We start from the raw sequence: 229,659 nt of genomic DNA, 5'->3' as shown, positions 1-229,659 counted from the left end.
GCAGCCCGGCTCGGTGTCCCCGTGGAGTTCCTCTGCTTCGACGCCGCACGCAAGTCGTTCGAGGCGATGGCCGACGGGCGGGCCGATCTGTGTTTCCTCGCGATCGAGCCCGCCCGCGAGGCGCAGGTCGCGTTCACGGCCCCGTACGTGCTCATCGAGGGCGTGTACGTCGTGCCCCGGGAATCCGAGTTGAAGACGCCCGAGGACGTCGACGCGCCGGAGGTCCGGATCGGAGTGAAGGCCGGCTCCGCGTACGACCTCTACCTCACCCGCACCCTGCGCCACGCCACCCTCGTTCGCGGTGACGAAGGCGTCGACATCTTTGCCGCGCAACGCCTGGAGGCGGGCGCGGGCATCCGGCAGCCGATGACCGCGTACGCCGACGCGCACCCCGAACTGCGGCTGATCCAGGAGGGGTTCATGCAGATCCGCCAGGCCGTCGGCACGACCACCACCCGGCGGCCGGAGAGCGTCCGATTCCTGCGGGAGCTGGTCGAGGAGCTCAAGGCCGACGGCTTCGTCGCCGCCTCACTGCGCCGAGCGGGGCAGCCCGAGAACCTGGCGGCCCCGTCGGCCTAGGGGGTGGGTGGCGCTGTCACCTGATCAACGGCATCCTCATCCCAGTCGGCCACGAGGCGAGTCGTGCGCTCAGGGTGTTGTCCTTCGTGCAGATAGTGCCCGGAGTCCGGCCAGTACTCCACTACTCCACGCGGGATCCCGGTGCGTGCAGGGTGCCGCGTTCCCACATCGCCTCCCTCCGACGTCCACACGGTGAGCGCCGGTTGGGTGCGCGGACGGAGGTACGCCTCGCTGTGAGGACGGATGCCGACCGCGCCCGGGTCGGTGTGCATGCCGGCGTACGCCTGGGCGACGACTTGGTCGGGTGTGCCGAGCACTGTGCGGACGTGGGCCGTGCTCAGTCCCGGCGGGGCGTCCAGATCCGGTACGACGCCCCGGAACCGCCCGGCCAGCACCTCCGCATGCGGGGACCACTCCCGGCCGCCCCCACCCCAGCCGTGCACCAGCAGCAGGGCAGCATGTCGATCTGGTCGAGCGCTCCTGCGCGGCCTGCTCCCGCAGCCACAGGACCAGGTACCAGTCCTGGTCGTTGGCAAGGGAGTCTGCGCTGTGCGCGAGCCTGCCGTCGACTGTCGAGGGCATGACGAAGGCGCAGGTGGCGGAGCCGTCCTCGCGGTAGTTGGCCATTTTGGCGCGCAGGATCGCCTCGGCGACGCAGTCCGTGCCGGGGTGCGCAGACCGGTCGGCAAGAGCAGGAGGGTGACGGCGCTGAGGGTGCTCCAGTAATGGGGGGGAAGACATCCCCCCACAGCCGGTCGGTGCCGAACCAGCAGCCGTCCCAGTGCCGGATGGCGACGCCGTGCAGCCGGGCGTGCGGCTGGGGGCCGCCGAAGGCCAGCAGCCAGGGCAGCCGTTCGGCGACGGCGTCGTGGAAGACGGGGTCGCCGGTGAGGGGGCGTGGGCGGCGGAGAGAAGGTCGATCAGGGGGACATGTTGGACTGCTCGTAGTTGACCTCGTGGGCGGGCAGTTGTCTGCCCATTGCTACGAACTTCCGTACAGTGTTGATGAGTTGGACCCGCAAGGCTTCAGCACGGCCGGCCCGTCCGGCGGTGTCCAAGCTCTCGCGGATGGCCCGCGTCACGGGGGAACGACCGATGGACAGGTGTGTGGTCCCGCCGAGTTCGAAGCTGCGCTCGATGATGCGGGCGTCGAGGTCTTCCTCCCGGCCGTGGGCGCGGTGCCGATCGTGGAAGAACTGGGCCAGCCACGGGGTGTCGTACAGCCGCCGCTGGGGCTCCTGGGAACCGCGCCGTGGGGCTCTGCTCTCGTCCAGGAGGTAGCGGCGGGCGAAGTCGGACCAACCGTCCAGGAGCGGGGCGATCTCCGCCGGGTCGGCGAGGCGAGGCCGCGGGCGGCGGCGGCCTGGAGCAGCAGCGGCATGGCGATCCGCTCGGCTCCGTCAGTCCAGTCCTGCCGGCCGCTGGTGGACTGGGTCAAGCCGGTGCGGGTGTCCACCGGCACGAAGGCGTGGGCGAGCAGACCGGGCCGCTCGCGGGCCTGCTGATGCCGGGCGATGTGCGCGACCCGGCGCCGGACGATCTCCTCCAGCGGCAGATGGAACAGCACCTCGGTCCGGGCGCCGTCCCCGACATCCAGCGCGTAGCTGCCGTGCCGGGCGGCCTGGACCTGGTACCTCCACCAGCAACACGACCTGCGCGACGACGCCACCATCCTGCTGACGGAATGGCACCCGACCTGACACCGCCCCCTGCTGGCTACGCCTTGCCCTTGTGCTCCGGGCCGGGCGCGGAAGTCAGTCCGGCCGCGGACATCCGAGCCAGGCCCCAGAGCGGCTCCATACGGCCGGGGAGCCCGGTCCGGCCGGCCGCACGCGCGGCTCCAGCGCCGTATGCGAGGCGGCCGGCGAAGCTCGATCCCCGACGACGGGCCAACGGTCGCTGTGCCGCGGTCGGCCTGCGGCCGCCGGACCCCGTCGATCACCCAGCGGGCATCGTGATGCCCCTGGCCCTGGTGCGGGCATGAACGCGCCGCGCTGCGGATGTGTGGGGGCGGTCGGGCAGGGGACTTGGTGTGCAGGCCGGGTTCAGCAGCGTTCCCCTGGGGACTGGCTCGGCCCAGGCTTCTCTGGTTCAGCCAACGTGCCGGGGGAGCCGCTCACCCGAGATGACGCGGTCACCCGATCACGCGATCACGCGATCACGCGATCACGCGATCACGCGAGGCTGCCACGCTCGCAGACCAGGCGGGCGACCTCACGGAGCTTGACGTTGTTCTCCTGCGAGTAACGGCGGGGCACGTCGAACGCCTCCTCTTCGCTGAAGCGGTGGCTTCCCATGAGGATGCCCATGGCCTCGCCGATGACGTGCCGGGTGGCGACGGCCTGTTCCATCTGGGCGTGGGTGCGGGCGCTGGAGAAGGCGACCGCCGCGTGGGAGGCCAGCAGCCGGCCGACCGGCTCACTGGCCTCGTTGAAGGCTCCGGGTTTGCGGGAGTACACGTTCAGCGCGCCGAGGTCTTCGTCGTCGGTGAACAGCAGGAAGCCCATCATGCTGCCCACGCCGAGCGCATGGGCCTGCGGGGCGTAGGCGGGCCATCGCTGATGCTCGCCGGTGAGATCGGCGATGCGGAAGACCCGCTCTCCGTGCGAGGTGCGGGCGACGTCGAAGCACGGCCCTTCACCCAGCCTCTGTTGCAGCTCATCACTGTCGACGACCAGCTGGTGGGTGGGAGCGAGCGTCTCCACCTTCGCATCGCGCAGCACGAGGAAGCCGGCCGCGTCACAGCCGTCCACCAGCTCGATGGCCGAAGCCTCATACCCAGCTTTCGACGCTTGCCTCGCGACGGGGCCGCTGTAAACACCTCGCCCCAGCGAGGCGCTCACGGGCCGGCTCGCGACGCACACACGCCGCCTGGCGCGACGTCCCGATGGAGGCCATCCCGGCACCCCGACCGTGCGCCTGAGCCGTCAAGGAGTCGGATCTCCGCTCCCCCGCCGCGCCCACGGAGTCTGTTCGCTCTCCGTCGCGTGCTTTCCCCCGGGGGCTCCAGCCGCGCCCCGGACCCGGTGCTGCCTCGCCCAGAGCCAAGCACCTCTTGCCTCCCGCGCGTCGCCGCCGTACGCTCACGTGCCATACCGACCAGACGGTACGTCGTTGTGGGCACCTCGGCTCACGAAGACGGGCAGCCGCCGACCGTCCCGCCGCCGATCCAACGCGACCGTCTGAGGAGCCGCCGAAGATGAGCAGAATCAACCACCAGGTGCGCCTGGCCGCGCGCCCCGTGGGCGACCCGCGTCCCACCGACTGGGAGCACGCGGAGGAGACGGTCGGGGAACCCGGCGACGGTGAGTTCCTGGTGCAGGTGCTCTGTCTGTCGATCGATCCGGCGATGCGCGGCTGGATGAACGCGGGCAGGTCCTACATCCGCCCGGTGGAGATCGGTGAGGTCATGCGCGCGGGCGCGGTGGGACGCGTGCTCGCCTCTCGGCACTCCGGTTTCGCGGTCGGCGACCATGTGTCGGGGTCCTTCGGCGTGCAGGAGTACTGCCTGTCGGACGGGCGCGGCGTGACCAAGGTCGATCCGGCGGCGGCCCCCCTGCCGACGTATCTCGGCGCTCTCGGCATGTCAGGCCTGACCGCCTACTTCGGCTTGATCGACATCGGACGTCCCGAGCCCGGCCAGACGGTCGTCGTCTCGGGTGCGGCAGGCGCGGTCGGCAGCGTCGTCGGTCAGATCGCCAAGATCCTGGGCTGCCGGGTCATCGGCATCGCCGGCGGCGAGGCCAAGTGCCGGCTCGTGGTCGACGAATTCGGGTTCGACGCCGCGATCGACTACAAGAGCGAGGACGTCCGCAAGGCGCTGCGCGACCACGCCCCCACCGGTGTGGACGTGTACTTCGACAACGTCGGCGGCGACGTCCTGGACGCCGTACTGCCACGGCTGGCACGCGGCGCCCGCGTCATCGTCTGCGGAGCGGTCTCCCAGTACAACAGCACCTCGCCGCAGGGTCCCGCCAATTACCTGTCGCTGCTGGTCAACCGGGCCACCATGACGGGCATGGTGGTCTTCGACTACGCCGACCGGTACGCCGAGGGCATCGCGCAGCTCGCCGCGTGGCGGACCGAGGGCCGGCTCAAGTCCCTTGAGGACGTGGTGTCAGGTGGAGTGGCCGAGTTTCCCGACACCCTGATGCGCCTGTTCCGTGGCGAGAACCACGGCAAGCTCGTGCTGAAGATCGCGGACTGACCGGGCCGAGAGGAGGGAGAAATCCGATGAAGGCACTGACCTATCACGGCCGTCACGACATTCGCTACGGGGATGTCCCCGACCCGGCCGTCATTAGCCCCACCGACGCGGTCGTCCAGGTGACCACAGCCGGCATCTGCGGCAGTGACCTGCACATATACGCCGGCAACCCGTTCAGCCCGGAGCTCGGCTACACACCGGGACACGAGTGCGTCGGCGTGGTGGTCGACACCGGTGACCAGGTCACCCGCTTCAAGCCCGGCGACCGGGTCCTGGTGCCCGCCTCGGCCGGCTGCACGCGGTGCCGGTCGTGCGCGGCCGGGTTCACCGCCCGGTGCGAGCGCGCCAAGTCCAGCACCGAGCTCTGCTACGGCGTGAGTCCCCAGCTCCCCGGCAGCCAGGCCCAGGGCCTCGCGGTGCCGTATGCCGACATCAACCTGGTGCACCTGCCCGAGGGCATCTCCGACGAGGCCGCCGTCGTCCTGACGGACAACGCCCCCACGGCCTGGTACGGCTGCCGCCGCGCCCGCATCCAGCCCGGCGAGACCGTCCTGGTCATCGGCCTCGGTCCCGTCGGCCTGATGGCCGCCCAGTCCGCCTTCGCGATGGGCGCCGCGCGCGTGCTCGGCGCGGACCTGGTCGCGGAGCGCCGCGCCTTCGCCGCCACCTTGGGGGTCGAACCGGTGGAAGGCGCGGACGCGAAGGCTGGCATACGGGAGATGACCGGCGGACGCGGACCGGACGCGGTGGTGGAGGCCGTGGGCTCCGACGCCACCATCGATCTGGCCCTCAAGGCCGTCCGGCAGGCCGGCCGGGTCAGCGTCATCGGGGTCAGTCAGAACAAGGCATTCCCCTTCCACATGGGACTGGCTCAAATCAAGGAACTCGAGTTCGCCATCGGGCTCTGCTCGATCCACTACGAACTCCCGGCCCTGATCGCCCTCGCCCAGGCCGGCCGGATCAAGCCGGAGGTCGTGGTGTCCCACCGCTTCCCCCTCTCCGAAGGCCCCGCGGCATACGAACTCTTCGCCAGCCGCGCCGACGGCGTCCGCAAGATCCTTCTCGACCCCACCGGCTGACCCACCCTCGTCGGTCCGCCGTAGGGTGAGGAACTCGCCGTACCGGCACGGTCGGAAGAGGTTCTGGGCAGGTACGGCGGGACGGGCCTCGGCGGGCAGGCATGCGGCGTGGGCGAGGCAGACCAGTGCCCACCGCTCGGCTCGCCGACTGTGCGCCTGCGCGCGTGGGACGGATGACACTGGGGGCGCTCAAGCACGGTGCCCTCGCCGGCGACGACCGATTCCGGACTCACACCGATCATAGGGAAGCAGGACGGCACGGCACTGTCCGACATCAATCCCCGGCAGGCAAGCCTCGAAGCCGTTCCGTCTTCCCGAGCCACATGCCCGCCAGCATGCCCGCCATCAGGCAACGGCTGAGCCGGCACAGCTGACGAAGCGGTGCTGGTCTGTTGTTGAGCTTCCCGTGGTCAGGGGAGGCGTCGGTCCGTCGCGGGGCACACGGTCGCAGTCGGCGGGTGACGTTCGCCCATCCGGTGGGCTATCAAGCGGCACCGCTTCCATTCGGTCATTCTCTACCCGCCAGTAGACACGGACTGCTCTGAATGGAACGCTCGCTCCAGAGCGTAGGCGGTTCACACGAGTCGCGTCTCCCGTCAGCCCTCCCTGCTCCTTCCGTCGGCTCTTCCAGCTCACCGGGTCGCCTCATGGGCCGGCGCCGCTGATCGCCCCGTGCCGGCCGCACTCCTCGCAAGTCGCGTACCCCGTACGAGCCGTGCACCTCGCCCCGGCGGCAAGTCCTCGTAGCAACCGAGTCCTCGTACGCCCAGATCCCTCCCCGAGAGGAGTGCATCGCATGAGGGTCCGACCCGTCCCGGCGGCACTCGCAGCCATCGCCCTCGCGACGGCGGCACAGCTCGCCGCCCCCACCGCATCCACCGCCTCCGCCGCAACGCCCGCGACCGCCGGGCCGACGGAGTTCACCGTCGACACCACCTCCGACGCGGTGGACGCCGACCCGTCGGACGGCGGTTGCCGTACCGCGTCGGGAGCGTGCAGTCTGCGCGCCGCGGTGATGGCCGCCAACGCCCGGCCCGGCAGCACGATCACACTGCCTCCCGGCCACTACCGGCTGACCATCCCACCCGACCCCCGGCTGATCATCGGGTCTCATCCCGATCCCACCACAGGCGACTTGAACGTCGATGCGCCCACCACGATCAAGGGATCCGGCGCGCGAACCACCGTCATCGACGCCGACTTCCTGGACCGGGTCTTCCGTCTGCGGGCGGACACGTACATGTCGGACGTGACGATCACGCAAGGACGGGCCAGACAGCGCGAACTGCCCTTCACCGACACCGGTGGCGGCGGCATCGTCAACGAACAGCACCTGACGCTGCGCCGGGTCGCCGTGACCGGGAACTCCGCCGGCTACGGCGGCGGCATCTTCAACATCCCGGACTCCCACCTGGATCTCGTCGGCAGCACGGTCAGCGGCAACGCCGCGGGAGAGGCCGGGGGTATCAGATTCGACAACAGCGGCACCGTGACGAACTCGACGATCGCCGACAACCGGGTGACCGACCCCGGCGACCGCCCCGGCAGCCTCGGCGGCTACGGCGGAGGCATCGACATCCGGGGCCTGGGAACCGTACAGATCCTCAACTCGACCATCACGGGCAACCGTTCCAGCGACGGCGGGGGCGGAATCAACATCGCGCCGGCCTACCTCGACAGCCTTCCGGCACCCATACCCGACATCGTCGATCTGCCCCTGGGGCACATGAGCCTTCGCAACTCCGTGGTCGCGGGCAACACCGTCGACGGCGCGACCGCCGACTGCGAGAAGGCCTTCGCCACCATCACGTCACTAGGCCACAACATCGACGGCGACGGCAGCTGCCGGCTGGCCGCCGCGGGCGATCTGCCCCACCGGGACCCGCTGCTCGGAGCGCTCGCGGACAACGGCGGCCCGACGGACACCGCGGCTCTGCTGCCGGGGAGCCCCGCCCTGGACACGGCCGACGGCTGCCCTGCCACCGATCAACGCGGCATCGCCCGCCCTCAGGGCGCCGCTTGCGACATCGGCGCCTACGAGCAGACGCGATGACCGTCGCCCCAGGTCCAGACCGGTACTAGGAGTGACGACTCGATGAGATTCTCAAGCCTGCGCCACACCCTGACCCGCGGCGCGACCGCCGTCGCAGCCGTTCTGCTGCTTCTCACCACTCCCCCGCCCACGGCCCGCGCCGTCGCCGGCGACGGCACCGGCACCGGCGACGACTCCCTCCTCGTGCGTACCGACCGCGGCTGGGTGCGCGGGGCAGTTGGCCGTAACGGCGGGCGGGTCTTCCAGGGGATACCGTTCGCCGCCCCGCCGACCGGTGCGCTGCGCTGGCATCCGCCGCGGCCCGCCGCGCGGTGGCCCGGCGTACGGAACGCCACCGCACCGGCTCCCCCATGTCCCCAACTGCCGCTGACGCTGCTGCCCGACGGTGGCCCCGTCCTGCCCGGCGAGTCCAACCGCACCGGCAGCACCACCGAGGACTGCCTTTACCTCAACGTCTGGACCCCCGCCCGCACCGCCGGCCGGCCTCTTCCGGTGCTGGTCTGGCTGCACGGCGGCGGCAATGCGTACGGCGCGGGCAGCGACTACGACGGCGCCGCGCTCGCCGCGCGTGGCGTGATCGTGGTGACCGTCAACTACCGCCTCGGAGCACTGGGGTTCCTCGCCCACCCCACCCTGTCGGCCGAGAGCACGGACCACGCCTCCGGTGACTACGGCCTGATGGACCAGCAGGCCGCGCTGCGCTGGGTACGGAGCAACATCGGCGCCTTCGGCGGCGACCGGAACCGGGTGACACTCGGCGGTCAGTCCGCCGGATCCGCGGACACCTGCGCCCACATCGCCTCGCCGACCGCGAAAGGCCTGTTCCACCGGGCAATCCAGCAGAGCGGAAGCTGCGCCTCGCACGGCGCCCTCACACCGCTCACGCTGGACGCGGCCGAGCGCAAGGGCAGCGGCTTCGCGGCCTCCGTTGGTTGTCCCGATTCGCCGACCGCGGCCGCCTGTCTGCGCGCCTTGCCGGTCACCGAGTTGATCCGCGCCGCCGGGACCGGGGCAGCATCCCTGTGGGGCCCGAACACCGGGCCGCTCATCCTGCCGCGTCCTGCGCGCACGGCATGGGCAGAGGGACGAGTCAACGCGGTTCCGACGCTGAGCGGCAACACCCACGACGAATACCGTTACTTCACCGCGCTGTACGTGGATCTGCTCGGTGGCGGCCCGCTGACCCCGGCCTCGTACGCCGCCCTGATCACGCTCCAGCACGGCGAGCGCGCGGGCGCTGTCCTCGACACGTACCCGGCCTCGGCGCATCCCTCTCCCAACCTGGCCTACTCCGCCGTCGGCACGGACCAGCGGTTCGCCTGCCCGGCATGGGCCGACAGCCGGCTGTACGGCACTCGGGCGCCCGTCTACGCCTACGAGTTCGCCGACCCGCAGGCGCCGGTGTTCATCCCGGCACCGCACACGCCGCAGGGCGCCTTCCACGCCTCCGAACTGGCCTACCTCTTCCCCATGGACGCGATGCCGCCCCTGACACCGGTCCAGCGCCGCCTGTCCGCAACGATGACCGCCTACTGGGCCCGGTTCGCCGCCACCGGCGACCCCAACGGGCCCGGAACCCCCGCCTGGCCCCGCTACACGGCTGACGGGGACCGTATCCAGGTGCTGGCGCCCGACCGGGTCGGCCCCACCGCCGGGTTCGCGGCCGATCACCAATGCGCGTTCTGGCAGCCGTCCCCCACTTCCCGAAGGGCTGTGCGCTGAAGTCGACATGGGCCCTGGTCCGGGAGGAGAACCGGGCAATGGGCAGGCAAAGGCAGGAGGCCCTGGTAGCCCTCCTCACCTCTCACGGGGCGTCCCCGCCCTGGACGCACCGCACCGGAACGCCGTGGTGGGCGGCCAGTGCCAGCAACGCCACGCGCAACGGGCCGATCTCCAGGACGGCGCCCGCATCGAACCAGCGGGCCACGGCCGTCCCGCTCGCCATTCTCAGGGTGAAGCGCGCCAGCTCGTCCGCCACCTCAGGGCGGTCACGCAACCCGAAGACGGCGCTCACCGATTCCTGTCCCCAGACCACCAGCGCGTCCCGGTACCGACGCACCTCGGCCACGGCCGCCGCACTGGCATCCTGCTGCACCATGCCAAGTCCCAACAGCAGCCGCAGGCCGTGCTGATGACGCTGGAACGCATCCCCGACGTCGGCGAGGAAGGTGTCCAGGCGCTCGACGACGTCGCCGCCCCGCACCTCGGCCGGGGGCAGGGCCGCCAGCAGTGCGGTCCTGGCCCGCTCCAGCACCGCGACGTAGATCCCGTCCTTGCTGCCGAAGTGCCAGTAGAGGGAACTGACCGGCAGCCCGCACGCGGTCGAGATCATCGAGATGGACGTCGCGGCGTATCCGTGCCGCGCCATCAGTTCACCGGCAGTGTCGAGAATGGTGTCCCGCGACTGCGCGCCACGGTCCTGGGCCGGTGCCTCGGTCATACGGCTGACTCTAGAGGAAACTCAGGGCAACGCGCCCGCCGACCGATCGGCCCGCACGCCGACTCGCTGACGGCGGGCAACGGCGTTCCCCCAGGCAGGCCGTGCTCGGCATCGCCCGACTTCCCAACCTCGGCACCTGAAGCAGCCGGGATGGTGCGATCACCAGCGGCGAGACCATCTCACCGCCGGCTTACGCCAGTTGCTTGATGCCGGAAATTCCGTGTATCGCGGGCGTATCGAAAATCGGATACGCCACCGCAACGGCCCTCCGCCTCCAATGGGGGCATGAACCACGACGCATCCCTGTCAGCACCGCCCCGCCGCACGCGCAGGATCGTGCTCCTCAGCCTGGCGATCCTCGGCGTGGCGAGCGCCGCGTTCCTCGTGCGGGGGCCGCTCATGATGTCCGCTCCGAGGTGCATGGCCGGGCGGTGGCACGGCTGCTTCGACACGTTCAACGGTGTGGTGCTCATGACGTTGGTCGCGCTGCCGTTGGCCGCGCTGGTGGTGTGGGCTCTGGCGCGCCGTCGGCGGGCCGCCGGCGTCACATCGGCGTGGCGGATGTCGCTGGCCGAGGTGGGCATGGTCCACGGGACGGTGCCCTTCCTCTGGATGACCTTGATGCCGGGCGCCGGGGTCGGCATAGTCCCCGCCCGGGTGAGCCTGGTACCGCTGCGGGACCTGGTCACGATGGGGCCGCTCGGTATCGTCGGCAACCTGCTGGTCTTCGCGGCGCTGGGGTTCTTCGCCCCGATGCGGTTCGCGGCGCTGGCGTCCGTGCCGCGGATCCTGGCGCTCGGGGCGGGTTGCTCGGTCCTGGTCGAAACCGCACAGTACGTCCTGCGCCTTGACCGGGTGTCCTCCGTGGACGACGTACTGGTCAACGCCGCCGGCGCCGTACTGGCCGCGCTGGCGTCGCGCCGCTGGTGGCGCACTACGGCGCAAGCGCCGTCGGGCCAGCCTCGCCCCGCGCCGGCACCGGCAGGCTGAGTCGCGGGTCCGGTGTGCACACGTCGTTGCATACGTCGGCGATATGTAGTGCTGCTTAGGCTTCGGACATGCGCGTACTGATCGTGGAGGACGAGCCCTACCTGGCCGAAGCCGTCCGTGACGGTCTGCGGCTGGAGGCGATCGCCGCCGACATCGCCGGCGACGGCGACTCCGCCCTGGAACTGCTCAGCGTCAACTCCTACGATCTCGCGGTCCTCGACCGCGACATCCCCGGCCCCTCCGGCGACGAGGTCGCCCGGCGCATCGTCGCCTCCGGCAGCGGCATCCCGATCCTCATGCTCACCGCTGCCGACCGGATCGACGACAAGGCTTCCGGGTTCGAACTCGGCGCCGACGACTACCTCACCAAACCGTTCGAGCTGCGGGAGCTCGTCCTGCGGCTGAGGGCGCTCGACCGCAGACGCGCGTACGCCCGGCCGCCGGTCCGCGAGATCGCGGGCCTGCGGCTCGACCCCTTCCGCCGGGAGGTCTTCCGCGACGGACGCTACGTCCCGCTCACCCGCAAACAGTTCGCCGTGCTGGAAGTCCTCGCCGCCGCCGAGGGCGGGGTCGTCAGCGCCGAAGAGCTACTGGAACGGGCCTGGGACGAGAACGCCGACCCCCTCACCAACGCCGTGCGCATCACCGTCTCCGCACTGCGTAAACGGCTCGGCGAACCATGGATCATCGCCACGGTGCCCGGCGTCGGCTACCGGATCGACACCGGTAGAGACACCATCGCCCTTGGCAGGGACACCACCGACCCCGGCAGTACGCATGCATAGACGCCCAGGTCTCAGCGCCCGACTGAAACTCACCCTCAGCTATGCCGGATTCCTCCTCGTCGCCGGCGCTCTCCTGCTGGCCGTGGTGTGGATGTTCCTGCTGCGCTACGTACCCGACAACAGCCAGGGCCTGCTCGGGATCTCACCCAACCGCTACCTTCTGGTGCGAACCTTCGCCCCCGCCGCGGCCGTGGCGATGGCCTTCCTCCTTGTGTTCGGCCTCGTCGGAGGGTGGATCCTCGCCGGCAGGATGCTCGCACCACTCACACAGATCACGGATGCGGCACGGATGGCCGGGAACGGGTCGTTGTCCCACCGGATCCGCATGAAGGGCCGGCACGACGAATTCCGGGAACTCTCCGACGCGTTCGACTCGATGCTCGAACAACTCGAGTCCCACGTCGCCGAGCAGCAGAGGTTCGCAGCGAATGCCTCCCACGAACTGCGCACCCCGCTGGCGATCTCGCGGACTCTCCTCGACGTCGCCCGCAAGGACCCCACGCGGGACCGGGGCGAACTCATCGAACGCCTGCACGCTGTCAATACGCGGGCGATCGACCTCACCGAGGCCCTCCTGCTGCTCAGCCGCGGCGACCGCGGAAACTTCACCCGCGAGAGCGTCGACCTCTCCCTCATCGCCGAAGAAGCCGCCGAAACGCTGCTTCCTCTCGCCGAACAGCGCGGGATCACGCTCGACGTGACCGGCGGAGCGACACGGACCAGCGGCTCGGCGGAGCTCCTGCTGCGGATGGTGACGAACCTTGTCCAGAACGCCATCGTCCACAACCTCCCCGCCGGCGGCGCCGTGACGGTCCGCACGGAGGCGCACGGCGACACGAGCGCGCTGCGAGTCGAGAACACGGGCCGTCGGCTCCCACCGGAACTGGTGCCGACCCTCACCGAACCCTTCCAGCGCGGAACGGAACGCGTACGCACCGACGAGCACGCCGGCGTCGGCCTCGGCCTGGCCATCGTGCACAACATCGTCCGCACCCACGACGGCACCCTCGACCTCGTCCCGCGCCCCGCCGGCGGTCTCCTCGTCACGGTCCGGCTTCCCAGCACGCCGTAGGCCTCGTCCCCGAGCGGGGCCCACCAGAACGTCGACTGGAAGTTCGGTGCAGGCCAGGGTGACTCGTGGAAGCGATTGGTCAGCCGAGCCCGGACCGCCTGACGGCGAAGTCTCCATAAACGGACACGGACTGCCCGGCCGCGTGTCCGATGTCCTTCGCCGCGTTGACGTCGGCGCTCTCCGCGTGTGCGCAGCCTGCGGCTTTCGGGCGTCGTAGGCGCTGGCAGCGCGGTGTGAACGGCGGTCCTCCGCCGGCGACACTCGGGGCACCTTGCGCTGCCTCACCGGCAGGTGACGGTTCTACGGTTCGGCGACGTTGAGCTTCTCTCTGCCGCTACTGCCGCATCGGACGCAACAACCTCTGCGACCGCTGGCGGGCGATCGGCGTGACCGTGGCCGGTGGCGCCGCCGAGCTGATCGAGCCGCTCCGTCCCGCGCGCCGAAGCCCTCCCGCCCGAACCCGGCCCAGCCGGCTGGCCGGCCGGCTGCCGAGGGGGCGTTGTCAGTGGTGGCAGGCAGGATGACTGGCACGACGACACCAGTTGCAGAGATCGTGGATGCCGCCGCCTACGCGCAGGCGGTCGAGGATGCGGTGAAGGCCGCGGCCGCCTACTACGCGGGCGGCACCTCGCCTCTGGATGACGAGACCTACGACCGGCTGGTGCGTGCCATCGCGGCCTGGGAGAACGAGCACCCCGATGAGGTGCTGCCCGACTCCCCGACTGGGAAGGTGGCCGGCGGAGCTGTGGAGGGGGATGTCCCGCATACGGTGGCGATGCTGAGCTTGGACAATGTGTTCTCGCCGGAGGAGTTCACCGCTTGGACGGCATCCCTGGCCCGGCGCATCGGCCATGACATCACCCGCTTCAGTGTCGAACCGAAGCTCGACGGGCTCGCCATAGCCGCCCGCTACACCGGTGGCCGACTGAGACAGCTGATCACGCGTGGCGGCGGGACGGCCGGGGAGGACGTCTCGCACGCGATCGGCACCATCGAGGGCCTGCCCGAGGAACTCGCCGAGCCGGTCACCGTGGAGGTGCGCGGCGAAGTGCTGATGACGACGGCTCAGTTCGAGCACTCCAATGAGGTGCGCACCGCGCACGGCGGGCATCCGTTCGCCAATCCGCGCAACGCCGCAGCGGGCACCCTGCGTGCCAAGGACCGCGAGTACACCGTGCCGATGACGTTCTTCGGCTACGCCCTGCTGCCCCTCATCGACACGGAGACAGCGCTGGCGGCTCGGCTGTGCGAGCTCGCACACAGTGACCTGATGGCGCAGGCCGCCGCGTACGGGGTGAACACCACCGCCACCACCGCCGCCGTGCCCGGCATCACCGCCGACACCACCGAGCATCGACGGAATCGTCATCAAGGCCGACCTCGCCGCCGACCAACAGGCCGCCGGATCTGGCAGCCGCGCCCCGCGCTGGGCGATCGCCTACAAGTTACCCGTTCTCCCGCAAATGAAGTTCAGGACACAGCGAGCCTGATCTCAGCATTAATGCAGTTCAACGTCGGTGATGCGGTGACCCCTGACGCTTGCTACTCCAGCCGGGCTGTCGACTGCGCACCACGCCGCAGATGATCATGATTCTGTGCTGAGACCATGCGGTGTAACAGTCGACGCACACCGTCTTGATGCAGGCTCCTGCGGATTCCCCGCACCTTCGAGGCATTCCGGTCGCTCCGCAAGACTCGCAGGTCGCCGCAGATACACACGAACAAGGTGGTCACGCCGCGCGCAGCCGTGGAGCGCGCAGATCATCGACGGAATGCTCACAGCGACACGACTGACCGTCGGCGGACTGAGGGCCGGAGGGGGACTTGCCACGGCGGTGTGCCGGCGCGCCCGCTAGAGAGCAGGGGACCATGTGCCACGCATGTGCGGCCTCCACAGTGGGGCACAAGGGCGACTACCGATGAGTAGGGAATCCAAACTCGCCATAACTCAGTGAGTCTGAAAACCAAACCCACCACCGATCGCGTCCACTACGAGAAGACCTGCACGCCGCCATCGGCGTCTCACCACTTGCCTACCGGCGCACTTTTCGTGGAACCCGGTCGCCCAACCCTCCGAGCACCACCACACAAACCGCTCGGCGAACGCGGTGACGAACCTGCCGGGAACGAGCACCTCGATCACGGTCAGCGACTCGGGTGTTGCCCCATGCTCGACCCAATTGACGCATGGCCTACGAACAGGGCGCCCCCTGCCCGCCACAACGAGGCCGCCGAAGACCGCCGGATGGCATACGGCCGGCAAGCCGACTTCGCCAGAACCGGGGCATAGCGCTATACCCCGGGGCGATCCTCTAGAGCCGTCAAGCCCGTTTCCCACCGTTCTGCTCCCGGACGGTGTCGAACAGGGAGGTCAGAGCGGGACTTCCCGCGAGACTGTCCAGCAGGACGTGAAGCGACTGTCGTTCCGTGGTGCCCAGGTCTGCGAGGATTTCGCCGTCGAGATCGACGAGTGTGCGGTTGAGGCGGGCCAGGACCTTGCGCCCTTCGGCGGTGATGTCCACGGCGTAGCGGCGACGATCCTGCGGATCTCGTGTCCGCTCCGCGTATCCGGCGCGCTCCAGGTCGTCGAGACTCGTCACCATCGTCGCGGGGTCGATGCGCAGGAACGAGCCAAGTGCCAGTTGCGGCATGGCACCGTTGTCCGCCAAAGCCTGCAGGACGCTGTAATGCCGCACTCGCAGGCCGGTCCCGCCGATGCCGTCCTCGGCGATCCTGAACGCCACCTGCCCGAGTTTGACCAGCAGGCAGATGGTGTGTTCGGCCACTGTCCCCGGTACCAGCGGAGCCTCGGACATCGTTTATCCCGCCCATGGTTAGTCGTACGTATGGTCCAGCCCATCGTACGAGATAGCCCGAGGCGGCAGGACCGCTGCAGGCCGGCGGGATGCCCCATTGTCCGCCGGCTTACGGCCGGTGCGTCCTGAGTGGTCAGCCGACGATGGCCCGACCGAAGATCTGCCGGGCTATGACCCACTTCTGGATCTCGTTGGTGCCCTCGTAGATCTCGCCGATCTTGCTGTCCCGGTAGATCGCCTCGACGGGGCCTGGGCTGCCGTCGGCACCCAGTTCGCGCGCGAAGCCGAGGCCTCCGAAGGCCTGGACGGCGTCGCGTGCCATGTCCACGGACAGCTTGGTGGCGTAGTGCTTCGCCATCGCGGCCTCAGGTTCCGGGGACGGGTTGCCGGTGTCCAGGCGCAGGGCGGCCTTGGTGTAGAGGGTGCGGGCGTTCTCGATCTCGGTGGCCCGTTCGGCGAGCAGGAACTGCCAGTGCTGGTTGGCGGCCACCGGCTTGCCGAAGGCGTGTCGCGTCGACAGGTGGGCCACGGTGTGGTCGAAGGCGGCCTGCGCCATGCCGACCCCGGCAGCCGCGATGCCGATCCGGCCGTAGGCCAGAGTGGACAGCGCATGGCGCAGTCCGTGTCCCTCGGCGCCACCGAGGAGGTCGTCGTCGGTCAGGTGCACATCCGTGAAGCGGATGTCCGCGGTGAGCTGGCCGCGGTTGCCCATCTTGCGGTCGGGAAGGCCGACTTCCACTCCGGGAAGTGCCGTGTCGACGATGAACATGCTCAGCCGGGTGCCGGTGCGGGCGAGAACCACCACGAACCCGGCGACGGGCGAGTTGGAGATCCACCGCTTGTGGCCGTTCAGCACCCAGCCGGCCTCGGTGCGTATCGCCTCGGTCTGAACCGCCTGCGGGGACAGGTCACTTGAGGCGTTCGGCTCGGTGGTGGCGAACGCGCCGACCACTGAGCCCTCCGCGACCCTTCGCAGCCATCGCTGCTGCTGCTCCTCGGTGCCCTGCCGCAGGGCGTTGCCCGCCAGGATGCAGTGCACATCGAAGACGGCCGCGACGCTGCTGGAGTAGTAGGCCAGTTCCTCGATGGCCGCGGCGGTGGCGGTCGCCGGGTGGGTCAGGCCGTCGCCGCCGACCTCGCTAGGGAAGGGGATCCGGAAGACCCCCGCCGACGCAAGCCCGTCAAACACATGCCGGGGGAAGCCGTCCGTGCGCTCGTCGCCCCCCGCGATCGCCACGGCGTGCGGAGCCACTTCGTGCTCTGCGATCCGGCGCACGGCAGCGCGAACGGACTGTGTCTCTTTGGGGGCGAGGAGCTCGTGGTAGAGCCGGTCGATCTGGCGCGTGGGAGTGGAAGTCATACGGGGAAGATACCATTAGCATCGCGTATCATTAGCTCGACAATCTATTTTGGAGGTTCGACCATGACACAGACGCTGGCCGACAAGACCATCCTGATGTCGGGAGGCAGCCGCGGCATCGGACTCGCCATCGCTCTGCGCGCGGCCCGCGACGGTGCGAACGTGGTGATGCTCGCCAAGACCGCCGTGCCGCATCCGAAGCTCGAAGGCACGGTCCACACCGCCGTTGACGAGATTGAGCGCGCGGGCGGCAAGGGGCTGGCCGTCGTCGGTGACGTCCGCGACGAGGACGATGTGCGCACCGCTGTCAACGCGGCGGTCAGCGCCTTCGGTGGCATCGACATCGTGGTGAACAACGCCAGCGCGATCGACCTGTCGTCGTCGGAGCAGCTGGAGATGAAGCGGTACGACCTGATGCAGGACATCAACACGCGTGGCACGTTCCTGCTGAGCAAGGCCGCTATCCCGCACCTGCGCAAGGCGGGCAACCCGCACATCCTCACACTCTCCCCGCCGTTGAACCTCGCGCCGCACTGGGTGGGGAAGCATCTCGGTTACACGCTGTCGAAGTACGGCATGAGTCTGTGCACCATCGGGCTCGCCGAGGAGCTCGCCGCCGACGGCATCGCCGCCAACTCGTTGTGGCCGCGGACCCTGATCGACACGGCCGCCGTACGCAACGTGGTCGGCGGCGCCGGACAAGCCCGTAGTCCGCGGATCATGGCTGACGCCGCGTACGCCATCCTCACGCGTGACGCGCGGAAGTGCACCGCCAACCTGTTCATCGACGACGAGGTCCTGTCGGACGAGGGCGTCACCGACCTGTCCGTCTACAGCCCTGCCGACTTCGAAGGTGATCTCGCGCTCGACATATTCGTCGATCCGGCCTGATCCCACACTGTTCAGTAGATGAACGCGAGGGCGTTCCTCGATGCCCTTCTCGATGACCTCATCGGCGAGCTTCGAGTCGAAGGCGGCGCGGGACAGCTGCAGCGACCCAGGCCTTCGCAGCGGCCGATCTGGTCGAGCAGGGCGGCGGAGGGACATCCGACGCCGCGCTGGTCCCGATGCCCGGGCGACAGATAGCCGCGAACGAGATCCTCGACTCCCGGGCAGCCGGGCAGCCGGGCAGCCGGGCCGCAGAGTGCCGTACCGCGCCGCCTGCGCGCGTAGCTCCTCCGCGACGACGTTGGCGACGAGGTCGTCCCTTGATGCCACAAGATCCTCTGACGCCACAGGATCCTCCGTTCATTCCGCAGGGCCATTGCCTTGCACGTCATCCCGAACCTATGGTCTGTCGAATGTAATATTATGACTCACATTTGATGGCGCCGTCAGAGTCAGAGATGAGGCATGCCGTGAGTGACGTCCCCTTCCAGCCCGCAGTGGAGCAGTCACGCGCGCTGGCCGCGGGTGAGATCTCGAGCCGGGAACTCGTCGAGCTCTATCTTGAGCGGATCGCCACCCATAACACCGCGTTGAACGCGGTGGTGACCCTTGACCCCGAGCGGGCCCGTCGCGAGGCCGGGGAAGCGGACGCCGCGCGGGCAGCCGGGCGAGACCTCGGTCCTCTGCACGGTGTGCCGATCACGGTCAAGGACAGCTTCGAGACAGCCGGGATGCGCACCGTCTGCGGGCGAACAGACCTCAAGGACTACGTGCCCGACCAGGACGCCGAGGCGGTCAAGCGGCTGCGTTCGGCCGGTGCCGTGATCATGGGGAAGAGCAACATGCCTCCGGGCAACCAGGACGTCCAGGCCGACAACCCGGTGTTCGGTCCTTCATCGAACCCGTGGGACACGACCCGTACCTCGGGCGGATCCGCCGGGGGCGGCGCCGTCGCCACCGCCGCGGGCCTCACGACGTTCGACTTCGGCTCGGAAATCGGCGGATCGACCAGGATCCCGTCCCACTTCAACGGCCTGTACGGGCACAAGTCGACCTGGCGGTCGATACCCCTCATCGGGCATGTGCCCTACGGCCCGGGCCCAGGACGATGGACCGAGGCCGACATGGGCTGCGGCGGCGCGCAGGTCCGCGACGCCCGTGACCTCGTCCCGATCCTGCGGGCAACGGTCGGGCCCGCCGACTACGACGGCGGTTTCAGCTACACACTCGCACCGCCGCGCGCGACCAAGCTCGCCGACTTCCGGGTCGCCGTCTGGGGTGAGGATCCCGCGTGTCCGGTCGACAGCGACGTCGCGGCAGCCGTGGACGATGCAGTCACTGTTCTGCGGGCGGCCGGCGCGAAGATCACGGTCCAGCCCGCCAGCCTCCCTGTCGACATCGCGACGAATCACGGGAAGGCCTTCCAACCCCTGCTCTTCGGCGCGGGCGACCGCACCGGCCTCGCTCCTGCCTCCAGCGCCGCAGTGCTGGCCCGGTTCGTCCAGCACCCGCGGGGTGACGCCGGTCCCGCCCTGCTCGGAACCTTCCAGTCCCACTATCACTGGCTGCAGGCCCACATGGTGCGCAATGAGATCCGGCAGCGATGGTTCGAGTTCTTCCAGGACTTCGACATCGTGCTCATGCCGGTCACCCCGACGGCCGCCCCCGCCCACCACCACAAGCTGATCGACTGGTTCGGGCGGCCATTCGAAGTCGAAGGTGTGCGACGCCCTTACTGGGACCAGGTCAAGTGGAGCGCCGTCGCCAACGTCTCCGGGGGGCCGGCGACGACCATCCCGGTGCGCCGAGGCAGGAGCGGACTGCCCATCGGTCTGCAGGCCATGGGCCCGAGCGGGGGCGATCTCACCACCATCGAGTTCGCCGCCCTGCTGGGCCGGGAAGTGGACGGCTTCGTGCCGCCTCCGGCCTTCGTCCAGACCCCCACCACTGGACCCTGACCACCCGCCCGAAAATCCCGAAGAACGACGATGCACAGCTTGAGCCGCAACGCGTCACGACTGCTGACGGATTCCGCGTCCCGCTACCCGGAACGCACCGCGATCGTCTTCGGCGACGACCGCATCACGTACGAGGCCCTCGACGCCGCGGCCAACCGGGTCGCTAACCTGCTCGATGCACCCTGGTGCCGCTGCACCGAGTCCAACTCATCGTCGCCTTTACGGAACTGCCTCGCGCACAGGTCGGTAACGCGGCAGACCACCCAGCCCGTACTCACGTCGCATTTCGAGAGGGCAGCGCCTGCTACATGTTGATCATGTGGCCCGCGAGGCCGTGGACGGCTTCCTTGACCGCCTCGCCGAGGGTGGGGTGGGCGTGGACGTTGCGGGCGACCTCATGGACGGTGAGGTCCCACTGCTGGGCCAGCGTCAGTTCGGGGAGCAGCTCGGTGACGTCCGGGCCGATGAGGTGAGCGCCTATGAGCTCGCCGTACTTGGCGTCACTGATGAGCTTCACGAAGCCGGTCGCATCACCCAGGCCATGAGCCTTGGCGTTCGCGGTGAACGGGAACTGGGCCACCTGGACGTCGAAACCCTGCGCCCTCGCCTGTTCCTCGGTGTAGCCGAAGCTGGCGATCTGCGGCTGGCAGAAGGTGGTGCGCGGGATCATGACGTAGTCCAGCTCCATGGTCTCCGCGCCTGAGAGGGTCTCAGCGGCGACCACTCCCATCGCCTCAGCGGCGTGCGCGAGCATGAGCTTCGCGGTGACGTCACCGATGGCGTAGATGTGCGGAACGGACGTACGGCAGCGCTCGTCCACATCGATGGCGCCGCGCTCCGTGACCTTGACGCCGGTGTTCTCCAGGCCGTACCCGGTCACGTTCGGGGCGAAGCCGATCGCTTGGAGGACCTTGTCCGCCTCCAGGACCTGGCGGGCACCGTCCTTCCCGGTGACCGTGACGCGGACCTGCTGCCCGGACTCATCGATCGACTCGACACGGGTCGAGGTGAGTACGTCGATGCCCAACTTTCGGTACTGCTTGGCGAGTACGGCGGAAACCTCGGCGTCCTCGAGGGGAGCGACTCGGTCCAGGAACTCCACGATCGTGACCTGCACACCGTAGTTGTGCAGGACGTACGCGAACTCGATGCCGATGGCGCCGGCACCCGCGATGACGATCGACTGCGGGAGGTCCTCCGCGAGGATCTGCTCCTCGTACGTCACCACGCGCGCGCTGCGCTTGGTGCCGGGTAGCAGCTTCGGGGTGGCGCCTGTGGCGATGATGCAGTGGTCGAAGCCTATGGTGCGGGAGTTGCCGTCGTGGTCGGCGACCAGAAGCGTGTGCGGGTCGAGGAACGTACCGCGGCCACCGACTTCCGTGATCTTGTTCTTCTTCATCAGGTAGTGGACGCCCTTGACCCGGCCGTCCGCGACCTTCCGACTACGGCGGAATGCCTCCCCGTAGTCGAACGAGACCTCACCGTCGACCTTGATGCCGAAGGTCTTCGCCTCGCGCGTGAAGACGTGCGCCAGTTCGGCGTTGCGCAGCAGGGCCTTGGTGGGGATGCAGCCCACGTTCAGGCAGACGCCGCCCCAGTACTTCTCCTCGACGACCGCTACGCGCTTGCCCAGTTGGGCGGCCCTGATGGCGGCCACGTACCCACCTGGGCCCGCGCCGAGTACGACGACGTCGAAGTGCTCACCCTGCTGGTCCATGGACCTTTCCTTTCCACTGGGACGGTCGACTCCACGTCAGTGGCCGACTCGCTCCCGATCGCACAACCTGTTCATCAACTCAGTCGCGGTGGTTCAACGCCCCGATGCCGTGATCCATGCCCGCGCAGAGATCACCGACGGGCCAACGCCCCGTCGACTTCGTGTACTCCCGCCTCGGCGGCACCGAGCCTGAGGGTGTCGAGCCCGAAGGCCGCGACCGGACCGTGCACACCGGGCTTGAGGACGGCATCCGGCGCCGCCGCATGGACTGCGCCCCACGCCAGGAGGGAGCCCGTCATCTCGTAGGGATCGGGTCCGGTGAGGGCCGTCGTGGCCAGGGGACGACCGTGGCCGTCGCGGGCGACCGCGATCACCAGGGAACGGCCGTCGGTGTCCGGCTCACGATGTGCTCCCGGGAGCCGCCCGGACCACCGCGTCAGAGCAGCCCGCACCTTCGCCGACCTCAGCAAGGGCGCCTGGAGCATGGCGGCGATCTGTACCGGACGCGTCCACCGCCCGAGCCAGCCCATCCCCACCTCGACGCTCTCCAACTGAGGGAAGACCTCAGGCAGGCCGAGATGCTCCGTGCCCGGGACGGTCATGGCCGGGCGTCGCACACCGGCGTAGCGGAAGGTGAGGACACGCTTGGCGGCCCGCTCGTCGACCAGTCGGGAAGAGGCTCCAGGGCGTGGAGAGCGGTAGGCGAACCCGTCCTCGGCCGCCGCGGCGACCAGCGTCTGGCGCGTGCCACCCGTGGTCAGGTCCCAGGAGTCGCGCAGGGCGCTCCGGTAATGCAGCTCACTCCCGCGCCCCGAACGGGTGATGAAGTAGCCGATCTCGACATGGCATGCGCGCTCGCCCGCCTGTTCCAGGGCCAGGGCGCCGGCGAGATTGCCGGGCACGTAGTCGTAGCCGAACGCGGGCACGAGAGTCGCTCCCCGGGCGGCCGCGACGGAGTCCAGCTCAAGGAGGACCCGGCGGGCGAAGGGGCCCTCCCCCGTGGAGTCGAAGTAGCGCGCTCCCGCCCGCGCGGCAGCCGTGACCGTGGCCATGCCCAGCTGCATGAACGGCCCGACCGTGGAGACGACCACATCGCTGGGGCCCAGAAGGCGCGTGAGGTGGGCGGAAGAGGTGACGTCCACTTCTGCCACCGGCAGTTCCGCCTCGAAGCGTTCGGCCAGGGTCAGCATCTTCGTTCGGCTTCGCCCGACCAAGGTCGGCTTCTCACCTCGTGCGAGCAGTTCCCTGAGAACTCGCCGCCCCGTGTACCCCGTCGCACCCAGCAACAAGATTCTGCGCTTTTCCACGGCTACGTCTGCCTTCCGGAGGGCACTGTCACAACGACCACTGACCGACCACGAGTCATTCACTGACTTCAGGTCATTGAATATACGATGGTCACCATGAGAGGGCCAAACCGACGACAGCTATATGCGGAGCAGACCCGGGCGGACCTGGTGGCGGCCGCGCGCAAACTCTTCGTCGACAACGGGTTCGCGGACACGTCGGTCGAGGCCATCACCGCGGCGGCGCAAGTGAGCAAAGGCACCTTCTACCACCACTTCTCGGACAAGAAGGCGATGTTCGCCGAGCTCTACACGGAGCTGCTCCAGCGGGTCGGAGCGCTCGCCGACGCGGCGTCCGAGGCGATCCGTGCGACGCCGGGCGAGCCTGCCTTGACCGCCGTGTCGAACCTCACGCACGCCTTCTTGCGGCGGACCATCGACGATCCCCTGCATCGAGAGCTGATGGCCCAGGCGCCCTCGGTGCTGGTGGAGCAGTACCGGCACATCAACGACACGGTGGCCCAGCCGCCGATCGAACGGCTCTTGGCTGTCCTGGCCGAACGCGGTGACGTGGAACCGGACGTTCCGGTCGCCACCGTCGCCCGGCTGCTGTTGGCCGTCCTGTGCGAGGGTAACCAGATCATCGCCGCCGCGGCGGACCGGGAGGACGCCCTGGCCAGGACGTTCCACACGATCACCCTGCTGATGTCGGGCCTGGCGGCGGACGGCGTCAGCGCGCACGGTTGACGTCGCCCGACGCCTGCAAACACCACTCCTCGACTGCACCCGGCCGTGCCCCTACCGTGCCGCCTCGTCCTCGATGTCACGGACCAGGTCGATGGCCCGGCCGAGAGTGGTGAGCCGAGCGTCGAGAGTCTCTCCGGCCGGATAAAAACGTACGGTGTCCACACCGGCGTCGCGCCACACACGCAGCCGCTGGCGCACCATGGCCTCGGTTCCGATCAGAGTGGTCGCCAGGACCATTTCGTCGGTGACCAAGCCGGCCGCGCCGTCCCGGTCCCCAGCCTGCCAACGTGTCCGGACTTCAGCCGCCGCCTCGGCCCAACCCTGGCGGCTGTAGGCGTTGTTGTAGAAGTTCGTGGTCGCGGAACCCATGCCGCCGAGGCTGAAGGCCAGTTCCTTCCTGCGTCCGGCCACCATCGCGCTCAGCGCGTCCTCGTCGTCCGCGAAGGCGACCTCGGCACCTTGGCAGATGTCGAGGTCGGCACGGGCGCGACCGGCGGTGGCCAGGCCCTGGTCCAGGTGGTCGAAGTACGCCTCCTTGGCGCCCTCGGGCACGAAACTGGTGCCCAGCCACCCATCGGCGATCTCACCGGTCAGGTGCAGCATCTTCGGCGAGAGAGTGGCGAGGTAGACCGGAATGTCATGCTCGGCACGCATCGACAGACGCATGGGCTTCGCCTCCGCGCCCGGCAGTGGAATCCGGAACTCCTGTCCTGAGTAGGAGACTTTGCCGCCCGCGGCGGCCTCCCGCACGATCTCGACGGTCTCCCGCATCCGCGCCAGCGGCCGGGCGAAGGGCACGCCGTGCAGCCCCTCGATCACCTGCGGTCCGGAGGGGCCCAGTCCGAGAAGGAAGCGCCCCTGGGAGATCTGCGACAGTGTGATCGCGGCGCGGGCGATGGCCATCGGCGTGCGGGTGCCGAGTTGGATGATTCCGGATCCGAGGAGCATGCGCTCGGTCTTCGCCGCGAGGTAGCCCAACGGCGAGGGGGCCTCGGAGCCCCACGCCTCCGCCACCCAGCAGATGTCGAGACCGAGCTTCTCCGCCTCGGTGACATAGGCGACGATCTCCCGCCAGTCGCTCCCGGAAGCTTCGATCGTGGTGGAGGTACGCATCAGGGCCTCGCCTCGCCCGCGGGCTGGGCCCTCTCGGCCAGCTTCTTGATCTCTTCGAGGGTGATGGTCATGTTGGCCTCGAACTCCCGCATGCGCACGAAGACGATCTTCTGCTCCTTCTCCGGCATGCGATCGATGGCGAAGGAGAGGCCCGAACGGGCCGGCCCCATCTGCATCCATTCGCTCAGCAGAGTGCCACTGCCCTGCGGCTCCAACGTGAACCGCCAGATCGCCGTTGGGTTCTGCGGGTCCTCGACGCCCCAGGCAAGCAGCCTCGGCGGCTCGTACTCGACGATGTGGGATGTGGTGGTCCACTCCCCGAGCGCCTCGTGCTTGCTCCGGCCGATGAACCGGGCTCCCAGAGCAGGGGCGGTCCTGCCGTCCAGCCATTCGACGTACTGCAGCTCGGAGCTCATACGCGGCATCAACTCGATGTCGGACACGAGCGTCCACACCTGTTCGGGCGCAGCAGCGATCCAGGTGCGGACCTCCACCGTCGGCTTGTCCGCATAGCGCGCGCCTGTCCACTCCATGTTCCTGCAGCCTCCATGCCGATCCGAGAACTCCCATGACCTGACGTGACCAGTAAAGTTGCGTAGATAGACTCACATGTCAAGGGAAACGCAGCCCCGGCAGAGCCGCTGAGTCAGCCGGCGAAACGCTCCCGCACATCCGGCCGTTCGGCCAGATGTGGCGGATAGCCGGGGCCCATCCGAGGACTGGTGTTCTCCGCGGTCATCTGCTCGCCGCAGGAAGAACACACCACCTCGGCATGGGCTTCCTGTCCGCAGACCTCGTGATGCATGACTACCGGCGGGCCCTCTTCACCGGACAGCCAGCGGTCCCCCCACCGGTTCATCACCAGCAGCACACCGTAGAAGTCGCGCCCCTTCTCCGTGAGCACGTAGTCGTACCGAACCGGCTCCGTCTGGTACGGCCGTTTCTCCAGCAGTCCCTCGTCCACCAGCCGGCGCAACCGGTCCGTCAATGTGTTGCGCGCGATCCCCAGTGACACCTGGAACGCGTCGAACCGCCGGATCCCGTAGAACGCCTCACGCAGCACCAACGGCGTCCACCAGTCCCCGAGCAAGTCCATGGTGCGCGCGATCGAACAGGGCCAGTGCGCAAAGGATGTCCGCCTCATGACAGTCAGCATAGGTTCGTCCAGTCGTGAGACCCAGCAGGTGGAGCGGCGACAGTTCATACACGCGACATCTTGCGCTCAATAAATAACGAAGTTATGTTGCCGCCATGAAACGTGACTTGCTGGGCAGAAAGCTGGTTGTCACCGGAGCGGCGCGCGGCATCGGCGAGAAGGTGGCCCGCCTGGCCATCGCCCGAGGCGCTCAGGTGACCTTGATCGGACTGGAGCCCGATCGGCTCCGTGACCTCGCCCGCGATCTGGGCCCCGCCGCTTCCTGGCGTGAGGCCGATGTGCGCGACGGCACCGTCCTGCGGTCAGCGATCGACGAGGCTGCGGGGGTCATGGGCGGCATCGATCTCGTCGTCGCCAATGCCGGCGTCGTGGCGTACGGGACCGTGCGGCAGACGGACGAGGCGTCGTTCGAGCGGGTCCTGGACATCAATCTGAACGGTGTCTTCCGGACCCTCAAGTACGTGACACCCCATCTGGAGCGCAGCCGGGGACACGTGCTGGTTGTGGCGTCCGCGCTGTCCTTCATGCCGCTGGCGGCGATGGCCTCCTATGGCGCCAGCAAGGCCGCGGCCGAGCTGCTCGCCCTGACCTATCGCCAGGAGGTGGCGCACCTCGGCGTCACGGTCGGCCTGGTGCACCCCTCCTGGATCGACACGGATCTCGTCCGGGGCGCCGAGGTGGACCTCCCCTCGTTCCAGGGCCTGCGCAACCGGCTTCCCTACCCAGGCAATGTCACCACGAGTGCCGACCGAGCGGCTGCCGCGATCGTCGACGGGCTCGTGCGCCGCCGCAGCCGCGTGTACGTCCCGCGCGCGGTCGTCGTGGCCAACTGGGCCAAGGCAGCGCTGAATTCGCCACCGGCCTGGCCATGGGCGAGGCGCTTCGCGGCCCGTGCAGTTCCGTCCCTCGAACGGGAGGTCGCGGCGCTGGGGAGGCATGACCAGCTCACGCCGGGCACCGGTACCTCTGCCGCGGAGACCAAGTCGCCCTAGCCGCACACGGGTAGTCCCGCGCGGGACAGCGACCTGCCCTACCGACTTTCACCGACCTTGAACGATCGAGTCGTAAAGGCGCGCGCCCGCCTCGTGCGAGGCTTCGGCCCGTTCCCGCTCGTCGCCCAGACCGACAGAGAAGTTCACGCCCATCGGCAGCATCACCTGCACCACGGGATCCTCGAACTCGCCGAAGTGGTCGGCCAGCTCAAGGGTGATGTACCCGTGGACCAGACTCCACAACTGGGCGGCTATGACTTCAGGTTCCTGCCGCTCGGCCCTGCCCGAGTCCACGAGCCGTTGACATGCCGCGGCGATATGGGCGTGGGCTTCTCGGAAGGCCGGCGAATGTCCGCTGAAGCGAAGGTCCGCGTCCGACAGCGGCCGGTACGTCGCACGAGTGGACAGGCCGAACATCAGGTCGTACAGGTGAGGGTTCTCGTGGGCCACTCGGCGGCAGGTCAGAGCCATGGCGAAGAGATCCGCGATCGGATCATCCGTCACCGGCACCTGGGCGAACGCCGCGCCGAGTTCCCTGAAGCCGTGGTCGGCGACGGCGCGCATCAGTTCGGGGATCCCACCGAAGTGGCCGTAGACGACCATCGTCGACAGCCCGCTCGCGGATGCCACCGTACGCGCCTTGATGGCCGACGGCCCCTGTTCGGCCAGCAGGCCGACAGCGGCTCGCACCAGCCGCTCCGGTGCGTCATCGAGCCTCGGCCGCCCTGCCATGCCTCTCGCGCCTCCACCATTGACACTCTTGAAATAACTTGGTTATGTAACTCGTCACGGCAATAGTACACATCTCGAGTGACGTGCCGTTTCGGACACGGGCGCGCCTCCCCGGACGGGCTTTCACGCACTGTCCCAGATTCCTGGCGCCGGCAGCCCCTCCCTCACTCGCTTTGCACTCCCCCATGAACTCAGCACGGGAGCAGAATCCATGCCATACAAAGACAAGGGTCATCTGGAGATCGAGGACCGCGGAGCCGTCCTTGTCGTCCGGGTCGACGGCGGCCCGCACCAGTTGTTCGGCCTCGATATCGCCCAGCAGCTGGACAAGCTGGTGAACCGGGTCGACCGCGATCCGAGCATCCGTGCCGTCGTCTTCACCGGGGCACATCCCGAGCGGTTCGTCAGCCATGCCGCGGTCCGGTGGCTGCAGGAAGAGGGCGCCGCGAGCCCGACGGTCGGCCGGCGCGGTGCCGCCGCCGTCGTACGCATGGCCAAGCACGTGGACCGGTCCCGTCTCCTCGGGCCCGTGATGCGCAGGACCCCGATGCGCGGGGCCCTCCAGCTGGAGCGTCTGCACACGACCTTCCTCCGGATGAACGCCAGCGGTGTCCTCTTCGTCGCCGCCCTCAACGGTTCGGCTCTCGGCCTCGGCGCCGAGTTCGCCTGGGCATGCGATCTGCGGGTCATGGCCGACGGGGACTTCTTCATCGGCCAGCCCGAAATCCTCCTCGGCATCATTCCGGGCGGAGGCGGCACCCAGCGGCTGACCCGCCTGATCGGCACCCACCGGTCCTTGGCCGCGATCCTCGAAGGCAAGCCGTTCACGCCTGCGGAGGCGCTCGCCAACGGGGCGGTCGACAAGGTCGTACCCCAGGACAAGGTCGTCGCGCAGGCGGTCGAACTCGCGGAGCACTTCGGCCGGCGGTCGAAGGGGTCGGTCGCGGCCGCCAAGAGGTCGGTGTACTTCGGCGGCTCGATGCCCCTGGAGGACGGACTCCACGTCGAACGCGCCGAGTTCTTCACCAGAGTCATGTCGAAGGACGGCCAGGAACTGATGCTCGACTACATGAAGACGACAGACGCCACCGGCGAGCTCCCGCTCTACAACCCGGACACCTACGCCCAGGCGCTTGCCTCGGGCAGCGTGCCCGGGCACCGCTCGACGAAGACGACGCGGCGGTGAGCAGACGATGACCACTGCGCACTCGTTCACCCGCCACGACATCACCTTCCCCTCCGGCGACAGCACCTGTGCCGGATGGCTCTACCTCCCGACCGGCGTCACCTCCCCGCCCGTCGTCATCCTCGGGCACGGCCTGGGCGCCACCCGCGAGATGCGCCTGGACGCCTTCGCCGAGCGTTTCGCTCAGGCCGGCATCGCCGCCGTGGCCTTCACCTACCGGCACTTCGGCGACAGCGGCGGCCACCCGCGCCAACTCCTGTCGATCAAGCGTCAACTCGCCGACTGGGACGCCGCCATCGCCTACGTCAAGGCCCGCCCTGACATCGACCGCTCCCGCATCGCGGTGTGGGGCAGCTCCTTCGGCGGAGGCCACGCCATCACCGTCGCCTCTCGGCATCCCGAACTGCGCGCGGCCGTGTCCCAGTGCCCGTTCACCGATGGTCTCGCCTCCGCGCTCGCGCTCGGCCCGGGCGCCTCGCTCAGGATGACCCCCGTGCTCGCCCGGGACATGGCGGCCAGAGTGCGCGGCAAGGCACCGGCGATGGTTCCCATCGCCTCCGCCCCCGGTTCGCCGGCCCTCATGAACGCTCCGGACGCCCTGCCCGGATATCAGGCGCTGCAACCGGCGGGGACGACGTTCCGCAACGAGGTGGCGGCACGGGTCATTCCGACCATCGCCACCTACCGGCCCGGGCGTGCGGCGAAGAAGGTCGCCATGCCGATCCTCTTCTGCGTCAGCAACACCGACTCCGTCACGCCTCCCGCCCAGACCCTCCGGTACGCGCGCACCGCACCCCGGGGAGAGATCAAGAGGTACGACGCCGGCCACTTCGACTTCTACACCGGCGAGACCTTCGAGGCCCTGGTCCGCGACCAGATCGAGTTCCTCACCCGGCAGTTGCACCCCGCGCCGGCATCGACTCCTTGACCGGATCGCACAACACCGAGATAGGTACGCCCGCCATGAACTTCGCTTCACTGCCCGACCGTCGCGCCGCTCTCGACCCCGATGGGGCAGCGGTCTCGGACGGGCGCCAGTCACTCACCAACACTCAGTTGCTGGACCGCGTCCGTGCGGCAGCGCGTCAGCTCCAGGACCTCGGCATCGGTCCCGGCGATGTCGTGGCCCTCAAGCTGACGAACCGCATCGAGTTCGTGCTGCTGTTGTTCGCCGCCTGGCGGATCGGCGCCACCATCACGCCGGTCAACCCGAGCATGACCGACGTCGAGGTGGACCGACAGGTCAAGGACTCCGGTGCGCGTCTGCTGGTGGTCGAAGACCGCGCGGTGCCCGTCACGGACGGTACTGCCGTACTCGCCGTCGGCGCACTGCACAAGGAAGGGGTGAGGTCGGATCACGCACCGCATGTGGACTCGTCCGCGCTGGCTCTTCTCATCTACACCAGCGGCACCACCGGGGTGCCCAAGGGCGTGATGCTGGATCACGCCAACATCGACGCCATGACGGAGATGGGCCGCTTGTCCCTGGACATCGGGCCCGCCGACCGGTGCCTGCTGATCCTGCCGCTCTTCCACGTCAACGGCATCGTGGTCAGCATTCTCACGCCTCTTCTCGCGGGCGCGAGCGTCGTCATCGCGGGCCGCCGGTTCGACCCACGCAGCTTCTTCGACCTCGTCGAGCAGGAGCGCCCCACCTTCTTCAGCGCCGTGCCGACGATCTACGGCATGCTCGCTGCGCTCCCGGACGACGTGCGGCCCGACACATCGTCGCTGAGGTTCGGAGTCTGTGGCGCCGCACCTGCCTCCGCCGAGTTGCTGAACCGGTTCGAAGCCCGGTACGGGTTCCCTCTTGTCGAGGGGTACGGCCTGTCCGAAGGAACCTGCGGGTCCACCATCAACCCCGTCGCGGGCCCGCGACGTGCCGGCACCGTGGGACTTCCCTTCCCCGGCCAGGAGATTCGGATCGTCGACGCCGAAGGTACCGAGGTGGGGCCGGGCACGGACGGTGAGGTCCTCGTGAAGGGCCCCAACGTCATGCGTGGCTATCTCGGCCGCCCTGAGGAAACGGCCAGAGTCATCGTCGATGGCTGGTTGCACACGGGCGATGTGGGTCACCTCGACGCCGAGGGCTATCTGACCCTGGTCGGGCGCTCGAAGGACATGATCATCCGTGGTGGGGAGAACATCTACCCCAAGGAGATCGAGGACGTCCTCACAGGCGACCCGTCGGTGCTCGAAGCCGCCGTGATCGGCGTACCCGACGTGAAGTGGGGAGAGGTGGTCGTGGCCTACATACAGCCGCGACCAGGCGTGACCGTCGATCTGACTGCGCTGCGGGAGCTCTGTGCGCGCAGCCTCACCGGCTTCAAGCGTCCGACCGGGTTCTTCGTGGTAGAGGCCATAGCGAAGAACGCGGTCGGGAAGATCGACAAAGCCTCCTTGCGCGCTGCCCACGTCGCGGCTTCCTGAGATTCACCGCGCGCCGAGCCTGGATGCCCAGGCAGCGCATATCCGACAGCGCGGCCGCGGGGGACGCTTCGGCGGGTGTCCCGGTCTCGGCCAGGATCTGACTGAGTGGCGGCCCAACCGGAAGCAACTGGGCCGCCCCTCGGTCCGGGAGGCTGCTCGGACGACTTGCCCCGGCCGGCCAGTGAGACTGTGGACCCGCAGGGGCGCCGCTCTCGTCACGGTGGCAGGGTCACCGACTCGCCTCGTCGGCCAGGAACGACCGCAAATGGCCCAGCAGCGCCTCCGGTTGCTCTTCCGGGATGAAGTGGCCGCACTCCGGGATTTCTGCTCCGGTGACGTCGTCCGCGTAGGCGCGCCAGATCTCCAGCGTCGGCAGGCGGGAGGCCAGCCCTGCGGAACCCCAGAGCGCCAGTACCGGCATGGTGAGGCGGCGGCCCTCGGCGGCGTCGATGTCGTCGAGGGCGACGTCCTGCTCCATGGCGCGGTAGTCGTCGAAACTCGCGCGCATGGCACCCGGGCGGGAGAAGGCTCGGACATATCCGTCGACCGCTTCGGGTGTCAGCCCGTGCCGGTTATAGGTCCACCGCTCGAAGAAGTACTCGAGATACCCGCGTATGTCGTGCCCCACGAGCCGCTCGGGAAGGTCAGGCTGCATCTGGAACAGCCAGTGCCAGTACCCGGAGGCGAGCGAGGCGTCCAGCCGGCGGAACATCTCCCGGGTCGGCACGATGTCGAGCACAGCCAGCCGTTCCACCTGCTCGGGGCGGTCCAGCGCCCAGCGGTGCCCCACGCGGGCGCCCCGGTCGTGACCCACGACGGCGGTCGTCTCGAAGCCGAGTGCTTCGACGAGGCCCGCCATGTCGGCGGCCATCCGCCGCTTGTCGTATCCGGTCGAGGGCTTGTCGCTCAGGCCGTAGCCACGCAGGTCGGGTGCCACAACGGTGTGGTCGGCGGCAAGATCCGCCAGCACCGGCTGCCAGCAGTCGGAGGTCTGCGGCCAGCCGTGGAGCAGGACGAGCAGAGGACCGGATCCCGCTCGGAGGTAGTGCAGGCGGACCCCGTCCACCTGCGTCACGCCTGTGGTCACAGTGGGCTGTCCCATGGATGCGCCTCCCGGGCACGAACTAACCCTCTTAGGGGGTTAAACCTAACGTGCAGAATGAAGGCGTGGCAACGGACGACACGTGGATCTGGGACGGCGGGCGGGTCTGTCTGGACTTCACCAACACCCTCCGCCACCGGTGGCGACCCACGCCGGGGGAGACGCTCCGGAACCCGGGCGATCTCGCCCTCTGGCTTCAGCGGGCCGGACTGCTCACACCGGGCATCCCGGATCCCGTGGATGCCGCCGTCCTGACATCGGGCCGACGGCTGCGCGAGGCGGTCGACCGGGCCGTACTCGCGGTCTCCGACGGCCGACTGCCCTCCTCCAGCGACGTCGTGCTGCTCAACGAATCGGCAGCGGAGGCGCCCCGGCCGGCGCCGCAAATCGCCATCAAAGACGGCCACTTGGAGCCCGCCAGCACCACGACCATGGCACCTGATCCCGCGACCGCGCTGGCACTGATCGCCCAGGACGCTGTAGACCTGCTCCTGTCGACCGAGATCCGGCGCGTACGCGTGTGCGGCGCGGACACGTGCGCCCTGCGCTTCCTGGACCGCTCCCCCGCCCACAACCGCCGCTGGTGCTCGATGTCCCGCTGCGGCAACCGCACCAAAGTCCGCCTCCACCAGGCCCGAGCCAGACGGAGTGAGCGCACCCCGGCCGACTGAGCCCACCCGGACTCCCGCCGCCACCGCGCTCAGCTCACTCAGCGGCCTTCATACGGAAAGCGGGGCCGGGGACACTCTCGATGTCCTCCGCATGCACGGCATGACCTCGTTCGCAGCGGATCTGGGCATCGACGGGCGCACCGCATCCGCGGTGTCGCGTCAGCATGGCCGGACCCTCCGGGTCGGCGCGGTATCGGTCACCCCATTGCAGGAGCCCCATCACGGCCGGGACCAGATCCATACCCTTGGGCGTGATCACATACTTCGGCCGACTCCGCGAACCCGGCTCCTTGTAGGTCTCGGTGGCCAGGATCCCTTCCTCCACAAGCATCCGGAGTCGCGCCGCGAGGAGGTTGCGAGGACAGCCGAGGACACGTTCGAACTCGCCGAAGCGGGACGAGCCGTACCAGACCTCGCGCAGGATCAGGATCGTCCACTTCTCACCCACGACCTCGAGGGTCCGGGCGATCGAGCAGTTCGACACGTCCCGGTCGAGTCGGGTGTCCATGCCGGCGTCCTGAAGAGCTTCGGTCCTCGCATCCATGGGGGTGATTCTAACCCGACATGAGTTTACTTTTCTATACTCAGCAAGTAGCGTCATGACCAGCACGCAGGCGACCGAGAAGATCACATGGAAAGGCGGCCGGCATGAAGGCATTTGTCGTCGAGAAGTACGGCAAGGACGGCGTGCGCGCCGCCGAGGTACCCGAGCCCAGCGTCGGTGACCGCGATGTTCTGGTCAGGGTGAGCGCCGCGAGCATCAACCCGCTGGACAAGATGGTCCGTAACGGGGAGTTCAAGCAGCTGTTGAAGTACAAGCCTCCGTTCGTGCTCGGTCATGACGTGGCCGGCGTCGTGACGCGGGTCGGTTCCGCCGTGCGCGGCCTCGAAGTCGGCGACGAGGTCTACGCCCGTCCGCGCGACCTGCGGATCGGAGGCTTCGCGGAGTACATCGCGATCGACATGGACGACGTCGCGCCCAAGCCGGCCTCGCTCACCCCGCAGGAGGCGGCCGCGGTGCCGCTGGTGGCCCTGGCCGCCTGGCAGATCCTCGTAGACCAGGCCCATGTGAAGCCGGGTCAGAAGGTGCTCGTCCACGCCGGTGCCGGCGGTCTCGGATCGACGGTCATCCAGCTCGCCAAACACCTCGGTGCCACCGTGGCGACGACCGCGAGCACTGATTCCGAGAAGCTGGTCCGAAGCCTCGGTGCCGACGTCGTCGTCGACTACACCAAGGAGGACTTCTCCAAGGTGCTGTCCGGCTACGACCTGGTGCTGGACGCCGTGGGCGGGGCGAACCTGGAGAAGTCGCTGACCGTGCTGAAGCCCGGCGGCCTGGCCATCAGCGTCGTGGGCCCGCCGGACGCCGGGTTCGCCAGGCAGCTCGGCGCTCCCGCCTTCCTGGGGCTGGTCATGAACGTGCTCAGTCGCAAGATCCGCAAGCAGGCGAAGGCCCTGGGCGTTCGCTACAAGTTCTTCTTCATGCAGGCCAATGGCTCCCAGTTGCGCGAGCTCGGCGCCCTCTACGACAGCGGGAAGCTCCGCCCGGTCATCGACAGCACCTTCCCGTTCGATCAGACGCTCGAGGCGATGGCGTACGTCGAGCAAGGTCGCACCAAGGCCGGCAAGGTCGTGGTCTCGATGACGCCCGACAGCAACTGAGATCAGGCCGGCCACACGGCATCCTCCTGGCATGATCACGCGGGGCCGACGACGCGACGGCAGGGGCGAGAGATGCTCGCCGCGTCGGGCGGAACAACATCGACGGCTCGCGTGTCGCGACGCTCATGACGGACACGGGAGTTGTCCAACGGCGTCCTCTGCTCCGACCTCGAATCCGAGGGCTGCCGGCGGCCGCGGCAGTCTGCGGAGCCCCGTGCCCCGCGTGCCTTGTTGTCACGTGCCTCTGGTTATGCGCTGTTGAGCGGTCCACGGACTATCGTCCAGCGTCATGTCGATCACCGGTTGGCGAGCGCATTTCACCCGTCGAGACCTGGCATGGCCGCGCGAAAAGACCCCGTTCATGCGGGAATTCAGCTCCCTGTTCGCCGATCTCGGTGAGGGGTTGGACGATCTGGGGGTGCCCGAGGGGCAGCCGTTCCTGATCAGCCCGGCGGGCGTGTACGACGTGGCGCTGAACCGGTATTTCTCGGTGTGGCTGGCGTCGTCGCCGTGGAACACACAGGCCGCCCATGCCCGGGACCTGCGCACGTACTTCGACATCCTGTGGTTCGCGCAAGGCAGGCGGGACTGGCGTGATGCGTCCATGGACGACCGGGCGGCGTTCGAGTGGTGGCGGCGTCGTGATGAGCGTGGACCTCGTTTGGAAGACACGAGTTGGGACCGGGAGGTGTCCACGGTCAACCAGTTCTACCTGTGGGCGATCGAGCAGGACCTCGTCAGGGCCAATCCCATCCGTCAGCGCGCGGCTTCGGTGTGGTCGCCGTGGCGGGGCGGGGCTGGCGGCACGATGGTGCGGCAAGTGCCAGCCGAGACGTCGCACATGGGGCCACGACGCGAGGTGAAGTGGCTCCCGACTTCTCTGGGAGAGTGAGGCTGTAGTAGTGGTGTGCACCTCGGGTTTGTACAGCTCAGCCACTCGTGGTCGAACTCTAGCTAGTGCAACAGCTGTGGTGCTACCGCTGGTTGGGGTGTCGCTGATGGCAACTGAGTGCCGCGACGTTCTGCGTAGGCGCCGGTGTCCTTGAGGTCGACGTCCTTCTCGATGCAGAGCTGCAGGACGACCACGAACTGGCGGGCGTCGTCGAGGTGCCGTTGGAGGAGCGGGTCGATGCTTCCCTCTTGCAGCTGGTCGGCGATCTCTTGCAGGCGGGGCAGGATCGCGGCGCACTGGACCGGTGTCAGGTCGGGGCCATCGTCGTCGGGATGATTGAGGAGTGGTGCCAGGTGGTGGAGACCTCGTTCCAGGGGCGCTGTCCACCGAAGCCGTCCATCTCGTCCGGCCTGCGCCATGGCGCTCAGCGCGGTGAGCGGTCGGGCGAGGCGCTCTCCCAGCGCGTCTGCAAGCGCCACGCGGACAGCGGGGCACGGCATGGCCGCGGAGGATGCGTGGGCCCGCGCCTGATCCCAGGTCACGGCGGACGACTGGTGATGAGTTTCTCGGTGCTCGTGGTGGGGAGCATCGTGCACGTTGAGATCGGCGTGCGTGGAACTGTGCGCCACGAAGGGCGGGGCCAACTGCTCAGCCTCCGATGGCCGACATCGTGCGGGCGGGTTGCTCGAAGGCGTCTCCGTCGATGGCGCCGCCCGCTTGCTTGCCCCACATGGCGGTCCGCCACCGGGTGGCGATTTCCTCGTCCGTGGCGCCTGAGCGCAGGGGGCCGCGTAGGTCGGACTCCTTGCGGGAGAAGAGGCAGGCCCGCACCTGCCCGTCTGCGGTCAGTCGCGTACGGTCGCACGCCTGGCAGAACGGCGCGGTGACGCTGGCGATGACACCGACACGGGCAGGACCGCCGTCGACCAGCCAGGTCTGGGCGGGGGCGCTGCCTCGGATGTCTTGAGGTTGCGGCGTCAACCTGAAGTCTTTGCGGAGGCGCTCGAGGATCTCGTCGGCGGTGATCATGTCGCCCCGCTTCCATGCGCGGTCGCCGTCCAGGGGCATCTGTTCGATGAACCGAAGCTCGTACCCTCTGGCCAGGCACCAGCGCAGAAGTTCGGGTCCTTCATGGTCGTTGATTCCGCGCATGAGTACGGAGTTGACCTTGATCGGGGCGATGCCAGCGGCGTCGGCGGCCGCCAGACCTGCCAGAACGTCAGCATGCCGGTGCCGACGCGTCAGACGGTGAAAGACTTCTGCGTCCAACGTGTCGAGGGACACGTTGATCCGGTCGAGGCCTGCACGACATAGCGGGTCGGCCAGCTTTTCGAGGCCGACGGCGTTGGTGGTGAGGGCGATTTCCGGACGGGGCATTAGATCGGCGACGGCCGCGAGGATGCCCGGCAGCCCTGGGCGCAGCAGGGGTTCGCCGCCGGTGAAGCGGACCTCGCGCACGCCCAGGTGCTCGACAGCGATGCTCACCAGTCGCACCACCTCTTCGTCGGTCAGTACCGACTCGGATCGAAGCCATGCCAGGCCGTCAGCCGGCATGCAGTAGGTGCAGCGAAGGTTGCAGCGGTCGGTCAGTGAGACACGGAGATCGGTCGCCACCCGTCCGTGACTGTCCCGGAGCATCGTTCAGGATCCCATCTCGTCACGCTGGGCGATCAGGGGGTGGTCACGGTCGAGGGGACCATGCTGCGCGGCTCCGCCGGGCGCGGTGTCGAAGACCTCGGCGTTGGCTTTCGTGTACGCCGTCCATTCAGACGGCAGGTCCTCCTCAACGAAGATCGCTTCGACCGGGCAGACGGGCTCGCAGGCGCCGCAGTCGACGCATTCGTCTGGGTTGATGTACAGCGACCGGGGGCCTTCGTAGATGCAGTCGACAGGGCATTCTTCGATGCATGCCTTGTCTTTGACGTCGACGCACGGTTCGGCGATGACATAGGTCATGGATGGCTCCTGAGGCGAGGGAAGCGGGCGGAGAAGGGCTTGGGGTCAGGTCGTGGTCCACGTTTCGCTGCCGACCAGCAGTGCGCCGAGGTTGGCAGGAAGGGTTGAGGGTGCGCGGCGTGCCTGCGCGACGCGTCTGCCGTCGGCCCGCACGCGGCGCACGGCGGCGTTGATCGGACCGTAGGTGGAGCCCCCCAGATCGGCACCTCGTGCCGAGGTCGTCAATCACCTGTCGGCACGCAGTGAAGGCTTCGCCCCGATGGGCACACGCCACGGGAGGCGACCGCAAGGTAGCTCACCACACCAGGTCTCCCAGACAGTGAATCGCCGCCAGAGCGTGCACAGGGGGTCGGCGGTGATCTTTTCGGCAATGTTCCTGGTCAGCGAACCCTTGCGGCGGGGTCCGCGGACGTTTTGGCCTGGCCTGTGTGGAGGGTCAGGCGTGGAGAGCCTCGATGCGGGCGGGCACGTGCTTGTGCCAGGGGACGCCGGCGATGGGGTCGCGCCTGCGCAGGTCGGTGAGGGTGTTGAGGGCGACACCGGTGCGTTCGGTCCCGCCGTCCCCGGTGGGCAGATCGAGACCGAAACCGTTGGGCAGGGCGGCGTGCCCAGCCTGCATGCGGTCGTCGATCTCGACGGTGGCGTTTGCGGTGCCGCGCTCGGTGGTGATCCGGGCGGGTGCCCCGTTGTCGAGACCGAGCTGCTCAGCGTCGTGCGGGCTGATACGCAGGGTGCCGCTCTTGTCGCGAAGGCGCCAGGTGGTGTCGCGAATGATGGTGTTCGCGGTGAACGCGCGCCGCTGTCCGGCGGCCAGGACGATCGGGAACTCCTCGGTGGTGTGCACGGCCGGAGTGGTGTCCAGGTCGGCGTGCAGATCGAGCAGTTCGGGGATGGGAAGCGGGATGCGGTGGCCGGGATGAGGCACGTAGCCCCAGGCGTCGTCATACTCGTCCTCGGTGAAGATGACTCCGGAACGGCCCTTGAGGATCGCTTCGAACAGGGCTTCCGCGTCGGCGTGCCCGGCACGGCGCATGGCCTTGGGGTACTCCTTGGCGATGCGCTGGCAGAGCGCCCACAGCACAGCGGCGGAGCGGGCCCCGTTGGGCAAGGTGGGGCCGAGGGTTTCGTACAGCAGGTAGGGGGCCATCGCGATGGTGCTCTTGTCGACAACAGCCAGGGCGGCGAAAGCAAGTTTGTAGGGGGTGCGGCCGAGGCGGCCCGCGGCGCGGAGCAGGGAGAGGCGACTGCGGGGGACGGCACCGAGTTCCCGGACCAGGCGGGCGTAGATCTCGGGTTCGGTCAGTGTGCCGGGCAGCGGGTCGAGAACGGGGGCACGCAGGTGGAAGGTGTTGTGCGGGAACTCGAAGGTGAAGAAGGTCGCTTCCCACTTCTCGTACTGGGACGCGGCGGGCAGTACGTAGTCGGCCCGGCGCCCGGTCTCGGTCAGCGCGATGTCGATGACGACGACCAGGTCGAGCTTGTCGAGGGCCTTGGCGAAGGCGGCGGAGTCGGCAAGGGAATGCGCCGGGTTGGAGGACTCGATGACCATCGCCCGGAACCGGTCGGGATGGTCGTTGAGGATCTCCTCGGCGATGACGTTGCAGGGCACCAGACCGCCGGGCATCCGCGCGCCGGTGACGGGGGTGCGGCGCGGGCGGGTGCTGTAGCGGCCGAGCGGTGCGACCCATGAGTGCGGCTGCATCGCGCCCTGCTTGGCGAAGTTGCCGGTCAGCAGCCAGATCAGCTTGTTGAGGTAGGAGATGAGGGTGCTGTTGGGGCCCTGCTGAACGCCCAGGTCCTCGTACGTCGAGACACTGGAGGCGGTTGCAACCCGTCGGGCCGTCGTGCGCAGAAGTTCCTCGTCCAGTCCGCATGTGGCGGCACAGTGAGCGACGTCCACAGCCTTCAGCTGCTCGAGTACGGTTGCTGCCTCGGTCGTGTGGGTGTCGAGGAAGGCGTGGTCGACGAGGTTCTCCTGGACCAGGACGCCGAGGATGCCGGACAGGCACCAGGCGTCGGTTCCGGGCCTCAGCTGCAGGTGGATGTCGGCGAGGTCGGCGGTCTCGGTCCGCACCGGATCAATGACGATCATGGTGCGGGCGGGGTCCTTGGCGATGTCCTTGAGCACGGTGCGGGCCCGGGAGACCCCGTGGGTCTGCCAGGGGTTCTTGCCGATGAAGATCGAGACCTCGGCGTTCTCGAAGTCCCCGACGGTGTGACTGCCCGTCAGGTGTGCGTCGACGAAGCTTTCGCCTGTCTTCTCCTGGGCCAGGGGGTTGGAGCGGTAGCGAGCGCCCAGGGCTCCCATCAGGGCGCCGCTGTAAGCGCCGCCGAGGTGATTGCCCTGGCCTCCGCCGCCGTAGAAGAAGATCGACTTGCCGCCGTGGGTGTCGCGCACCGACTTGAGCCGGGCGGAGATCTCGCGTACAGCGGTGTCCCAGTCGATGGGGGTGAAGCTGCCGTCGGTCTCTCGGCGCAGAGGCGTGGTCAGGCGTTCCACACCGTTCTGGTAGTGGTCGAGACGCAGGGCCTTGTTGCAGGTGTAGCCGCTGGTGGCGACGTGTTCCTTGTCGCCACGGATCTTTGCGAAGCGGCGGCCGTCGGTCTGGATCTGGATGCCGCAGTTGTTCTCGCACAGAATGCACGCGGTCTTGTGCCAACTGGCAGTGTCGGCCTGGTCAGTCATGTGATTCCTCCTCGTCAACACCGCCAACGGTGTTGGCGTGGGAGCCCGCTGCCGGGGGCGGGGCGGCGGGTAGGCACGGGCGGACGGTGAGGTCAGCCCATGGGGTTGGTGGTGTCTCGCAGCGTGGCCAGGGCGGGGCCGTACATGCGGGCCTTGATGGTGCCGAGGGTTTCGCCGGCCTTGTTCACCTGTGCCTGGGCGATCTCGATCGCGGTGGAGCGCACGGCGTCCTCGCTGACCGCCTGGTCGACGATGCCGGCGGCCGCGGCATCGGCGCCGCCGTAGCGGCGGGCAGTGAGCATGGCCGCGTGGGCGGTCTGCGGCGCCAGCCGGGACTGGATGAGGGCGGCCATGCCGGGGGTGAAGGGGATGTTGATGTCCGCTTCGGGCAGGCACCAGTAGCCGCGGTCGGCGCGCATCACGCGGAAGTCGTGGGCGAGGGAGAACATCGCGCCGGCGGCGAAGGTGTGCCCCTGCAGTGCGGCCACCGTGATGACCGGCAGCGACAGCATCCGCGCGAACAGTTCGTGGACCGAGACGACGTAGGCGTCGTACTGGTCGCCGTGGGCGAACAGCCAGTCCAGGTCGAGGCCGTTGGAGTAGAACTTGCCGGTGGCGGCGGTGACCAGGGCGCGGGGGCCGTCCGCCTTCTCCACCTCGTCGAGCGCGGCACCGACGGCGGTGAGCCAGTCGGGGTGGATACGGTTCTCACCGTCTCCGAGGTCGAGGACGAAGACGTTGTCGTGGCGGTCGAGCGAGGGCATGGCGACTCCTTCGGGCTGAACTGACGGGGTGAAGTGGCTGCGGGCTATGGCCGGGGCCGCCCGGGTTCCGGGCCGGGGCGGTCGCGCAAGGTGTACCGGAGCAGGTCGTGGATCTCGGCGGCTGCTGCTTCGATCGGGGCGGTGCTCTGCTCGGCCCGGCACATGATCACCGCGCCTTCGACCGCGGCGATGATGAAGGCGCCGAGCCTCCGGCTGCGTTCCTCGGTCAGGCCGTGCCGCAGGAAGAGGGCCGCGAGGGCCTCCTGCCAGCGGGCGAAGACGGCCGCGGCGGAGCGGGCGAGCTGGGGTGCGTCGTCGTTGGTCTCGACGGCCACCGCCACGATCGGGCAGCCGGCCCGGAAGCCGCTCTCGACGAGCCGGTCGCGCCACAGCGCGAAGAACGCGTCGACGGCTTCCACCGGGTCGTCCGCCTGCATGGCGGCGTCGATCAGGCCCGAGATGAAGTCCCCCGCCAGTGCCACCGCCTCGTCGATGAGCTGCGTCCGCCCGCCGGGGAAGTGGTGATACACCGAGCCCCGAGGGGCTCCGCTGTGCGCGAGCACCCGGTCCACGCTGGTCGCGCTTGCCCCGTACTCACGCAGCAGAGCGGCAGCGCTGAGGATCATCCGGTCACGGCTGTCACTCCTGCGCGGGCTCATCCGCCCACCACCCTTCCGAAGGCGACGTGGCCCGCCAGGCGGGCTACCTGTCGGTAACTTTTGGGGTATGGCATAGAACATGCAAGAGGGATCTGGCGACGGGTCGGTCGTTCCTGTCGCTGCAGTTGCTGCCGCACGTCCCGGAAGTCGGGCGCGCCTGTCGAGACATCACTCCAGCCGCATCGAACACGGACGTGCTCATCTCGGGATCGTCCAGTTCCGCCGCCTGGGGATGACCGGCCGGCTCTGAGGCCACTGGGTCCGGCTCCAGTCCGGTGTCGTCGGTCGCCCGCCCACCCGCGTGGATGCCACCGCGAGGCAGCGATGTCTGTCTGCTTGCGGAGTCTCACCCCGGAAGGACTTGCACCTGACGTTAGCGTGAGGTTCTAGCGTGGGCGATGTAAGGGCTCTCCCGGGCGCCCCCGACGACGCATTCCTACGAGAAGGACTCTCCCCCACATGCAGATCGCCAATTCCGTCGCCCTCGTCACTGGTGCGAACCGCGGCCTCGGCCATCACTTCGTCACACAACTGCTGGAGCGGGGGGCTGCCAAGGTGTACGCCACCGCACGCAACCCCGAGAGCGTCACCCTGCCGGGAGCGGAGGTGCTCGCGCTCGACATCACCGACCCGGCCTCAGTGGCGGCTGCGGCGGCAGCCGCCACGGACGTGACGCTGCTGGTGAACAATGCCGGCATCAACACCATGAACGATCTGGTCAACGGGGATCCGGACCAGATCGAACTGGAGATGAACACCGCCTTTTACGGGCCGTTGCGCATGATCCGGGCCTTCGCTCCGATCCTGAAGGCGGGTGACGGCGGGGCGATCGTCAACGTCCTGTCGGCGGCCTCCTGGTTCCCTTCCGAGCACTGGGGCGCCTACCACGCGGCCAAAGCCGCCGCCTGGAGCCTGACCAACAGTGTCCGCCTCGAACTCTCCGCACAGAGCACCTTGGTCACCGGTGTGTATCTGGGGCCGACCGACACCGACCTGGCCCGGGGGCTGTCGTTCCCGTTCAAGCTGAACGACCCCGCCGACGTCATCAGGGCCGCGCTCGACGGAGTTGAGGCAGGGCAGTCCGAAGTCCTGGCCGACGCCCTCTCCGCTCAGTTCAAGGCGAACCTCGCTCTCGACCCCGCCACGATCTACACGCCGACCACGACCTGACCACCAACTGGCGCGCCCCCGGGGGTGCGACGCCACGAACCGGCGCCCGCCCTCTGCCCACAGAACGAGAGAAGATATGTCATGGACACCTCCAATACTTCGTCCAAGCCCAAAGCGCTGATCGTCATCCCGTCGGCCGCTGTTCTGCCGCTCGCCGAGCCGGCGGGCCACCCCGGCGTTTCCACCGGGTTCTATCTGGTCGAGATGGCGCAGGTCCTCAGGGAATTCGGCGACGACTACGAGTTCACCTTCGCCACCCCCGGCGGACTCGTTCCGCAGCTGGAGATCAACGGCCTGGGCCTGCCGATGCACGCCGGTGCCAGGTCCGGCGCCGCAATGGTCTCGGCCACCGCGGCACAGGCGTTCCGCTTCGATGTCGACACCTTCCGCGCCAAGCGGCCGGAACTCGTCGCCCGCCGGGACAGCGAACTCGCCCTGGCTCGCCACCACCTGGGCCGCCTGCCCGTCTCCGAAGCGCTGCCCAACAGCGACAAGGAGGTCGTGGTGCTGCGTGACGAGCTGATCAAGTCGATGCAGGACCTGCCGGAGCACACCTACCTGTCCCTCGAGCAGCTCGTTCGCCGGCACCGTGACGCCGAGGACGCCTTCGACCTGGGCGGGTTCGACTTCGCGCACATGCCCGGCGGTCACGCTCCCATGGTCGACTTCGTCGACAATCCCTGGCTCGGCGAACTCCTGCACACCCTGCGGGAGAACCATGTGCTGATCTCACTGATCTGCCACGCCCCCATCGCCATGGCCTCGGCCAAGTACCGGGTGGGCCCCGACGGCACCGTCGTCACCGACCCCGACCACGCCTTCAAGGGCGCCCGCGTGACCACGGTCGCCAAGTCCACCGAACTCTTCGTCCTCAGCGGCGGCTACCTCAAGATCCCCGGCAAGAAGGTACGGATGGGCTACTTCATCGACGAAGCCCTCAAGGACGCCGGCTACCAGGTGCAGACGACCACCAACCCGGCCGCCGTCAAGATCGTCTGGGAGGAAGGCGTCCGCTTGCTCACCAGCAACGGCCCCCACGCCATCGACGAGCACACCGCGCGCCTGCGCACCCTCCTGGCCCGCCGCTGACCCTCCCTCTCCGGTCCAGAGCGTCGACATCAGTTACGCTCAAACCTCACGCTGACGTCAGATGCAGCTCTGGTGGGACACGCAACAGCAAGGAGCAGCCATGCGGATCGGAGAGGTCGCCGAACAGGCGGGAGTGAGCGTTCGGGCGCTGCGCTACTACGAGGAGCAGCGGCTGCTCGGCCCCACTCGTACCGCCGGGGGACAGCGGGAGTACCAGGACGGCTCGGTCGAGCGGGTCAGGATGATCCAGCAGCTGTACGCCGCGGGCCTGTCGAGCAGGCTCGTCCGCGAGGTCCTGCCGCGGTGTATGAACGAGGGCCCCTCGCCCGTCGGGTTCACCGACAGCCTCATCACCGAACGTGCCCGCATCGACCGTCAGATCAACGATCTGACGGCAGTACGCGCCCGCCTCGACGAGATCATCGCTGTGGCAACAGACCCGCACCACCCGCATCACCGCCACCCCATACGCGCCGGTGTCGCCGCCGGTAACGCCTAATTCGATACCCAGTACCGCCTGAATCGGCCTGCCGCACCCTGCTCACAAGCAGGGTGCGGCAGGCCGATTCACCGGCGGACCTCACCGTGTCCGCCGGGTCGTACGAGCCGGCGCCTCGTCCGCCACGGCACGGGCCCACCACGGACGGCGCGGCCGACCGGGGTGCAGAACTGCGCCCCGGTCGGCCGTGTCACAGGAGTAGAGAGGGTGCGTGCTCACTCCATGGTGAGGACGACACGCCCCTGGAGCCCGCCCTTGATCATGCGCGCGTGAGCCTGCGCGGCTTCCTGCAGCGGGTAGGTCTCGGCCACGCGCAGCGCCAGGTCTCCCGCTGCGGCCAGATCGGACAGCGTCGTGAGCATCGCTGCGTCCGGGCCGACCTGCGTCAGCAGCACCCGGATGCCCCGCTCGGTCTGGGGCAAGGCGTCAAGCCGTGTGGTCACGAACCTGCCGCCGTCCGCCACCGCGCCGATGACGGCCTGCCCCAGCCTGGCCGTGTCCAGCACGGCGTCAACCCCTTCGGGACGCACCGTGCGGACGTCCTCGGCCGGCGTCTGCGACGCCGGCACGTACACATCGGCGCCTGCCACCTTGGTCGCGAACTCGCCGTCGGGCGAGCGGTCAGTCGCGATGACCACAGCTCCCCGACGCTTGGCCAGCTGCACCGCGTAGCCGCCGACCGCCCCCTCCGCACCGGTGATGAGCACGGTCTGGCCCGCCTGGATGCCGAGCAGTTCGACGGACTGGGCCGCGGTCAGACCGTTGAGAGGGATGGTGGCAGCGTGGACGGGGTCGACACCCGCAGGCGCCTCGGCAATCGCCTGGGAAGGAACCACGATGTACTCGGCCTGCCCCCGGTTCAGCCCCAGGGGCAGGCCGTGACTGAACGCGATGACGCTCTGCCCGGCCGTCCAGTGGCTACCCGGCCCGACGGCGTCGACAACGCCGGCGACATCCCAGCCGAGACCATAGGCGGCCCCCTCCGGCGGAGCGGGGAAGACCCCGCCCCAGGCCGCCGCATCGGCCGGATTGAGTGCGGCCGCCTGAACCTTGATGCGAATCTCGCGCAGGCCCGGAACGGGCTTGTCGACCTCAGCGACCTCGACAACGTCCGGGCCGCCGAGCGAACGGTAGACAGCTGCGCGCATGAGAACTCCATGTATCGGTCGCACCTGCTCACAGCAGACACGGAAGATCATTGACGTAGGGAGGCGATGTCCGCAGCGAGCTGCGGAGCGCCAACAGCAGCCACGCTAAAACCTGACGCCAACGTCAGGTGCAAGTCGGGGAGCGTTCGGCAAAAGGCCGAGCACGCCGAGCTGGTTCTCCCACATGGTCCAAGCCCTCGGTCGAGTAGAGCGGGGTGTAGGGACGACACGCCGGACTTGCAGGGAATCAGCGGCAGACGTCGCGCCGGTTTCCGGGTGAGCGGCGGGTCACAGAAGCGGGCACTGAGCTAGGGCGCCGGAGCCGGTAGATGGCGTCAGCGGGCCTGGTTCAGTGCCCGGGTCAGTTCCCGGTTAGCCGCTCGCGCCGCATCGAGTTCCTCGGTCCGCTCATCGAGCTGGCCCCTTATGTCGGCCAGGTCTTGTTCGAGCAACGTGATGCGACGCTGAAGCTGGTCGATGTCGGCGGACGCTCCAAGGCCGGATTCCTGCCATGCGCTTTCACCGAGGCTCTCGGAGAGACGCCTCTCCAGCTGCCGGACCCGGACTGCCAGCCGCCTGTTTCGCTCCAGCGCGTTGGTCAGGTCTGCCCGCAGCGAGGCCCGGCTGACGGTCGCAATCCGGCCTTCTTCTGGTGGGGCGGCTGCGGCGGCGTGGACGCGTTCGAGGAGGTCGCGGTGCCGGTAGAGGTAGGTGCGGTCCACTCGTGCCGCGCGGGCCAGGCCGGAGACCGTGATGTCCTGGTCGCTTCGCAGCAGGACATCGAGGGCTTTGAGAACGCGTTCGCGGCGGCGGGCCGAGTCGGCCCGCCGCCCGTCGGTCATGCTGGTCATTCGGTTCTCTCCGGGCGAAGGTCGGGCAGGGCTGGCGGACGCGCGGCATGCCCAGGGAGACACCGCGGCTGCGGCGGACCAGTGCGACTGCCTCGCGAATCTGGGCCCGGTCCTCGTCGGTGAGCTCATCGAGGTCCTGGCGCACCCGCTGAACCAGGCGGCGGACACGGGCAATCTCGTCGTCCGATGGCGTGGCCTCGGCCTTGGCCCAGGGGTCGGCGTTGGCGAAGGCGGCCAGACGCTCACGGTTGCGCAGCAGATCGGCCAGGCGACCGGCCGTCCCTCACGGGCCCCGCCGGAGAGGAAGCCGAAGCCCGGCTCGCCGAGCTCGCCCGCCACACCGTCTTCGACGGCCGGGTTGTCACCGACGAAGCCCGCCTGCGCCGCATCCTGGCCCGCCACGACACCCGCCTGTGCCCGGGCACCTTCATCACCTGCGTCTACAACCCCGACCGTGCCCTGTGCCGCACGTCCGAGGGCCCCGCCGATCAGCCGGTCATGGCCGACTGCAAACCGCTGGTCTGCCGCAACACCGCTCTCACGCCCGCCAACCTGCAGGCCCTCACCGGTCACTTCGCCCGCCTGGAGGACGCCCTCGCCGACAGCGACCGCCTCGCCCCCTACGTCCGTCACCGCCTGGAGGAAAGGCACCGCGCCACCGCTGCGTTCCTCACATGCCACGCCCCGGAGATCGCCGAGTGAAACGCGCCCTGCCCGGCACCGAGACCGTCAAAGCCGCCATCGACACCGTCCTTGCCGAGGCAGCAGCCCGCGGACGGAGCCCCACCGTGACCGCGATCGAGCGGCTCCTGGACATCCCGCACGCCACCTTCCACCGGCACTACGCCGACCTGATCGACGTGCACTTCCGGCCCCGCATCCCGGCGCCGGCCCAGTCTGCGACGCAGACGGAACCCTCCGGATCCGACGCACATACGGAAACCAACCTGAGCCGGCTACGGAAGGAGAACACCGACCTGCGCCGCACCCTCGCTCTGTACGAGGAGGCCATCCGCCAGCTGGCTCTCGAAATCGACGCACTGCGCAGCGGCGACACCGTTCTTCCACTGCCCAACCGCAGCAGGCCCGCGCCGCCCGGGCCCTCCTGAATCCGCCCCCCCCGCAGGCTCCTGGCGTGCGAAAGGACGCTGGGCGTGGCGCGCAGCCGACTACCGATGATCAAGGAATCACCGGCTGGACAGCGGACGAGATCCAGACCGGCGTTGCGCTGATGACCGAGCTCGGGCAGTTCGGCGCCGGCGGTCGGGCCCTGTACGACCCTCGTCTCGGCGAGCGGAGCCTCTGGGACTGGTCCGGCGACACTCCCTGCCGCCCCCGGGCCGACTCGCCCAGCAGACCGGCCCGCGGCACGCTGGAAGGAGCGGCGACGCCCACGTCGTCAAGGCCGGCAGCGAGGACGTCGAGTGGCTCTACCCGGACACCACGATCGAGCGGATCGCCGCCCAGTGGCTGGAACTCAGGCGCTCTTCGTCGTGGTCACCGACGGCGCGGCCGGCGCCCACGTCTTCCACGCCCGTGCGGCACGTATCAGCCGTCCCGGCCGGAAGGTCGCGGTGGTGGACACCGTGGGAGCGGGCACGGCAGCCGGGCGATGGCGCACCCTCGATCACGCAGGATGCGCCTACCTCAGCCAGCCGCTCCGGCGGCCGGGGTCCGGCCTGCCGGATTCTCGCGCAGCTGGTCAAGCCGGCGAAATCGGCGACGATCCGTTGGCCGGACTGTCTTCCGTTTCGACCACGGGGGCGTAGAGGACTCCATGGCCTGGGAAGGTGTGCGTGTCGCATTCCGGGGATCCGGTGAGCCTGCGGCCCGTCATCACGGACCAGGCGTCAGCGACTGCACCGAAGCCCCGCAGACGTTACTCGTCGAGGAACTGAATGGCGTGCTTCAGGAACCGCTCGGGATACTGGAACTGCGCTCCATGCCCGGCATCGGGGTAGATCAGCAGCTGAGCGTTGGGGATGTTCTGGGCGAGGTGCCAGGAGTTGATCGAGGCGATCATCACGTCGTTCTCGCCGTTGAGGACCAGCGTCGGCTGGGTGATCGCATTCAGGTGGGCGTAGGGGTTCTCGCCCGGCAGCGGTTCCGCGTAGGCGACGGTCGCTTCGAACTGCGCCTGTGCGACCGCGGGCGAGCTCGGCGGGTCCTGGTCGGCCCGCTGGTGGCGGCGCTCCCAAAAGGCCTTGCCCGCTTGCTTCGCGGCTTCCGAGCGGCCGAAGAACAGGAAGAGGAAGTCCTCCAGGGTGGGGACCGGGTTCAGGGCGTACTGAGGCACCTGGGGGTCACTTGTCGGGTCGCCGCCTCGGAGGCCGGTGCCGAGCAGGAGGAGCTTGCGCACCAGCTGGGGATGGCGCAGCGTGACCTCCTGCACCTGGTAACCGCCGAGCGAGAAGCCGAGCAGGTCGACCTGCTCCAGCCCCAGCGCCCGGATGACCGCGGCGATGTCGTCGGCCATGTCCTCCATCCGGTTACGCGGCGTGCCCGATGACGAGGCGATGCCGCGGCCGTTGAACAGGATGACCTCACGGCCTTCGGCCAGGCCGTCGGTGAGCAGCGGGTCCCAGTTGTCCATCCCCCCGCGGAAGTGCTGGACCAGGAAGATCGGGACGCCCGAGGGCTTGCCCCAGCGCCGGTAGGCGAACCGGTCGCCGTCAACCTCGATGTACTGAGTCGGTGCGGTCACATGCGTGTCACTCATGGCCTGAGCCTTTCTGGAGGGGGTGAGCAATACGATGACGATCGTCATCTAAAAAGTCAAGCTCTTTGATGTCGATCGACATCTATGTATGCTGGACCGTCGAGCGTCGACCGACGAAGGGACGGCTGGACATGCGGGTCACCAAGGCACAGGCAGAGCAGAACCGTGCCCACATCGTCGCGACAGCCTCCAGGCTGTTCCGTGAGCGCGGCTATGACGGTGTCGGCGTGGCAGAACTGATGGCAGCCGCCGGGTTCACCCATGGCGGGTTCTACAAGCACTTCCGCTCCAAGGCCGACCTGATGGCCGAAGCGTCCGCAAGCGGGCTCTCGCAGACCGTGGCACGGACAGAAGGTCTGGACCCCGCCGCGTTCGTCGAGCGCTACGTCTCGCGGGAGCATCGCGACGGGCGCGGCGACGGCTGCACCATCGCGGCCCTCGGCGGCGACGCCGCACGTCAGCCGGCGGACATCAAAACAGAGTTCGCAGCCGGGATCGAGAACCTGCTGACGGCCCTTCAGCCCCAAAGCGATACGCCGGGGGATGCGGACCAGCGCGCGGCCCGCACGATGGTGATCGACATGCTCGCCCATTCGGTCGGCGCGATCATGTTGTCGCGGGCATGCCCGGACGGTTCTCCGCTGGCGGGCGAAATCCTCGATGTCTGCCGCAAGGAAATTCTCGCGTCACTGACACAGGGCAACAGCGACCAGCCGGCGGCAAGGGGTCCAGAAACCTGACCGCAGCCGACCGACGCAAGCCCAGCTCAGTACCATGAGCAGCACGAGGCCGGCTCCCAGTCGCCTCAGTACGAACACCGGCAGGACCACCGCGCCGCCCTTTCGGGCGATCTTCTTCAACGCGCGGTCCAGGCGCGGGGCGCGGGCGGCCAGCAGGCCCACGACCTCGCGCACCCACCGGCTCACGGTGGTGCGGTGCACCCCGTTCCCGCCGGCCAGATCGCCGGGCCGCTGGTCACAGCGCAGCACCGCCAGCACGATGCCGGCGATCTTCCCGGCGGGCAGCGTCCGCCACCGCGAGGCGATCTTCTTCAGGCGGCCGCGTATCAGGCCGGCGAGATAGTTCAAGGTCTCGCTCGACAGCGGCAGGCGGGCGGTGTGGACAAGGCCGTCAGGACCGTCGGTGAGACCGTTGTTTTTCTTCACACCAAACTCAACTGCCGCCGGGGGCCCGCCCGTTACGGCCTGCCCGCGCAGTTACGAGCGTGCGGTGAACCGCACGTCGGGCCGCTTGTGCAGCCAGCCGCGGTCGGCGAGCTTGGTCATCTTCGCCCGCAAAGGCTCCAGCTTGCCGCACACCGAGGCATCCAGGCCCAGCCGCTCACCGACCGCCCTGACCTGCACCGGCCCGTCGGCCTCCCGCACGATCGCCAGGATCTTGCGGTAGTCGCCGGGCAGCGCGCTCTCGTCGGCCGCGTCGGTGCGGTGCGGTGCGGTGCGGGATGAGCAGGACCGCCCGCCCGGCTACCTTCACCGGTACCGGAGCGACAGAATCGGCCGCCTCGGCGTCGGCGTGGGCCTGCTCGGCCAGGCGGTTCAACACCCGCTCGGCGATCGCCAGTTCGTCCCGCTCGACCTCGACCTCCTGAAGCTGCTTGGTCAACTGCTCGGCGAGGGCGTCCAGTTCGCTCCGGCGGGCGGTGATCCACTGCCGCTCCTGCATCCCCGCACCCTCCCGCGTTCTCATGGCGTGCCGACCTGCCGACGGATCGTAGGCGGGGGGGCGGAGGCAGGCGCAGCCGAACCCGGCATCCCGCCGGAACCGGACCGGCCCGATGATCTACGCCATGGCCATCGGCCGCCGACCGGCGCGATTACCCCACTCGTCACTCACACCAGAGCCGCGACCTGCGACTTCGCGATGCACACCACTCAGTGGGTGGAGTGGCGCGGCGGCCACGCCCACGAGTTCCACGCCGCATGACGTCCGGGCGGCGGCAGCGGCCGGGCAGGGTGGTCCTGCCTGGCCGCGCTGGCTACTCCCAGGGCCGTGGCAGCGCCGTTCCACAGGGCTCGGAGCCAGTCGGGCGGGTGATGGCGCGTGGTGTGGTCCAGGCGGTGGCGGCTCGGGGGTGTTGTAGCAGGCGCTGGTGGGTGTAGTGCGCGGCGGCGAGTTCGGACACGCCTTGGGTGTGGACGGTGGAGGTGAGTCGTAGGTCGGGAGTGGCTTGTTGGTGGCGCGGGCACATCAGCCGGTGCAGTGACAAGTGGAGCCACGCGGAGTCGGTGGCGCCGTTGCGGGGACCTTGACCTACTTCTGGCGTCGTTCGACACGGCGCACGGCGATCACGCCACCGCGCGCGGCGCCCTCGTCGGCTTCTACCTGTCGGCCGAGCACCGTGACCAGCCCGGCACCGGTTGCCCCACCGCCGGATTCGCAGGGGACATGGCTCGCGATCCCACAGCCGGGGAGGTACGCGAAACGTACGCGGCCGGAGTCCAGGAATTCGCCGCGTGGATGTCCACCGACGCCAACGACGGCCTCCCCATGGTGGCCACCCTGGTCGGCGCGATCCTGCTCGCCCGCGCCTCGGCGGGCACAGAACTGTCGGAGAAGATCCTGGAATCGACCCACAAAACGCTGCCCGCACCACACGTGCCTCGACCCGGAATCCTGGGGTATGGGGCTGTGCGACGGGGACTCGACGCCACGTAGGCAGGCAATCTCCGAAATCCCAGCAGCACGCGGTGGCGGTAGCCCTCCGGCCGCCCGCCCCACCCCTCCGGCCATGTCGGAATGGGCAGTAACGGCCGGACGACCTGCCATTCAGGGATTCGGGCCATGACGCAGCCGAGGACCACCCGGATGGTCGCCCGGGCCTGAGGCTGGGGCCACGCTTCAGCGAGGCAGCAGGACCTCAACCTGCCCCCGGATGTCCTGCACGATCTCCTCGACGCTCAAGGCGATGTTCACGCTCGCCGCCATGCTGAGGAACATCACGGCGGACACGATGTGTGCCAGCGTCGCGGCGTCGCCCTCTGCGACCCGCTCGTCTCGGCACAGCACGGCGGCGACGGCCTCCTCGGTCTGCGCGACGATGGCGAGTGCCGCGCCGTGCCGGGGCTCCTCGGGGTCGCCGAAGACCATCTCTCGCAGGTAGGTGCGTCCGTTGTCGATCTGGATGCGGTTGCACTCCACGATCGGCCGGACGATCGCCAGCACCGCGTCCAGCACGCCTGGGACGGCCTCGGCGTCCGCCCGGCCCTGCTCAAGTGCTTCGACGTACTTGGCGTTCTGGACAAGGAGGAGGAGCTCGCCCTTGGTCTTGGCATAAAGGAACAGGGTCCCGGTGCCGATGTCGGCCTGGTCAGCGATCTGCTGGGTCGTGACCTCATCGACGCCGTGTTCGGCGAACAGTTCACTGGCGGCAGCGACGATGCGGTCGAGTTTCTCCTGCTTGTTCCGCTCGCGCCGTCCGACAGGCATGACGGTGTCCTCCAGGCCTAGATTATGACTGTAATCAGTTATGATTGTACTCAATGCCGTGTGAGCTCGAATGTGGCTCCGCTCATTCTCCCATCGAGGGGCGACGTGTCGTTGCCCATCCGTGCGCAGACACGAACCTCGCATCCCCCTCGGAAAGAAGGAACCAATGCCCTCCCTCGATGGAGCAGTCGTCCCTATCACCGGCGCCAATGGCGGTATCGGCACCCACTTCGTCCACGACGCCCTGGCACGCGGCGCCGCCAAGGTCTACGCCACCGCCCGTTCCCCGCGCGCCTGGGACGATGAACGCATCGTCCCCCTGACCCTTGACGTCACCGACCGCGCATCGATCGACGCAGCCGTGGCCGCTGCGGCGGATGTCACCGTGCTCGTCAACAACGCGGGCGCCATCCCGCCGAGCGCGAGCCTGCTGGACGTCACCGAGGCGGACATCCGGGCGAACATGGAGACGAACTTCTTCGGGCCGGTCTTCCTCGCCCGCGCCTTCGCACCGGTCCTCGCCGCCAAGAAGGGGTCAATCCTCATCGACGTGCACTCCGTTGCCAGCTGGTATGCCTTCGGCGGCGCCTACAGCGCGTCCAAGGCCGCACTGTGGTCGGCCACCAACTCGCTGCGCATCGAGTTCGCACCCATGGGCGTCCACGTGACGGGTGTGCACATGGGCTACGTCGACACCGACCTGGCCGCGCACGCCGACGGACCCAAGATGCTGCCGACGCAGCTGGTGACGACGGTCTACGACGCCGTCGAGGCCGGAGAATACGAGGTCCTGGCCGACGAGTTGACCAAGGGGGTCAAGGCGGCTCTGAGCGGCCCGGTCGAGGCGCTTTACCCGGACCTGCACAGCACGGACACCTGAGCTTGTTCTTCGGTCCCGACGTGATCTCTTCACGTCGGGCCCCGGTGATCCATGGCGTTGAACAGTTGGCCGGCCGGTGTCCAGAAGCGGTGCACCGTCGCGGCCGTCGAGCGGTGGATGACATCGGCGGTCGATCCGGCAGCAGCCCGATCCGACCATGGTGCCGAGGACGTCGGAAATCAGGTGGGCCCCGCGGCAAAAGAGGACGGACGCGGCATCCGCTGCGTCCGTGCTCGTTTTTTGATGGGAGTCAGCGTTGCTGGTTGGCGATGCCGATGTAGTGCCCGAGCCGGTACTCGAAGTCGATGCCGGCCTGTTCGACGACGGCCTGCGCGCCTGCGGCCCGGGTGAGGAAACCGGGGAGGGTGAGGGAGTGGGTGAACTCGCCGTACGCGGCGACCAGGTCCGCGTCCGGGGGCAGGGATGCCCGGTTGATCTGGGCTTTGGCCGAGGCGAGTGAGGTGCGGTCGAAGGAGGCGAGTCGGGCGGCGACGGTGCCGACGAAGGCGTCGAGTTCGCTGTCGGGGAGGGCGCGGGTGACCCAGCCCCAACGCTCGGCGGTGTCGGCGTCGTAGTCGTCGCTGGTGAGGATGGCTTCCAGGGCGCGGTCGCGTCCGATGGCCCGGGGCAGGCGTTCGCTGCCACCACCGCCGGGCAGCAGTCCGCTACCGACCTCGGGCTGTCCGAAGATCGCCTTCTCACGACTGGCGTAGCGCAGATCGAGGGCGAGGGCGAGCTCGTTCCCGCCGCCGCGGGTGCGTCCACGGATGGCCGCGATCGTGATGTACGGCGCTTTGGAGAGTTCCAGGACCAGATTCGCCCATGCCGGCACCGCGTCCGGGTCTTCGGGGGCGGGGAAGTCGGCGGCGGCGGCCAGGTCGAAGTGGTTGTAGAAGAAGTCGGGGGTGGCGCTGTCGAACAGCACGACCTGGATGTCCGGGTCGGTGGCCAGTTCGGTGACGATCTCGATGAGGCGCAGGACGGTCTCGCCGGTGATGAGGTTGACGGGCGGGTTGGCGAAGGTGATCTTCGCGATCTGCGGTGAGGTGCGCTCGTAGTGGATGGTGCTCTGCTGCTCGCTCATGGCTGGCTCCGGATGCGTGGTGGGTATCAGATGGCGACGGGGGCGCGAGGAGGGGCAAGGAAGCCGGGGCGGATGGATTTGCCGAGCAGATCCGGCGGTCCCGCTTCCCGTCTGCGCGCCGCTCACTCCTGGTAGCGCGGGAGGATCTCGCCGTTCTTGACGTAGGTGAGGGCGGCGGTGACGTCGTAGGCGTGGATCGCGGAGACTTGCGGTGCCAGCCGGTTGGACAGGTCCTCGATCACGTTGCCGGTGAAGAAGGCGTCCCGTGCTGCGGTGTCGGTGAACCCGAGGCTGACCGAGGCGTGGAAGTGCTCGTCGTGGGGGTTGTCGTGGGCGACGTCCGGGGTGTCCCAGAGCTTTTCGATCCAGGGCAGGAACGTCTGCGTGCGCAGTTCCTTCAGCACTCCGGTGCCGGCGAGCGCGGGAGCGAGCCGCTCGTTGACGAGCTTCCGGAAGGCTCCGGCGCCGCCCCCGTCCCTGCGGCGAAGGTAGATCAGCGCGCGGGCACCGACCGCCTCTCCGGGGCCTGCGACGTCGTACCACCGAGAGGAGTTCGGCGGGCCGGCGTAGAGCAGGGTGCGGCGGAACACATTGATCTCGTCGGCGTATGCCAGCTTCGTCTGCTTGCGCCCTTTCAGGGGTGCAAGCGCCGATTGGAAGGTGACTTCCGCGACGCCGTCGATCTTCCGGCCTGCTGGGATCGCGGTCTGGACCCCGTCGGTGGCCGGCCACCGGCCCGGGTTGTGCTCGGCGAGATGGATCTGCCGGTACTCCTCCAGGCCCGGGGTGGCGGAGATGATCCCTGAGTGCGGGCCCTTCCAGTGGTCCATGCCGGTCTGGCGAGGCTGGTCGGTGCGCACCCACAGCAGGATCGAGGAGGTGAGAGGCTTCTTCACTTCAAGGGGTGCGACGGCTGGTGACGTGCTCATGATTTCCCTTGTCTTCCTGGCCAGGCGCTGGTCAGGCGCTGGTCATCGGGCCAGGAACTCGACCGCTACGGGGGCGAACTCCTGGTGGTACTGGAAGATGCCGCCGTGCCCGGAGTCGGGGTAGATGATCAGCTTGCTGTCCTTGATGCGCCGGTGCAGGTCCTCCGACAGGACCGAGGGCACCATGCGGTCGTTGTCGCCGTTGGCGATCAGGGTGGGCTGCGTGATCGACGAAAGGTCGTCAGGGGCGGAGCGCCCCCACTTCTTGATCGCCTTCAGCTGCGTCTGGAACGCCTTGGTCTTGATGTCCGCGTCGCGGTCGACGGTGCGCTCCTTGAGCCGGTTGACGAACGCGCGTGCGGCGGGCTTGCCGGTGGCATTGCGGTTGAAGAACAGGAACTCCTTGGGGTCCGAACGGGTCAACGTGGCGCGCAGGATGTCCCAGTAGGTGATTCTGGCGACCTTGTCCATGTCCTTGCCGCCCTTGGGCCCGGTGCCGGTGAGGACCAGCTTGCGGACGAGCTCGGGGTGCTTCACCACCAGGGCCTGGGCGACCATGCCGCCGAGGGAGAAGGAGAAGACGTCGATCTTGTCGTACCCGAGCGCCTTGATGAAGGTGTAGGCGTCGTCGGCCATCGCCTCGACACTGTCCGGCACCTGACCGGTGGATGCCCCGACACCGCGGTTGTCGAAGGCGATGACGTGACGGCCCTTCGCGATGGGATCGATGATGCGGGGGTCCCAGTTGTCCAGGGTCGCGGCGAGGTGGACGAAGAAGACGACGGGGATGCCGCCCTTCGGGCCCAGCTCGCGGTAGGCGTAGGTGACGCCGCCGGCGCTGACGGTGCGGGCCGGGGCCTTCGCGTAGGAGGTGATGACGGCTTCGTTCGGGGTGTCGGTGCTGCTCATGACGGATTCTCCTTGCGTGTTCTGTGTCGCTGTGTGTTCCGTGTCGCCCGTCGCGGTTGCGGCGGGTCAGCTGCTGCCGATGACGGCCTTGCCGCGGATGCCGCCCTGGGACAGGGACTGCAGCGCCTGCGGGGTCTGGTCGAAGCCGACCACCTTTCCCACGACCGGACGCACCACGCCCTGGTCGATGAGAGTGGTGATCTGGCGGAGCTGGTCGCCGCTGGCGCGCATGAACAGGAACTCGTACGTCACGCCGAGCTTCTTCGCCTGCCTGCGGATCTTGCCGCTCAGGCCTGCGACCGCCAGGCGCAGCAGCGGGTTCAGGCCGGCCTCGCGGGCGAACGCGGGGTCCGGGGGACCGGTGATCCCGATGGCCTTGCCGCCGGGCTTGAGCACCCGCAGGGACTTCTCGAGGGTCTCCCCACCGATGCTGTCCAGCACCAGGTCGTAGCCGGTCAGGAGCTGTTCGAAGTCCTGGGTGCGGTAATCGATCACCGTGTCCGCGCCGAGCGCGCGCACGAAGTCCGCGTTGGAACCGCTGGCGGTCGTGGCGACGCTCGCACCGAGGTGCGCGGCGAGCTGGATCGCGATCGAACCGACCCCGCCGGCCCCGGCGTGGATGAGAACCTTCTGCCCGGGCCGCACCCGCCCGCGCTCCACCAGCGCCTGCCACGCCGTGAGCGCCGCCAGCGGCAGCGAGCCGGCCTCTTCCATACTGATCGAAGCGGGCTTGAGCGCCAGGTCGCCCTCCGCTACGGCGATGCGCTCGGCGAACGTGCCGATGCGGTCCTGGTGGGGCCGGGCGTAGACCTCGTCTCCGGGCTTGAAGCCGCGAACCGCTGTCCCGACGCTGATGACGGTGCCCGCTACGTCGTTGCCCAGGATCAGCGGCAGCTTGTAGGGCAGGATCTGCTTGAACTCACCGGCGCGGATCTTCTCATCCAGCGGGTTCAGCCCGGCGGCCTCCACCCGGACGAGCACGTCGTGCTCCCCCACGGCGGGTTCGGGGACTTCCGCCTCCTGCAGCGGCTCCTTGTACTTGGTGACGACGAACGCTCTCATGGGGCGCCACTCCTAATGCTTGTCCTATTTGTCCAGGTCTGAGACTGGATCGGCAAACCCGGCGCGACATCCGGGGACCTCACAACCTCGCCCCGCTCAGCTAATCCGAGTACACTCAACTATGAGTCCACTCAGAATTGTTGTCAAGGGAGGTCACCATGGGGGGCGGTCACATGCCGATCGGGCGCCGAGAGAGGGCCAAACAGGACAAGCGCGAGCGCATCATGACCGCCGCCCGCGAGCTGTTCGTCGAACACGGCGTCGACAGGGTCACGACGCAGCAGGTCGCCCGCCGAGCCGATGTCGCAATCGGGACGCTCTACCTGTACGCGTCCACGAAGGCCGAGTTGCTGATCATGGTGCAGAACGAGAAGTTCGCCGCCGCCGTCGATTCCGGCCTCGCCTCCGCGAACGCCGCCGCCGGACAGGGCGTGCTGGAGCCGGTCATCGCTCTCGTCCGCCCCGTGGTGGAGTGCGTGAGGGAGCACATCGAGAACGGCCGCACATACCTGCACGAACTCGTCTTCGGCGACCCGGCCGAGCCCTACCGGCAAGCGGGTCTAGCCCTTGCCGGCCGCCTCGAGGACGGCATCACCGGCCTGCTCACCCGCAACCAGTGCATCGATGCCGCCGATGCGGCGACGTTGGCGCGGGTGATCACCGCGATCGTCCACATCAGCACCACCGCCACCGTGTGCCTGCACCGCAGCGACGAAGCCGTTCTCGCCGACATCCGCGACCAGATCCACGCCACCCTGGCGCCGCACATCCGCGCCGCATGACCGCTCGCTCCACGAGCCGACCATCTCCCCGGAACGGGGGCACTTCGTGAGCACGCACTACGGCGTCGTCACCAACGGCGCCGGAACCGTGGGCACGTCACCGCGATCCGCGCCGCGCAACTCGCAAGAACATTCTGTCCGGCAGTCCGGCAGTCCGGCAGTCCGGCAGTCCGGACAACGGACAGCCGCAAACCCTGTCCATAACCCTGCACACCCGGTCAAGTGCGTTACAGCTGATCGAACCACGCGCCGATTTCGGCAAGGTCCGCCTCGCCCCGGTCAGCTCTGAGAACCTGCTCACGGCGCACATGCTCAGGCCAGCAGCGTCTGTCCGCCCTGCGCCTCACGTTCCCAGGTGGGACTGCGGTCCTTGTCGACCAAGGCCGCTCGGACGCCCTCCAGGAAGTCCGGCGTGCGGATGGTCGTGCGCGTGAGAGTGAGTTCGGTGTCAAGGCACTCTCGCAACGTCTGCTGTCTGCCCCGGGCCAGCAGGTTGTGAGTGATCTCCAAGCTCTGCGGCGAGGCGGACTCCAAGGCGATCAACGCGCCTGCCGCCCAGGCGGTGTCGAGGTGACGCAGGCGTTTCTCGATCTCGCCGAGGGTCGGCGCGCCGAACGCCCAGTCCATCTCCTCGCGTACCTCCGCCAGCCTGCTCTCCCCCACCGGGGAACGGTCGGCAAGGCGGTTCAGGACGACATCCACCGGGGCGCCGGGGCTGTCTGCCAGGGCATCTCCGACCGCACCGAACCTGTCCATGGGGACGAAGTGCGTGGCCAGCCCCGTGTACAGGGCGTCGGCAGCGTCGAGACGGTGCCCGGTCAGTCCCAGGTACATGCCTATCGCGCCGGGTAGCCGCGGCAGAAAGTAGCTGGCCCCGACGTCGGGGAAGAAACCGATCCCGGTCTCGGGCATCGCCAGCACCGCACGCTCGGTGACGACGCGGAAGGTGCCGTGGACCGACAGACCGAGACCACCGCCCATGCACATGCCGTCGATGAGCGACACGACCGGCACGGGATACTCGGCGATCCGGGCGTTGAGCCGGTACTCGGAGGCGAAGAACCGCTCACTGGCCTCGGCATCCCCAGCGAGGCTGTGCTCGCGGATCGTGCGGATATCGCCGCCGGCGCAGAAGGCCTTCACACTGGTGCTGGCGATCACCACAGCGGACAGCGGTGTGTGCTCCCATGCGGCGAGCGCACCGTCAATGGCCGCGACCATGCCTGTCGTCAGGGCGTTGAGCGCCTTGGGTCGGTTCAGAAGGATCCGGCCGACGCCCCGGTGCACGTCGGCGAGAACCTCGCCCTCAGCAGTGTCAGTCATGCGTCTCATCTCGTACTCCGCGCGGACCTGGCTGTTGTGCCATCACCGTTCCTCAGTCGCCGGCTTCAGCCGTAGATCTGCGCGTAGAGGTCCTGGATCTCGTCCACGGTGGGCACAACGGGGTTGTTGGCGGGGGATCCGGACGCGAGCGCCTGCTCGGCCATGAGGGGCGACAGACGGAACCACTCGTCCTTGTCGATGCCGTGGGCCCGAGGGGTGGGCACCTCAAGATCCTCGCACAGATCGCGGAGCGCCTCCACGAACCTCTCGGCCGCCAGGGCATCGCCGTCGCCGTCGGCGGCAACTCCGAGCGCGCGGGCGCAGTCGGCGTACCGGCTCTCGGCGGCCGGTACGGAGAACGCCGTCACCGCGGGGAAGAGCATCGCGTTCGACAGACCATGAGCGACGTGGAAGTGCGCGCCGATCGGGCGGCTCATGCCGTGCCTGAGCGCCACGCCGGCGTTGGAGAAGGCGATGCCGGCCTGGGGCGCAGCGAGCATCATCGCCTCGCGAGCCTCGGAGTCTCCCCCGTCGGCGTAGACGCGGCGGAGGTGGTGGCCGATGGTCCGGATCGCGTTCAGCGCAAGGCCGTCGGAGAACGGATTGGCCTTGCGGCTCACGTACGCCTCGACGGCATGAGTGAGCGCGTCGACGCCGGTGTCGGCGGTCAGCCGGGACGGCATCCACAGGGTCAGTTCGAAGTCGACGACGCCGGCGACCGGCAGGAACGCCAGTCCCGAACAGAGCATCTTCTCGTCCGTGGCGCTGTCGGTGATGATGGTGAACTGGGTGGCCTCCGAGCGCTGCCCGCGGTCGTCTGGACGGCGATCAACGGAAGCGCCGGACCGAGGTTCGTGTGCGGAGCCTTGTAGTCCCGCATCCGGACGCCCTGGACGCCCTGGACGCCCAACAGGCCGAGGGCCTTGGCGGTGTCCACCGGGCTGCCGCCACCAAATCCGATCACCGAGTCCGCCGCGTGTTCCCGCAACACGGTCAGGCCGGCGCCAAGCGAATCGGTCGTCGGATCCGGGACGGTCCCGGCAAACAGACGCGGCTGCAGTCCGGCGTCCTCAAGCATCACCATCAGGCGTTCCGCCGCATCAGTCCCGGCGACGGGGGACTACTCCTCTGCACCGTTCTCACGGTCTTCTCGCCCATCGTCTCGGGAAGCGAGTTCGCGTTGTGGCCGGAAGCGAGTTTCAACTGGTATCCGTTCCAGACCCCAGGCCTGGTTTCGGCGCCTGCGGCGTTCGCTCTCGGGTGCCTCGGTACCGTCAGCTCGCCCGAAGGTTCCAGGGTCGATTTCGAGCACATGCAATACAGGATCCTGACGGGAAAGACAGTCGGACCTCAGACCGCCGATCCGCAACGGCAGAGATTCTGGAGCGTTGATCACTCTCGGTCGCCCGCACAGCGCCGCCGCGCCCCCGCAGCCAGAGGTGATCCCGAAACTCCTGGGTTTACTTTGCTATACTCAGCCAGTAGCGTCACGACCAGCACATCAACCTGGCTGCACGCGGGACGTGGGCGTGGCAGCAACCTGCGAAGGAGCACCACCATGGGAGCAAGCCCAGAGGCACAGCAGTTCGCCCAGTTCCTCGAGAGCGTGAGCGCGAAGTCCTCGACGCCGGGCCTCGACCTGGCCATCGTCCGCGACATCGTCGACTCGAACCACAAGGCGTCGACCGAGCCGGAAGGCGTCACGTACGCCGAGGTGGACGCGGGCGGCGTCCCCGCCCTCTGGGCCATCCCCGAGGGAGCCGATCCCGACCGGGCTCTGCTCCACTTCCACTTCGGCGGGTCGGTCACCGCCTCGATGCACTCGGACCGCAAGGCTGCGGGCCATATCGCGAAGGCGGCCGGCGCCCGCTCTCTCGTCGTGGACTTCCGCCTGGCGCCCGAACACCCGTACCCGGCGCAGCTCGACGACGCCGAGACGGCGTACCGGTGGCTGCTCTCGCAGGGCTATGAGCCGCGGAACATCGGCAGCACGGGCCATTCGATCGGCGGCACCCTCGCGGTGATGCTCCCGCTGCGCCTGCTCGCGCAGGGGGAGGCGACCCCGGGCGCGATCGTCAGCGTCTCGCCGTGGACCGACCTCACCATCCAGAACGCGTCGGTGGACGAGAACGAAGACAAAGACAAGATGCTCAGCAGGAACACTCTTGAGCTCTTCCGTGGAGCCTGGCTCCAGGAGCCCGGCGTGGACTTCGCCGATCCGAAGATCAGCCTCGTGAACGCCGATCTGCCCGGCCTGCCTCCCACGATCGTCCTCTACGGCGAGTACGAGACCCTCGCCGACGACGGCGCCCAACTGGGCCGTCGCCTCGATGACTTCAAGGTCACCTCCGAGGTCCACCCGCTGCCCGAGGGACAGCACTCGTTCGTCCTGGGCGCGGGGCGCGTACCCGAGGTGGACGAGGCGATCCAGCGGATGGGTCAGTGGCTCCGCAAGCACCTGGGCGCGTGAGCTGAAGCCACACCGGGCGGAGCGGCCTTTCGGCCGGACCGCCGCACCACCGCGATGCCGGTGACCGGTCCGCCTGTCGCCGGCATCCTGCTCGACCATGTCGGCCGGCATGCGGTACCTGTGTCCGACAGGGTTCCGCACACAGCCACACCAACGTCCCTTGATGCCACAAAGGAGTGCGCGATGGGAACATACGAGGATGTCTTCCGCGCCAGTACCGAGGACCCGGAGAACTTCTGGCTGAAGGCGGCGGAGGGCATCGACTGGGATGTCACCCCACGACGCGCCCTGGACTCCTCGGGCGCCCCCTTCTACCGCTGGTTCCCCGACGGTCGGCTCAACGTCTGTTTCAACGCGCTCGACCGGCACGTCGAAGCCGGCCGCGGCGAACAGGCTGCCCTCATCTATGACTCACCGGTGACCGACACCCGGCGCACCTACACCTACGTGCAGTTGAGGGACGAGGTGGCGGCGTTCGCCGGGGCGCTCTCGCGGCTCGGTGTCGGGCACGGCGACCGTGTGGTGATCTACATGCCGATGGTCCCCGAGGCCGTTGTCGCGATGCTGGCCTGCGCACGTATCGGCGCGGTGCACTCGGTCGTCTTCGGCGGGTTCGCCCCGCGCGAACTCGCGCTGCGCATCGATGACGCGGCCCCCAAGGTGGTCGTCTCCGCCTCCTGCGGCATCGAGGGCAAGCGTGTCATCGCGTACAAGCCCCTGCTCGACGAGGCGATCGAGCTCGCGGCCCACAAGCCGGAGAAGAGCGTGATCCTGCAACGCCCGCAGGAGACGGCCGAGTTGGGGCCTCACGATCTCGACTGGGCCGACCTGGTGGCTGCCGCGCCGCCGGCCGACTGTGTTCCCGTCCCCGCAACCGACCCCCTCTACATCCTCTACACCTCCGGAACCACCGGAAAGCCCAAGGGAGTCGTGCGTGACTGCGGCGGCTACGCGGTCGCCCTCCACTGGTCGATGGGGGCCGTCTACGACGTGGGCCCGGGCGAGACGATGTTCACCGGCTCCGATGTCGGCTGGGTCGTCGGGCACTCGTACATCGTCTACGCACCATTGCTTGTCGGTGCGACGACGGTGCTGTACGAGGGCAAGCCGGTGGGCACCCCGGACGCGGGCCAGTTCTGGCGCGTTGCCGCCGAGTACGGGGTCAGGACCATGTTCACAGCACCCACCGCGTTCCGGGCGATCAGGAAGGAGGACCCGCAGGGAACGCTCACCGCGGGCTACGACCTGACCGGCCTGCGCCACCTCTTCCTCGCCGGCGAGCGCCTCGATCCCGAGACCTACCACTGGGCGAGCAATCTACTGGGCATCCCGGTGATCGACCACTGGTGGCAGACCGAGACCGGCTGGCCCATCGTCGCCAACCCGGTGGGCATCGAGGCGGCTCCCCTCAAGCCCGGGTCTCCCACCCGCCCGCTGCCGGGATGGGACGTCCGGGTCCTCGACGCTTCGGGCGAGCCGGTGCCCGCAGGCGTCGACGGCGCGATCGTCGTGCGGCTCCCGCTGCCGCCCGGCGCACTGCCCACGCTCTGGCAGGACGACGACCGGTACGTCGCCTCCTACCTCTCCGCCTACACCGGCTACTACCTGACCGGCGATAGCGGTCACATCGACGACGACGGCTACGTCTTCGTCATGGGCCGCACCGATGACGTCATCAACGTCGCCGGACACCGCTTGTCCACCGGCAGCATGGAAGAGGCCCTGGCCGCCCATCCCGACGTCGCCGAATGCGCCGTCATCGGCGTCGCCGACGCCCTGAAGGGGCAGGTACCGCGCGGCTTCGTCGTCCTGAAAGCCGACGTCGACCGCGAACCGGGCGAGGTCGAGGCCGAACTCGTCCAGCTCGTGCGCGAGCGCATCGGCGCCGTCGCCTCCCTCAAGGACGTCGCGGTAGTAGCCGCCCTGCCCAAGACCCGCTCGGGAAAGATCCTCCGCAAGACGATGCGCGGCATCGCCGACGGGCACGACGAACCCATCCCCTCCACAGTGGACGACCCCGGTGTCATCGAGGCCCTGCGCCCTGTTCTCCGCCGCGCCGGTCACACCCCGTGATCGACTGTCGCCTTCCCTGGCTTACGGTGGGCGGGCGCGCCCGGCTGACTGCCCCACCGGAGCCTTTGACGCCGATCATGTCGCGACCTGGGGTCTCCCCAGCGCCCCGGCAGTCGTCTCCACGGCCCGCGTCCAGGCATCCGATCAACTGACCGCCTGAGGGCTGGAAGAACTGGCCTTCACCACCGAACTCGTGGTGAGCGAACTCGTGGTCAGCGAACTGGTGACGACCGCCATCCGCTACGGCAAGAGCCCCATCAAACTGCGGATGATCCTTCAGTCCGCCCTGACGTGCGAAGTCTCCGACGCCAGCAGCGCCGCCCCGCACCTGCGCCGTGCCCGGGTCTTCGTCGAGGGCGGCCGCGGCCTGCTCCTCGTCGCCCACCCCACCGAACACTGGGGCACACGGCACAACCGCGAGGGCAAGGTCATCTGGGCGGAGCAGGCGATTCCAGCTTCCGTTGCGGAACTCTCATCCGCTCTGGCGTGAGGTTCTTGCGCGAGCTGCGCCGCGCGGCTTCGTGCCCCATGCCGGGACCCACTTGCCACAGCCCACCCGGCAACATAGTATTACGACCGTAATTTGATAGGCCGATGTCGACTCCGACTCGGCCGACGGGCGCAGGGCGGGTGCGTCTTCGGACCCGGAAGCAGAAGGGCCCGGTGTCCACGTCCACGCGGTGTCCGCCCCCGCCCCTTTTGGAACCACCACCCATCACCTGAGGAATCCCCCATGCTCAACGCCTTGTGGAACCCGACCGTCGTCGGAGAGATCTCCCTGCCGCACCGGCTGGCCATGGCCCCAATGACCCGCAGCAGGGCCACCCCGGACGGCGTGCCGACCGAGCTGAACGCCGAGTACTACGCCCAGCGCGCCTCGCACGCTCTCATCATCACCGAGGGCACCCAGCCCTCCGCCGACGGCCAGGGCTACCCGGTGACCCCGGGTATCTACACCGAGGATCACATCGCCGGCTGGCGCAAGGTCACCGACGCCGTACACAAGGCCGACGGACGCATCGTCATCCAGCTGATGCACACCGGGCGCATCTCCCACCCGGACAACACCCCCCACCACCGGCAGCCGGTGGCACCCTCCGCGATCAAGCCGGCCGGCCAGACGTTCACCCCGTCCGGGCTCCAGGAGATGCCGGAGCCGCGCGAGCTGTCCACCGAGGAGGTCGCCGCGACGGTCGACGACTTCCGGCGCGCCGCCGCGGCCGCCATCGCGGCCGGCGCCGACGGCGTCGAGATCCACGGGGCCAACGGCTACCTGGTCAACCAGTTCCTCTTCCCCAGCGCCAACCAGCGCACCGACCAGTACGGGGGCTCCCTCGACAACCGCATCCGCTTCGCGGTGGAGGTCGCCACGGCCGTGGCCGACGAGATCGGCGCCGGCCGCACCGGCATCCGGATCTCTCCCGGCAACCCCTTCAAGCTCAACGACCTCGCGGAGAGCGACCCGCACGAGCTGTACCCGCACCTCCTGCGCGCCCTCGCCCCCCTCAACCTCGCCTACCTGCACATCGGCCACGGCGGCGACGAGGAACTCCTCTCCACCCTCCGCAAGTTGTGGCCGACCACGCTGATCCTCAACCGCGCCGGTGCCGACATCGCCACCCGCGCCAAGGACGTCGAAGACGGTCTGGCCGACGTCGTCACCGTCGGCACCATGGCCCTCGCCAATCCCGACCTCGTCGAGCGCGTACGCTCCGGCGCCCCCCTGAACACCCCCGACCCCGCCACCTTCTACGGCGGCGGCTCGGCCGGCTACACCGACTACCCCACCCACGCCGCCTGACGAAGAGCACGGCGCCCGACGGAATCATCTCCTTCGGGCGCCTGGGCACGACTGCGGCGCACGGCGGCCGGCGACCCGAGGAGTCATCGGGCTGCCACCGACGTGCGCCGCAGTCGTTTCACCTCGCACTCCGGCGTTCTGCGCCGAGATCGAGGGAGTCCGGCATCACGGCCCAGACCGATACCGGTCGCCGCCGAAGCTCACCTCTGCGAGGGAGGCACCGGGAAGAGCATGCAGCTGCTGGTGGCGTGGGCGAGCAGACGGTCTTTCGCGTCGACCAACTGCGCCTGAGCGAGGGCGGTTTGACGGCCCTTGTTGACGACCGTACCGATGGCGCGCACCGTGCCCGTGTCCACGGTGATCCGCCGCAGAAACTTCACGGTCAGGTCAAGTGACGTGTACCCCACACCTTGTGGGAGGGTGGACTGGACGGCACAACCCGCCGCCGAGTCGAGCAAGGTGGCGAAGATGCCGCCGTGCACGCTGCCGATCGGGTTGTAGTGCTCCTCACCCGGTGTCAGGGAGAAGACCGCCCTGCCGGGCTCCACCTCGCTCAGAGTGAAGTCGATGGAGTAGTTGATGGGCGGCCCCGGCAGTCGCCCCGCCTGCAACTCACGCAGGAAGTCGATGCCGGCCATGCGTCCGGCGGCTTCCGCCAGGATCGCGGGATCTTCCCATTGATACGTACGCGTTCGTCCCACGACCGGGCACCTTCCATCTGACTTTTGAAAATGAAGCTAGCTTCCCGCTCACCTGACTGTCAATGACGAAGCCAGGCCCTTACGATGGCGGGATGGAGTGGCTTGAGGCGAGCACGGAGAACTGCCCCGTCCAGCGCACGCTCGACGTGGTCGGAGAGAAATGGACGTTGCTGATCCTGCGTGACGCCGTCAACGGAGTCCGCCGCTTCGACGACTTCCACCGCCACATCGGCCTGTCGGAAGCCGTCCTCAGCGACCGCCTCCGGAAGTTGATCGCGGCCGGCATCCTGAAGACGGTCCCCTACCAGGAGCCGGGCAGCCGCTCCCGCAACGAGTACCGCCTGACCCGCAAGGGCTGGGATCTGTGGCCTGTCCTGATGGCGCTGAGCCAGTGGGGCGAGGCGTACGCCCTCGGCCCCGAGGGGCCCGTACTGGACATCCGTCACACCGACTGCGACGCCCCGGTCCGCGTCATCGTCGAGTGTTCCGCGGAGCACTCCACCCTTACTGCCGCGGAAGTCACCGCCCGGCTCGGACCCGGTGCCCGCATCCGGTCGTGAGCACGCCGGACATGGGCACGCCGGTCATGGGCACGCCGGTCATGGGCACGCCGGTCATGATATTACGCGCGTCAGGCCATGGATTACCCTTGAGTGCGAAGCATGGGCCTTACGGAGCGAACGGAGGAAGCTCGTGGTGCGCTACGCCAAGGAGCACAAGCAGGTGACGCGGCGACGCATCATCGAGAAGGCCGGCCACCGGTTCAAGCAGGACGGCATCGACGGCTCGGGCATCTCCACACTGATGGCGGACGCGGGGCTCACCAACGGAGCCTTCTACGCCCACTTCGCGTCCAAGGACGACCTCGTCGCCCATGTCGTGACCGAGGAACTGCACACGCAGGTCGCGAGGTACGGCACCCTGCGACCCGGCCGCCCGGGACTCGAGGACCTCATTCGCGAGTACCTGTCCCCCGAGCACCGGGACCACCCCGGCCTCGGATGCCCCTCCGCCGCCCTTCTCGACGAGATCGGCCGCTGCGAGGACGGGACCAGGCAGGCCTACAGCGACGGCGCGCGGGCCATCCTGGAGGAGATCTCCGCCCGCCTGACACCCGAGGACCCGCGGTCCGCTCAGGCCAAGGCCATCGGGCTCTTCACCATGCTGGTGGGGACGTTGCAGCTGTCCCGCGCCCTGTCCGACCAGAAGCGCGCCGATGACGTCCTTGAGCTGGGGATCGAGAACGCTCTCGCATTCATGGGGTGAGGCGGAAGGCGAGGTCGCGTCAGTGAACGGGTGCCTCGAGCCGCTCACCCAAAGGGCGCCACGGCCCTGAGGCACCACCCTCGGCCCAGACTACGACCGCACCGCACGCCTTTTACCGCTCGAGGAACTCGAGAGCCGTCTCCACGAACTGCCCGTGGAACTGGAAGATGCCGCCATGGCCGGCGTCGGGGTAGAGGACCAACTCGCCGTTCGGCACTCGCCGCGCCAGGTCGACCGAGTTCTGGGTCGGAACCATCCTGTCGCTCTCGCCGTTCGCGACGAGCACCGGCTGGTGGATGACCGAGAGGTCATGGGGCCGCTCCAGCCCCCAACGGCGAATGGCCTTGAGCTGAGCGCCGTACGACGTGAGAGAGATCGCCTTGTCCCTGCCCTGGGTGCGCTCCTTCAGGCGGGCCAGGAACTCCTTCCCGGCCCGACGCCCATTGGCGGTACGGGTGAAGAAGAGGAACTGCTTCGGGTCCTGAAGGGTGAGCAGCCCCCGAACGGTGTCGAGATGGGACAGCCGGGTCACGTCCTTGATGCCCTCGCCCCCCGCCGGACCGGTACCCGTGAGGATCAGCTTGCGGACGAGGTCCGGATCGGTCTGCGCGATCACCTGGGCGATCATGCCGCCCATCGAGAAGCCGTGGAGATCGACGTACTCGAGCCCGAGCGCCCGGATGAACGTGACGGCGTCCTTCGCCATCGCTTCGATGGCGCGCGGCGTCGAACCGCTGGAAGCACCGACACCCCTGTTGTCGAAGGTGACGACATGACGCTTGGCGGCGATGCCGTCGACGACCCGAGGGTCCCAGTTGTCGAGAACCGCAGCGAGGTGGGTGAGGAAGACCACCGGGATGCCGGACCGGGGACCGAGCTCGCGGTAGGCGAAGGTCACCCCGCCGGCGGTGATGGTGCGGGTCGGTGCGTTCTTGTACGACGTCACGACGTCGCCTCGTACTTCCTGGGAGTCATTCACGGTCGTGCCCTTCGGCATGGGGGGTGTTTCCCTGGCGTCTCCCGGCTGCGGCTGCAGTCTGCGGGGGGCGACGGTCAAAGGCCGCGGACATCGGAACCCTGAGCGGTCGAGCCTCTCAGCATCACGTCCACCATTGAAGTATGACCGTAATTCTATTAGACCGCAAGCCTGCGAGTTCCAGAGATGACGTCTTCGCCGGAGTCGACTCTTCAGGTCGCGGAGGAGGTGCTCGCACCGAGGCCTGGCGCGACAGGTCGGGCACGGTGTGCCCGGACATCGAGCGGTCGTGAAGGTTCGGCGCACCGGGACACGCCGACACCTGCCGACACGACCGCGGACGACCCAAGACGAGTCAGCCGTCGATGACGGCACCAAACGTGAGCGAAGGGTGCGTGGGCGACCCGCCTCGAGGCGTCGAGATCCCAGAGGAATCCGGCGCCCTCAGGACAGCGACGTATCGGAGGGCGAAGGAGGAAGGCCATGGCGGAAGCCGACCGTCGCGCACGCCACGGGCGATGGGGGCGGGCCCGTTGGCGCGCTCCCCCGTGCTATGCCGTCGGCGACGATACGGCGGAGCACCGACATGGCCGGGCCGCCGGTTCGGGAGACCACGTCGACGGCTCGGCGCTCATTGCGCACGCGGGCCGAACAGGCCAGCCAGGTTGCGCGTCGGACATCTCCGCGAGGTCCCGGCGGGGACACGGAGTCGGCCACCAGGTCCCGTGGCGGTGACGTTCGCCCATCGCGCGAGCGCCGCCTCACACAATCCGTGAGGCGGCGTCGGCACGATGCGTCGGCCCCACTGCCGCCCCGCGCTGCGGGGGCGGTGGCGGTGGCGGGGCCAGTGCGGTCAGGCGGCGAGGAAGTCGGCCACCTGCCTGGTGAAGGCCTTGGCGTACTGGAACAGGAACGCGTGGCCGGCACCGGTGTAGAGCACGAGAGTGGCGTTGTCGAGGTGCTGGACCGCGACATAGGAGTTGTGGGCGGGGATCATCACGTCGTGCAGGCCGTTGGCGTAGAGGACGGGCTGCTTGATCGCCTCCAGCTCCGCCACCACCTCGTCGAAGGGCGCCGCCAGAAGGGTGGCCGCCGCGGTGAGCATGCCCTGGGCCGCCACCTCGGAGACCGCAGGACCGCCGGCGGCGAGCCGGGTCGCGACGTGGTCGAAGTGCTCGCGCCCGGCGGCGCGGGCCGTCTCCGTCTCGGGGTAGAACAGGTAGAGCATGTCCTCCAGGTCGGCATCGGGCTTGGCCATGATGCCCAGGACCTTCTCGCTGAAGGGCGGAGCGTCGGGCACCCAGCCGGCCGGGCCGCTGCCCGCCACGACGACCTTGCGCACCAGCTCGGGGCGCCGCACGGCCACCCGCTGGGCCACAATGCCACCCAGGGACCAGCCGAGCAGGTCGGCCTGCGAGAGGCCGAGTGCGTCGATGAACTCGATGGCTCCCTGGGCGAATCCCTCGAGGGAGTCACGCGGCTCGCCGTCGGTGTAGCCGACGCCGACGTTGTCGAACACGATCACGTCGTGGTCGGCGGCCAGGTAGTCCAGGAACTCCGGGTCCCACCAGTCGATGGTGCCGCGGAAGCGGTTCAGCAGGACCAGCGGGACACCGCCCTGCGGACCCATCCGCCGGTAGGTGAACCGCGCGGAGGGGCCCTCGACGATGAGGTCCTCGGCCTTGTCTGCCAGATAAGTGCTCATGATGTCCTTTTCCTCTTGACGGGTGCGCGTGACATCTCGCGGGTCTGCTCGCGCAGCACACCGCAGACGTGCCGGACGGCGGGACGGAGCCTTCGTTTTCTTCGCCGGCGCCCGATGCACCGCGCCGACGCTGTCGACCAGGTCACGCTGCGGCGGATGCCGACCCACGCCTGCCGATTCACTCTGATTGCCCCGGAATCCACCTCGCCGAGTGCTGGGGCGGCACCGGCGGGGGGAGATTGAATTACATTCATAATACTATGCACGGGGGCGAGGGTGCGCAAGCAAGCCCTCACAGCCGAAGCCCTCGGAGCCGACCACACTCCGCGACGCGCAACGAACACCCCCCGAGCGAGGGGACGCAGCGCCACCCGGCACGGCACCTCACCGTCGAACGGGCAGCCACTGGCGCCGCGAGCTCATTGAAGTACGATCGAAATACAATGGCGAGGGCGCCAAGAAAGCGCAAGCAACAACCCCTCCGACGAGCAAAGGAGCGCGCGGTGCGCTACGGGAAAGAGCACAAGCAGGCGACCCGGCAGCGGATCATCGAGGCGGCCGGACGCCGGTTCAAGCGGGACGGCATCGACGGCTCGGGCATCTCAACCCTCATGACGGACGCGGGACTGACCAACGGCGCCTTCTACACCCATTTCACGTCGAAAGACGACCTCGTGGCCACCGCGGTCGCCGACCAACTGCAGGCACAGAACGCGAGCATCGTCGCGCAGGCGGCACCCGGCCGCGCAGGACTTGAGCAGATCGTGCGCTGGTACCTGTCCGCCCAGCATCGCGACAGCTCCGACGACGGCTGCCCCTCCGCCGCCCTGCTCGACGAAATCCGGCGCTGCACAGACCCGACCAAGCAGGCTTACACCGACGGCGTACTGATGGTCATCGATGGCATCGCCGCCCGCCTGGCACCCGACGATCCCCTCTCGGTCCGCACCAAGGCGCTCGGCGCCTACGCCATGATGGCCGGGACACTCCAGCTCTCCCGAGCCCTCACCGACCGGCAGCTTGCCGACGAACTGCTCGAACAGGGCATCCACAACGCCTTCGCCCTGCTGGGCGTGGAACACGGGCACTCCAGACCCGCGACGTGACACACCCGCACCCCCTTGCGGTCCACCGACCCGGCCCATAACATTACGATCATAATCTCAAAGGTTGCGGCGTCCGGCCGACACCCAGGGAAACCCTGGATGCCCAGGAATCCCGCGATGCACATCACCGCCGTCCACTTGCGGACGAGATACGGAGACGACGATGAGGGCCTTCACGGTAGAGCGCTACGGCGACAAGGCCGGCGTGCGGGCCGGTGAGGTGCCGGACCCGGAGGTGGGCGCGGACGACGTGCTGGTCCGGATCCATGCCGCGAGCGTCAACCCGCTCGACCGCATGATCCGGGACGGGGAGCTGAAGGCGATCCTGCCGTACCGACCTCCGGTCGTCCTGGGCAACGACCTCGCCGGAATCGTGGTCGAAGTAGGCGCGGCCGTCACGCGCTTCGCGGTGGGCGACGAGGTCTTCGCGCGGCCCGACAAGGACCGGATCGGCACGTTCGCCGAACTCATCGCGGTGCACCAGGACGACGTAGCGATCAAGCCGGCCACGCTGACCATGGAGGAGGCGGCATCCCTTCCCCTGGTCGCCCTGACCTCGTGGCAGGCGCTGGTCGAACGGGCGAACATCCAGCCGGGCCAGAGAGTCCTCGTCCACGCGGGCTCCGGCGGCCTGCGCACCATCGCCATCCAGCTGGCGAAGCACTTGGGTGCCCACGTGGCGACGACCACGAGCACGGCCAACGTCGACCTGGTGAAGCGGCTCGGCGCGGACGTTGTCGTCGACTACAAGAAGCAGGCGTTCGAGACGGTGCTGCACGACTATGACGTCGTCCTGGACTCGCTCGGCGGCGAGACGCTTCTGAAGTCCCTGGACGTGCTCAAGCCCGGCGGACAGGTCATCAGTGTCTCGGGCCCTCCTGATGCCGCTTTCGGCAGGGAACTGGAAGTGAATCCGGTCATCCGGCTGGTGATGTCCGCGCTGAGTTCCCGGATCCGGCGACGCGCCCGGCGGCGGAACGTGACGTACTCGTTCCTGTTCATGAAGGCCAGCGGGGACCAGCTGCGCGAGCTCACTCCGCTCATCGAGGCCGGCAGGATCCGGCCCGTCGTCGACACCGTGTTCTCGCTCGAGTCGGCCCCAGAAGCGCTGGAGTACCTCGAAACAGGGCGCGCGAAGGCAGGCAAGGTCGTCCTCAAGATGGCGTGAGGGAGCACCGACCGGTCAAGGCGCTCCGCGGGCGCCGGCACAGCACCACCCGCGGCAACGAGAAGTGCCCTGAAACTCGCTACAGAAGGACCTGGACATGAACACACCGCGGAATTCACCGTCCTCCTCGCCGTCGTCGTACCAGAACGCGCCGACCCGCTCCGTGTCCGTCCGCGGCGAGGACTTCGCCTACCGGGAACTCGGCCCTGAGGACGGCGTGCCGCTGATCCTCCTGATTCACCTGGCCGGGGTCCTTGACAACTGGGACCCGCGCGTCGTCGACGGACTCGCCGCACGACGTCGGGTCATCGCCTTCGACAACCGCGGGGTGGGCGGATCGAGCGGCTCCACGCCGGACACGATCGAGGCGATGGCCCGCGACGCGGTGCTGTTCATCCGAGCCCTCGGGTTCGACCAGGTCGACCTGCTCGGCCTGTCGATGGGCGGCTTCATCGCACAGGTCATCGCGGAACAAGAACCTCACCTCATCCGCAAGGTCATCCTGGCGGGCACAGGACCCGCCGGTGGCCCCGGCATCGACAAGGTCCCGGCGCTCACCCTCCAGGCCACGCTCAAGGGCGCCCTGACCCGCCAGGATCCCAAGCTCTCCCTCTTCTTCACCGAAACCGAGGGCGGTCGGCGGGCGGGACGGGCCTTCCTGGAACGGCTGAAGGAGCGCACGCACCACCGCGACAAGGACATCTCGTTGCCGGCGTTCCGAGCCCAGCTGAAGGCCATCAAGCAATGGGGCCGCCAGGCGCCGTCGGACCTGTCGGAGATTCGCCAACCGGTGCTCGTGGCAAACGGCGAGAACGACCGCATGGTGCCCAGCCACAACACACTCGACCTGGCCGCCCGCCTGCCCCGGAGCGAACTCGTGCCCCTCTACCCGGATGCCGGACACGCGGGGATCTTCCAGTACCACGATGAATTCGTGGCAAGGGCACTCGAGTTCCTTGGGTCCTGAACCCGAGCCAAGCCACGCTGCCCGCACCTTCACGCTCGCACAACGCCCTTGGAAACGTCAGCTCGGCCGTCACCGTTCGCCGGCCCTGGCCGTGGAAGGCGGCCCCACCCTGCTCAGCCGTGCCTGAGTGCGGCCCTGTACGTCGTCGGTCGGCCCGCGCGACGAGAGGGCGTCCAAGCAAACAGTCGCGCTGGGTTGGCGCACAGTATCCGCAGGGCTTCGGTGGGGCTGAGTTCCGCCGTGAGCCAGGTCGGGGTGCTGTAGACACGGCCATTTGCTCATGCCGGGTCCACGGCCGGTCGCTCCCTCACAGCATCCGCTCATCGCCTCCGGCGCTCAGCAGGCTACGCACCATCGCAGTGGCCGCCTGCGGCGCCGAACGACAAGGCACGGCCGCCTTCGCCCACACGTGCTGTCCGGCCAGCAGGCGGGAGAGCGCAGCGGATCCGGGGTAGGACAGAGACAAGGCCGCCGGCAGCCCCCGATGATCGACAACCACCGCGCCGGGCCACCCGAGCAGCCAGGGTTCCAGCTCCTCCCACTGGCGTTGCTGTGCCTGGACTTCCAAGTGGAGTCCAAGGGCGGCGAGTTCGTGCACCAGTCGCTGCCAGAGCCGATCTTCCAGCGGGGGCACCGGGCCGCTGATCAGGTTGAGGCGGATCCCGCACGCACCCGTCTCCAGGAGCCGGTCGAGCTCTTCCCCCCGACGTCCGGGGTCTATGACGGCCACGCCGCGGAGGGGCCCCGGCGCGCCTTGCCTCGTCGGTGCCCTCCGGCGGTCGTCCGCCCTCCTCACGCCAGCGGTCCAGGAGCGCCTCGGCGCCCGCGTACGCGTCCAGGCAGCCCAGGGCGCCGCAGCGGCAGCCGAAGAGGACGACCACGGCGCTCAGGGCTGATGTCCGTCTCGGCGAGGACTTCGGCGATGCCGTCGCGGATGTGGCCGGCGATGACCTCGACGTCGTAGCCCTGGCGCTCCGGCAAGGGGGCGCAGCGCTGCTTGGGCATCGAGAGGTCATGGAAGCCGTCGGGGAAACGGGCGGCCGGGTCGGCCCGCAGCCGGCGTCCAGGATCCGGCGGCCGGCCACGTCTCCGGCCAGGGCCATCATCGCGGGACGCGCGTAGTACGCGTCCGTCGTCGCAGCTTGGTAGTCACATGATCCGCCGGACGGAACTTTGAGAGCCCGCGGCCATGAGCAGATGTGCGCCTGACTGGGGTCGTCGCGTTTGCGGTACATCGCGGCTGCGCCGACGTACCGGCCTGCACTTGACGTGGGCCTGCCGCGGGGCTGGACTGGAGTTATGGGCGCTGCGGGCGAGTTCCGTTCTAGGGAGAGCAGCGATGGCAACCATGCAAAGTTTCGATCTCCTACAGCCGTACAAGATCGCCGAGGAGACATTCGTCATCCCGTGGGCCCTTGAAGCCCCGCCGGTCGGACACTTCCCGATGAATTCGATGGTGATCCGAGGAGCCGAACCGGTGCTGGTGGACACCGGGGCGCCAGCGGTCCGTTCTCAGTGGCTGGAGGCTGCATGGTCCGTGGTGGATCCGTTGGACGTGCGGTGGATCTTCCTCACGCACGACGACCGTGATCACGCCGGCAACCTCTTGGCGGTGCTCGCTGCATGTCCGAACGCGACACTGCTGACGACATGGTTTTCGATCGGGCGCATGGCCGAGGAATGGGAGACGCCGATCAACCGGTGCCGCTTCATGATCGACGGCGATACGATCGATGTGGGTGACCGAACGCTGGTTGCCAAGCGGCCGCCTTTGTACGACAACCCCACGACCCGCGCCCTCTTTGACCCGCAGAGCAATGTCCTGTGGGCGGTGGACACCTTCGCGACGAACGTGCCTGATCCCATGCCCGAAACCAGCGGGCTGTCCGCGGATGAATTTCGCGACGGCCAGTTCTTTGGCGGGCGTTTGGTCTCGCCCTGGGTCGCATTGTTGGATGGCCAGAAGTTCCGGGCGGTGGTGGACGACTTCCAGCGGCTGGATGCCGAGGTCATCGCCGGCTGCCACACGCCGGTGATTCGCGGGCCGCAGATCGCCGAGGCGTTCGATCTTCTCCGTCGACTTCCTGAGATTCCACCGTGGCCAGAGTTCACGCAGGCCGACCTGGACCAGTGGATGGCGATCGCCGAGGGGTCGGTCCCGCCGGAACAGCCACGGCCGTCGGCCACGTGACGGGGGCGCGGCCCTGACCTACAGCGAAACTGGTCTCGCGGATCTCGTGCACATCATTCAGCCCTCCGCGTTACGCCCCGCTGGAAGGCACCAAGAACGGCCCCGCCCGGCCGTGGGCGACGGCCCCCTCAACGCCCGGCGTCGCTGGGTCCGCAAGTTCCACCCCACCACCCCTACTGGAGTCGGCCCGAGGGCCGGGCCCACAGACCATCCCGCTCGGCCCCAGCCTGGGCCGGCAGCGGCAGCGACCAGGTGTAGGCCTCCGGGTCGAAGGCGTGCAGGCGCTTGACGAGCCTGGCGGTCGACCAGGGCCAGCAGAAGGTGTTGATGCCGGGGAGGCCGAAGTAGTAGCCGGTGCCGCCGGCGGCGTTGTAGACGGTGTGGCGCAGCGCCTCGTGCAGGGCCTGCTGGTGGGCTGTTTCGGCCTCGGGCTTGACATCCAGTGCGGACGCCCCGCTGGTGCGCAGGTGGTTGAGCGCGGCGGTGATGTAGCGGAGTTGGGCTTCGAGGACGGTAGGGACGGCGGTGGTGCCGGTGAGCAGATTCGGGCCGATGAGCAGGAAGAGGTTGGGGTATCCGCTGACGCTGGTGCCCAGGTAGGCACGGCGGTTGCCGGCCCAGGTCTGGGCCAGTGTGCTGTCGGTGCCGTGCAGATGGGGGGCCAGCGGGATGTCGCCGATGTGGTATCCGGTCGCGAGGACGATGATGTCGGCGCGGGTGCGGGTGCCGTCGGCGCCGATGACGTCGGAGCCCTCCACGGCGGTCACGCGGGTGGGATGCAGCCGCACGTTGGGCCGGGTGAGGGCGGCGTAGTAGGTGCCGGAGGTGATCAGGCGGCGGCCGCCGAAGCGGTAGTCCGGCGTAAGGGCCCGGCGCAGGGCGCGGTCCCGGACCGAGGTACGCAGATGGAAGCGGGCCAGGGCCTCCAAGGGCCGCAGCAGGTGGGGGTGACGCAGGGGTACGCCGATGGCTTCCTGGGTCCAGTGGTGCAGGCCGCGTAGTGCGCGACGTGCCGCGGGGTGGTGTTCGAAAAAGCGGTGGAGTCCCGGAGGGAGGGGGTAGTCGGGTTTCGGCAGTACCCACTGCGGCGTGCTCTGGAAGACGTCGACATGAGCCGCCTTCGGCTGGATCTCGGGCAGGAACTGGACGGTCGACGCGCCGGTGCCCACCACTGTCACGCGCCGTCCGGTCAGGTCGACTTCGTGGTTCCAACGCGCGGAGTGGAAGGCGGTGCCCGAGAAGCTGTCGAGGCCGGGGATGTCGGGATGGCGGGGCCGCTGCCAGGGGCCGGTGGCGACGATCACGGCGCGGGCGATGTACGTGCCCGACGTGGTCTGCAGGCTCCAGCGGTGCGCATCCGGCTGCCAGCGGACGCTCAGCACCTCGGTGTCGTAGCGGATCGCCTTGTGCGCGCCGTGCGTCACCGCCGTGGTGTCGAGGTAGTCCAGAATCTCGGACCGGTCGGCGAAGCCCCTGCTCCACGAGTGGGGCGCGAAGGAGTATTCGTAGAGCACCGACGGTACGTCGCAGCCGCACCCGGGATAGGTGTTGTCGCGCCAAGTCCCGCCGAGGCGACCGGACTTCTCCAGGACGACGATGTCCTCGAAACCGGCCCGGCGCAGCGCGATCACTGCGGCCACGCCGGAGAGGCCGGCCCCGATGACGACGACTTCCGCTTCATGACGATGGTTGTCGATGCTGTCGTCGGCCACCGGCGCCCCCTGCCTGCCTTGTGAGCGCCCCGCCACTGATGCCGAACCGCCCCTGACTGATTACTCAGAGCGACCGATCGTAGTGATGCCCGAGAGGACCTGTGACGATATGGACGGCAGGTACCCCGTAAGGGGGATCTTGCTGGGTGGGCTGAATGCCGGGCGTTTTCCTGTGTTTGGCTGCCGCCCATGACGATGAGGGACGAATTTCCCCGGTCTCGTAGTCCCCACGCCGACGTCGACGAGCCGGGGCGGCATCTGCCGTACCCCAGTGGCTGGTTCTGCCTGGCGCGGTCACGCGAACTGGCCCCCGGCAACGTCCTGACCCGCCGTTTCATGGACGAGGACATCGTCCTCTACCGCACGCGCGACGGCCGGCCCCGCGCCGTGCATCCCTACTGCCCGCACCTGGGCGCTCATCTGGGGGCGGGCGGCACCGTGGAGGGCCAGAACCTGGTATGCCCCTTCCATCGCTTCGCCTTCGCCCCCGACGGCACGTGCGTCGGCACGCCCGACGGCCCGCCTCCGCGCGCCCGCCTGCAGCACCACACCGTCATTGAGCGCAACGGCTTCCTCTTCGCCTGGCACGAGCCGGATGGCGCTCCACCCACCTGGGAAGTCCCTGGCACCGCCCAGGCCGGAGTCGTTCCGACAGCCTCCTGGAGCACGGAAGTGCACACCCACGCCCAGGAGATCATCGAGAACACCCTCGACTACCGGCATCTCCCGGTCCTGCACCACGTCTCCGTGCAGGAACTCGACCCGCCGACGCCCCAAGGCCCGCTCCTGCGCATGCGTCTGCGCCTCGGGCTGGACCGGCCTCCCGCCCTCAGACAGAAGATCCAGGCCGACCATACGTTTCTCCTGGCCGGCCTTGGACATCTCCGCGTCGAGCTCCCGCTGCCCTCGCTCGGACTCGTCAGCTACCTGTGGGTCATGCACACACCGACCGGGCCCCGAAGTACCCACATGCTGGTCGCGACGGCCTGTGCAGACATCCGCAAGCAGGACGCCACTGAAGCGTCGCTCCCACGGCGTGGCCTGCACCGGGCCTTCGCCCACGCGATGCTGCGCACCGCGGTCGGCAAGGTCCATCAGGACCTGAGGATCTGGAACACCAAACGCTATGAGCCACGACCCCGCCTCGCCGCGAGCGACGAGGCCATCGGCTTGTTCCGCCACTGGGCCCGCCAGTTCTACCCGGCGCCGGGAGAGGCGAGGGCGACCTCAACCTGAAGAGCCGGCGGTTCCGGGCGCTCATGTGGGACGGGACTGGCGCGGCGGGGTCATGGCCCAGCGGATGGTCCGGGTCAGGGCCTGTCCGGTGGGGCGTACGGCAAGGTCCTCGACGACCCGCAGCCGGGGCAGCCACAGCATGCCTCGGGCCCAGGGCGGGAGCAGCGCGACGGCGTTCGCGGCCAGCCCGCCGTAGAAGGGCCGTACCGCAAGCGGCAGGGGTGGCTGGAACAGCAGGAAGCGGGCGGCTGCCCGCGCCTCGGCTGTGGCCCTCAGCTCAGGTCGGTAGGCGGTCAGGCGCTCGGACAGCTCGCGGCGGTCGCGCGGTGGGTCGCTCACCCCCAACGCCTCGGCGACGCGGGCGGTGTCGGCGACGTAGGCGTCGTAGCCGGCCGCGTCCAGCGGGCGGGCTCCGTAGCGTTCGTGGGCGCGCAGGAAGCTGTCCGTCTCGGCGGCGTGCACCCAGCCGAGCAGGTGCGGATCGGCCGCGTGGTACGGCACGCCCTCGGCGGTCGTCCCGCGGATCCGTTCGTGGATGCCGCGGACGTGGTCGACCGCCCGCTGGGCGTCCGCGGCGGTGCCGAAGGTCGTCACGGCCAGGAAGGTGCTGGTCCGCTGCAGTCGGCCCCACGGGTCGCCGCGGTAACCGGAGTGTCCGGCCACCGCCGCCATGGCGAGCGGATGCAGGGACTGCAGCAGCAGTGCGCCGAGCCCGCCGATGAACATCGAGGCGTCACCGTGGACGGTGCGGATCGGGCGGTCCGGTCCGAACCAGCGCGGGCCGGGGGTGTGGTGGATGCGGGCACGTGTCGCCGGTCCGTCGGGGCCGGCGACGCGGCGGAACAGGGCCTGGCCCAGCTGTTCACGGACTACGGTCAGCACGGTCGGCCTCCCTTCCCTGCTGCCCAGTGTCCGCGATGCCCGCCCGAACCCGGGCAGGACGGCGCGGTTCATCGACCGGTGGGCGCTTGCCGTGCTCACGGTCCGATGCCGGCCACACGTACGGCAGGTCGTCGGGCACGCCCGGAAATGGGCAGCCACCTGGCCCGTGTTCAAATGTACGGGCGGGGGACGCGTGGGAATGGTGGGGAGGCACGGTGAGCTCGGCTGGGCACAGGGTGATACGGAGCGTCGCGTGGCTGATGATCGCCGGCGTCGCTCTCGTCATGGGGGTGGCGTCAGCCTTCGAGGTCCGCGGTGCGCTGGAGCGGGAGCGGGAATTCCGTGCCGCGCCGGCGTGTGCCACCGTCCCGGTGAAGGCGTCGGGCTGTCTGTGGGAGCAGGAATTCACCGTTCAGACGGCCGAAACGCACCGCGGAAAGAGGAACAAGTCACCAGAGGCTGAGTTGCTGCTGCCAACCGGCAAGCCGTGGGAAGTGACGTTCCCGCAGACGGATCCGGTGGTGTCGGAGATGGAGCCGGGCGACAAGGTCGTGGGCCTGATCTGGCACGGGCAGGTCGTCGAGGTCCGGGACGCCGACGGACGGCGGCAGCAGACGTCGTCCGGGCCCGTGGGCTGGCCCGAGGACCGCCTCGGCGGCGCGCTCGCCTGTATCTCGTTCGGCCTGACCGCCTTGGTCGGAGGACTGTGGCCACTCTTGGCGCGGGGCAAGCGGCGTCACGCGAAAGCAGCGACCGTGGTGCGGTGGCACGGCGTCGGCATGGGTGCCACAGCCATCCTGACGCTCTGGGCACAGGCGGCCAACGACTGGCCGATATGGGCGATCCCGGCGATCTGGGGGCCGCTCGCGCTGCTCATCCTGGCATCCACGGTGGCTTTCGCCCTCGCCGCCCTGCGCGGCGACTTGGACGACGACACCCCGTCCACCCCGCGAGTACCTCCGCCATCGACGGGCGGACCTGGCGGGACGGCAATGGGGGCAGGGAGCGGCCGGTCCTGATCCGGGACGCCGTCGGCTGTGATGCGGCGGGTGCGCGTGGCGGACACTGGGGTCAATGGGTTATGGCCCATGCGTGACGGCTGGTCAGCCGGTTTCCGCTTGTTCGGCTTGGGCCTCGGTGTGGGCGAGACGGCAGGACTCGGTGCCGGCCTGGTGATGGCGCCGTGGAACGTGAGTCGGTCGACAACGGCCGCGCAGAGGTGCTGGCCGTCGTAGGACGGTTGGGCGCCCCCGCGCCCCGGACAGTGCCCCATCATGAACGCCTTTTCATCGGCTCGGCCCACGCCGTGCACCTGTGTACATCATCGGCTCCCCCGAACCGGCACCCGGCGAGTGCGGTGACCATCCGGGTTCCCCGGCGCGGTACCGCAGCAGGTGCCCTCCCTGTCACAGCACGGGCTTCCCTCCGTCGGCGCCTCCCGGGACCGGTTCGCCGTCAGCAGGCTGAACCCCAACGGAGTGGGAACATGCAGCACGGTGTTCCTGTCGCGGACCGACGCGGTCAACCCTGCCTCCCGCAGGACCTTGACGTGTTCGCTGGCCGTCGCCGGGGTCACCCCCGCGCGCCGGGCCACCTCGCTCGTCGTGCAGCCGTCCTCCAGGGCTTGGAGCACGGCCGCCCGCCCGTGGCCGATGAGTCTGCCGAGCGTCCGGGTGCCGGCCGCCGCCTGCCGAGGCAGCCACCAGTGGTGTGTCCGGGCGACCGGATAGACCAGCACGGGCGGCAGGCGCGGGTCGGTCAGGGTGATCGGTGCCTGCCAGCAGAAGACGGAGGGCACCAGGAGCAGTCCCCTGCCCTCGAGACGCAGGTCGCGATCGAGTGGGTACTCCGCTTCCAGCAGCGGCGGACGCCAGCGAAGTGAAGGGCCCAGTGTCGACAGCAGCGCGTCGACACCGCCCCGCAGCATTTCCCGCGCGCGTACGGCCCGGTCGGCCTCGATCTGCGCCCGCACCGCGGACCAGAACGGCGTCAGGGCCGCATGGAAGTATCCGTGGAGCGCCTGCCCGAGGTTCTCCAACGCCGCGGGCTCACCGTCCGCGAGGGGACGCAGCCACGACGGCGCCGCCGTGAGCACGTTCATCTCCTCGCCCAGCCGCCGGCGAGGCGTCGACATAATCGCCCGGACACCTTCTGGCAGCCCCTGTGAGGCTTCCGCCGGATTGAGGAAATCGGGGAAGTTGCCGCGGGGCGGTGCCAGTGTTTTCACCAAGTGCAGTTGTTGAGGGGGCAGTCGCCGTAACCGGGCCCGTGCCTGCGTGCGCCAGGCCCCGAAGACGGCCCGACCCTGACGCGTCGCCAGAAGATTCGCACTGAGCACGATCTCCCACAAGGGGTCGGGAGAGGCGGCGACGCGCGTTCTGAGCAGGTCTTCGTGCGTGAAATGCACACGGAGCACGGGGAACTCTCACAATCGGTCATGCGATTGCCGAAGTATCTGCATGAAATGGTCGCTTGGATAAGCAGGTCCCGAAATATCCTTTCACGCCAACTCGCCACCGCATTCCCCCGGTCACCGCGCGCCACATGGCCTCGATGGGCGGCGTGCACGTCCATCCGACCCGTCACCAGCACCTTTCGGCGCACGCCGAATCACCTGGCAGGAGCCGTCGGTGACGGGCAGTCTGAGGGAGGTACGCGACCAAGACCTGCACCACCGGCCAAGGGGGAAGAACGACATGCACAAACGTGCTGCTATCGGAGCGGTGGTGGCCGCGGCTTTCACCGCCGTGTTGGCCACCGCGCCGAGTGCTTCGGCCGAACCCAATCCGCCCGGTTGCGCGAAGGAGTACTTCTGCGCCTACAGCGGAGAGAACCAGACCGGGCAACTCGTCATGAAAACCAAGGGAAACTGGACCGGCAACGTCGCCATCCGGTCGGTGTTCAACAACGGGGTTGCTTTTCCGGGCGCCGACCACGTCGACGTGACGTACACGTCGCCCGGGGGCGGCGGGGAAACGGCCTGCCTGCACTACAACCCCGGCCCCGGCGCCTACAAGGTGAACGCGGCTGCCGGCGTCCACATCACCAAGGTCGTATGGCGCGGCGAGTGCTGACTACGGGAGGGGTTCTCACCATGCTGACCGGAAAGCGACTCGCCACACTGGGCACCGGCACCGTCGCGGCGGCCTTCCTCGGCGTCCTCGCGGTCGCCCCGACCGCATCCGCGGAGCCGAACCCGCCCGGCTGCGCGAAGGGGAACTTCTGCGCCTACAGCGGCGCCAACCAGACCGGACGGCTCCTCCTCGCCGTCGAGGGCAACTGGTCCGGCAACCTGGCCGTCGGCTCCATCTTCAACAACGGGGTCGCCTTCCCGGGGGCGGACCACGTCGATGTGACGTCATTCCTCGGCGGCCAGCCGTCGACCGACTGCTTCCACTACAACCCCGGGCCGGGCAGGTACAAGGCCAACGCCGAGCCGGGGCTCACCATCACACGTGTCGTCTGGCGGGGCGAGTGCTGAGTCGGTGACACCGCGGTCGTACGGGCCGGCGCGGTCGTCGCGTCGGCCCGCACGGTCACAGACGACGCTCCACGTCGCGACAAGCAGACCCTCTACCTCGTCAACTCGCTTGCCCTCCCCCGCTGGTGCGGGGCAGTGGATACGGCACCATCCGTAGATTCCAGCGGCCACCCCGGCCGGTGAGCTGGAAGGCGGCCAACGGCGGAACGTCGATCCGCCAGAACGACTGCTGGGGTGCTCCCAGCGCATGCACCACCGCGGCACGCGCCACGGCCTGTTCCACCACGCTCAGCACCTGCCCCGCATCGGCCGGCAGCGCGTCCAGCCAGGCGGCGATCCGACGGCACACGTCCGCCACGGATTCGCCGCCGTGCGGGGCCGCGTCCGGATCCGACATCCATACGGCGAGCCCGGCACCGTCGCCGGCCGCGACCTCGTCGAGGGTCCGGCCCTGCCAGCTGCCCATGTCGAGGTCCCGCAGCGCGGGTTCCACGACAACGGCGTTCCACCCCAGGGCCTGTGCTGTCTGCCTGCACCGCTGCGAAGGCCCGGTGTACCTGGCGCCGGCCACCGGCAGCATTCCGGCGGCGGCCCGCGCCTCCCGCAGTGCCCGCTCGTCCAGGGGCGCGTCCGCGCCGAAGCGCACGTCGCGCTCGGTGGACGCAGCCGAGCACAGCAGCGTGAGTCGCACGGTCATGAAAGGCCCTTCCCACGAGGTCGGTTCATCGTAGGTGGCGTACGCCATGTTGGCCGAAGTTCATATTGCCCCTACCATCTGGGGCGACAAGGACGACAGCGCCACGGAAGCCGGTGCAAGCCCGGCACGGTCGCGCCACTGTGTGCCACCCGGCCAGCCAGGCGAGGGTGGTGAGTCAGACCCAACGCTGTCGTCGAGTGCTCCACACGACGCGGGACGCGATGTTCCCGAGGAGGTCTCGCCATGGCGCAGTCCACTGCTGCCCCCACTCCCACCACTCAGACCCTCACGCCGCTGCCGCTGCGGGCGATCGCCCCCTGGGCCGTCTTCTTCGGCGTTCTGATGCTGGTCCTGCTGTACTTCGTCGGCGCCGAGCAGGGCGCCACGGCCGTGGTCTCCGGTGAGGGTGTGCACGAGTGGGTGCACGACGCCCGCCACCTCCTCGGCTTCCCCTGCCACTGACGGAGCCGCTTCCATGAACTCCGTCACCGTACGCACCTTGCTGGTGCGCGGCATGCTCGCCGGCCTCGCCGCCGGCGTGGTCGCCTTCGTCTTCGCCTATCTGGTCGGGGAGGGCCCCGTCGACGCGGCCATCGCGTTCGAATCGGCCAACTCCCATGAACACGGCGGCGAGGAACTCGTCAGCCGTACCCTGCAGTCGACGGCCGGTCTGGCCACGGGCGTGCTCGTCTTCGGTGTCGCCATCGGCGGCATCGCGGCGCTCGCGTTCTGCTTCGCGCTCGGGCGGATCGGCCGGTTCGGCGCCCGGGCGACGGCCGGGCTGACCGCGCTCGCCGGGTTCCTCCTGGTCTACCTGGTCCCGATCCTCAAGTACCCGGCGAACCCGCCCGCCGTCGGCAACCCCGACACCATCAGCGAGCGGACCGTCCTGTTCGTCGGGATGATCGCGCTGAGCGTGCTGCTCGGCGCAGCGGCCATCCTGCTCGGCCGCAGGCTCGCCCCGGCGTGGGGCAACTGGAACGCCTCCATCACCGCCGGTGTCGCCTACGTCGCGGCGATCGCGGTCGCGATGGTCGTCCTGCCAACCGGGGACAACACTCCGAAGGGCTTCCCGGCGAACGACCTCTGGGAGTTCCGCGTGGCCTCGATCGGTATCCAAGCCGTGCTGTGGGCGGCGTTCGGGCTGGCGTTCGGCTTCCTGGCCGAACGCGTCCTCGAACCGCAGCCCGCCCGCGGCCGTGTTTCCACGCTGGCCGCCTGACCGTCGGAGACATTCGGCGGGGTCTGCCGGGGGCGCGCCCGGCAGACCCCGCCGTTTCTCGTCGCATCGCCTGCCGGGCACCTGCCGTTCGTGGGACGCCTCCGCCGCCCTGGCTGAACGCTGGTGATTCAGAGCACCGTCAGCCGATGCAGGTGCCTCCCAGGGGCGCCGCTTAAGCCGCCGTAGTCTGCGAGGGCTGCTCGGGCTCGTTGTCGGTCCACCGGTGGCGGCGAACGTCCACCTCGGCCGGCCTACCCCGGGATGAGCAGCGACGCCTCCTCGGCGCCCTGCCCCGGGGCCAGCTCGAGCCACCATCCCTGCGCCATGGTCATGGCCGTAACCCTGCGCAGAGCGCGTCGGCTCCGCCTCTCACGTCACAAGCGGGGCTTGTGTGTCGCGGCGAAGGCGTCGGCGTCAGTCAGGTCGAAGTCTCCGTGATCGCTGCCCAGGCCCTGTGCCACCAGCGCCGCCGCCGTGCAGCCGAGGACGGCGGAGTCGTACGGGGTGCGGCCCAGGCCCATGCCGCGCACGAAGCCGGCCGAGAACGCGTCGCCGCAGCCGGTGGTGTCCACCACGTCGATCGCGAAGGCGGGCACCTTCTCGGTGCCCTGCGGAGTTGCCAGCAGCGCGCCGTCACCGCCGCGAGTGACCGCGACCAGGCCGGCTCCGGCAGCGAGGAGCTTGTTCGCGCCCGCTACCAGGTCCTCCTCGCCGGTGAAACCGAGGACCTGGTCCTCGTTGGGCAGCATGTGGTCGACGTACGGCAGAGCAGAGGCGATCTGCTCGAAGCTTCCCAGCACGCCGGGGGCGAGCAGGTCCACCGAGGTGACCACGCCGTGCTCCTTGGCGTACGACAGGATGCGCGTGGCCGCCTCGACCCCGATCAACTCGGGGCCGCCGAGGTGGAGGTGGGTCGCTTCGGCGATCGCCTCCCAGGGCACGTCGTCGGGACCGTAGGTGATGTTGGCGCCGAGCAGGTGCAGGGACGGCCGGTCGCCGTTGGGGCGGATGGGCAGGACGCTCGCGGAGGTGGGGGTGTCCGTGCGGCGGACGAGGAAGCGGGTGTCGATGCCGGCCGCGCCCAGCAGTTGGACCAGCATGTCACCGGTGGGGTCGGAACCGATCGCCCCCGCGCTGCTCACGGACGCGCCCAGCTTGGCGAGGGTCAGTGCGGTCCCGCCGGCCGTCCCGGCGGCGGTCATCCTGATGTCCTCCACCAGCGTCGCGCCCTGGGCCTCGGGTATCGCCTCCACCGGCCGCACCAGCACGTCCAGCACATGCACGCCCATCGTGACGACCTTCATCGGTTTCCCTCCTGCGCAGGTGGTACGGGGTGGGTGGTGCCGTAGTTCCGGGCGAGCGCGGCCTCGATCACCGCGAGTTGCTGGTGTTCGTCGAGGACGCGGGGCGTTCCGAGGGCGGCCGCGTGCTGGTAGACGCCGCACGCCCACTCCAGCAGCAGCGCGTGCTCGACCGCCTTGCCCAGCGTCGGAGCGTGGGTGAGCGCGCCGTGGCTCGCCATCAGCGCGGCACTGCGGCCCTGAAGTGCGCTCAGGACGGACTCGGCGAGCTCCGGGGTGCCGAAGGTGGCGTACGGGGCTACGCGTATCGAGCCGCCCAGGGTCAGCAACTGGTAGTGGATGCAGGGCAGTTCGTCGAGCACGCAGGACAGGGCCGTCGCCATCGGGGCATGGGTGTGGACGACCGCGCCCGCGCCGTAGCGGCGATAGACGCCCAGGTGCAGATCGAGTTCCGAGGTGGGCTCGAACGTCCCGGCCACGACCTTTCCGTCGAGGTCGACCACGCTCACCTCGTCGGCCGTCAGGTCGGCGAGCACCGCGCCGGTGGCGGTGATCGCGACACGGTCGTCGACCCGCATGCTGACGTTGCCTGCCGTGCCGATGAGCAGGCCCTGCGCCCCCAGTCGACGGCACGCTTCGGCCACGGCGGCGCGTTCCTGACCCAGCACCGAGCTTGAGTCGGTCATGTACGCGACGGTAACGTAAACCTGAAACAAAGTCACGTTCATGTTCGGAGGCCGCACATGGGGGACCCGAGGGCCCCGGAGCCCGGCGGCACATGGCACGTTCCGCTACGCCGCACCCCGCAGCAGGCGCGCAGCAAAGCCCGCCTGGCCCGCGTCCTTCAGGCCGCGGAACGTGTCCTGGTCGGCGAAGGCGTGCAGGCACTGACCACGACGCGCATCGCTGCGGAGGCGAAGGTCTCGGTCGGTTCTCTGTACCAGTACCTGCCCGACCGCGACGCGATCATCGACGCCCTCGCGGCCGGCTATTTCGCCCGGCTCGAGACGGCCATGGACGATCTCGTCCGCGCCGCGGCCGACGAACAGTGGGACGACCCCGTCGGCGTGCTCATCGACGCCTACGCCGCCATCTACCGCACCGAACACGGCTTCCGGGCCCTGTGGTTCGGCAGCAGCCTCACCGAGCAGACCCGCGCCGCCGACCGCGCGCACAAACGCCGGATGGCGGAAGGCGTCCGTCTCATCCTGCTGGCCGTCGGCATCGCCCACGACGACGAGACGCTCGGCCGAGCCTGCCACGCCGCGGTCCTCGCCGCCGACGCCCTCGCCCAGGAGGCCTTCCGCCGTGACCCCGAGGGTGACCCGGGCCTTCTCGACGAAGCCAAGCTCATGCTGCGCGGGTACCTCGCCGGTATCGCCGCCCGCCATGGAGGACACAAAGCCGCGACATGACCGGCAGAAGTACGGCGGACCGGGCCTCTGCCATCCTGGCGACGTGCCGAAACCCACTCCCGTCAGCCCCGACGCTCCCACCCTCATACCCACCCCCCTCCTCACCCAGCAGTGGCTCGACCTCGCCTTCGTCCACTGGGCCGTCGAACCGGACGCCGTGGCGGGGCTGTTGCCGAAAGGGACCGTCCCGGACACGCATGACGGGGTCACCTACGTCGGGCTCGTCGCCTTCCGGATGCACCGCGTCGGCTGGCTGCGGCTGCCCGGCGTGCCGTATCTCGGGACCTTTCCCGAGACCAACGTGCGCCTGTACTCCGTGGACGCGCACGGGCGGCGTGGCGTCGTGTTCCGGTCGATGGACGCCGGACGGCTGATCCCGGTCGTGATGGGGCGCGTCGGCTTCCGGCTGCCGTATCTGTGGTCCCGGATGAGCGTCCGCGCGGTCGGCGACACCGTCACCTACACCAGTTCCCGTCGCTGGCCCGGCCCGCGCGGCGCATCCAGCCGCATCACCGTACGCACCGGTGAACGCATCGAGGAGCCCACCGGGTTGGAGCACTTCCTCACCGCCCGCTGGGGCATGCACAACGCGTTCTTCGGCGGGCCTGAGCCGCTGGCGTACCTGCCCAACCACCACCCCCGATGGCCGCTGTACCGTGCGGAGCTGATCACCTGCGAGGAGAACCTCGTCACGGCGGCCGGGCTGCCCGCCCCGAGCACCGCCCCCGTCAGCGTCCTGTACTCCCCCGGCGTCCCGGTCCGCCTCGGCCGGCCGGCCCGCCCGGCGGGCATCCCCACGCCGTGATCCTTGAGCGCGTGTCGAATTCCGCAGCTCCGCGCCGACGTATCGGATGAGGGCTGGGGCCGCGCTCCGCGGCCGGAAGAGCCACCAGCCCAAAAGGGTTTCCCGGCAGGGAAGCGATCGTCGACAGCCGCTCACCGCGATGGATGTGGACATCTCCTGCGGCGCCATCGTGGACCAGGACGCCGCGACGCGTCGCGGCCGGAACTCCTGGCGCCCGCGCGAACGCGAAGGGCCCGGACCGGGAAGACCGGTCCGGGCCCCTGGGGAACGTCTCCGCGTCAAGCGCCGTTCCGGTGCGTCGTCACCGTCATCCGGTGCGGCGCCTCGTGCGCATGAGCAGCAGGAAGCCGGCCATGAGGAGGACGGCGCCGACCGCGGCGGGCCACAACGTGCTGCCCGTCTCGGCGAGATTGCCCCCGACGGCCTGCGGCTGTGTGCCGCTTCCGGTGTCAGATCCGTCGCCGGCGGCGGAGGGCTGCGTCTGCGCCGGAGCGCCGCCCGCGTCCGCGTCGTCGTTCCCCGAGCCGCCCTGTGCGGGGGCGGTGGCGTCAGCGTCGGCCGACGGGGTTCCGTAGGACTTGGGCGCCACCGTGCTCGACACGGTGGGCTTGTCGTCCTTCGCCGGGTCGGTGGCGGGTGCCTCGTTCCCGGGCTCGTCGCTCGCGGGTGCCTCGGTGGCCGGCTCCTCGGTCGCCGACTCCTCGGTCGCGGGGTCTTCGGTGGCCGGCGGCTCCGTCTGCTCGTTCCCTCCGTTGCCGTTGCCGTTGCCGTTTCCGGGCTCCGGCTCGTCGTCCCCGGCCGGCGGAGTGCCGGGAGCGTCGGTCGGCTGCTGGGTCGGCTCGTCCTGGCCCGGGTCACCGCCCTGGTCGGCTCCCGCGCCACACTTACGGCCCTCGTTGATGCAGTCGACCATCTGCCCCATCAGGTCCTCGGCGAAGACGTTGATGAAGTCGCCGTGGTCGGTGACCGGCTTGTGCAGCTGCTCGGGGAAGGAGTCCACCGCGAACAGCGGGGTCGTACGGCCGCCGTCCTGGAGGCTCGGCGCGTCGACGTCGTACACGATCCGCTGCACGAGCTGCGGAATGGCCTTGAAGCCGTTCTGGCAGCTGCCGTCGGCGGCCGCGAACGCCACGTGGGTGCGGTGGTTGGCGCTGTCGATGTTCTGTCCGTCCCAGCAGCTCTGGAACTTGAAGGTGCGCACCACGTCGCTGCCCTGCGGGCACAGCGGGTACTTGTCCTTCAGCTGCCGGTCCTCGAAGCCGGTGCAGCTCCAGGAGGCGTTGGCGTTGGCGGTGCCGTTCACGAACGCCTTCGCGTCGCCGGTGATGATGCGCAGCAGGCGCGGCATCTCGGTGACCTTGCTGCGCGGGTTGCCCACGAACGTCAGCGTCACTTCCTTGGGCGTGACGATCTCGCCGGCGTTGCCCTCGATACCGCCGCCGGGAGAGTTCGCGTCCTGCTCCTGGTTTCCGTTCTGCAGACGTATCACGGGCCAGTAGTACGTGGACTTGTCGCCCTGGTCGACACACGTCGTCTGGGCGTTCGCCAGGTCCTCGTCGCTCGCGAAGGCGTCGTTGGCCTGGTTGCCGACGTAGTCGTGGAAGTGGTGGGCGCCGTTGGAGACGCCGGGGGCCACGATCACGTTGTCGGAGTTGAACAGGCCGTTCTCGTTGACTCCGCAGCTGGTGGCGAAGGTGCCGCGCGAGGCTTCGTTCTGGAGGGCCGGGCTCGGCACGTTCGGCTGTACGGCGGTGATGTCCGCGAAGTCCGCGGCGACGGGGCCGTTGCCGGCCTGGCCGCCGTTACCGGGCTGACCGCCGTTGCCCGGCTGCTCGTTGCCCTGGTCCGCGCCTTCCTCGCCTGCCTCGTTGCCGCCGCCCTCGTCCTGGCCGGCGTTCCCCTGGTCGCCGTCGCCGCTGTCCGCGGCGCGCAAGGTGCAGGGGGCGAGGGACTCCAGGCCTTCGGGGCGTTCTCCCTGGCGGTCGACGGCGATGGCGATCCGTTCGATCGTCGCGGTGCGCTTGTCCTTCAGCGGATTCATGATCGCGCTGTCGGCGAAGCCCGCGTCCTGCTGGATGGCCCGGGCCGACTCCTGCAACCGCTGGTAGGCCTCGGCGATCTGCTGGTCCAGGAGGGCGAGTTCCTTCGCGACATCCTCCTTCGCCCCGTCCGGCACGGCCGTCAGTCGGCTGCCGACGTCCGGGCAGTCGATGGTGCCGGCTGGGGAGGACAGCGTCCGAGCAGGTTCCGCTCCGCCGTCCTCGGTGGCCGAGGCGTAGACGTTGGCCGCAACCAGGCCGCCGCCGCCCAACATCAGCGCGACCGCTGCAAAAGTCGCGCGCCGTGCGCCCGTGGGGCGTCTTCGCGTGCTGCGTCCCAAGGAAGTACTCCTACGCCTCGTGGTCGGTCAGGGCATGAAAATCCCCCGGCCTTATACGGAGACGGGCCGCGCCGTGTTCAAACACCTCACGGATTCACAGAAATTTCTTATGCCCCGGGTCAGTTCATCAGTCCGGCGGCGAGCGTGGCTCCCAGTTCCCAGCACGCCTCGACGTCGGCTTTGCCGGGCTCGCCCGTCACTGTCACGGGTTGCGCCGCGCGTCGCCAGGCGAGGCCGGTCGTGATGGAGTCGATCGCCCGGACGGCGCCGGTCACGTCGCTGCCGCCGTGGACGTAGTAGCCGAAGGGACGGCCTTGTGTCGCGTCCAGGCAGGGGTAGTAGACCTGGTCGAAGAAGTGCTTGAGGGCTCCTGAGACGTAGCCGAGGTTCGCCGGGGTTCCCAGGAGGTAGCCGTCGGCGTCGAGTACGTCGGACGCGGTGGCCGACAGTGCCGGCCGGCGCACGACCTCGACGTTCTCGATCTCCGGCGCCGTCGCGCCGGAGATGACGGCTTCGAGCATGGCCTGGCAGTTGGGCGAGGGGGTGTGATGCACGATCAGCAAGGTAGGCACACCCCGAACCCTGCCGGTGCGCTGCCGATCGACGCAACCGCGACGGTTCAGACGGTTCAGTTGGCGGCCTGTGCCGGGTCCTGGTCCTCCGCCCCGCCTCGCGTGGCTTCCGGGGACGAGGTGACCCTGGCGACCGCCGAGGACAGCTGTTCCTGCACGGCGTCCGACAACGCGTCGCCCTTGACCGCGGTGACCAGGTCTCCGGCCAGGGAGTGCAGTTTGGTGTTGGTGTTCTGCGAGGCCGCGACCAGTACCGTCCAGGCCTCCTCGGAGCTCAGGCTGAACGAGGCCATCAGAATGCCCCGGGCCAGGTCGATGGTCGGCCGGGTCTGCATGGCCCGTCGCAGCTGGGCGACTTCGATCCGCAGGTCGTAGTCGGCCCCCTCGGACGTCTGCGTGTCATGGGCGTGCTGGGCCGGCGCGTCCTGGCTGTCCGGGCTCGGGCCGGCGAACAGCGCTTGCGTGCCGGTGAGGGTGAGCAGGCGGTCCACTGCCGCACTCGCGGGGTGGATGGCGATCGTCTTGGCCTGCTCCAGCGCTCGATGGCGCAGGGTGAGCAAGATGTTCAGGGCGGAGCAGTCGCAGAAGGTGACGCCCTCCAGATCCAGATCGACGCCGCCGACCGAGCGGTTCAGGGCTTCGCGCAGGACGCTGCGGAAGCGCTCGCTGGTATCGAGGTCGAGTTCTCCACTGACCTTCACGATGACCCGGTCACCGTCCGGGCGGACGGCGGTCACCAGCGAGCATGCCGGATCTGCCGCCGATGCGCTTGCGATGTCCGCAGGGTCGGTAATGCCCCCCGTAGGGGGGTTCGCAGAGGACGCGAGCTCTGCCATGACCGCCTCTCCCTCAGGTGCTCCCCGTCTCCGTACCAGACTGAACCCGAACAGCGGAACACGTCAACCGATACATGAAATACAGTGCGTGTTTTTGAATACGTGAACAGCCAGTCGTAGTCTTGGTACATGGATGGAGTCCCTGAGCCGCACACCGGATGGACCTTTCTGACGAACCATGCCCGCGTGCTGGCGGCCATCGCCGACAACCCGAACATCCGCATCCGGAGTATCGCCGCGCACTGCCGGCTCACGGAACGCGCCGTCCAGAAGATCATTTCCGATCTGGAGCACGAAGGCTATCTGTCGCACACCCGCGAGGGACGCACCAATACCTACCGGATCGCCCCGGCCAAGGTACTGCGTCACCCCGCCGAAGCCGGGCTGACAGTGGCCGCGTTGCTCTCCCTGCTCGCCCAGGACGAGGCCGATCGCACCTCCGCGCCCCAGCAGCTGAGGACGGCGCGCCAGCGGATGCCGGTCGACGGTGGATGAGCGGTCGCCCTGACCCGGCCGCCGGCTCGACGCCGAGGGTTCCGGCCCCGGGCTCAGCACAGTACGTGCAGTGCTCCCGGCAGGACTCTGAGCGTGACCGGGAGGGTCGCGTCGACCTCGCCGTCCGCGCCGTAGGGCACCTCACGGTCGGCCTCGATACGGACTTCCCTGCCCCGCAGGATCCGCACCTGGGGTCGGTGGACGTGGGCGCCCGTCTTGAGGTCGTTCATCAGGGCGAAGAACAGCCGACGCGGCGCCTCCTGGATCATCACCACGTCCAGCAGGCCGTCGTCGACGCGGGCGTCGGGCGCGATGAGGCGGCCTGAGCCGTAGTAGCCGGAGTTGGCGGCCACGACCGTGTAGCCGGTGAGGCGGTGTTCGCGGCCGTCGACGGTGACCCGGTAGCGCGCGGGGCGCCAGGTGGTGACGGCGCGCAGTCCGCCCGCGTAGTAGGAGGCGGCACCCCGCAGGAGCGTGGCGTTGTTGGCATGGCGGTTGGCCAGTGCGTCGACGCCCGCGTACACGCTGCCGAGGACCACGGTGCGGTCGTGGACGGCCGACTCGACTTCGATGGTGTCGACCTTACGAGGCTCGTGGTGCAGAAGCACCTGTGCGAGTGCCGCGGGGTCGGTGGGGAGGTTCAGCGCCCGGGCGAAGTCGTTGCCGCGGCCGGCCGGGACGAGGCCGAGCAGGGCACCGGTGCCGCTGAGGGCGCCGCCGATGCCGCCGGCGATTCCGTCGCCGCCGACGGCGAGCACCACCCTGCCCCGCTGTCCGGCGTCCCGGGCGAGTTCCCGGGCGTGGGGCAGGCTGCGGCTGTACTCGGTCTCCAGCCCGGCCCCGGCCTCCCGCAGCAGCCGGGCCACCTGCAGCAGGGCGGCAGCCGAGGCGGATCCGCCCGCCGTGGGGTTGACGATGGCGGTGAACTGTCGCATCGGTGAGCCTTTCGGGCCGACGGGAGGGTGCTGCCGGAGACGGGGGGCGGGTGGCTCAGCGCGTGGATGTGGGGGGCTGAGCGGGTGGGTGTGGGGGGCTGAGCAGGCGGGTGTGGGGTCAGTCGGCGGGCAGGAGGACGCCGGGGTTGAGCAGGCCCGCCGGGTCCAGTCGGCGTTTCACGGCTTGCAGCGCCTCGATACCCAGGGGTCCCGCCTCGCGGACGTACCAGTCCCGGTGGTCGGTGCCCACGCCGTGGTGGTGGGTGATGGTGCCGCCCGCGGTGAGGATCGCCTCGTTGGCGGCGTGCTTGGCCTTCTCCCAGTGCGCCACGGGGTCGTCGCCCTGTGCCGAGACGACGGTGAAGTACAGGGAGGCGCCGTTCTCGTAGACGTGGGAGATGTGGCACATGATCAGGGGCGGGGTGCCGGACTCGGTGAGCGTGGTGGTGAGGGCTTCGCGCACGCAGGCGTACAGCTCCGGGACGCGCGACCAGAAGGCCGCCGTCTCCAGTGTCTCCGCGAACGCCCCCGCGTCCAGCAGGGAGTCCCGGAGGTAGGGGGCCGAGTAGCGGCCGTGCGCCCAGCGCTGTCCCGGTTCCTCGCCGAGCGGGGTTCCGCCGCATGCGCGCAGGACGGCTGCGGCCCCCTCCCTGCGGTACGAGGCGTCCTCGTCCGTGCCTTCGTAGCCGGCGATCGCCATGCATCCCGCGGGCTGGAGGCCCGCGCCGTCGGCGCCGATGGCGTCGGGCTGGGCGAGGCCGATCAGCGTCTCGGTCTCGTCGGACAGCCGCAGCACCGTCGGGCGCGGGCCGTCCTGAGCGAGGCGGCGCAGCGCGGCGGCGCCTTCCTCGAAGGAGGGGAAGCGCCAGCCCTCGTACACGCGGGTCTGGGGGACGGGGCGGATCCGGACCGTGACGGACGTGATGACGCCGAAAGCCCCCTCCGAGCCGAGCAGGAGCTGGCGCAGGTCGGGCCCGGCTGCCGAGCGCGGCGCGCGGCCGGTGTCGATGGTGCCCTCAGGGGTGGCGAGGGTCAGGCCCAGGACCATCTCGTCGAAGCGGCCGTAGCCGGCGGATGCCTGGCCGCTGGAGCGGGTGGCGGCGAACCCGCCGATGGTGGCCCACTCGTAGGACTGGGGGAAGTGGCCCAGGGTGAAGCCGTGTTCGGCCAGCAGCGCCTCGGCCTGGGGGGCGCGGAGTCCGGGTTGCAGGGTGGCCGTGCGGGAGACCGGGTCGAGGGCGAGCAGCTGGTCCATGCGCCGCAGGTCCAGGGCGATGAAGGGGCTCCGCCGGGCGGGGGCGAGGCCGCCGACGACGGAGGTGCCGCCGCCGAACGGGACCATGGGCAGGCCGTGTTCGGCGCATGCGCGCAGTACGGCGACCACGTCGTCGTGGTCGGCGGGGAGTACGACGGCTGCGGGGATGTCGTCGACTTCGCCGTCGCGGATGCGGAGCAGGTCGGGGGTGGACTTGCCGCGGGTGTGCCGGATGCGGGTCTCGGCGTCGGTGCGGACGTGCTCCTCGCCTCCGACGGCGGCGAGCAGGGCTTGGCGCGCTGCGGGTTCGAGGCTCGGCTCGGGTACGGCGATGTCTTCCAGGGAGACCGGCCCGGCGGTGCGCGGCTTGACGCCGAGCAGGTCGCGCAGCAGCGCGGTCACCGTCTCGGGCAGCGGCGCCGCCTTGGCCGGGTCGCCCCAACCGCTCCACAACATGTCCATGGCCGTCGTCCTCACCGGTCGATTCGAGCGATGCCGTGTCCCGGACGGCCTCGCAGGCGTTACACTGTGACACATGACGCCTATTCGTCACAACCACTCGGACAGCGATGCGGTGCTCGACGCGGTGCGCGACTGCGTCCTGGCCGTCGGTGTCCGTCGCACGACGCTGACCGACGTGGCCCGCCGCGCGGGGGTCTCCCGGATGACGCTGTACCGGCGCTGGCCCGATGTGCGCACCCTGGTCGGGGACTTGATGACCCGGGAGTGGGTCGCGGTGGCCACGGGGGCCATGCCCGAGCGGCACCCCGGGGCCGACGCGCGGAGCCTGATCGTCGACGGGCTCGTGGCCGGAGTGGAGGCCTTCCGCGCCCATCCGCTGTTCCGGAAGATCGTCGACGTCGATCCGGAACTGCTCCTCCCCTACGTCCTCGACCGCCGCGGCGCGAGCCAGGAGGCCCTCATCGCGCTGCTGGCCGACGCCCTGCGCGAGGGCCACGCCAACGGGTCCGTACGCACCGGTCATGCCGAACGGCAGGCGCGGGCCATGCTGCTGATCGTCCAGTCCTTCACGCTGTCCCTGCGGACCATGACCGACGAGGACGACGCCGACCTGAGCAGCGAGGCCTTCCTGGCAGAACTGCGCAGCATCCTCGAGAGGACCCTGACGCCATGAGCCCCACCACTCCTCCCCCGGTTCCCGGATCGTCCCTGTCGGCCGCCCGGCGCTCGCGCGAACTGGCCGAGACGGTCGGCGGTCCGGTCGTGGACGTCCTGGTCGTCGGGCTGGGCGCGACCGGCGCCGGGGCCGCCCTGGACGCCGCCGCCCGAGGGCTGACGGTCGTTGCCGTCGACGCACACGACCTGGCCTTCGGCACGTCCCGCTTCAGCAGCAAGCTCATCCACGGCGGGCTGCGCTATCTCGCCTCGGGGCAGCTCGACGTGGCCCACGAGAGCGCGGTCGAACGCGGGGTGCTGATGGAGCGCACGGCACCCCATCTGGTGCGGGCCCAGCCCTTCGTCCTGCCGCTCACCGCGCTGGTCTCCCGCGGCCAGTCCGCTCTGGCCTGGGCCGGGTTCCGGGCCGGTGACACCCTGCGCCTGGCGGCCCGCACCGCCCGCGCCACCCTGCCGGCCCCGCGGCGGCTCTCCGCGGTGGAGACCCGGCACCTCGCTCCCGCCCTGCGCACCCAGGGCCTGCGCGGCGGCCTGCTGTCCTGGGACGGCCGGCTCACCGACGACGCCCGCCTGGTGACCGCGATCGCCCGCACCGCCGCCGCTCGCGGTGCGCGGATCCTCACCCGGGTCAGGGCCCTGCGACTCACGGCGTCCGGCGCCCGGATACGCGACGAACTCACCGGCGAGGAGGGCGAGATCAGGGCCCGCGTCGTGATCAACGCCTCCGGCGTCTGGGCGGGCGGCCTGGTGGACGGCATCCGGATCCGCCCCTCACGCGGCACCCATCTCGTCCTGCGCGCAGACCACCTCGGGCCCCTGCCCGCGGGGCTCCACGTCCCCGTCCCCGGGGAGACCAACCGCTTCGTCCTCGTCCTGCCCCAGGGCGACGGCCGGGTCTACGTCGGGCTCACCGACGAGCCCGTCGACGGCGACATCCCCGACGTTCCCGAGGTACCCGAGACGGACATCGGCTTCCTCCTCGACGTCCTCGGCTCCGTCCTCGACATCCCGGTCCAACGCGACGACGTCGTGGGCGCGTTCGCCGGACTGCGCCCCCTGCTCGACACCACCCCGGGCGAGCACTCCGGCGCGGCCCCTCGGACCGCCGACATCTCCCGCCGACATGCGGTCCTCACCTCGCCGGACGGCGTGATCACCGTGGTCGGCGGCAAGCTCACCACCTATCGCCGGATGGCCGAGGACGCCGTCGACGCCGCCGTCGCCACCCACCGGCTCACCGCCGGCCCCTCCCCCACCGCCTCCCTCCCGCTCGTCGGCGCCGCATCACCCGACGCGCTCGGCTCCCTGCGGGCACCGCGCCGCCTCGTCCAGCGCTACGGCACCGAGGCACCGGCCGTCCAGGCGCTCGCCGCGCACGATCCCCGGCTGGCCGAACCCGTGCTGCCGGGGCACCCCGTCACCGCCGCCGAACTGCTGTGGGCCGTACGCCACGAAGGCGCCCTGGACGAGGCCGACCTGCTCGACCGACGCACCCGCATCGGGCTGGTACCGGCCGACCGGGCGGCGGCGCTGGAGGCCGCACGGGAGGTACTGGGAGAGGCGTGGGCTCAGCAGGGGTGAGGGCTGGTGGGCGCGACGGCAGGAGGCGTGGGCTGATGGGACTGGCGGAAGGCGTGAGCTGACGGGCCTGGCGGGACGCGCCACGCGGGAGCGTGCGCTCTCCGTCAGGCTTCGCCGCGTCGCATACGCCACACGTTGTCGTCCCGGAAGCCCTTCACTCCGTCCGGTGACAGGCTCGCCCTGCGGACCACCTCCATTGTCTCCACGGTCCAGTCGTCCTTCGGCAACGCGAGTTCGTCGAGAACGCTCTGCAGCGTCGGGAACTGCGCCTCGAAGGGCGGCTCGCTCTGCCAGGACGGCCAGCCGGCGTGCATGACGATCAGCAGGGTGCCGCCCGGCGTGACCGCATCGGCGGCCTGGCGCAGGATCCGCTGCTGGTCCAGTGCGATCGGCGACTGCAGATACTGCGCGTTCACCAGGTCGAAGGAGCCCTGCGGGAACGACTCTCCCAGCACGTGACGTTCCCAGACCGTACGGTCGCTCACACCGGCCTCGGCGGCGTGCAGGGCGGCGCGCTCCAGAGCCGTGTGCGAGATGTCGACGCCGGTGACCCGCCAGCCGCGCGATGCCAGCCACACCGCGTCGGCCCCTTCTCCGCATCCGAGGTCGAGCGCGCTGCCCGGCCGGAGGCCGGAAGCCTCCTGTACCAGCAGGGAGTTGGGGCGGCCGCTCCACAACCGGCCGCCGTCGCGGTAGCGGGCCTCCCAGAACTCGGCGGCCTTCAGGGCAGAGGTCTCGGTCATGGCGTCTCCCGGGTGCGCAGGGGTCGTGGAGGGACTCGGACGGGCACGAAGGCTGCCGGGTCCACTCTGAAGAAGCCTGTGGGACGGCGCGGAGGGAGGCGAACAGTCTTGCTGGTTCGGCAAATCCATCGACGGACCGTACGCGCCGTGGAGGCGGCGAACGCCGGCAATGTCGCACGAGCACTCGCCCAGGGCTGGAGCGCCGCGGGGCACGACGTGCTCCTCGGTTCACGCAGGCCACAGGAGCGGGCGGACCTCGGTCTGCCCGTGGCGGGCCTGCGGGAGACGGCGCCCCACGCGGAGGGCTGGTCAGCGCCACTCCGGGCGCCGTCTCCGTGGAGTTGCTGTGCTCCATCGGGGCACCGGCCCTCGCACCCCAAACAGCAGCCTGGGTGAACAGATCCAGGCAGCCTTCCCGCTGACCCCCGTCGTCAAGACGCTGTGCACCATGGACTCCACCGTGATGATCGCCCCGGGCACTCTCGACGGCCCGAGCACCGTCTACCTCTCCGGCGACGACGCCGACGCCAAACGGACCACCGGCCGACTGCTCACCGGCCTCGGCTGGCCTGCGTCGTCCCAACTGGACATCGGCGACATCACCACGGCACGCGGACAGGAGCACTTCGCACTGCTCTTCCTGGGGATCTCGGGCGGTCTGGGGGCGCACACGTTCAACATCAAGGTGGTCACGCAAGTCGCCGAGTAGCGGATGAACTTCAGGCGGCCGGCGTCACACCTCCAGCCAGAAGCCCGCGCGGGTCAGCCAGAGGTCGAGGAGTGCTGTGTCGCCGTGCGTCTCGATGGTGGGCGCGGGGCGGCGGTAGAAGAAGAGGAGCAGGTCCGTGGCCGGGCCGCGTGCGGTCGCGGTGGCGTTGTCGGCCCCCGCGCGCCAGACGGGGTGCTTGCCGGTGAGGTCGACGAGCCATTGTCCGGCGTCGGTCGCGTCGAAGTGGAGCGTACGGCCGGGGCCGAGCAGCTCGGGCAGGTCCGGCCGGGGCTCGAACGCCTCGGGGAAGGTCGAGTACTCCAGCCACTCCTCCACCGCGTCGACGGCGAGGTCGCGCTCCAGCGCGAACTCCCCTCCGGCCGCCAGGGCCGCGTCGGCGCGGTGCACGGCGGTCTCGTACGTCATGCGCCGCGCCCAGAACGCCACCGGCGCGGACTGCTCGTCGGAAGGGTTCCACGCCAGTGCGTCGGGCCCGGCGGCGCGGAGGGTGGCACTGAGACTTGCGGCACCTTCGAGGAGCCACGGCACCAGGAACGACTCGTCCTCGTCGGGGTACGCGGTCGGGTCGTTCACCAGGTCGTCGGAGATCGGGGCCGTGGCCCGGGTCCGTACGACCTCCTCCGCCCAGCGGTGGTCGCCGCCCACGTGCCGCAGCAGTTGGCCGAGGTTCCAGCCCGGGCAGGAGAGCACCGGGGCGGTCATGTCCGCACCCCGCACATGGGCGGTGAGGCGCTCGGTCTGGGTGACGATCTCGTCGCAGTAGCGGTCGAAGGTCAGCGAGGTCATCGCCTCATGATGCCGCAGGGCCGGGGCCCCCTTGTCAGTGGTCTCGGATACTGTGTGCCGCCTGAGCAAGATCAGGAAGCAGGATCGGGTGGGGAGAGAGCACGATGCTTGTGGGGGCGGGACATGTACGGCGCCGACTGGCCCAGGTGGCCTTGCTGGCCGGGGTGCTGACGGGCTGTTCGGGGGCGGCTGAGGACGCCGACACGAAGGCGTCGGCGAGCGCTTCCGCCTCGGCCGACGCGGGGAGTGACAGCGATGCGGCGGTGAAGAGCGGCGGCACCATCGGCGCCGCCGGGTCGGCCTGTGAGCTGCCCGTCACGTTCGACATCGCCGAGGACTGGGAGGCGGAGGCCGTCGACGCCGGGGCGGCCGAGGAGAAGGTGGCCGACAGCGGTGACGGCTCCGCCGATTCCGAGAAGGAGGAGCTGGCCCAGGAGATCGCCGACGCGCTCCTGTACCAGGGCCCGGTCGCTGCCGCCTGTGAGGTCGACGCCAAGCCGGCGGGGAACATCGGCTTCCTCCGCGTGTGGACGGGCAAGCCGAGTGATGTCGACGCACGCTCCGTACTGGAGGCCTTCGTCGCGGCGGAGAACGGCACGAGCAAGGAGAAGTACAGCACCTTCAAGGCGGGCGACCTCGCTGGTGTCGAGGTGAAGTACCTCTACACCAGCAAGCTCCTGGAGGAGACGAAGGAGGAGTCGGCCATAGCCCTCACCACCAAGAAGGGGCCGGTCGTCATACACCTCGGCGGTCTGGACACCGACGAGCACCGGGCGATGCTGCCGGCGTACGAACTCGCCAAGCGGACCCTGCGCACCACCTGAGCAACGGGGGTGTCCGGCGCGGGCGGCAAGGGCGCCGCGCCGGACATTCAGCGGTGGGGCGGTAGGGGAACGTACCCGGAATCGGGTCAGGATGCCGTGCAGGATCCGATCGCGGGGGCCGTGCTGTTGCCGTTCTTCATGACGATGAAGCCGAAGCTCGTCGACGCCCCGGCGGCCAGGCTGCCGTTGCCGTTCGGCCGCATCGTCATGACGTTGCCGCTGCTGTCCCAGGTAGGTGTGCCGTTCCAGGTCGCCGAGACCTTCTGCGGCGATGTCACGGTGACGGTCGTGGTCCAGTTGCTGATCGCGGCACTCCCGGCGGTGATGGTGACCTTGCCGTTGAAGCGGTCGCTCCATTCCTCGGCCTTGCTGTAGGTCGCCGTGCAGGCGGCGCCGGGGGTGCCGCCGCCGGAGGAGGAGCCGCCGAGCGCGGTCAGCACCGCGTTGTACGCCGGCTTCTTGTTGTAGTTGCCGTCGAACAGCAGGGGCGTTCCGCTCGCGCGCCAGGAGTACTTGTCGGTGACGCCCCAGACGGTGATGCCGGTGCAGCGCGAGACCGCCAGGCAGGCCCGCACCACGTTGCTGTAGCTGTTGGCCTGTGCCGTGCCGGAGCCCTCGATGTCCAGCTCGGTGATCTGCACGTCGACGCCGAGGTCGGCGAAGCGCTGGAGGTTGGCCTGGTAGTCGGACGGGACCGGCGAGGCGCTGTTGAAGTGGGACTGGAAGCCGACGCAGTCGATCGGTACGCCGCGCGCCTTGAAGTCCCTGACCAGGTTGTAGACGGCATTGCTCTTCGCGTTGACGCCGTCGGTGTTGTAGTCGTTGTAGCAGAGCTTGGCGGCCGGGTCGGCGGCACGGGCGGCGCGGAACGCCTCCTCGATGAAGCCGTTGCCGAGCTTGTCCTGGAAGGGCGAGCTGCGCCGCGCACCGCTGCTGCCGTCCTGGAACGCCTCGTTGACGACGTCCCAGGGGTGGATCTTGCCCTTGTAGTGCTGCATGACCTGGGTGATGTGGTTGTTCATCGCCGATCTGAGGTCGGCGGTGCCGAGGCCGGCGACCCAGCTGGGCAGCTGGGAGTGCCAGACCAGGGTGTGTCCGCGGACCTTCATGCCCCTGCTCTGGGCGTGGTTCACGATCTGGTCGGCGGATCCGAAGGTGAAGGTGGAGCGGGTGCGCTCGGTGGCGTCCCACTTCATCTCGTTCTCCGGCGTCACCGAGTTGAACTCGGTGTTGAGCGTCGAGACATACGGGGATTCGCCCAGGTGGTTCGCCGCGACGGCGGCGCCGAAGTAACGGCCCTTCTCGGCGGCCGCGGCGCCGAGCGTACCGGCGGCCTCCGCGCTGCCCGCGAGGGCGGTGACGCCGGCTGTGGCGAGCAGGCCCGCCATGCCGAGGGCCAGGGTTGTGCGGGTGCGCGAGCGGCGGGGGCGGCGCTCGGGAGGCGGGTCGATGGACGTGCGGGTTACCATCTCGTCCCCCTCTTCCGAAAGTTTCGGACCTGTTTCCGAATTTCGCGGCAGACCCTAGGAGCACCCATCCCTGGCGTCAACAGGCGTCACAACCCCAAAGCGCGATTGACTCAAGAAGGGGCTCTTGAAGCCCCTGCCAGGTTCGAAAGTTTCGAGGAGATCTACGACTGTCCCGCCTCGCTCTCCGCTCCGGTGTAGAACGCGATCGTCGCCGCCATGGTGGCCGCCACGTCCTCCTCGTCGGCTCCCGAGGCGGCGTAGGCCTCTCCCCAGAGCTGACCCGACCGCGTCGCGTACGCCTTGCCTTCGTCCGAGACCTGCCAGGCCTCGGACTCCTCCCTGCTCATCCCGCCACCAGCGAGGTGCATGGCGAGACCCAGCAACGCCCCGTCCCAGCCGACACCCACAGCACCCGGCCCGAACCGGCCCCAGAAGTCGGGCGGCACCACGGCCACGTGCTCCAGCTCCAGCACCGTGCGCTCCTCGCCCTCCGGCGTGAGCCGCACCTCGACCTCGCTGAAGCCGGGATCGGGCCCGTACAGCCAGCTGACCCGCAGCCTCGTCGGCTCCTCGCACTGCAGGATCTCCCCGCCGGCCTGGCCCTGGAGCTGGTATCGCCCGCCCACCTTGAACTCCCCGCTCACCGGCAGGAACCAGCGGCCGATCCGCTCGGCCGACGTCACCGCGTCCCACACGTCGGCGATCTCGGCGTCGTACGTGCGCCGCAGCAGCACGGTGCGGGCCTCGCCCGCCTCGACCTGCCGTACCCCGACCTGCCGGTGCAGGCGGTTCAACTCGTCGACGATCTCACTCATCCCCGCTCACTTCCTTTCTCAGTCTGCGTTCGCGCTTGCCTCGCGCGAGTTCCGTTCCGAGGGCGTCGAGTCGCTGCTCCCAGAAACCGCGGAATCTCTCCAGCCAGGCGTCCACCTCGCGCAGCGGCGCGGCGTCGACGGCGTACAGCCGCCGCGTGCCCTGCGCCCGCACGGATGCGAAGCCGCTCTCGCGCAGCACCCGGAGGTGCTGCGAGACAGCCGGCTGGGAGATCCCGAACTCGTCCTGGATCACGGCACTGATGTCGCCCGATGCCTGCTCGCCTGCCGCGAGCAGCTCCAATATCCGGCGCCTGACCGGATCACCCAGCACATCGAAAGCGTGCACGGAGCCCACTATGCCAGCCCCTGCTTATATAAGGCAAGACTTAAATAAAGCGCCTGGTCGGGCCGGGGCCCGAGTGAGGTGTCCAGCTGTTTCGCCCGCTCGCGCGCTATGCGCGGTCGGCGAGGAAGCGGTCGAGCGCCAGCGTCAGTTCGGCCGGCTTCTCCACCGGCAGTTCGTGGCCGGCGTCCAGGATGCGGACCACCGCGTCCGGGTAGGCCTTGGCCATCCGCAGCATCTGGGCGACGGGCAGCTGGATGTCGTGATAGCCGTGGACTATGAGGGTGGGCGCGTCTATCTCGCCGACCCGGTCCAGTACGTCGAAGGCGCGCATGGCGCCGTAGAGCGTCATGACGACCTCGCGGGGAGTCTCGGCCGAGGCGCGGATGTGCGCGCGGACCTCCTCGCGCGGGTAACCGGGCGCGAAGGCGCGCTGGATGTTGGCGGCGACGAACAGCTTGAAGGGGGCGAGCGTCGAGGCGGCCATCAGCAGGGCGCGGCCCCGGCTGTAGGCCATCTTGCCGATGGAGTCCACCAGCACCATGCGCTCGACCCGCTCCGGGTGGGCGAGGGCGATGGTCTGCGCGGTCATGCCGCCCATGGAGTGGCCGATGATCACGAACCGCTCGATCTTCAGGTGATCGAGGAGGGCCAGGACGTCCTTCGCCAGGTCGGCGATCGTTGGCACCCCCGATCCGCTGCTCTCGCCGTGGCCGCGCAGGTCGAGGCGGACGACGCGGCGCTGCTCGGCGAAGTGGGCCACCTGGTGGTCCCAGCGGTGGCGGTTCGCCGTCCAGCCGTGGACGAACACCAGGGGCACGGCGTCGGCGTCGCGGGGGCCCTCGTCGTCGTAACTCAGGGTCGCGCCGTCGACTTCGAGCTGCGGCATGGGTGGCCTCCTGGTATCCAGTTTCTCGTTACGGACCGGTACGGTAGCCGGGCCCACCGCCTGTCGTCACCGGCGTTCGCCCAGGAAATCGAGGATGTGCCCGAAGACGTCGAGGGCCGCTCCCCTGCCCAGGAACGTGTCGAGATGGCCGTAGCCGGGGATCTCGGTGTACGTGACGTCCAGTTGTGGTTGGCGGCGGGCGAGGACGTCGCGGCAGAGCTTCTGGGAGTCGAGCCACAGGCCGTTCTCGCTGCCCGCGAGGAGCAGCACCGGGGTGTCGATGCGGGCCGCCGCGTCCAGGGCGTTCTGCGGGAGGGCCTGGTAGCGGTGGTCGGTGTCGTGCCAGCGGACCACGGTGCGGGCCAGTTCGATGCGGCGCAGGTGCGGCAGGATCCACAGCGGGGCGGGGCCGAGGAGTTCGGCCAGGCGGTCGTGGGTGGCGTCGGTCAGGTGCTCGTGGACGAAGAGGGAGGCGCCGGTTCCCCAGGCGGAGTTGTGCAGGATCTGGCAGGTGGGGTCCGGGCAGGTCGCCCTGCGGGAGGCCAGGGCGAACAGCGGGGTGTACTTCGACCACAGGCCGACCTTGCGCAGGTCGACGGGGATGTGGTCGATACGGGACTTGAGGAGTTCCCCGGCCAGGGTCATCCGCAGGGAGGTACGGCCCGCGAGCTTCGGGGTGAGGAAGACACCCTGGGACACCACGCCGGCCAGGCCGGGTACCAGGCCTGCCGTCATGCTCATCGAGAGGGTGAGGGAGCCTATGCAGTGGGCGACGGCGAACAGGGGGCGGTCGCCGATGCGGGTGCGCAGGTGGCGGACGGCCTCGGGGATGTCGTAGAGGGCGACGTCGTCGTAGGTGTAGCGGCGGCCCGTCTCGTTGTAGGGCAGTCGGCAGCTGCCTCTCCAGTCGAGCAGCCAGGGCTCGTAGCCCTCGTCCAGGAGGGCGTCGACCAGGTTGCGGGTCTCGGGCAGCAGGAACATGTCGGCCGAGGCCGTGTGTCCGTGCAGGAGCAGGACGGCGGGGCGGTCGCGGGCGGGGGCGCGGTCGCCTGTGTCGATGCGGGTCAGGCCGAGGCGTACGCCGTCGGTCGTGTGGAAGGGGATCTCCTCGACCGTCGCCGGGTCGAGGCGGTGGCGCAGCGGGCGCAGGGGCGTGGTGGTCCTGACCCTGCGCAGGGCCGGCCTGGTGGTCCTGGGATTCGTCGTCCGGAAGATCATCGGTGGTGCTCCGTGGGGTTCGTGGTGCGGCGCAGGTCGAGCAGGTCCGCGGCGGCCCGGGCGAAGGGGCCGAGCAGGCCGCGGCCCATCTCCAGGCCGAACCAGGCGAGCCAGGTGAGCTTGGCGGCGCGCTTCTCCTGGCTGGTCAGGCGCGGGTCGACCTTGATGCCGTCGATCTGGTCGCGTACGTAGGAGTCGGCGGGGACGACGACCTCGCCGGCCAGGCTCGCCGGTTCGCCCTCGCGGCCGAGTTCCACGGTCAGGGCGCGGGTCTGGCGCCAGAGGTCGCGGCGGGCGCGGGCGTACTTGTGGCCCTCCAGCCACCAGCGGCCGCCGTCGGTGTCCGTCAACCGCAGGTGGTAGCGCAGGAGTTGGTGGCGCAGGCCGTGCCGGTGCGGGATGCCTCCCTCGGGGCGGATCCAGATGTCGCCGCGTTCCACGGTGAGCGGCTCGGGGTGCAGGGCCGGGCAGGTGACCTCGCCTCGGACGTCGACGCGGCGGTCCGTCACCAGCTGGTGCATGCTCGCGAGGGAGAGGGTGAGGGACATCGCGCAGGGGATGTCGGGGGTGGCGGGGGCCGCAGCGGGCGTGGCCGGGGTGGCGGGGATCGGGGCGACGGTGCCTTCGGTGGTCTCGGTGAACCACAGGTAGGGCTGGTCGTCCTTGTGCGGGAGGCGGGCCAGACCGTCGTGGGCGAGGCGTTCGAAGGTCTTCAGCTGGGCTCGGGCGTCGTAGCGGGAGGCCGGGCGAAGACCGAGGGCCTCGACGAGTGCGATGGTGCGCTCGGCCGTGGCGGCCGGTCCCTTCAGGGTCGCCTCGCAGAGTTTCAGGGCGGTGGGGCTCTGCAACACGCGGGTGAGGAAGGCCAGTTCGGGGATCGGGTCGGCCTGGAGGCGGGCCAGGGCGTCGGTGCGCCACTCGTCCCAGTCCTGTACGCGGACGTGCATGCCGCCGAGGGCCATGTCGCTGACGACGTCGTCGAGGGTGTTGGGGACGCCGGTGAGGTTGTAGTCGAAGCCCCAGGCGTCGGGTTCGCAGATGACGGCGACCGCGACGCGGCTGACCCAGTCGACGGGGCCGGCGTTGAGGTAGCGGAAGGCGGGGACCGTGCGGAAGCGGCCGAAGGCCGAGATGAGGCCGCTGCTCAGGTCCTGGGGGTTGTAGGCGCCGGTCTTGGTGTGACCGCCGATGCCGCCCGGGCGCAGGGCCGTGACGACCAGGCCGTGGTCGCGGGCGCGGCGCAGGGCCACTTCGGCGGCCCACTTCGTCTGGTCGTAGCCGGCGACGAGGCGGTCGATGTGGGCGAGGGGGTCGTCCTCGCCCATGGCAGGGATGCCGACCTCGTTGAAGACGGCGATGGAGGAGATGTGGTGCAGGGGCTTGGGGCGGCCCGTCGCGGCGAGTTCGGCGAGGGTGAGGGCGCCGAGGACGTTGCTGGTGCGCAGGGACTGGTAGCCGCGCAGGAAGTCCACGGCGGCCGCCACTCCCACGATGCTGTCCACTTCGTGGGCGAGGGTGTTCCAGAGGTCGTCGGTGAGGCCCAGACGGGGGTGGCGGATGTCGCCGGGCAGCACGGTGATGCGGCGGCGGATCTCCGACGACCAGGGCAGCGCGTAGCCCTTGAGCGCCTCGCCGAGCCGGTTCACGGCCGCCTCCTCGTCGGCGGCCCGGACCAGGCAGTACACATGGGCGTCGCTGTGCCGCAGCAGGTCCAGGAGCATGTGGCTGCCGAGGAAGCCGGTCGCGCCGGTCAGCAGGATGCGGCGCGGTGGGAGGGGGTCGGGCGAGGCGGTGAAGGGCAGGCGGTCGGCGAGGGCCAGGTCGGCGAGGATCTGGGTGAGGTCGTCGCGGCGGGCTGTGGAGCCCGCCGGGGTGGTGAGGGACAGGGCGGCCGTCGGTGGAGCCTGCACCGCCCGCATCACCGCGGGGCCGGCATCCGGGTGTCGCGGCGTTTCCGGTACGGCCGCCCCGGATCCCGCGCTCTCCAGCGCGCGCCTGGCCAAGCTGATCGGCCTGGCATCGGCGAACACCTCATCCAGGTCGACCGGCACGCCCAGCTCTTCCTCCAGCGCCGCGACGAGCTCCACCGCGTTCACGGAGGTGCCGCCGGCGTCGAAGAAGTCGGCGTCGGGCGCCAGTTGTCCTGCGGGGACGTGACGGCCCGCAACGGCTGCGACAGCGCAGGCGAGGGCGTCCACGTCGCGGGGCGGGGTGCCGTGGACGGGCGAAGCCGTGCCCGGGCCGGCGCCGCGGGGTGCCGGAGGATCCGCGGCATCCGGTCGCACGGCCGGCTCGGCCGACCCGGTGACCCTGGCCAGCAGGTCGGTCACGGTCAGACCGACGCCGCCCCGCTCGATCGCCTCCGCGGTCGCCCGCTGATCGGCGGTTGCCGGCACGTTGTCCTTCACCTCACGCATGAGAGCCCTTCACGGTGTTGCCCTGCTCTTTCATCGCTGCTGCCCGGCTTCATCGCTGCTGCCCGGCGCCGTCATGGCCGCCGCCACGAACGGAACGCCCGCAGCTGCTCCGGTGTGACCACGGCCTCCAGCCGTTTGTCGTTCTGATCGCCGCCGCCCAGTGCCGACAGCAGGCGGCGGGCGGGGGCGTTGCGCGGTGTGCGTTCCGCGGTCAGGCGGACCTTGGCGCAGTCCAGTTCCTCGGCGCGGTCGGCCAGCCATTGCAGAAGGCGTTCCTCGACGCCTCGGCCGAGTGCGCGGCAGCTCATCAGCCAGGCCAGGAGGTCGAGTTGGTCGCCCTCGTGGCGCAGGGCGAGAAGGCCGATCTGGCCGTAGTCACCGAAGCGGTCGCGGGCCGCCGCCGTCCAGACCTCGCCGTGTTCGCGCCACCGGGCGACGTCGCCGCCGTCGGTGGACCGGGCGCGCAGGGTGAACTGGTTGGTACGGCGGACGAGTTGCTCGGCCCGCTGCACATCGGCATCGGACAGGGCCCGGATGTCGACCTCCAGTTCCAGCCGGTCCAGGAACTCCTCGAAACCGGCCTGTTCGCGTACGGCGTCCCGCTCCCGCTCCTCCTCGTAGAACCGCGCTCGCAGCGCGTCCTCGGCCGTCGCCGCCGCGGGGACCAGCGGCCACAACCGGCCCAGGAACTCGGGCAGTTCGGCCGCCGACGGGCAGGTCACCGACAGCACCTGCGGCAGCGCGGCGCGCATCTTGGCGATCTCGGCGGGGTTGTCGTCGAGGAACAGGAAGCTGTCCGGGCCGAGGTTGAGCGTGCGAGCCGCCTCGGCGAGGCGCGCGGGTTTCGGGTCCCAGGCGGCGGAGACCACGCTGAAGTGCTCGGCCTTCAGGGGGCTGTCCGGGCGGTCCAGTACGGCACGGACGGTGTCCTCGTCGTTGTTGCTGACCAGCACGAGCAGCGCGCCGGCCGCCCGCCACTGCAGGAGCCTGCGGGCGAGCAGGGCTCGCGGGCCGGTCAGGTCCACGGCCTCGGGGCCGATCTCCCCGGCCACCCCGCCCCACAGGGTCTCGTCACCGTCGACGGCGATCACCTTCGGCGCGGGGCGCCGTACCGCCTGGACGACCTCGGCGAGGCGGAGGGCCACGGCCGCCTGGAAGTGCGGGGTGAAGGGGAGGTGGGCCAGGCGTTCGGTCCGCTCGTCGAAGCGTTCGCCGACGCGGTGGTGGCGGGTCCAGTCGTCGGGGCCGAGCACGGCGATGCCGGGCACGTCGGCCAGTTCGGCGGCGATCTCCCGTTCCCACCGGCTGAAACGGTCCTCGCCCGGTACGGCGGGCAGGACGCCGACGATCAGCGGCTTGCGGGTGCGCTCGGCGACCGCGCGCAGTGCGGCCGGGTAGGCGGTGCGCAGTTCGGCGAGCAGCGCGTCGTCGACCGGGCCGAAGCGTTGCAGGTCCGTCGCCCGCAGCAGGGCGACGCCCACCGTCGTGGCCGGGTCGGCGAACACGCCGGAGGGGTCGCGCAGGCTCGCCAGTACGTGGTGGTACGGGGCCTCCGCGACGGTCGTCACGCTGCCGGCCGGGACGGATTCGTCGATCGCCGTCTCGCACATCTGGGGCAGGTTGCCGAGGGCGAAAGTGGCGGCGAGGGCGAGCGTGTGGGGTGGTGGCGTGGTGGCGGGCGCCGCTTCCGGGATCTCGGCTGCCGTCGGCGTCGGGCGGACCGGCCCCGTCGGGTCCTGCGCCGTGTCCGCGAGCAGGGCAAGCAGTTCCTCGCCCAGTTCGGTGGCCGTCGCCGCGTCCAGGATGTCGAGGTTGTGGTCGAGGCGAATCCGGCCGGCGTCCGGCGTCATGGTGATCATCAGGTCGAGGTCGGAGTAGCCCGTCCCGGCCGGCAGTACCTCCAGGCCGGTCAGCCCGCGTGCGGCGCGTACGTAGTTGAAGTACACCTCCACCAGCGGCGCGTTGGCCCGGTACAGGCCTTGTCGGGCCAGCACCGGCAGCACGTCGGAGAACATCGCGCCCTTGGCCAGCACCCGCTCCAGCCGCCCGTCGGTGCGGCGCAGCACCTCCTCCAGCCGCTCCCCCGCCTTCGCCTCGGCAGGGAAAGGAACCGGCACGCCGAAGAAACCCACCGCGTCGTAGGCGTCCGCGTGGATGCGGGTGTCCACGGGCACGGCGAGGACGAAGCGTTCGCGCTCGCGCTTCCTGGCCAGCAGGACGGTCAGGGTGCCGAGGCAGAAGGCGGCAGGGGTCACGGCCAGGCGGCTCGCGGCGGCCGAGATCCGGTCCATGAGCCCGTCGGGGATCGGCACGGTGACGCTGCCGGCTCGGTACGAGCGGGTCTGCGGGCGTGGTCGGCTCAGGGTCAGGTCGAGGCGTGCGCTGCCTTGGAACGCTTCGCGCCACTCGCCCGCGTCGGCCGACCCCGTGGCCTGCTCGCCGGTCTGCTGAGCCTCGATCAGCAGGTCGATGTCCCGGTTGGTGACGGTGCCGCCGAGTGCGGTGCCGGACAGCTCGGCGTCGATCTCGCCCGCCACCAGCAGCAGCGACTGCAGATCGCTGACGGCGTGGTGGGCGCCGTACACGAGGATCTGGCCGCGCTCGCCGCCGTCCAGCAGCTCGAATCGCCACAGGGGCGCGGCAGTCAGGTCGAACGGTGGCTCCAGGAGCTCGCGCAGCCGGTCGGCGGCATCGAGGGCGATGTCCTCCGCTACGACCGTCCACCGCAACAGCGCTTCCGGCAGTTCGCGGTCCACCCTCAGCTGCCGCCGACCCTCGGTGGCGGTGACGATGGCGGTGCGCAGGGCCGCATGCCGTGCGGTGAGGCGGGTGAGGATGCCGGTGAGGGTCTCGCGGGTGGTCTGCGTGGTGAGCCGTACCGCCAGGCCGACGGCGTGGGCCGCGTCCGGCATGTGGGGCTGGGCGCTGCGCAGGAGCCGTACGACGTCGCGGGTCGCGGGGTGCAGTGCGGTCTGCGGTGCCTGAGTCGCGCGCTCTGGTTCCTGCTGTGTCGTCGTCTCCCGTTCGGGAAGCGCCGTTGCCAGGGCCTGGGCGAGGCCTCGGACGTCGGCGGCCGAGAAGACGGTGGCGGCGGGGAGTTCGACGCCGAGTTCGCGGGCGAAGGCGTTGCGCAGCCGCACGAGCATGAGGGAGTCGAGGCCGAGTTCCTTCAGGGCCGTGCTCGCGGAGACCTGGACCGTGCCACCGGAGACCTCACCGACCCGGGCGCGTACGTATGCCTCCAGCCGTACGGCCCGCTCGGTGTCGGTCGTGGCCGCGAACACCTTCCTGACGAGGTCGTCGGTGCCGGGTGTGCCCGTGGGGGCGCTGATCAGGTCGGTCAGGATGGGGCGGGTGCGGGCCGCGTCGGGGTCGAGGGCCAGCATCTCCCAGTCCAGGGCCAGGGGGGCGAGCTGGCGGCGGGCCGTGGTCAGGACCCGGTCGAAGAGTTCGCCGCCGTCCTGCGCGGAGAAGGCGACCAGGCCCGAGCGGGCCGTCTCGGCCTCGCGGACGCCGGACGCGGACACCATGCCCACGCCCGACCAGGCGCCCCAGTCCAGGCTCAGCGCCCGGCGGTCCGTGCGGGAGAGGTGGTGGGCCCAGGCATCGAGGAAGGCGTTCGCCGCCGAGTACGGGCTCTGCCCGGCCGAGCCGAGCAGGCCGGCCGCCGAGGCGAACAGGACGAAGTCCTTGGCGTCCGGGGTCAGTTCGGTGAGCAGGGTGGTGCCGAGGACCTTGGGGGCGAGGACACGCAGGACGCGCTCGTCCGTCAGGTTGGCGATCGTGGCGTCGTCGAGGAGGCCGGCCGCGTGGACGACGCCGGTGATCGGGCCGAGTTCGTGCCGGACAGCGTCCAGGGCTGTGGTCAGACCGTCGCGGTCGGCGACGTCCGCGCGCGCCACGTGCACGATCACTCCGCGCGCTTCGAGATCCCCGATCCAGCCTGCCGAGTCGACGGAGGGTGTGCTGCGGCTCATCAGGGCCAGTCGACGGGCGCCCCGGCGGACCAGCCGCTCGGCGACGACACGCCCCAGGCCGCCCAGGCCACCGGTGATCAGGTACACGCCGTCGGGGGTGATGGCGCCGTGACCGCCGTCGTCCGGGCGGGTGCGGGTCAGGCGGGGTACGAGTCGTCCGGCCCCGCGCAGCGCGACGAGCCGTTCGTCGTCGGCGTGCCGCAGCTGGGTCCACAGGGCGTCGGCACCGTCCGTGGGCGGGAGATCGACGAGGGTGGTCCTCAGTTCCGGGTGCTCCTGCGCCACTGCGAGGCCGAAGCCCCAGGCGAGCGCTTGCTGAGGGTTCGTCACCTGCGTGCTGCCGCCGGTGTTACCGGTGCTACTGGTGTCGCCGGCTGCCTGGCTGCCCCGTGCGACGACGAAGAGACGGGGCGCCGGGCCAGGCGTCCGGTCGGCGAGTGTGCGCACCAGGTGGAGGGTGCTCAGGCAGCACAGCCGCGCCGCCTCCTCGGCCGTATGCGCGTCCTCGATCACGGGTGCGTCGAGCGCCGACAACTGGACTACTCGCTCGGGTGGTTCGCACGCGAAGGCCTCGTCGAAGAGACGGGCCAGGTGCCGCGGGTCGGCCGGGTCGAGGACGTAGTGGCCGGGGCCCTCCGCGGCGAACTCCTCGCCCCTACGGGCGATCACGTACGGCACCGAGCTGCCCAGCCGCTCGACGAGTTCAGCGGCCACGCCCGACTCGTCGGCCAGGATCAGCCAACGGCCCTGCACGGGCGGCTTGTCGGCCATCGGGCGGTGCTGCCAGCGGGTCTCGAACAGCGCTCCGTCCAGGGGCGAGAGCGCGGCGAGCTCGAACTCCTCGGCCGCCAGGAGCAGTCGGTCCTTGTCGTCGTACAGCCGAAGGTCCAGTGTCGCGGTGTCGCCGGACACGGACCGCAGCTCGCAGCTGACCCACACGGGGGTGGTGCGCAGTCCGGTGTGGCGGAGCCGTCCGACCCCGGCCGGAACGAACGCCCGTCCCTGGGGCGCGTTGCCGGGCAGTGCTGCCGTGTGGAAGGCGGCGTCGAGGACCGCCGGGTGGAGGAGATGACCGGCGGCGGGCTTGTCGGCCAGTCGGGCGAGGGCGGTGGAGCGGGTGCGGTGGCCCGACTCCAGGCCTCGGAAGGCGGGGCCGTAGTCGATGCCGAGGGCGGCGAGGGCGCCGTAGACGGACGGGAGGTCGACCTGTTCGGTGCACCGGGCGCGCAGTGTGGCGAGCGACTCGCTCGGGTCGGCGGCGGACTCAGTGGGTTCGGTGGGTTCAGTGGGTTCAGTGGGTTCAGTGGGTTCGGCGAGTGTGACCGCGATACGGCCGCCGACGTGCCGTTCCCAGCGTGCGCGCTGTCCGCCGCCCGCGGGCGCCGAGGCGATGGTGAAGTCCCGGAAGCCGTCGGCCGCGGGGCGCAGGACCAGTTGCAGTCGTGTCGGCCGGGACTCGTCGAGGCGCAGTGGCTGCACGAACCTGACGTCGGCGAGGCGTACGTCGCCACCGTCCTGCACGGCCGACGCGGCCTCCAGGGCCATGTCGAGGAAGGCGGCGCCGGGCAGCCACACCTCGCCGGTGACCTTGTGGTCGGTCAGATAGGCGAAGCGGCTGTCGCGCAGGTCCACCTCGCTCTGGAAGATGTGTCGGCCGGCTTCGTCGCTGGCCTCGACGTGCGTGCCGAGGAGGGGTGAGGCGCCGATTGCGGTGGCCGGGGCAGGTGCGAGCCAGTGGCGTTCGCGGGCGAAGGCGTAGGTCGGCAGGTCGACACGGCGGCCCGCCGGGAACAGCGCCGGCCAGTCGGGCGTGTGGCCGGCCGTGTACAACTCCCCCAGCCCGCGCAGCAGTACGTCCCGCCCGCCCCGCTGCCGCCGCAGCGAGCCGACGCTCACCGCGTCGATCCCGGCCTCGGCCGCCACCGCCTCGATGGAGGAGCCGAGCGAGGGGTGCGGGCTCAGCTCGACGAAGTAGCGGAAGCCGTCGTCCAGCATGCGGCGGATCGTGTCCGCGAAGCGGACGGGCTCGCTGAGGTTGGCGTACCAGTAGGCGGGGTCCAGGCGGTCGCCGGGCACGGGTTGCGCCAGCACCGTCGAGTACAGCGGGGTCCGGGTGAGCGCGCTCCGGATACTGGACACTCGGTCGAGCAGCTCGCCGCGGACCGGCGCCATCAGCGGGGTGTGCGAGGCGAACGGCGTCGACAGCGACCGGGTACTGATCCCCTGCCCGTCGAGGCTGCGCCGCAGCTCGGCCAGTGCGTCGCTGTTGCCGGACACGGCCGTGGCGTGCGGGCTGTTGACGGCGGCGACGAACAGCCGGTCGGCGTACGGCGCGAGCAGTTCCTCGACGCGCGGGCGTGGCAGGTCCAGGGACAGCATGCCGCCCTTGCCCGCGACCGGGACGGCCGCCTGGGCGCGCCCGGTGACCACCGTCACGGCGTCGTCCAGGGTCAGAGCGCCCGCGCTGTACGCGGCGGCGATCTCGCCCAGGCTGTGGCCGGTCACGGCGTCCGGGGTGATGCCGAGCGAGCGCCAGGCGGCGGTCAGGGCCGCGTTCACCGCGAACAGCGTCGGCTGCAGATATTCGGTGCGTTCCAGAGGGGAGAACTCCTCCGGTGCCCGCAGCGCGTTGAGCACCGACCAGCCGACGCACCGCTCAACCGCCTCGTCGATCCTGGTCAGCTCGTCGCGGAACGCCTCCGACTCGGTCATCAGGTCCAGGGCCATGCCGGGCCACTGACCGCCGTGTCCGGCGTAGACGAAGGCGACCTTGCCCGACTGCTCCTCCCGGAGCGGGGGCAACGGTGCCCGCCCGGTCGCCAGCTCACCGAGTACCGACCGCAGTTCCTCGCGATCCTCGGCGAGAACCGCCACGCGCCGCTCGAAGTGGCTGCGGTGGCGGGCCAGGGTGTGGGCGATGTCCGGCAGCGCGGTATCGGCGTGCTCAGCGTTGTCGTCCCCGGAAAGGTGGCGGGCCAGCGCCGCGGCCTGTCCGCGCAGACCCGCCTCGCTCCGCCCGGACAGGACGAACAGGCGCTTGCCCGGCGGGAGTTCGGCCGCCGACCCTTCGGGCCGGGAATCCAGCCGTGGGGCTTCCTCGACGATCACGTGCGCGTTCGTTCCGCTGATCCCGAAGGCACTCACGCCCGCACGCCGTACCCGCTCCGCGGACGCGGGCCACGCCACCGGCTCCCGCAGCACATGCAGCCCGCTGTCCGCCCAGTCGACGTGACGGCTGGGTGTGTCGGCGTGCAGGGTGCGCGGGAGGGCTTCGTTGTGCAGCGACTGCACGACCTTGATCAGGCCGACCACGCCCGAAGCCGCCTGTGCGTGCCCGATGTTGGACTTCAGCGAGCCCAGGTGGAGGGGGCGGCCTTCGGGGCGTGAGGTGCCGAAGACCTCCGCGAGGGCGTTCGCCTCGATCGGGTCGCCCAGGGTCGTGCCCGTGCCGTGTGCCTCGACGTGGTCGATGTCGGCGGGCCGGAGTCCGGACTGCTCCAGCGCGCGCCGGATCACCTGCTCCTGCGCGGGGCCGTTCGGCGCGGACAGGCCCTGGCTGCGGCCGTCCTGGTTGACGGCGGTGCCGCGCAGCACGGCCAGGATCCGGTCGCCGTCGCGCCGGGCGTCGCTCAGTCGTTTCAGTACGACCATGCCGGCGCCCTCGGCCCAGATGGCACCGTCGGCGGCGTCGGAGAAGGAGCGGCAGCGGCCCGTCGGGGACAGGCCGCGCAGCCGGCTGAACTCGACGAAGGTCTGCGGCGTGACCATCAGGGTGACCCCGCCGGCGAGCGCCAGATCGCACTCGCCCGCGCGCAGCGCCTGCGCCGCCAGATGCACGGCCACCAGCGACGACGAGCAGGCGGTGTCCACCGTCAGCGCGGGGCCGTTCAGCGCGAGCGTGTAGGCGAGCCGGCCCGAGGCGACGCTCAGCGCGGAGCCCGTGCCGACGTATCCGTCCAGTTGGTCGAGCCGGGTCCCGGACAAGTAGTCGCTGCCGAACATCCCGACGTACACGCCGGTGGTGCTGCCGGCCAGCTCGGCGGGCACGATTCCGGCGCGCTCCAGCGACTCCCAGGCCGTCTCCAGCAGCAGTCGCTGCTGCGGGTCCATGGCCGCCGCCTCCTTCGGGGTGATGCCGAAGAACCCCGCGTCGAAGGACTCGATGTCGTCGAGGAAGCCGCCCTCGCGGGCGTAGGACTTGCCGAGCGCGTCCGGGTCGGGGTCGTACAGCGACTCGACGTCCCACCGCCCCGCCGGGAACGGTCCGACCGCGTCCCGGCCCTCCGCGACCAGCCGCCACAGTCCCTCGGGGTCCCTCACTCCGCCGGGCAGCCGGCAGGCCATGGCGACGAGGGCCACCGGCTCGTCCGAAGGAGGTGAGGACGTGCGCGCGGGCACGGCCTGCTGGCGCGTGCGGCCTGTTGTCGCCAGGGCGCCGGCCAGCAGGTGCTCGGCGAGGCGGGTGGGCGTGGGGTGGTCGAAGAGGAGGGTGGCGGGGAGTTTGGTGCCGATGCGGGCGCTGATGCGGTTGCGCAGGTCGACCGCCGTCACCGAGTCCATGCCGAGGTCGCGCAGCGGCTGGTCGGGGCGGACGGACTCCGCCGAGCGCAGGCCGAGCGTGTGAGCGGCCTCCTCGCGGACGAGGGTGAGGACGCGTGCGGCGCGTTCGGGCTCCGGCAGCCGGGCCAGGCGGTCCGCCAGGGTGTGATGGCCGGCCCGCTCGGTGCGGGGTGCGGGGAGCAGGGAGCGCCACACTGCGCCTGCCGGTGCGGCGGCGCGCAGCCGGGGCAGGTCCAGCGCCCAGGCGACGAGGTGAGCGGCGTCGCGCCGCAGGGACAGCTCGGTCAGCTCGCGGCCCTGCTCGGGGGTGAGGGCGCGGTGCCCGAGGCGGGCCATCCGCTCCAGGTCGGCGTGCTCGGCGGCGAGCCCCTCCCCCGCCCAGGCTCCGAAGGAGACGGACGTGCCGGGCAGCCCCAAGGCCCGCCGGTGGTGGGCGAGTTGGTCGAGGAAGGCGTTGGCAGCCGCGTAGTTGGCCTGGCCGGCGTTGCCGACGACTCCCGCGGCCGAGGAGACCAGGAGGAAGAGGTCGAGCGGGTGGTCGGCGGTGAGCCGGTGCAGGTGGGCGGCACCGTCGACCTTGGGGCGCAGCACCTGCGCGAGGCGATCGGGGGTCAGCTCGGCGAGCACGCCGTCGGCGAGGACTCCGGCACAGTGGACGATGCCGCGCAGGGGCGAGTCGTCGCCGATACGGGCCAGTACGTCCGCCACCGCGGCCGCGTCCGCGACGTCACAGGCGGCGACCTCGACCTCGGCGCCCAGTGCGGTCAGCTCGGTGGTGACTTCGGCCGCGCGGGGGTCGTCGGCGCCCTGACGGGACGTCAACAGCAGGCGCGGGACACCGTTCTCGGCGAGCAGTCGGGCGAGGTGGCGGCCTACCGCGCCGAGACCACCGGTGATCAGCACGGTGCCGTCGGTGGGGATCAGGGTCGGGCGGTCGGATGGCGCGGGACGGGCTCGTATCAGGCTCGGGGCGAACAACTCGGCGCCCCGCAGCGCGAGTTCAGGCTCATCGGAGTGCGCTACGGCAGACAGCAACGAATTTACGTCACCGTCACCGTCACCGTCGCGGTCGAAGTCGAGGTCGAGCACGGTCAGGCCGAGATCGGGATGCTCGCTCCGGGCGCTGCGGGCCAGGCCCCACAACACTGACTGGGCGAGCCCGGGAACCGTGTCCCCCTCGGCGGCTGCGACCGCTCCGCGGGTCACCCAGATGGTGCACGTGGGTGCCTGATCCGGCGGAAGGGCGATCAGCGCCTGGAGTTCGGCCAGGGCCGTGGCCGCCAACTCGTGGGCTGCGGTGGCCTGTTCGGTGTCGGTCGACGGGCGAGGCCAGTATCGGACGGCGATGTCGGCGCCCTCGTCGGTGACCTGGACGCCTGCGGCGCTCAGGCCGCGCTGGGCCGCCGCGACTGCGGGGTCCGCCGGGTCGCCGTGCACAGCCCACACGGAGCCGGGTGTCCCGGCCGGCTTCTCCGGTACGGCCGTCCACGCCACCTCGTACAGGTGTCGGCCGTTCTGCGAGCCGCTGTTCAGGTCGGCGGGGTTCGCGGCCCGCAGGCGTACGCCCTCAAGGCGGCCCGCCGGGAAGCCGTCGGCGTCCCACAGGCTGACGTCCAGGGTGAGGTCCGCGCCGGAACCGCCGGTCCGGCGTACGGACGCGGTCAGGTCCGTCGCGCCGCCGGGCGGCAGGACACAGCGGGCCACCGCGACCGGCAGCAGGACCTGCCGATCGCCGATCGCGAGGGCGGCGGCCACCTGGAGGGCGGCGTCCAGGAGCGCCGGGTGCACCGGGTAGGGGTCGGCCGCGTCGCGGGCCACGGGTGGCAGGGAGAGGCGGGCCAGCACGGTTCCGTCGCCGGTCGCGGCGGCCTGTCGTACGCCTTGGAAGGCCGGGCCGTAGCCGAGGCCGAGTCCGCTCAGGCGCTCGTAGGTGTCCTCGCCCCAGGCCGGTTCGGCCGTCTCGGGCCACGTCGGAGGCTCATCGGCCGCCGGGGTGCTCGACTCGGCGGCGGACGCGGTGGCGTGCAGGGTCCAGTCCGTGGGCTCCTGGCCGCGTGGGCGGCTGTGGACCGTGATCTCGGGGACGGTCCCGATGGTCGCCACCTCTACGGACACCTCGACCGTGCCGGTGCCGGTCAGGGTGAGGGGTGCCAGGAGGAGCAGGTCGGTGACGTCGGCCGGGGTGTCCGGGCGGGCCACGGCGAGCGCGGCACGGCAGAGTTCCATCAGGGTGGTGCCCGAGACCACGGTCCGGCCGAAGACGGTGTGGTCGGGCAGCCAGTCGGCGGTGGCCGGGGACCACTCGTTGCGGAAGGTCCAGCAGGCCTCGTCCGCCGACTGGAGCTGGATGCCGAGCAACGGGTGGGCGGCACGGTCGAAGAGGCCGGGGGCGGTGGTGGAGGCGGCGGGCTCGATCCAGTGGCGCTGTGCGTCCCAGGCGTACGTCGGCAGGTCCGCGGGAGCTGACTGCGGGACCATGCGGTGCCAGTCGATCTCCCGTCCGTGGACGTGGAGTTCGGCTGCGGCACGGTCCAGGCAGGCGGGGCCGTCCTCGTCGCGCCGGAGGGATCCGATCGCGACCAGGTCCTCGTCGATGGTGTGCAGGGCGGTGAGCAGGGAGGGGTGCGGGCCGAGTTCTACGAAGTGGCGGTAGCCGTCGGCGGCCATGCGCTCGACGGTGGGCGCGAAGCGGACGGGTTCGCGCAGGTTGGTGTACCAGTAGTCGGCTTCGAGTTCCTCGGTGACGGGCTCGGCCGTGACCGTGGAGTACCAGGCGACGGACGTGGGGTAGGTGGTGACGCCGTCGAGTTCGTCGAGGATCGTGGTGCGGACCGGCTCGACCTGGGCGCTGTGGGAGGCGTAGTCGACGTCGAGGCGACGGGCGAAGACCTGCTGCCGGTCGAGTTCGGCGAGCAGGTCTTCCACCGCGTCCACGGCACCGGCGATCACGGTCGAGCGGCCGCTGTTAACGGCGGCGACACCGATCCGGTCGCCGAGGCGGGCCAGTCGGGCCTCGACCTCGGGGTGCGGCAGGGCGACGACGGCCATGGTGCCGGTACCGGACAGCTCGGTCAGGGCCTGGCTGCGCAGGGCGACCACCGCTGCCGCGTCGTTGAGGCTGAGCGCCCCGGCGACGCAGGCCGCGGCGACCTCGCCCTGGCTGTGTCCGACGACCGCGTCCGGCCGTATGCCGCGAGCGCGCCACACCGCGGCGAGCGACACCATCACGGCGAAGAGCGCCGGCTGGACGACGTCGACGCGGTCCAGGGTCGGGGCGCCCGGGTCGCCGCGCAGGACTGACGTCACGGACCAGTCGGTGAACGGGCGCAGGGCGGCGTCGCAGCGGTCGAGTTCGTCGGCGAACACCGGGTCACGGTCGAGGAGATCGCGCGCCATGCCCGCCCACTGGGCTCCTTGCCCGGGGAAGACGAACGCCAACTTGCCTGCTGGAGCGGACTGTTGGGGACCGATGATCAGGTCGATATCGGTGTCGGTGTCGGTGTCGGTGTCGGTGTCGGTGTCGGTGTCGGTGTCGGTGTCGCTGTCAGGGTGGGCGTAGGAGTGGGCATCGGGTTGGTCGGCGGCGCGGGCGGCGGGCTGGGGCTCGGTGAGTGCGCGCAGGGCGGTGAGCAGTTCGGCGCGGTCGCTCGCCCGGGCGACGGCTCGGTGCTCGAAGTGGGTGCGGTGGTGGGCCAGGGTCGCCGCCACGGCGACAAGCGGCAACCCGGGCTGCTGGTCGAGGGTTTCGAGGAGGCGGCCGGCCTGCGCACGGAGGGCGGGGAGGGCGCGGGCGGAGAGCGGGAACAGGGTCGCGCCGGGGAGGTCGCGGGGCGGCTGCGTCTGCTCGTCGGGCGCTTCCTCCAGCACCACATGGGCGTTCGTGCCGCTGATCCCGAACGCGCTCACCCCGGCACGCCGCACCCGCTCTGGGTCCCGCGGCCAGGCCTGGGCCTCGGCGAGTACACGCAGACCGCTGTGCGCCCAGTCGATGCGCTCGGTCGGCGTCTCGGCGTGCAGGGACGCCGGTATCCGTTCGTGACGGAGGGCCAGTACGGTCTTGATGACGCCGGCGATGCCCGCGGCGGCCTGGGTGTGGCCGAGGTTGGATTTGAGGGAGCCGACGCCGAGGGGGCGGTCGGCGGGACGGTCGGGTCCGAAGACGGCGGCCAGGGCGCGGCCCTCGATGGGGTCGCCCAGCGGGGTGCCGGTGCCGTGCGCCTCGATGTGGTCCAGGTCGTGCGGCTGGAGCCCGGCGGCGGCGAGGGCGGCGCGCAACACCCCTTCCTGGGCAGGGCCGTTGGGGGCGCTGAGGCCCTGGCTGCGGCCGTCCTGGTTGATCGCCGAGCCCTTGATCACGGCAAGGATCCGGTCGCCGTCGCGGCGTGCGTCCGCCAGCCGCTTCAGCAGCACCACACCGCAGCCCTCGGCCCACACCACGCCGTCGGCATCCGCCGAGAACGGACTGCACCGCCCCGACGGCGACAGCCCGCGCAGCCTGCTGAACTCGACGTGCCCGCGCGGGGTCACCAGCAGCGTCGCGCCGCCCGCAAGGGCGAGGTCGCACTCACCGCCCGCCAGCGCCCGCGCCGCAAGGTGCAGGGCGACAAGGGACGACGAGCAGGCGGTGTCGACGGTGACAGCCGGCCCCTGGAGTCCGAGGGTGTAGGCGATACGGCCGGACGCCACGCTGGCCGCCGAGCCGGTGCCGACGTGCCCGTCGAGCTGGTCCAGGGCGGCCGAGGCCAGGTATCCGCTGTCGTACAGGCCGATGTAGACGCCCGTGGAGCTGCCGTTCAGCGTGTCCGGGACGATCCCGGCCCGTTCGATCGCCTCCCAGCCGGTCTGCAGGAGCAACCGTTGCTGGGGGTCCATGGCCGCCGCCTCGCGCGGCGAGATCCCGAAGAAGCTCGCGTCGAAGCGGTCGATGCCGGAGAGGTAGCCGCCATGCAGGGAGTACGCCTTGCCGGTGGCCTCCGGGTCGGGGTCGTGCAGCCCTTGCGTGTCCCAACGGCCCGCCGGCACCTCGGTGACGGCGTCCTCGCCGGCCGCCAGCAGCCGCCACAGCGCCTCGGGGTCGTCGGCACCGCCCGGGAAGCGGCAGGCCATGGAGATGATCGCGATGTCGTCGTCGACTCGGGCGGGCCTGCCGTCCGGGGCCGGAACCGCCACCGGGGTACGAGCGGACGCGTCATCGAAGACTGTCTCGGCGAACACCGCCTCGGCGAGCGCCGCGATGGTCGGGTGGTTGAAGACCAGGGACGGGTCCAAGGATAGGCCGGTGAGCGCGGACAGCTCCGCGGCCAGTGTCACCAACTGCCGTGAGCCAAGCCCCAGTTCGGCGATCGGCCGGTCCGGGTCGACGGCCGTCGGGTCGAGCCCGGCCGCCTCGGCGACCGCCGACTCCAGCCAGGCCCGCACATCCTGTGATGTCGTGAGGGACGGCTCGGGGGACTGCTTCGGGGACTCGTGCGCAGGCATGTAGACAGGTGTCCTCATGGATTCGGGCAAGGGAGATCGCCGTACGACGGTGAACCGGGCGGTGTCAGCTCAGGGCGGGCGCGTCGATCACGGCGAGGACGCCGTCCAGGTAGGCCGCCCGGGAGGCATGGCGCTGGATCTTGCCGCTGGACGTCTTGGGGATGGTGCCGGGCCGGACCAGGACGACGTCACGCACCGCCAGACCGTGGGCGTCGCCGATCGCACTGCGCACGACGTCGATGATCTTCTCCGCCTCGCCCGCCGCGTCAGGGGCGATCTCGGCGACGATGACGGGCTGTTCGCCGAACGAGCTCACCTCCGACCCGTTGAACGAGCTCACGTCTGACCCGCTTCCCGCGTCTCCCCCGTCGACAGAAAACGCGGCGGTGCAGCCGGGCCGCAGGGCCGGGTGGGCCATCTCGGCGGTCAGCTCCAGGTCCTGCGGGTAGTGGTTGCGTCCGTCGATGACGATGAGGTCCTTGAGGCGGCCGGTGACGAACAGCTCGCCGTCGCGCAGGAATCCGAGGTCGCCGGTGCGCAGGAAGCGGCCTTCGTGGCCGGTCAGGGTGGCGCGGAAGGTCTCGCGGGTGGCGAGGGCGTTGCGCCAGTAGCCCTTGGCGACGCTCGCGCCGCGCACCCAGATCTCGCCGACCTCGCCCTCGGGCAGTTCCTCGTGCCGTTCGGGGTCGGCGATGGCGACGGTGACGTCGGGGCCGGGGCGTCCGGAGCTGACGGCCGCAGCGTCGGCCTGGCCGGCGTGCGGGCCCGTTTCGGAGGCCCGGAGCAGGGTGGGCGGGGTGGTGACCGTGCTGCCGGTGACCATCAGGGTGGCCTCGGCCAGGCCGTAGCAGGGGTAGAGGGCCTCGCGGCGGAAGCCGGCCGGGGCGAAGGTGTCGGTGAAGCGTCGCAGGGTGGCGGCGCGGACCGGTTCGGCGCCGTTGAAGGCGACCTTCCAGCTGCTGAGGTCGAGGCCGTCGAGGAGTTCGGGACCGGCGTGCTTGAGGCAGAGCTCGTAGGCGAAGTTGGGGCCGCCGCTCGTGTGCGGGCGGTAGCGGTCGATCGCGGTCAGCCAGCGTCGGGGCTGCTGGAGGAAGTGCAGCGGGGAGAAGAGGGTGGCGGTCACGCCCAGGTAGACCGTGTTGAGGACGGGGCCTATGAGACCCATGTCGTGGTACACGGGCAGCCAGCTGACGAACATCTCGTGGCCGTACTGCGCGATGACGTCCGGCGTGTGGCCCATGCGCTCGGTGATGACCCGCTCGTTGTCCAGCAGGTTTCCGTGGGTGACCATCACGCCGCGCGGGGCGGAGGTGGAGCCGGAGGTGTACTGGAGGAAGGCCACCGAGTCGGCGGTGAGGTCCGGCTCGCGCCAGGAGGCGGCCGCCTCGTCGGGGATGTCCTCGGTGACGACGAGGGTGATGTCGGCCAGGTCGGGCAGGTGCTCCACCATGCCGGACAGGGCCGTGATCACCTCGCGGCCGCCCAGGATCACCTTGGCGTCGGCGTCGGCGATGAGCCGCTTCATCCGGGTCAGGGCACGGTGGTTCTGCGCGCGGCCTTGCGGCGGGACACCCGGTACGGCGACGACACCGGCCGCGAGGCAGCCGAGATAGCCGCAGATGAACTCCGGGCCGGGCGGGTAGAGCAGCATGGCGCGACTGCCGGTCAGTCCACGCTCCTGCAGCCAGGCCGCGACGGCCCGGGCCCGTTCGGCGAGACGGCCGTACGAGATCTCCTGGATCTCGCCGTCGCAGTCACCGGTGACGAGGTAGCGGTAGGCGGTTCGGTCGGGATGGTGCGAGGCGTGCGTGGTCAGCAGATCGACCAGGGAACGAACCATGTGGCGAGTCACACCTGTCTGGATCAGTGGGCGAGGAACTGGAGTTCGAGGGGCGCGTGATGACAACGCGCAGACGCCTCGGTCGGCCCGGCCCCCTTGCCAGACCTTCCGTCTCGACGACCCGCCGAGGAGCTGTGGCGCGGTCCGCCTACCCCTCGCGCCCCCCATACGACTTGCTACCGACGAGTAGCACCTTAGCAAGCCCGTTCGGTGCGACGGGCCGAACGAAAGTAAACCCTATGTGTCCAACAGGTAGTTGAAGAAGTGACGGACCTCCACGCGTCCACCACCTCGCCCTGCGCAGACGAAAGCCCGGACACCTTCGCTCCGTCAGTGTCCGGGCCCTGCGGGAGGGCTTGGCCCTACGGGCGGGCTTGGTCAGCCGCCGTTCAGATCCACCGCCGTTCAGATCAGCCGCCGTTCAGATCAGCCGCCGTTCAGCCGCCTGCTCAGAAGCGTCTTGCCCAGTTCAGCACCCTTGCGACTGTCCGCCTGGGCCTTGCGGAACAGGTCGGCCACCTCGGCGTCCTTGCCGCGCTCCGCGTCCTCGATGTAGGTCTCCAGCCGCAGCGCGTTGCTCAGACACGCCTCCACGTACCAGATCAGGTTGTAGTCCTTGTCCTGCGTACCGGTCACACGGCCGGTTTCCACGCCGCTGGTCATTCTGGCCTCCTCCGGCGTTGCCGTTCCTGGCCTCGCCGAGTACCCGCCGCCCGAACGGGCACACACGCGACACCTCTGGAGGCGGGCATCCACCCCAACTCCCCCATGTTGTACGGCAATTCAGACAGTCGACGCAGAAGTGAGCAGAGCCCCGGCACTTTCGAAGCGAAGTGTCCGTCGACCGTGCGAGATCGGTCGATGACGGTGTGTACTGTGCTCCGAGCGCCTCGCCGCAAGGCCTCGGAACCAGCCCTGCCCACTGCCCCCGAACCGACCTCCTGGGAACCGACTCGATGATCGAAATACCGGACCTGGCGACCGGCGGCCTCGCCGTCGGCATGCTGTCCGCACTCGCCCTGGGCGGCGGGCTGCTGCGCGCACAGCGGCAACAGGCCAGGCAGCGTGCCGAGATCGACGCGTTGCGCCGCCAACTCGAAGGAGCGCTGGAGGCGTTCACGGCCGAGGTCGAGCATCTTGCGACGCAGCGCGTCCCGGCCGCCGCCCGGCAGCTGGCGCATCCCCACCTCGCCGTGCCGGGTCCGCTGCATCCGCAGACGGCGAGGGCACCACTGGGCCTCGCGCTGGAGCATGTGCTCGCCGGGCTGCACACCGAGCTGGCCGCGCAGCACACCCGGATCGACGCGGCCGCACAGGCCGGTATGCGCGGGGCGACGCGCGAGATCCAGGCGGGACTGTACCGGCTGCAGGACTCGTTGCGCGGGCTCCAACAGAAGTACGACGACCCGGAGTTGACGCAGACCCTGTTCCAGCTCGACCACGAGAACGAGCAGTCGCTGCGGCGGGCGCAGGTCGCCGCCGTGGTGTGCGGGGCCTGGGTCGGGCTGGCCCGCGAGGAGTCGCATCTGGTGGACGCGGTGACCGGCGGTCAGGCCCGGCTCGCGGGCTACCACCGGGTCCGGGTCCACAATCACCTGGCGGCGGGGACCGGGCTCGTGTCGCACGCCGTCGAGCCGGTCGCGATCATCGTCGCCGAACTCCTCGACAACGCCCTGCGGCACTCCGCACCCGACACGGATGTCGTGGTCAACCTGGAGCACGTGCATCACGGCGCCTGCGTCACGGTCGACGACGCGGGTCTGGGCATGACCCAGGACGAACGCGCCCGCGCGCAGCGGTTGGTGGCGGGTTCCGAGCCGATTCTCCTCACCGAGCTCGGCGATCCGCCGCGCATGGGGCTCGCCGCGATCGGGCAGCTGACCCGGCAGTTCGACCTGAGCGTGGATGTGTCGTCGCCGTCGCCGTACGGCGGGGTGCGGGCGGTACTGCGGGTCGACAGCCATCTGCTCAGCCGTATCGACCCCGACGAGCGACCGCCCGCGGCGAGCGCGCCGCGCTCCACCCGCCCGGCCGCCCGGGACGAGGACGCCGTCGACTCACGGGACGAGGCATCCGGCGGCTCCCCGGACAAGACGTCCGACGGCCCCTCAGGCGAGACGTCCGCCGTCTCCCGAGGTGAGGCGTCCAGCACCTCGCACGGATACGGGGCCGAGCACGACGACGACACCTCCGGCGCCGTATCCGGGCATCACGCTCCGCGGGACTCCGGTGGTCTGCCGCAGCGCCGACGCCGTACGACGCCGGCCGCCGCGGCGAGTGACGTGCCCGCGCCGCGGCCCGCGGTGCGCCGCCCGGAGCGGGCCGCCGCCGCGCTGGGTGCGCTGCAGGCCGGTACCGCCGCCGCGCGGTCCGCGGCCGACGAGAGCACCGGCGGCGCCTCCACCGCCGTACCGGAAGCCGCGCACGCGGCGCCACAGCGCGCCGAAGCCGCGGCGAACGACACCGATCAGACCGACCATGAAGGGGGAACGGCTCGATGACCAGCCGCGATGCGGGAGACACGGCGTGGGTGCTCGAACCGATCCTGCAGGTGCCGCATGTGGTGGCCGCCGTGCTGCTCACGCGGGACGGAATGGTGACCGGGTACACGGACGCGCTCACGCGGCCCTCGGCCGAGCGGGTGGCCGCGATCACCAGCACCGTGCAGGGAGCCTGCCGTACCGCGGCGGCCGCGTTCGCCGACCGGGAGCGGGCCGAGGTGCGGCAGGTCGTCATCGAGTCGGACCACGGTTACGTGCTGATCGTGCCGACGGACCACGGCACGTGCGTGGCCGCGTACGGGGACGAGGAGGTGCGTCTGGATCTGCTCGCGCACCGGGTGCACTCGCAGGTGGCCCGGCTGGGCGAGAAGGCGATGGCCGCCGCGCCCCGAGGTGCCGACGGCGGCGCTCCGGCATGACCGGCCGCCGAGGCGGCCGCCCCCTGGTTCCCGCGTATCTGTCGACCGGCGGCGTGGCCCGGCCCAGCCGGCCCCACCTGGAGCGGCTGTCGGTGCTCACCGGCGCCGGAACGCCCGCCCCCGCCGGTCTGCCCGCCGCCCAACTCGCCCTGCTGGACGCCCTGGACGACGGTTCGCTGACGGTGGTGGAGGCCGCTGCGCTGCTGCGGTTGCCGGTGTCCGCGGTGCGTGTCCTGGCGGCCGAACTCATCGACCGCGACCTGGTGCTGGCCCGTGCGCCGATCCCGCCCGCCGGACGCTTCGACCCCGACCTGCTGAAGAGAGTGGCCGATGGCCTTCGCGCCCTCAAGCACAACTAGCCGCACCACCAAGGCAGTTGGTGCGACCCCTGACGCGGACGGCAGCATCCACCTGCCCGACACCGCCCTCGACCTGGTCAAGATCCTGGTCGCCGGTCCCTTCGGCGTGGGCAAGACGACCCTGATCGACTCCGTCTCCGAGATCCGTCCCCTGCACACCGAGGAGCCGCTCAGCGAGGCGTCCGCGCAGGTGGACGATCTCGCCGGGGTGCGGGACAAGTCGACCACCACCGTCGCCGTCGACTTCGGCCGGATCAGCCTGCCGGGCGGGGTCGTGCTGTATCTGTTCGGCACGCCCGGGCAGGAGCGGTTCCGGGCGCTGTGGGACGACATCGCCTACGGCGCGCTGGGCGCCCTGGTCCTGGTCGACAGCCGTCGGATCGACGCGTCGTTCGACGTGCTGGGGCTGGTGGAGGAGTCCGGGCTGCCGTACGCCGTCGCCTTCAACGCCTTTCCGGACGCGCCGCGCCACTACACCGAGGAACAGCTGCGCGCCGCCCTGGACCTGGACGCGGACACGCCGATGTTGACGTGTGACGCGCGGGATGCGGATTCGTCCGTCGACGCGCTGCTCGCGCTGGTCCAGCACCTGATCGACCGTCACGCTCCGGAGGACCGGTGACCACCCACTCCCCCGACCGGCAGGCCTTCTCCCGCGCGGCACCCGTGCGCCTGTGGGAGGACGGCTTCGCGCTGGATCCGTACCGCTACTACGAGGCGCTGCGCGCCCAGGGCCCGCTCGGCTGGGCGGAGTTGGCGCCGGGCGTGCCGGCGTACGTCGTCACCGACCGGCGGGCGGCACTGGATCTGCTGCACGACACGGACACGTTCTCGCACGACCCGCGGCCGTGGGAGTCCACGGTCGCCGACGACTCGCCGATCCTGGGCATGATGCGCTGGCGGCCCAACACGCTGTTCGCCGACGGCGCCGCCCATGCCCGGTACCGCACCTCGCTGATCGACACCTTCGACCTCATCGAGCCGCACGACCTGCGGGCGCGGGTGCACCGGGCGGTGCGGGTGCTGGTGGGCCGGTTCGGGCCGAAGGGCGAGGCCGATCTGGTGGGCGAGTTCGCGCGGCCGCTGATGGCGCTGGTCTTCAACAACCTCTTCGGGCTGCCGGACAGCCAGAGCGAGAGGCTCGACGGGGCGCTGGGCAAGATGATGGAGGGCGGCGCCGAAGCGGCCGAGGGCGAGGCGGAGTTCGGCGGCTACGTGCTGGAGCTGATCGCGGCCAAGGCCGAGCGGCGCGGCGACGACCTGCCGAGCCGGCTGCTGGACCACCCGGCGGGGCTGACGCCCGAGGAGGTCACCTGGCAGGTGTTCCTCACGCTCGGCGCCGGGCACGAGCCGACGGCCAACCTGGTGTCGAACGCGCTGTCCCGCATCCTCGGCAACCCGCTCTACTACTCCACGCTCACCAGCGGGGCCCGCCCGGTCATGGACGCCGTGGTGGAGGTGCTGCATCACGAGACACCCCTGGCCAACTACGGCATCCACTACGCCCGCAGCCCGGTGTCCTTCCACGGCACGTGGATCAGGGCCGCGGTGCCGGTGGTCGTCTCCTACGGGGCGCTCGCGCACTTCGCGGAGCGGGAGATCACCAGCGGCCGCCACCCCAAGGACGCCTCGCACCTGTCCTGGTCGGCGGGCCCGCACGCCTGCCCGGTCCGACAGCACACGCTGCTCATCGCCACCGAGGCGATCGAACGGCTCACCCAGTGGCTTCCCGACCTGGAGCCGGCCCTGCCCCGCGAGCGCCTGACCTGGCGGCCCGGCCCCTTCCACCGCTCCCTGACCTCCCTGCCCGTCCGGTTCAGCCCTCGCTCCCCCGACCAGCCAGGAGTTCCGTCGTGACCGTGTCCGACCGCATCGACCGCATCGCCATCGACCCGTTCGGTGCCGACATCCCCGGCGAGAGCGCCCGGCTGCGCGCCCTCGGCCCGATCGTGCCCGTAGAGCTGCCTGGCGGCATCCCCGCATGGGCACCCACGGGCTACGACACCCTCAAGGAGCTCATTCTCGACCCGCAGGTCAGCAAGGACCCGCGACAGCACTGGAGGCTGTGGCCCGAGATAGCCGAACACCCCTCCTGGGGCTGGATCCTGGGCTGGGTCGGCGTGGTCAACATGCTCTCCACGTACGGCGCCGACCACACGCGACTGCGCAAGCTGGTCGCGCCGAGCTTCACACAGCGGCGTACGGAGATGATGCGGCCGCGGGTGGAGGCGATCACCACGGAGTTGCTCGACGCGCTCGACGCGCCCGTTGCGCTCGGCGAGGGCGGCGCGGTGGTCGATCTGAAGGCCGGACTCGCCCATCCCCTCCCCATGCGGATGATCTGCGAACTGTTCGGTGTGCCCGAGGAGTTGCGGGAGGACACCGCAAAGCTCATCGCGGCCATCATGGACACCTCCGACCCCAGTCCGGAGCACGCCGCGTTCGTGCAGCAGCAGATCGGTACGGTGCTGGGGGCGCTGATCGCCCACCGCAGCGAGCAGCCCGGGGACGATCTGACGACCGAGCTGATCCGGGTGCGCGACGAGGACGGCGACCGGCTCAGCAACGAGGAGTTGCTGTACACGCTGCTGCTGGTGATCGGCGCCGGTTTCGAGACGACCGTCAATCTCATCGGCAACGCGGTCGTCGCCCTGCTGACCCACCCCGAGCAGCTGGCCGCCGTACGGTCCGGCGAGATCGGCTGGGACGCGGTGATCGACGAGACGCTGCGGGTGCACCCGTCGATCGCGTCACTCCCCCTGCGGTTCGCCGTCAGCGACATCAAGGTCGGGGACGTGACCATCGCGGCCGGGGACGCGATCATCACGACGTACGCCGCGGCGGGGCTGGATCCCGTGCACTACGGGCCGGACGCGAACAGCTTCGACGCGGCGCGCGGCGCCGACGACCATCTGGCGTTCGGGATCGGGGTGCACCGGTGCGTCGGCGCCCCGCTCGCTCGCGTGGAGGCCCTGACGGCGTTGCCCGCGCTCTTCGACCGCTTCCCGGACCTGCGACTTGCCGTCGGTGAGGACGAGTTGCGCCAGGTGCCGTCGTTCATCGCGTTCGGCTGGCAGGAGATACCGGTGCGGTTGCGGGCCTGAACGGCCGGAAGCGGGGACGCGACCGGTCCCCCGTTCCGGTCGTGCCCCCGCGGCGAGTAGAACCTACGTCTACGCGTGATGATTGGGTATCGCGTCGATGCCCGCTGCTGCGCCCGTGGGACTCACCTGTGCACAGGTGAGTCCGGAAGGCCCGGTTTCGCCCCGTGCAGGGCGGGCTGATCCAGGTCGCCCACGGCGAGATGGGCCAGGACGACCTCGTACAGGTCGCTGCCGCCGGCGAGGAGTTGCCGCTCGAGGACGGGTTCCGCGCTGCGGACGTGCTCGCGGACGGTCTGGGCGTGGACGCCGAGGGTCTGCGCGGCGCGTTCGGCGTTGCCGCCTTCGGCGATCCAGGTGCGCAGGGTGCGGCGCAGGTCCCGGGTGTCCTGGTCCAGGCGTGCGAGGAGTTCCTGCGCCCAGGTGCGCATGGCGGGCCCGGACAGCAGGTCGTACAGCGAGGTGTGGGGCGCTTCCGAGGAGCCGGTGTCGGCCGGTGCGCCCGCCAGGCTCACCTGGCTGTTGAGCGCCAGGTGGACCACGGCACGGGCGGTCAGGTCGGCGAAGTCCGTGCGCAGCAGGGCTTCCACGCGTTCCATGCGGGCGCGGACGGTGTTGCGGCTGACGCCCAGGACCTTGGCGGCGTTCACGGCGGTGAACTCCAGGCCCAGCCGGGTGGTGGCGAGCAGTTCGGCGCGGGTGTGGTGCGGCAGGGTGTCGAGCGGGTTCAGCAGACGGGCCGTCCAGCCGCGCAGTGCCGCCGGGTCGGTCAGGCGCTCGGGGTGGGTGCGTTCGGCGTAGACCGCGGCCTTGTCCGGGCGGAAGTGGGCGACGGCGAGGGCGCTCACGGCCTGCCCGTACGCGGTGGCGGTGCGGGCCAGGCCCTGCCGGGCGCTGCCGCCGATGAAGGTGCCCGGACGTGGGCCGATCAGGGAACGCAGTTCCTGGGCCTCGGCCTCGCCGGGCGTCACGACGATCACGTGCTCGTCCACCGCCGGGCAGAGCACGACCAGCGCCCGTTCGCCCGTCGCGTCGATGCACTCCCCGGCCAGCCGGTACCGGTCCTGCGCGGTGCCCTCGACGACGTAGACGCAGGCGGTGTCGGTGTCGAGCAGTCCGGGCCACAGTCCCGCGGCCACCCGGCGTGCGGAGACGGTGTCCTCCACCATCAGCAACTGCAGGATCGCCAGCCGCAGATCGGACGTGGCCCGCTCGAGCCGGCGTCCGGCGGCGGTCATCTCGCCCGCCTTGAGCAGGAGTTCGATCACCTGGACGGTGTGCGTGACGATGTCGGAGGTGCGCCGGTCGAAGGGCGTCTCGCGCGACACCGCGAGGACGCCGGCCGACGACCGGTTCGGGTACGCCACCCTGACCAGGCGCAGGTGCCGGCCCTGGCCCTCCCAGGCGGCGGAGGCGATCCGGCCGGCGGTGACGGCCGCGACGAGGTGCTCGTCCAGGGTCGCCCGTGTGCCGCCGAGGAGCGTTCCGGTGTCGTCCTGCAGTGAGGCGGTGCCCTGCACGGCGTCCGCGAGCCAGGCGACGACCCGTGGGACGTCCTGCCCGGTCGGCCGCAGGTGGTCCAGCAACTCCTGCGCCCATGCCGAGGCGTCGGCGCCCCGCACCCCCGTCTGGCGGACCCCGTCCTCTCTGCCAGCCACGTCGGCCTTCACCTCGTCCTGCGCTTCCTTCACGACATACCGTTCGGGACGTTACCTCACCCGTGCTCGGCGGTACGCCGACGTGGGCGTCGGGGACGGGTTCCCAGGATCGCGGCGGCCATCCCCCACCTCACGTTGTCGCAGCCTGGGCCAACTGCGCGGCACGCTTCGAGGCCTCTTCTCCGGGTCGGCGGGTCTTGACCCACCCTGCATCGGCGCGTACAACATTCCCCAGCAGAAAACGTTTACCGCATGTGTCCTCCGCTCGGATCGAGCCGCGCACCGGCGCGGCCCTCAATGGAGAGGCCCCCAGCACGATGAGAAGTTCAGAGGACCGGGAAGAGCCCACGCCGGACAGAGTCGGCAGCCCGGTGGCACTGTCGCGCCGGGGGATGCTCAAGGGCACGGCTGTCACCGCCGGTCTGGCCGCGGCGGGGATCGGCGCCGCGCGGCCGGCCTACGCGGCGGACGACGCGGTCGTCGCGGAGGACGCGGCCGACGCGACCGACGCGACCGCGCGGATGGGCGGCAACACCATCACGATGTCGGTGGTGGACGGAGCGCTGCGGTGGTCCGCCCGGCACAATGGCAAGACGGTGATCGACACATCCGTGCTGGGCCTCGGGCTGAGCGACGGGACCGTCCTCGGCAGCGACGTGACGGTGACCCGGAACCAGCACTGGACCACCCGCACCACCTGGACGCCGGTGTACGGGCGCAACGCCACCGTCACCGACCTTTACCAGGAACAGCGCTGGAACCTGCGGGACACCGCCTCGGGGATCCGCTTCAGCGTCCAGATCCGCGCCTACAGGACCGGTGTCGCACTGCGCTACGTCCTGCTCGACAAGGGCACCGCCACCATCTCCGACGAGCTGACGACCTTCGTCTTCCCCGACGACACCACCGTCTACAGCGCCCGTGATGAGAACGCCTACCTCCCGGTGGCGCCGGGCTCCATACCGGTCACCGGGACCTCCACCACGGACAACGGCCCGCTGACCGACCTGCCGCTGACCGCCACCCTCTCCGACGGTCTCATCGCCTGCGTCTGCGAGTCCTCGCGGCTGAACTTCCCGCGTCTGATGCTCAGTTCGGTCGACGGGCAGCCGGGCGCCCTGTCCGCCTTCCTGATGGAGCACACCGCCCGCGGCACCGGCCCGGCCGAGACGACCAGCACGGTCACCACCCCGTTCGCCACGCCGTGGCGCGCGCTGGTGATCGGGTCCACCCACGCCGAACTCGTCGACAACGCCGAACTGATCCTCAACCTGGCCCCGCCCAGCGCCCTGACCGACACCTCTTGGATCAAGCCGGGCAAGGTCTTCCGCTGCGAGCTCAGCACCGCCGCGGGCCTCGCGGGCGTCGACTTCGCCGTGGCCCGGGGTCTGGAGTACATCGAGTACGACGCCGGCTGGTACGGCCCCGAGTTCAGCACCCCCGACGCGACCAAGCCGATCGCCGCCATCGACCTGCCGTCCGTCATCTCGTACGCCACGAGCAAGGGCATCGGCGTCTTCCTCTACGTCAACCGGCTCGCGCTGACCGACGCGGACTCGCTCTTCGGCCTCTACAAGAGCTGGGGCGTCTCGGGCATCAAGCTCGGCTTCATCAACGACGGCACCCAGCCGATGACCGACCAGATCACGGACTGGGCCAAGGCGGCCGCCAAGTACCAGCTGCTGATCGACATGCACGACGACGTCCGTCCGTTCGGCTACGAGCGCACGTACCCGAACTACATCAGCCTGGAAGGCGTCCGGGGCAACGAGCAGTTCCCGACCGCCACGCACAACGTGACGCTGCCCTTCGCCCGCAACATCGGCGGACCGATGGACTACACCATCTGCTACGACCAGTCACGCGACAAGACGACCAACGCCCACCAGATGGCGATGGCCGCGGTGTACTACCAGCCCCTCAACTTCCTCTTCTGGTACGACAAGCCGTCCAAGTACTCCAACCCCGCGAACTGGCCGGGACTGCCCTGGTTCAACGCCATCCCCACGACGTGGGACGAGAGCCGGACCCTGGCCGGTTCGATCGGCGAGTACGTGGCGGTCGCCCGCCGGGGCGGCGACACGTGGTACCTCGGGGCCATGACCAACGAGACGTCCCGGACCCTGTCGATCCCCCTGTCCTTCCTGGGCAGCGGAACCTACACGGCGACCGTCTACGCCGACGGCACCCCGGGCACCAGCCCGTACCGGACCCCGGTCGTGGTCAGTACTCAGACCGTCACCTCGGAGACCACGCTGAGCGTGGCCATGGCCCCGGCGGGCGGCCAGGCGGTCGTCCTGAAGCCAAGCTGACCCTCGGCGGCAGGCACAGCGCCACCGGCTCAGAGGAGAGAAAACGTTTACCAAGCTACTGGAGAGTACCTCTCTGATCGGCAGGCTCAACACGACCAAGCCGGTGCAGTAACGTCGGAGCCGTGACGGACGAGGAAAAGGGGCTGCCCACCACCCCGGGAGCAAAGAAGGCGAAGCGCAGGGGAAGGCCGACCGACAGGCCGAGCACGATCCGCGACGTCGCCGCGAAGGCCGGTGTCTCCGTAGCAACCGTTTCCCGGACACTGGCGGGCAACTACCCCGTGTCCGCGGAAACCAGGCAGCGGGTCATGGCCGCCGTCGACTCCCTCCACTACGTCGTGAACGTCCACGCCAAGGCGCTCTCCGGACGTGTCGCCGGCCCCATCGCCCTCGTCATGAACGACATCACCGGCCCCTCCCTCGCCCACGTGGCTGCGGGAGTGGAAGAGGAGGCCGGCCGCCGAGGCCGCCTCAGCCTGGTCTGCTCCACCAAGGGTGACACCAAGCGGGAGGACGACCTCGTCCAGCTCATGCGGGAACAGCACGCGGCGGCGGTCGTCCTCGTCGGCGGCACCGTGACGGACGACGCCTACCACCGCCGTATGGCGGGCTACGCCAAGGCGCTGGACTCCGCGGGATCCCGGCTGGTGCTGTGCGGCCGGCCGCCGCTGCCGGAGGGCGTGCCGGCCACGGTCGTGGACTACGACAACCGAGGCGGCGCCTTCCAGGCCACCGCGCACCTGCTGACGGCCGGCCACCGGCGCGTCCTCTTCCTCGGCGGCGCTCCCGGCTTCAGCAGCGCGGAGGAGCGCCACCTCGGGTATCAGGACGCCCTGCGCGCCCATGGCGCGCCGTACCTCGCGGAGTTGGACACCACCGGGGACTACACCCGGAAGTCGGGCTACCTGCGCACACGGGAAGCGCTGCGCACGGGAGTCGAGTTCACGGCGGTCTTCGCCGGGTCCGACGTGGTCGGACTGGGGGCCCTGGCCGCCCTGCGCGAGGCCGGTCTGCGCGTGCCGCGCGACGTCTCCCTGGTCGGCTTCGACGACGTCCCGTTCGCCGCCGACCTGACCCCGGCGCTCACCACGGTCCGTGTCCCGTACGAGGAGCTGGGCCGCACCGCCGTACGGCTCGCCCTGGACCGAGAGGTGGGTTTCGCCTCCGACAACCACGTCGTGTTGAGCACGCAGCTCGTGATCCGCGATTCGGTGCGTACAGCAGGCTGAGAGCGGCGGTCGTGGGGGGCACGACGAGACCGGTGCCTCGTGCTCTCGGACACGCTCCCCGAAGCCCGACTGCCCCGGCCTGCGCGGCTGCCGGGCATCGAGGGCATAGGCTCGGCGAATGGCGAAGTACTTCGACGTGCACCCCGACAACCCCCAGCCGCGCACCATCACCCAGGTCGCCGACAGCGTCCGCTCCGGTGCGCTCATCGCGTATCCGACGGACTCCTGTTATGCGCTGGGCTGCCGACTGGGCAGCCGTGACGGCATCGACCGGATCCGGACCATTCGCCGACTGGACGACCGGCACCATTTCACCCTCGTCTGCCAGGACTTCGCGCAGCTCGGCCAGTTCGTGCTGGTCGACAAGGACGTCTTCCGCGCGATCAAGGCATCGACGCCCGGCAGCTACACCTTCATCCTGCCCGCGACGAAGGAGGTGCCGCGCATGCTCCAGCATCCGAAGAAGAAGACGGTCGGCGTGCGCATCCCCGCCCACGTCGTCACCCAGGCGCTGCTCGCCGAACTCGGGGAGCCGCTGCTGTCCAGCACGCTGCTGCTGCCCGACGAGGACGAGCCGATGACCCAGGGCTGGGAGATCAAGGACCGGCTGGACCATGTGCTGGACGCGGTGGTCGACTCCGGGGACTGTGGCACCGAGCCGACGACCGTGATCGACTTCTCGGGCGGCGAGGCCGAGATCGTGCGGAAGGGAGCGGGCGACACGTCCCGGTTCGAGTGAGATGGGCCGGGCGGGGGGTGGTCGCGGCGCCCTGAGGCTTGCGTGCCACGATGACCTCGACCCGGCCCCTCCCACGGGCCGGCCCTCGCCTACGCCCCCACGCAGAGAGGCACGTCCCAGCCATGACCGCCGTACAGGGAACCACCGTCGACATCCCCACCGAAGACGGCACCGTCGACGCCTATCTGGCCCATCCCGCTGACGGGGAACCCCGTCCGGCGGTCCTGCTCTACATGGACGCCTTCGGTCTGCGGCCCCGGCTCAGGGAGATGGCCGACCGCCTCGCCGAGGCCGGGTACACGGTGCTGGTGCCCAACGTGTTCTACCGTCACGGGCGCGCGCCGGTGGTCGAGTTGCCGGAGTTCATCGATCCCGGGGCCCGGCCGGAGATCTTCGCGACCATCATGCCGATCATGCAGGAGCTGACGCCCGAACGCGCGATGCGGGACGCCGGCGCCTATCTGCGCTGGCTGGCCGACTGCCCCGTGGCGGCCGACTGCCCGGTGGCGCTGACCGGCTACTGCATGGGCGCGCGACTGTCCCTGCTCACGGCCGGCACCTTCCCGGACCGGGTTGCCGCGGCGGCCGGATTCCACGGCGGACGGCTGGCGACCCAGACGCCGGACAGCCCGCACCTGGTGGCCGGGCACATCACCGCCGAGCTGTACTTCGGCCATGCGGACCAGGACCCGTCCCTGCCGGTCGAGCAGATCGAGCGCCTCGAGACCGCGCTCACCGAGGCGGGGGTCCGCCACCGCTGCGAGGTCTACCCGGGTGCGGGGCACGGGTTCACGCAGGCCGACACCTCCGCGTACAACGCTGAGGCGGACGAACGGCACTGGGCGGCGCTGCTCGATCTGCTGAAGCGGACGTTCTGAGCCGCTCCACCACTCAAGTGGCGGCCCTCCAGAGGCAGTCTCCAACGTGCCTCGTCCGTGCCATCGCGTCGCCCGCCCGGGCTCAGGCTGCGGCATCCCCGCAAGGCCCGGACACGAAGGCCAGGATGTGAGGGACTGCCTCGCGGAGGCTGACGAAGTGGCGATGCACGCCATCCACCGCGAGCGCGGCGTTCACGCCCCACACCGTCATCCCCGCGCGCAGCCCGGACTGCACACCGGAGGGGGCGTCCTCGATGACCAGGCAGTCTCCCGGCTCGGCAGCCAGTTGCGCAGCGGCCTTCGCATAGGGCACGGGTGAGGGCTTGCCCTCCTCGACTGCGGCCGCGTCCACGATCACGTCCGGCACCGGCAGGCCCGTCCGCAGGAAGCGGCCGCGCACCCGGTGCTCGTAGTTCGACGTCACGAGCGCCCAGGACCCCGGTGGCAGGCCGTGCAGCAGCTCCGAGGCGCCGTCGAAAGCCGCATAGACGCCGGACCGGACGTCGTCGTCCTCCAGCTCGTGCAGCGTGGCCAGGCACTCGTGCGGATCGTGGTCCGCAGCGACTTGGGCGAACGTCTCCATCGGCCGCGTCCGCAGAGCCACCTGGTAGACCTCCTCCGCATCCAGCCCGTACCGCTCCGCCCAGGCCGCCCAGACCCGGCGCTGGTTGCTCACCGCGTCGATCAACGTGCCGTCGACATCGAACAGTACATATTTCATGCGGCCCGGCCGCCCCCGTTCACTGGTCATGCGTTGATCATGCCAGCAGCGGACAGGCGCTGGTGAGCGTGGTGGCGCCGAGGTGGCGGCTTGCTGCAACAAGGTGCCTTCGGGGGGCGGTGCGCAGCATGGGCGCCGTGGCGTCGTCGGCCCGCCACCGGCAACCTGCTGGACTGAGGGTCGCGCGTCCGATCGCAGAACGAGAGCAGCTGGGAGATCCGAGATGGCGACGAAGGCGAACCTGCCCGACGTGGTGTCCCGCGAGGAGTGGCTTGCCGCGCGCAAGGAGCTGTTGGCCAGGGAGAAGGAGCTGACCCGGGCACGCGACCAGGTCAACGCCGAGCGGCGGCGGCTGCCGATGGTCCGCGTCGACAAGCCGTACGCCTTCGAAGGCCCCGACGGGCAGGTGAGCCTGCTCGACCGCGGCCGACCAGATCCCGGCCACGCTGCGGCAGTTGCACGTACGCAACACGACGCTGGTCGCCGTGACACGGGCGCCGTACGCGAAGCTCGCCGCGTTCCGCGAGCGGATGGGGTGGGCCTTCCCCTGGTACTCCTCGGCCGGCACTGACTTCAACTACGACTTCCACGCCACCGTCGACGACCGGGTCGCGCCGGTCCAGGTCAACCACTGCAGCGAGGCCGAGCTCGCCGAGGCGGGGCGGCCGTGGTCGCAGAGCATGCGGGGCGACTATCCGGGCGTCAGCGCGTTCCTGCGTGTCGGGGACGAGGTCTTCCACACCTACTCGGCGTTCGGCCGTGGCATCGAAGAGTTCCACTACGGCATCCCCTACCTCGACCTCACCGCACTCGGCCGCCAGGAGCCGTGGGAGGAGCCGAAGGGACGCGCGACCCCACTGGGCCTGCAGGTCGGCGGCCCCGCGCTGCGCCTCCCCGACGAATACGGCGTCTGACGATGCGGCGGCAAGCGTCCTCTGGGGCGCCGCCGTCCCTGCGGTGCCACCACTGCGCGCTCAGCTGACGGGAGCGCCGAACCACTTGGGCAGCCGGCTGATCAGGTCCTGCTGGTCTTCCCCGACCCACGCCACGTGGCCGTCCGGCCGCAGGAGTACCGCGGGCAGGTCCAGTTCCTCGCTGACGTCGACGACGTGGTCGACCCGGTCCGCCCAGCCCGCCACCGAGAGCCGGCCGGTCTGGTCGAGCAGCAGTCCGCGGCCGCCGTGCATCAGCTCGTAGAGGCGGCCGCGCTTCAGCGTGATGTCCCGCAAGCGCCGGCCGAGCAGTTCATGGCCGTCGCCGAAGTCGTAGCGGACCCCGATCGCGGTGATCTTCTCGATCAGGTACCGGTTCACGTCCTCGAAGTCCATCAGCTGCGCCAGCAGCCGGCGCAGTGCCTGCGGCCCCGGCTCGGTGGACAGCAGCTCCATCTGGGCGCGGGTGTTGTCCAGGACGTCGGCGGCCACCGGGTGCCGTTCGGTGTGGTAGCTGTCCAGCAGTCCCTCCGGTGCCCAGCCGCCCACCTCGGCGGCCAGTTTCCAGCCGAGGTTGAACGCGTCCTGGATGCCGATGTTGAGCCCCTGTCCGCCGGTCGGCGGGTGGATGTGCGCCGCGTCGCCGGCCAGCAGCACCCGGCCGACCCGGTAGCGCTCGGCCTGCCGGGTGGCGTCGCCGAAGCGGGAGAGCCAGCGCGGGGAGTGCACGCCGAAGTCGGTGCCGGCGACCGCCCGGAGCTGTTTCCTGAACTCCGCGAGGGTCGGCGCGACCGAGCGGTCCTCGCTCACCCCCTCGGCGGGCACGACGACGCGGTACACCCCGTCTCCCATAGGTCCGAGGCCGAACCGCTTCTGGGTCTTGCGGACTTCGGCCACCACGGCGGACACGGTCTCCGGCGGCACGTCCACCTCCATCGCGCCCAGCAGCGTCTCGACCCTGGTGGGTTCACCGGGGAAGCCGACGCCGAGCAGCTTGCGCACCGTGCTGCGGCCGCCGTCGCAGCCGACGAGACAGCGCGAGCGCAGCCGCGTGCCGTCGGCCAGTTCGGCGGTCACCCCGTCCTCGTCCTGGCTCAGCCCGACCAGCTCGCAGCCGCGCCGGACCTCGGCGCCGAGCTCGACGGCGCGCTCGGCCAGCAGGCGATCGGTGGTGGTCTGCGGGATGCCGAGGACGTAGCCGTGCGCGGTGTCCATCCGGTCGGGCCAGGGCATGTCGATGGCGGCGAAGAAGCCGCCGACCTTGAACTGCTTGCCGTGCGCGAGGAACCGCTCCAGCAGCCCGCGCTGGTCCATCACCTCGATGCTGCGCACGTGCAGGCCGAGCGCGCGGACGAACGAGGCCGGTTCCGCCTCCTTCTCCAGCACGAGCACGCGCACGCCGTGCAGCCTCAGCTCACCGGCCAGCATCAAGCCGGTCGGGCCACCGCCGACCACGATCACGTCGATCCCGTCGTTCCCGTCTATCCCGTCTATCCCGTCGATCAAGAGAACCCCCATTCGACGATGTTTCCGCAGGTCCCGGCTTCGAGCGACGATTCTGCGGCACGACCCGGGCCTTGCCGCAAGCCCCCCGGTGCGCTGTACCTTGAGAGTGGCAAGGAGTGCATAACCTCCTTGCCTTTGCTTTTGCCGGCCTCGCTCACCCACCCTCAGGTGGCATGCTCACGCCCTCGCCGGTACCGGCCGCCGTACCAGATAGACGGCCGCGGTCGAGACGAGGACGGCCATGCAGGCGATGAACACCAGGCCCGCACCCTCCAGACCGATCGGGCCCGTCAGCACCCCCACGCCGATGACCGGCACCGAGATGCCCGCGTAGGCCACCACGAACAGCGTCGAGATCACCGCCGCGCGCCGGTCCGCCGGAGATGCCTCGGCCACCGCGGCCAGCGCCCCACGAAACGCCAGCCCCTGCCCGCCCCCGCCGACGAGCGCGCTCGCCACCACCAGCGCCATGAGGTCCCACCGCAGCGCTCCCGCGAGCAGCGCGAGCCCGGCGAGGAGGCCGGCGCAGCCCAGCGGCAGCGATCGCCCCACCCCGACTCTGCCGACGGCGAGTTGCCCGGCGGTCGAGGCGAAGAAGGCCAGCGCCACGACCAGCCCGCTCACGGCGTGGTTGTCCACGTCGAGGGACTCCGCGAGGAACGCCGGGCTGACCGACGTGAACACCCCGAACAGCGCGAACCCCACGAACGAGGCGATCGCCGCGGGCCCGAACACCGCACGCACCTGCGCGGGCAGTCCGGGGCGCTGCGGCCGTACGGTGCTCAGTGGCGACCGCTCCCGTACCGTCTCCGGAAGTCGCAGCAGGACGGCGGCCGAGCCGGACACCAGTGCGAGGTGCACGACGAACGGCAGGTACAGCGGCCAGGAGGCGTACTGGGCGAGCACCCCGGCGAGCAACGGACCGCAGCCCAGTCCGCCCATGTTGGCCGCCGTGGCCACGAACGTGGCCCTCGATGCGCCGCCGTGTGGAGCCAACTCCATCACGTAAGCCGTGGCGGCCCCGGTGAACAGGCCTGCGGACAGACCCGACAGCAGCCGCCCCGCGTAGAGCCAGCCCAGCCCGGTGGCGCACAGGAAGCAGACGGCACTCGCGGCCGCGAACCCCAGGCCGCAGAGCAGGACCGCACGTCGTCCCACCGCGTCCGAGGCGTTGCCCACCAGCAGCAGCACGCCGATGACCCCGAAGGCGTACACGGCGTACACGACGGTCACCGTCAGCTCGGAGAACCCGAACTTCTCCTGGTAGAGGGGGTAGAGGGGGGTCGGCAGTGTGGTGCCGGCCATGCACACGGCGAACACCGCCCCGCTGAGCCAACACTCGCGCCACCCTCGGCGATCGCCGTCCATGCCGCCGACGGTAACCCCGCGCCCCGCCCCCGCCCGGCCCGGCACGCCACCAGTACGGACTCTCGTACGGCCCCCGGGCGTGCTCGGTTCCGGGCGGTGATCGACGGCTCCTCGACGGCGCCGGGACGGTTACTGGTGTGCCGGTGATCTGGCCAGGTGTGCGGCTACGGCCATCACGGCGACGGAGGCCAGGACGATTCCCGCACCGACGTACAGCGGCGCCGTGTAGCCGAGGCCCGCGGTGATGGCCACGCCCCCGAGCCAGGCGCCGAGGGCGTTGCCGAGGTTGGACGCGGACACGTTGGCGCTGGCGGCCAGCGCCGCCCCGTGGGCGTAATCGGTGACGCGAGTGATCATGCCGGGCACGCCGGCGAAGCCGAAGAGTCCCATCAGGAACACGAGGATCACCGACGCGACGGCGCTGTCGGCCAGCAGACCGAACACGGCCAGGGTGATGGTGAGTCCGAGCAGGGCGAGGACCAGGGCGCGGTCACGGTCGCGGTCGGCTGCTCGCCCGCCGATCAGGTTCCCGACGACCAGGCCGACGCCGTACACCATCAGCAACCAGGAGACGTCCGCCGGCGAGAATCCGCCGACCTCGGTGAACGTGTAGGCGAGGTAGCTGAACGCACCGAACATGCCGCCGTAGCTCAACGCGGTGGCCGTCAGCGTCAGCCAGACCTGCCAGGACCGGAACGCACGGAACTGGGCCCGCAGGCCACTGGGCGGTGCGGGGCGTGAGCTGCTCGTCGCCGCTGTCGGCGGCGGTGTTTGGCCGGCCCGGCCGGGGACGAGGGCGGCGATTGCGGCCAGCGCCAGTACGCCGATCGCGGTGACCGTCCAGAAGGCCGCCCTCCAGCCCCAGCGCTCACCCACCCACGCGCCGAACGGCACGCCCAGCACGTTCGCGACCGTCAGGCCGGCGAACATGACGGCCACCGCGCGGGACTTCTTCTCCGGCGCGACCAGACTGCGAGCGACCAGCGAGCCGATGCCGAAGAACGAGCCGTGGCACAACGCCGCGACGATCCGGCCGAGCAGCATCACCGGATAGCTCGGTGCGACGGCGGACAGCAGGTTGCCGATGACGAACAGCGCCACCAGGCCGACCAGGACGGGCTTGCGGGGCAGTCGTGCCGTCGCCGCGGTCAGCGCGATCGCGCCGATCGCGACACTCAGCGCGTACCCGGAGATCAGCCGGCCCGCTGCCGCCTCGGACACCGCGAAACTCGACGCCACCTGCGGCAGCAGCCCGGCGATCAGGAACTCGGTCAGCCCGATGCCGAACCCGCCCAGTGCCAGCGCGATCAGTCCGATGGGGGTGCGTCGCCGTTCGGTTGTACGCCCGGGTAAGGGGGACTTGGTCTCCCCGACCTTGAATTCACTCATCGCCCCACCCTCGCCTCCGGCGGCGCATCCGCCCATGGACAAAGATCGACGAAGCTTGGACGAACGGCGTGTTCCTGGGTTCTGGTCGCCCGTCAGGGTGGGTCAGTCACGCACGTGATCGGGCCTTGCCCCGAACCCCTGGCGCAGGCACTCGGCGAGACGGGCGGCGATCGCGCCGTCCGGGTCGAGGCGAGGGTTGAAGATGGTGACGTCGAGCCCTACGGCTCCCGGGTCACTCAGCGCCGTATGCAGTACGCCCTCCAGTTCCTCCCAGGTCAGCCCGCCCGGTTGGCGGTAGTCGACGGCCGGCATGATCGCGTCGTCCAGGACGTCGACGTCGAGATGCACCCAGAACCCGACGCCAGTGCTGGTGCTGGTGCTGGTGCTGTCGGTGAGTCGGTGGATCGCCTGGCGCGCTGCCGTCGTGGCGCCGGTCGCGCGCACGGCGTCGAGGTCGATCGCGTGCAGGCGGGGTGGCAGCGGCTGCATCCCGGCCTCGGCCGACTCGGCGGCGTCGCGGAAGCCGAAGACGACGACGTCCTCGTCCCGCAGCAGTGGTCCGCGACCTTCGAGGTCGGTGAGCAGCCGAGGGCCGCGGCCCGTGGCCAGGGCGAGTTCCATCGAGGCCGCCTCACCCGTCGGCTCCGCCGAGGGCTGGTAGAAGTCGGTGTGGCCGTCGAGGAACAGCAGTCCGTGGCGTCCACGGCGGCGCAGGGCGAGGAGGTTGCCGAGCAGGATGCTGCAGTCTCCGCCGAGGACGACGGGAAAACGCCCGGCGTCGAGGACGCCGCCGACGGCGTCGGCCAGCCGGATGGAGTACTCCGCGATGCCGTGGGGGTTGAGGATCCCGGTGTCGGCGTCCCTCGTCGGGTCGTACGCCGATGGTTCGACCCGGCCCACCCGTACCGCATCGAGCCCGACCGGCAGACCGGCGTCGAGCAGAGCCTCCGGCAGCTCCTGAACGCCGGACGGCCGCAGCCCCAGGACGGACGGTGCCTCGATGATCGCCAGTTCCCGCATGTCCCGTCCTTCGGCTCCTGGACCACTCCTCACATCCACCATCTGTGCCACATCCCGAGACCCGGCACCACTTGGGGCTCGGCTCCATGGCAGCAGCAATCGTTCCCTGGCTCCTGGCTCTCGCCTGGCCGGATCTCGCCCCTATGTGACCGAAGTCGACTCACGGTGATGCAGAGTTCAACGGCTACCGGCGGTAAAGGCTTGCTTTGCGCTCCCTTGACCCGTACACCTTGCTTCTCACAACGAGCCATGACTCTGGGGGGAGTTGGCGCATGCAAGGCACGGTTGACGGGTTCCGCTACGGAGCGGTGACCCCGGTGGCGGCCTATCTGATGGCCTGCCTGGGAGGGGCGTTGGGACTTCGGTGCATTGTCCGGTCCCTGCTCAACGAACAGTCGTGGAAACCGGGTTGGCTGGCGCTCGGCGCCGCGTCGATCGGCTGCGGCATCTGGACGATGCACTTCATCGCCATGATCGGCTTCGATGTCGAGGAGACCCGGATCCGTTACGACACGGGCCTGACGGTCCTCAGCCTCACCGTGGCGATCGTCGTCGTCGGCATCGGCGTGTTCATCGTGGGCTATCTGGGCGCGGGCAGGGGGGCGCTGACCGGTGCGGGCGTCATCACCGGGCTCGGCGTGGCCGCCATGCACTACTTAGGCATGGCCGCGCTGCGCCTCGACGGCAGCATTCAGTACGACGCGTTCGCCGTGGGGCTCTCCGTTCTGATCGCGATCGTCGCCGCGACCGCCGCACTGTGGGCGGCCGTCACCATCCAGGGTTTCCTGACCAGTCTCGGGGCCAGCCTGATCATGGGTGTGGCCGTCTCCGGGATGCACTACACGGGTATGGCCGCCGTCAGTGTCCATCTGCACGACACGACCAGTGAGTCGTGGGCCGGTGACTCGCCCACCTCGCTGCTGCTGCCGATGCTCCTGGGGCCGATCATCTTCCTCCTGCTGGCCGGAGTGGTGGTGATGTTCGACCCGCTCCTGGTCCTCGGCGACGGCGACGGCCGGCGGGACCGGTCCGGCACGGCCCGGCGGATCGGTGCGAGCAGCGCCGCCGAGCAACAGCCCGGCGCCGACGCCGCGTTCGCTCCCGATCCCGCTTCCTCTGCCCCTGCCGCTGCCGCTGCCGCTGCCGACGGCCCGCAACCCCGCCTGAGCCGGGAGTTTTACGCCCACAAGTGGTGACTCGGAGGGCGGTGGGAGGTGCGGCGACACGCGGGCGCCTCCTCCCCCTGCTCGGCGTCCTCTAGATCATTGTTACGGTGCACCGGTGTCTGACTCCTCACGCGATACCGCCGAAGGCGCCGGCTGGGGCGCCGCCGAACTCGGTGAGTACAAGCGGCTGATGCCGCACAAGGTCGAGAAAATCTCCTGGCTCAACCCCAAGACGCTGTGGGCCGCCCGCAACGGCGTACTGGCGTCCTGGTTCGGGGACCCCACAGGGCGTACCCGCAGCCGCTGGGTGGCGCAGCGGGCGGCCGCCGGGGCACCCGCGGACAAGGTGATCCGGCGCGACGACCCGGACAGATTCTCCTTCCTCGTCATCGGTGACACCGGCGAGGGCGACGACTCCCAGTACGCCGTCGTACCGGGCCTTTTGAAGGTGGGTCAGGACACGCAGTTCGCGGTCGTCGCGAGTGATGTGATCTATCCGGTGGGCAGCGCCGACGACTACGGCACCAAGTTCTTCCGGCCGTACCAGGACTACCAGGCGCCCATGTACGCGATACCGGGCAACCACGACTGGTACGAGGACCTCGGCGCGTTCATGCGCGTCTTCTGCGACGACGCCCCGCCCCTGGAACCCGAGGCCGCGCCGCGTCCGCTCAGTGGGGCATGGCTGCGGTCGCTGCTGTGGCACCGGCCGCGCCGGGAGGACGGCCAACACCTCTCCGAGGCACGGAAGTTGAGGTCGGGGGCCGCACAACAAGCCGTCCAGCCAGGGCCGTACTGGGCGATCGACGCCGGGCCGGTGCGGATCATCGGCATCGACACGGGCCTGTTGGGCACCATCGACGCCGAACAGGGCGCGTGGTTGCGCGAGGTGTCCAAGGACCCTCGGCCGAAGATCCTCATCACTGGCCAGCCGCTGTACGTGGACGGTGAACACCACCCCGGCGTGATCGAAGGGGGCGGCACCGTCGACGAGATCGTCCGCGACCCGGCACACCGCTATGTCGCGGCGATAGGCGGCGACATCCACAACTACCAGCGCTACCCGGTGCAGGTGGACGGCCGCACCATCCAGTACGTGGTCGCGGGCGGCGGCGGTGCGTTCATGCACGCCACGCACACCATTCCGCGGATCGACATCGCGAACGTGACCGAGAAGGAGTTCCGCTGCTATCCGCTGCGCGGCGACTCCCTGGCCTTCTACAGCCGGCTGTACGGACGACGGCTGCGCATGCGCCGCTTCTTCACCCTCACCGAGACTCAGGCCGCGGCCGTCATCGCCGAGCGGCTGGAGATCCAGCCGGGTCGCGCACCGGCCCCGGACGCCCGCGTCACCTGGCGCACGCGCCTGGTCGCGGGCCTGCTGGGCACGGGACGCCGAGCCGACCGGGCCAAGCGGTTCCGGCTCCCCGTGCGCAAGATCTACACCCAGTTGTTCTCGCCGGGCTCGGCGACCTACAGCCCGCCGTTCTTCAAGTGCTTCCTGCGCCTGGACGTCACCCCGCAGACCGTCCGGCTGCGCTGCTACGCCGCGACCGGCAACCGCGCCCAGGAGGTCGACCCGCCGGTGGAGGACGAGGTCACCATTTCCCTGGTCTGACCTGGGAAGCGCGGGAACATCATCGGCCGCGGGCCCGTTGGCACTGCCGTACTACTCGATCAGTGAACGATGGAGGGGCCCGTGCCGCCGACCTCACGACCGCTCAGCAAGCTGGGTTTCCTCACCATCGGCCTGTTCGACGAGGCGGATCCACGCCGGGGCCACGAGTCCACGCTCGAGATCATCGAGCTGGGCGAACGGCTCGGCTTCGACAGCGCGTGGATCCGCCACCGTCATCTGCAGTACGGCATCTCCTCCCCCGTCGCGGTCCTGGCGGCGGCCTCGCAGCGCACCCGCCGTATCGAACTCGGCACTGCGGTCATCCCGCTCGGCTGGGAGAACCCGCTGCGGCTGGCGGAGGACCTGGCGACGGTCGACCTCCTGTCGGGCGGCCGCCTGAACCCGGGCGTCAGCGTGGGTCCGCCGATGCACTACGACCGCATCAAGGAGGCCCTCTATCCCGACACGGCGGACGTCGAGGACTTCGGCTACGAGCGGGTGCGGCGGCTGCTGGACTTCGTGCGGGGCAAGCCGGCCACGGACTTCAGCGGCATCGAGGGATTCGAAGTGTTCGCGGACCGTGTGCAGCCGCACTCCCCCGGCCTGGGCAGCCGTATGTGGTACGGCGGCGGCAGCCTGCGTTCGGCACAGTGGGCCGGCGAGCACGGGATGAACTTCCTGACCAGCAGCGTCGTCAAGGCGGAAGGGCCCGCGGGGGCGGAGGGAGCGGAGGAGTCGCCGGACTTCGCGGAGATCCAGCTCGCTCACATACGCGCGTTCCGCGCCCACCACCCCGACGGCGAGCACGCCCGCGTCTCGCAGGGTCTCGTCGTCATCCCCACCGACTCCGCGACGCCCGAGCAGCGCGCGAAATACGAGGAGTACGTCGCCAAGCGCACCCCTCGGACTCTGTCACCGCAAGGTCCGGCCCGGCTGATGTTCGCGCCGGACCTCGTCGGCACCTCGGAGGAGATCGCCGAACGCCTCCATGCCCACGCCGCGTTCCGCGAGGTGGACGAGGTGGCGTTCGCGCTGCCGTTCACCTTCGAGCACGAGGACTATGTGCAGATCCTCACCGATGTCGCCGCCCGGCTGGGTCCGGCGCTGGGATGGCGTGCGAAGGCCTGAGGGGCACCCCACTGCCTTCGGCGATGACGCGGTCGAGCAGATGCAGCGGGGCAGGCCGCACTCCGGCGGCCTCGGCCGCGTCCCAGTGGGCGAGGGCGCGGGGCAGGTCGACGAGGCCGTGGATCAAGGGGAGGTCGCTCGCGGCTCGGCCGGATTCCCTGAGGTGCGCGTGGAGCAGTGACTCCAGTCGGCACGAGGCCAGGGTGCCCGGAATCCCGTGCCGCATGGCGAAGCCCGCGCCCGCCACGGCCGGCAGGTCCTCGTTCAGCTGCGTCTGCGTGGAGCCGAGGGCCAGCAGCCCGCCTCCGACGACCAGGACGTCCTGGTCCCGGCTCATACGGTCCAGAGCGCTCGCGGTGTCGAAGCAGTGCGGGAAGGAGTCGTCGACCACGATCGTGCCGGGCCGTAGCCGGTCGACCTCCAGAAGGGCCGTCGGGCCGCTGACTGCGGTGACGATCACCTCGGCCTCGTAGACCACCGCGGGCAGCGTCCGCCCCGATTCGACAACCTGGACCGACATCGCAGGCTGCTCGGCCGACAGGTCCGCTGCCAGCCGTTCGAGTCGCGCGGCGCTGCCCGGCAGGTCGCACAGCAGCAGCCGGGCCGGCGGGCAGGGTGCCGTCGCCAGCAGCAGTCGTAGGGACGAGGTGCCGATCGAGCCGCATCCGACGACGGCGAGGGAGAGGGCGTCGAGGCGGCGGCCGGTCGCCGCGAGTGCGGAGTGGACGGTCTTGGCCACGGCGACGGTCGTCGAGGCGTGTCCGGTGGTGATCGCCGCGCTCGTCGTGGTCTCCCGCAGGACGTCGTAGCCGTAGCCGGTGAGGGACGGGATCATGCCCGCGAGCGAGACACAGCGGGCGCCGAGTGCGGCGGCCTGCTCCACGGCGCGGGCCGTGCGCGCGCCCAGATCGGCGGCCGGGGCCAGTTCATCGGCGAAGAGCGGGAGCGCGACGAAACCGGAGTTCCCCAACGGGGTCGTGGTCTCCTCCAGCAGCCTGGCGCGACCGTCCGGGAAGAGCAGCGCCCGGATCTCCTCGCGGCCGGGGCCGGGGCTGTCGTACGGCAGTCCGGCGAGGGCGGCGAGATGGTCGGGGGCGGGCAGGTATCCGACGAGCGCGGCATCGAGGTGGGGTCGCCGTCGGCGGCCGCTGCGGACGGGGGTGGGGTCGAGGGCGGGGTGGGAAGTGGCTTCGCTCAGCGCGTCCTGCAGTTGTCGTCGCATCTCCTCGGTGAACCCGGCGATCTGGCCGGCCGTGAGGGCCGCCGCCGAAGCCCGTGCGGTGATGCGCAACCCCTCACCGTTCGCCAGCGGCCGCACGGCCAGGAAGACGTCGGTGCCCAGCGGCGGAGGGGCGAGGGCGGTGTCGGACTCGTCCGCGTGCAGTGTCAGGCTGCCGCCATCCTCGGAGCCCAGGGAGGTGAAGTCGAGGAACGTGAAGAAGAACTGGGCGTGACGGGGCAGTCCCGCCGCCGTGCGCACCTCGCTGGGGCCTTCGGCGCGGGCCAAGTCGACCTCGGCGGCGACGCGCCTCAAGTCATTGCCAAATGGGGGTAGTTGGTCCCCACCGTGCGCCTCGGGCATGGCCGGGCGCAGCGCCACCGCTTGCGCGAACGGGCCGAACACCCGGTGTGCGTCCACGGCGGACTCCTCGCGCCCGGTGACGGCGAGCCCGAGCAGCAGGTCGCGCCGGCCGGTGAGTTCCGCGAGGGCGCGGTAGTACGCGGTGAGCAGCGGGGCGTACAGGGTGCGGTGTGCGGCTCGGGCGAGCCGGCGCAAGCCCTGTGTCGTGGCGGCGTCCAGGGTGAACCCCGTGGTGTGGAACGCCGGTTGCCCGTCGGCGTCGGCGGCGGTCGGCCGGCGCAGCACGGGGGGCGTGTAGGGCGCGCGGAGGCGTGCGCGGTATTCCGCGGCCTCGGATCCGTGCGGGTGCGGGCGTACGGCGGACTGGGCGACGTGGTCGCGGAAGGTGCTGTCGAGCGGCGGCAGGCCGTGCGGCCGGCCTCGGTCGAGGCGGTCGTACGCGGTGAGCAGTTCCCTGGCGAGGAGGGCGGCGCTGTAGCCGTCGCCGATGAGGTGGTGCGCGTGGACGAGGAGCACGTGCTCGCCGGGAGCGACGGTGAGCAGCCGCAGACGCAGCAACGGCCAGGCCCAGGGCTCGAGTCGGCGTCGTGCCTCCTCGGCGATCCGCTGCTCCAGCAGGTCGGGGTGCGCGAGGGTCTCCGTCTCCACGGGCAGGCGCAACGAGTCCGGCAGCTCTTGCTGCACGGGCGGGCGGGCACCTGCCGGGAAGACGGTGCGCAGCATCGGATGACGGGTCACCAGAACGTCCACGGCGCGCTGGAAGACGTCGGGGCGCAGCGGCCCGCTCAGCCGGAACCGGGCCAGCCAGCCGGAGCCCGCCCCCGGGTTGATGGTCTCGGCGAGCAGGAACCCCCGCTGGGAGGGGGTGAGGGGGTAGGGGCCCGTTGGTTGTGCGGTGGCGGCTTCCGGGGTCGGATCGGGTGAGGAGCCGGTGGCCGCGGCGGTTGCGGCGGTGTCGAGGGCCGACGCGAGTGCGCTCAGCGTGCGGTGGGTGTAGACGGTGGTCGGCCGTGGGACGGCCGGCAGCTCCTTGCGCAGGCGGGCGAAGAGTTCGAGCACCATGATGGAGTCGCCGCCGAGTTCGAAGAAGTCGTCCTCGCGGGTGACGTCCGGTACGTCCAGCAGCGTCGACCAGATGTGTGCCAGGGTGCGCTCGGTCGGGGTGGCGGGCGGGGTTCCGGGCCCGGTCTGCGGTGGCTCAGGGACACGGTCGCTCCCGCTGTGATCACCGACCTCGCCGGAGGCATCCGCGCTGGGCGTTCCCTTGAGGTCGCAGGCCAGCGAGTTGCGGTCGATCTTGCCCGTGCCGGTCAGGGGCATCGCCGGGACCGGGCGGATGTGTCCGGGCAGCATGTACGGCGGCAGAACCCGGGACAGGAAGGCCCGCACCTCGCGTGCGTCGGGCTCGTCCGAGCCGGGCCGGGGTTCGACGTACGCCACCAGACGTCCGTCGACGAGCAGCACGGCGGCACGGGCGACGTCCGGGTGGGTGAGCAGCGCGGCCTCGACCTCGCCGAGCTCCACGCGATGGCCGCGGACCTTGACCTGGCCGTCGAGGCGGCCGAGGAACTCCAGTACGCCGTCCGCGGTGCGGCGGACCCGGTCGCCGCTGCGGTACCAGCGGCGGCCGCCGCGTTCGACGAAGGCCTCCGCGGTGAGCAGCGGCTCGCCGAGGTAGCCGGGAGTCAGCCCGGTTCCGGCGATGAGCAGTTCGCCGGGCTCGTCGGCCGTGCAGGGACGTCCGTCCTCGGTGACGACGGCCAGTTCGGTTCCGGCGACCGGTCGGCCGATGGGCAGCTGACGTACGTCGTCGGCCGGTCGGGTGTCGATGATGTGGCAGGTGGCGTTGATGGTGGCCTCGGTGGGCCCGTACAGGTTGGAGACCCTGTGCTCCGGTCCCCCACAGGCGTCGAGCAGGTCGAACCAGCGGCGTACGTGTGCGGCGGGCAGCGCCTCGCCGCCGACGTGGACCCAGCGCAGCGCCGACAGGTCCGGGGGTGTTCCGTCCTGTCGCGCCCGGGTCTCGGCGGCGGTCAGCAGCCGCTCCCACAATGTCGGCACCGAACTCCACACCGTGATCCGGTCGTTGACGATCCGGTCCAGGAGCGCTTCGGGGTCGCGCAGGAGGTCCCTGGTGAGGGTGTGGATCGTGGCGCCCGCCAGCAGCGGTGCCAGCAACTGGCGTACGGAGGCGTCGAAACAGACGGACGCCGCCTGTACCAGGTGATCCCCGGGGCGGTAACCGAAGGTGGTCAGTGACCAGTCGAGGTAGTTGAGCATGGACCGGTGGGTGATCGGGACCGCCTTGGGGCGGCCCGTGGAACCCGAAGTGAAGATCACGTAGGCGATGGCGTCCGGGTCGGCGGGTGGTGGCTCGACCGGGGACGAGGCGGCCGGGGACGGGGTGGCCGGGGGCGTGTCATCGGCTGCGACCGGCGTGATGCCGTCCAGCGCCGCGACGGCTTCGCGCGTCGCCGCGTGGCAGACCACTACGCCGACCCCGGTGCGTTTCACCTGGTCCCGCAGCCGGGCCACGGGATGGGTCGCGTCCAGGGGCACCCAGCCGGCGCCCGCTCGAAGGATGCCCACCACGCCGAGGACGGTGTCCGCGCCCGCTTCGGTGAGCAGGCCGACCAGGTCGCCGGGGCGTACGCCGTTCGCTCGCAGCCGGGCCGCGAGAGCGCCGGAGGCGGCGTCGAGTTCGGCGTAGGTGAGCGTGGTACGGCCGGTGTCCACCGCGACGGTTCGCGGTGTCGCGTGGAACCGGGCACACAGGCGGTCGACGATCCCCGCGCGGCTCTCCTGCCCATCGGCATGGTCGGCATGGTCGGCATGGGCGGACTGCCCGGCCGCGGCATGCAGTTCCTCCACGTACTCCGCGGCGAGCCGCTCGACGGTCTCGGGGCGGAAGAGGTGGGCGGGGTGGTTCCAGGAGAAGCGGAGGGTCGCGTCCGATTCCCAGCACAGCAGCCCGAGCCGGGTCGCGGCGGAGGCGGTGGCCGCCGCGGTCGGGGTCACGGCGACCGGCCAGTCGCGGCCGTGGCTCACGGGGAAGCGGGCGAAGCTGAACCCGGCCGGGGCGACCGTACGCGGGGCGGGGCCGGTGGCGGGCAGCAGCGCGGCGATGTCGGGGCTGCCGAGGGTGGCGTGGGACTCCGCCTCCTGCCAGATCCGCTGGAGCCGCCCGGCGAGTACGGTCACGGGCTCGGCCGGGTCGACAGTGGCGAACACCGGCAGGGTGTCGGCGAGCGGCCCCACGAGGCGGTCGATGCCGGGCAGGGGCGCCTCACGGCGGGCACGCGCCACGTTCACGGCGACGTCCCGCTGTCCGCTCCAGCGGGCCAGGCAGCGGCCGTACACCGCGAGCAGCAGGTGGAAGAGGGTGACTTGGTGCCGGGCGGCCACTTCGCGCAGCGCCGCCGTCAGCGAGGCGTCGATGCCTGTCTGGTGGTGGGTGAGCGGCGGGGCGGGGGGCGCGTCCGGGTCGCCGTCGTACGGCAGTGCCGCAGCCGTGGCCGCCGTGGCGTGCTCGGCGATGCGCTCACGCCAGTACTGCTGGTCACGAATGAAGTCCGGTGCCTGGCGGTCCGCGGTGACGAGGGCGGCGTAGTCGCTGAACTCGGCCTCCGGGGGAGGGAGTTCGAGGGGACTGCGGTCCTCGGCGAGCGCGGTGTAGAGCGACCAGAGCTCCTCGCACAGGATCTTGAGGCTGAAGCCGTCCGCGGCGCTGTGGTGGACGACCAGCAGGAGGTGGGCGAGGTGTGCGTCCCGGCGGTCTCGGACCAGGATCGCGCGCACCGGATCCTCGGTGGTCAGGTCGAACGGGCGGTTGTACAGCCGCTGTTCGAGGGCCGGCAGCGGCAGCGCGGTGTCGTCCGGCCCGTGCGCCTCGTACCAGCGGGGAGCGCGGTCGGTGGGGCCGGCCGGCGCCGTGTACTGACGTGGCGGTGTGCCGTCCGTGGTGATGCGCAGACGCAGCATGGGGTGGCGGGCGGCGAGGTGGGCCAGCGCGCGGCCGAGGAGGTCGGGGTCGAGGGGGCCGCGGATGGTCTGGCGTATGTAGCCGTAGGCGGTGACGCCCTCGTACAGCGCCTCGGTGGTGAGAAAGGCGCGTTGGAGCGGGGTGAGGGGGCGCGGGGTGAGAAGGGGCGAAGTCTCCTCCTGGCCCCTGCCGCGGGTCACGGCGGCGGGGGCTTGGAGGTCGGTCGGCCTCTGTCCACTGAGGTAGGCGGTCAGTTCGCCGACCGTGCGGTACTCGAAGAGCAGCGTGGCGGGCAGCGGCAGCCCGAGTTCCGTCTCCAGGCGACGCGCCAGGTCGACGGCGGTCAGCGAGTCGAGCCCGAGGCCGAGGAACTGCTCGTCGTCGCCGATGTCCTCGGGGGCGCGGTGCAGTGACTCGGCCAGCAGCCGGCGTATCAGGCCGGTGATGCGATCCGGGTCGGTCACGGCACCGCCGTCGCCGCTGCCGCTGCCGCTGCCGCTGCCGCTGCCCGGCAGAGTGTGGGCCGTGCGGGGCGCGCTTGTGTGCGGGGTGTCCGGGCGGTCCGGAACGACGGCGATCCGTGTCGGTGCGGAGGTCGACGAGGACGTCACCAGCAGGTGTGCGGCATCGGTGGCCACGGCCGTCCGCAGCGCCGCGACCGCCGTCCGCGAGGTCATGGAGCCGAGCCCGCGGGCACGTAGCCGCTGATCTTGAGCAGGTGACCCGGCGGCCAGTCCCGTATCGGCGATGGGCCCGAACCCGATCGACTGCCAGGGTCGGCCCGCCGCGCGCTCGGCGGCGGCGAAGGCGTCCAGGAAGGCGTTGGCCGCCGCGTAGTCGCCGAGCGCTCCCGCCAGGCCGGGCAGCACCGAGGAGACGGAGGAGAAGGCGACGCATACGGCCGGTTCCTGGCCGTGCCGGCGCAGCGCCTCGGCGAGCAGTACCGTGCCGCGCACCTTCGCGGCGAGCACCTGCTCGATCTCCGCGTCGGTCTTGGAGCGGAGGGTGCCGGGCCGGACCGTACCGGCGGCGTGGAACACCCCGTCCAGCGGGGGCAGTTCGGCGAACAGGGCGTGGACGGCGGCTTCGTCGGACACGTCGGCCGCGTGGTACCTGGCACGGGCGCCGTGGGCGCGCAGATCGGTGAGCAGGGCATCGGGAGCGGTCTCGGAGCGTCCGGTCAGGATCAGTTCGCATGCGCCGCGTCCCGCCAGGTCCCGCGCGAGTGCGGAACCCAGCCCGCCGGCTCCCCCGGTGATCAGGTAGGTGCCGTCCGGCGGCAGGGCCGTGGGCGCCGTGGGGACGTCCGTCGCGTCGGCCGGTGCGCGGGATGGCGTACGGCTGAGTCTGCGGCCGGCACGCCATGCGACCGCGCCGTGCGAACGGTCGGCGCGGTCCGCATGGCTCGTATGGTCCGCGTAGTCCGTGTGATCCGCGCCCGGCGCGTGGGCCGAGTACAGCTCCCGTTCCAGGGCGTCGACCTGGGTGTCCAGCATGTCGAGGGAGGACAGGTCCACGCCGCGTGCGGCGAGACCTGGGTGCTCTTCGGGGAGGGCCAGGGCGAAACCGTGCAGCAGTGCCTGCGTCGGGCGTGCCCGTTCCGTCGAGATGCCGGTGACGTACGCGTCCTCGGTGACCACCAGCAGGCGGGTGCAGTCGGCGGCGAGCAGGCCGAGGACGCGGCGCAGTGCGGAAACGGAGTCGCTCGGGCGGGCGTCCATGGCCTGGCGGCTTCCGTCTCCAGCACCCTCCAGGCCTCCCAGCCACACCACGGTGTCCGCGGGGGCCGCGCCCGGCCCATGGGCGCCGCCCTCCCCCAGTACCGTCACCCCACGGCCGGAGAGCCGCTCTGCCAACGCCCGACCGAGGGATTGGTCGGCGCCGACCAGCCGCACCACGCGCGGCCCCGCCGCAGGCGTGAGCGGTGCGTGCCGCCAGTCGAGGCGCCGCACCGCGGGCGCGGCACCGGGCTTGCGCGGCCAATAGCGGGCGCGCCGGAACGGATACGTCGGTACGGGCACCCTCGGACGCTCGCCGCCCCGAGCCTGCTCGCCCAGCGCTGCCGCGCCCAGAGCCGCCCGGTCCAGTGCCGTACCCCGCATCCACAGTCGTCCCGCCGCCTCCAACAGCGCCCGCGCCCCGCATGTGTCCTCGTCACGGCCCACGGTCGAGGCGACCCCGGTCGTCAACACCCCCACATCCGAGGCGCCATGCGCACCGGCGACCGCGCGGACCGCCCCGCCCAGGGTGTTCCCCGGGCCGAGCTCGACGAAGGTGTCGTAGCCCTCCTCCAGCAGCCTGGCCACAGCCGCCCCGAACCGCACCGGCTCGACGGCATGCCCCTGCCAGTAGGCGGGTGTGAGGCCGGGCCGCCACTCGCCGGTGACCGTGCTCAGCATCGGTACGGCCGCCGGTTTGACCGTCAGCGCCTTCGCGGCCTCCCGCAGCGGATCGAGGACCGGCTCCAGCAGCAGCGAGTGGAAGGCATGGGAGACACGGAGCCTGCGCGTGGCCACGCCACGTCCCGTCAGCTCGGCGAGGGCTCGCTCGACGGCTTCCTCGGCGCCCGAAATCACCACCTGCTCGGGCCCGTTGACGGCGGCCACGCTCAGCGAGCCGCCCGATGCGCGGACGAGCCCGGTGACCGTGTCCTCGTCGCCCCTGACGGCGGCCATGGCTCCGGGGAGGGCGAGTTCGCCCACCAGGCGGCCGCGCTCCGCGGCGAACCCGACCGCCTCGGCGAGGCTCAGCGCACCGGCAGCACACGCGGCCGCGATCTCGCCCACGCTGTGTCCGGCGACCGCGTCCGCGGACAGACCCCACGCCTCCAGCTGCCGGGCCAGTCCCACACCGAACGCGACCAGCAGCGGCTGGGCCACCTCCGTCCTGGCCAACTCCTCGGGATCCGCGTGTGGATCGAGGCACCACTCGGCCAGCGAGCGCCCGAGGACGGGTCCCGTCAGCGAGGACGCCTCGTCCAGGACCTCCCGGAACACCGGGGCCGACCGGTACAGGGCGCGCCCTTGGCCGGGCCGCTGTGCTCCCTGGCCCGGCAGCAGGAACACCGTGCGCGGCCGGGAGGACCGGGCGACCGTGAAGTCCGCCGTGCGGGCGGCCTCGAGTCGGTCCGCGAGGTCACGGTCGGCGACCACGGCGAGGCGATGAGGACCGTCGTCGCGCGCGGTGTTGACCGTGGCGCAGATGTCGGCCTCGTGCAGATCCGGGTGTGCCCGCACATACGCGGCCAGGTCGGCGGCGGCTGCCCGCAGGGCGTCGGCGCTGCGGGCCGACAGCGTGAGCAGGTGCGGGCCACCCGCGAGGGGATGAGCCGGCGCCGTCCGTCCGGGGGCCTCCTCCAGGACGGCGTGCGCGTTGGTGCCGCCGAAGCCGAAGGCGTTGACGCCCGCGGTCAGGGGCCCGGGGGCCCGCCATTCCCGCTGCTCGGTGACGGGTTCGAAGCCGGGGGCGACGCGTTGCAGGTACGGCGCGGGCGGAGTGGCGTTCGGGGCGGGCGGGACCTGGCGGTGCTGGAGTGCCAGGACCGTCTTGACCAAGCCGGGCATGCCGGCGGCGTTGAGCAGGTGTCCGATGTTCGCCTTGGCCGAGCCGAGCAGGCGCGGGAGCCCGTCCGCGCGGGGCGGGAAGGCGTGCCCGAGTGACTGCGCCTCGACGGGGTCGCCGACCGGGGTGCCGGTTCCGTGCGCCTCGACGTACGACACCGCTTCGGGGTCGATGCCGCACTCGCCGTATGCCTGGGTGATGACCTCCCGCTGGGTGCGCGGGTTGGGGGCGAGCAGGCTGAGGGACCGGCCGTCGTTGTTGACGGCCGTGCCGCGGACCAGGGCGAGTACCGGGTCACCGGCGTGCAGCGCGTCGTCCAGGCGGGCGAGGACGAGGGCCGCTCCGCCCTCTCCGGGCACGATTCCGTCGGCGGCGGCAGCGAAGGGGCGGCTGCCGCCCGTGGGGGACAGCGCGCCTGCGCGTGCGAGGAGTCGGTGGCCGGTCGGGGTGAGGGCGAGCTGGACGCCGCCGACCACGGCGACATCGCACTCGCCGCTGAGGAGGCTGCGCCGCGCCAAGTGGAGCGCCACGAGCGCGGAGGAGCAGGCGGTGTCCACCGCGAGGGCGGGGCCGTCGAGGTCGAGTGCCTGGGAGAGGCGGGCGGCGATCAGGTTGGGCAGGTTGCCGGTGAGAGCGCCGGGGTGGGCGGCGAGGTCGCCGTCCGTGGCGGCGGCCAGGATCTCGCGGTATCCGCTGTCACCGACGGCGGCGAACACGCCGATCCGGCGGCCGGTCCGTCGCGGCCCCGCGTAACCGGAGCGCTCCAGGGCTTCGTGGGCCAGCTCCAGGAAGATCCGGGCCTGTGGGTCGGTCGCGCGGGCCTCGTCGTCGTCCAGGCCGAAGCAGGCGGCGTCGAAGTCGGCGGGTTCGGGGAGGAAGGATCCGAAGAGGCCGGGGTCGCCCGATGCGCTGTCCCTGCCGTGCCACCCCGCCAAGCCCTGCCACCGGTACTCGGGTACGGCTGTCACCGTGTCACGGCCGGATACGAGCAGCTCCCAGAAGGCCTCCGGCGTTTCGGCACCGGGGAACCTGCAGGCCATGCCGAGAACCGCCACGGGCCCCCGGGTCCCCGCGCTCTCGGCGGCCGGCCCCGGCACGCGCCCGGCGTCCGTGCTCGCCCCGGGGCCGCGAGCCGGATCCCCGGCGATTCCCCTGTCAGGGGCGGCGAGCAGGGCGAGCACATGCCCGGCCAGCGCGGCCACGGTGTCATGGTCGCGCAACGCACGCGGCTCCACCGTGACGGAGAAGCGGTCCTCGATCCCCGCGAGCACCGCCATCGCCTTCAGCGAGGAGCCCCCGAGGGCGAAGAACCGGACGTCCCGGTCGATGTCCGCCGGCGCGAGGTCCAGCGTCCGTGCCCAGATCCCCCGGACCACGTCCTCGACGTCACGCCGCGAACGCGGCACAGGCCCCTGCGGACCGCGCTCTTCCTGCCGGGCGGGCGAGCGCGCGCCCTCGGCCCGCGCGGCCGACAACCGCTCCTCGACCGCCGTATAGGCACCGGCCTCGAACCGCACACGCATCAGAGCGCGCCGCAGCTTGCCGCTCGTCGTCCGGGGAAACGCGCCGGGAGGCAGGGGCAACACCCGTACGTCGTCGTGGCCCAGCGCCTCACGGACCCGGGCCGTCGCCGCGTCGAGCACCGCAAGGGCCGTGGCCAGGGCGGGCCGCGCCCACTGCACGAACACCACCACCCGATCGCCCCCGGTGTCGGGATCGGTGGAGCCGATCGCCGCCACCGTTGCGCCGGGCAGTCCCGGGGTGGCGGCGACGGTCTCTTCGAGGTCGGGTGCGTGGAAGGTGCGGCCGCCGACGAAGACGACGTCCTTGTGCCGGCCGGTGACGCAGAGCCGGCCCTCGCTCAGGAAGCCGAGGTCGCCGGTGCGCAGCCAACCACCGCGGAACGCGGCCGCGCTCGCCTCAGGGGCGCGGTGGTAGCCGCGGGCGACGTGAGGACCGCCTACCTCGATGTGACCGACGCGCCGGTCGCCGAGCGGTGTGCCGGAATCGTCGGTGACACGGATCGCGCAGTCCGGGACGGGGCGGCCCAGGTCCATCAACTCGACGGCGTCCGGGCCGGGTTCCACGGGAACGGCCCGGCCACGGCTGAGCGCCTTCCGGTCCAGTCGCAGGGGCTCGGCGATCTCCCCGAGCGGCGGCACGGTCACGGCGAGTGTGGCCTCGGCCAGTCCGTACACGGGCAGCATCGCCCTGGCGTCCAACCCCGCCGCACCCGCCCGGGCGGTGAACTCCCGCCACACGCGCGGTGCGATCGGCTCGGCGCCCACGAGCATCAGTCGTACGGAGGTCAGGTCCAGGCCGGTCCAGGCGGTGTCCGGCACCCGCCGCGTCGCCAGCGACAGCGCGAAGTTCGCCGCCGACAGCAGGGTCGCCCGGTGCCGCGCCACCGCCTCCAGCCAGCGGGTGGGGCGCTTGGCGAAGGTCAGCGGTTCCAGTCGCACCTGCTTCAGGCGTGCCGCCATGGGGACGAGGTGGGTGCCTATCAGGCCCATGTCGTGGAAGTACGGCATCCAGGTCGCCACCACGTCGTCCGACGTGATCGCCATGGCGTCGCGGATCTGCCGGAGGTTGGCGAGCACGGCCTCGTGGGTGAGTTCGACGCCTTTCGGGGTGCCGGTGCTGCCGGAGGAGAACTGCAGGAAGGCGAGGTCCTGCGGGGCGCGGCGGGGCAGCGAGCGGGGCGGGCGGGCCTCGCGCAGCGCATCCAGCCGCAGGGCGCGCACGGGGCCCGGGATCTCGGCGAGCAGGGCTTCGGTGGCGGCGTCCACCACGACGGCAGGCCTGCCGAGGAACTCCCACACCGGTCCCACCCGGCGGGCCTCCGGGGCGAGCGGCACGGGCACGAGCCCCGCCGCCAGCGCTCCCCAGAACATCGGCTGGAAGTCCTCGCCGAGATCCGCGACGAGGGGAACGGGGGTGCCGGGATCAAGTCCTGCCGCGCGCAGGCCCCCGGCCACGCGCAGTGCCTCGTCGTGGAGCTCGGCGAAGGTGACGGTGCGTTCGCTGCCGTCTCCACGGACATGGACGACGACCTGGCCGGGGGTCTCCTCGGCGGCGCGCAGCAGTATGTCGAGGAGCGTGACGGCGGTCGGGCGCCCGGGAGTCGACATGCGTTTCCTTCCTCATCGCACGGGGTCAGCGCCCGCGGACGCGCCATGCCGTGCCGTGCCGTACCGTGCCGGAATCCGGTACCGGGCTGGAGCGTTGTCGATCATTCACCTGTACGACGACGAGTTTCGTCAAACCGTTCACGCGTGCGACCAAGGGCGTCGGCCAGGTCGGCCAGGTGTGCCGAGACCGGGCCCAGCGTGAGCAGGCCGCTGGCGGCGCCGGCCAGTTCGTGCGCCGCCGGGGTGAGGGCGGTGTGGGCGCGTGCCATGGCGTGCCGGTCGCCGAGGGTCAGCGCCGCTCGGGCGGTGAGGCACCACAGGGCCTCCTGGAGGAGGTCGCGGGGTGGGTCGGGCGTCGCACGGAGGGCGTCGGCGGCGTCGGGGCGGTGGCCCTGGTCGAGGAGGAGCAGGGGGTGCGCCCAAGGGGCGTAGGGGCCCCAGTCCGTGTGTGCGTCGAAGCGGAGGGGCAGGTCGTGGCGCACGCGCAGGCACAGCAGCGCGAGCGGCAGCAGGCCGTGGGAGAGGCCCGGCATGCCCGCGCCGTCCAGCAGGGTGGCCGCGCCCTGGTAGGCCGCCTCCACCTCCGCCGCCGGTGCCCGGCCGGTGACGTCGAGCCGCAGTGCGGCGTACCACCCGGTGAACACGCCCACCAGCGGCGCCTCGTGACGGACGGCCAGCGCGTCCGCGGCGGCCGCGTGGCCGTCGGCCGCGGTGAAGTCCCCCAGCGCGCTGCGGGCCTGCAGCCGGACGAGGTGGCCGAGGATCTCGAACGTGGCCAGGCCGTGCCGGGCGGAGCGTGCGACCAGTTCCGCACCGATCCCGTCCCGGCGCGGCGCCAGCCCGGTGCGTTCGAAGCACTGCATGAAGGCGGCGTTGAGGGCGAACGCCAGCAGCGCCGGATCGTCCAGCCGTCGGGCGATCTCCTCGGCCTGGCGGGCGGCTTGCGGGCCACGGGAGAGCGGGGTGCCACGCGACTCCACGGCGATGGTGGCCAGCAGACGGGCCTTGGCCGGCTGATGGCCTTCGGCCGGCAGGGCGGTGAGGGTGCGCTCGGCGGCCGCGACCACGCGTGCAGTCTGTTCCGGGTCGTCGAGGCGGGTCCAGATCGCGGGCACGTCGTAGGCGCCGATCACCCGGGCGGTCAGTTCGGGGTCGCCCAGTTCCTCGGCGGCCGCGATCGCCGCCACCCGGTGCTCGCGGGCGGCCGGCAGTCCGCTGCCTCCGGTGACGGCGAGGTTGCGCAGCAGGCCGGCCGTGGACACCAGGCGGGCCCGGGCGTCGGGGGCGACGGTGCGGTGGTAGGCGGCGGTGACCCGCTCCCAGACCCGGCCGGCGGGGTGGTCGAGCGTCTGGCCGAGGTGGTCGGCCTGGTGCAGGATGTCCGCCTCCAAGGAGCGCAGGCCGGGGCCCGGGTCGATGCCCAACTGCTCGGCCAGCAGCGCGCGGGCCCGGCGCAGCACGTCGAGCGCGTCGGCCTGCCGGCCCGTGCGGTACAGCGCCAGGGCCAGCAGGCGCCAGGCGTTCTCCCGCCGGGGGTGCTCGGCCGAGTGCGCCCGAAGATCCGCGGCCGCCCGGTCGGCGAGGCCGAGTGCCAGCAAGGCCTCGGCGCGCAGCTCCACGGCGTGCAGGCGCAGCTCGGCCAGGCGGCGGCTCTCGGCCCGGGCCCACGGCTGGTCGGCGAACTCCGTGTAGGCCGGACCGCGCCACCAGCCGAGCGCCTCCTCCAGCCGTACGGTCGTGTCCTCGGTCGGCAGCGTCGCGGCGGCGACCGTCCGCTCGAAGCGCCAGGCGTCCACCGTGTCCGTCGCCGCGCGCAGGGCGTAGCCCGGGCCGTCGGTGACGAGCAGCCGGGCCGGGCTGCGGGGCGGGCGGTCGGGTTCGAGGGCGCGGCGCAGCGCGGCGACGAAGGTGCGTACGGCGCCCACGGCGTCGGCGGGCGGGTCGTCCGGCCAGAGGTCCCCGACCAGGCGGGAGACCGGCACGACGCGGCCGCGGGCGACGATCAGCCGGGCCAGGACCGAGCGGTGTCTCGGACCTTTCAGGGCGATCGCGTTCCCTTCCCCGTCCCAGGCGGCCACGGGCCCGAGTACGCCGAAGGCAGGTCCCATGCCTTCCATCGCCGTCCACCACCCCATGTCGCCGCAACGCCGCTGCTCATTGCCTGCTCATCCGCCGCCGGGAGGATCGAGGAACCCGATCTTCCCGAGGGGAATCCTCCCCCATCGCATCGAAAGGAGCGCAGCCATGACACCAGGCATCGCCGGCTTCGATCACCACCGCGTCCCCGTCGCCGACGGGGTGTCCCTGCACACGGCCGTCGGCGGCTCCGGTACGCCCGTCGTCCTGCTGCACGGCTTCCCGCAGACCCACCTCATGTGGCGCCATGTGGCCGCCGACCTCGCCGCCGACCACACCGTGATCTGCCCCGACCTGCGCGGTTACGGCGCCAGCGACAAGCCCGCGGAGACCGACGGCACCGGCTACGCCAAGCGCACCATGGCCGCGGACATCGTGGCCCTGGCCCGCGGACTCGGGTACGAGCGCTTCGCGTTGGCCGGGCACGACCGTGGCGCCCTGGTGGCCTTCCGTGCCGCGCTCGACCACCCCGACACGGTCACCCACCTGGCGTGCCTCGACGTGCTGCCGACCCTGGACATGTGGGAGGTGATGCACGGCGTCACCGCCGCCGTCGGCTTCCACCTCTATCTGATGGCCCAGCCGCCCGGCCTGCCCGAGCGCATGATCAGCGCCGCCCCGGACGCCTTCTTCGGCCATTTCCTCGACCTCTGGACGACCGATCCGGGGGCCGTACCGGCCGAGGTCCGCGCCGCCTACCTGGCTGCCTGCCGAGCGGCCGTGCCCTCGATCGTCGCCGACTACCGGGCCTCCGCCGGCGTCGACATCGAGCACGACCGCGCCGACCGGGCTGCCGGAAACCGGCTGCGGATGCCGGTCAGTGTGCTCCAGCAGGACTGGGGGGCGGCCCTCGGCTTCGACGCCGCCGCGCTGTGGCGGGCCTGGGCGCCCGACCTGCGGCACACCACCGTCACCTGCGGCCACTTCATGGCCGAGGAGGCGCCCGCCGACATCGCCGAAGCACTACGGGACCTGCTCGCCCGCTGAGGGCGGTGAACTCACCGGCGGCGACTACCAGCGCCTCGGTTCGGTCCCGGTGATCGGCTCCGAAGGTTTGCCGTCCACCCCGACCGGCACGTCACCGGCGAGCATCACCCGGTGCATGGTGCGGGGGAAGTCGAGGTGGGCGTTGTCGCTCGGGGCGAGGTGGATGGTGGCCCGGTTGTCCCAGAAGGCCACGCTGCCGGGTTCCCAGCGGAAGCGGACCGTGTACTCGGGCCGTACCGCCTGCTCCAGCAGCATGTCGAGGATCGCCCGGCTCTCGGCCCGCGAGACGTCGGCGATCTGCTCGACGTAGTAGCCGTTGACGTACAGCACCCGTTCCCCCGTCTCCGGGTGGACGCGCACCAGCGGATGCAGCGAGGCCACCTGATGGTCCAGCAGATGGCGGACGTAGGCGTCGTCGCCGGGCCGCGGCTGGTAGCCGACACCGAGGCGGTGCTCGACGCGCAGACCGGCCACGAACTCCCTGACCGGGCCGGAGAGTCCGGCGTACGCGGCAGCGAGGTTCGACCAGGTCGTGTCGCCGCCGTACGGCGGTACGGTCTCGGCGCGCAGGATCGTCGCGGCGGGCGGGTCGATGCGGGCGCCGTGGTCGCAGTGCCAGCCGCGCAGCAGGGTGTGGCGGCGGCGTTGCAGCCACTCGTCGTGCTCCATGCCGAACTTCCCGCCCAGCTCCAGTCGGTCGGCGGTCGTCTCGACCTCGGGGAAGTCCGCCGGCGAGGCACTCCCCCGCTTGCGCAGGACGACCGGTTCGCCGAACCGGCGCGCGAACGCCACATGCCCGGCGTGGTCCAGCCGCTGCCCGCGGAAGAACACCACCTTCCAGCGCAGCACCGCCGCCCGGATCGCGGCGACCGCGGCGTCGTCGAGCTCTCCGGCCAGATCGACGCCCGTGATCTCCGCCCCGATGTGTCCGGCGACCGGTTTCACCTCGATCCCCGTGACCTGCTCCATCCCGTCCGCTGTGGCCCTGTCCGTCGTCATGCCCGCTCCGTCGGTCGTCCGTCCACACCGGCTCCGGTCCGAGCCGGCCCCCGAAGATCGTGACAGTGTTTCGCGGACCCGGCGACAGGGCCCTTCTCCCAGTCCTTCACCCAGCCCTTCGCCTACGCCGCTCGCGCGTCGACGGCCGCCAGGACCCGCTCCGCCACCTCGGCCGCCGAGCACCCTCCCGTGTCGATCCGCACCAGGCCGTGCCGGTCGACGGCTTGCGCCATCAGCTCCTGGTAGCGCTCGGTGCGGTCGAGGAACTTGTCCACCAAGTACCGCTCCTGGTCGGCCAGTTCGTCGTAGCGGGCCGACGCCCGCATCCGCTCGCGCAGGGCCGTGTCGTCCGCCGTGAGCCATACGGCCCGTGCGTGCGGCACGGTCAGCCGGGCCACGCGTGCGGGCCAGAGCGCGGAGCCCTCCAGGACCAGGCCCGGTCCGTGCCCGGTCGCGTGGTCCGTGATCAGTTCCTCGATGCGCGGCCACAGGCGCGCGTAGTGGTCGAGCACGGAGCGGATCAACGCGTCGACGTCGAGGGTGGCGTAGTGCTCGGCGACATGCGGCGGCGGCACCCACTCCGGCGTCCGCCAGGGCCGCCCCGGATGACGGGCCAGCAGGTCCGTCGAGCGGCAGTCGAACCCGAGCCGCTGCGCGACGGCCCGGGCCACGGTCGACTTGCCGGTGTGGGACGTTCCCCCGATGAGCACCACGCGCAGGTCCTGCATGCCGTCGACCCTACTCACCCACGGCGAACTCCCGTATCACCGTGTTCCGGAACACCGCCGTGCCGTCGATGGTGAACAGGGCGAGCCCGGTGTCGGCCGGGTCCGGGAAGACCTCGGTGGAGTGCACGTACCGGCCGTCGTCCACGAACATCTCGATGGACGTACGGTCGATCAGGATGCGCAGTCGCACCGTGCCCGCGGACGGGGCGAAGGGGCTCCGGCTCTCCTGCCACCGTCCGGAGGAGTCGGGGCTCACGGTGTACCCGCGGTTGACGAACGCGTAGGTGCCGTAGATCCCGGCGTCGATGTGACGTCCGCCGTCCGAGGAGCGCCGTAACTGGAGCCCGGCACCCGTCAGTCGGTCCCAGCTGATCTCGGTGGTCAGCTCGTAGGCGGTGCCGGTGTAATCGAGCAGCAGACTCCCGTTCACCTCCAGGTCGCCGAGGTCGACCGTGCGGGACACGTGGCCGTCGAGGCCGGCGACCGGCTGGGAGGCCAGGTAGTACGTGCCGTCCGTGGCCCGCTTCAGGGTGACCTCGCGGACGATCGAGTCGGTGCCGTTGAAGCCGTCGCACTCGATGGTGGGTGTGGTGTTGGCGTAGTCCCAGTGGTTCATCCAGCCGATCGCGTACCGTGCCGCCGGGTCGAGAGTGCCGCCGGCGTCCCGCTTCTCGAAGGTGACGGCGGCGTACCAGTCCCAGCCGTGGTCGAGCCACTGCGGGTCGCTCAGGTCGGGCGTGAAGGTGGTGCCGTCGAAGGATCCCGTCCAGTAGGCGTACGTGCTCGGCAGCCCGGATCCCTTCCCGTTGGCGCTCACGCCCAGCACCCACTTCCAGGTGCCGTCCGCCGCCCGGATGCGGAACAGGTCCGGGCACTCCAGGACGCCGATGCCGCCCTTGATGAAGCCTCCGACGTACGTCCACGACTTGAGGTCGGAGGAGTGGTAGAAGCCCACCTTGTCGTTCTCGGCGAGGGCCATCACCCAGCGCCCGCGCTCCTCGTCGCGGATGACCTTGGGGTCGCGGAAGTCCCGGACGCCGGGGTTGGGCAGGACCGGGGCGGTGCCGTGGTTGGTGAACGTACGGCCGCCGTCGGTCGAGTAGTACAGGTACTGCGCCTGGGTGACGTCGCCGGGCGCCATGGTGGCGAGGACGATCACCGCGCCCGCGCCGAAGCCCGCCGTGTTGTCGGTGTCGACCACCGCCGAGCCGGACCAGACGTCGCCGTTGGGTGTGGTGTCCTTCGGCACGGCGATCCCGCGGTCGGTGAAGGAGACCAGGTCGGTGCTGGTCGCCAGGCGCCAGGTCGTGCCGGCGGTCGTGCCGCCGGTCGAGTAGTCGGGGTTGTAGAGGTAGTAGTAGTGGTACTCACCGTCGATCCACACCGGCCGCTGCGGGTCGTTCATCCACTGGTCGGGGACCGTGAAGTGGTACTCGGCGCGGTAGCTGCCGGTGCAGGCGGCGGCCGTCGCGGACGCCGCCACGGCGGGTCTCGGACCGGCCGGCAGCACTGCGCCGGCCGCGCCCACGGCCGAGGCGATGAAGAGTGACCTCCTGGATATTTCGGGCATACCAAATGCGCCACGCATGGTGCGGCTCCTTCCCCGACGCCGTCGTCAGGACTGTGGCTCGTGGAGCAGGACTTTGCGACCTAACTCGTTAAAGGTCAAGTGCTTCACGACTATTGACAGGGACGTAACACCCTTCACATCATCTGGGGCATCACTACTCGACTAACACGAGTTAGGCCCGTTAGATGACCGACGCGCACCTCACTCGCCGCACGCTGCTGCGGTACGGCGCCTACGGCGCGGGAGCCGCCGCGCTGGCCGGTACCGCCGCGAGCTGGGACCGGCTCACCGGAGCCGACATACCCGGCCGGGACGACGGCTCGCTCGTCGTCGCCACGCTCGGCCCCGCCTACGGACCGGAGGCCATCCGCACGCTCACCGAGGGCTTCAAGCAGGTCCACCCCGACATCAAGCTCCGCATCAACGCCGTGCAGGCCGTCGACTGGTCGGACTTCTTCGCGAAGATCCTCACCCAGATCGCTGCGGGCACCGCTCCGGACCTCGTATATGTCGCCACCGAGGGCGTCCAGCTGTTCGCGCAGCGCCTCGGCGTCCCGCTGGACGACTGGGTGAAGCGGGACGCCGAGGAGCTGCGCGAGTACTTCGCCGACGTCCATCCGTCGCTGGTGGAGTCGATGATGTACGAGGGGAGCCTCTACCAGCTGCCGGTCGAGTTCAACGCGGCCGACATGTACCTCAACAACCAGGTGCTGAAGCGGGCGGGAGCGGACTTCCCGGCGGCCGACTGGACCCGCGACGACTTCACCGGCCTGCTGCGGGACATGAAGAAGTCCAGCGGCTCCCAGTTCACGCCGTACTTCTGGACCAACCGGCTGTGGGGCGGCGTGGTGCCCTGGCTCTTCGCCAACGACACCAACCTGCTCGCCGAGTCCAAGGCGCCCGGCGGGGCCTGGCTGTGGGACTCCTTCTATCCGGCCGCCCAGCGGCAGGGGCGCGGGGGCGGTTTCCGGTGGACGACGCCGCAGGCCACCGACGCGCGCGTGGAGGAGGCGTACGACTATCTCGCCTCCCTCGTCCAGGAGGGCCTGTGCAGCCGGCCCGAGGGCGGCAACGGCCAGAACCTCATCGGTGTGTTCTCCACCGGCCGGGTCGGTGTCACTCCCGCGGGCGGCTTCTGGGCGGGCGGTCTGCATCTGGCCGGGATGAAGGCGGACTCCTTCGACGTGCAGTACTTCCCGCGCTGGCGCACCCAGCGCATGCAGTACGGCGCCGCCGGCTACGCGCTGCTGCGCACCTCCAAGCGGCAGGAGGAGGCCTGGGAGTTCATCAAGTACGCCGCCCGCCGCGACACCCTGATGCGGCTGTTCGAGACCAACCAGACCACCCCGGCGCGCCGCTCGATGCTGACCGCCGAGCGCTACCGCGAGACCGGCCCGAACCACTGGCAGGTCTTCTACGACACCCTCGACAAGTTCCCCGACACCGGGCCGATCCCCGCGCCGCCGCAGGTCGCCGAGGTCGAGCAGGTGCTGCTCAAGCACACCGGTACCGCCCTGGCCTCGCGGCGCTCGGTGGCCCCCGCGTTGCGCCGGATGCAGAGCGACCTGGAGAAGGCCATGGAGCGTGACGTATGACGAACACCCAGATACCTGCCGTACGGCCCAAGCAGCCGGCCGCACAACCGGCCCCCGCGCCCGGGCCCTCCACCCGCGACCGTGGCACCCGGCTGCTGGCCACGCTGTTCCTGGCGCCCACGATCGTCGGCATCGTCGTCTTCACGGTCGTGCCGATCGTCGGCTCGGTGGTGCTGAGCCTCTTCCACTGGAACGTGATCGACGATCCGCGCTTCGCCGGGGCCGCCAACTACCGTGAGGTCTTCACCGATTCGACGGTGCTGGTGTCCTTCGGCAACACGCTGGTGTTCATGGTGTTCGCGGTCGCGCTGCAACTGCTGATCGCCCTGGTGCTGGCGCTGGCGGTGAACGGGCGGATGCCGGTGTGGCTGCGCTCGGTGTTCCGGTCGGCGTTCTTCTTCCCGCTGGTGCTGTCCGCCGCGTCGATCTCGGTGGTGATGAAGTACCTGTTCAACCAGGACTTCGGGGTCGTGAACTGGCTGCTCGGGCTGGTCGGGGTCGCGCCGGTGCCGTGGCTGACGTCCGAGAACGCGGCGATGGCGACGGTGATCCTGGTCTATGTGTGGCAGCAGTTCGGGTTCTCGTTCCTGCTGTTCGTCGGGGGTCTGAACAACATCCCCAAGGAGGTCCACGAGGCCGCCTCCCTCGACGGCGCGACCGGCCTGCGCAAGCACCTCAGCATTACGCTCCCCCTGCTGTCGCCCACGCTGCTGGTCGCCTCGGTGGTCGGCATCATCAACGCGCTGCAGGTCTTCGAGCAGCCGTACGTCCTCACCAACGGCGGCCCCGGTGACGCCACCCGGACCGTGGTGATGGTCATCTACGAGAGCGCCTTCGAGCAGCTGCGCTTCGGCGAGGCCTCGGCCGTGGGCGTGCTGCTGTTCGTGCTGATCATGGCGGTGACCGCCCTCCAGTTCCGGCTCAGCCGGCGTTTCGTCCACTACCAGTGAGCCGGGTGAGTCCCTTGAGCCAAGCAACCCTGTCCGTGAGCCGCACCCGGCACTCCCTCGCGCCATGGGCCCGGATCGCCGCGCTGGCCGTGTGCGCGCTGCTGACCCTGGGCCCGGTCATCTGGACCGTCTCCACCTCACTGCGCACCCCCGCCGAGGCCTTCGATCTGCCGCCGAGCATCATCCCGACGAACCCGTCGACGGAGGCGTACCGCGGGGTCTTCGACCAGATCGACGTCTGGCTGCTCGCCCTGAACTCGACGCTGGTGACCGCGCTGATCGCGGTGGGCCAGATGATCACGGCCGGGCTGGCGGGGTACGCCTTCGCGCGCCTCGAATTCCGGTTCAAGAAGCCGCTGTTCGGGCTGGTCCTGGCGACGATGATGGTGCCGTTGCAGGTCACCATCGTGCCGGTGTTCCTGGTGCTGAAGTCGATGGGCCTGACCGACACGCTGCTGGGCCTGATCATCCCGGCCTTCCCGACCGCCTTCGGGACCTTCCTGATGCGCCAGTACTTCCTGGGCATGCCGAAGGACCTGGGCGAGGCGGCGATGCTGGACGGCTGCGGGCCCTGGCGGATCTTCCGGTCGGTGTACGCGCCGCTGGCCGCGCCCGGTCTGGCGATCGTGGGGGTGCTGGCCTTCAACTACCACTGGAACGAGTTCTTCCGCCCACTGATCCTCGAGACCTCCGGCCAGAACTACACACTGCCGCTCGGCCTCGTCTCCCTCCAGGGCAACCTGGGCACCGGCTCCATCTCGGTGGTGCTCGCCGGTGTCGTTCTCTCCATGATCCCCGCCGTCGCCGTGTTCGTCGTCGGTCAGCGCCCTCTTCGTGAGGGCATCACGTCCGCAGGAGTCAACCGTTGAGCCTCACCGCTCAGTCCACGGACCCCGGCGCCCCGCGCTTCAGGGTCCGTCCCCCCGCCAACTGGATCAACGACCCGAACGGCCCCTTCCGTTGGCGGGACCGGTACCACCTCTTCTACCAGCACAACCCCGACGCCCCGGTGCACACGAACGTCCACTGGGGGCATGTCTCCAGCCACGACCTCGTGCACTGGGAGCACCATCCGATCGCGCTCGCCCCGACGCCCGGCGGCCCGGACGAGGCGGGCTGCTGGTCGGGCTGCGTGGTCGACGACGACGGGGTGCCGACGGCCGTGTACACGGGCGTCGACCGGCATCACGCCGGTCTCGGCTCGATCTGCCTGGCGCGGGCGCTGGTGCCGGAGGACGAGACGCTGACCGACTTCAGGCCCCTGCCCACGCCCGTCGTGACCGGCCCGCCCGCCGGCCTGGACGTGGTGATGTTCCGCGACCCGTTCGTCTTCAGGAGCGGTGGCCGCCGGTGGGCACTGGTCGGCGCGGGGCATGCCGACGGGACCGCGTCGGTGCTGCTGTACGACTGTGACGACCTGGCCGACTGGCGGTTCGCCGGGGTGTTTCTCGACGGCAACGACCCGGTCGCGATGGACGCGTTCGGCGACAAGGCGGTCGGCTGGGAGTGCCCGCAGCTGTACGCGACGGCGGGCGGGGAGTGGGTGCTGGTGGTGTCGCTGTGGGACGGCGACCCGTGCTCCACCGGCTATCTGACGGGCCGTCTCCAGCCGTACGGCGATGGCGAGTTGCGCTTCGAGGCCCGCACCGGCGGGCGGCTCGACCACGGGCGTGACTTCTACGCACCGGCCGTGCTCCAGGAGCCGGGCCGGGCGTTGATGTGGGGCTGGTCGTGGGAGGCCCGCGAGCAGGGCGAGGTCGACCGCGCGGGCTGGGCCGGGGTGCTGACCGCGCCGCGGGTCGTGGACGTCCATCCCGACGGCGCCCTGCGTGTCGTACCGGCACCGGAGCTCGAACTCCTGCGTGCGGCCGAACCGTTCGTCACGGCAGCAGGACGCCGTACTCCGCTCCCGGAGGCGTACGACCTGACCGTCACCGCATCCGGCCGCACCACGGTGAGTCTGCTGCGGTCCGCCTCGGGCGCGGAGCTGACGGTCGTGCTGGACCCGGCCGAGGGCACGGTGACGCTCGACCGCGGGGACTGGCCGCGCACACGGCCCGACGGATCGGCGCCGATCGTGGTGCGGGCGCCGGCCGGCGAGGTGCGGATCCTCGTCGACGGCTCGCTGTTCGAGCTGTTCGTCGGCGACCGGGCCACGGTCACCGAACGGATCTACCGGCGACCCGACGACGTGCCCGAGCTCCTCGTCACCGGCTCCGGGGCCACGGTCACCGGCTGGGAGCCGGCCCCACCGACACACGACTGATCACCGGGCAGGCCAGACGCCGCACCGTCGCGGGCGGCGTCCGCCCCGTACCGATGGCATCGAGCAACAGCCGGGCGGCGACCTCACCCATCGCCCGGTGGGGCAGCGCGACCGTGGTGAGGGGCGGGGTGAGGAACTCGGCCATGTGCTCCTGGTCGTCGTAGCCGACCACCGACAGGTCGGCGGGGACGGTGATGCCGAGCCGGGTCGCGGCGTGCAGGACGCCCGCCGCGACCCGGTCGTTGTAGCAGAACAGGCCGGTGGGGCGCCGGTCGGCGGGGACGCCGTCGAGGACGCGCATCGCGCCCTCGTACCCTCCGCTGATCTCGCCCCCGGTGCGCACCACCCACTCCTTGGGGACCGTGATCCCTTCGGCGCGCAGTGCGTCGCGGAACCCGCGCAGGCGGTCGACGGAGGCGATGTCCTCCTGGCCGCCCACCATGGCGACCCTGTGGTGCCCCTCGTCCAGCAGCAACCGGGCCGCCGTACGGCCTCCCGCGCGCTCGGCGGGGATGACGGCGGGCAGGGAGTCGTCCTCCGGCAGGCAGTTGGCGAGGACGGAGTGGGTGCGGTGCAGGCCCTCGGGGACGCGGACGCGGCGCAGCGACATGGCCGCGTAGATGATGCCGTCCACGCGTCGGTCGAGGAGTTCGGCGACGGCCGCGTCCTCCTTGGCCGGGTCGCCGCCGGAGTCGATGGTCAGGACGAGGTGCTCGCTGGCCCAGGCGGTCTCCATGGCACCGCGCAGCAGCCGGCCGGCGAACGGCGAGGAGGCGATCTCGTCGGTGACGAGGCCGATCACGGCCGTACGGCGGCGGCGCAGGCCGCGCGCGACGGGGTCGGGGCGGTAGCCGAGCTCGACGGCGGCCCGGCGGATGCGCTCCTGGGTGGCGGGCGAGAGGTTGCCCTCGGCGCGGCCGTTGAAGACGAAGGAGACAGCCGTGTGCGACACCCCGGCGAGCCGGGCGACGTCCCGTGACGTGGGACGCCCCGATCCCGTCGGGTGCTTGTCCTCGGTGCCGCCCATGCCGTCCGCCGCCCTCATGCCCCACCCGTCCGGTTGATCAATCCTCACCCTATCCGTGACGCTGGATGCACGACACAGTCAAGGGAAGGTCCGGTAGTGATCAGCATCCCGACCCACACGCTCAACGACGGTACGACCCTCCCCGCCCTCGGCCTCGGCACCTGGCCGATGGACGACGCGCAGGCCGAGCAGGCGGTTCACGACGCGCTGGAACTGGGGTACCGCCTCGTGGACACGGCGACGAACTACCGCAACGAGACCGGCGTCGGCCGTGGCGTCGCGGGCAGCGGCGTGCCCCGCGAGGAGATCGTCGTGACGACGAAGCTCCCCGGCCGCCACCACGGCTACGAGGAGACCCTCGCCTCCTTCGAGGAGTCCCGCGCCCGCCTCGGCCTGGACTACGTGGACCTCTACCTCATCCACTGGCCGCTCCCCCGCGTCGACAAGTACGTCGACTCCTGGAAGGCCATGATCAAGCTGCAGGAGGACGGCCTCGTCCGGTCGATCGGCGTCTCCAACTTCACCGCCGAGCACCTCGAACGGCTGGAGAAGGAGACCGGGGTCCTGCCCTGCGTCAACCAGATCGAGCTGCACCCCTTCTTCCCGCAGGCGGAGCTGCGCGCCTTCCACACCGGCAAGGGCATCGTGACCGAGAGCTGGAGCCCCCTGGCCCCCGGAACCAGTCTCCTGGAGGATCCCGTCGTGACCGGCATCGCCGACGCCCTCGGGGCGACACCCGGCCAGGTCGTCCTGCGCTGGCACGTCCAGCTGGGCGCCGTCCCGATCCCGAAGTCGGCCGATCCCGGGCGACAGCGCACGAACCTCGATGTCTTCGGTTTCGAACTGAGTGCCGACCACATGACGGCGATCGCGGACCGCGCCCAACGGCGCCGCGGTGGGGACCCCGAGGTACACGAAGAGTTCTGAGCGGGCGTCGCGGACAGAGTTGCGAGCGGGCGTCGGCGGCGCGTCGCAGGGTACTCGGGGCGCTCGGGAAGGAGGCGCTCATGGGCGAGAAGGACCGGCTGCGGGACTACCACGGCAAGCGTGACTTCGGGCGGACCGGGGAGCCGCAGGGGCGTGCGGAGGCCTCCGGTGAGGAGCCGCGGTTCGTGGTGCAGATCCATGACGCCCGCACCCTGCACTTCGACTTCCGGCTCCAGGTGGACGACGTACTGAAGTCCTGGTCGGTGCCGAAGGGGCCCTCCGACGATCCCCACGACAAGCGGCTCGCCATGCCCACCGAGGACCATCCGCTGGAGTACGAGGAGTTCGAGGGCGTGATCCCGAAGGGCGAGTACGGCGGCGGCACGGTGATCGTCTGGGACAACGGCACGTACGAGCCGATGAGCCATGACCGCAAGGGGCGGCCCGTCGACTTCGGCGAGTCGCTCGAGCGGGGTCATGCCACGTTCCGGCTGAGCGGGTCGAAGCTGCACGGCGAGTACGCGCTCACCCGGATCCGCGACGGGCGGGACGGTGACCGGGAGGCATGGCTGCTGGTGAAGGCCCGCAAGGGGCGGGCACACGGGCACGGCACGCCCGACCCGTACCGGGCCCGTTCGGTACGGACCGGTCGCACGCTCGGCCAGGTCGCCGGGGACGGCGTCGACGGAAAATCCAGCGAATGATTCGGTTCCGCCCTCAACTACCTTTCCCTGCCTCTATGTTCACGGCGACACCCGCTCTCGCCGCAGGAGGCTCCTCGCATGCGCACCGCGCTCCGTACCGCCGTGACCGGCGCCGTGGCCGCCGCCACCGTCCTCGTCGCCGGGCCCGCCCAGGCAACTCCGCCCGGGCCCGGTGTCACCGCCCGGACGATCAGTCAGAAGACCGTCGGCGACACCGACTACATCCTTCGGGAGGTCACCATTCCGCCCGGTCAGGCCACCGGCTGGCACTACCACGACGGGCCCCTCTACGCGTTCACGCAGCAGGGCACGCTCAGCCACTACAACTCCAGCTGCGCCTCCGACGGCGTCTACCCGCAGGGCAGTTTCATCCAGGAGCCGGCCGGACCCGGCAACGTCCACATAGGCCGCAACCTGGGGGACACGGCGGTCGTCCTCGACGTGCTCTATGTGCTGCCGCACGGCGCGCCGTTCTCCCAGGACGCACCGAACCCGGGCTGCCCGTTCCAGTGATCACGGCGCTGGGGTGATCACCCCGGCGGCAGCGGCTGTTCGGCCCAGATCGTCTTGCCGCTGCCGGTCTGCCGGCTCCCCCAGCGCTGGGTGAGCTGGGCGACCAGCAGCAGCCCGCGGCCGCCCTCGTCGTAGGCGTGGGCCCGGCGCAGATGCGGGGAGGTGGAGCTGCCGTCGGAGACCTCGCAGATGAGGGTGCGGTCGCGGATCAGGCGGAGCTGGATCGGGGGTGCGCCGTACCGGATGGCGTTGGTGACGAGTTCGCTGACGACGAGTTCGGTGACGAAGGCGGCCTCGTCCAGTCCCCAGGCGGTCAGTTGCTCCGTGGCGGCCTGCCGGGTGGCCGCCACGTGCTCCGGGTCGGGCAGTACGTCCCAGGTGGCGATGCGGTCCGCGCCCAGGGCCCGGGTGCGGGCCAGCAGCAGGGCCACGTCGTCGCTGGGGTCCTCCGGCAGAACGGCCTTCAGCACGGTGTCGCACAGGGCGTCGAGGGTGTCGGCGGGCGCGGTCAGCGCGCGGCACAGTTCGGCGGTGGCGTGGTCGATGTCGCGGTCGCGGTCCTCGATGAGGCCGTCCGTGTACAGGGCGACCAGGGAGCCTTCGGGCAGCTCCACCTCCATCGCCTCGAAGGGCAGCCCGCCGACACCGAGCGGGGGCCCGGCGCTCATTTCGACGACCTGTGTGGTGCCGTCGGGCAGGACGAGGGCCGGTGGCGGATGGCCGGCGGCGGCCAGGGTGAGGCGGCGGGAGACGGGGTCGTAGACGGAGTAGAGGCAGGTGGCGCCCAGTTCGGCGACCTCGTCGCTGTCGTCCCCGGCCAGATGGGTGACCAGGTCGTCCAGGTGGGTGAGCAGTTCGTCGGGTGGCAGGTCCACGTCGGCGAGGGTGCGTACGGCCGTGCACAGGCGGCCCATGGTGGCCGACGACGGGATGCCGTGTCCGACGACGTCGCCGACGACGAGGGCGACGCGGCCACCGGACAGCGGGATCACGTCGAACCAGTCGCCGCCGAGGCCGGCCTGCGATCCGGACGGCCGATAGCGGTGGGCCACCTCCACGGCCGCCTGCCCGGACAGTCCCCGGGGAAGCAGGTTGTGCTGCAGGGCCAGCGCGGTGGTGCGCTCGCGGTCGAAGCGGCGGGCGTTGTCGATGCAGACGGCGGCCCGGCTGGCGAGTTCCTCGGCGAAGACGGCGTCGTCGGCGACGTAGTCGTCCGGTTGCCTGATGCGCACGGCCACCACGACGCCGAGCGTGGTGCCGCGCGCCCGCAGCGGCGCCGCCATCACGGAGTGGGCGCCGACGCGGTGGCGCCGGCCGGCCGGAGCGCGCGCGTTGCGTTCCGCCACCCAGCGCATGAACGCCGGCTCACCTGCCTGGCTGAGGACCACGCTGCCCTGAAGGATCGCCCGTGCGGGCGGCGAGAACGGCGGGTAGAAGTCCACCTCGCCCAGGTGCACGGCCGCTTCCGGGGTGCCCTCGGTGCCGGAGCCGTGGGCGACGCGGCGCAGCGCGATCTCGGTGCCGGACAGCGGCGGCGCCTCCTCCGCCCCCAGGACCCAGTCGAACAGGTCCACGCTGGCGAAGTCGGCGAACCGGGGCACCATGACCCCGACCAGTTCCTCCGCCGTGCGCACCAGGTCCAGGGTGGTGCCGATGGCGGCCGCCGCCTCGTTCAGCAGGGCCAGCCGCTGCCGGGCCCAGTACTGCTCGGTGCTGTCGAACGCGGCCAGCGCGGTGCCGACCAGCCGGCCCGAGGAGTCGCGTACCGGCCACATGTCGGTGGTCCAGGAGTGCTCACGGTTCAGGGCCGGGGCGCCGGTGAAGCTCTCGTAGCGCAGCGGCCTGCCCGTCTCGGCGACCTGGCGCAGATGCCACAGAAAGCCCCGGCTGTGTGTCCCGTCCTCCACGGTCTCCGGGAAGTGGCGGCCGAGCAGGACCTCCTCGGGTACGCCCATGACCTTGCAGGCCGCTTCGTTGAGCCGCAGGTAGCGCTGGTCGGCGTCGAAGACGGACATGGACATGGATGCCTGCTGGAAGGCCTGCTCCGCGAGCGTGGGCTCGGTGCGGTCGGTCGGCACGGTGGTGATCACGTATCCGCCCGGCCCCCCGTCGTCGCCGAGCAGGACGCATGCCGTCACGTTCAGGGCGACGGGTGAGCCGTCCCGGTGACGTACCACGGCGGTGCCGGCCAGCGCGGCCACGGCTTCGGGCGGCGGCTGCTCGGCGAGCAGCTCCCGCACCGGCCGTCCCAGTGTTTCCTGGCCCGTCAGGCCCGTCAGCCGCTGGGCACCCTCGCTCCACCCGGTGACGACACCGTGGGCATCGATGATCGCCGCAGCGGAGACGTGCTCCATGTCGTCCAGGATGAGTCCTGAGCCGCACCGCATCAACCGCGCTGCCCCATCTGCCGGTGCCTGATGGCGAGCCCGACGTGGCTACGTGGCTTTGGTGAGGGTGTCGAGTTCGGCCGCGAGGTCGGGGTGGGCGGTTGCCAGGTGGGGGCGAGTGGCGTCAAGGGGGTGGATGAGGGCGGCGGGGTCGTCCTGGGCGAGGGCCGCGTGAAGTTGGCTGAGCGGGTGGCGGGCGGCGGCCGGGAGGTCGGTGAGGGCGGTGATCCGACCGGCGAGGCGGCGCAGGTCGGCGGCGTTGCGGCGGGCCCAGGTGGCGATGTTGCGGTCGGCGGCGCGGCGTTCGCGGGTGGCCTGGACGCGTTGTTCGCCGGTGGTTCCGGCGGGGCCGGGCCGGTTGCGCAGGTAGCGGCGTTCGGCCGCCTGGCGGCTGGCGACGCCGAGGGGGTGGGCGAGGTCGGCCCAGCTGGCCCCGGCGTGACGGGCGGTTTCGATCAGGCCGGTCTCCCATCCGGCGAGTTGTTCGCGAATCTGCCGCAGCAGCAGGAGGGAGGCCAGCGCCTGCTCCGGGTCGGCGTTCTCGGCATCGGTGAGCCCGGGGGCCTCGTGCTGGGCGGCGCGCAGGGCGTCGCCGATGGCTTCCAGGGCCGCGGCGGCGGCGAGAAACGAGGCCGGGCTCTGGCTGCCGGCGTGGGCAGAGGCCGGCTGGTCAGCTGCTGCCATGGGCACCTCCCTCGGGGTTGTCATCCTTTCGACGACATCATGTTTGTCATCCATTGGATGACATGTTACAACGGTTTCAACGAGGCGCATTGGCAGCTACTGCCCGACCTTCTGGAGGTGTTTCGCGATGTTGATGCGCACCGACCCCTTCCGCGAGCTCGACCGACTGACCCAGCAGCTGATGGGCCCGGGCACCTGGACGCAGCCGTCCACGATGGCGATGGACGCCTACCGCGAGGGTGACGAGTACGTGGTGGCCTTCGACCTTCCCGGCGTCAGCACGGAGGCGATCGACATCGACGTCGAGCGCAACATGCTGACCGTCAGGGCCGAGCGCCGGCCCGTGGCGAAGGCCGACGACGTACAGATGGAGCTGTCGGAGCGGCCGCTGGGCGTCTTCTCACGGCAGCTCGTGCTGGCCGACACGTTGGACACCGAGCACATCAAGGCCGACTACGACGCCGGGGTGCTCACCCTGCGGATCCCGATCGCCGAGCGGGCCAAGCCCCGCAAGATCGCCATCGGCGGGGAATCCTCCCGCAAGGAGATCTCCGGCTGAGCCGGGCGACCCGGGACGATCAGCGGCGGAGGACGGGCACCCTGAAATGGGGCTCTGTGAACCGGGGACACCCTGAACCGGGGGCACCCTGAACCGGGGCTCCCCGTCCTCCCCACCCCGCCGGGCTCAAGAAGGGTGGCGGCCGACATGACCTTGCGATGGGAAGCATTCCTCGACCGCGTGACAGAACGCGGCGAGTACGACAGCCGGCAGGAGGCAGAACGCGCGGCCCGCGTGGTGCTCGCCCTGCTGGGCGCACACCTCGTCGGCGACGTGCGTGCCCAGCTGGCGGCGCGTCTGCCGGAAGACTTCGCCCTGATCCTGCTCAACCCGCTGCAGAGCGCCGAACCGCTGTCACCGGAGCGGTTCGTGCGGGCGACGGCGGTCTGGATCGAGGGGGCCACCGAGCAGACCGCGACCTGGGACGTCGGCGCCGTCCTCAGCACGGTCGCCGACGCGGCCGACGAGGACCTGCTCAAGCAGATCCTGCTCCAGCTCCCCGCAGGCTACGACCTGCTGTTCGGCCGACCCCAGCCCACCTGACCACCCGTACACCCGGTGTCCGCACACCCCGCCGGGCACCGGCAACCTCAACGACAGAAAGGCAACCACCGCAGTGATGTCCGACCGGCGTGCACCGCTCCAGCACTCGTCCGTGATGACGTTCGAGCACATGCTGGAGAAGGTCCGTTACGAAGGCGCCTACCCCACCCGGGAACGGGCCGAGGAGGCTGTCCGCCTGGTCGTCGCGGGACTCGGGCGCCAACTGGCGGGCGACGAACGCGTCGAACTGGCCGCCCGCCTGCCCCTGGAAGCCGCACGCGTCCTCACCGGACAGATCCCCGACCCCCAGCCCCTCACCGGCTGGGCCTTCGTCAAGGACCTCGCCGCCCGCACCGGCGCCACCCTGGCCACCACCCGCTGGGACACCGGCTCCGTTCTCGCCACGGTCGCCGCCCTGGCCGGCCCCGAACTGCTCACCCGTATCCTGCGCCGGCTGCCCTCCGGCTACGCGCTGCTGTTCGGCCGCGCCGAACTCACCCAAGCCGCCTGACCTCGTCCGGCACTTCCGGGCACCTCCGCTCGCTCACTTGCGCAGCGCGGCGAGGGCCCGGTCGGCGTGGGTGTTCATCCGCAGTTCGCTGCGGACGATCTCCAGGACCGTGCGGTCCTGCCCTATGACGAAGGTGACCCGTTTGGTGGGGGCCAGCGAGAAGCCGCGCGTCACCCCGAACCGGTCCCGGACCGTCCCGTCCGCGTCGGACAGCAGGGGGATGCCGAGCGTGTGCCGGTCGGCGAACTCCTGCTGCCGTTCGACCGCGTCACCGCTGATGCCGACGGGCCGGGCGCCGACGGCGGCGAACTCGGCGGCGAGATCACGGAAGTGGCAGGCCTCCGCGGTGCAGCCCGGGGTGAGGGCGGCGGGGTAGAAGAAGAGCACCACCGGCCCTTCCGCGAGCAGCCCGGTGAGGCTGCGGGTGGTGCCGGTCTCGTCCGGCAGCGAGAAGTCCTCGACCTTGTCGCCGACCTTCAGCTGTGCGCTCATGCCTGGGCCTCCGCACTCTTCGCGACCCCGCGGGCCCACAGCACGAGGGGGATCTGCAGGGGCAGCCGGCCGATGGCGGCGGCCCGCTGCGGCGCGGGGCGGTGCCGCCAGTCGACGGCCATCTTCACGTTCGCGGGGAACACACCGACGAAGAAGGCCGCCGTGGCCAGCGCGGCGGCCTTGCGGGTACGCGGCAGCGCCACACCGGCCGCCAGCGCGAGCTCGGCGACGCCACTGGCGTACGTCCAGGTCCGGGGCGTCCCCGGCAGGGCGCGCGGCACGGTCTCGTCGAACCGGCGTGGGGCGGCGAAGTGGGCGATGCCCGCGGTGGCCAGCAGGCCGGCGAGCAGCAGGGGCGAACGTTCGGACCGGGGCACGGATCCTCCTAGGGTGACCTGCCGCCGGATGCTACCGGAGGGTAGGTCACGGCCCTGCACTCGCCCCTGCCTGTTCATCGGCCCTGCTGCGAGCGGCCGTTGTGGGTGCCTGGCGTGTACCCGAAGGACCGGCGGAAGACGTCGACGAAGGCGCTGGCGGAGGACCAGCCGCAGCGGTGGGCGACGGTCGTGACGGGCGTGTCCTCGGCGAGCAGCCGCAGCGCGTGATACAGGCGCGACTGGGTGCGCCACTGCGGGAAGGTCATGCCGAACTCGTGGCGGAAGAGCCGGCTGAGGGTGCGCTCGCCGACTCCGGTCGCGGCGCCGAGGGCGGCGAGGGTGCGCGGGTCGGCGGGGTCGGCGTGGACGAGCGCGCACACCGCGGCCAGGCGGGGGTCGGTGGGGGTGGGCAGGCGCAGGGGCTGCTGGGGCGAGGCGCGCAGCTGGTCGCGCAGGACGGCGAGCAGGCGGCGGCGCTCGGGGCTGTCGTCGCCGGGGTCGCGGGTGTAGGCGAGGATCAGCTCGCGCAGGAGGGGGCTGACGGCGAGGACGGTGGGGGCGTCCAGGCCGAGGGGGTTGTCGTCGGCGTCCAGGCCGACCAGGTGCAGGTCGAGGTGGCCGTGGGCGCGGTGCGCGTGCACGGTGCCCGCGGGGACCCAGATGGCGCGGTTGCCGGGCGCGAACCAGGTGCCGGCGTCGGTGGTGACGGCGAGGACGCCGGAGCCCGCGTAGACGATCTGGTGGTCGTCGTGCCGGTGCGCGTCGATGCGTTCCCCGGCGGCCAGGGCCTGGGCGCGGGTCGGCGCGGTCGGGTCGTGGCGGATGTTCGACACAACAAGGCAGATTATCGAAAGCGGGCCATGGGCCTCCCCCGCGACGATCGCATGGTGTCAACGAAACGCAACCGAGCCATGACCCTGCTGTCCCTGGGCCACGCCTGTGTCGACGTGTACCAGGGCGCCGTGGCGGCCCTCGTCCCCTTCTTCGTCGCCGAGCGCGCCTACAGCTACGCGGCCGCCTCGGGCATCGTGCTCGCGGCCTCCTCGCTGTCGTCGGTGGTGCAGCCGCTGTTCGGGGCGCTCACCGACCGGTGGGCGATGCCGTGGCTGCTGCCGCTGAGCGCGCTGACGGGAGGCGCCGGGGTGGCGCTGAGCGGGGTCATGGGTTCCTACGCGCTCACGCTGGCGGTGGTGGCCGTGTCCGGCATCGGGGTGGCCGCCTACCACCCGGATGCCGCCCGCGCGGCCCGCGATGCCGCGCACGGCAGTCATACGGCGATGGGGTGGTTCTCCCTCGGCGGGAACGTCGGTTTCGCGCTGGCCCCGCTGCTGGTGGCGGCGGTGGTCGCCACCGGCGGTCTGGGCGCCACTCCCCTGCTGGTCGGGCCGGCCGTCGTGGGAGCTGCCCTGTGCGCGGCGGCGGTGCGCTCGGCCGGAAGCCGTGGGGCCGCCGTCGGCAAGGGCGAGGAGGTCGGCTCCGACGACTGGGGGGCGTTCCTGCGGCTGTCCGGCGCCGTCGTGTGCCGGTCGATCGTGTTCGTCGGGCTGAGCGCGTTCGTCTCGCTGTACGTCCGACAGCGGACCGGTGGCGGTGCCGTGGCGGGCACGGCCGCGCTGTGTGTGCTCTACCTGGGCGGCGCGCTGGGCACCGTGGCCGGGGGGCGGCTCGCCGACCGGTACGGGCGGCTCGCGGTCGTACGCCAGGCGTATGCGCTGACCGTACTCGCGGTGGCCGGAGTGGTCCTCGTTCCCGGGCCGGGCGTGTATCTGTTCGTCGCGCTGACGTCGGCCGGCCTGTACGTCCCGTTCTCGCTGCACGTCACGCTCGGCCAGGACTACCTGCCCCGGCGGGTGGGCACCGCGAGCGGTGTGACGCTGGGGCTGACCGTGAGCGTGGGCGGCCTCTTCGCCCCGGTCGTCGGCGCGCTGGCCGACGCCACGTCGCTGCAGAACGCGCTCGCGGTGCTCATCGCCCTGCCCGCGCTGGGGCGGCTGCTGCTGTGCGGGCTGCGGGAGCCGGCACCGCCCGCGGGGGCCGTCCCGGCACCCGGCTCCTCCGGGCACCGCTCACGCACGGCGTCGGCGTGACCGGTGCCCGAGCGGTCCGGTCAGGCGGACCCGGCCGGTGCCGCCGTCTGCGGTTCGGTGTCCTCGTCGATGGCGTGGGCGAGGAAGTCGTCGACCATGCGGTGGAAGAGGGAGGCCAGCTGGCGCAGCTCCGCGGGGGTCCAGTCGGCCAGGGCGAGCTGCATGCCGCGGGCGCCGGCCTCGCGGACCCGGGCGATGGCCTGACGGCCGGCCTCGGTGAGTTCGATGCGCTGGGCGCGGCGGTCCTGGGGGTCGGGGACGCGGGTGACGTAGCCGCCCTTCTGCAGCTGCTGCACCGTACGCGTGACGTGCGAGGCCTCCACACCGAGCCGGGCGGCCAGCTCCCCGGGGCGCAGCGACTCCGAGTCGGCGACCTGCCGCAGCAGCGCCACCGCGGCCCGGTCCAGCGGCACACCGGCCAGGGCCATGAGCCGCTCGTGCTGCCGGGCGCGCGTGCTCAGGTAGGTGATGCGGGTGAGCGCTCGCTCTATCTCGATCACTTCCGGGGACGCGGGCGTGTCGGGGAGTTCGGGGAGCGGTGGTGTGGCCATGGGAACCACTTTACCATCTCGTTGCGTAACTCAACTAATTGGGCGGCGGGGTCACACGGCACCCGCCCCTGTCACACGCATCCGCGTCGGCGGCGGAAAGGCGCCGGAGCCCGGCGGCCCCAGGTGTCCGCCGGACTCCGGCCCGCGCGGCATGTCAGGCCGCGGGTGCCCCGCCCGGCACGGCCTCGGCCCGCGAGTGGGACGGCACGGTCCCGTCCCAGTCCGCGCCCGTCGCGATCGCCTGCCGCCACTGGCGGATCGCCTTCGGCGGCATCCCCACGGCCAGCGCCCCGGTCACCTTCTCGCCCCTGCGGTAGGCGGCCACGAACCGGCCCTCCGTCAGTTCCCCCTCCACAACGGCGACTTCGTCGTGCCCGCGGAGATAGCCGTACGCCTGGATCTTCATGTCGTACTGGTCGGACCAGAAGTACGGCACCGGCGCGAAGGACTTGCGGGCGTCCGGGTGCAGCAGATTGCGGGCCGCGGCCATCCCCTGCTCGGCGGCGTTGGTGCGGTGCTCGATGCGCATGGGCAGCCCGAAGAGCGGGTTGTACCAGCGGGCCACGTCTCCGGCGGCGTACACGTTCCGCGCGGCCTCGCAGTACTCGTCGCACACCACGCCGTCGCCGACCGTGAGCCCGCCGGCGGCGAGCCAGTCGGTGTTGGGCACGGAGCCGATCGCGATCAACACCTCGTCCGCCTCGACCAGTTCGCCGTCGGCGAGGCGCACGCCGTCCCCGGTCACCTCGGTCACGGTGACGCCGCAGCGCAGGTCCACGCCCCGGTCCAGATGGGCGCGCGTCAGCACCTCGCCGACCTCCGTGCCGACGGCGTGAGCCAGCGGCACCGGGGCGGGCTCGAGAAGCGTCACCTCACAGCCCAGCCGCCAGGCGACGGCGGCGGCCTCGGCCCCGAGGAACCCGGCGCCGACCACGACCAGCCGCTTGCCCGGCGTCAGCCGGTCCCGCAGCCGCACCGCGTCGTCCAGGGTGCGCAGCACATGCCCGCCCGCACCGGGCAGCCGGCGCGGCCGCACTCCGGTGGCCAGGATCAGACCGTCGTACGGCACCGCCGAGCCGTCGGCCAACTCCACCATTCGGTCGGCGAGTTGCAGACCGGCCGCCGGCACGCCGAGGCGCAGATCGAGGTCGAGCCCGGCCAGGTCGTCGGGGGTGCGCAGGGCCAGCCGCTCCGGCTCCCACTCGCCGGACAGCAGCTGCTTGGACAGGGGCGGACGGTCGTACGGGGCGAGGGGTTCGTCGCCCACCAGGGTGAGCGTGCCGTCGTAACCCTCGCGGCGGAGCGTCTCGGCCGCCGCGAGCCCGGCGGCCGAGGCGCCGACGACGACAATGCGCCTCACCGGTCCACCAGCCGGATCGCGGCGGCGGGGCAGATCGCCACGGCCTCGCGTACGCCGTCGAGGTGTTCGGCGGCAGGCTGCTCGTCGAGCAGGATCGCGATCCCGTCGTCGTCCTGGTCGAACACGTCCATGGCGGCGAGCACGCACTGTCCGGACGCGACGCACTTGTCGGCCTCCAGCTCCACCTTCATGGCCATCTCCTTCTTCACACGTGGTTCTTGGTCGTTTGCGGGTCCTGCGGAGCGATCAGCGGGCGGCGGTCACCAGGAGACCGGCAGTTCGTGGACGCCGTAGATGAACGCGTCGGTCTTGAAGCGGACGTCCTCCAGGGCGCACGCGAGCTTCAGCGTCGGGATGCGCTTGTAGAGGGTGCCGTAGACGACCTGGAGTTCCATGCGGGCCAGCGGCTGGCCCAGACACTGGTGGACGCCGAAGCCGAAGGCGACGTGGCGGCGGGCGTCGCGGGTGATGTCGAGGCGGTCGGGGTCGGCGAAGACCTCGGGGTCGCGGTTGCCGATCTCGTTGACCATGATCACGCCCTCGCCGGCCTTGATCACCTGGCCGCCGATCTCGATGTCCTCGGTCACCGCCCGGCGCCGGCCCAGGTGGGTGATGTGCAGATAGCGCAGGAGTTCCTCGACCGCCGAGGCCACGAGTTTCGGGTCGTCGGTCTCCCGCAACAGGGCGAGCTGGTCGGGGTGCTGGAGCAGGGCGAGGGTGCCGAGCGCGATCATGTTCGCGGTGGTCTCGTGCCCCGCGATCAGCAGGAGCAGGGCCATCTCGGTCGCCTGCTGATGGGTGAGTTCACCGGCGGTGATGCGGGCGGCGATGCCCGACAGCAGGTCGTCCTGCGGCTCGGCGACCCGCTTGCCCAGGACTCCCGCCAGGTAGCCCGCGACCTCACGGCTCGCCGCGCCCCGCTCCTCGGGCGTGGCGGTCGTGCGGACCATGGTCTTGGTGTGCTCCTGGAAGAAGTCGTGCTCCTCGTACGGCACGCCCAGCAGCTCGCAGATGACCAGCGACGGGATCGGCAGGGCGAACACGTCCACGAGGTCCACCGGGCCGGGCCCGGCGAGCATGTCGTCGATCAGGTCGTCCACGATCCGCTGTACGGCGGGCCGCAGCGCCTCGACCTTCTTCACGGCGAACGGGCCCGTCACCATCCGGCGCAGCCGGGCGTGTTCGGGGTCGTCCATCATGATGAAGCTGAGCTTGCCCTCACCGGCCTCGGGGCTGGCCTTGGTCGGATATCCCGGCTGGTCGGTGTCGGCACTGACCCGCTCGTCGCCCAGCAGGGACCGCTGCTCGGCGTACCGGGTCACGAGCCAGGGCTCGCTGCCGTCCCACAGCCTCACCTTGGTCAACGGCCCCTGCTGCTGCAGCTCCTTGAGCGCGGGCGGCGGGTCGAAGGGGCAGCGGGACTCCCTCGGCATCGGGAACTCGGGGACGGCGTCCGGCGCTTCGTGCGCGGGACCGGTCAGGGTGGTGTCGGCCATGGTTCTCCTCGGGCGTGGGGGGCTCCGGTCGGAGTGGAGCGCCGGGGCGAAGGGGGTCGAGGCCTCGATGAACACAGGCAAACAGAGCGGTCTGACGCCTTCCGGTCAGTTTCCTGACAGGAAACTGACGTGGCCCAGATCACACGAGCGGGCTCGACCGACTCTCCGACCGGGCGTCAGGAACCGCCGTCGGCCCGGCCCAGCCAGTAGCCGAAGCCACGGCGCGTGTGGATCAGCGCCGGGTCGTCGTCCCGGTCCACCTTGCGGCGCAGACGGGAGACGAGCTGCTCGATGGCGTTGTCGCCGCGGTACTCGGCCCAGACGTAGCGGCCGATCTGTTCCTTGGACAGCACCCGGTGCGCGTGGACCAGGAGATGGCGCAGCAGCCGGTACTCGGCAGGCGTGAGGTCGAGCGCCCGTGTCCCGCGCCGGGCCCGGCACACGGTGTCGTCGAGCACGAGGTCGCCGTACTCCAGCGGGTTGCCCCTGGGCGGGCCGGGGCGGGGGCCGCGCAGCAGCACCTGGATCCTGGCGAGGACTTCGGCCACCCGGAAGGGCTTGGTGACGTAGTCCCGCTCCCCCAGGCCGAGTTCGGGCACGAGCCGGGGGAGGTGGTCGTACTCGGTGAGGAGGAGGACCGGCGGGCGGTGCGGGAGGGTGGGGCGGCGCTCCCGGCTGAAGTTCGCCATGTCCGGCAGGGCGGTGTCGAAGACCACCAGGTCGAAACGGTGCTGCGCGACGCGGGCCAGCGCCTCGGCGCCGGTGTCGCTGAGGCTGATCCGGTAGCCGGCCAGCTCCAGGGTGGTCGAGAGCAGTTCGGCGAGGTCGGGCTCGCCGGCGACGACGAGGACGTGCTGGCCGGCGCCGCGCGCGAGGGCGGGTTTCTCGCCGGTGGCGCCGTCCAGGGGCGCGGCTGTCTGCCGGGCGCTCATAACCCGCCCCGTCCGGCGCCGCGGCGGCGGCCTTGGCCGAGAGTCGATTTCACGGTCGTACTCCTTGTGCGGCGGCGGTCAGCGGCCGGGTGAGACGGGTGCCAGCCACATGCCGACGACGGCGTCGGCGAGGCCCGTGGCGGCGTCGTCCCAGGTGGACCGAGGGGTGGGGGTGTTCTCGGCGAGGGCGCGCTCACGCTCGGCGGCCACATGGACGATCAGGTGGCGGACCATCTCGCCGCGTTCGGCGCGGACCTCGGCGGGGAGGTCGGGCAGGCACCGGTTCAGACCCTCGATGATCTTCTGGAGGGCCGGGGAGGAGAGGGCCTCCTCGACCATGATCCGGTGCAGGGCCGGATCGGCGACGACCTGGGCGCAGAAGCGCGCGTACCAGGTGGGGCTGCCGAGTGCGGCGAGGTGTTCGAGCGCCGGGCGGACCAGGCAGTCCACCCAGCCGCGCAGGTCGTCCGGGTCCGCGAGGTCGGTGATCAGGCGGGCGCGGATGTCCTCGATACGCGTGGCGTGCCGCCGGACGATGGCGCGGACCAGGTCGGTCTTGGTGCCGAAGTGGTAGCCGACCGCGGTGTTGTTGCCCTGCCCCGCGGCCTCGCTGACCTGGCGGTTGGACACCGCGTACACGCCGTGTTCGGCGAAGAGCCGCTCGGCCGCGGTCAGCAGCAGCTCCCGGGTCGCGTTGACCTGTTCCTCCCGCAGGGTCCTGCCCGCCATGATCACCACCGCTCCGGGACTGCCCACAGCCCGCGCCAGCCAGTCCCTCGAGCCGCCGCGGGTTCGCACACCTACAATCTAAGTCACTTGATTGAACGAAACGGTGGAACATGGTGGAGCGGGCTGCACCGACACCCCGGCTGCCCGCACCCCCGCGCGCGGCGCTCGGGTCACCTGGCGTGACGGGCATGCGGGCGACGGTGCGACAGGCAGGACGCGCGACGGTCCATCTGACGGTGGCCGCCGCGATGGCCTTCGGGATGTATCTCTTCATCACGGTGCTGCTGATCGCCGCCATCGGGACCGTCGCGGTGGTCGGTGCCTGGCTGCTGCCCGAGACGGTGCTGCTCGTACGGCGGATCGCCGGGGCGAAGCGGCGGCTGACGGCCGCTTGGACGGGGCGGGAGATCCCCGAGGCGTACCGGGCCGTCGAGGGGCCGCTGACCGAGCGGCTGCGGACGGCCGTACGCGATCCCGGCACGCTCACCGATCTGCGCTGGATGGCCGCCTACTACGTCTACGGCGCGCTGGTCTTCCTCGCCCTGCCGCTGTGGCCGGTCGGGCTCGTCGTCGACGGCGTGCGGTGCGGGCTGCTGCGCCGGCGGGCCGTCGTGCTGCCGTGGATCGTGCGCCTGGCGGACCTGGAGGCCGGCTGGTCGACCGCGCTGCTCAGGCCGTCCCCGAAGGCGCTGCTGGCCGCGCGGGTCGAGCAGCTGAGCACGTCCCGGGCCGACGCGATCGCCGCCCACGGCGCCGAACTGCGCCGTATCGAGCGGGACCTGCACGACGGCGCGCAGGCCCGGCTGGTGGCGCTGTCCATGCGGATCGGGCTCGCCAAACGGGCCTACGAGCGTGATCCGGACGCCGCGCGGGGGCTGCTGGACGACGCCCAGGACCAGGCCGAGCAGGCGCTGTCCGAGCTGCGGCACGTGGTGCGCGGCATCCATCCGCCGATCCTGACCGACCGCGGCCTGGTCGGTGCGGTGCGGGCGCTGGCCGCCGGCAGCGGGCTGCGGGTCACCGTGGACGTGGCGGGGCTGGAGGGGGACGGGCCGAGGGCGCCCGCGGCGGTGGAGGCGGCCGCGTACTTCGTGGTGGCGGAGGCACTGACCAACGCGGCCAAGCACAGCGGCTCCCCGAGGCCTCGGTCCGGATCGCCCGTATGCGGCGCGGGCTCAGGGTCGAGGTGGCCGACGCGGGCCGCGGCGGCGCCGACGAGTCGGGCGGTTCGGGACTGCTCGGGATGCGGCGCCGGGTGGCGGCGCTCGACGGGACGGTGCGGATGTCGAGCCCGGCCGGGGGGCCGACGGTGATCGAGGTGGAGCTGCCGTGCGTGTGGTGAGGACGGGCCCCGCTCCCCCTCGGGGATGACCTTGTCCCTGGCGCGTACTGCGTTCCGAGTACCGGCGAATGTCGGCAGACGCACGACGACGTGCCGGGCTGTTCCCTGGATCCTGGCAGATGTCCGAGGCGGGAACAGTTCTCGTTCATCACCACCGCACGCCCCCGCACCCGACCGCTCCGGAACCGGAAGACCCCCGCCCATGACCATCCGCGTACTGCTCGTCGACGACCAGGCCCTGCTGCGGGCCACCTTCCGGATCCTGATCGACTCCTGCCCGGACATGGAGGTGGTCGGCGAGGCCACCGACGGCGCCGAGGCCACCGACCTCGCCCGGACCCACCACCCCGATGTGGTCCTGATGGACATCCGCATGCCCGGCACCGACGGACTGGCCGCCACCTCCGCGATCTGCGCGGATCCCGACCTCGCGGCGGTGCGGGTGCTGATCCTCACCACGTTCGAGATCGACGAGTACGTCGCGCAGGCGCTGCGGGCCGGGGCCAGCGGCTTCCTCGGCAAGGACGTCACCGCGGACGTGCTGCTCGACGGCATCCGGACCGTGGCCGCCGGTGAGTCCCTGCTCTCCCCCACCGCGACCCGCACGCTGATCACACGGTTCCTGGCCTCCCCCGCCGAGAGCTCGCAGTCGGCAGCGCCCGAGGATCTCGCCCCCCTCACCGCCCGCGAACGGGAGGTCATGGCCTGGGTGGCCGAGGGCCACTCCAACGAGGAGATCGCCGAGAAGCTCTTCGTCAGCCCGCTGACCGTGCGTACCCACGTCCACCGTGCCATGACCAAGCTGGGCGCCCGCGACCGTGCCCAACTCGTGGTCATGGCCTACCAGTCCGGCCTGGTGCGGGCCGTGCCGCCGAACGGGGACGGCTGAGGTCCCGGCCCGCCGTTCAGGGGAAAACGACGGCAGGGGTGCGTGGCGGCGGGCGGGACCGTCGACAACTGACCCGTGAGTCTGCCGCTGATCCCTCCCATGCTCGCCACGCCCGGCAACCTGCCGCCCGCCGCGCAGGACGCGCGCTGGGCGTACGAGACCAAGCAGGACGGCCAGCGTGCGGTGGTCTATCTGGAAGGGGACGGCAGCCTGCTGCTGCGCGCCCGTTCCGGTGAGGACATCACGGCCGCCTATCCCGAACTGGAGCCGCTGGGCGGCGCGCTCGGCACCACACGCGCCGTACTGGACGGGGAGATCCTGGCCCTGGACGAACAGGGCCGCGCCGACTTCCAGTTGCTGCAGTCCCGCATGGGCCTGGCGCACTCGCCCACGCGGGCCGCGCGGATGGCGGCTCAGACCCCCGTCCATCTGGTGCTGTTCGACGTGATGCACCTGACGGACCGCTCGCTGATCACGCTGCCCTACACCCGGCGGCGCGGGCGGCTGGAGGAGCTGGGCCTGAGCGGGCCGTACTGGTCGACGCCGGGCGCGCTGGTCGGGCACGGCGCCGAGGCCCTGCGAGCGACCCGTGAGCACGGTCTGGAGGGGCTCGTCTGCAAGCGGCTGGACTCGGTGTACGAGCCCGGGGTGCGCTCCCGCGCCTGGATCAAGATCCGCAACATGCGCACGGAGGACGTCATCGTCGGGGGCTGGCTGCCCGGCAAGGGGCGGCTCACGGGCCTGCCGGGCGCGGTGCTGGTCGGACAGCGCGCGGCCGGAAGGCTGCGGTACGTCGGCGGCGTGGGCACCGGCTGGAGCGAGACCGAACGGACGCAGCTGGCCGAGCTGTTGCGGGCGTCCGAGACGGACACCTGCCCCTTCGACCCCGCCCCGCGCGTGGCAGGCGCGCGCTGGGTGCTGCCCCGGCTGGTCGGCGAGGTGCGCTTCAGCGTCCGCACCAGGTCCGGGATGCTGCGCCAGCCGTCCTGGCTGCGGCTCAGGCCCGACCTCGCACCGCAGGACGCGGCGGCCGACCTGCCGGACGAGAGTGTGTGACGCGGCTTCAGCCCCGACAGCTCCCGACAGGGCCGTGGTCGGGCCTTCCTGACAGCTCGACCAACTGGGGGAAAGGCGCGCCTTCTCGGCGGACGGGCTCCAAGTGTTGCGCTGATCGTTACCAGCGGTACGCCCGTGCCTCTTGGCACGGAAGTGAAAACCCTGGATTCTGAATTCCCCTTCCCCCCATGGCCGTTGGGCTGCGCCCCGACCCCCGAGGAGACGCAGTGTCGTCACAGACGTTCCGCACGCACCGCAAGCGATGGCTCACCGGTCTGGCCGGTGCCGCCGCGCTCGTCATCGCTTTCCCGAGCGTCGCCTTCGCCGCTCCGCCCGCGGCGCTGGCCGCCAACGCCGAGGCCGCCGAGCAGACGTACCAGCCCGCCTACGACTACGACACCGACGGCTGCTACTCCACCCCCGCCATCGGCCCGGACGGAACCGTCAACGGCGGCCTCAACCCGACCGGTTCGCTCAGCGGCGACTGCCGTGACGCCTCGGACCTCGACAACACCAACGGCTACTCGCGTTACAAGTGCAACAACGGCTGGTGTGCCTACATGTACGGCCTGTACTTCGAGAAGGACCAGGCCGTGGCGGGCAGCAGCATAGGCGGGCACCGGCACGACTGGGAGCATGTCGTCGTGTGGGTGCAGAACAACGCGGTGCAGTACGTCTCGACGTCCAACCACGGCTCGTTCACGATCAGCGCCGCGTCCTCCGTGCGCTTCGACGGCACGCACGCCAAGATCGTGTACCACAAGGACGGCGTCAGCACGCACTGCTTCCGCCTCGCGGGCTCGAACGACGAGCCGCCGGAGAACCACAAGGGCACCTGGCAGTACCCGCCACTGGTCGGCTGGAACGGCTACCCGTCGGGCGTGCGCGACAAGCTGGTCGCGTACGACTTCGGCAGCGCCAACTTCGGCCTGAAGGACGCCAACTTCGCGAACCACCTGGCGTCGGCGAAGCCGTCCGGTATCGCGTTCGACCCGTACGCCTGATCAGTCCCCTCGGGCTCGGGGTGCAGGGCCCGGCTGTGTGAGCGAGCGCGAGGCCCCGGATCGCTCCGGGGCCTCGCGCTCGCTGCTTCTACTGCCACCACAGTTCATGGGCTCGTCCGTCCACCCCTCGATACAGGACGTGCTGCCCGGCGGTCGCCTGGTTGGGCATCGTGTACCCCTGAAGCGGCCCGGCCGGCAGCGGAGCCGCTGCGTGGACGGTGAGATCGGTGTGGTTCCACTGGAAGTCCGGGTGCCACCACAGCTCGTGCGCGTGACCGTCCACGCCCTGATAGACGGCGTGTTGGCTCACGACGCCGTGTTGGTCCAGTGCATATCCGTGCACGGCGCCCGCGGGGAGCGGGGCGTTGGTGCGCAGGGTGAGGTCGGTGTGGTTCCACTGGTGGTCGGGGTGCCACCACAGCTCGTGCGCGTGACCGTCGACACCCTGGTAGTAGACGTGCTGACTGGCCACCCCGTTCCAGACCTTCGTGTTGCTGTGCAGAGGGCCTGCCGGAAGGGGGGCGTGGGTGTGCGCGGTGAGGTCGGTGTGGTTCCACCGGTGGTCGGGGTGCCACCACAGCTCGTGCGCGTGACCGTCGACACCCTGGTAGTAGACGTGCTGACTGGCCACCCCGTTCCAGACCTTCGTGTTGGCGTGCAGAGGGCCTGCCGGAAGGGGGGCGTGGGTGTGCGCGGTGAGGTCGGTGTGCGACCAGCCTCGGTTCCCGTACCACCACAGCTCGTGGGCCCGTCCGTCAACGCCCTGATAGACCACGTGCTGACTCGGGGTACCCCCCTGATCCATCACATACCCATGCAGAGGACCCGCAGGCAACGGAGCCTTGCCGTGCGCCGTCAGATCAGTGTGCGACCAACCCTGATGCCCGTACCACCACAACTCATGCGCACGCCCGTCAACACCCTGATAAACCACGTGCTGACTCGGATTACCCCCCTGATCCATCACATACCCATGCAGAGGACCCGCAGGCAACGGAGCCTTGCCGTGCGCCGTCAGATCAGTGTGCGACCAACCCTGATGCCCGTACCACCACAACTCATGCGCACGCCCGTCAACACCCTGATAAACCACGTGCTGACTCGGATTACCCCCCTGATCCATCACATACCCATGCAGAGAGCCCGCAGGCAACGGAGCCTTGCCGTGCGCCGTCAGATCGGTGTGACGCCAAGGGTTCGCGGGTGTGAGGAGTCCGGCGAACACCGTCGCGCGCGTGCAGTCCTCGCCCCGGCAGCCGGTGTCGGGGCAGGGGTAGGAGACACGGCACGAGCCCAGTTGTTGGAAGTCCCGTTCGCCGCGCACCAGGATTCCCTCGACGATGCGGGTGTTCTCGTTGAATACCGGAGACCCCGAATTACCGCCGTACGTATCGAGGTTGGCGACGAAGAAATCAGCCTCTGTATTTCCGCGGACGGCCGAGCCATCTGCGAACTTCGTCGGCAGTCCGCACGGGTGGCCAATGACGTAGACCGGCTCGGTGTTCCCGATTTTCCCCTCGCGTCGCACGGGAAGGATCGCCCGCCCGGTGACCGGCCGGTCCACCCTGACCAGTGACCAGTCGGCGCCTGCGGAGGTCAGTGTGTGGCCCAACAGAGCGACACCTCGATAGATGTCGGCGTTGGGTACCGCGGTCACTGGCTGCGCCGGCCCTCGCATGCGGAATCCGAAGACGAACCGCACAGTTCCGACGGTCGTGGCGTTGATGCAGTGGCCTGCCGTGGCAATGACGTCCGGCCCGACCAGGAAGCCGGAACAGAACGCGCCCACGGGTTGATCACGAAAGGGTTCACCGGCACACAACCCGTACGAGGTACCGAAGTTCTGCGTGGTGAGCCTCGAGGTACCGTCACCGTTGTCGATCACTTCCGCTGCCCTGAAGAGGGCAGCAACGCTGTCCGCGTCCCGGCGATCGGCCGCGTCGGTCAGCTCAAAGATGTCCGCCCGATCATCGACGCCGTAGATGACCTTCTGCTTGGCGATGAGGGTCTGCACGAGTTCGCCGTCTTCGACATCCGCCAAGTCGGGATCCCACAGCATTTCCCTCGCGCCACCACCGTCTGCCAGCTTTTCCGCGCGTGCTTTCAGCTCCGCGCGCAGCTCCGCGACTGACATGTCGTCTGGTTTCGTCATGCGACCACCCCCGGACGAAGCTCCGACAGCTCCATGTCGACGCAGTGTGCTCAGCGGGGACGCCCAAGCACAGACGAGCGAGGGGAACGTCGTACATTCACACGCTCCGCGCTCGGCCCGGCCGAGCGAACGGACGTACGCGCATTCAGCACCTCGGCGCCGGCTCGGAGGGCAGAGGGCCCCTGGAGCGGGGGGTGTCTCCAGGACGGCGAGGTGACCGTCCGGCCGAGGTGCCGGGCGTGCCCCTGTTCAGGCCGGAGTGGCCGACCGGTCCGCCGGTGCCCGGACGTTCCCCGCTGGAGCTTGGGGCCCTCCGGCTCACGCGTCCGTGGGTGTCGGGGCGGACTCGGCGCTGTGGGTGCCGAACAGGCCGACGAGAGGGGACGCGGCTGCGCCGACGGCCATCAGCGTTTCCGGCCGGCGCCGACGGGCCAGGCGCCCGTAGAGCAGGGAAGCACCCAGACTGCCGAGCGCGTTCAGTACGCCGCCCAGGGGGAGCGACTCCCGCACGTCGACGACCACGGCCCGCCCCACCACGATGCCCGCTGCCAAGCTTCGGGTTGACGCCTCGACCTACATGAGCGAGGCATCCCCGGCAGCGGTCGGCTGCGCGCTGGCCGCCGGGCGTGAGAGGTCAGTTCTGGCAGGCGCATTCGGCCGCGCTCTTGGCCGCACCGACCGTGACGGAGGGGTCGGTCGCCCGCTCAGCCGGGGTGCAGCAGGCGGTGACGCCGCAGCAGGAGTCGTCCGCCGCCGACGTCGCCGTGGTGTCCGGGCCGGTGGCGGGCTTGGCGGCGCGGACGATGGCGGAGTGCATGCCGTCGGCGACCGGGTGGGTGGGGGTGATCTGGATGTCGGTGAAACCGGCGGCCTCCAGGCCCCCGCGGTATTCGGCGAAGGTCAGGGCTCCCGCGATGCAGCCGACGTAGTCGCCGCGTTCGGCCCGTTGTTCGGCGGTGAGGGTGTCGTCGGCGACGACGTCGGAGATGCCGATCCGGCCGCCGGGCTTGAGCACGCGGAAGGTCTCGGCGAAGACGGCGGACTTGTCGACCGACAGGTTGATCACGCAGTTCGAGATCACGACGTCGATGGTGTTCGCGGGCAGCGGGATCGCCTCGATCGTGCCCTTGAGGAACTCCGCGTTCGTCGCCCCCGCCTTCGCCGCGTTGGACAGGGCGAGGGCGAGCATCTCCTCCGTCATGTCCACCCCGTACGCCTTGCCCGTCGGCCCGACGCGGCGTGCGGAGAGCAGGACGTCGATGCCGCCGCCGGAGCCGAGGTCGAGGACGCGCTCGCCCTCGCACAGCTCAGCCACGGCGGTCGGGTTTCCGCAGCCGAGGGAGGCGGCGACGGCTTCGGCGGGCAGCGCGTCGCGCTCGTCCGCGGCGTACAGGGTCGAGCCGAAGTTCTCGTCGACCTCGACCGGCTCGGGCCCGCAGCAGGTGGTGCCGCCTTCGGTGACCTTCACGGCCGCCTCGGCGTACCGCCGGCGGACCGTTTCACGCAGGGCGGTGGACTGCTCGCTCATGACTCACTCCCAGGTGACGGGCTGCAGCACAGCCCGGAACGGCTTGTATTGACGTTCATTGATGCAAGCTTGCGCCTTGAATCGAAAAACGTCAACATAGAGCCATGTCGAAACAAGAGCTTGAGGTGATCGGCCAAGGCTCCGCCTGCTGCCCGGGCCTGTCCGCCGCGCCACTGGACGAGGACCAGGCGGCCGAGCTGGCGAAGGTCTTCAAGGCCCTGGGTGACCCGGTCCGGCTGCGTCTGATGTCGATGATCGCCTCGCGCGGGGAGGGCGGCGAGGTGTGCGTGTGCGAGCTGACCCCCGCCTTCGACCTGTCCCAGCCGACGATCTCCCACCACCTGAAGCTGCTGCGCCAGGCCGGGCTCATCGACTGCGAGCGGCGCGGCACCTGGGTCTACTACTGGGCGCTGCCCGGCGTCCTGGGCCGGCTCGGCGCATTCCTGGCGGCCCCGCAGCCCGCCGGATCCGGCGCGTGACCGCGCCGCTCGGCCGTCGTACAGCCGCGGAGGCGATCGGCACCGGGCTCCTGGTGGCCGTGGTCGTGGGCTCCGGCATCCAGGCCACCGAGCTCTCGCGCGACGTGGGCGTGCAACTGCTCGCCAACTCCCTCGCCACCGTCTTCGGCCTGGGCGTACTGATCGCCTTGCTCGGGCCGGTCTCCGGCGCGCACTTCAACCCGGCCGTCACCCTCGCCGCCTGGCTCACCGGCCGCCGTGCCCCGGACGGCCTCACCCTGCGGGATGTCGCAGCCTACGTACCCGCCCAGATCGCGGGGGCGATCGGCGGGGCGGTCCTGGCCGACGCCATGTTCGCCGAGCCGCTGGTCAAGTTCTCCACCCACGACCGGTCCGCCGACCACTTGTGGTTGGGCGAGGTCGTCGCCACGGCCGGGCTGCTCCTGCTGATCTTCGGTCTCACCCGGACAGGCCGCGCCGCGCTCGCTCCGGCCGCGGTGGCCTCCTACATCGGGGCCGCCTACTGGTTCACCTCCTCCACGTCCTTCGCGAACCCCGCGGTGACCATCGGCCGGACCTTCACCGACACCTTCGCCGGGATCGCGCCCGCCTCCGTCGCGCCGTTCATCGCCGCCCAGTTGCTCGGCGCCGCACTCGGACTCGGCCTCGTGGCCGCGGTCTACGGCCCGAACAGCGCCCCCGCACACCGCGACACCGGCGTCCCGCGCAGCGAACCCGAACCCGCCTCCTCCTGACCACACCCCCCAGAAAGACACCCGCCATGAGCACTCCCGCCGCGCGCCCTTCGGTGCTGTTCGTCTGCGTCCACAACGCCGGCCGCTCCCAAATGGCAGCCGCCTTCCTCACCCACCTCGCGGGCGACCGCATCGAGGTCCGCTCCGCCGGCTCCGCCCCCGCCGACACCGTGAACCCGGCCGTGGTCGAAGCGATGGGCGAGGTCGGCATCGACATCTCCGACCGGACCCCGAAGACCCTCACGGCGAAGGCTGTCCAGGCGTCCGACGTCGTGATCACCATGGGGTGCGGCGACGCGTGCCCCGTCTTCCCCGGCAAGCGGTACCTCGACTGGCAGCTCGACGATCCCGCCGGACAAGGCGTCGAGGCTGTACGACCCATCCGCGACGCGATCGAGACACGAGTCCGAGCACTGATTTCGGAAGTGGCGCCCGGCTGACGGCCGGGCCGTGACGAGGCCGCGGACGAGAACACTCCGGGACACCGGACGGCAGGATCTGCTCACGAGCGCGGGCTGCAGTGCGGACCGGAACGGGCGTGATCATGACGAACCCGCCCTCGCGGCCGCGCTGCCGTGCTGCCGCACTGTCGACGGTCCGGATCAGTCGGCCGCCGGTCCGACGTCCCCGTCGACGAGGGCGTCGCCCAGGGCCGTTCGCCCGTACAGGACGTAGTGGCCCTGGCGCCGGGACTCCAGCAGGCCGGCCTCCCGGAGGATCGAGAGGTGGGACGACACGGTCGACGGGGCCAGGCCGTGGCGGCGGGCCAGGTCCGTCGTCGAGGACGGGGCGGTCAGGCCGGCGAGGACGGCGGCGCGCTGGTGGCCCAGCAGCCGGGCGAGCGCCTCCGCCGGGCGCGGTGCCGGGGCGGTGTGCAGGCGGCCCATGCCTCGGGCGGGGTAGATGACCGTCGGCTGCCAGGGCCGGGCGAAGCCGCTGACCACGTCCGGCCACACGAACACGCTCGGCATGAGCAACACGCCTCTGCCATCGGGGGGTTGAGCGTCCGGAACATCGCTGTACTGGCGCAGCGTGAGGGTGTGACCGGCCCAGTCGACGGCTGGGTGCAGTCCGGTGAGCAGCACGTCGAGTCCGCCGTCCGCCGCCCTGCGCGAGCGGTGCGCGATGTCCGCCTCCAGAACGGCGCGATGGCGCGGCCAGTCCGGGGCAAGCAGGGCGCGCCAGGCCCGTTCCGTGAGGTCGGCGAGGCGCCGGACGGTGGCGGCGGGGTCGTCGAGCGCGGCGCGTCCCTGGGGTGATTCGGCGAGTCCGGGGGTGCAGCTGAGCGAGCGGGTCATCTCCGCGTGGGCCAGATCCGGGTCGGTGGCGCGCATCCGCGCCAACTCGTCCTCGATGGCGGGATACGGCTCCTCCGGCGGCGGGCCCAGGAAGTCCGGGGTGTAGCCGCCGGGTGGTGGGATGAACAGCCACAGCGGTGCCAGGTCGAGGCCGGCGACCGTACGGCGCATGCGGCGCAGCCAGCCCTGGTGGTAGCCGTGCCGGGTGGGCCGGCGGAGCAGGCGCAGCGCCTCGTGGGTCTGGCACAGCGGCGAGATCGCGAACCGGCAACGCGTGAGGTCGTCGGTGCCGAGGTGCAGGGCGAGCGGCATGGCAACCCCCGTCGTGAGCAGCGATTCATCCCGGACCGGGGATCTCGCCCCGGCCGGATCGGGGATCTCAAGATTCGCCCCTGATCGAAAGAGTAGAGGCGCCCCCCGCGGACCGGCACGCTTGCCCCGACTCCCCCTGGCGGAAAGGCGGATGGATGGGCACCGTACGTCCGGCACCCTGGCGACGTGCCGCCGTCGTCGCGGCACTGATGCTGGCGGCGTTCACCTTCAACACCACCGAGAATCTGCCCGTCGGCCTGCTCGCGCTCATGGCGGACGACCTGCGGGTCTCACTGGCGGCCGTGGGCGCCCTGGTGACCGGGTACGGCCTGACCGTGGCTGTCGTGTCATTGCCCCTCGCCCATGTGACCCGTTCCCTGCCGCGTCGGTATCTGCTCGCGGGGCTGCTGGGGTTGCTCGCCGTGGCCAGTTGGGTGTCGGCGCTGGGAGGTGTGTCGTATGGGCTGCTGCTGGCGGCGCGGGTGGCGACGGCGCTGGCGCAGGCGTTGTTCTGGTCGGTGATGGGGCCGGTCGCGGTCGGGCTGTTTCCGCCCGAGCGACGGGGACGGATCATCGGGCTGCTGTCCGTCGGCGGTTCCCTGGCCACCGTGGCCGGGGTGCCGGCCGGGACCTGGCTGGGCGGGCACACCGACTGGCGGACGCCCTTCGCGCTGCTCGGCGTGCTCGCACTCGTCTCGCTCGTGACCATCGGCGTCCTGCTGCCGTCGTCCCGCCCGCAGGACGGTCATTCCGCGTACGGGGCCACCCCCGACCGCCGCGGGTTCTACGTCGTGCTGACCGTCACCGCCCTGTCGGTGACCGGCTTCTTCGCCGGGTTCACCTACGTCGTCGCCTTCCTCGACGAGGTGAGCGGACTGGGCGAGGATGCGGTGAGCGGCGTGCTGTTCGCGTTCGGCGGGGCGGCGCTGGCCGGGGTCACCGTGACCGGGCCGCTGCTCGACCGCTTCCCGCGAGCCACGCTGGCCGTGCCGGTGGCGGCCCAGGCGGTGGCTCTGCTCGGGCTCTACGCGACCGGGCACGTCCCGGCGGTGAGCGTCGTGCTGATCATGCTGCTCGGCGCCTCGGTCGCGACCATCTTCATGGCGACGCAGAGCCGGGTTATCCAGGTGGCGCCGGGTCGCACGGAGACCGCCCTCGCGGCCAACTCGGCCGCCTACAACGTGGGCATCGCCGCCGGTGCGCTGCTCGGGGGCGTACTGCTGCCCGTGATCGGGGTGCGCGGCACGTTCTTGGTCGGGGGGCTGCTGACGGTCGGGGCGCTGGCGGTGCTGATCCGGCAGGTGCGCGCGGGCGTCGAGGACGGGGCGGGCGGCAAGGGCCGGGCGGAAATGGGGCGGTACCGTACGGACGCGGGGTTGTGACGGTCTATCGTGTCCGCATGTCCGTCCCTGAACTGATCCGTATCGTCTCCCGTGACTCGCCGATGGCGCTCGCCCAAGTGGAGCGTGTCCGCGCCGAGTTGGCGGTCCTCCACCCGGGCGTGCGCACCGAGGTCGTGCCCGTGAAGACGACCGGCGACAAGTGGATGGGCGATCTGTCCCAGGTCGAGGGCAAGGGGGCGTTCACCAAGGAGGTGGACGCGGCCCTGCTGGCGGGCGAGGCCGATCTCGCCGTGCACTGCGTCAAGGACATCCCCGCCGACCGGCCGCTGCCCGCGGGGACGACGTTCGCCGCGTTCCTGAAGCGGGACGACGTCCGGGACGCCCTCATCCATCCCGATGGACTCACGCTGGACGAGTTGCCGGCGGGGACCCGGATCGGCACCTCCTCGGTGCGCCGTGTAGCCCAGCTGGCCGCCACCCACCCGCACCTTCAGTGCGTGCCGTTCCGCGGCAACGCCAACCGACGGCTGGAGAAGCTGGCCGCAGGCGAGGCGGACGCGCTGCTGCTCGCGGTGGCCGGCCTCGAGCGCATCGGCCGCCCTGACGTGATCAGCGAGGTCCTCTCCCCCGAGGTGATGATGCCGCCGATCGGCGCGGGCATCCTCGCACTGCAGTGCCGGGAGGGCGACACCGAGCTCATCGACGCGGTCAGCGGCCTCGGCGACCCGGACACCTACCGGGAGGCCACCGCCGAGCGCATGTTCCTGCACGTCCTGCAGGGGCACTGCAACAGCCCGATCGCCGGGTACGCGCGCGTGGACCGCAGCGGCGAACTGTCCCTGCGGGCCTGTGTGTTCACCCCGGACGGCAAGACGCGGCTGAACGCCCACGAGTGGGCCGGCCGACTGGACCCGGCCACGCTCGGTACGTCGGTGGCGGTCGCACTGCTGCGTCAGGGGGCACGGGAGATCATCGACGGCATCCCCCACTGAGACGCCGGGCCCGCGGGGCGCTTCCGCGCCGGACGACGCCCCCGCCGAGCCGCTCCGCGTCAGGCGGTGCCCTCTTCGGCCTGGTCCCGCAGGAAGTTGCTCACCTGGAGCGCGAGGCCGTCGCGCAGGGTGACGGAGTGGGCTCCGACGGAGTTCTCCTGCAGGCCGAGGCCGCCGGTCCACAGCCGGCGGTCCGCCCACTCCTCCTCGACCCGCAGCTGGATCTGCACGTCGACCTGGCTCAGACTCGCCTCCGGGCCGGCCGCGTACAGCACGGCGGTGGCCCGGCGCAGCGGGTAGACGTCGAAGCCCTCGATGAACTGCGAGTTGCGCCAGTCGATGAACGCGGCCTCGCCGTCGCGGCCGATCCGCACGTCGATCTGGCCGTCCTCGAGGTGGATGCCGAGGTGCCTCTCGCCACGGTTCTCGACGGTGACGCGGACCCTGAAGTACGTCAGCCCTTCGGCGGCGTCGTCCCGCCCGCGCGGTGGCTCCGCGGCTTCCAGGCAGTGGACGCGGACACGCAGACCGGCATGCTCGTCGTACTCGTGCCAGTCCCCGACCACGTTCGGCTCGTACACAGTCCACCTCTCGACCTCAGAGAGCTGCTTCCTATCTTTGCGCCGAGTGCACTGTCAAATGAGCAGAATGCGCTGTGGCCAGCCCATTCGCCCCCTTGATCACCGATCAAGCCGTGGGCAGGAAGAATCCGCTTTCTGGCCTGACGGCCGAGTTCGGCTACGTGCCGCACATCACGTTCCGCACCAAGATCAGCGAGCCGGCCGGCCCAGCAGCGACGAGGCCGCGGCGATGCCGAGCGCGAGGTGTGCCGGAGTGCCGAGGAGGAGGCCGCGCAGCGCGTCGACCTGGTGGCTGAGCAGGTTGGCCATGCTCACCGCCTGGAGCCGGCCCGGCATCACGGACAGCGGGTGGAGCGCGTGGGAGCCGAAGAACAGCGGCATCGTGATGGCCTGGCCGAAACCCATCAGCCGGTCGCGGCTGAGGACGATACCGGCGATGATCATCGACAGGCAGGAGAAGAAAGCGGATCCGAAGACGACGACCGCGGCGACGCCGAGCAGCTTCAGCGGGTTCCAGGTCGGCGCGACGCCGAGCAGCGCGGCAATGACGATCACGACGACGGCTTGGACCAGGGACTTCACCCCGGCCGCGAACGCCTTGCCGGACTGGGCGATGATGCCGGGGGCCGGATAGTCGATGCAGGGGACGCCGTCGGTGGGGATCGTCCGGAGCCGGGTGAAGGTCTGACCGAAGATCAGCAGCCAGAGGGCGGGCTGGACCGCACGGGTGTAGGGCTCGGTGCGGTCGTGGCGCAGCTTCTGCAGCTCGACGGCGCACATCGCCAGGACCCGGGCGGGCAGCAGTCGCCAGCCGGCGCGGGGTGCGGGCGGCCGTAGCAGTAGGTCGATGGTGTCGGCGGGGTCCCGGTCAGCCGAGGCGGCGTGTGGCTGGGGGTAGGGCGAGTTCGAGGCGGCGGACCATGCCGCCGGAGTAGGTGCGGCGAGCCGGTCGGCGGCGTCGGTGAGGCCGACCGCGGTCAGAGCCTGGCCGACGCGGCCGGCGCGTTCGCGGCGGGGCACGTCGAAGACGCGGGCGAACAGGGCGACGTTCTCGCGGCCGGTGAGGCCCGCGTCGGCGGACAGCTGCTGCGGGACGTAGCCCAGCAGGTGCCGTACGGCCATACGGTCGTTCGCGGCGTCGTGACCGAAGACGCCGACCATGCCGGCCCGGCACCGGCAGGAGGGTGGTCATGCAGTGGACGGCCGTGGTCTTTGCGGTGCCGTTGGGACCGAGCAGCCCGAAGACCTCGCCCTCGCGCACGGTGAGGTCGAGCCTGTCGACCGCGTTGGTCTCACCGAAGGAGTAGGCGAGCCCGGTGCAGGTCACCGCCTCGGCGACGGCCGCGTCATGCTCGCTCCGCCTCCTCGTGCAGTGTGCCGGCCAGCCGGCGCGGTGCCGGAACCGCCGCGAGCAGCGTCTCCCGGTCCGCCTCGTCGAGGCGCGACACCTGGCGTCGTACGAGATCGGCGCTCCGCTTGCGCCACTCGCCGAGCCGGGCCTCGGCCGCGGGGGTGGGCAGCAGCCGGGCGGCGCGCCGGTCGGCCGGGGCTGTCTCGCGAGCCAGAAAGCCCTGCCGGGCCAGCTGGTTCACCAGCGTCGACACGGAAGTGCCCGCCAGGTACAGCTCCTTGGCCGCGTCCGAGATCCCGATGCCGGGTCGCTCCACGACCAGCCGCAACAACTCCACCTCGGCGCCGCGCAACTGCGGGGCGGGCATCGCCCGCCGCAGCCTGCGCCGGATCAGCCGCTGGACCCCGACGAGCGCGTCGGCCACTCCGGGAAGGTCTCCTGCGTCATGTCGGCGAGATTAGCTCTATAGCAGAGGTAATGCGCCCTGGGGACTGCAGTGCCGAGCCCGCCGCTCCGTAAACACACCGTCATCCGACGGCGACACGAAGTCGCATTCACGAACTTTGTTTCAGATACCCCTCGGGAGGGAATCCACCCATATGTGCTTCGGACAGGAGGCACGTTCCGTGGGAGCCGGCCCATCGAGCTCCGGAGTGTCCTCCTGAGGTCCGGATCCGCGCCTCCCACGGTGTCTGTCCAGTCAGCACCTGCTGAGGAGGTGCGCACGGATGAGTGCCACCACCAGAACGAAGCAGCACCCGCACGACGACGCCCCTGACACCGCGGAAGCGTTCGACCGGCTCGTGGAACTGCCCGACGGGCCGGAACGCAAGGCGCTCAGGGACGATCTGGTGCAGGCCTGGTTGCCCATGGCCGAGCGGATCGCCGTCCGGTTCAAAGGGCGCGGCGAGTCCCTCGAGGACCTGTACCAGGTGGCCGCCCTGGGACTGGTGAAGGCCGTCGACCACTACGACCCGGCCCGCGGCCACGCCTTCGAGGCATACGCGGTGCCCACCATCACCGGCGAGATCAAGCGGCACTTCCGCGACCACATGTGGACGCTGCACGTGCCCCGCCGGGTCCAGGACCTGCGTAACCGGGTGCGGAGCTCCGCGAAGGAGCTGTCGCAGCAGACCCCCGGGCGCGCGCCCACCATTGCCGAGATCGCCGAGCACGCGCATCTGAGCGAGAGCGAGGTGCGCACCGGGATGGAAGCCCTGGAGTGCTTCTCCGCGCTGTCGCTGGAGGCGGAGATGCCCGGCACCGACGGCTACGCGCTGGGGGACGCGCTCGGCGGTCCCGATCCGGCGTACGACGTGGTCGTGGACCGGGTGGCCGTCAAGCCGTGCCTGGAGCGACTGCCGGAGCGGGAGCGGACCATCCTCTACCTCCGCTTCTTCGGCGGGATGACCCAGAGCCGCATCGCGCAGCAGCTCGGCATCTCGCAGATGCACGTCTCGCGGCTGCTGAGCGGCTGCTTCGCCCACTTGCGCGACGAAATGCTCGTGGAAGCCCGTTGAACCCGAAGGGGCGAGTCAGTCCTCGGCCGATCCCGGAATCTGCGTCGGGCCGTACCGCTCGAGGGCCTCTTCGAGCTCGACGCTGATCTCCGGCGGCATTTCCCCGTCCCGGCCCCAGCGCAGAATCAGTTCCGCGACCTGGCGGAGCTTGATGTTCGTGTGCTGGGACACGTCCTTCAGTACGGCCCACCCCTGGTCCGGCGACACGCGGCCGAGCGCGACGACCATGCCGATCGCCTGGTCCACCACGGCATGCGAGACGACCGCCTCCTTGAGCTGCTCGACCTCCTCCTGCAGCTCGAGGATCCGGTCGGTCTCGTCCGCGGGTTCGTGCGGTACCGGTGCCACGCCTCCATCCTCGCCGCTTCGCCGGTCGTCTGCCAGTGAAGCGCAGGGCCGGTCCTCGGCCGTTTCGGCGCCACGCCGGGGGTAACTCGACAGGCCCCGGAGCGGATCCGGCTGGACACTGGGAGGAGACCGGTGGCCGCCGGTCGCGCGAGACCAGGACGCCACTGCCATGAACGACGATGCGAGAAATACCAGGAGCACGGCCGACGTCGTGTCCACACACTCCGTGTTCGGGGCACCCTGCTGGGTGAGCCTGACCAGCCGCGATCTCGAGGCCACCCACGAGTTCTACTCGGCCGTACTGGGCTGGCGCTGGCGGCCCGCCAAGCTGGGCGACCGCTTCTGGGTCGCGCTGGCGGACGGGATCCCGGTCGCCGGGGTCGCGGCGGTCGCCACGATGTGGCAGATGGCCGTCGCCTGGACGCCGTACTTCGCCGTGCCGAGCGCGGACGAGGCCGTGGCACGCGTGCAGGAGCGCGGTGGCACGTCCGCCGTCGGACCGCTCTCGCTGCCGCCCGGGCGTGCGGCGCTGCTGGCCGACCGGGACGGCGCGACCTTCGGCGTCTGGGAGGGCGAGCTCCCCTCCAACTGGGAGACCTGGCGGCGCGCGGCGCCCACCTTCATCCGCCTGCACACCCGCGACGCCTTCGACGCCGCCATGTTCTACGGCGAGGTCCTCGACTGGGCGACGGAGCGGCCCGGTTGCTGCGAGGTCCGCTACGAGGCCGGGGAGGTCGTGCTGCGCAGCAGCGGCGATGTCGTGGCGCGGATCGAGTCGGGTGCGCTGGAGGCCGCGCCGGATCCGACGATCCGGCCGCACTGGCAGGTTCACTTCGCGGTCACCGACGTGGCGGGGTGTGCGCGGGCGGCTGAGCTGCATGGCGGCAGCGTGCTGTCGAAGGGGAGCGAGGAGGCTGTGCTGCGGGATCCGGATGGGGCGCAGTTCACGGTGACTTCGCGCCGTCAGCGGTAGAAGGTGCGACTGCGGGGGTGCCCCCGCGGCGGAGCCGCATGTCGATACAGCCCCGCGCCCCTCAGGGGCGCTGCCGCGACGGCCTCGACAGGAGCAGTAGGCTGCGGCGCTCGACCAGGACGCGTGTGCCCGCCTTGTGTTCCGCCTCGTCCGGGGGGCCCTGTGGTTCGGCCGTGTCGATCAAGGTCGTCCAGCGGTCGCCGTACGTGGCATCCGGCAGTTGGAATTCCACCGGCTCCCAGTAGCTGTTGAGCAGCAGCAGGAAGGAGTCGTCCACCACGGGGCGGCCGCACCAGTCGGGTTCGGCGATGGCGTCGCCGTTGAGGAAGACGGCGACCGAGTGGGCGTCGGAGCGCTGCCAGTCCTCGTCGGTCATCTCGCGGCCGTCCGGGAGCAGCCACACCAGGTCGGGCAGCGGCTGTTCGGGGTGGGTCGGTGTCTCGCCCTGGAAGAAGCGGCGGCGGCGCAGGACGGGGTGGGCGGCGCGCAGGGCGATGACGTAGCGGGTGAAGTCGGCGAGGCCGCGCTGGTCGTCGGTGAGCCGCCAGTCGATCCAGGAGACCTCGTTGTCCTGGCAGTAGGCGTTGTTGTTGCCGCGCTGGGTGCGGCCGAGTTCGTCGCCGTGGCCGAGCATGGGGATGCCCTGCGAGAGCAGCAGCGTGGCGATGAAGTTGCGCTGCTGACGGGCGCGCAGTCGCAGGACGGCCGGGTCGCGGGTCTCGCCCTCGACGCCGCAGTTCCAGGAGCGGTTGTGGCTCTCGCCGTCCCGGTTGCCCTCGCCGTTGGCCTCGTTGTGCTTGTCGTTGTAGGAGACGAGGTCGCGCAGGGTGAACCCGTCGTGCGCGGTCACGAAGTTGACGCTGGCGCGCGGGCGGCGCCGGCTGTGCGCGTACAGGTCGGAGGAGCCGGTCAGCCGGGAGGCGAACTCGCCGAGCGAACCGGGTTCGCCGCGCCAGAAGTCCCGTACGACGTCGCGGTACTTGCCGTTCCACTCCGACCACAGGGGCGGGAAGTTGCCCACCTGGTAGCCGCCCTCGCCCACGTCCCACGGCTCCGCGATCAGCTTCACGCGGCTGATCACCGGGTCCTGCTGGATGAGGTCGAAGAACGCCGAGAGGCGGTCCACCTCGTGGAACTGGCGGGCGAGGGTGGCCGCGAGGTCGAAGCGGAACCCGTCCACGTGCATCTCGGTGACCCAGTAGCGCAGCGAGTCCATGATCAGCTGGAGCACGTAGGGGTGCCGCATCAGCAGGCTGTTGCCGGTGCCGGTGGTGTCGTAGTAGTGCGCCCAGTCGCCGTCCACCAGGCGGTAGTACGAGGCGTTGTCGATGCCGCGGAAGGAAAGGGTCGGGCCGCGCTCGTTGCCCTCGGCGGTGTGGTTGTAGACCACGTCGAGGATCACTTCGAGGCCGGCCGCGTGCAGCGCCTTCACCATCGACTTGAACTCGTCGACCTGCTGACCGCGGGTGCCGTGGGCGGCGTAGGCGTCGTGCGGCGCGAAGAAGCCGATCGTGTTGTAGCCCCAGTAGTTGGACAGGCCCCGGTCGAGCAGCACGCCGTCCTGGACGTACTGGTGCACCGGCATCAGCTCGACGGCGGTCACGCCGAGGGACGTCAGGTGCTCGACGACCGCGGGGTGCGCGAGTCCGGCGTAGGTGCCGCGCAGCTCCGGCGGGACGTCGGGGTGGGTGCGGGTGAGGCCCCGTACGTGCGCCTCGTAGATGACGGTGTCGGCGTACGGTCGCCCCAGCGGGCGGTCGTCGCCCCAGTCGAAGTGCGGGTCGGTCACCACGCCGAGCATGGTGTGCCCGGCGCTGTCGGCCGGGGACGGGGAGCCGGGGGTGCGCTCGAAGAGGGAGGCGTGGTTGTCCACCCGGCCGTCCACCGCCCGGCTGTACGGGTCGAGCAGCAGCTTCGCCGGATTGCACCGGTGGCCCAGGCCCGGGTCCCAGGGGCCGTGGACCCGGTAGCCGTAGCGCTGTCCCGGCCCGACGCCGGGCAGATAGCCGTGCCACACGAAGCCGTCGACCTCGGTCAGCTCGACGGCGTTGTGCCGGTCCTTGTCGTCGACGAGGACGAGCTCGACGCGTTCGGCGACTTCGCTGAACAGGGCGAAGTTCGTGCCCTGTCCGTCGAAGACGGCTCCCAGCGGGTAGGGGTGCCCGCTCCAGGCCGGCACCCCTTTGCCACGTCGTCGCACGGTCACCGGGCCTCCTCCAGGACGACGTCCCGGATGCCCGCCGCGTCGGCCACGGCGGTGACGGGCACCTCGCGGGGCACCTGAAGCGCCTCGCGCAGGTGGGGTGCGGGCGCCGTCGGCACGAGCGGGGCACGTTCGCCGGCGCGGGCGCGCTGCGAGAACCAGATGATCTTGCTGCCGGTCTCGGTGGCGCAGCAGCCCCAGCCGTCGCTCATCGCGGCGAGGTGCTGCAGGCAGGCGCGCAGTTCGTGGTCCGGGCGCAGGGCACGGTCGTTGTCGCCGATGGCGGTGATGAGGTGCTGGCCGTTCCACCACATCTCGATCGAGGTGTTCTTGTCCTTCGCGTGCTCGTCGATGGCCCGCAGCAGCATCTCCGTGCCGTGGCGGACGGGCTCGACAAGTGTCTCCAGGTCCCAGTACCGGAGGTGAGCGGCCAGAATTCGGCTGACCTGTCCCACCCGTTCGGGGCTGACTTCCACGTCGAGGTGGTAGTAGCAGGGCACTGCGGTCTTCACCGTCGTTACCTCCTCACCGCGAAGCTCCCGCTCTCCTCGCCCCTGCGGGACGGGCCCCGAGCACGGAGCGTGAGCACTGATCGCTTCTGAGTCACTCCAGGGTGGGGGTGGTACGCCATTCGTGCAACAGGAGGAAACACCTGGGGTGGTTGAAGCTCCAACAAGACGCTGAGTCGTCGGCCGTGCACCATGTGTGAAGACCTCGATGCCCGTAACGGAACCCGTGTGTGCGCGCACGGGTGCCGCCCGACGGTCGGGAGACGCGTCATCGAGCAGCCCGGAAGGTGAACGGCGCCATGCTGCTACCGGCCAAAGCCGAAGTCGCTCGGCAACTGCGGCGATATCGGGCCTGGGAACGCGCCATGCTCGCGGCCCCTGCCGACCACACGGTGCGCGCCACTTTCGAGGACGCCGGGTACACCCTGTGCGTGCTGATGGGAAAGCGCTGCGCGCGCGAGGCCGCGGACGCGGCCGAGCGCTATCTGCGCATCACCCTGGCGGCCTACCTCCGGGAGCAGAACGAGCGGCCCCACCTGACCGCCACCCGGCGGGGCCCACCGAGATCACGGCGGTGGCGCTTCCTTGCCGGAAGGTAGTTCCGGCGCAGCTTCGACCCCCGGCCGGGCCTGGTGCCCGGCCTCGAGCACGGCGGAGGTGAACCATGGGCAGGACCAAGACGAAGACCGGGACCAGAACCGGGACGATCGGCCGCATCCCGGTACGGGACGTACAGCCGGCCGTGGAGTGCGGCAGGCATCCGGCGAAGGCGGTCGCGGGAGAGACCTTCGAGGTCACCGCCACCGTGTTCCGCGAGGGCCATGACGCCGTGGCCGCCAATGTCGTGCTGACCGATCCCGACGGCCGTCCCGGACCGTGGACGCCGATGCACGAGCTGACCCCGGGAAGCGACCGCTGGGGCGCCAAGGTGACGCCGGCCTCGGAGGGGCACTGGACCTTCCAGGTGGAGGCCTGGAGCGATCCGGTGGCCACGTGGCGCCACACCGCCCGGATCAAGGTCCCGGCCGGCATCGACGTCGGGCTCGTCCTGGAGGAGGGCGGCGAACTGTACGAGCGTGCGGCGGCCGCGGTCCCCGACGACGCGGGGCGGGCGACCGTGCGGGCCGCCGCGGAGGCGTTGCGGGACGACTCGCTGCCGCCCGTGTCACGGCTGGAGGCGGCGTTCGCGGCGAACGTGGATGCGGTGTTGGGGCGGTATCCGTTGCGGGATCTGGTCACGGTGACGGATCCGCTGCCGCTGCTGGTGGAGCGCGAGAGGGCCCTGTACGGCTCCTGGTACGAGTTCTTCCCCCGCTCCGAAGGCACACCGCAGCGGCCCCACGGCACCTTCCGCACCGCCGCGCGCCGGCTGCCGGCGATCGCCGCGATGGGCTTCGACGTGGTCTACCTGCCGCCCATCCACCCCATCGGCACGACCTTCCGCAAAGGCCCGAACAACACCCTCTCCGCCGGCCCCGAGGACGTCGGCGTGCCCTGGGCGATCGGCTCCCCCGAGGGCGGCCACGACGCGATCCACCCCGACCTGGGCACGATCGAGGACTTCGACCACTTCGTGGCCCGGGCGGGCGAACTGGGCCTGGAGATCGCCCTCGACTTCGCCCTGCAGTGCTCCCCCGACCACCCCTGGGTGCACAAACACCCCGAGTGGTTCCACCACCGCCCCGACGGCACCATCGCCTACGCCGAGAACCCGCCGAAGAAGTACCAGGACATCTACCCCCTCGCCTTCGACGCCGACCTGGACGGCCTGATCACCGAGACCCTGCGCGTCCTGCGGCACTGGATGGCCCACGGCGTGCGGATCTTCCGCGTGGACAACCCGCACACCAAACCGGTCGTGTTCTGGCAGCAGGTCATCGCCGACATCAACCGCACCGACCCGGACGTGATCTTCCTGGCCGAGGCATTCACCCGCCCGGCGATGATGCACACCCTCGCCCAGATCGGCTTCCAGCAGTCCTACACCTACTTCACCTGGCGCAACACCAAGCAGGAACTCACCGAGTACCTCACCGAACTCTCCGGCGAGGCGGCCTCCTACATGCGGCCGAACTTCTTCGCCAACACCCCCGACATCCTGCACGAGTTCCTCCAGCACGGCGGCCGCCCCGCCTTCGAGCTGCGCGCCGTACTGGCCGCCACCCTCTCCCCCACCTGGGGCATCTACAGCGGCTACGAACTGTGCGAGAACACCCCCCTGCGCAACGGCAGCGAGGAATACCTCCACTCGGAGAAGTACCAGCTACGGCGCCGCGACTGGGAAGCCGCCGCACGCGAGGGCCGCACCATCGCCCCCCTGATCACCCAGCTCAACGCGGTCCGAAGAAGCCACCCCGCCCTCCACCGGCTACGGAACCTCCGCTTCCACCGGACCGACAACGACGCGCTCATCGCGTACAGCAAACGCACGGGCCCGGACACCGTTCTGGTGATCGCCAACCTTGATCCTCACCACACCCAGGAGGCCACGGTCTCGTTGGACATGCCGCAACTCGGCCTGGACTGGGATGCCTCCCTGTCCGTGCACGACGAACTGACGGGTGAGACCTATCGCTGGGGCAGGACCAACTACGTACGTCTGGAGCCCGGCAGGGCGCCCGCGCACGTGCTCCACGTCCAGGCATCAGCACCGCAGATCGGAGGGTCCCCCGCGTCATGACCGTCAACGAGCCCGTGCTGGACACCTTCGAGGACACGCCTGCCAAGGATCGTGACCCGGATTGGTTCAAGCGCGCCGTCTTCTACGAGGTCCTGGTCCGCTCCTTCCAGGACAGCAACGGCGACGGCGTCGGCGACCTCAAAGGCCTTACCGCCAAACTCGACTACCTGCAATGGCTCGGCGTCGACTGCCTGTGGCTGCCGCCCTTCTTCAAATCACCGCTCAGGGACGGCGGCTACGACGTCTCCGACTACACTGCCGTCCTGCCCGAATTCGGTGACCTCGCCGACTTCGTCGAATTCGTCGACTCCGCCCATCAGCGCGGCATGCGGGTCATCATCGACTTCGTCATGAACCACACCAGCGACCAGCACCCGTGGTTCCAGGAATCGAGGAAAGACCCCGACGGCCCCTACGGCGACTACTACATGTGGGCCGACGACGACAAGCAGTACGCCGACGCCCGCATCATCTTCGTCGACACCGAAGCCTCCAACTGGACGTACGACCCGGTCCGAGGCCAGTACTTCTTCCACCGCTTCTTCTCCCACCAACCCGACCTGAACTACGAGAGTCCGGCCGTGCAGGAGGAGATCCTGGCCGCCCTCCGCTTCTGGCTGGACCTGGGAATCGACGGATTCCGGCTGGACGCGGTGCCCTATCTGTACGCGGAGGAGGGCACGAACTGCGAGAACCTTCCCGCGACCCATGAGTTCCTCAGGCGTGTCCGCCGTGAGATCGACGCGATGTATCCGGACACCGTGCTGCTGGCCGAAGCGAACCAGTGGCCTGAAGACGTCGTCGATTACTTCGGCGACTTCCAAAACGGTGGCGACGAGTGCCACATGGCCTTCCACTTCCCCGTCATGCCCAGGATCTTCATGGCCGTACGGCGGGAATCCCGCTACCCGGTCTCGGAAATCCTCGCCAAGACCCCGGCCATCCCCTCCGGCTGCCAGTGGGGCATCTTCCTGCGCAACCACGACGAGCTGACCCTCGAAATGGTCACCGACGAAGAGCGCGACTACATGTGGGCGGAATACGCCAAGGACCCCCGCATGCGCGCCAACATCGGCATCCGCAGGCGGCTCGCCCCGCTCCTCGACAACGACCGTCATTCGATCGAGCTGTTCACCGCCCTGCTGCTCGCCCTGCCGGGCAGCCCGATCCTCTACTACGGCGACGAGATCGGCATGGGCGACAACATCTGGCTCGGCGACCGCGACGCCGTCCGCACACCGATGCAGTGGACCCCGGACCGCAACGCCGGCTTCTCCTCCTGTGACCCGGGACGCCTCTGCCTTCCCACGATCATGGACCCCGTCTACGGCTACCAGGTGACGAACGTCGAGGCCTCCATGGCCTCCCCGTCCTCGCTCCTGCACTGGACCCGCCGCATGATCGAGATCCGCAAGCAGAACCCGGCCTTCGGACTCGGCTCCTACACGGAACTCCAGTCCTCCAACCCGGCGGTGCTCGCCTTCCTGCGCGAATACGAGGACGACCTCGTGCTGTGCGTGAACAACTTCGCGCGGTTCGCGCAGCCCACCGAGCTCGACCTGCGCGAGTTCAGCGGACGCCACCCGGTCGAGCTGTTCGGCGGGGTCCGCTTCCCGGCCATCGGTGAGCTGCCGTATCTGCTGACCCTCGGGGGCCACGGCTTCTACTGGTTCCGGCTCTCCCGAGTCGCATCCCGCATCGGCAGACGACTTTGAGCGTGAGCTTCGAGCGTGTGCCGAGGAAAGGACGGGTCACCATGCAGAAGACCGCATCTCCCCGACCGAGCCGTACGGTCGACGCGAGCCCCATGGCCTCGCTCGCCGGGCTGCTGCGCGAGTGGCTGCCACGGCAGCGCTGGTTCGCGGGCAAGGACCGGCCCGTCACGGACCTGGCGCTGCTCTCCATGACGGAGCTGTTCCCGGGCTGTCTGCATCTGCTGGTGCACGCCGGTCACGCGGGGGTCCCCGCCCCCGGTGGTGCGCCCCCGGCCGGTGACTGCTACCAGCTGCTGCTCGGCGTACGGCAGCATCTGTCACCGCGGCTCGGCCGGGCGCTCATCGGGCGTGCGGAGGAAGGGCCGTTGGCCGGTCTGACGGTCTTCGACGCGTTGCAGGACCCGCGGTCGGCCCAGCTGCTGCTGGAGCGGCTGCGGCATCCGGGCGCGGCCGGCCCGCTGCGCTTCGAGGCGGACCCGTCCGTGTCGGTGCCGGCGGCTCTCGTGCCGCGGCTGCTGGACGCGGAGCAGTCCAACTCCTCGCTGGTGTACGGCGACACGTACATCCTCAAGCTCTTCCGGCGCATCCAGCCGGGCGTCAACCCCGACCTGGAGCTGTCCGGCGCGCTGGCCGAGCAGGGCTGCCGTCGCGTACCGGCCCCCGTGGCCTGGTTCCGCACGACGCATCCCTGGGAGGCGACGCTCGGTGTGCTGCAGCCGTTCCTGCGGGACGCCTCCGACGGCTGGACGCTGGCGCTGGACGCGCTGGCCTCCGGTGGCGACTTCACCGCGGAGGCCCGTCAGTTGGGGCGGGCGACGGCGGAAGTGCATCTGGCGCTGGCCTCGGCCTTCCCCTCCCGGGCCCACGGCGAGAACGGGCGTACGGCGACGGCGATGACGGAGCGCCTGGAGATCGCCGCGCACTTCGTCCCCGCGCTGCAGCCCTACGTCCCCGGCCTGCGCACCGCCTTCGGCGCCCTCGCCAGCTGCGATCCCGGGCCGCCCGCCCAGCGCATCCACGGCGACCTGCACCTGGGACAGGTGCTGCGGGCCGGCCGTGAATGGTTCGTCATCGACTTCGAGGGCGAGCCGTCCCGCCCGCTCGCCGAGCGGCGCGGCCTCCACTCGCCGGTGCGGGACATCGCCGGCATGCTCCGCTCCTTCGACTACGCCGCCCGCCAGCGCCGCCCGTGGCGTCCGGAGTGGGCGCGCCGCTGCCGGGAGGCCTACTGCGCGGGCTATGCCGCCCTCGCCGGGTGGGACCCGCGCAAGAAGCACGGCTTGCTGCGTGCGTATGAGACCGACCGCGCCGTGTACGAGGTGCTGTACGAGGCCCGGCACCGACCCGACTGGTTGCCCGTACCGATGGCGGCGATCGAACGCCTCGCCGTGAGAGGAGCCTGACCCCATGGCCCTGCACGAGACCTCGCGCCCCGAATCGGCCGGACCGGGCCGGCACGCCGCCGCGCCTCCCCTGGACCCGGCCGACCGTGAGCGCCTGCTGTCGGGCGCCCACCACGATCCGCACGCGCTGCTCGGCGCGCATCCCGTCCCGGGCGGGATCGCCGTGCGGGCACTGCGCCCGTTCGCGCGTGCGGTGAGCGCCGTGGTCGACGGCGAGCGCACCTCGCTCGTCTCGGAGGGCGACGGCCTCTTCTCCTGCGTACTGCCGCTGGACGCGATCCCCGCGTACACGCTGCTGGTCTCGTACGAGGAGAGCGGGGCCGACGAGCGCGAGGTCCACGACCCGTACCGCTTTGTGCCCGCCCTCGGCGAGCTCGACCTCCACCTCATCCGCGAGGGCCGGCACGAGGAGCTGTGGAAGGCGCTCGGCGCCGAGCCGATGACCCACCAGGGCGTGACCGGCACCCGCTTCACGGTCTGGGCGCCCAACGCGCGGGGCGTGCGGGTCGCCGGGGACTTCACCTGCTGGGACGGGACAGCGTTCCCCATGCGGTCCCTCGGTGCGTCCGGGGTGTGGGAGCTGTTCCTGCCGGGCATCGGCGAGGGCACCCGGTACAAGTTCGAGATCACCTCACGGTACGGCCACCGCTTCCTCAAGGCCGACCCGATGGCGCGCTGCGCGGAGGTCCCGCCCGACACGGCGTCGATCGTGCACGCCTCGCACTACGAGTGGGGCGACGAGAGGTGGATGGCGCACCGGGGTGACGTCCCGGTGCACCAGGCCCCCTTCTCGGTGTACGAGGTTCACCTCCCGTCGTGGCGGCCGGGTCTGACGTACCGCGGGCTCGCCGAGGAACTGCCCGCGTACGTCCGCGACCTCGGTTTCACCCATGTCGAGTTCATGCCGGTCGCGCAGCACCCCTTCGCCGGGTCCTGGGGCTATCAGGTCACCGGTTTCTACGCGCCGACCGCGCGGCTCGGGACGCCCGACGACTTCAAGTACCTGGTGGACGCCCTGCACCAGGCCGGCATCGGCGTGATCGTGGACTGGGTGCCGGCCCATTTCCCCAAGGACGACTGGGCGCTGGCCCGGTTCGACGGGGACCCGCTGTACGAGCCCGGAGACTCGCGGCGTGCCGAGCATCCGGACTGGGGGACGTTCGAGTTCGACTACGGACGTACCGAGGTGCGCAACTTCCTCGTCGCCAACGCCACCTACTGGTGCGAGGAGTTCCACATCGACGGGCTCCGGGTGGACGCCGTCGCCTCCATGCTCTACCTCGACTACTCGCGGGACTCCGGGCAGTGGGCGCCGAACGTCTTCGGCGGCCGGGAGGACCTGGACGCGATGGCGTTCCTGCAGGAGATGAACGCGACCGTGTACCGGCGCAACCCGGGAGTCGTCACGATCGCGGAGGAGTCGACCGCCTGGGGCGGGGTGACCCGGCCGACCGACAGCGGCGGGCTGGGGTTCGGGCTGAAGTGGAACATGGGCTGGATGCACGACTCGCTGCAGTACATCGCCAAGGAGCCGGTGCACCGCAAGTACCACCACAACGAGATGACCTTCTCGATGGTGTACGCCTACAGCGAGAACTACGTCCTGCCCATCTCCCACGACGAGGTGGTGCACGGCAAGCAGGCGCTGGTCTCCAAGATGCCCGGTGACTGGTGGCAGCGACGCGCCAACCACCGGGCGTACCTGGCCTACATGTGGGCCCACCCCGGCAAGCAGCTCCTCTTCATGGGCCAGGAGTTCGCGCAGGGCGCGGAGTGGTCGCAGGCGCACGGCCCCGAGTGGTGGCTGCTGGATCCCGGGTACGCGTCCGCGGGTGACCATCGGGGCGTGCAGGAGCTGGTCCGTGACCTCAACACCTTCTACCGGGCGACGCCTGCCCTGTGGGAGCGGGACACCGACCCCGCCGGCTTCCAATGGGTGCTCGGCGACGCCGCCGAGGACAACGTCTTCGCCTTCCTCCGGTTCGGCGCCGACGGCGACGTCCTGCTCGCCGTCTCCAACTTCTCCCCCGTCGTCCGTCACGACTACCGCCTCTGGGTGCCGGACCACATCGACGCCTGGCAGGAGACCCTCAACACCGACGCCGCGCACTACGGCGGCAGCGACGTCACCAACCCCGACCCCCTCAAGCCGGAGGACGGGCACATTCGGCTCACGCTTCCTCCGCTCGCGACGGTGTGGTTGTCGCCCTGATCCACCCGCTGAGCCGAGATCACCAAACGGGGTCAATTGTCAGTTCCGGGCACCGTCCGCTCGCAGCTGGGCTAGATTCGGGCAGCGCCGATAACAGAACTCATCGGTGACGTCACACCCGGTACGCACCAGGAGCAGCGCATGCGCGATCTCGGCCTCGCTCCCCCGACCGTCACGCCCCTGACCGGCGGGCTCGCCGACAGCGTCTTCGAGACGGCGGCCCTCGATCCCACACTGCCGTTACTCGCGCGCCGCCCCGATCCCTCCTCCACCACCTGGGAGGAGGTGACCGCCGCGGAACTGCGCGACGAGGTGACCGATCTGGCCAAGGGGCTGATCGCGTCCGGGATCTCGCCGGGCCACCGCGTGGCCGTCATGGCGCGCACGCGTTACGAGTGGACGGTGCTCAGCTACGCGCTCTGGACGGTGGGCGCCGAGGTGGTCCCGATCTATCCGACGGCGTCGCGCGACCAGGTCGAGTGGATCCTGCGGGACGCCGAGTGCGTGGCCGTCGTCGTCGAGGACGAGCAGGCGATCATGACGGTCGGCTCCGTGTGCGGCTCGCTGCCGCAGCTGCGCCATGTCTGGCAGCTGGACGCGGGAGGGCTGCAGCAGCTCGTGGAGCGGGGCGAGTTCATTCCGCTCACCACGGTCGAGTCGCTGCGCCGCATCGTGCTGCCGGACTCCACCGCAGCCGTCATGTACACCTCCGGCACGACGGGCCGTCCCCTGGGCTGCGCGCTGAGCCACCGCGGCCTGGCGAGCCCCTGCGACACACTCCTCGCGGGCTGGGGCCACACAGTGATCCCGCCCGGCGAGCAGCAGGGCTCGGTACTCGCCTTCCTGCCCTTCTCCCATGTGTACGGCCTCCTGGTGCAGGCAATGTGCATCCGCGGCGGAATGCTGATGGGGCACGAGCCCGACCTGAACGAGGCCGCGCTGTCGTCGGCGCTGCGCACCTTCCGACCGACCTGGTTCTGCGCTGTGCCGTCGATCTTCGAGAAGATCTACAAGAACTTCCTGCGCGCGGCCCAACAGACGGGCCGCGGCGCGCTGTTCGAGCGGGCCGCCGACACGGCACGGGACTTCGCGGCGGCGCTGGAACGGCAGCGGCTGGGCGGCGGCCCCGGGCCCGGTTTCGATCTGCGGCTGCAACACGCCCTGTACGAGCGGACGGTGTACCGCAAGCTGCGGGCCGCGCTGGGCGGCAGGGTGTGCCGGGCGACGTCCGGCGGTTCGCCCCTGAACCGTGAACTCTCCTTGTTCTACGAGGGCATCGGCATCTACGTGAACGACGCCTACGGCCTCACCGAGACCTCCGGCGGGGTGACAGCGCAGCCGGTGGGCCGGGAGATGTCGGGGACGGTCGGACAGGCCCTGCCGGGCGTGGACATCCGGGTGGCCGACGACGGGGAGATCCTGGTGCGGGGGCCCTCGGTGTTCCAGGGCTACGTCAACGACGACGCCTCGACGCGGGCGGCGCTGCGCGGCGGCTGGCTGGCCACCGGAGACCTGGGGCGGCTGGACTCCGACGGCTACCTGACGATCACCGGGCGCAAGAAGGACGTCATCATCACGAGCAGCGGCAAGAGCGTCTCCCCGGCGCTCCTGGAGCAGCGCCTGAGGCAGCATCCGATGATCCATCAGGCGGTGGTCGTGGGCGACAACCGGCCCTGCGTCGGCGCCCTGATCACCCTGGACCCGGACTTCCTGGCGTACTGGCGCGAGTCCCTCGCGGTGCGCAGCGACGCGCGGATCCGGGAGGCCCGGGAGGAGAACGCGCTGCGGGAGGAGCTCGCCCGTGCCGTGGCCGCCGCCAACAGCGCGGTGTCCCGCTCGGAATCCATCCGCGTGTTCCGGGTGCTGCCGGAGCCCTTCGACGTGGCCAGCGGCTTGCTGACGCCGTCGATGAAGCTGCGCCGGGACGCGATCGTGCGGCACCACGCACTGCAGATCGACGCGATGTACCAGGCCCGCTCGCGTACGCCCCGGGAACACGTGGTGGACGAGCTGGCGCACTGGGACGACGCGGACAACGTCTTCGGCTGAGCGCTGAGCGCTGAGGGCGCCTACTCGCAACCAGGGCGACAGGTCCATACCAATCACCCGTCAAAAGATCACGCGAACATGTCTTTCGCTTCCGAACCGGTGTGCTCCCGCGCCGGTTGGGGCAGGGTGGCTGTCGACGGGTTCATCTGCCTGCCGCACCCGGCTGGCGGAACGACCGGCGGCGCGGTGGGATCGATGCGTGCGAAGCAGCGGTCCAGGGGCAGGCGAACGACGTCGAGGCAGACCGCCTGGAGCCGCAGAAGGGAACATCACCGTGACACGACCCAGGATCCTGGTGGTTGGGGCAGGCTTCGCCGGAGTCGGCTGCGTTCGCCGACTGGAACGCAAACTCTCCCCGGACGAAGCCGAGATCACCTTGGTGACGCCGTCCTCCTACCAGCTCTACCTGCCACTTCTTCCTCAGGTCGCCTCCGGCGTCCTGACGCCCCAGTCGATCGCCGTGTCCCTGCGTCGCAGCCGCAAGTACCGCACCCGGATCATCCCGGGCGGCGCCATCGGCGTGGATCTCGCGGCCAAGACCTGCGTCATCCGCACCATCACCGACGAGGTCGTCAACGAGCCGTACGACTACATCGTGCTGGCACCCGGGAGCATCACCCGCACCTTCGACATCCCGGGGCTCACCGACCACGGGTATGGCATGAAGACGCTCGCGGAGGCCGCCTACCTCCGCGACCACGTCATCTCCCAGCTGGACCTCGCCGACGCCAGCCACGATCCGGCCGAGCGCGCCGCACGGCTGCAGTTCGTGGTGGTCGGCGGCGGTTACGCGGGCACCGAGACCGCCGCGTGCCTGCAGCAGCTGACGCACAACGCGGTCAAGCGCTATCCGCGGCTCGACCCGAAGCTGATCAGGTGGCACCTGATCGACATCGCGCCGAGGCTGATGCCCGAGCTCGGCGAGAAGCTCGGCAGTGACGCCCAGGAGATCCTGCGCAAGCGGGGCATCGAGATCTCCCTGGGCGTGTCCATCGCGAAGGCGGGTCCCGACGAGGTCACCTTCACCGACGGCCGCGTCGTCCCCACCCGGACCCTGATCTGGACCGCCGGCGTCGTCGCCAGCCCGCTCATCGGCACGCTCGGCGCGGAGACGATCCGGGGACGGCTCGCGGTCACGGCCGAGATGAACCTGCCGGGCCACGACGGTGTGTTCGCCCTCGGCGACGCCGCCGCGGTGCCCGACGTGGCGAAGGAGGAGGAGGGCGCCGTCTGCCCACCCACCGCCCAGCACGCCATGCGCCAGGGCAAGGTCGTCGCCGACAACGTCATCGCGGCCCTGCGCAACCGGCCGCTGCGGCCGTACAAGCACAAGGATCTCGGCCTGGTCGTCGACCTCGGCGGCCGCGACGCCGTCTCCAAGCCCCTCGGCGTCGAACTGAAGGGCCTGCCCGCCCTCGCCGTCGCCCGCGGCTACCACTGGTCGGCGCTGCGCACCAACGTCGCCAAGACCCGCGTCATGACGAACTGGCTGCTCAACGCCGTCGCCGGGGACGATTTCGTACGCACCGGGTTCCAGTCACGCAGTCCGGCCAAGCTGAAGGACTTCGAGTTCGCGCACGCGTATCTGACGCCGGAGCAGCTGCGGGCGCAGGTCACCGGGGAGGACGGCGCCGAGGGGACGGATGGGTGACCCGAGGGGACGGACGGGTGAGGTGACGGCCTCGGCCGGGCCGCGGTTCGTGGTGTGAACGGGGAGAGAGTAGGAGAGAGTACGGCGGCGTGAGGGCAGTGGGACGGCCGGTGCGGGCGCGACTGCGTGACCGTGTCGCGGCGTCGGACCCCGGACTGCTGCGGCTGACCGCAGGGCTGCGCACGGCGGGCGCGATCGCCCTCGCGGTCGCCGTGCTCGCCCTGCTCGGCACCGATGTGACCCACCTGGTGGCGGGGGCCCTGGCGGCGATGGTCGCCACCTTCGCTATCCGGGAGAAGCAGCGCGGACAGCAGGCCGTCACGCTCGCCCTGGGCCTGCCGGTGGCACTGGCGTCCATGACGCTGGCCGCGGCTCTGCACAGCCGTGTCGTGGCCGGTGACCTCGTCTTCGTCGCGCTCATCTTCTGTGCCGTCTACGGCCGCAGGTTCGGCGACCGCGGCACCGCGCTCGGCCTGATCGGCTTCCAGATCTACTTCGTGTCCCTGTTCGTCGGCGCCACCGTCTCCGGTCTGCCCGAGCTGTACGGTGCGGTCGCCGTGGCCTTCGTGTGCAGCGCGCTGGTGCGTTTCGCCGTCGTCCCCGAGACGCCGACGGGGGTGCTCGATCGGCTGCGCGGGGCCTTCCGCGCCCGGCTGGCCCAGCTGCTGTCCGCGCAGCTCGACCTGCTGGACGCCGGTCCCGACGAGGCGGACCGGGCGCTGGAGCGCGTGCGCGAGGGCACGGCGCGTCTGCATGAGACGGCGCTGCTGATCCAGGGCCGGCTGGCGGACGGGACCGCGGACGAGGCCGTGGCCCGGCTCGTCCAACGGCGCGTCGCGGACGCCGAGATCGCCGCCGAGCGGCTGGGGCTGTCGCTGCTCGCCGCACGCGGCGCCGAGCGGGCGGACACGCTGGCCCTGCATCTGCCGGGAGCGCCCTTCCCCTCGGGCGGCCGACTACCCGTACGGGACGAGGGGACCGTCGCGCTGCGACGTGACCTCCAGGCGCTGCGCCTGCTCGTCCTGCGTCCGGTCGGCCAGGCCACCGGAACCGCGCTGTCCCGCGTCCGCAACCGGCTCCTCGGCTACCGCGACGAGGAGAACCTGCCCGACGCCTCCCCCGCCGTGCAGGACGTCTTCCGGGCCGTCGGCGAGGCCGCCCGCGCTGTCCTCGGGCTGCGGATCGCCCTCGGCGGACCCCAGGACGAGTCGGACGACACCCCGGCCACGGCCCGTTCGCGCGAGGAACTGGACGCGGAGGACGCCGTGCTCAACGCCGACGCGGAGGACGCCGAGGAGAAGCCCACCGGGCTGCGGCGGCCCACCACACGTGCCGCCGTGCAGGTGGCCGTCGGGTCGACGCTGGCCATGGTGGGCGGCGAGCTGCTGTCCCGGGACCGCTGGTACTGGGCGGTGCTGACCTGCTGGATCGTGTTCCTCAACACCGCGTCCACGGGCGAGATCCTGGTCAAGGGCTACCGCCGCCTGCTGGGCACCGTGCTCGGCGTTCTGGCCGGGATCGTGCTGGCGGGTGCCGTCGGACGCCACACCTGGACGGCGTTCGCGCTGGTGCTGCTGTTCGTCTTCGCGATGTTCTACTCGGCACCGCTGTCCTACACGCTGGTGTCGTTCTTCGTCACCGCGGCACTCGGGCTGCTCTACACCCTGCTGCACACCTACAGCCTCTCGGTGCTCGTGCTGCGCATCGAGGAGACGGCGCTCGGCGCGGCCTGCGGGGTGATCGCGGCCGCACTGGTCCTGCCGGTACAGACGGACCGCCGGACGAACGAACTCCTCGCCACGGTCCTGGAACGGCTCGGCGAGGTCACCCGCAGCGCCGTCGAGCAGCTCAGCGGCGGGCCCCCCGTCGACCTGCTCGACCAGGCGCGCGACCTCGACCAGGCGCTGGCCGATCTGCGTGCCGCCACCCAGCCCCTCACGCATCCGGTCACGCCCCTGCGGGCCCGCCGGGAGACCGCGCGCTACGTCGTCGCGCTGCTGGAGACATGCGCGTACCACGCACGTGCCCTGGCCGCGACCGCCGAGCTGCTGCCCACCCATCCCTCGATCGCGGCGGACCCCCGGCTGCGCCGGGCCGCGGGGCGCATCGCGCACAACATCGAGGCGATCGGCTCCCATGTCACCGACGAACACTCCACGGCCCGGATCGAGACCGGCCCGAGCATCGCCTCGCTCCTCGGACCGGCCGCCCCCGGCGCACCGCGCTACGGCCGGGTCACCGACCGTGTCCTGCGGCATCTGCAGCGTCTCGACGAAGGTGTGGCCGGTCTGGCCCGTCCGCTGGGGGTGCCGGTGAAAGCATCGGACGGATGACTGCTCATCGGGCCGATACCGGGGTACGCGGATGACATGACCGATGTCGTGGACTCAGACGAACTGATGCGGCGCATGCAGCGCGCCAGGGCCTGTGCCCGGCAGGAAGAGCGGACGTGGCGGGCCAGGAGCGAGCAGCTGCGGTCGGCCGACCCCGACGGGGCCCGCGACGCCGCCGTACGGACCCTGGCCTACGAGGCCGTGGTCACCGTGCTGGAGGAGATCCTGACTCCGGGCAAGCACGCCGAGCGGCCCTGAACATGGATCGAAGTGAAACCGGTCACGCAACCCGGTTTCGGTTACGCAGAATCCCCCTAGATGGTTTACGGTTCATACATACGTGGTCACGGGGTCGACCGTATCCGTCCTCCGCGCACCACCACCTACGGCCCTGGCTGGTCTCCCCCGTCCAGCCAGGGCTTCTTCATGCCCTCGGCGGCCTTCGCGCGCAGACTCCCGGTCGAAACCGCCCTCCGCCGAGGTGCTCAGCGCGGCGGCAGCAGCTGAAATGGATCCAGGGAAAGCCCCGGAACCTCAGTCGCCGGTGAGGAGCCCCGTGTCATGACCAAAGCGATCAAATTGCTGGCGGCCCTTCCGCCACCTCAGCGTGAGCGCCTGATGTCGCTGGCCCGGGAGGTCTCCTTCCCGGAGGACGCCCGGATCTTCGAGGCGGGCGGCACGGCCGACCGCTTCTGGGTCATCCGCTCCGGCGCCGTCTCCCTCGACCAGCGGGTGACGTCGATCCAGCGGGTGACCGTCGCCAGCCTGGGCGCCGGCGATCTGCTCGGCTGGTCCTGGCTGTTCCCGCCGTACCAGTGGGACTTCGGCGCGGAGGCCTTCAGCCCCGTGCGTGCCTACGAGTTCGAGGCGGCGGCGGTGCTGCGGCTCTGCGAGGAGGATCCGGGGCTCGGGATGTCGTTGGTGCGGCATGTCGCCGAAATCCTCGCGCACCGGCTGGAGATGACCCGGGGCAAGCTGATGGAGCAGTACGGGCAGCACCGGCGCAGTGTGCTCTGAGCGTCAGACGCGGTAGCGGCGCAGGGCGGGCAGCGCGGCGGCCAGGCCCAGCATGACGGCGACCACCAGCAGCCCGCCGCCGACGGTCGCCGTGCGTGCGCCGAAGGCCGAGCCCGCCGTGCCGTGCAGGACGTCGGCGAGGCGCGGGCCGCCCGCGACGACGACCGTGAAGACGCCCTGCATCCGCCCGCGCATCTCGTCACTGGCGGCGGACAGCAGGATCGCCCCGCGGAAGACCATCGAGACCATGTCGGCGACTCCGGCGAGGGCCAGGAACATCACCGCGAGCCACAGGCTGCCGCTCAGCCCGAAGCCGGTGATCGCAGCGCCCCAGGCGACGACCGCGCCGATCACCATCCAGCCGTGCCGGCGAGCCCGGGAGAACGTGCCGGAGAACAGCCCGCCGGCCACCGCGCCGACCGGGATCGCCGCGAACAGCAGGCCGAGCGCGAGCCCTTCGCCGTACGACGCGTAGGTCTGGCTCGCGAGTTGCGGGAAGAGGGCGCGGGGCATGCCGAAGACCATCGCGACGACGTCGGCGAGGAAGGACAGCAACAGCACCTTGTGCAGGGCTATGTAGCGGAAGCCCTCCGCGATCTCGCGCACACCCGCGCGCCGCTTCGTGGTGGTCGTCGCGCCCGCCAGGGGCGGCAGGGCGGGCAGCCGGACGACCGCCCAGACCGTGACGCACAGGGCCAGCGCGTCGATGAGGTACAGCTCGGCCAGGCCGATGACGGGTATGAGCACGCCGGCCAGCAGCGGTCCGACCACCTGGCCGGTCTGCATGACGGTCGAGCCGAGGGCGTTCGCAGCGGGCAGTTCGCCGGCGGGCACCAGACGGGCGATGGAGGCGTTGCGGGCCGGGGCGTTGAGCCCCCAGAACGCCTGCTGCACGGCGAGCAGCACCATCAGCGCGGTCACCGACGCAAGGCCCGTGACGGCCTGGAGCCAGAACAGCACCGAGGTGACGGCGATGCCGCTGTTGGTGATCAGCAGCAGTTTGCGCCGGTCCATGCTGTCGGCGATCGCCCCGCCCCACAGGGCGAACACCACGAGCGGCAGCAGTCCGGCGAGGCTCGCGGCGCCGACCCAGGCAGAGGAGCCGGTGATGTCGTAGATCTGCTTGGGCACGGCGACCGCGGTGAGCTGGCTGCCGACGGCCGTGACGATGGTCGAGGACCACAGGCGGCGGTAGGCGGGGCGGCGCAGCGGCCGGGTGTCCATGGCCCAGCGGCGCCAGCCGCGCCGCTGGGGCGGCACCGAAGAGGGGTTCTTCTCCTGTGGTTCGGTACTGCTCTCGCTGGTGTCCACGGGCTTCCTGGATGCTCGTTACATCTTTCTCGTCCGGGATCACTATCGCAGCACCGGGAGGGAGTTGGGGTCCGTGTCTCAGCTTCCGGCGATCAGGCTGACACTCAGAGCGATCATCGTCGCGGCCACCAGTCCGTCCAGCACGCGCCAGGCCACAGGCTTGGCGAGGTGACGGCTCAGCAGCCGCGCCCCGAAACCGAGGGCGGCGAACCAGCACAGGCTGGCGAGTGCGGCACCGAGGCCGAACGTCCAGCGCATCGGGCCGCGGTCGGCGGCGACCGTGCCGAGCAGGAAGACGGTGTCGAGGTAGACGTGCGGATTGAGCCAGGTCATCGCGAGGCAGGTCAGCACCGCCCGGCGCCGTGACCCCGCCGCGTCGCCGTCGGTCAGCAGGGCGCCGCTCGGCCGGAACACCCGGCGAGCGGCGAGAGCGCCGTAGCAGAGCAGGAACGCCCCGCCGACCCAGGCGACCGCCGTCAGCACGCCGGGCCACGCCACGACCACCGCGCCGACGCCGGCCACGCCCAGGGTGATGAGCAGCGCGTCGGACAGGGCGCAGATGCCGACGACGGCGAGGACCGCGTCGCGCCGGATCCCCTGGCGCAGGACGAAGGCGTTCTGGGCGCCGATGGCGACGATCAGGGAGAGGCCGGTGCCGAATCCGGCGGCCGCGGTGGTGAGGGCGTTGGTCATGGCATCGACGCTAAGGAAGCGATCACTGCAAGTACAGCTAAAGATTCTTACGTATCATTAGCTCTCGTGAAGACTGAGCTGACCGAGCTTCCCCTCGACCAGGTGCGGACGCTGCTCGCGGTGGTGGACGAGGGCACCTTCGACGCGGCCGCCGCCGCGCTGCATGTGACGCCGTCGGCGGTGAGCCAGCGCGTGAAGGCGCTGGAGCAGCGCACGGGGCGGGTGCTGCTGGTGCGGACCAAGCCGGTGCGGCCGACCGAGTCGGGCGAGGTCGTCGTCCGGTTCGCCCGCCAGCTGGCGCGGCTGGAGCGCGATGCGCGGGCCGAGCTCGGCATGAGCGTGGCCGGGGAGGCGACCCGGGTGTCGATCGCGGTCAACGCCGACTCGCTGGCGACCTGGTTCCTGGCGGCCCTCACGCGCGTGCCTCAGGAGCCACGGCTCAGCTTCGAGCTGCGGCGGGAGGACGAGAGCCGTACGGCGTCGATGCTGCGGGAGGGCCTGGTCATGGCGGCGGTGACCTCGTCACCGGATGCCGTGGCGGGGTGTTCCGTGCGTGCGCTGGGCAGGCTGCGCTATCTGGCCGCGGCGAGCCCGCAGTTCGCCGAGCGGCACTTCGGCGGCGCGCTGCGCGACGCACTGGTTCAGGCGCCGGTGATGACCTTCGACCGCAGTGACGATCTCCAGGACACCTTCGTCCGCAGGCTCCGGCGCAGCCGCACCGGCGCGAGTGCCGTACGGCACTACATCCCCACCTCGGAGGGCTTCCTGTCGGCCGTGACCGCGGGAATGGGCTGGGGCATGATCCCCGAGGCCCAGGCGGAGCCGCTCCTGAAGGACGGCCGCCTGGTGCAGCTGGCCCCGGAGCGACCGGTCGACGTTCCGCTGTACTGGCAGCAGTGGAAGCTGGATTCTCCGGCGTTGGTCGCGGTCACGGAGGCCGTGACGGCGACGGCGGCCGAGGCGTTGCGAGGCTGAGCAGGTCGGACAGATTCTGCCGGCGGTACTGCAACGCCCTAAGGGGCGCGGGGAACTGCGCGACCAGCCACGCCGAGCCGGCAGACGATCGACGGCACAGCGTGGCACTGTCTGCGAGGGCTACAGCTGGGCCGCGGCACTGTCCAACAGCATCTCCAGCGCCGTCGGATAAGCGCTGTTCACCATCCGGGTGGCCAGCAGCGGCGCCGCCTCGGCGATCCGCGGATAGGCGGCACGCGGCAACCGGCCATACGTGGAGCGCCACACGTCCTCGTCAGCGCGCAGCGACTCACTCGGCAGCGCCAGCGACGCCGCGTCGAGCGCGGCGAAGGCCAGCGTCTGGTCGATGAAGGCGTGGTAGATGCGCACGGTGTCCGGCAGCGGGAAACCGGCGGTGCGCAGGATGTCCAACACGGCCTCGTCGGCGGCGAGTTCGTTGGCCCGGCCGGTGACCCGGCTCGTCGTCAGCGCGGCGGCCTGCGGGTGGGCGACGTACGCGGCGTGGATGCGCAGCCCGACGGCGCGCAGGTCGGCCCGCCACTCCCCCGTCGGCTCCCAGCCGTCCAGCGCCTGGCCGATGAGGGCGTCGCCGATGGCGAGGGTCAGCTCGTCCATGCCGCGGAAGTACCGGTACAGCGTGCTGGGGTCGGCGTCGAGGGCCAGGCCGAGGCGGCGCGCGGTGAGGCCGGCGCTGCCGTGTTCGCGCAGCATACGCAGCGCCGTCTCGACGATCAGCCGCTCCGAGAGCACGGTGCCGCTCTTCGTGGGACGACGTCGGCGCCGCTTCTCTTCCGGAACGACCGGTTTCGGCACCATGACCTCCATCCTTCCACCCTTATGCCAACGCCATTGACCTTACGTGAACGGGCGGCGTTGTATCTCCGGCGGGGCCCCACCACGTCGTAGACCTTCCAGACCTTCCAGACTTTCTAGAACTTCCAGACCTTCAGCCGAGGGAGTCTTGTCATGCGTGTACTGCTCGTGGGAGCCGGCGGGGTGGGTACCGCCGTCACCCGGATCGCGGCCCGGCGTCCGTTCTTCGAGGCGATGGTGGTCGCCGACTACGACCTGGCGCGTGCCGAGGCGGCCGTGGCGGCGCTCGGCGGCGACGCCCGGTTCCGGGCCGAGCGCGTCGACGCGAGCGACGAGGCGGCGGTGGCCGCGCTGCTGGAGCGGCACGCGTGCGACGTGCTCCTCAACGCCACCGACCCGCGGTTCGTGATGCCGCTGTTCCGGGCCGCGCGCACGGCCGATGCCACGTATGTCGACATGGCGATGTCGCTGTCGAAGCCGCATCCGGACAGGCCGTACGAGGAGTGCGGGGTCAAGCTGGGCGACGCCCAGTTCGAGCAGGCGGCCGACTGGGAGAAGGCGGGCGCCCTGGCGCTCGTAGGCATGGGCGTGGAGCCGGGCCTGTCGGACGTCTTCGCCCGGCACGCGGCCGACGAACTCTTCGACGAGATCGAGGAGATCGGCGTCCGCGACGGCGCGAATCTCACCGTCGACGGCTACGACTTCGCGCCGTCCTTCAGCATCTGGACGACGATCGAGGAGTGCCTCAATCCGCCGGTGGTCCACGAGAACGGCCGCGGCTGGTTCACCACCGAGCCCTTCAGCGAGCCCGAGGTGTTCGACTTCCCCGAGGGGATCGGCCCGGTCGAGTGCGTGAACGTGGAGCACGAGGAGGTGCTCCTGGTGCCGCGCTGGCTCGACGCGCGCCGGGTGACCTTCAAGTACGGCCTGGGCGAGGAGTTCATCCGTACGCTCAAGACGCTGCACCTGCTGGGCCTGGACCGCACCGAGCCGGTGACCGTGCCGAGCGCCGCCGGGCCGGTGCAGGTCTCGCCCCGGGACGTCGTCGCCGCGTGTCTGCCGGACCCGGCGACGCTGGGCGAGCGGATGCACGGCAAGACCTGTGCGGGAACCTGGGTGCGGGGCGTCAAGGACGGCCAGCCGCGCGAGGTGTACCTCTACCACGTGGTCGACAACCAGTGGTCCATGGCGGAGTACGGCTCCCAGGCCGTGGTGTGGCAGACCGCCGTCAACCCGGTCGTCGCCCTCGAACTCCTCGCCACCGGCGCCTGGTCCGGCGCGGGCGTGCTGGGCCCGGAGGCCTTCCCGGCCCGCCCCTTCCTGGATCTGCTGACGGCGTACGGCTCCCCGTGGGGCATGCGCGAACAGTGACCGGATTCGCCGGTGTCCCACGGGGTTTCACTCACGCATCGACAGGCGACTCGAAACCGAGTAATGCATCCACCGAGGGCACGTACGACGATCGCAGGTGACTTTGATGGACGACTGGCGAGACCACGCCGCCTGCCGCCATGAGGACCCCGACCTCTTCTACCCGATCGGCACATCCGGGCCGATGCTGCTGCAGACGGAGCAGGCCAAGGCGGTCTGCCGACGCTGCTCGGTCCAGGAGCAGTGTCTGCGCTGGGCGCTCGACACGGAGCAGTACATCGGGGTCTGGGGCGGCACGAGCGAGAACGAGCGACGTGCGCTGCGGCGGCGGGCCCGGCGAACCGGATAACCGGCGGATCAGTGCGAGACGCCTCGCGTCCACCCGGCTCAGTCGGGCGCCGCGGCTCCCGGCAACCGCAGCGCGAACACGGAACCGGCACCGGGCTCGCTCACCGCGTCGACGGTTCCCCCGTGCGCGGCGACCAGGTGCCGGACGATCGGCAGGCCCAGCCCACTGCCTCCGGTACGTCGGCTGCGGGACTTCTCCGCGCGCCAGAACCGGTCGAAGACGTACGGCAGGTCCTCGGGGTCGATACCGGCCCCCGTGTCGGTGACCTCGAGGACCACGTCGTCGCCGTCCCACCGGGCGGTGAGCGTGACGGTGCCGTCGGCCGGCGTGTGGCGCAGGGCGTTGGAGACGAGGTTGCCCAGTGCCTGGCGCATGCGGACGGGGTCGGCGTCCAGCCAGGGGGTGCCGTCGGCCGTGGTGCGCAGGCTGACGCCCGCCGTGTCGGCGGCGACCCGGTGGGCGGCGGCCACCTGGTCGAGGAGTTCGTCGGCGCGGACGGGCTCACGGTGCAGGCGCAGGGTGCCGGCGTCGGCGGCGGCGAGGTCCTGGAGGTCGTCGATGACGCGCTGGAGGACGAGGGCCTCGTCGTGCAGCGAGGCGAGCAGGGCGGGGTCGGGGGCGACGACGCCGTCACGGGTGACTTCCAGCCAGCCGCGGATGTTGGTGAGCGGGCTGCGCAGTTCATGGGCGATGTCGCTGACCATCGCCTTGCGCTGGGCCTCCAGCCGCTCACGCCGC

Annotated in this window: 192 protein-coding genes, 7 pseudogenes and 1 riboswitch (2 of these 200 only partly in view); of the genes and pseudogenes, 101 read left to right on the top strand and 98 right to left on the bottom strand. The window is 70.7% G+C overall.

Annotated features, from left to right (window positions below; all coding sequences use genetic code 11):
- Positions 1–579: the 3' portion of a transporter substrate-binding domain-containing protein gene (locus tag PBV52_RS50515; RefSeq protein WP_274249125.1), read on the top strand. 138 nt of this gene lie to the left of the window's left edge; the window shows 579 of its 717 coding nt (coding positions 139–717); the start codon falls outside the window, past its left edge; it ends in the stop codon at positions 577–579.
- Here PBV52_RS50515 and PBV52_RS50510 read toward each other — a convergent pair.
- The 3 genes from PBV52_RS50510 to PBV52_RS50500 form a co-directional block, all read right to left on the bottom strand.
- A complete protein-coding gene (locus PBV52_RS50510; RefSeq protein WP_274249123.1) occupies positions 576–1,022 on the bottom strand; it encodes an alpha/beta fold hydrolase in 447 nt (148 codons plus the stop codon). The genes PBV52_RS50515 and PBV52_RS50510 overlap by 4 nt on opposite strands.
- Before the next feature lie 635 nt (positions 1,023–1,657).
- Positions 1,658–2,251, bottom strand: coding sequence for a hypothetical protein (locus PBV52_RS50505; protein ID WP_274249121.1), 594 nt, complete (start codon positions 2,249–2,251; stop codon positions 1,658–1,660).
- Positions 2,252–2,753: 502 nt separating this feature from the next.
- Positions 2,754–3,410 carry a GAF and ANTAR domain-containing protein gene (locus tag PBV52_RS50500; protein WP_373922055.1) on the bottom strand — a complete coding sequence of 219 codons (657 nt, stop codon included), beginning with the start codon at positions 3,408–3,410 and terminating at the stop codon, positions 2,754–2,756.
- A gap of 368 nt (positions 3,411–3,778) precedes the next feature.
- Here PBV52_RS50500 and PBV52_RS50495 point away from each other — a divergent pair, with 368 nt between their 5' ends.
- The 4 genes from PBV52_RS50495 to PBV52_RS50480 all read left to right on the top strand — a co-directional run bounded on the left by PBV52_RS50495 (position 3,779) and on the right by PBV52_RS50480 (position 9,640).
- Positions 3,779–4,786 carry an NADP-dependent oxidoreductase gene (locus PBV52_RS50495; protein WP_274249119.1) on the top strand — a complete coding sequence of 336 codons (1,008 nt, stop codon included), beginning with the start codon at positions 3,779–3,781 and terminating at the stop codon, positions 4,784–4,786.
- 26 nt (positions 4,787–4,812) lie between these two features.
- Positions 4,813–5,865: an alcohol dehydrogenase catalytic domain-containing protein gene (locus tag PBV52_RS50490; protein WP_274249117.1), complete on the top strand. Its 1,053-nt coding sequence runs from the start codon at positions 4,813–4,815 to the stop codon at positions 5,863–5,865.
- A 796-nt stretch (positions 5,866–6,661) separates the two neighbouring features.
- Positions 6,662–7,918, top strand: a complete 1,257-nt coding sequence (locus PBV52_RS50485; protein ID WP_274249115.1) for a choice-of-anchor Q domain-containing protein — start codon at positions 6,662–6,664, stop codon at positions 7,916–7,918.
- A 42-nt stretch (positions 7,919–7,960) separates the two neighbouring features.
- Positions 7,961–9,640, top strand: a complete 1,680-nt coding sequence (locus PBV52_RS50480; RefSeq protein WP_274249113.1) for a carboxylesterase/lipase family protein — start codon at positions 7,961–7,963, stop codon at positions 9,638–9,640.
- Between the two features lie 82 nt (positions 9,641–9,722).
- Here the strand turns inward: PBV52_RS50480 and PBV52_RS50475 are convergent, their stop codons facing one another.
- Positions 9,723–10,358: a TetR/AcrR family transcriptional regulator gene (locus PBV52_RS50475; RefSeq protein ID WP_274249111.1), complete on the bottom strand. Its 636-nt coding sequence runs from the start codon at positions 10,356–10,358 to the stop codon at positions 9,723–9,725.
- 285 nt (positions 10,359–10,643) lie between these two features.
- On the opposite strand from PBV52_RS50475, the gene PBV52_RS50470 reads away from it, so the two are divergent.
- From PBV52_RS50470 to PBV52_RS50455, 4 genes and pseudogenes are all read left to right on the top strand, one after another.
- Positions 10,644–11,348 carry a VanZ family protein gene (locus tag PBV52_RS50470; RefSeq protein WP_274249110.1) on the top strand — a complete coding sequence of 235 codons (705 nt, stop codon included), beginning with the start codon at positions 10,644–10,646 and terminating at the stop codon, positions 11,346–11,348.
- Between the two features lie 68 nt (positions 11,349–11,416).
- Complete coding sequence (locus tag PBV52_RS50465) at positions 11,417–12,133, top strand: response regulator transcription factor (RefSeq protein ID WP_274249109.1); 717 nt, start codon at positions 11,417–11,419, stop codon at positions 12,131–12,133.
- Positions 12,126–13,205 (top strand): HAMP domain-containing sensor histidine kinase, encoded by a 1,080-nt coding sequence (locus tag PBV52_RS50460; RefSeq protein ID WP_274249108.1) that lies wholly within the window; start codon positions 12,126–12,128, stop codon positions 13,203–13,205. Before PBV52_RS50465 ends, PBV52_RS50460 begins: the two co-directional genes overlap by 8 nt.
- 520 nt (positions 13,206–13,725) lie before the next feature.
- Positions 13,726–14,671, top strand: a pseudogene (locus PBV52_RS50455) (NAD-dependent DNA ligase LigA); the annotation flags it as partial.
- Between the two features lie 855 nt (positions 14,672–15,526).
- Here the strand turns inward: PBV52_RS50455 and PBV52_RS50450 are convergent.
- Entirely contained in the window at positions 15,527–16,021 is a 495-nt protein-coding gene (locus PBV52_RS50450; RefSeq protein WP_051185546.1) for a MarR family winged helix-turn-helix transcriptional regulator, read from the bottom strand.
- A 133-nt stretch (positions 16,022–16,154) separates the two neighbouring features.
- Positions 16,155–17,381 (bottom strand): acyl-CoA dehydrogenase family protein, encoded by a 1,227-nt coding sequence (locus tag PBV52_RS50445; protein ID WP_274249105.1) that lies wholly within the window; start codon positions 17,379–17,381, stop codon positions 16,155–16,157.
- A gap of 63 nt (positions 17,382–17,444) precedes the next feature.
- On the opposite strand from PBV52_RS50445, the gene PBV52_RS50440 reads away from it, so the two are divergent.
- Positions 17,445–18,272 carry an NAD(P)-dependent oxidoreductase gene (locus PBV52_RS50440; protein ID WP_055705458.1) on the top strand — a complete coding sequence of 276 codons (828 nt, stop codon included), beginning with the start codon at positions 17,445–17,447 and terminating at the stop codon, positions 18,270–18,272.
- A gap of 467 nt (positions 18,273–18,739) precedes the next feature.
- Entirely contained in the window at positions 18,740–20,227 is a 1,488-nt protein-coding gene (locus PBV52_RS50435; protein WP_274249100.1) for an amidase, read from the top strand.
- A gap of 304 nt (positions 20,228–20,531) precedes the next feature.
- On the opposite strand, the gene lpdA is transcribed toward PBV52_RS50435, so the two are convergent.
- Together lpdA and PBV52_RS50425 are read right to left on the bottom strand one after the other, a co-directional pair.
- Complete coding sequence (gene lpdA / locus PBV52_RS50430; RefSeq protein ID WP_274249098.1) at positions 20,532–21,944, bottom strand: dihydrolipoyl dehydrogenase; 1,413 nt, start codon at positions 21,942–21,944, stop codon at positions 20,532–20,534.
- A 131-nt stretch (positions 21,945–22,075) separates the two neighbouring features.
- Complete coding sequence (locus PBV52_RS50425; protein WP_274249096.1) at positions 22,076–23,251, bottom strand: saccharopine dehydrogenase NADP-binding domain-containing protein; 1,176 nt, start codon at positions 23,249–23,251, stop codon at positions 22,076–22,078.
- A 96-nt stretch (positions 23,252–23,347) separates the two neighbouring features.
- Here PBV52_RS50425 and PBV52_RS50420 point away from each other — a divergent pair, with 96 nt between their 5' ends.
- Positions 23,348–23,977 carry a TetR/AcrR family transcriptional regulator gene (locus tag PBV52_RS50420; protein ID WP_274249094.1) on the top strand — a complete coding sequence of 210 codons (630 nt, stop codon included), beginning with the start codon at positions 23,348–23,350 and terminating at the stop codon, positions 23,975–23,977.
- Positions 23,978–24,028: 51 nt separating this feature from the next.
- Here the strand turns inward: PBV52_RS50420 and PBV52_RS50415 are convergent, their stop codons facing one another.
- From PBV52_RS50415 to PBV52_RS50405, 3 genes are all read right to left on the bottom strand, one after another.
- Positions 24,029–25,090, bottom strand: coding sequence for an LLM class flavin-dependent oxidoreductase (locus PBV52_RS50415; RefSeq protein ID WP_274249093.1), 1,062 nt, complete (start codon positions 25,088–25,090; stop codon positions 24,029–24,031).
- On the bottom strand, positions 25,090–25,623 hold the full coding sequence (locus tag PBV52_RS50410; protein ID WP_274249091.1) for an SRPBCC family protein: 534 nt from the start codon (positions 25,621–25,623) through the stop codon (positions 25,090–25,092). Before PBV52_RS50410 ends, PBV52_RS50415 begins: the two co-directional genes overlap by 1 nt.
- Before the next feature lie 113 nt (positions 25,624–25,736).
- Positions 25,737–26,246 (bottom strand): helix-turn-helix domain-containing protein, encoded by a 510-nt coding sequence (locus PBV52_RS50405; protein ID WP_274249089.1) that lies wholly within the window; start codon positions 26,244–26,246, stop codon positions 25,737–25,739.
- A gap of 95 nt (positions 26,247–26,341) precedes the next feature.
- Here PBV52_RS50405 and PBV52_RS50400 point away from each other — a divergent pair, with 95 nt between their 5' ends.
- A complete protein-coding gene (locus PBV52_RS50400) occupies positions 26,342–27,238 on the top strand; it encodes an SDR family oxidoreductase (RefSeq protein ID WP_274249087.1) in 897 nt (298 codons plus the stop codon).
- A 48-nt stretch (positions 27,239–27,286) separates the two neighbouring features.
- On the opposite strand, the gene PBV52_RS50395 is transcribed toward PBV52_RS50400, so the two are convergent.
- On the bottom strand, positions 27,287–27,970 hold the full coding sequence (locus tag PBV52_RS50395; protein WP_274249085.1) for a TetR/AcrR family transcriptional regulator: 684 nt from the start codon (positions 27,968–27,970) through the stop codon (positions 27,287–27,289).
- 211 nt (positions 27,971–28,181) lie between these two features.
- Here PBV52_RS50395 and PBV52_RS50390 point away from each other — a divergent pair, with 211 nt between their 5' ends.
- From PBV52_RS50390 to PBV52_RS50380, 3 genes are read left to right on the top strand one after another with little or no spacing between them, the layout of a single operon-like run.
- On the top strand, positions 28,182–29,156 hold the full coding sequence (locus tag PBV52_RS50390) for an enoyl-CoA hydratase/isomerase family protein (protein ID WP_274249083.1): 975 nt from the start codon (positions 28,182–28,184) through the stop codon (positions 29,154–29,156).
- 7 nt (positions 29,157–29,163) lie between these two features.
- On the top strand, positions 29,164–30,084 hold the full coding sequence (locus PBV52_RS50385) for an alpha/beta hydrolase (protein ID WP_274249081.1): 921 nt from the start codon (positions 29,164–29,166) through the stop codon (positions 30,082–30,084).
- Between the two features lie 35 nt (positions 30,085–30,119).
- The gene (locus tag PBV52_RS50380) at positions 30,120–31,586 is read left to right on the top strand and encodes a class I adenylate-forming enzyme family protein (RefSeq protein ID WP_274249079.1); all 1,467 of its coding nucleotides are present in this window, start codon (positions 30,120–30,122) and stop codon (positions 31,584–31,586) included.
- A 229-nt stretch (positions 31,587–31,815) separates the two neighbouring features.
- Here PBV52_RS50380 and PBV52_RS50375 read toward each other — a convergent pair whose 3' ends face one another.
- Positions 31,816–32,688 carry an alpha/beta fold hydrolase gene (locus PBV52_RS50375; RefSeq protein WP_274249077.1) on the bottom strand — a complete coding sequence of 291 codons (873 nt, stop codon included), beginning with the start codon at positions 32,686–32,688 and terminating at the stop codon, positions 31,816–31,818.
- A 65-nt stretch (positions 32,689–32,753) separates the two neighbouring features.
- On the opposite strand from PBV52_RS50375, the gene PBV52_RS50370 reads away from it, so the two are divergent.
- Positions 32,754–33,359, top strand: coding sequence for an ABATE domain-containing protein (locus PBV52_RS50370; RefSeq protein ID WP_274249074.1), 606 nt, complete (start codon positions 32,754–32,756; stop codon positions 33,357–33,359).
- 34 nt (positions 33,360–33,393) lie between these two features.
- Here the strand turns inward: PBV52_RS50370 and PBV52_RS50365 are convergent, their stop codons facing one another.
- Positions 33,394–33,867, bottom strand: a complete 474-nt coding sequence (locus PBV52_RS50365) for a winged helix-turn-helix transcriptional regulator (protein ID WP_373922054.1) — start codon at positions 33,865–33,867, stop codon at positions 33,394–33,396.
- Between the two features lie 140 nt (positions 33,868–34,007).
- Between PBV52_RS50365 and PBV52_RS50360 the strand changes: the two genes are divergently transcribed.
- On the top strand, positions 34,008–35,021 hold the full coding sequence (locus tag PBV52_RS50360; protein ID WP_274249070.1) for an NADP-dependent oxidoreductase: 1,014 nt from the start codon (positions 34,008–34,010) through the stop codon (positions 35,019–35,021).
- A 289-nt stretch (positions 35,022–35,310) separates the two neighbouring features.
- Complete coding sequence (locus PBV52_RS50355; protein WP_274249068.1) at positions 35,311–35,913, top strand: site-specific integrase; 603 nt, start codon at positions 35,311–35,313, stop codon at positions 35,911–35,913.
- 62 nt (positions 35,914–35,975) lie between these two features.
- On the opposite strand, the gene PBV52_RS50350 is transcribed toward PBV52_RS50355, so the two are convergent.
- From PBV52_RS50350 to PBV52_RS50325, 6 genes are all read right to left on the bottom strand, one after another.
- Positions 35,976–36,392 (bottom strand): hypothetical protein, encoded by a 417-nt coding sequence (locus tag PBV52_RS50350; RefSeq protein ID WP_274249067.1) that lies wholly within the window; start codon positions 36,390–36,392, stop codon positions 35,976–35,978.
- A 169-nt stretch (positions 36,393–36,561) separates the two neighbouring features.
- Entirely contained in the window at positions 36,562–37,551 is a 990-nt protein-coding gene (gene moaA / locus PBV52_RS50345; RefSeq protein WP_274249065.1) for a GTP 3',8-cyclase MoaA, read from the bottom strand.
- 3 nt (positions 37,552–37,554) lie between these two features.
- Complete coding sequence (gene fdxA, locus PBV52_RS50340; RefSeq protein ID WP_274249063.1) at positions 37,555–37,869, bottom strand: ferredoxin; 315 nt, start codon at positions 37,867–37,869, stop codon at positions 37,555–37,557.
- Between the two features lie 436 nt (positions 37,870–38,305).
- The gene (locus PBV52_RS50335; RefSeq protein WP_274249061.1) at positions 38,306–40,555 is read right to left on the bottom strand and encodes a molybdopterin-dependent oxidoreductase; all 2,250 of its coding nucleotides are present in this window, start codon (positions 40,553–40,555) and stop codon (positions 38,306–38,308) included.
- A 92-nt stretch (positions 40,556–40,647) separates the two neighbouring features.
- Positions 40,648–41,319 carry an enoyl-CoA hydratase-related protein gene (locus PBV52_RS50330; RefSeq protein WP_274249059.1) on the bottom strand — a complete coding sequence of 224 codons (672 nt, stop codon included), beginning with the start codon at positions 41,317–41,319 and terminating at the stop codon, positions 40,648–40,650.
- Between the two features lie 44 nt (positions 41,320–41,363).
- Positions 41,364–41,978: a TetR/AcrR family transcriptional regulator gene (locus PBV52_RS50325; protein WP_274249056.1), complete on the bottom strand. Its 615-nt coding sequence runs from the start codon at positions 41,976–41,978 to the stop codon at positions 41,364–41,366.
- 459 nt (positions 41,979–42,437) lie between these two features.
- Here PBV52_RS50325 and PBV52_RS50320 point away from each other — a divergent pair, with 459 nt between their 5' ends.
- The 3 genes from PBV52_RS50320 (at position 42,438) to PBV52_RS50310 (ending at position 44,736) form a co-directional block, all read left to right on the top strand.
- Positions 42,438–43,148 carry an SDR family oxidoreductase gene (locus PBV52_RS50320; RefSeq protein WP_274249054.1) on the top strand — a complete coding sequence of 237 codons (711 nt, stop codon included), beginning with the start codon at positions 42,438–42,440 and terminating at the stop codon, positions 43,146–43,148.
- An 81-nt stretch (positions 43,149–43,229) separates the two neighbouring features.
- Entirely contained in the window at positions 43,230–44,237 is a 1,008-nt protein-coding gene (locus tag PBV52_RS50315; RefSeq protein ID WP_274249052.1) for a hypothetical protein, read from the top strand.
- A gap of 100 nt (positions 44,238–44,337) precedes the next feature.
- On the top strand, positions 44,338–44,736 hold the full coding sequence (locus tag PBV52_RS50310; RefSeq protein ID WP_274249050.1) for a MerR family transcriptional regulator: 399 nt from the start codon (positions 44,338–44,340) through the stop codon (positions 44,734–44,736).
- Positions 44,737–44,951: 215 nt separating this feature from the next.
- Here PBV52_RS50310 and PBV52_RS50305 read toward each other — a convergent pair whose 3' ends face one another.
- Both PBV52_RS50305 and PBV52_RS50300 read right to left on the bottom strand, forming a co-directional pair.
- A complete protein-coding gene (locus PBV52_RS50305) occupies positions 44,952–45,884 on the bottom strand; it encodes an NADP-dependent oxidoreductase (protein ID WP_274249048.1) in 933 nt (310 codons plus the stop codon).
- A gap of 335 nt (positions 45,885–46,219) precedes the next feature.
- Positions 46,220–46,735, bottom strand: coding sequence for a DUF6262 family protein (locus PBV52_RS50300; protein ID WP_274249046.1), 516 nt, complete (start codon positions 46,733–46,735; stop codon positions 46,220–46,222).
- A gap of 186 nt (positions 46,736–46,921) precedes the next feature.
- On the opposite strand from PBV52_RS50300, the gene PBV52_RS50295 reads away from it, so the two are divergent.
- Both PBV52_RS50295 and PBV52_RS50290 read left to right on the top strand, forming a co-directional pair.
- Positions 46,922–47,437, top strand: a complete 516-nt coding sequence (locus PBV52_RS50295) for a hypothetical protein (RefSeq protein WP_274249044.1) — start codon at positions 46,922–46,924, stop codon at positions 47,435–47,437.
- Complete coding sequence (locus tag PBV52_RS50290) at positions 47,434–47,844, top strand: hypothetical protein (RefSeq protein WP_274249042.1); 411 nt, start codon at positions 47,434–47,436, stop codon at positions 47,842–47,844. Before PBV52_RS50295 ends, PBV52_RS50290 begins: the two co-directional genes overlap by 4 nt.
- 770 nt (positions 47,845–48,614) lie before the next feature.
- Here the strand turns inward: PBV52_RS50290 and PBV52_RS50285 are convergent.
- Entirely contained in the window at positions 48,615–49,454 is an 840-nt protein-coding gene (locus tag PBV52_RS50285; RefSeq protein WP_030042941.1) for an alpha/beta fold hydrolase, read from the bottom strand.
- A gap of 68 nt (positions 49,455–49,522) precedes the next feature.
- Between PBV52_RS50285 and PBV52_RS50280 the strand changes: the two genes are divergently transcribed.
- Positions 49,523–50,194: a TetR/AcrR family transcriptional regulator gene (locus tag PBV52_RS50280; RefSeq protein ID WP_274249038.1), complete on the top strand. Its 672-nt coding sequence runs from the start codon at positions 49,523–49,525 to the stop codon at positions 50,192–50,194.
- A gap of 81 nt (positions 50,195–50,275) precedes the next feature.
- Here the strand turns inward: PBV52_RS50280 and PBV52_RS50275 are convergent.
- The 3 genes and pseudogenes from PBV52_RS50275 to PBV52_RS50265 form a co-directional block, all read right to left on the bottom strand.
- Positions 50,276–50,620, bottom strand: a pseudogene (locus PBV52_RS50275) (IS5/IS1182 family transposase); the annotation flags it as partial.
- Between the two features lie 51 nt (positions 50,621–50,671).
- A complete protein-coding gene (locus tag PBV52_RS50270) occupies positions 50,672–50,839 on the bottom strand; it encodes a hypothetical protein (RefSeq protein WP_274249036.1) in 168 nt (55 codons plus the stop codon).
- A complete protein-coding gene (locus tag PBV52_RS50265) occupies positions 50,796–51,161 on the bottom strand; it encodes a hypothetical protein (RefSeq protein WP_274249034.1) in 366 nt (121 codons plus the stop codon). The genes PBV52_RS50270 and PBV52_RS50265 overlap by 44 nt, the downstream gene beginning before the upstream one ends.
- Before the next feature lie 699 nt (positions 51,162–51,860).
- Here PBV52_RS50265 and PBV52_RS50260 point away from each other — a divergent pair.
- Positions 51,861–52,130, top strand: a complete 270-nt coding sequence (locus PBV52_RS50260) for a hypothetical protein (RefSeq protein ID WP_274249032.1) — start codon at positions 51,861–51,863, stop codon at positions 52,128–52,130.
- A 183-nt stretch (positions 52,131–52,313) separates the two neighbouring features.
- Here PBV52_RS50260 and PBV52_RS50255 read toward each other — a convergent pair whose 3' ends face one another.
- The gene (locus tag PBV52_RS50255; RefSeq protein ID WP_274249031.1) at positions 52,314–52,901 is read right to left on the bottom strand and encodes a TetR/AcrR family transcriptional regulator; all 588 of its coding nucleotides are present in this window, start codon (positions 52,899–52,901) and stop codon (positions 52,314–52,316) included.
- 166 nt (positions 52,902–53,067) lie between these two features.
- Here PBV52_RS50255 and PBV52_RS50250 point away from each other — a divergent pair, with 166 nt between their 5' ends.
- Entirely contained in the window at positions 53,068–53,781 is a 714-nt protein-coding gene (locus PBV52_RS50250) for an SDR family oxidoreductase (RefSeq protein WP_274249029.1), read from the top strand.
- Between the two features lie 250 nt (positions 53,782–54,031).
- Here PBV52_RS50250 and PBV52_RS50245 read toward each other — a convergent pair whose 3' ends face one another.
- The 4 genes from PBV52_RS50245 to PBV52_RS50230 form a co-directional block, all read right to left on the bottom strand.
- On the bottom strand, positions 54,032–54,865 hold the full coding sequence (locus tag PBV52_RS50245) for an enoyl-CoA hydratase/isomerase family protein (protein ID WP_274249027.1): 834 nt from the start codon (positions 54,863–54,865) through the stop codon (positions 54,032–54,034).
- Between the two features lie 122 nt (positions 54,866–54,987).
- Entirely contained in the window at positions 54,988–55,794 is an 807-nt protein-coding gene (locus PBV52_RS50240; protein ID WP_274249025.1) for a strictosidine synthase, read from the bottom strand.
- Between the two features lie 42 nt (positions 55,795–55,836).
- Positions 55,837–56,703 (bottom strand): alpha/beta fold hydrolase, encoded by an 867-nt coding sequence (locus PBV52_RS50235; protein ID WP_274249024.1) that lies wholly within the window; start codon positions 56,701–56,703, stop codon positions 55,837–55,839.
- Positions 56,704–56,769: 66 nt separating this feature from the next.
- Positions 56,770–57,765 carry an NADP-dependent oxidoreductase gene (locus PBV52_RS50230; RefSeq protein ID WP_274249022.1) on the bottom strand — a complete coding sequence of 332 codons (996 nt, stop codon included), beginning with the start codon at positions 57,763–57,765 and terminating at the stop codon, positions 56,770–56,772.
- Positions 57,766–57,923: 158 nt separating this feature from the next.
- Here PBV52_RS50230 and PBV52_RS50225 point away from each other — a divergent pair, with 158 nt between their 5' ends.
- Positions 57,924–58,547, top strand: a complete 624-nt coding sequence (locus tag PBV52_RS50225; RefSeq protein WP_274249021.1) for a TetR/AcrR family transcriptional regulator — start codon at positions 57,924–57,926, stop codon at positions 58,545–58,547.
- 312 nt (positions 58,548–58,859) lie between these two features.
- Here the strand turns inward: PBV52_RS50225 and PBV52_RS50220 are convergent, their stop codons facing one another.
- Both PBV52_RS50220 and PBV52_RS50215 read right to left on the bottom strand, forming a co-directional pair.
- On the bottom strand, positions 58,860–59,870 hold the full coding sequence (locus PBV52_RS50220; RefSeq protein ID WP_274249018.1) for an enoyl-CoA hydratase/isomerase family protein: 1,011 nt from the start codon (positions 59,868–59,870) through the stop codon (positions 58,860–58,862).
- 65 nt (positions 59,871–59,935) lie between these two features.
- Positions 59,936–60,948: pseudogene (locus PBV52_RS50215) on the bottom strand (iron-containing alcohol dehydrogenase).
- 480 nt (positions 60,949–61,428) lie between these two features.
- On the opposite strand from PBV52_RS50215, the gene PBV52_RS50210 reads away from it, so the two are divergent.
- The 4 genes and pseudogenes from PBV52_RS50210 to PBV52_RS50195 all read left to right on the top strand — a co-directional run bounded on the left by PBV52_RS50210 (position 61,429) and on the right by PBV52_RS50195 (position 66,214).
- On the top strand, positions 61,429–62,340 hold the full coding sequence (locus tag PBV52_RS50210; protein ID WP_274249016.1) for an alpha/beta hydrolase: 912 nt from the start codon (positions 61,429–61,431) through the stop codon (positions 62,338–62,340).
- A gap of 183 nt (positions 62,341–62,523) precedes the next feature.
- Entirely contained in the window at positions 62,524–64,413 is a 1,890-nt protein-coding gene (locus PBV52_RS50205) for a propionyl-CoA synthetase (RefSeq protein WP_274249014.1), read from the top strand.
- A gap of 55 nt (positions 64,414–64,468) precedes the next feature.
- Positions 64,469–64,903, top strand: a pseudogene (locus PBV52_RS50200) (ATP-binding protein); the annotation flags it as partial.
- Between the two features lie 243 nt (positions 64,904–65,146).
- Positions 65,147–66,214, top strand: coding sequence for an alkene reductase (locus PBV52_RS50195; protein WP_274249012.1), 1,068 nt, complete (start codon positions 65,147–65,149; stop codon positions 66,212–66,214).
- Positions 66,215–66,414: 200 nt separating this feature from the next.
- Here PBV52_RS50195 and PBV52_RS50190 read toward each other — a convergent pair whose 3' ends face one another.
- The gene (locus PBV52_RS50190) at positions 66,415–66,915 is read right to left on the bottom strand and encodes a PaaI family thioesterase (RefSeq protein WP_274249011.1); all 501 of its coding nucleotides are present in this window, start codon (positions 66,913–66,915) and stop codon (positions 66,415–66,417) included.
- 92 nt (positions 66,916–67,007) lie between these two features.
- Here PBV52_RS50190 and PBV52_RS50185 point away from each other — a divergent pair, with 92 nt between their 5' ends.
- Positions 67,008–67,475 (top strand): helix-turn-helix domain-containing protein, encoded by a 468-nt coding sequence (locus PBV52_RS50185; protein WP_274249009.1) that lies wholly within the window; start codon positions 67,008–67,010, stop codon positions 67,473–67,475.
- Positions 67,476–67,608: 133 nt separating this feature from the next.
- Positions 67,609–68,181, top strand: a complete 573-nt coding sequence (locus PBV52_RS50180) for a TetR/AcrR family transcriptional regulator (RefSeq protein WP_274249007.1) — start codon at positions 67,609–67,611, stop codon at positions 68,179–68,181.
- A gap of 112 nt (positions 68,182–68,293) precedes the next feature.
- Here the strand turns inward: PBV52_RS50180 and PBV52_RS50175 are convergent, their stop codons facing one another.
- Both PBV52_RS50175 and PBV52_RS50170 read right to left on the bottom strand, forming a co-directional pair.
- Entirely contained in the window at positions 68,294–69,178 is an 885-nt protein-coding gene (locus PBV52_RS50175; RefSeq protein WP_274249005.1) for an alpha/beta fold hydrolase, read from the bottom strand.
- Positions 69,179–70,010: 832 nt separating this feature from the next.
- Positions 70,011–70,862, bottom strand: a complete 852-nt coding sequence (locus PBV52_RS50170; RefSeq protein ID WP_274249003.1) for an alpha/beta fold hydrolase — start codon at positions 70,860–70,862, stop codon at positions 70,011–70,013.
- 503 nt (positions 70,863–71,365) lie between these two features.
- On the opposite strand from PBV52_RS50170, the gene PBV52_RS50165 reads away from it, so the two are divergent.
- The 3 genes from PBV52_RS50165 to PBV52_RS50155 all read left to right on the top strand — a co-directional run bounded on the left by PBV52_RS50165 (position 71,366) and on the right by PBV52_RS50155 (position 74,103).
- On the top strand, positions 71,366–71,968 hold the full coding sequence (locus PBV52_RS50165) for a TetR/AcrR family transcriptional regulator (RefSeq protein ID WP_274249002.1): 603 nt from the start codon (positions 71,366–71,368) through the stop codon (positions 71,966–71,968).
- Positions 71,969–72,131: 163 nt separating this feature from the next.
- The gene (locus PBV52_RS50160) at positions 72,132–73,136 is read left to right on the top strand and encodes an NADP-dependent oxidoreductase (protein ID WP_274249000.1); all 1,005 of its coding nucleotides are present in this window, start codon (positions 72,132–72,134) and stop codon (positions 73,134–73,136) included.
- Between the two features lie 97 nt (positions 73,137–73,233).
- Positions 73,234–74,103 carry an alpha/beta fold hydrolase gene (locus PBV52_RS50155; RefSeq protein WP_274248998.1) on the top strand — a complete coding sequence of 290 codons (870 nt, stop codon included), beginning with the start codon at positions 73,234–73,236 and terminating at the stop codon, positions 74,101–74,103.
- 307 nt (positions 74,104–74,410) lie between these two features.
- On the opposite strand, the gene PBV52_RS50150 is transcribed toward PBV52_RS50155, so the two are convergent.
- On the bottom strand, positions 74,411–74,899 hold the full coding sequence (locus tag PBV52_RS50150) for an amidohydrolase (protein ID WP_274248996.1): 489 nt from the start codon (positions 74,897–74,899) through the stop codon (positions 74,411–74,413).
- Entirely contained in the window at positions 74,896–75,108 is a 213-nt protein-coding gene (locus PBV52_RS50145; protein WP_373921995.1) for a hypothetical protein, read from the bottom strand. Before PBV52_RS50145 ends, PBV52_RS50150 begins: the two co-directional genes overlap by 4 nt.
- A gap of 334 nt (positions 75,109–75,442) precedes the next feature.
- On the opposite strand from PBV52_RS50145, the gene PBV52_RS50140 reads away from it, so the two are divergent.
- Entirely contained in the window at positions 75,443–76,294 is an 852-nt protein-coding gene (locus PBV52_RS50140; RefSeq protein ID WP_274248994.1) for an MBL fold metallo-hydrolase, read from the top strand.
- Between the two features lie 173 nt (positions 76,295–76,467).
- Here the strand turns inward: PBV52_RS50140 and PBV52_RS50135 are convergent, their stop codons facing one another.
- Complete coding sequence (locus PBV52_RS50135; protein WP_274248992.1) at positions 76,468–78,006, bottom strand: NAD(P)/FAD-dependent oxidoreductase; 1,539 nt, start codon at positions 78,004–78,006, stop codon at positions 76,468–76,470.
- A gap of 189 nt (positions 78,007–78,195) precedes the next feature.
- On the opposite strand from PBV52_RS50135, the gene PBV52_RS50130 reads away from it, so the two are divergent.
- Positions 78,196–79,242, top strand: a complete 1,047-nt coding sequence (locus PBV52_RS50130) for a Rieske 2Fe-2S domain-containing protein (RefSeq protein WP_274248990.1) — start codon at positions 78,196–78,198, stop codon at positions 79,240–79,242.
- Positions 79,243–79,263: 21 nt separating this feature from the next.
- Here the strand turns inward: PBV52_RS50130 and PBV52_RS50125 are convergent, their stop codons facing one another.
- Complete coding sequence (locus tag PBV52_RS50125) at positions 79,264–80,124, bottom strand: oxygenase MpaB family protein (protein ID WP_274248988.1); 861 nt, start codon at positions 80,122–80,124, stop codon at positions 79,264–79,266.
- Positions 80,125–80,384: 260 nt separating this feature from the next.
- On the opposite strand from PBV52_RS50125, the gene PBV52_RS50120 reads away from it, so the two are divergent.
- A complete protein-coding gene (locus PBV52_RS50120; RefSeq protein WP_274248986.1) occupies positions 80,385–81,143 on the top strand; it encodes a hypothetical protein in 759 nt (252 codons plus the stop codon).
- 302 nt (positions 81,144–81,445) lie between these two features.
- Here the strand turns inward: PBV52_RS50120 and PBV52_RS50115 are convergent, their stop codons facing one another.
- Positions 81,446–82,258 carry a winged helix-turn-helix domain-containing protein gene (locus PBV52_RS50115; protein WP_274248984.1) on the bottom strand — a complete coding sequence of 271 codons (813 nt, stop codon included), beginning with the start codon at positions 82,256–82,258 and terminating at the stop codon, positions 81,446–81,448.
- 496 nt (positions 82,259–82,754) lie between these two features.
- Here PBV52_RS50115 and PBV52_RS50110 point away from each other — a divergent pair, with 496 nt between their 5' ends.
- Entirely contained in the window at positions 82,755–83,198 is a 444-nt protein-coding gene (locus PBV52_RS50110) for a peptidase inhibitor family I36 protein (protein ID WP_373921994.1), read from the top strand.
- Positions 83,199–83,218: 20 nt separating this feature from the next.
- Positions 83,219–83,605 (top strand): peptidase inhibitor family I36 protein, encoded by a 387-nt coding sequence (locus tag PBV52_RS50105; protein ID WP_274248982.1) that lies wholly within the window; start codon positions 83,219–83,221, stop codon positions 83,603–83,605.
- A gap of 100 nt (positions 83,606–83,705) precedes the next feature.
- Here the strand turns inward: PBV52_RS50105 and PBV52_RS50100 are convergent, their stop codons facing one another.
- Entirely contained in the window at positions 83,706–84,302 is a 597-nt protein-coding gene (locus tag PBV52_RS50100; protein WP_274248980.1) for a histidine phosphatase family protein, read from the bottom strand.
- A 59-nt stretch (positions 84,303–84,361) separates the two neighbouring features.
- A riboswitch (cobalamin riboswitch) is annotated at positions 84,362–84,488 on the top strand.
- Positions 84,489–84,545: 57 nt separating this feature from the next.
- Here PBV52_RS50100 and PBV52_RS50095 point away from each other — a divergent pair.
- Both PBV52_RS50095 and PBV52_RS50090 read left to right on the top strand, forming a co-directional pair.
- Positions 84,546–84,764: a CbtB-domain containing protein gene (locus tag PBV52_RS50095; RefSeq protein WP_046916555.1), complete on the top strand. Its 219-nt coding sequence runs from the start codon at positions 84,546–84,548 to the stop codon at positions 84,762–84,764.
- Between the two features lie 13 nt (positions 84,765–84,777).
- Positions 84,778–85,524, top strand: coding sequence for a CbtA family protein (locus PBV52_RS50090; RefSeq protein ID WP_274248976.1), 747 nt, complete (start codon positions 84,778–84,780; stop codon positions 85,522–85,524).
- Between the two features lie 374 nt (positions 85,525–85,898).
- On the opposite strand, the gene PBV52_RS50085 is transcribed toward PBV52_RS50090, so the two are convergent.
- Both PBV52_RS50085 and PBV52_RS50080 read right to left on the bottom strand, forming a co-directional pair.
- On the bottom strand, positions 85,899–86,828 hold the full coding sequence (locus PBV52_RS50085) for a carbohydrate kinase family protein (RefSeq protein WP_274248974.1): 930 nt from the start codon (positions 86,826–86,828) through the stop codon (positions 85,899–85,901).
- Positions 86,825–87,511: a class II aldolase/adducin family protein gene (locus PBV52_RS50080; RefSeq protein WP_274248972.1), complete on the bottom strand. Its 687-nt coding sequence runs from the start codon at positions 87,509–87,511 to the stop codon at positions 86,825–86,827. Before PBV52_RS50080 ends, PBV52_RS50085 begins: the two co-directional genes overlap by 4 nt.
- Positions 87,512–87,568: 57 nt before the next feature.
- Here PBV52_RS50080 and PBV52_RS50075 point away from each other — a divergent pair, with 57 nt between their 5' ends.
- Entirely contained in the window at positions 87,569–88,240 is a 672-nt protein-coding gene (locus PBV52_RS50075; protein WP_274248970.1) for a TetR/AcrR family transcriptional regulator, read from the top strand.
- Between the two features lie 43 nt (positions 88,241–88,283).
- Positions 88,284–89,045 (top strand): YqjF family protein, encoded by a 762-nt coding sequence (locus tag PBV52_RS50070; RefSeq protein ID WP_274248969.1) that lies wholly within the window; start codon positions 88,284–88,286, stop codon positions 89,043–89,045.
- 307 nt (positions 89,046–89,352) lie between these two features.
- Here the strand turns inward: PBV52_RS50070 and PBV52_RS50065 are convergent, their stop codons facing one another.
- The 3 genes from PBV52_RS50065 to PBV52_RS50055 form a co-directional block, all read right to left on the bottom strand.
- Positions 89,353–91,359, bottom strand: a complete 2,007-nt coding sequence (locus PBV52_RS50065) for a DUF1996 domain-containing protein (protein WP_274250001.1) — start codon at positions 91,357–91,359, stop codon at positions 89,353–89,355.
- Between the two features lie 185 nt (positions 91,360–91,544).
- Positions 91,545–91,997, bottom strand: coding sequence for a flavodoxin family protein (locus PBV52_RS50060; protein WP_274248967.1), 453 nt, complete (start codon positions 91,995–91,997; stop codon positions 91,545–91,547).
- A 56-nt stretch (positions 91,998–92,053) separates the two neighbouring features.
- On the bottom strand, positions 92,054–92,734 hold the full coding sequence (locus PBV52_RS50055; RefSeq protein WP_274248965.1) for an anti-sigma factor antagonist: 681 nt from the start codon (positions 92,732–92,734) through the stop codon (positions 92,054–92,056).
- Positions 92,735–92,962: 228 nt separating this feature from the next.
- On the opposite strand from PBV52_RS50055, the gene PBV52_RS50050 reads away from it, so the two are divergent.
- Positions 92,963–93,328, top strand: a complete 366-nt coding sequence (locus PBV52_RS50050; protein ID WP_274248963.1) for a winged helix-turn-helix transcriptional regulator — start codon at positions 92,963–92,965, stop codon at positions 93,326–93,328.
- A gap of 53 nt (positions 93,329–93,381) precedes the next feature.
- Here PBV52_RS50050 and PBV52_RS50045 read toward each other — a convergent pair whose 3' ends face one another.
- Both PBV52_RS50045 and PBV52_RS50040 read right to left on the bottom strand, forming a co-directional pair.
- The gene (locus PBV52_RS50045; RefSeq protein ID WP_274248961.1) at positions 93,382–94,263 is read right to left on the bottom strand and encodes a YegS/Rv2252/BmrU family lipid kinase; all 882 of its coding nucleotides are present in this window, start codon (positions 94,261–94,263) and stop codon (positions 93,382–93,384) included.
- A gap of 118 nt (positions 94,264–94,381) precedes the next feature.
- Entirely contained in the window at positions 94,382–95,980 is a 1,599-nt protein-coding gene (locus tag PBV52_RS50040; RefSeq protein WP_274248960.1) for an FAD-binding oxidoreductase, read from the bottom strand.
- A gap of 73 nt (positions 95,981–96,053) precedes the next feature.
- Here PBV52_RS50040 and PBV52_RS50035 point away from each other — a divergent pair, with 73 nt between their 5' ends.
- Positions 96,054–96,653 carry a TetR/AcrR family transcriptional regulator gene (locus PBV52_RS50035; protein WP_274248957.1) on the top strand — a complete coding sequence of 200 codons (600 nt, stop codon included), beginning with the start codon at positions 96,054–96,056 and terminating at the stop codon, positions 96,651–96,653.
- Positions 96,650–98,236 carry a glycerol-3-phosphate dehydrogenase/oxidase gene (locus PBV52_RS50030; RefSeq protein ID WP_274248955.1) on the top strand — a complete coding sequence of 529 codons (1,587 nt, stop codon included), beginning with the start codon at positions 96,650–96,652 and terminating at the stop codon, positions 98,234–98,236. The genes PBV52_RS50035 and PBV52_RS50030 overlap by 4 nt, the downstream gene beginning before the upstream one ends.
- Positions 98,237–98,340: 104 nt before the next feature.
- On the opposite strand, the gene PBV52_RS50025 is transcribed toward PBV52_RS50030, so the two are convergent.
- Positions 98,341–98,979 carry a bifunctional 2-polyprenyl-6-hydroxyphenol methylase/3-demethylubiquinol 3-O-methyltransferase UbiG gene (locus PBV52_RS50025; RefSeq protein ID WP_274248953.1) on the bottom strand — a complete coding sequence of 213 codons (639 nt, stop codon included), beginning with the start codon at positions 98,977–98,979 and terminating at the stop codon, positions 98,341–98,343.
- Positions 98,980–99,126: 147 nt separating this feature from the next.
- On the opposite strand from PBV52_RS50025, the pseudogene PBV52_RS50020 reads away from it, so the two are divergent.
- A pseudogene (locus tag PBV52_RS50020) lies at positions 99,127–99,688 on the top strand (NADPH-dependent F420 reductase).
- A gap of 24 nt (positions 99,689–99,712) precedes the next feature.
- On the opposite strand, the gene PBV52_RS50015 reads toward PBV52_RS50020, so the two are convergent.
- Positions 99,713–100,495, bottom strand: a complete 783-nt coding sequence (locus PBV52_RS50015) for a maleylpyruvate isomerase family mycothiol-dependent enzyme (RefSeq protein WP_274248951.1) — start codon at positions 100,493–100,495, stop codon at positions 99,713–99,715.
- Positions 100,496–100,599: 104 nt separating this feature from the next.
- Between PBV52_RS50015 and PBV52_RS50010 the strand changes: the two genes are divergently transcribed.
- Positions 100,600–101,319 carry a lipoprotein gene (locus PBV52_RS50010; RefSeq protein ID WP_274248949.1) on the top strand — a complete coding sequence of 240 codons (720 nt, stop codon included), beginning with the start codon at positions 100,600–100,602 and terminating at the stop codon, positions 101,317–101,319.
- Between the two features lie 86 nt (positions 101,320–101,405).
- Here the strand turns inward: PBV52_RS50010 and PBV52_RS50005 are convergent, their stop codons facing one another.
- The 9 genes from PBV52_RS50005 to PBV52_RS49965 all read right to left on the bottom strand — a co-directional run bounded on the left by PBV52_RS50005 (position 101,406) and on the right by PBV52_RS49965 (position 124,988).
- Positions 101,406–102,788: an endo-1,4-beta-xylanase gene (locus PBV52_RS50005; protein ID WP_274248947.1), complete on the bottom strand. Its 1,383-nt coding sequence runs from the start codon at positions 102,786–102,788 to the stop codon at positions 101,406–101,408.
- Between the two features lie 161 nt (positions 102,789–102,949).
- The gene (locus tag PBV52_RS50000) at positions 102,950–103,603 is read right to left on the bottom strand and encodes an SRPBCC family protein (protein ID WP_274248945.1); all 654 of its coding nucleotides are present in this window, start codon (positions 103,601–103,603) and stop codon (positions 102,950–102,952) included.
- Positions 103,596–103,958 carry a helix-turn-helix transcriptional regulator gene (locus PBV52_RS49995; protein WP_274248943.1) on the bottom strand — a complete coding sequence of 121 codons (363 nt, stop codon included), beginning with the start codon at positions 103,956–103,958 and terminating at the stop codon, positions 103,596–103,598. Before PBV52_RS49995 ends, PBV52_RS50000 begins: the two co-directional genes overlap by 8 nt.
- A 97-nt stretch (positions 103,959–104,055) precedes the next feature.
- Positions 104,056–104,835 carry an alpha/beta fold hydrolase gene (locus PBV52_RS49990; protein WP_274248941.1) on the bottom strand — a complete coding sequence of 260 codons (780 nt, stop codon included), beginning with the start codon at positions 104,833–104,835 and terminating at the stop codon, positions 104,056–104,058.
- Between the two features lie 66 nt (positions 104,836–104,901).
- On the bottom strand, positions 104,902–106,053 hold the full coding sequence (locus tag PBV52_RS49985; RefSeq protein ID WP_274248939.1) for an alpha/beta hydrolase: 1,152 nt from the start codon (positions 106,051–106,053) through the stop codon (positions 104,902–104,904).
- Positions 106,050–108,470: a thioester reductase domain-containing protein gene (locus tag PBV52_RS49980; protein ID WP_274248937.1), complete on the bottom strand. Its 2,421-nt coding sequence runs from the start codon at positions 108,468–108,470 to the stop codon at positions 106,050–106,052. Before PBV52_RS49980 ends, PBV52_RS49985 begins: the two co-directional genes overlap by 4 nt.
- Positions 108,471–108,541: 71 nt before the next feature.
- Positions 108,542–122,485 carry a type I polyketide synthase gene (locus PBV52_RS49975; RefSeq protein ID WP_274248936.1) on the bottom strand — a complete coding sequence of 4,648 codons (13,944 nt, stop codon included), beginning with the start codon at positions 122,483–122,485 and terminating at the stop codon, positions 108,542–108,544.
- A gap of 64 nt (positions 122,486–122,549) precedes the next feature.
- Complete coding sequence (locus tag PBV52_RS49970) at positions 122,550–124,325, bottom strand: fatty acyl-AMP ligase (RefSeq protein ID WP_274248933.1); 1,776 nt, start codon at positions 124,323–124,325, stop codon at positions 122,550–122,552.
- Between the two features lie 426 nt (positions 124,326–124,751).
- Positions 124,752–124,988, bottom strand: a complete 237-nt coding sequence (locus tag PBV52_RS49965) for a hypothetical protein (RefSeq protein WP_274248931.1) — start codon at positions 124,986–124,988, stop codon at positions 124,752–124,754.
- Between the two features lie 293 nt (positions 124,989–125,281).
- Between PBV52_RS49965 and PBV52_RS49960 the strand changes: the two genes are divergently transcribed.
- From PBV52_RS49960 to PBV52_RS49935, 6 genes are read left to right on the top strand one after another with little or no spacing between them, the layout of a single operon-like run.
- On the top strand, positions 125,282–126,826 hold the full coding sequence (locus PBV52_RS49960; protein ID WP_274248929.1) for an ATP-binding protein: 1,545 nt from the start codon (positions 125,282–125,284) through the stop codon (positions 126,824–126,826).
- A complete protein-coding gene (locus tag PBV52_RS49955; protein WP_274248927.1) occupies positions 126,823–127,245 on the top strand; it encodes a roadblock/LC7 domain-containing protein in 423 nt (140 codons plus the stop codon). Before PBV52_RS49960 ends, PBV52_RS49955 begins: the two co-directional genes overlap by 4 nt.
- The gene (locus tag PBV52_RS49950) at positions 127,242–127,604 is read left to right on the top strand and encodes a DUF742 domain-containing protein (protein WP_128429532.1); all 363 of its coding nucleotides are present in this window, start codon (positions 127,242–127,244) and stop codon (positions 127,602–127,604) included. The genes PBV52_RS49955 and PBV52_RS49950 overlap by 4 nt, the downstream gene beginning before the upstream one ends.
- Complete coding sequence (locus PBV52_RS49945; protein WP_274248924.1) at positions 127,576–128,226, top strand: ATP/GTP-binding protein; 651 nt, start codon at positions 127,576–127,578, stop codon at positions 128,224–128,226. The genes PBV52_RS49950 and PBV52_RS49945 overlap by 29 nt, the downstream gene beginning before the upstream one ends.
- Positions 128,223–129,461 carry a cytochrome P450 gene (locus PBV52_RS49940; protein WP_274248923.1) on the top strand — a complete coding sequence of 413 codons (1,239 nt, stop codon included), beginning with the start codon at positions 128,223–128,225 and terminating at the stop codon, positions 129,459–129,461. Before PBV52_RS49945 ends, PBV52_RS49940 begins: the two co-directional genes overlap by 4 nt.
- The gene (locus tag PBV52_RS49935; protein WP_274248920.1) at positions 129,458–130,708 is read left to right on the top strand and encodes a cytochrome P450; all 1,251 of its coding nucleotides are present in this window, start codon (positions 129,458–129,460) and stop codon (positions 130,706–130,708) included. Before PBV52_RS49940 ends, PBV52_RS49935 begins: the two co-directional genes overlap by 4 nt.
- A gap of 122 nt (positions 130,709–130,830) precedes the next feature.
- Here PBV52_RS49935 and PBV52_RS49930 read toward each other — a convergent pair whose 3' ends face one another.
- The gene (locus PBV52_RS49930; RefSeq protein ID WP_274248919.1) at positions 130,831–132,363 is read right to left on the bottom strand and encodes a helix-turn-helix domain-containing protein; all 1,533 of its coding nucleotides are present in this window, start codon (positions 132,361–132,363) and stop codon (positions 130,831–130,833) included.
- 317 nt (positions 132,364–132,680) lie between these two features.
- Between PBV52_RS49930 and PBV52_RS49925 the strand changes: the two genes are divergently transcribed.
- From PBV52_RS49925 to PBV52_RS49910, 4 genes are all read left to right on the top strand, one after another.
- Positions 132,681–134,675 carry a glycoside hydrolase family 97 protein gene (locus PBV52_RS49925; RefSeq protein WP_274248917.1) on the top strand — a complete coding sequence of 665 codons (1,995 nt, stop codon included), beginning with the start codon at positions 132,681–132,683 and terminating at the stop codon, positions 134,673–134,675.
- Between the two features lie 122 nt (positions 134,676–134,797).
- Positions 134,798–135,904 (top strand): LacI family DNA-binding transcriptional regulator, encoded by a 1,107-nt coding sequence (locus tag PBV52_RS49920; protein ID WP_373921993.1) that lies wholly within the window; start codon positions 134,798–134,800, stop codon positions 135,902–135,904.
- 118 nt (positions 135,905–136,022) lie between these two features.
- Positions 136,023–136,643 (top strand): L-threonylcarbamoyladenylate synthase, encoded by a 621-nt coding sequence (locus tag PBV52_RS49915; protein ID WP_274248915.1) that lies wholly within the window; start codon positions 136,023–136,025, stop codon positions 136,641–136,643.
- A gap of 122 nt (positions 136,644–136,765) precedes the next feature.
- The gene (locus tag PBV52_RS49910) at positions 136,766–137,521 is read left to right on the top strand and encodes a dienelactone hydrolase family protein (protein ID WP_274248913.1); all 756 of its coding nucleotides are present in this window, start codon (positions 136,766–136,768) and stop codon (positions 137,519–137,521) included.
- An 82-nt stretch (positions 137,522–137,603) separates the two neighbouring features.
- On the opposite strand, the gene PBV52_RS49905 is transcribed toward PBV52_RS49910, so the two are convergent.
- Positions 137,604–138,272 (bottom strand): HAD-IA family hydrolase, encoded by a 669-nt coding sequence (locus tag PBV52_RS49905; RefSeq protein ID WP_274248911.1) that lies wholly within the window; start codon positions 138,270–138,272, stop codon positions 137,604–137,606.
- Between the two features lie 193 nt (positions 138,273–138,465).
- Here PBV52_RS49905 and PBV52_RS49900 point away from each other — a divergent pair.
- Positions 138,466–139,156 (top strand): annotated as a pseudogene (locus PBV52_RS49900) (DUF899 domain-containing protein).
- A gap of 60 nt (positions 139,157–139,216) precedes the next feature.
- On the opposite strand, the gene rox reads toward PBV52_RS49900, so the two are convergent.
- The 4 genes from rox to PBV52_RS49880 form a co-directional block, all read right to left on the bottom strand.
- Entirely contained in the window at positions 139,217–140,692 is a 1,476-nt protein-coding gene (gene rox, locus PBV52_RS49895) for a rifampin monooxygenase (RefSeq protein ID WP_274248909.1), read from the bottom strand.
- Positions 140,693–140,857: 165 nt separating this feature from the next.
- Positions 140,858–142,048: an MFS transporter gene (locus PBV52_RS49890; RefSeq protein WP_274248907.1), complete on the bottom strand. Its 1,191-nt coding sequence runs from the start codon at positions 142,046–142,048 to the stop codon at positions 140,858–140,860.
- A 129-nt stretch (positions 142,049–142,177) separates the two neighbouring features.
- The gene (locus PBV52_RS49885) at positions 142,178–143,437 is read right to left on the bottom strand and encodes an MFS transporter (protein WP_274248905.1); all 1,260 of its coding nucleotides are present in this window, start codon (positions 143,435–143,437) and stop codon (positions 142,178–142,180) included.
- A 102-nt stretch (positions 143,438–143,539) separates the two neighbouring features.
- The gene (locus PBV52_RS49880) at positions 143,540–144,457 is read right to left on the bottom strand and encodes an arginase family protein (protein WP_274248903.1); all 918 of its coding nucleotides are present in this window, start codon (positions 144,455–144,457) and stop codon (positions 143,540–143,542) included.
- A gap of 272 nt (positions 144,458–144,729) precedes the next feature.
- Here PBV52_RS49880 and PBV52_RS49875 point away from each other — a divergent pair, with 272 nt between their 5' ends.
- From PBV52_RS49875 to PBV52_RS49865, 3 genes are all read left to right on the top strand, one after another.
- A complete protein-coding gene (locus tag PBV52_RS49875) occupies positions 144,730–145,653 on the top strand; it encodes an MHYT domain-containing protein (protein WP_274248901.1) in 924 nt (307 codons plus the stop codon).
- Positions 145,654–145,738: 85 nt separating this feature from the next.
- Positions 145,739–147,241, top strand: a complete 1,503-nt coding sequence (locus PBV52_RS49870; protein WP_274248899.1) for a metallophosphoesterase — start codon at positions 145,739–145,741, stop codon at positions 147,239–147,241.
- An 81-nt stretch (positions 147,242–147,322) separates the two neighbouring features.
- Positions 147,323–148,369 (top strand): LLM class flavin-dependent oxidoreductase, encoded by a 1,047-nt coding sequence (locus PBV52_RS49865; protein WP_274248897.1) that lies wholly within the window; start codon positions 147,323–147,325, stop codon positions 148,367–148,369.
- Here PBV52_RS49865 and PBV52_RS49860 read toward each other — a convergent pair.
- Both PBV52_RS49860 and PBV52_RS49855 read right to left on the bottom strand, forming a co-directional pair.
- Positions 148,314–160,625 carry a non-ribosomal peptide synthetase/type I polyketide synthase gene (locus PBV52_RS49860; RefSeq protein WP_274248895.1) on the bottom strand — a complete coding sequence of 4,104 codons (12,312 nt, stop codon included), beginning with the start codon at positions 160,623–160,625 and terminating at the stop codon, positions 148,314–148,316. The two genes, PBV52_RS49865 and PBV52_RS49860, sit on opposite strands and share 56 nt — an antisense overlap.
- Positions 160,626–160,726: 101 nt before the next feature.
- Positions 160,727–162,733: a BTAD domain-containing putative transcriptional regulator gene (locus tag PBV52_RS49855; protein WP_274248893.1), complete on the bottom strand. Its 2,007-nt coding sequence runs from the start codon at positions 162,731–162,733 to the stop codon at positions 160,727–160,729.
- 136 nt (positions 162,734–162,869) lie between these two features.
- On the opposite strand from PBV52_RS49855, the gene PBV52_RS49850 reads away from it, so the two are divergent.
- Positions 162,870–163,748, top strand: a complete 879-nt coding sequence (locus PBV52_RS49850) for an alpha/beta fold hydrolase (RefSeq protein ID WP_274248891.1) — start codon at positions 162,870–162,872, stop codon at positions 163,746–163,748.
- Between the two features lie 24 nt (positions 163,749–163,772).
- Here PBV52_RS49850 and PBV52_RS49845 read toward each other — a convergent pair whose 3' ends face one another.
- The 3 genes from PBV52_RS49845 to PBV52_RS49835 form a co-directional block, all read right to left on the bottom strand.
- On the bottom strand, positions 163,773–164,747 hold the full coding sequence (locus tag PBV52_RS49845) for a TauD/TfdA family dioxygenase (protein ID WP_274248890.1): 975 nt from the start codon (positions 164,745–164,747) through the stop codon (positions 163,773–163,775).
- A gap of 122 nt (positions 164,748–164,869) precedes the next feature.
- On the bottom strand, positions 164,870–165,475 hold the full coding sequence (locus tag PBV52_RS49840; RefSeq protein ID WP_274248888.1) for an AAA family ATPase: 606 nt from the start codon (positions 165,473–165,475) through the stop codon (positions 164,870–164,872).
- Between the two features lie 10 nt (positions 165,476–165,485).
- Positions 165,486–167,063, bottom strand: a complete 1,578-nt coding sequence (locus PBV52_RS49835) for a glycoside hydrolase family 32 protein (RefSeq protein WP_373921992.1) — start codon at positions 167,061–167,063, stop codon at positions 165,486–165,488.
- A 167-nt stretch (positions 167,064–167,230) separates the two neighbouring features.
- On the opposite strand from PBV52_RS49835, the gene PBV52_RS49830 reads away from it, so the two are divergent.
- Genes PBV52_RS49830 through PBV52_RS49815 form a run of 4 tightly spaced genes read left to right on the top strand, consistent with a single transcriptional unit; the run spans position 167,231 to position 171,856 of the window.
- Positions 167,231–168,640, top strand: a complete 1,410-nt coding sequence (locus tag PBV52_RS49830; protein WP_274248886.1) for an extracellular solute-binding protein — start codon at positions 167,231–167,233, stop codon at positions 168,638–168,640.
- Entirely contained in the window at positions 168,637–169,590 is a 954-nt protein-coding gene (locus PBV52_RS49825) for a carbohydrate ABC transporter permease (protein ID WP_274248884.1), read from the top strand. Before PBV52_RS49830 ends, PBV52_RS49825 begins: the two co-directional genes overlap by 4 nt.
- A 14-nt stretch (positions 169,591–169,604) precedes the next feature.
- On the top strand, positions 169,605–170,459 hold the full coding sequence (locus tag PBV52_RS49820) for a carbohydrate ABC transporter permease (protein WP_274248882.1): 855 nt from the start codon (positions 169,605–169,607) through the stop codon (positions 170,457–170,459).
- Positions 170,456–171,856, top strand: a complete 1,401-nt coding sequence (locus PBV52_RS49815; RefSeq protein ID WP_274248881.1) for a glycoside hydrolase family 32 protein — start codon at positions 170,456–170,458, stop codon at positions 171,854–171,856. The genes PBV52_RS49820 and PBV52_RS49815 overlap by 4 nt, the downstream gene beginning before the upstream one ends.
- Here PBV52_RS49815 and PBV52_RS49810 read toward each other — a convergent pair.
- Positions 171,819–172,883, bottom strand: coding sequence for a LacI family DNA-binding transcriptional regulator (locus PBV52_RS49810; protein WP_274249998.1), 1,065 nt, complete (start codon positions 172,881–172,883; stop codon positions 171,819–171,821). The two genes, PBV52_RS49815 and PBV52_RS49810, sit on opposite strands and share 38 nt — an antisense overlap.
- A 96-nt stretch (positions 172,884–172,979) precedes the next feature.
- On the opposite strand from PBV52_RS49810, the gene PBV52_RS49805 reads away from it, so the two are divergent.
- The 3 genes from PBV52_RS49805 to PBV52_RS49795 all read left to right on the top strand — a co-directional run bounded on the left by PBV52_RS49805 (position 172,980) and on the right by PBV52_RS49795 (position 175,027).
- Positions 172,980–173,810: an aldo/keto reductase gene (locus PBV52_RS49805; protein WP_274248879.1), complete on the top strand. Its 831-nt coding sequence runs from the start codon at positions 172,980–172,982 to the stop codon at positions 173,808–173,810.
- An 80-nt stretch (positions 173,811–173,890) separates the two neighbouring features.
- Positions 173,891–174,514: a DNA polymerase ligase N-terminal domain-containing protein gene (locus PBV52_RS49800; RefSeq protein WP_274248878.1), complete on the top strand. Its 624-nt coding sequence runs from the start codon at positions 173,891–173,893 to the stop codon at positions 174,512–174,514.
- Positions 174,515–174,592: 78 nt separating this feature from the next.
- Positions 174,593–175,027, top strand: a complete 435-nt coding sequence (locus PBV52_RS49795) for a cupin domain-containing protein (RefSeq protein ID WP_274248876.1) — start codon at positions 174,593–174,595, stop codon at positions 175,025–175,027.
- Positions 175,028–175,044: 17 nt separating this feature from the next.
- Here the strand turns inward: PBV52_RS49795 and PBV52_RS49790 are convergent, their stop codons facing one another.
- Complete coding sequence (locus PBV52_RS49790) at positions 175,045–177,381, bottom strand: SpoIIE family protein phosphatase (RefSeq protein ID WP_274248874.1); 2,337 nt, start codon at positions 177,379–177,381, stop codon at positions 175,045–175,047.
- Positions 177,382–177,462: 81 nt separating this feature from the next.
- Positions 177,463–178,098 carry a type III effector protein gene (locus tag PBV52_RS49785; protein WP_274248872.1) on the bottom strand — a complete coding sequence of 212 codons (636 nt, stop codon included), beginning with the start codon at positions 178,096–178,098 and terminating at the stop codon, positions 177,463–177,465.
- Between the two features lie 127 nt (positions 178,099–178,225).
- Between PBV52_RS49785 and PBV52_RS49780 the strand changes: the two genes are divergently transcribed.
- The 3 genes from PBV52_RS49780 to PBV52_RS49770 all read left to right on the top strand — a co-directional run bounded on the left by PBV52_RS49780 (position 178,226) and on the right by PBV52_RS49770 (position 179,711).
- Complete coding sequence (locus PBV52_RS49780) at positions 178,226–178,657, top strand: Hsp20/alpha crystallin family protein (RefSeq protein ID WP_274248868.1); 432 nt, start codon at positions 178,226–178,228, stop codon at positions 178,655–178,657.
- A gap of 147 nt (positions 178,658–178,804) precedes the next feature.
- Positions 178,805–179,200, top strand: a complete 396-nt coding sequence (locus PBV52_RS49775) for a DUF2267 domain-containing protein (protein ID WP_274248866.1) — start codon at positions 178,805–178,807, stop codon at positions 179,198–179,200.
- A 76-nt stretch (positions 179,201–179,276) separates the two neighbouring features.
- The gene (locus tag PBV52_RS49770; protein WP_274248864.1) at positions 179,277–179,711 is read left to right on the top strand and encodes a DUF2267 domain-containing protein; all 435 of its coding nucleotides are present in this window, start codon (positions 179,277–179,279) and stop codon (positions 179,709–179,711) included.
- 33 nt (positions 179,712–179,744) lie between these two features.
- Here the strand turns inward: PBV52_RS49770 and PBV52_RS49765 are convergent, their stop codons facing one another.
- From PBV52_RS49765 to PBV52_RS49755, 3 genes are all read right to left on the bottom strand, one after another.
- Entirely contained in the window at positions 179,745–180,203 is a 459-nt protein-coding gene (locus tag PBV52_RS49765; RefSeq protein ID WP_274248863.1) for a peroxiredoxin, read from the bottom strand.
- A complete protein-coding gene (locus PBV52_RS49760) occupies positions 180,200–180,580 on the bottom strand; it encodes a DoxX family protein (protein WP_274248861.1) in 381 nt (126 codons plus the stop codon). The genes PBV52_RS49765 and PBV52_RS49760 overlap by 4 nt, the downstream gene beginning before the upstream one ends.
- 74 nt (positions 180,581–180,654) lie before the next feature.
- Complete coding sequence (locus tag PBV52_RS49755; RefSeq protein ID WP_274248859.1) at positions 180,655–181,413, bottom strand: helix-turn-helix transcriptional regulator; 759 nt, start codon at positions 181,411–181,413, stop codon at positions 180,655–180,657.
- Between the two features lie 78 nt (positions 181,414–181,491).
- On the opposite strand from PBV52_RS49755, the gene PBV52_RS49750 reads away from it, so the two are divergent.
- Positions 181,492–182,667, top strand: coding sequence for an MFS transporter (locus PBV52_RS49750; RefSeq protein WP_274248857.1), 1,176 nt, complete (start codon positions 181,492–181,494; stop codon positions 182,665–182,667).
- 20 nt (positions 182,668–182,687) lie between these two features.
- Here PBV52_RS49750 and PBV52_RS49745 read toward each other — a convergent pair whose 3' ends face one another.
- The 6 genes from PBV52_RS49745 to PBV52_RS49720 form a co-directional block, all read right to left on the bottom strand.
- Positions 182,688–183,218: a MarR family winged helix-turn-helix transcriptional regulator gene (locus PBV52_RS49745; protein ID WP_274248855.1), complete on the bottom strand. Its 531-nt coding sequence runs from the start codon at positions 183,216–183,218 to the stop codon at positions 182,688–182,690.
- 154 nt (positions 183,219–183,372) lie between these two features.
- Positions 183,373–184,578 carry an NAD(P)/FAD-dependent oxidoreductase gene (locus PBV52_RS49740; RefSeq protein ID WP_274248853.1) on the bottom strand — a complete coding sequence of 402 codons (1,206 nt, stop codon included), beginning with the start codon at positions 184,576–184,578 and terminating at the stop codon, positions 183,373–183,375.
- Positions 184,575–184,769, bottom strand: coding sequence for a ferredoxin (locus PBV52_RS49735; RefSeq protein ID WP_274248851.1), 195 nt, complete (start codon positions 184,767–184,769; stop codon positions 184,575–184,577). The genes PBV52_RS49740 and PBV52_RS49735 overlap by 4 nt, the downstream gene beginning before the upstream one ends.
- Before the next feature lie 69 nt (positions 184,770–184,838).
- A complete protein-coding gene (locus tag PBV52_RS49730; protein ID WP_274248849.1) occupies positions 184,839–186,074 on the bottom strand; it encodes a cytochrome P450 in 1,236 nt (411 codons plus the stop codon).
- Positions 186,075–186,250: 176 nt separating this feature from the next.
- Positions 186,251–187,006 (bottom strand): response regulator transcription factor, encoded by a 756-nt coding sequence (locus tag PBV52_RS49725; RefSeq protein WP_274248848.1) that lies wholly within the window; start codon positions 187,004–187,006, stop codon positions 186,251–186,253.
- A 78-nt stretch (positions 187,007–187,084) separates the two neighbouring features.
- Positions 187,085–187,735: a TetR/AcrR family transcriptional regulator gene (locus PBV52_RS49720; protein ID WP_274248845.1), complete on the bottom strand. Its 651-nt coding sequence runs from the start codon at positions 187,733–187,735 to the stop codon at positions 187,085–187,087.
- Positions 187,736–187,923: 188 nt separating this feature from the next.
- Between PBV52_RS49720 and PBV52_RS49715 the strand changes: the two are divergent.
- The 4 genes and pseudogenes from PBV52_RS49715 to PBV52_RS49700 all read left to right on the top strand — a co-directional run bounded on the left by PBV52_RS49715 (position 187,924) and on the right by PBV52_RS49700 (position 192,026).
- Positions 187,924–189,077, top strand: a pseudogene (locus PBV52_RS49715) (histidine kinase).
- A 202-nt stretch (positions 189,078–189,279) separates the two neighbouring features.
- Positions 189,280–189,966: a response regulator transcription factor gene (locus tag PBV52_RS49710; protein ID WP_274248843.1), complete on the top strand. Its 687-nt coding sequence runs from the start codon at positions 189,280–189,282 to the stop codon at positions 189,964–189,966.
- A gap of 75 nt (positions 189,967–190,041) precedes the next feature.
- On the top strand, positions 190,042–191,022 hold the full coding sequence (locus PBV52_RS49705) for an ATP-dependent DNA ligase (protein WP_274248841.1): 981 nt from the start codon (positions 190,042–190,044) through the stop codon (positions 191,020–191,022).
- A gap of 227 nt (positions 191,023–191,249) precedes the next feature.
- A complete protein-coding gene (locus PBV52_RS49700) occupies positions 191,250–192,026 on the top strand; it encodes an NPP1 family protein (protein WP_274248839.1) in 777 nt (258 codons plus the stop codon).
- A gap of 88 nt (positions 192,027–192,114) precedes the next feature.
- Here the strand turns inward: PBV52_RS49700 and PBV52_RS49695 are convergent, their stop codons facing one another.
- The 3 genes from PBV52_RS49695 to arsM all read right to left on the bottom strand — a co-directional run bounded on the left by PBV52_RS49695 (position 192,115) and on the right by arsM (position 195,706).
- On the bottom strand, positions 192,115–194,178 hold the full coding sequence (locus tag PBV52_RS49695) for a serine protease (RefSeq protein ID WP_274248838.1): 2,064 nt from the start codon (positions 194,176–194,178) through the stop codon (positions 192,115–192,117).
- A 318-nt stretch (positions 194,179–194,496) separates the two neighbouring features.
- Positions 194,497–194,730 (bottom strand): hypothetical protein, encoded by a 234-nt coding sequence (locus PBV52_RS49690; RefSeq protein ID WP_274248836.1) that lies wholly within the window; start codon positions 194,728–194,730, stop codon positions 194,497–194,499.
- A gap of 82 nt (positions 194,731–194,812) precedes the next feature.
- Positions 194,813–195,706 carry an arsenite methyltransferase gene (arsM, locus tag PBV52_RS49685; RefSeq protein WP_274248834.1) on the bottom strand — a complete coding sequence of 298 codons (894 nt, stop codon included), beginning with the start codon at positions 195,704–195,706 and terminating at the stop codon, positions 194,813–194,815.
- Between the two features lie 104 nt (positions 195,707–195,810).
- On the opposite strand from arsM, the gene PBV52_RS49680 reads away from it, so the two are divergent.
- Genes PBV52_RS49680 through PBV52_RS49670 form a run of 3 tightly spaced genes read left to right on the top strand, consistent with a single transcriptional unit; the run spans position 195,811 to position 197,359 of the window.
- Positions 195,811–196,185 carry a helix-turn-helix transcriptional regulator gene (locus PBV52_RS49680; protein WP_274248832.1) on the top strand — a complete coding sequence of 125 codons (375 nt, stop codon included), beginning with the start codon at positions 195,811–195,813 and terminating at the stop codon, positions 196,183–196,185.
- On the top strand, positions 196,182–196,919 hold the full coding sequence (locus PBV52_RS49675) for an MIP/aquaporin family protein (protein WP_274248830.1): 738 nt from the start codon (positions 196,182–196,184) through the stop codon (positions 196,917–196,919). Before PBV52_RS49680 ends, PBV52_RS49675 begins: the two co-directional genes overlap by 4 nt.
- 26 nt (positions 196,920–196,945) lie before the next feature.
- Positions 196,946–197,359, top strand: coding sequence for an arsenate reductase ArsC (locus PBV52_RS49670; RefSeq protein WP_274248828.1), 414 nt, complete (start codon positions 196,946–196,948; stop codon positions 197,357–197,359).
- Between the two features lie 162 nt (positions 197,360–197,521).
- Here PBV52_RS49670 and PBV52_RS49665 read toward each other — a convergent pair whose 3' ends face one another.
- The gene (locus PBV52_RS49665; RefSeq protein WP_274248827.1) at positions 197,522–198,529 is read right to left on the bottom strand and encodes a DUF5937 family protein; all 1,008 of its coding nucleotides are present in this window, start codon (positions 198,527–198,529) and stop codon (positions 197,522–197,524) included.
- Between the two features lie 155 nt (positions 198,530–198,684).
- Here PBV52_RS49665 and PBV52_RS49660 point away from each other — a divergent pair, with 155 nt between their 5' ends.
- Together PBV52_RS49660 and hemC are read left to right on the top strand one after the other, a co-directional pair.
- On the top strand, positions 198,685–199,911 hold the full coding sequence (locus PBV52_RS49660) for an MFS transporter (RefSeq protein WP_274248825.1): 1,227 nt from the start codon (positions 198,685–198,687) through the stop codon (positions 199,909–199,911).
- 17 nt (positions 199,912–199,928) lie between these two features.
- A complete protein-coding gene (gene hemC / locus PBV52_RS49655) occupies positions 199,929–200,864 on the top strand; it encodes a hydroxymethylbilane synthase (protein WP_274248823.1) in 936 nt (311 codons plus the stop codon).
- 59 nt (positions 200,865–200,923) lie between these two features.
- Here the strand turns inward: hemC and PBV52_RS49650 are convergent, their stop codons facing one another.
- From PBV52_RS49650 to PBV52_RS49635, 4 genes are all read right to left on the bottom strand, one after another.
- Positions 200,924–201,445, bottom strand: coding sequence for a hypothetical protein (locus PBV52_RS49650; RefSeq protein WP_274248821.1), 522 nt, complete (start codon positions 201,443–201,445; stop codon positions 200,924–200,926).
- Between the two features lie 189 nt (positions 201,446–201,634).
- The gene (locus PBV52_RS49645) at positions 201,635–202,294 is read right to left on the bottom strand and encodes an ABC transporter permease (RefSeq protein WP_274249997.1); all 660 of its coding nucleotides are present in this window, start codon (positions 202,292–202,294) and stop codon (positions 201,635–201,637) included.
- 19 nt (positions 202,295–202,313) lie between these two features.
- Complete coding sequence (locus PBV52_RS49640; RefSeq protein ID WP_373922053.1) at positions 202,314–202,706, bottom strand: hypothetical protein; 393 nt, start codon at positions 202,704–202,706, stop codon at positions 202,314–202,316.
- An 85-nt stretch (positions 202,707–202,791) separates the two neighbouring features.
- Entirely contained in the window at positions 202,792–203,163 is a 372-nt protein-coding gene (locus PBV52_RS49635; RefSeq protein WP_373922052.1) for a MarR family winged helix-turn-helix transcriptional regulator, read from the bottom strand.
- Positions 203,164–203,524: 361 nt separating this feature from the next.
- On the opposite strand from PBV52_RS49635, the gene PBV52_RS49630 reads away from it, so the two are divergent.
- On the top strand, positions 203,525–204,316 hold the full coding sequence (locus PBV52_RS49630) for an RNA polymerase sigma factor SigF (RefSeq protein ID WP_274248817.1): 792 nt from the start codon (positions 203,525–203,527) through the stop codon (positions 204,314–204,316).
- Between the two features lie 15 nt (positions 204,317–204,331).
- On the opposite strand, the gene PBV52_RS49625 is transcribed toward PBV52_RS49630, so the two are convergent.
- Positions 204,332–204,664 carry an ANTAR domain-containing protein gene (locus tag PBV52_RS49625; protein WP_274248815.1) on the bottom strand — a complete coding sequence of 111 codons (333 nt, stop codon included), beginning with the start codon at positions 204,662–204,664 and terminating at the stop codon, positions 204,332–204,334.
- Between the two features lie 169 nt (positions 204,665–204,833).
- On the opposite strand from PBV52_RS49625, the gene PBV52_RS49620 reads away from it, so the two are divergent.
- Positions 204,834–205,637, top strand: coding sequence for a VOC family protein (locus tag PBV52_RS49620; RefSeq protein WP_274248814.1), 804 nt, complete (start codon positions 204,834–204,836; stop codon positions 205,635–205,637).
- A 61-nt stretch (positions 205,638–205,698) separates the two neighbouring features.
- Here PBV52_RS49620 and glgX read toward each other — a convergent pair whose 3' ends face one another.
- Entirely contained in the window at positions 205,699–207,843 is a 2,145-nt protein-coding gene (gene glgX / locus PBV52_RS49615) for a glycogen debranching protein GlgX (RefSeq protein WP_274248812.1), read from the bottom strand.
- The gene (locus PBV52_RS49610) at positions 207,840–208,352 is read right to left on the bottom strand and encodes a pep a2 (protein WP_274248811.1); all 513 of its coding nucleotides are present in this window, start codon (positions 208,350–208,352) and stop codon (positions 207,840–207,842) included. The genes glgX and PBV52_RS49610 overlap by 4 nt, the downstream gene beginning before the upstream one ends.
- A gap of 296 nt (positions 208,353–208,648) precedes the next feature.
- On the opposite strand from PBV52_RS49610, the gene PBV52_RS49605 reads away from it, so the two are divergent.
- From PBV52_RS49605 to PBV52_RS49560, 10 genes are all read left to right on the top strand, one after another.
- Positions 208,649–208,948, top strand: coding sequence for a DUF5133 domain-containing protein (locus tag PBV52_RS49605; protein ID WP_274248809.1), 300 nt, complete (start codon positions 208,649–208,651; stop codon positions 208,946–208,948).
- 65 nt (positions 208,949–209,013) lie between these two features.
- Positions 209,014–211,029 carry an alpha-1,4-glucan--maltose-1-phosphate maltosyltransferase gene (locus PBV52_RS49600; RefSeq protein WP_274248807.1) on the top strand — a complete coding sequence of 672 codons (2,016 nt, stop codon included), beginning with the start codon at positions 209,014–209,016 and terminating at the stop codon, positions 211,027–211,029.
- Positions 211,026–212,744 (top strand): maltose alpha-D-glucosyltransferase, encoded by a 1,719-nt coding sequence (gene treS / locus PBV52_RS49595; RefSeq protein ID WP_274248806.1) that lies wholly within the window; start codon positions 211,026–211,028, stop codon positions 212,742–212,744. Before PBV52_RS49600 ends, treS begins: the two co-directional genes overlap by 4 nt.
- Positions 212,745–212,785: 41 nt before the next feature.
- Complete coding sequence (locus PBV52_RS49590; RefSeq protein WP_274248804.1) at positions 212,786–214,147, top strand: maltokinase; 1,362 nt, start codon at positions 212,786–212,788, stop codon at positions 214,145–214,147.
- 4 nt (positions 214,148–214,151) lie between these two features.
- Positions 214,152–216,359 (top strand): 1,4-alpha-glucan branching enzyme, encoded by a 2,208-nt coding sequence (gene glgB, locus PBV52_RS49585; protein WP_274248801.1) that lies wholly within the window; start codon positions 214,152–214,154, stop codon positions 216,357–216,359.
- Positions 216,360–216,500: 141 nt separating this feature from the next.
- The gene (locus tag PBV52_RS49580) at positions 216,501–218,408 is read left to right on the top strand and encodes a long-chain fatty acid--CoA ligase (RefSeq protein WP_274248800.1); all 1,908 of its coding nucleotides are present in this window, start codon (positions 216,501–216,503) and stop codon (positions 218,406–218,408) included.
- 268 nt (positions 218,409–218,676) lie between these two features.
- Entirely contained in the window at positions 218,677–220,059 is a 1,383-nt protein-coding gene (locus PBV52_RS49575; RefSeq protein ID WP_274249996.1) for an NAD(P)/FAD-dependent oxidoreductase, read from the top strand.
- Positions 220,060–220,148: 89 nt separating this feature from the next.
- Positions 220,149–222,392 (top strand): FUSC family protein, encoded by a 2,244-nt coding sequence (locus tag PBV52_RS49570; protein WP_274248798.1) that lies wholly within the window; start codon positions 220,149–220,151, stop codon positions 222,390–222,392.
- A 36-nt stretch (positions 222,393–222,428) separates the two neighbouring features.
- Positions 222,429–222,650 carry a hypothetical protein gene (locus tag PBV52_RS49565; RefSeq protein WP_274248796.1) on the top strand — a complete coding sequence of 74 codons (222 nt, stop codon included), beginning with the start codon at positions 222,429–222,431 and terminating at the stop codon, positions 222,648–222,650.
- Between the two features lie 303 nt (positions 222,651–222,953).
- Positions 222,954–223,409, top strand: coding sequence for a cyclic nucleotide-binding domain-containing protein (locus tag PBV52_RS49560; RefSeq protein ID WP_274248794.1), 456 nt, complete (start codon positions 222,954–222,956; stop codon positions 223,407–223,409).
- A gap of 3 nt (positions 223,410–223,412) precedes the next feature.
- Here PBV52_RS49560 and PBV52_RS49555 read toward each other — a convergent pair whose 3' ends face one another.
- Together PBV52_RS49555 and PBV52_RS49550 are read right to left on the bottom strand one after the other, a co-directional pair.
- Positions 223,413–224,720: an MFS transporter gene (locus tag PBV52_RS49555; RefSeq protein ID WP_274248793.1), complete on the bottom strand. Its 1,308-nt coding sequence runs from the start codon at positions 224,718–224,720 to the stop codon at positions 223,413–223,415.
- Between the two features lie 78 nt (positions 224,721–224,798).
- Positions 224,799–225,413, bottom strand: a complete 615-nt coding sequence (locus PBV52_RS49550) for a LysE/ArgO family amino acid transporter (RefSeq protein ID WP_274248791.1) — start codon at positions 225,411–225,413, stop codon at positions 224,799–224,801.
- Between the two features lie 66 nt (positions 225,414–225,479).
- On the opposite strand from PBV52_RS49550, the gene PBV52_RS49545 reads away from it, so the two are divergent.
- Positions 225,480–226,388 (top strand): LysR family transcriptional regulator ArgP, encoded by a 909-nt coding sequence (locus tag PBV52_RS49545; protein ID WP_274248789.1) that lies wholly within the window; start codon positions 225,480–225,482, stop codon positions 226,386–226,388.
- A gap of 120 nt (positions 226,389–226,508) precedes the next feature.
- Here the strand turns inward: PBV52_RS49545 and PBV52_RS49540 are convergent, their stop codons facing one another.
- The gene (locus PBV52_RS49540) at positions 226,509–227,201 is read right to left on the bottom strand and encodes a TetR/AcrR family transcriptional regulator (RefSeq protein ID WP_274249995.1); all 693 of its coding nucleotides are present in this window, start codon (positions 227,199–227,201) and stop codon (positions 226,509–226,511) included.
- Between the two features lie 153 nt (positions 227,202–227,354).
- Here PBV52_RS49540 and PBV52_RS49535 point away from each other — a divergent pair, with 153 nt between their 5' ends.
- Both PBV52_RS49535 and PBV52_RS49530 read left to right on the top strand, forming a co-directional pair.
- Complete coding sequence (locus tag PBV52_RS49535) at positions 227,355–228,572, top strand: saccharopine dehydrogenase family protein (RefSeq protein WP_274248787.1); 1,218 nt, start codon at positions 227,355–227,357, stop codon at positions 228,570–228,572.
- A 106-nt stretch (positions 228,573–228,678) separates the two neighbouring features.
- Positions 228,679–228,921: a WhiB family transcriptional regulator gene (locus tag PBV52_RS49530; RefSeq protein WP_274248785.1), complete on the top strand. Its 243-nt coding sequence runs from the start codon at positions 228,679–228,681 to the stop codon at positions 228,919–228,921.
- 38 nt (positions 228,922–228,959) lie between these two features.
- Here the strand turns inward: PBV52_RS49530 and PBV52_RS49525 are convergent, their stop codons facing one another.
- Positions 228,960–229,659: the end of a cell wall metabolism sensor histidine kinase WalK gene (locus tag PBV52_RS49525; protein ID WP_274248783.1), read on the bottom strand. 1,124 nt of this gene lie beyond the right edge of the window; only the last 700 of its 1,824 coding nucleotides appear in the window; its start codon lies off the right edge, out of view — the gene reads right to left on this strand; the stop codon is at positions 228,960–228,962.

It is taken from the genome of Streptomyces sp. T12 (genome assembly GCF_028736035.1).
GTDB lineage: Bacteria > Actinomycetota > Actinomycetes > Streptomycetales > Streptomycetaceae > Streptomyces.
Note: the sequence above shows the minus strand (reverse complement) of the source record. Positions and strands in the feature narration are given on the sequence as shown.

Coding starts and splice junctions, on each gene's coding strand:
- PBV52_RS50505 (WP_274249121.1), bottom strand. CDS start 2,251: ATGGTGGCGTCGTCGCGCAGGTCGTGTTGCTGGTGGAGGTACCAGGTC.
- PBV52_RS50495 (WP_274249119.1), top strand. CDS start 3,779: ATGAGCAGAATCAACCACCAGGTGCGCCTGGCCGCGCGCCCCGTGGGC.
- PBV52_RS50490 (WP_274249117.1), top strand. CDS start 4,813: ATGAAGGCACTGACCTATCACGGCCGTCACGACATTCGCTACGGGGAT.
- PBV52_RS50485 (WP_274249115.1), top strand. CDS start 6,662: ATGAGGGTCCGACCCGTCCCGGCGGCACTCGCAGCCATCGCCCTCGCG.
- PBV52_RS50480 (WP_274249113.1), top strand. CDS start 7,961: ATGAGATTCTCAAGCCTGCGCCACACCCTGACCCGCGGCGCGACCGCC.
- PBV52_RS50475 (WP_274249111.1), bottom strand. CDS start 10,358: ATGACCGAGGCACCGGCCCAGGACCGTGGCGCGCAGTCGCGGGACACC.
- PBV52_RS50470 (WP_274249110.1), top strand. CDS start 10,644: ATGAACCACGACGCATCCCTGTCAGCACCGCCCCGCCGCACGCGCAGG.
- PBV52_RS50465 (WP_274249109.1), top strand. CDS start 11,417: ATGCGCGTACTGATCGTGGAGGACGAGCCCTACCTGGCCGAAGCCGTC.
- PBV52_RS50460 (WP_274249108.1), top strand. CDS start 12,126: ATGCATAGACGCCCAGGTCTCAGCGCCCGACTGAAACTCACCCTCAGC.
- PBV52_RS50450 (WP_051185546.1), bottom strand. CDS start 16,021: ATGTCCGAGGCTCCGCTGGTACCGGGGACAGTGGCCGAACACACCATC.
- PBV52_RS50445 (WP_274249105.1), bottom strand. CDS start 17,381: ATGACTTCCACTCCCACGCGCCAGATCGACCGGCTCTACCACGAGCTC.
- PBV52_RS50440 (WP_055705458.1), top strand. CDS start 17,445: ATGACACAGACGCTGGCCGACAAGACCATCCTGATGTCGGGAGGCAGC.
- lpdA (WP_274249098.1), bottom strand. CDS start 21,944: ATGGACCAGCAGGGTGAGCACTTCGACGTCGTCGTACTCGGCGCGGGC.
- PBV52_RS50420 (WP_274249094.1), top strand. CDS start 23,348: ATGAGAGGGCCAAACCGACGACAGCTATATGCGGAGCAGACCCGGGCG.
- PBV52_RS50415 (WP_274249093.1), bottom strand. CDS start 25,090: ATGCGTACCTCCACCACGATCGAAGCTTCCGGGAGCGACTGGCGGGAG.
- PBV52_RS50410 (WP_274249091.1), bottom strand. CDS start 25,623: ATGGAGTGGACAGGCGCGCGCTATGCGGACAAGCCGACGGTGGAGGTC.
- PBV52_RS50405 (WP_274249089.1), bottom strand. CDS start 26,246: ATGCTGACTGTCATGAGGCGGACATCCTTTGCGCACTGGCCCTGTTCG.
- PBV52_RS50400 (WP_274249087.1), top strand. CDS start 26,342: ATGAAACGTGACTTGCTGGGCAGAAAGCTGGTTGTCACCGGAGCGGCG.
- PBV52_RS50395 (WP_274249085.1), bottom strand. CDS start 27,970: ATGGCAGGGCGGCCGAGGCTCGATGACGCACCGGAGCGGCTGGTGCGA.
- PBV52_RS50390 (WP_274249083.1), top strand. CDS start 28,182: ATGCCATACAAAGACAAGGGTCATCTGGAGATCGAGGACCGCGGAGCC.
- PBV52_RS50385 (WP_274249081.1), top strand. CDS start 29,164: ATGACCACTGCGCACTCGTTCACCCGCCACGACATCACCTTCCCCTCC.
- PBV52_RS50380 (WP_274249079.1), top strand. CDS start 30,120: ATGAACTTCGCTTCACTGCCCGACCGTCGCGCCGCTCTCGACCCCGAT.
- PBV52_RS50375 (WP_274249077.1), bottom strand. CDS start 32,688: ATGGGACAGCCCACTGTGACCACAGGCGTGACGCAGGTGGACGGGGTC.
- PBV52_RS50365 (WP_373922054.1), bottom strand. CDS start 33,867: ATGGACACCCGACTCGACCGGGACGTGTCGAACTGCTCGATCGCCCGG.
- PBV52_RS50360 (WP_274249070.1), top strand. CDS start 34,008: ATGAAGGCATTTGTCGTCGAGAAGTACGGCAAGGACGGCGTGCGCGCC.
- PBV52_RS50355 (WP_274249068.1), top strand. CDS start 35,311: ATGTCGATCACCGGTTGGCGAGCGCATTTCACCCGTCGAGACCTGGCA.
- moaA (WP_274249065.1), bottom strand. CDS start 37,551: ATGCTCCGGGACAGTCACGGACGGGTGGCGACCGATCTCCGTGTCTCA.
- fdxA (WP_274249063.1), bottom strand. CDS start 37,869: ATGACCTATGTCATCGCCGAACCGTGCGTCGACGTCAAAGACAAGGCA.
- PBV52_RS50335 (WP_274249061.1), bottom strand. CDS start 40,555: ATGACTGACCAGGCCGACACTGCCAGTTGGCACAAGACCGCGTGCATT.
- PBV52_RS50330 (WP_274249059.1), bottom strand. CDS start 41,319: ATGCCCTCGCTCGACCGCCACGACAACGTCTTCGTCCTCGACCTCGGA.
- PBV52_RS50325 (WP_274249056.1), bottom strand. CDS start 41,978: ATGAGCCCGCGCAGGAGTGACAGCCGTGACCGGATGATCCTCAGCGCT.
- PBV52_RS50320 (WP_274249054.1), top strand. CDS start 42,438: ATGCAGATCGCCAATTCCGTCGCCCTCGTCACTGGTGCGAACCGCGGC.
- PBV52_RS50315 (WP_274249052.1), top strand. CDS start 43,230: ATGGACACCTCCAATACTTCGTCCAAGCCCAAAGCGCTGATCGTCATC.
- PBV52_RS50310 (WP_274249050.1), top strand. CDS start 44,338: ATGCGGATCGGAGAGGTCGCCGAACAGGCGGGAGTGAGCGTTCGGGCG.
- PBV52_RS50305 (WP_274249048.1), bottom strand. CDS start 45,884: ATGCGCGCAGCTGTCTACCGTTCGCTCGGCGGCCCGGACGTTGTCGAG.
- PBV52_RS50300 (WP_274249046.1), bottom strand. CDS start 46,735: ATGACCAGCATGACCGACGGGCGGCGGGCCGACTCGGCCCGCCGCCGC.
- PBV52_RS50295 (WP_274249044.1), top strand. CDS start 46,922: ATGGCGTGGCCTCGGCCTTGGCCCAGGGGTCGGCGTTGGCGAAGGCGG.
- PBV52_RS50285 (WP_030042941.1), bottom strand. CDS start 49,454: ATGAGTGACACGCATGTGACCGCACCGACTCAGTACATCGAGGTTGAC.
- PBV52_RS50280 (WP_274249038.1), top strand. CDS start 49,523: ATGTCGATCGACATCTATGTATGCTGGACCGTCGAGCGTCGACCGACG.
- PBV52_RS50265 (WP_274249034.1), bottom strand. CDS start 51,161: ATGAGAACGCGGGAGGGTGCGGGGATGCAGGAGCGGCAGTGGATCACC.
- PBV52_RS50260 (WP_274249032.1), top strand. CDS start 51,861: ATGGCTCGCGATCCCACAGCCGGGGAGGTACGCGAAACGTACGCGGCC.
- PBV52_RS50255 (WP_274249031.1), bottom strand. CDS start 52,901: ATGCCTGTCGGACGGCGCGAGCGGAACAAGCAGGAGAAACTCGACCGC.
- PBV52_RS50250 (WP_274249029.1), top strand. CDS start 53,068: ATGCCCTCCCTCGATGGAGCAGTCGTCCCTATCACCGGCGCCAATGGC.
- PBV52_RS50245 (WP_274249027.1), bottom strand. CDS start 54,865: ATGAGCGAGCAGCAGAGCACCATCCACTACGAGCGCACCTCACCGCAG.
- PBV52_RS50240 (WP_274249025.1), bottom strand. CDS start 55,794: ATGAGCACGTCACCAGCCGTCGCACCCCTTGAAGTGAAGAAGCCTCTC.
- PBV52_RS50235 (WP_274249024.1), bottom strand. CDS start 56,703: ATGAGCAGCACCGACACCCCGAACGAAGCCGTCATCACCTCCTACGCG.
- PBV52_RS50230 (WP_274249022.1), bottom strand. CDS start 57,765: ATGAGAGCGTTCGTCGTCACCAAGTACAAGGAGCCGCTGCAGGAGGCG.
- PBV52_RS50225 (WP_274249021.1), top strand. CDS start 57,924: ATGGGGGGCGGTCACATGCCGATCGGGCGCCGAGAGAGGGCCAAACAG.
- PBV52_RS50220 (WP_274249018.1), bottom strand. CDS start 59,870: ATGACTGACACTGCTGAGGGCGAGGTTCTCGCCGACGTGCACCGGGGC.
- PBV52_RS50210 (WP_274249016.1), top strand. CDS start 61,429: ATGGGAGCAAGCCCAGAGGCACAGCAGTTCGCCCAGTTCCTCGAGAGC.
- PBV52_RS50205 (WP_274249014.1), top strand. CDS start 62,524: ATGGGAACATACGAGGATGTCTTCCGCGCCAGTACCGAGGACCCGGAG.
- PBV52_RS50195 (WP_274249012.1), top strand. CDS start 65,147: ATGCTCAACGCCTTGTGGAACCCGACCGTCGTCGGAGAGATCTCCCTG.
- PBV52_RS50185 (WP_274249009.1), top strand. CDS start 67,008: ATGGAGTGGCTTGAGGCGAGCACGGAGAACTGCCCCGTCCAGCGCACG.
- PBV52_RS50175 (WP_274249005.1), bottom strand. CDS start 69,178: ATGCCGAAGGGCACGACCGTGAATGACTCCCAGGAAGTACGAGGCGAC.
- PBV52_RS50170 (WP_274249003.1), bottom strand. CDS start 70,862: ATGAGCACTTATCTGGCAGACAAGGCCGAGGACCTCATCGTCGAGGGC.
- PBV52_RS50160 (WP_274249000.1), top strand. CDS start 72,132: ATGAGGGCCTTCACGGTAGAGCGCTACGGCGACAAGGCCGGCGTGCGG.
- PBV52_RS50155 (WP_274248998.1), top strand. CDS start 73,234: ATGAACACACCGCGGAATTCACCGTCCTCCTCGCCGTCGTCGTACCAG.
- PBV52_RS50145 (WP_373921995.1), bottom strand. CDS start 75,108: ATGCCCAAGCAGCGCTGCGCCCCCTTGCCGGAGCGCCAGGGCTACGAC.
- PBV52_RS50140 (WP_274248994.1), top strand. CDS start 75,443: ATGGCAACCATGCAAAGTTTCGATCTCCTACAGCCGTACAAGATCGCC.
- PBV52_RS50130 (WP_274248990.1), top strand. CDS start 78,196: ATGACGATGAGGGACGAATTTCCCCGGTCTCGTAGTCCCCACGCCGAC.
- PBV52_RS50120 (WP_274248986.1), top strand. CDS start 80,385: ATGATCGCCGGCGTCGCTCTCGTCATGGGGGTGGCGTCAGCCTTCGAG.
- PBV52_RS50115 (WP_274248984.1), bottom strand. CDS start 82,258: ATGTCGACGCCTCGCCGGCGGCTGGGCGAGGAGATGAACGTGCTCACG.
- PBV52_RS50105 (WP_274248982.1), top strand. CDS start 83,219: ATGCTGACCGGAAAGCGACTCGCCACACTGGGCACCGGCACCGTCGCG.
- PBV52_RS50100 (WP_274248980.1), bottom strand. CDS start 84,302: ATGACCGTGCGACTCACGCTGCTGTGCTCGGCTGCGTCCACCGAGCGC.
- PBV52_RS50095 (WP_046916555.1), top strand. CDS start 84,546: ATGGCGCAGTCCACTGCTGCCCCCACTCCCACCACTCAGACCCTCACG.
- PBV52_RS50090 (WP_274248976.1), top strand. CDS start 84,778: ATGAACTCCGTCACCGTACGCACCTTGCTGGTGCGCGGCATGCTCGCC.
- PBV52_RS50085 (WP_274248974.1), bottom strand. CDS start 86,828: ATGAAGGTCGTCACGATGGGCGTGCATGTGCTGGACGTGCTGGTGCGG.
- PBV52_RS50080 (WP_274248972.1), bottom strand. CDS start 87,511: ATGACCGACTCAAGCTCGGTGCTGGGTCAGGAACGCGCCGCCGTGGCC.
- PBV52_RS50075 (WP_274248970.1), top strand. CDS start 87,569: ATGGGGGACCCGAGGGCCCCGGAGCCCGGCGGCACATGGCACGTTCCG.
- PBV52_RS50065 (WP_274250001.1), bottom strand. CDS start 91,359: ATGTTGGGCGGCGGCGGCCTGGTTGCGGCCAACGTCTACGCCTCGGCC.
- PBV52_RS50050 (WP_274248963.1), top strand. CDS start 92,963: ATGGATGGAGTCCCTGAGCCGCACACCGGATGGACCTTTCTGACGAAC.
- PBV52_RS50045 (WP_274248961.1), bottom strand. CDS start 94,263: ATGCGACAGTTCACCGCCATCGTCAACCCCACGGCGGGCGGATCCGCC.
- PBV52_RS50040 (WP_274248960.1), bottom strand. CDS start 95,980: ATGGACATGTTGTGGAGCGGTTGGGGCGACCCGGCCAAGGCGGCGCCG.
- PBV52_RS50035 (WP_274248957.1), top strand. CDS start 96,054: ATGACGCCTATTCGTCACAACCACTCGGACAGCGATGCGGTGCTCGAC.
- PBV52_RS50030 (WP_274248955.1), top strand. CDS start 96,650: ATGAGCCCCACCACTCCTCCCCCGGTTCCCGGATCGTCCCTGTCGGCC.
- PBV52_RS50025 (WP_274248953.1), bottom strand. CDS start 98,979: ATGACCGAGACCTCTGCCCTGAAGGCCGCCGAGTTCTGGGAGGCCCGC.
- PBV52_RS50015 (WP_274248951.1), bottom strand. CDS start 100,495: ATGACCTCGCTGACCTTCGACCGCTACTGCGACGAGATCGTCACCCAG.
- PBV52_RS50010 (WP_274248949.1), top strand. CDS start 100,600: ATGCTTGTGGGGGCGGGACATGTACGGCGCCGACTGGCCCAGGTGGCC.
- PBV52_RS50005 (WP_274248947.1), bottom strand. CDS start 102,788: ATGGTAACCCGCACGTCCATCGACCCGCCTCCCGAGCGCCGCCCCCGC.
- PBV52_RS50000 (WP_274248945.1), bottom strand. CDS start 103,603: ATGAGTGAGATCGTCGACGAGTTGAACCGCCTGCACCGGCAGGTCGGG.
- PBV52_RS49990 (WP_274248941.1), bottom strand. CDS start 104,835: ATGCCGCAGCTCGAAGTCGACGGCGCGACCCTGAGTTACGACGACGAG.
- PBV52_RS49985 (WP_274248939.1), bottom strand. CDS start 106,053: ATGATCTTCCGGACGACGAATCCCAGGACCACCAGGCCGGCCCTGCGC.
- PBV52_RS49980 (WP_274248937.1), bottom strand. CDS start 108,470: ATGCGTGAGGTGAAGGACAACGTGCCGGCAACCGCCGATCAGCGGGCG.
- PBV52_RS49975 (WP_274248936.1), bottom strand. CDS start 122,485: ATGCCTGCGCACGAGTCCCCGAAGCAGTCCCCCGAGCCGTCCCTCACG.
- PBV52_RS49970 (WP_274248933.1), bottom strand. CDS start 124,325: ATGGTTCGTTCCCTGGTCGATCTGCTGACCACGCACGCCTCGCACCAT.
- PBV52_RS49965 (WP_274248931.1), bottom strand. CDS start 124,988: ATGACCAGCGGCGTGGAAACCGGCCGTGTGACCGGTACGCAGGACAAG.
- PBV52_RS49960 (WP_274248929.1), top strand. CDS start 125,282: ATGATCGAAATACCGGACCTGGCGACCGGCGGCCTCGCCGTCGGCATG.
- PBV52_RS49955 (WP_274248927.1), top strand. CDS start 126,823: ATGACCAGCCGCGATGCGGGAGACACGGCGTGGGTGCTCGAACCGATC.
- PBV52_RS49950 (WP_128429532.1), top strand. CDS start 127,242: ATGACCGGCCGCCGAGGCGGCCGCCCCCTGGTTCCCGCGTATCTGTCG.
- PBV52_RS49945 (WP_274248924.1), top strand. CDS start 127,576: ATGGCCTTCGCGCCCTCAAGCACAACTAGCCGCACCACCAAGGCAGTT.
- PBV52_RS49925 (WP_274248917.1), top strand. CDS start 132,681: ATGAGAAGTTCAGAGGACCGGGAAGAGCCCACGCCGGACAGAGTCGGC.
- PBV52_RS49915 (WP_274248915.1), top strand. CDS start 136,023: ATGGCGAAGTACTTCGACGTGCACCCCGACAACCCCCAGCCGCGCACC.
- PBV52_RS49910 (WP_274248913.1), top strand. CDS start 136,766: ATGACCGCCGTACAGGGAACCACCGTCGACATCCCCACCGAAGACGGC.
- PBV52_RS49905 (WP_274248911.1), bottom strand. CDS start 138,272: ATGACCAGTGAACGGGGGCGGCCGGGCCGCATGAAATATGTACTGTTC.
- rox (WP_274248909.1), bottom strand. CDS start 140,692: ATGGGGGTTCTCTTGATCGACGGGATAGACGGGATAGACGGGAACGAC.
- PBV52_RS49890 (WP_274248907.1), bottom strand. CDS start 142,048: ATGGACGGCGATCGCCGAGGGTGGCGCGAGTGTTGGCTCAGCGGGGCG.
- PBV52_RS49885 (WP_274248905.1), bottom strand. CDS start 143,437: ATGAGTGAATTCAAGGTCGGGGAGACCAAGTCCCCCTTACCCGGGCGT.
- PBV52_RS49880 (WP_274248903.1), bottom strand. CDS start 144,457: ATGCGGGAACTGGCGATCATCGAGGCACCGTCCGTCCTGGGGCTGCGG.
- PBV52_RS49875 (WP_274248901.1), top strand. CDS start 144,730: ATGCAAGGCACGGTTGACGGGTTCCGCTACGGAGCGGTGACCCCGGTG.
- PBV52_RS49860 (WP_274248895.1), bottom strand. CDS start 160,625: ATGTCGACTCCCGGGCGCCCGACCGCCGTCACGCTCCTCGACATACTG.
- PBV52_RS49855 (WP_274248893.1), bottom strand. CDS start 162,733: ATGGGACCTGCCTTCGGCGTACTCGGGCCCGTGGCCGCCTGGGACGGG.
- PBV52_RS49850 (WP_274248891.1), top strand. CDS start 162,870: ATGACACCAGGCATCGCCGGCTTCGATCACCACCGCGTCCCCGTCGCC.
- PBV52_RS49845 (WP_274248890.1), bottom strand. CDS start 164,747: ATGACGACGGACAGGGCCACAGCGGACGGGATGGAGCAGGTCACGGGG.
- PBV52_RS49840 (WP_274248888.1), bottom strand. CDS start 165,475: ATGCAGGACCTGCGCGTGGTGCTCATCGGGGGAACGTCCCACACCGGC.
- PBV52_RS49835 (WP_373921992.1), bottom strand. CDS start 167,063: ATGCGTGGCGCATTTGGTATGCCCGAAATATCCAGGAGGTCACTCTTC.
- PBV52_RS49830 (WP_274248886.1), top strand. CDS start 167,231: ATGACCGACGCGCACCTCACTCGCCGCACGCTGCTGCGGTACGGCGCC.
- PBV52_RS49825 (WP_274248884.1), top strand. CDS start 168,637: ATGACGAACACCCAGATACCTGCCGTACGGCCCAAGCAGCCGGCCGCA.
- PBV52_RS49810 (WP_274249998.1), bottom strand. CDS start 172,883: ATGGGCGGCACCGAGGACAAGCACCCGACGGGATCGGGGCGTCCCACG.
- PBV52_RS49800 (WP_274248878.1), top strand. CDS start 173,891: ATGGGCGAGAAGGACCGGCTGCGGGACTACCACGGCAAGCGTGACTTC.
- PBV52_RS49795 (WP_274248876.1), top strand. CDS start 174,593: ATGCGCACCGCGCTCCGTACCGCCGTGACCGGCGCCGTGGCCGCCGCC.
- PBV52_RS49790 (WP_274248874.1), bottom strand. CDS start 177,381: ATGGAGCACGTCTCCGCTGCGGCGATCATCGATGCCCACGGTGTCGTC.
- PBV52_RS49785 (WP_274248872.1), bottom strand. CDS start 178,098: ATGGCAGCAGCTGACCAGCCGGCCTCTGCCCACGCCGGCAGCCAGAGC.
- PBV52_RS49780 (WP_274248868.1), top strand. CDS start 178,226: ATGTTGATGCGCACCGACCCCTTCCGCGAGCTCGACCGACTGACCCAG.
- PBV52_RS49775 (WP_274248866.1), top strand. CDS start 178,805: ATGACCTTGCGATGGGAAGCATTCCTCGACCGCGTGACAGAACGCGGC.
- PBV52_RS49770 (WP_274248864.1), top strand. CDS start 179,277: ATGTCCGACCGGCGTGCACCGCTCCAGCACTCGTCCGTGATGACGTTC.
- PBV52_RS49765 (WP_274248863.1), bottom strand. CDS start 180,203: ATGAGCGCACAGCTGAAGGTCGGCGACAAGGTCGAGGACTTCTCGCTG.
- PBV52_RS49750 (WP_274248857.1), top strand. CDS start 181,492: ATGACCCTGCTGTCCCTGGGCCACGCCTGTGTCGACGTGTACCAGGGC.
- PBV52_RS49745 (WP_274248855.1), bottom strand. CDS start 183,218: ATGGCCACACCACCGCTCCCCGAACTCCCCGACACGCCCGCGTCCCCG.
- PBV52_RS49735 (WP_274248851.1), bottom strand. CDS start 184,769: ATGAAGGTGGAGCTGGAGGCCGACAAGTGCGTCGCGTCCGGACAGTGC.
- PBV52_RS49730 (WP_274248849.1), bottom strand. CDS start 186,074: ATGGCCGACACCACCCTGACCGGTCCCGCGCACGAAGCGCCGGACGCC.
- PBV52_RS49725 (WP_274248848.1), bottom strand. CDS start 187,006: ATGAGCGCCCGGCAGACAGCCGCGCCCCTGGACGGCGCCACCGGCGAG.
- PBV52_RS49720 (WP_274248845.1), bottom strand. CDS start 187,735: ATGGCGGGCAGGACCCTGCGGGAGGAACAGGTCAACGCGACCCGGGAG.
- PBV52_RS49710 (WP_274248843.1), top strand. CDS start 189,280: ATGACCATCCGCGTACTGCTCGTCGACGACCAGGCCCTGCTGCGGGCC.
- PBV52_RS49695 (WP_274248838.1), bottom strand. CDS start 194,178: ATGACGAAACCAGACGACATGTCAGTCGCGGAGCTGCGCGCGGAGCTG.
- arsM (WP_274248834.1), bottom strand. CDS start 195,706: ATGAGCGAGCAGTCCACCGCCCTGCGTGAAACGGTCCGCCGGCGGTAC.
- PBV52_RS49680 (WP_274248832.1), top strand. CDS start 195,811: ATGTCGAAACAAGAGCTTGAGGTGATCGGCCAAGGCTCCGCCTGCTGC.
- PBV52_RS49670 (WP_274248828.1), top strand. CDS start 196,946: ATGAGCACTCCCGCCGCGCGCCCTTCGGTGCTGTTCGTCTGCGTCCAC.
- PBV52_RS49665 (WP_274248827.1), bottom strand. CDS start 198,529: ATGCCGCTCGCCCTGCACCTCGGCACCGACGACCTCACGCGTTGCCGG.
- PBV52_RS49660 (WP_274248825.1), top strand. CDS start 198,685: ATGGGCACCGTACGTCCGGCACCCTGGCGACGTGCCGCCGTCGTCGCG.
- hemC (WP_274248823.1), top strand. CDS start 199,929: ATGTCCGTCCCTGAACTGATCCGTATCGTCTCCCGTGACTCGCCGATG.
- PBV52_RS49635 (WP_373922052.1), bottom strand. CDS start 203,163: ATGCCCGCCCCGCAGTTGCGCGGCGCCGAGGTGGAGTTGTTGCGGCTG.
- PBV52_RS49630 (WP_274248817.1), top strand. CDS start 203,525: ATGAGTGCCACCACCAGAACGAAGCAGCACCCGCACGACGACGCCCCT.
- PBV52_RS49620 (WP_274248814.1), top strand. CDS start 204,834: ATGAACGACGATGCGAGAAATACCAGGAGCACGGCCGACGTCGTGTCC.
- PBV52_RS49605 (WP_274248809.1), top strand. CDS start 208,649: ATGCTGCTACCGGCCAAAGCCGAAGTCGCTCGGCAACTGCGGCGATAT.
- PBV52_RS49600 (WP_274248807.1), top strand. CDS start 209,014: ATGGGCAGGACCAAGACGAAGACCGGGACCAGAACCGGGACGATCGGC.
- treS (WP_274248806.1), top strand. CDS start 211,026: ATGACCGTCAACGAGCCCGTGCTGGACACCTTCGAGGACACGCCTGCC.
- PBV52_RS49590 (WP_274248804.1), top strand. CDS start 212,786: ATGCAGAAGACCGCATCTCCCCGACCGAGCCGTACGGTCGACGCGAGC.
- glgB (WP_274248801.1), top strand. CDS start 214,152: ATGGCCCTGCACGAGACCTCGCGCCCCGAATCGGCCGGACCGGGCCGG.
- PBV52_RS49580 (WP_274248800.1), top strand. CDS start 216,501: ATGCGCGATCTCGGCCTCGCTCCCCCGACCGTCACGCCCCTGACCGGC.
- PBV52_RS49565 (WP_274248796.1), top strand. CDS start 222,429: ATGACCGATGTCGTGGACTCAGACGAACTGATGCGGCGCATGCAGCGC.
- PBV52_RS49560 (WP_274248794.1), top strand. CDS start 222,954: ATGACCAAAGCGATCAAATTGCTGGCGGCCCTTCCGCCACCTCAGCGT.
- PBV52_RS49550 (WP_274248791.1), bottom strand. CDS start 225,413: ATGACCAACGCCCTCACCACCGCGGCCGCCGGATTCGGCACCGGCCTC.
- PBV52_RS49535 (WP_274248787.1), top strand. CDS start 227,355: ATGCGTGTACTGCTCGTGGGAGCCGGCGGGGTGGGTACCGCCGTCACC.
- PBV52_RS49530 (WP_274248785.1), top strand. CDS start 228,679: ATGGACGACTGGCGAGACCACGCCGCCTGCCGCCATGAGGACCCCGAC.